The sequence below is a fragment of the Mesorhizobium onobrychidis genome, from assembly GCF_024707545.1.
GTDB classification, from domain to species: domain Bacteria; phylum Pseudomonadota; class Alphaproteobacteria; order Rhizobiales; family Rhizobiaceae; genus Mesorhizobium; species Mesorhizobium onobrychidis.
Genome location: NZ_CP062229.1, coordinates 3,658,463 through 3,882,978 on the forward strand (window position 1 = coordinate 3,658,463; position 224,516 = coordinate 3,882,978).

Annotated in this window: 217 protein-coding genes and 11 pseudogenes (1 of these 228 cut by a window edge); 124 read left to right on the forward strand and 104 right to left on the reverse strand. The window is 61.1% G+C overall.

Annotation, left to right across the window (positions count from 1 at the left end; all coding sequences use genetic code 11):
* Together IHQ72_RS18140 and IHQ72_RS18145 are read right to left on the reverse strand one after the other, a co-directional pair.
* On the reverse strand, positions 1–36 hold the 5' end (the start) of the coding sequence (locus IHQ72_RS18140) for a GcvT family protein (protein ID WP_258123678.1). It extends 2,538 nt beyond the left edge of the window; only the first 36 of its 2,574 coding nucleotides appear in the window; its start codon is at positions 34–36; the stop codon falls past the left edge of the window.
* A gap of 178 nt (positions 37–214) precedes the next feature.
* Positions 215–1,792, reverse strand: coding sequence for a trimethylamine methyltransferase family protein (locus tag IHQ72_RS18145; RefSeq protein WP_258123875.1), 1,578 nt, complete (start codon positions 1,790–1,792; stop codon positions 215–217).
* 227 nt (positions 1,793–2,019) lie between these two features.
* Here IHQ72_RS18145 and IHQ72_RS18150 point away from each other — a divergent pair, with 227 nt between their 5' ends.
* Both IHQ72_RS18150 and IHQ72_RS18155 read left to right on the forward strand, forming a co-directional pair.
* Complete coding sequence (locus IHQ72_RS18150; protein WP_258123679.1) at positions 2,020–3,888, forward strand: phospholipase D-like domain-containing protein; 1,869 nt, start codon at positions 2,020–2,022, stop codon at positions 3,886–3,888.
* A gap of 205 nt (positions 3,889–4,093) precedes the next feature.
* Positions 4,094–5,254, forward strand: a complete 1,161-nt coding sequence (locus tag IHQ72_RS18155; RefSeq protein WP_258116318.1) for an MFS transporter — start codon at positions 4,094–4,096, stop codon at positions 5,252–5,254.
* Here IHQ72_RS18155 and IHQ72_RS18160 read toward each other — a convergent pair.
* Positions 5,251–5,808 carry a hypothetical protein gene (locus tag IHQ72_RS18160; protein ID WP_258116319.1) on the reverse strand — a complete coding sequence of 186 codons (558 nt, stop codon included), beginning with the start codon at positions 5,806–5,808 and terminating at the stop codon, positions 5,251–5,253. The genes IHQ72_RS18155 and IHQ72_RS18160 overlap by 4 nt on opposite strands.
* A gap of 122 nt (positions 5,809–5,930) precedes the next feature.
* Here IHQ72_RS18160 and IHQ72_RS18165 point away from each other — a divergent pair, with 122 nt between their 5' ends.
* The 3 genes from IHQ72_RS18165 to IHQ72_RS18175 all read left to right on the forward strand — a co-directional run bounded on the left by IHQ72_RS18165 (position 5,931) and on the right by IHQ72_RS18175 (position 11,464).
* On the forward strand, positions 5,931–8,000 hold the full coding sequence (locus IHQ72_RS18165) for a prolyl oligopeptidase family serine peptidase (RefSeq protein WP_258116320.1): 2,070 nt from the start codon (positions 5,931–5,933) through the stop codon (positions 7,998–8,000).
* A 222-nt stretch (positions 8,001–8,222) separates the two neighbouring features.
* A complete protein-coding gene (locus tag IHQ72_RS18170; protein WP_258116321.1) occupies positions 8,223–9,602 on the forward strand; it encodes an aspartate aminotransferase family protein in 1,380 nt (459 codons plus the stop codon).
* A 1,298-nt stretch (positions 9,603–10,900) separates the two neighbouring features.
* A complete protein-coding gene (locus IHQ72_RS18175) occupies positions 10,901–11,464 on the forward strand; it encodes an SMP-30/gluconolactonase/LRE family protein (protein WP_258116322.1) in 564 nt (187 codons plus the stop codon).
* A gap of 433 nt (positions 11,465–11,897) precedes the next feature.
* Here IHQ72_RS18175 and mmsB read toward each other — a convergent pair whose 3' ends face one another.
* Both mmsB and IHQ72_RS18185 read right to left on the reverse strand, forming a co-directional pair.
* Positions 11,898–12,782 carry a 3-hydroxyisobutyrate dehydrogenase gene (mmsB, locus tag IHQ72_RS18180; protein WP_258116323.1) on the reverse strand — a complete coding sequence of 295 codons (885 nt, stop codon included), beginning with the start codon at positions 12,780–12,782 and terminating at the stop codon, positions 11,898–11,900.
* 21 nt (positions 12,783–12,803) lie between these two features.
* The gene (locus IHQ72_RS18185) at positions 12,804–13,970 is read right to left on the reverse strand and encodes an isobutyryl-CoA dehydrogenase (protein ID WP_258116324.1); all 1,167 of its coding nucleotides are present in this window, start codon (positions 13,968–13,970) and stop codon (positions 12,804–12,806) included.
* 151 nt (positions 13,971–14,121) lie between these two features.
* Between IHQ72_RS18185 and IHQ72_RS18190 the strand changes: the two genes are divergently transcribed.
* Together IHQ72_RS18190 and IHQ72_RS18195 are read left to right on the forward strand one after the other, a co-directional pair.
* Entirely contained in the window at positions 14,122–14,736 is a 615-nt protein-coding gene (locus IHQ72_RS18190) for a dimethylsulfonioproprionate lyase family protein (RefSeq protein ID WP_258116326.1), read from the forward strand.
* Positions 14,736–16,205 carry a cobyric acid synthase gene (locus tag IHQ72_RS18195; RefSeq protein WP_258116327.1) on the forward strand — a complete coding sequence of 490 codons (1,470 nt, stop codon included), beginning with the start codon at positions 14,736–14,738 and terminating at the stop codon, positions 16,203–16,205. The genes IHQ72_RS18190 and IHQ72_RS18195 overlap by 1 nt, the downstream gene beginning before the upstream one ends.
* Here the strand turns inward: IHQ72_RS18195 and IHQ72_RS18200 are convergent.
* The 4 genes from IHQ72_RS18200 to IHQ72_RS18215 all read right to left on the reverse strand — a co-directional run bounded on the left by IHQ72_RS18200 (position 16,202) and on the right by IHQ72_RS18215 (position 18,680).
* On the reverse strand, positions 16,202–16,624 hold the full coding sequence (locus tag IHQ72_RS18200) for a VOC family protein (RefSeq protein ID WP_258116328.1): 423 nt from the start codon (positions 16,622–16,624) through the stop codon (positions 16,202–16,204). The genes IHQ72_RS18195 and IHQ72_RS18200 overlap by 4 nt on opposite strands.
* Before the next feature lie 115 nt (positions 16,625–16,739).
* Entirely contained in the window at positions 16,740–17,573 is an 834-nt protein-coding gene (locus IHQ72_RS18205) for a helix-turn-helix domain-containing protein (RefSeq protein WP_258116330.1), read from the reverse strand.
* A 99-nt stretch (positions 17,574–17,672) separates the two neighbouring features.
* The gene (locus IHQ72_RS18210) at positions 17,673–17,843 is read right to left on the reverse strand and encodes a hypothetical protein (RefSeq protein ID WP_084646958.1); all 171 of its coding nucleotides are present in this window, start codon (positions 17,841–17,843) and stop codon (positions 17,673–17,675) included.
* A 51-nt stretch (positions 17,844–17,894) separates the two neighbouring features.
* Positions 17,895–18,680, reverse strand: coding sequence for a TSUP family transporter (locus tag IHQ72_RS18215; RefSeq protein ID WP_258116332.1), 786 nt, complete (start codon positions 18,678–18,680; stop codon positions 17,895–17,897).
* Between the two features lie 207 nt (positions 18,681–18,887).
* Here IHQ72_RS18215 and IHQ72_RS18220 point away from each other — a divergent pair, with 207 nt between their 5' ends.
* Positions 18,888–19,319 carry a TerB family tellurite resistance protein gene (locus IHQ72_RS18220; RefSeq protein ID WP_258116333.1) on the forward strand — a complete coding sequence of 144 codons (432 nt, stop codon included), beginning with the start codon at positions 18,888–18,890 and terminating at the stop codon, positions 19,317–19,319.
* Positions 19,320–19,341: 22 nt separating this feature from the next.
* On the opposite strand, the gene IHQ72_RS18225 is transcribed toward IHQ72_RS18220, so the two are convergent.
* The 5 genes from IHQ72_RS18225 to IHQ72_RS18245 form a co-directional block, all read right to left on the reverse strand.
* Positions 19,342–20,985 carry an ABC transporter ATP-binding protein gene (locus IHQ72_RS18225; protein WP_258116334.1) on the reverse strand — a complete coding sequence of 548 codons (1,644 nt, stop codon included), beginning with the start codon at positions 20,983–20,985 and terminating at the stop codon, positions 19,342–19,344.
* Complete coding sequence (locus IHQ72_RS18230; RefSeq protein ID WP_258116335.1) at positions 20,982–21,851, reverse strand: ABC transporter permease; 870 nt, start codon at positions 21,849–21,851, stop codon at positions 20,982–20,984. Before IHQ72_RS18230 ends, IHQ72_RS18225 begins: the two co-directional genes overlap by 4 nt.
* Positions 21,848–22,795 (reverse strand): ABC transporter permease, encoded by a 948-nt coding sequence (locus IHQ72_RS18235; protein ID WP_258116336.1) that lies wholly within the window; start codon positions 22,793–22,795, stop codon positions 21,848–21,850. The genes IHQ72_RS18230 and IHQ72_RS18235 overlap by 4 nt, the downstream gene beginning before the upstream one ends.
* Before the next feature lie 22 nt (positions 22,796–22,817).
* Positions 22,818–24,299, reverse strand: a complete 1,482-nt coding sequence (locus IHQ72_RS18240) for an ABC transporter substrate-binding protein (protein WP_258116337.1) — start codon at positions 24,297–24,299, stop codon at positions 22,818–22,820.
* Positions 24,300–24,428: 129 nt separating this feature from the next.
* Positions 24,429–25,709, reverse strand: coding sequence for an acetylornithine deacetylase/succinyl-diaminopimelate desuccinylase family protein (locus tag IHQ72_RS18245; RefSeq protein WP_258116338.1), 1,281 nt, complete (start codon positions 25,707–25,709; stop codon positions 24,429–24,431).
* A 230-nt stretch (positions 25,710–25,939) separates the two neighbouring features.
* Between IHQ72_RS18245 and IHQ72_RS18250 the strand changes: the two genes are divergently transcribed.
* Entirely contained in the window at positions 25,940–26,368 is a 429-nt protein-coding gene (locus tag IHQ72_RS18250) for a L,D-transpeptidase (protein ID WP_258116339.1), read from the forward strand.
* Here IHQ72_RS18250 and IHQ72_RS18255 read toward each other — a convergent pair.
* Entirely contained in the window at positions 26,365–27,030 is a 666-nt protein-coding gene (locus IHQ72_RS18255) for a hypothetical protein (protein WP_123150508.1), read from the reverse strand. The two genes, IHQ72_RS18250 and IHQ72_RS18255, sit on opposite strands and share 4 nt — an antisense overlap.
* On the reverse strand, positions 27,031–28,434 hold the full coding sequence (locus tag IHQ72_RS18260) for a selenium-binding protein SBP56-related protein (RefSeq protein ID WP_258116342.1): 1,404 nt from the start codon (positions 28,432–28,434) through the stop codon (positions 27,031–27,033).
* 248 nt (positions 28,435–28,682) lie between these two features.
* On the opposite strand from IHQ72_RS18260, the gene IHQ72_RS18265 reads away from it, so the two are divergent.
* From IHQ72_RS18265 to IHQ72_RS18290, 6 genes are all read left to right on the forward strand, one after another.
* Positions 28,683–29,765 carry a substrate-binding domain-containing protein gene (locus tag IHQ72_RS18265; protein WP_258116343.1) on the forward strand — a complete coding sequence of 361 codons (1,083 nt, stop codon included), beginning with the start codon at positions 28,683–28,685 and terminating at the stop codon, positions 29,763–29,765.
* Between the two features lie 83 nt (positions 29,766–29,848).
* Complete coding sequence (locus tag IHQ72_RS18270; protein WP_258116344.1) at positions 29,849–32,104, forward strand: ABC transporter permease; 2,256 nt, start codon at positions 29,849–29,851, stop codon at positions 32,102–32,104.
* Entirely contained in the window at positions 32,097–32,879 is a 783-nt protein-coding gene (locus IHQ72_RS18275; protein WP_258116345.1) for an ATP-binding cassette domain-containing protein, read from the forward strand. Before IHQ72_RS18270 ends, IHQ72_RS18275 begins: the two co-directional genes overlap by 8 nt.
* A gap of 487 nt (positions 32,880–33,366) precedes the next feature.
* Complete coding sequence (locus IHQ72_RS18280; RefSeq protein ID WP_077380171.1) at positions 33,367–33,699, forward strand: YciI family protein; 333 nt, start codon at positions 33,367–33,369, stop codon at positions 33,697–33,699.
* 860 nt (positions 33,700–34,559) lie between these two features.
* Complete coding sequence (locus IHQ72_RS18285) at positions 34,560–35,615, forward strand: HWE histidine kinase domain-containing protein (RefSeq protein ID WP_258116347.1); 1,056 nt, start codon at positions 34,560–34,562, stop codon at positions 35,613–35,615.
* Positions 35,608–35,973 (forward strand): response regulator, encoded by a 366-nt coding sequence (locus tag IHQ72_RS18290; RefSeq protein WP_077380175.1) that lies wholly within the window; start codon positions 35,608–35,610, stop codon positions 35,971–35,973. The genes IHQ72_RS18285 and IHQ72_RS18290 overlap by 8 nt, the downstream gene beginning before the upstream one ends.
* A 170-nt stretch (positions 35,974–36,143) precedes the next feature.
* Here IHQ72_RS18290 and IHQ72_RS18295 read toward each other — a convergent pair whose 3' ends face one another.
* Positions 36,144–37,232, reverse strand: a complete 1,089-nt coding sequence (locus IHQ72_RS18295) for an AI-2E family transporter (protein ID WP_077380177.1) — start codon at positions 37,230–37,232, stop codon at positions 36,144–36,146.
* Between IHQ72_RS18295 and IHQ72_RS18300 the strand changes: the two genes are divergently transcribed.
* Complete coding sequence (locus tag IHQ72_RS18300; RefSeq protein ID WP_123148441.1) at positions 37,231–37,440, forward strand: hypothetical protein; 210 nt, start codon at positions 37,231–37,233, stop codon at positions 37,438–37,440. The two genes, IHQ72_RS18295 and IHQ72_RS18300, sit on opposite strands and share 2 nt — an antisense overlap.
* A 556-nt stretch (positions 37,441–37,996) precedes the next feature.
* Here IHQ72_RS18300 and IHQ72_RS18305 read toward each other — a convergent pair.
* From IHQ72_RS18305 to IHQ72_RS18335, 7 genes are all read right to left on the reverse strand, one after another.
* Positions 37,997–38,812, reverse strand: a complete 816-nt coding sequence (locus IHQ72_RS18305) for a transglutaminase-like domain-containing protein (RefSeq protein ID WP_123148442.1) — start codon at positions 38,810–38,812, stop codon at positions 37,997–37,999.
* 24 nt (positions 38,813–38,836) lie between these two features.
* Positions 38,837–39,112 carry a DUF1488 family protein gene (locus IHQ72_RS18310; RefSeq protein ID WP_258116350.1) on the reverse strand — a complete coding sequence of 92 codons (276 nt, stop codon included), beginning with the start codon at positions 39,110–39,112 and terminating at the stop codon, positions 38,837–38,839.
* Between the two features lie 62 nt (positions 39,113–39,174).
* A complete protein-coding gene (locus IHQ72_RS18315; RefSeq protein WP_258116351.1) occupies positions 39,175–39,438 on the reverse strand; it encodes a hypothetical protein in 264 nt (87 codons plus the stop codon).
* The gene (locus IHQ72_RS18320) at positions 39,435–39,677 is read right to left on the reverse strand and encodes a hypothetical protein (protein WP_077380187.1); all 243 of its coding nucleotides are present in this window, start codon (positions 39,675–39,677) and stop codon (positions 39,435–39,437) included. The genes IHQ72_RS18315 and IHQ72_RS18320 overlap by 4 nt, the downstream gene beginning before the upstream one ends.
* Before the next feature lie 84 nt (positions 39,678–39,761).
* Positions 39,762–40,127 carry a hypothetical protein gene (locus IHQ72_RS18325; RefSeq protein WP_077380189.1) on the reverse strand — a complete coding sequence of 122 codons (366 nt, stop codon included), beginning with the start codon at positions 40,125–40,127 and terminating at the stop codon, positions 39,762–39,764.
* Complete coding sequence (locus tag IHQ72_RS18330; RefSeq protein WP_258116352.1) at positions 40,124–40,387, reverse strand: hypothetical protein; 264 nt, start codon at positions 40,385–40,387, stop codon at positions 40,124–40,126. The genes IHQ72_RS18325 and IHQ72_RS18330 overlap by 4 nt, the downstream gene beginning before the upstream one ends.
* A 311-nt stretch (positions 40,388–40,698) precedes the next feature.
* Positions 40,699–40,914 (reverse strand): hypothetical protein, encoded by a 216-nt coding sequence (locus tag IHQ72_RS18335; protein WP_139044083.1) that lies wholly within the window; start codon positions 40,912–40,914, stop codon positions 40,699–40,701.
* Between the two features lie 168 nt (positions 40,915–41,082).
* Here IHQ72_RS18335 and IHQ72_RS18340 point away from each other — a divergent pair, with 168 nt between their 5' ends.
* The 4 genes and pseudogenes from IHQ72_RS18340 to IHQ72_RS18355 all read left to right on the forward strand — a co-directional run bounded on the left by IHQ72_RS18340 (position 41,083) and on the right by IHQ72_RS18355 (position 44,021).
* The gene (locus IHQ72_RS18340) at positions 41,083–41,754 is read left to right on the forward strand and encodes a DUF1236 domain-containing protein (RefSeq protein WP_258116353.1); all 672 of its coding nucleotides are present in this window, start codon (positions 41,083–41,085) and stop codon (positions 41,752–41,754) included.
* Positions 41,755–42,340: 586 nt separating this feature from the next.
* Positions 42,341–43,427: pseudogene (locus tag IHQ72_RS18345) on the forward strand (sensor histidine kinase).
* A 30-nt stretch (positions 43,428–43,457) separates the two neighbouring features.
* Positions 43,458–43,667 carry a hypothetical protein gene (locus tag IHQ72_RS18350; RefSeq protein ID WP_258116354.1) on the forward strand — a complete coding sequence of 70 codons (210 nt, stop codon included), beginning with the start codon at positions 43,458–43,460 and terminating at the stop codon, positions 43,665–43,667.
* Positions 43,668–43,757: 90 nt separating this feature from the next.
* Complete coding sequence (locus IHQ72_RS18355) at positions 43,758–44,021, forward strand: hypothetical protein (RefSeq protein ID WP_258116355.1); 264 nt, start codon at positions 43,758–43,760, stop codon at positions 44,019–44,021.
* A gap of 783 nt (positions 44,022–44,804) precedes the next feature.
* On the opposite strand, the gene IHQ72_RS18360 is transcribed toward IHQ72_RS18355, so the two are convergent.
* The 5 genes from IHQ72_RS18360 to IHQ72_RS18380 all read right to left on the reverse strand — a co-directional run bounded on the left by IHQ72_RS18360 (position 44,805) and on the right by IHQ72_RS18380 (position 49,760).
* Positions 44,805–45,800 carry a lipid A biosynthesis lauroyl acyltransferase gene (locus tag IHQ72_RS18360; RefSeq protein ID WP_258116356.1) on the reverse strand — a complete coding sequence of 332 codons (996 nt, stop codon included), beginning with the start codon at positions 45,798–45,800 and terminating at the stop codon, positions 44,805–44,807.
* Positions 45,801–45,837: 37 nt separating this feature from the next.
* Positions 45,838–46,866, reverse strand: coding sequence for a zinc-binding dehydrogenase (locus IHQ72_RS18365; protein WP_258116357.1), 1,029 nt, complete (start codon positions 46,864–46,866; stop codon positions 45,838–45,840).
* A 37-nt stretch (positions 46,867–46,903) separates the two neighbouring features.
* Positions 46,904–48,175, reverse strand: a complete 1,272-nt coding sequence (locus IHQ72_RS18370) for a beta-ketoacyl-ACP synthase (protein ID WP_258116358.1) — start codon at positions 48,173–48,175, stop codon at positions 46,904–46,906.
* Between the two features lie 77 nt (positions 48,176–48,252).
* A complete protein-coding gene (locus IHQ72_RS18375; RefSeq protein WP_258116359.1) occupies positions 48,253–49,440 on the reverse strand; it encodes a beta-ketoacyl-ACP synthase in 1,188 nt (395 codons plus the stop codon).
* Between the two features lie 38 nt (positions 49,441–49,478).
* Positions 49,479–49,760 carry an acyl carrier protein gene (locus IHQ72_RS18380; protein WP_258116360.1) on the reverse strand — a complete coding sequence of 94 codons (282 nt, stop codon included), beginning with the start codon at positions 49,758–49,760 and terminating at the stop codon, positions 49,479–49,481.
* Positions 49,761–50,024: 264 nt separating this feature from the next.
* On the opposite strand from IHQ72_RS18380, the gene IHQ72_RS18385 reads away from it, so the two are divergent.
* Positions 50,025–50,231 (forward strand): hypothetical protein, encoded by a 207-nt coding sequence (locus IHQ72_RS18385; RefSeq protein WP_258123876.1) that lies wholly within the window; start codon positions 50,025–50,027, stop codon positions 50,229–50,231.
* Positions 50,228–50,692, forward strand: coding sequence for a hypothetical protein (locus IHQ72_RS18390; RefSeq protein WP_258116361.1), 465 nt, complete (start codon positions 50,228–50,230; stop codon positions 50,690–50,692). Before IHQ72_RS18385 ends, IHQ72_RS18390 begins: the two co-directional genes overlap by 4 nt.
* Before the next feature lie 758 nt (positions 50,693–51,450).
* On the opposite strand, the gene IHQ72_RS18395 is transcribed toward IHQ72_RS18390, so the two are convergent.
* Entirely contained in the window at positions 51,451–51,999 is a 549-nt protein-coding gene (locus tag IHQ72_RS18395; RefSeq protein ID WP_123150751.1) for a histidine phosphatase family protein, read from the reverse strand.
* A 167-nt stretch (positions 52,000–52,166) separates the two neighbouring features.
* Here IHQ72_RS18395 and IHQ72_RS18400 point away from each other — a divergent pair, with 167 nt between their 5' ends.
* The 5 genes and pseudogenes from IHQ72_RS18400 to IHQ72_RS18420 all read left to right on the forward strand — a co-directional run bounded on the left by IHQ72_RS18400 (position 52,167) and on the right by IHQ72_RS18420 (position 57,817).
* Positions 52,167–53,114, forward strand: a complete 948-nt coding sequence (locus IHQ72_RS18400) for an AEC family transporter (RefSeq protein ID WP_258116363.1) — start codon at positions 52,167–52,169, stop codon at positions 53,112–53,114.
* A gap of 326 nt (positions 53,115–53,440) precedes the next feature.
* Entirely contained in the window at positions 53,441–54,898 is a 1,458-nt protein-coding gene (locus IHQ72_RS18405; protein WP_258116365.1) for an NAD-dependent succinate-semialdehyde dehydrogenase, read from the forward strand.
* Between the two features lie 86 nt (positions 54,899–54,984).
* Positions 54,985–56,016, forward strand: a complete 1,032-nt coding sequence (locus IHQ72_RS18410; protein ID WP_258116366.1) for an aldose epimerase family protein — start codon at positions 54,985–54,987, stop codon at positions 56,014–56,016.
* Positions 56,017–56,363: 347 nt separating this feature from the next.
* Positions 56,364–56,863, forward strand: a pseudogene (locus IHQ72_RS18415) (hypothetical protein).
* Between the two features lie 807 nt (positions 56,864–57,670).
* The gene (locus tag IHQ72_RS18420) at positions 57,671–57,817 is read left to right on the forward strand and encodes an ABC transporter (protein ID WP_258116367.1); all 147 of its coding nucleotides are present in this window, start codon (positions 57,671–57,673) and stop codon (positions 57,815–57,817) included.
* Between the two features lie 320 nt (positions 57,818–58,137).
* Here the strand turns inward: IHQ72_RS18420 and IHQ72_RS18425 are convergent.
* Positions 58,138–58,501, reverse strand: a pseudogene (locus IHQ72_RS18425) (IS5/IS1182 family transposase); the annotation flags it as partial.
* A 363-nt stretch (positions 58,502–58,864) separates the two neighbouring features.
* On the opposite strand from IHQ72_RS18425, the gene IHQ72_RS18430 reads away from it, so the two are divergent.
* The 3 genes from IHQ72_RS18430 to IHQ72_RS18440 all read left to right on the forward strand — a co-directional run bounded on the left by IHQ72_RS18430 (position 58,865) and on the right by IHQ72_RS18440 (position 60,711).
* A complete protein-coding gene (locus IHQ72_RS18430; protein ID WP_258116368.1) occupies positions 58,865–59,635 on the forward strand; it encodes a DUF2092 domain-containing protein in 771 nt (256 codons plus the stop codon).
* Complete coding sequence (locus IHQ72_RS18435; RefSeq protein ID WP_258116369.1) at positions 59,632–59,841, forward strand: hypothetical protein; 210 nt, start codon at positions 59,632–59,634, stop codon at positions 59,839–59,841. The genes IHQ72_RS18430 and IHQ72_RS18435 overlap by 4 nt, the downstream gene beginning before the upstream one ends.
* 546 nt (positions 59,842–60,387) lie before the next feature.
* A complete protein-coding gene (locus IHQ72_RS18440; RefSeq protein ID WP_258116370.1) occupies positions 60,388–60,711 on the forward strand; it encodes a hypothetical protein in 324 nt (107 codons plus the stop codon).
* Between the two features lie 589 nt (positions 60,712–61,300).
* Here the strand turns inward: IHQ72_RS18440 and IHQ72_RS18445 are convergent.
* Entirely contained in the window at positions 61,301–61,744 is a 444-nt protein-coding gene (locus IHQ72_RS18445) for a potassium channel family protein (RefSeq protein WP_258116371.1), read from the reverse strand.
* Complete coding sequence (locus tag IHQ72_RS18450; RefSeq protein WP_258116373.1) at positions 61,741–62,841, reverse strand: AI-2E family transporter; 1,101 nt, start codon at positions 62,839–62,841, stop codon at positions 61,741–61,743. The genes IHQ72_RS18445 and IHQ72_RS18450 overlap by 4 nt, the downstream gene beginning before the upstream one ends.
* Positions 62,842–63,140: 299 nt before the next feature.
* Here IHQ72_RS18450 and IHQ72_RS18455 point away from each other — a divergent pair, with 299 nt between their 5' ends.
* The 6 genes and pseudogenes from IHQ72_RS18455 to IHQ72_RS18480 all read left to right on the forward strand — a co-directional run bounded on the left by IHQ72_RS18455 (position 63,141) and on the right by IHQ72_RS18480 (position 68,387).
* Positions 63,141–64,265, forward strand: coding sequence for an HlyD family secretion protein (locus IHQ72_RS18455; protein ID WP_258116374.1), 1,125 nt, complete (start codon positions 63,141–63,143; stop codon positions 64,263–64,265).
* On the forward strand, positions 64,255–65,286 hold the full coding sequence (locus tag IHQ72_RS18460; RefSeq protein ID WP_258116376.1) for a hypothetical protein: 1,032 nt from the start codon (positions 64,255–64,257) through the stop codon (positions 65,284–65,286). Before IHQ72_RS18455 ends, IHQ72_RS18460 begins: the two co-directional genes overlap by 11 nt.
* A 626-nt stretch (positions 65,287–65,912) precedes the next feature.
* A pseudogene (locus IHQ72_RS18465) lies at positions 65,913–66,509 on the forward strand (tyrosine-type recombinase/integrase).
* 375 nt (positions 66,510–66,884) lie between these two features.
* Positions 66,885–67,061, forward strand: a complete 177-nt coding sequence (locus tag IHQ72_RS18470; RefSeq protein WP_502572791.1) for a hypothetical protein — start codon at positions 66,885–66,887, stop codon at positions 67,059–67,061.
* Between the two features lie 11 nt (positions 67,062–67,072).
* Entirely contained in the window at positions 67,073–68,167 is a 1,095-nt protein-coding gene (locus IHQ72_RS18475; RefSeq protein WP_258116378.1) for a chymotrypsin family serine protease, read from the forward strand.
* Complete coding sequence (locus IHQ72_RS18480; RefSeq protein ID WP_128169787.1) at positions 68,151–68,387, forward strand: hypothetical protein; 237 nt, start codon at positions 68,151–68,153, stop codon at positions 68,385–68,387. The genes IHQ72_RS18475 and IHQ72_RS18480 overlap by 17 nt, the downstream gene beginning before the upstream one ends.
* A 348-nt stretch (positions 68,388–68,735) precedes the next feature.
* Here the strand turns inward: IHQ72_RS18480 and IHQ72_RS18485 are convergent, their stop codons facing one another.
* Entirely contained in the window at positions 68,736–68,981 is a 246-nt protein-coding gene (locus IHQ72_RS18485) for a hypothetical protein (protein ID WP_258116380.1), read from the reverse strand.
* 403 nt (positions 68,982–69,384) lie between these two features.
* Between IHQ72_RS18485 and IHQ72_RS18490 the strand changes: the two genes are divergently transcribed.
* A protein-coding gene (locus tag IHQ72_RS18490) for an IS630 family transposase (protein ID WP_143744659.1) occupies positions 69,385–70,331 on the forward strand; the annotation gives its coding sequence in 2 pieces (ribosomal slippage) (positions 69,385–69,723 and positions 69,726–70,331; 945 coding nt in all).
* 82 nt (positions 70,332–70,413) lie between these two features.
* Here IHQ72_RS18490 and IHQ72_RS18495 read toward each other — a convergent pair.
* Both IHQ72_RS18495 and IHQ72_RS18500 read right to left on the reverse strand, forming a co-directional pair.
* Complete coding sequence (locus IHQ72_RS18495; RefSeq protein WP_258116382.1) at positions 70,414–71,556, reverse strand: M14 family metallopeptidase; 1,143 nt, start codon at positions 71,554–71,556, stop codon at positions 70,414–70,416.
* A gap of 35 nt (positions 71,557–71,591) precedes the next feature.
* On the reverse strand, positions 71,592–71,855 hold the full coding sequence (locus IHQ72_RS18500) for a hypothetical protein (RefSeq protein ID WP_128169785.1): 264 nt from the start codon (positions 71,853–71,855) through the stop codon (positions 71,592–71,594).
* Between the two features lie 307 nt (positions 71,856–72,162).
* On the opposite strand from IHQ72_RS18500, the gene IHQ72_RS18505 reads away from it, so the two are divergent.
* Complete coding sequence (locus IHQ72_RS18505) at positions 72,163–72,495, forward strand: hypothetical protein (protein WP_309508583.1); 333 nt, start codon at positions 72,163–72,165, stop codon at positions 72,493–72,495.
* 569 nt (positions 72,496–73,064) lie between these two features.
* On the forward strand, positions 73,065–74,054 hold the full coding sequence (locus tag IHQ72_RS18510) for a methyltransferase (RefSeq protein ID WP_258116383.1): 990 nt from the start codon (positions 73,065–73,067) through the stop codon (positions 74,052–74,054).
* A gap of 431 nt (positions 74,055–74,485) precedes the next feature.
* Here the strand turns inward: IHQ72_RS18510 and IHQ72_RS18515 are convergent, their stop codons facing one another.
* The 3 genes from IHQ72_RS18515 to IHQ72_RS18525 all read right to left on the reverse strand — a co-directional run bounded on the left by IHQ72_RS18515 (position 74,486) and on the right by IHQ72_RS18525 (position 76,143).
* Positions 74,486–75,136, reverse strand: coding sequence for an SDR family oxidoreductase (locus IHQ72_RS18515; RefSeq protein ID WP_258116384.1), 651 nt, complete (start codon positions 75,134–75,136; stop codon positions 74,486–74,488).
* Positions 75,137–75,237: 101 nt separating this feature from the next.
* The gene (locus IHQ72_RS18520) at positions 75,238–75,618 is read right to left on the reverse strand and encodes a nuclear transport factor 2 family protein (protein WP_258116385.1); all 381 of its coding nucleotides are present in this window, start codon (positions 75,616–75,618) and stop codon (positions 75,238–75,240) included.
* 96 nt (positions 75,619–75,714) lie between these two features.
* The gene (locus IHQ72_RS18525) at positions 75,715–76,143 is read right to left on the reverse strand and encodes a VOC family protein (protein ID WP_258116386.1); all 429 of its coding nucleotides are present in this window, start codon (positions 76,141–76,143) and stop codon (positions 75,715–75,717) included.
* Between the two features lie 104 nt (positions 76,144–76,247).
* On the opposite strand from IHQ72_RS18525, the gene IHQ72_RS18530 reads away from it, so the two are divergent.
* Complete coding sequence (locus IHQ72_RS18530; protein ID WP_258116387.1) at positions 76,248–77,123, forward strand: LysR substrate-binding domain-containing protein; 876 nt, start codon at positions 76,248–76,250, stop codon at positions 77,121–77,123.
* A gap of 368 nt (positions 77,124–77,491) precedes the next feature.
* Here the strand turns inward: IHQ72_RS18530 and IHQ72_RS18535 are convergent, their stop codons facing one another.
* From IHQ72_RS18535 to IHQ72_RS18545, 3 genes are read right to left on the reverse strand one after another with little or no spacing between them, the layout of a single operon-like run.
* A complete protein-coding gene (locus IHQ72_RS18535; RefSeq protein WP_123150526.1) occupies positions 77,492–78,538 on the reverse strand; it encodes a glutathione synthetase in 1,047 nt (348 codons plus the stop codon).
* 9 nt (positions 78,539–78,547) lie between these two features.
* Positions 78,548–80,446 carry a flavohemoglobin expression-modulating QEGLA motif protein gene (locus IHQ72_RS18540; protein WP_258116391.1) on the reverse strand — a complete coding sequence of 633 codons (1,899 nt, stop codon included), beginning with the start codon at positions 80,444–80,446 and terminating at the stop codon, positions 78,548–78,550.
* A complete protein-coding gene (locus tag IHQ72_RS18545; RefSeq protein ID WP_258116392.1) occupies positions 80,443–81,288 on the reverse strand; it encodes an N-formylglutamate amidohydrolase in 846 nt (281 codons plus the stop codon). Before IHQ72_RS18545 ends, IHQ72_RS18540 begins: the two co-directional genes overlap by 4 nt.
* A gap of 444 nt (positions 81,289–81,732) precedes the next feature.
* On the opposite strand from IHQ72_RS18545, the gene IHQ72_RS18550 reads away from it, so the two are divergent.
* A complete protein-coding gene (locus IHQ72_RS18550) occupies positions 81,733–82,521 on the forward strand; it encodes a DUF899 domain-containing protein (protein WP_258116394.1) in 789 nt (262 codons plus the stop codon).
* 383 nt (positions 82,522–82,904) lie between these two features.
* On the opposite strand, the gene IHQ72_RS18555 is transcribed toward IHQ72_RS18550, so the two are convergent.
* From IHQ72_RS18555 to IHQ72_RS18570, 4 genes are all read right to left on the reverse strand, one after another.
* The gene (locus tag IHQ72_RS18555) at positions 82,905–83,222 is read right to left on the reverse strand and encodes a transglutaminase-like cysteine peptidase (RefSeq protein WP_258116396.1); all 318 of its coding nucleotides are present in this window, start codon (positions 83,220–83,222) and stop codon (positions 82,905–82,907) included.
* 287 nt (positions 83,223–83,509) lie between these two features.
* Positions 83,510–84,721 carry a ZIP family metal transporter gene (locus tag IHQ72_RS18560; protein WP_258116397.1) on the reverse strand — a complete coding sequence of 404 codons (1,212 nt, stop codon included), beginning with the start codon at positions 84,719–84,721 and terminating at the stop codon, positions 83,510–83,512.
* Complete coding sequence (locus tag IHQ72_RS18565) at positions 84,718–85,845, reverse strand: multicopper oxidase domain-containing protein (RefSeq protein WP_258116398.1); 1,128 nt, start codon at positions 85,843–85,845, stop codon at positions 84,718–84,720. The genes IHQ72_RS18560 and IHQ72_RS18565 overlap by 4 nt, the downstream gene beginning before the upstream one ends.
* A gap of 420 nt (positions 85,846–86,265) precedes the next feature.
* Complete coding sequence (locus IHQ72_RS18570) at positions 86,266–88,287, reverse strand: putative bifunctional diguanylate cyclase/phosphodiesterase (protein WP_374120399.1); 2,022 nt, start codon at positions 88,285–88,287, stop codon at positions 86,266–86,268.
* 287 nt (positions 88,288–88,574) lie between these two features.
* On the opposite strand from IHQ72_RS18570, the gene IHQ72_RS18575 reads away from it, so the two are divergent.
* Positions 88,575–89,609: a class I SAM-dependent methyltransferase gene (locus tag IHQ72_RS18575; RefSeq protein ID WP_258116399.1), complete on the forward strand. Its 1,035-nt coding sequence runs from the start codon at positions 88,575–88,577 to the stop codon at positions 89,607–89,609.
* Between the two features lie 192 nt (positions 89,610–89,801).
* Here the strand turns inward: IHQ72_RS18575 and IHQ72_RS18580 are convergent, their stop codons facing one another.
* Complete coding sequence (locus IHQ72_RS18580) at positions 89,802–90,722, reverse strand: sugar kinase (RefSeq protein ID WP_258116400.1); 921 nt, start codon at positions 90,720–90,722, stop codon at positions 89,802–89,804.
* 209 nt (positions 90,723–90,931) lie between these two features.
* Between IHQ72_RS18580 and IHQ72_RS18585 the strand changes: the two genes are divergently transcribed.
* Both IHQ72_RS18585 and IHQ72_RS18590 read left to right on the forward strand, forming a co-directional pair.
* Positions 90,932–91,381, forward strand: coding sequence for a FixH family protein (locus IHQ72_RS18585; RefSeq protein ID WP_258116401.1), 450 nt, complete (start codon positions 90,932–90,934; stop codon positions 91,379–91,381).
* 7 nt (positions 91,382–91,388) lie between these two features.
* On the forward strand, positions 91,389–92,591 hold the full coding sequence (locus IHQ72_RS18590) for a cytochrome-c peroxidase (RefSeq protein ID WP_258116402.1): 1,203 nt from the start codon (positions 91,389–91,391) through the stop codon (positions 92,589–92,591).
* 88 nt (positions 92,592–92,679) lie between these two features.
* Here the strand turns inward: IHQ72_RS18590 and IHQ72_RS18595 are convergent, their stop codons facing one another.
* Positions 92,680–93,132, reverse strand: a complete 453-nt coding sequence (locus IHQ72_RS18595; RefSeq protein WP_258116403.1) for an Lrp/AsnC family transcriptional regulator — start codon at positions 93,130–93,132, stop codon at positions 92,680–92,682.
* Positions 93,133–93,294: 162 nt separating this feature from the next.
* Between IHQ72_RS18595 and putA the strand changes: the two genes are divergently transcribed.
* Positions 93,295–96,906, forward strand: coding sequence for a bifunctional proline dehydrogenase/L-glutamate gamma-semialdehyde dehydrogenase PutA (gene putA / locus IHQ72_RS18600; RefSeq protein WP_258116404.1), 3,612 nt, complete (start codon positions 93,295–93,297; stop codon positions 96,904–96,906).
* A 355-nt stretch (positions 96,907–97,261) separates the two neighbouring features.
* Here putA and hmuQ read toward each other — a convergent pair whose 3' ends face one another.
* The 6 genes from hmuQ to IHQ72_RS18630 form a co-directional block, all read right to left on the reverse strand.
* On the reverse strand, positions 97,262–97,576 hold the full coding sequence (hmuQ, locus tag IHQ72_RS18605; protein ID WP_258116405.1) for a heme-degrading protein HmuQ: 315 nt from the start codon (positions 97,574–97,576) through the stop codon (positions 97,262–97,264).
* A gap of 68 nt (positions 97,577–97,644) precedes the next feature.
* Positions 97,645–98,604 carry a TonB family protein gene (locus IHQ72_RS18610; protein ID WP_258116406.1) on the reverse strand — a complete coding sequence of 320 codons (960 nt, stop codon included), beginning with the start codon at positions 98,602–98,604 and terminating at the stop codon, positions 97,645–97,647.
* 144 nt (positions 98,605–98,748) lie between these two features.
* A complete protein-coding gene (locus IHQ72_RS18615) occupies positions 98,749–99,192 on the reverse strand; it encodes a hypothetical protein (protein WP_258116407.1) in 444 nt (147 codons plus the stop codon).
* 5 nt (positions 99,193–99,197) lie between these two features.
* Complete coding sequence (locus IHQ72_RS37100) at positions 99,198–99,422, reverse strand: hypothetical protein (protein ID WP_374120255.1); 225 nt, start codon at positions 99,420–99,422, stop codon at positions 99,198–99,200.
* 14 nt (positions 99,423–99,436) lie between these two features.
* Entirely contained in the window at positions 99,437–100,489 is a 1,053-nt protein-coding gene (locus IHQ72_RS18625; protein WP_258116408.1) for a TonB-dependent receptor domain-containing protein, read from the reverse strand.
* Positions 100,490–100,613: 124 nt separating this feature from the next.
* Positions 100,614–101,348 carry a TonB-dependent receptor plug domain-containing protein gene (locus tag IHQ72_RS18630; RefSeq protein ID WP_258116409.1) on the reverse strand — a complete coding sequence of 245 codons (735 nt, stop codon included), beginning with the start codon at positions 101,346–101,348 and terminating at the stop codon, positions 100,614–100,616.
* A 286-nt stretch (positions 101,349–101,634) separates the two neighbouring features.
* On the opposite strand from IHQ72_RS18630, the gene hemP reads away from it, so the two are divergent.
* From hemP to IHQ72_RS18655, 5 genes are all read left to right on the forward strand, one after another.
* Positions 101,635–101,856, forward strand: a complete 222-nt coding sequence (gene hemP, locus IHQ72_RS18635) for a hemin uptake protein HemP (RefSeq protein ID WP_065007795.1) — start codon at positions 101,635–101,637, stop codon at positions 101,854–101,856.
* Between the two features lie 10 nt (positions 101,857–101,866).
* Positions 101,867–102,946 (forward strand): hemin-degrading factor, encoded by a 1,080-nt coding sequence (locus tag IHQ72_RS18640; RefSeq protein WP_258116410.1) that lies wholly within the window; start codon positions 101,867–101,869, stop codon positions 102,944–102,946.
* A gap of 11 nt (positions 102,947–102,957) precedes the next feature.
* A complete protein-coding gene (locus tag IHQ72_RS18645) occupies positions 102,958–103,866 on the forward strand; it encodes a heme/hemin ABC transporter substrate-binding protein (protein WP_258116411.1) in 909 nt (302 codons plus the stop codon).
* Positions 103,867–103,877: 11 nt separating this feature from the next.
* A complete protein-coding gene (locus tag IHQ72_RS18650; RefSeq protein WP_258116412.1) occupies positions 103,878–104,978 on the forward strand; it encodes a FecCD family ABC transporter permease in 1,101 nt (366 codons plus the stop codon).
* Between the two features lie 258 nt (positions 104,979–105,236).
* Complete coding sequence (locus IHQ72_RS18655; protein ID WP_258116413.1) at positions 105,237–106,025, forward strand: heme ABC transporter ATP-binding protein; 789 nt, start codon at positions 105,237–105,239, stop codon at positions 106,023–106,025.
* 281 nt (positions 106,026–106,306) lie between these two features.
* Here the strand turns inward: IHQ72_RS18655 and rirA are convergent, their stop codons facing one another.
* Positions 106,307–106,768, reverse strand: a complete 462-nt coding sequence (gene rirA, locus IHQ72_RS18660) for an iron-responsive transcriptional regulator RirA (RefSeq protein ID WP_258116414.1) — start codon at positions 106,766–106,768, stop codon at positions 106,307–106,309.
* Between the two features lie 198 nt (positions 106,769–106,966).
* Here rirA and IHQ72_RS18665 point away from each other — a divergent pair, with 198 nt between their 5' ends.
* From IHQ72_RS18665 to IHQ72_RS18675, 3 genes are all read left to right on the forward strand, one after another.
* The gene (locus IHQ72_RS18665; RefSeq protein WP_258116415.1) at positions 106,967–108,262 is read left to right on the forward strand and encodes a DUF445 domain-containing protein; all 1,296 of its coding nucleotides are present in this window, start codon (positions 106,967–106,969) and stop codon (positions 108,260–108,262) included.
* 96 nt (positions 108,263–108,358) lie between these two features.
* Entirely contained in the window at positions 108,359–108,787 is a 429-nt protein-coding gene (locus IHQ72_RS18670) for a phasin family protein (protein ID WP_258116416.1), read from the forward strand.
* A 245-nt stretch (positions 108,788–109,032) separates the two neighbouring features.
* The gene (locus tag IHQ72_RS18675) at positions 109,033–109,533 is read left to right on the forward strand and encodes a MaoC family dehydratase (RefSeq protein WP_258116418.1); all 501 of its coding nucleotides are present in this window, start codon (positions 109,033–109,035) and stop codon (positions 109,531–109,533) included.
* A 41-nt stretch (positions 109,534–109,574) separates the two neighbouring features.
* Here the strand turns inward: IHQ72_RS18675 and IHQ72_RS18680 are convergent, their stop codons facing one another.
* Complete coding sequence (locus IHQ72_RS18680) at positions 109,575–110,978, reverse strand: aminotransferase-like domain-containing protein (RefSeq protein WP_258116420.1); 1,404 nt, start codon at positions 110,976–110,978, stop codon at positions 109,575–109,577.
* A 105-nt stretch (positions 110,979–111,083) separates the two neighbouring features.
* Here IHQ72_RS18680 and IHQ72_RS18685 point away from each other — a divergent pair, with 105 nt between their 5' ends.
* Positions 111,084–111,947 (forward strand): DMT family transporter, encoded by an 864-nt coding sequence (locus IHQ72_RS18685; RefSeq protein ID WP_258116421.1) that lies wholly within the window; start codon positions 111,084–111,086, stop codon positions 111,945–111,947.
* A 170-nt stretch (positions 111,948–112,117) separates the two neighbouring features.
* Here IHQ72_RS18685 and IHQ72_RS18690 read toward each other — a convergent pair whose 3' ends face one another.
* The gene (locus tag IHQ72_RS18690) at positions 112,118–113,158 is read right to left on the reverse strand and encodes a zinc-dependent alcohol dehydrogenase family protein (protein WP_258116422.1); all 1,041 of its coding nucleotides are present in this window, start codon (positions 113,156–113,158) and stop codon (positions 112,118–112,120) included.
* Positions 113,159–113,190: 32 nt separating this feature from the next.
* On the reverse strand, positions 113,191–113,841 hold the full coding sequence (maiA, locus tag IHQ72_RS18695) for a maleylacetoacetate isomerase (RefSeq protein WP_258116423.1): 651 nt from the start codon (positions 113,839–113,841) through the stop codon (positions 113,191–113,193).
* A gap of 115 nt (positions 113,842–113,956) precedes the next feature.
* Here maiA and IHQ72_RS18700 point away from each other — a divergent pair, with 115 nt between their 5' ends.
* Positions 113,957–114,640, forward strand: a complete 684-nt coding sequence (locus IHQ72_RS18700; protein WP_029353323.1) for a response regulator — start codon at positions 113,957–113,959, stop codon at positions 114,638–114,640.
* 78 nt (positions 114,641–114,718) lie between these two features.
* On the opposite strand, the gene IHQ72_RS18705 is transcribed toward IHQ72_RS18700, so the two are convergent.
* Both IHQ72_RS18705 and IHQ72_RS18710 read right to left on the reverse strand, forming a co-directional pair.
* Complete coding sequence (locus IHQ72_RS18705) at positions 114,719–116,059, reverse strand: ATP-binding response regulator (RefSeq protein ID WP_258116433.1); 1,341 nt, start codon at positions 116,057–116,059, stop codon at positions 114,719–114,721.
* A gap of 9 nt (positions 116,060–116,068) precedes the next feature.
* Complete coding sequence (locus IHQ72_RS18710) at positions 116,069–117,199, reverse strand: FIST signal transduction protein (RefSeq protein WP_258116434.1); 1,131 nt, start codon at positions 117,197–117,199, stop codon at positions 116,069–116,071.
* 245 nt (positions 117,200–117,444) lie between these two features.
* Here IHQ72_RS18710 and IHQ72_RS18715 point away from each other — a divergent pair.
* The 4 genes and pseudogenes from IHQ72_RS18715 to IHQ72_RS18730 all read left to right on the forward strand — a co-directional run bounded on the left by IHQ72_RS18715 (position 117,445) and on the right by IHQ72_RS18730 (position 122,018).
* Positions 117,445–117,875 (forward strand): annotated as a pseudogene (locus tag IHQ72_RS18715) (DUF6841 family protein).
* 263 nt (positions 117,876–118,138) lie between these two features.
* Entirely contained in the window at positions 118,139–118,642 is a 504-nt protein-coding gene (locus tag IHQ72_RS18720) for a (2Fe-2S)-binding protein (protein WP_258116435.1), read from the forward strand.
* 115 nt (positions 118,643–118,757) lie between these two features.
* Complete coding sequence (locus tag IHQ72_RS18725; protein WP_258116436.1) at positions 118,758–121,106, forward strand: xanthine dehydrogenase family protein molybdopterin-binding subunit; 2,349 nt, start codon at positions 118,758–118,760, stop codon at positions 121,104–121,106.
* Between the two features lie 114 nt (positions 121,107–121,220).
* The gene (locus tag IHQ72_RS18730) at positions 121,221–122,018 is read left to right on the forward strand and encodes an FAD binding domain-containing protein (RefSeq protein WP_258116437.1); all 798 of its coding nucleotides are present in this window, start codon (positions 121,221–121,223) and stop codon (positions 122,016–122,018) included.
* Positions 122,019–122,179: 161 nt separating this feature from the next.
* On the opposite strand, the gene IHQ72_RS18735 is transcribed toward IHQ72_RS18730, so the two are convergent.
* Together IHQ72_RS18735 and IHQ72_RS18740 are read right to left on the reverse strand one after the other, a co-directional pair.
* A complete protein-coding gene (locus IHQ72_RS18735; RefSeq protein WP_258116439.1) occupies positions 122,180–122,677 on the reverse strand; it encodes a GNAT family N-acetyltransferase in 498 nt (165 codons plus the stop codon).
* Between the two features lie 19 nt (positions 122,678–122,696).
* Complete coding sequence (locus IHQ72_RS18740) at positions 122,697–123,503, reverse strand: copper homeostasis protein CutC (RefSeq protein WP_258116440.1); 807 nt, start codon at positions 123,501–123,503, stop codon at positions 122,697–122,699.
* Between the two features lie 205 nt (positions 123,504–123,708).
* Between IHQ72_RS18740 and IHQ72_RS18745 the strand changes: the two genes are divergently transcribed.
* Complete coding sequence (locus tag IHQ72_RS18745) at positions 123,709–124,164, forward strand: carboxymuconolactone decarboxylase family protein (RefSeq protein WP_258116441.1); 456 nt, start codon at positions 123,709–123,711, stop codon at positions 124,162–124,164.
* Positions 124,165–124,218: 54 nt separating this feature from the next.
* Here IHQ72_RS18745 and IHQ72_RS18750 read toward each other — a convergent pair whose 3' ends face one another.
* Positions 124,219–125,127 carry a LysR family transcriptional regulator gene (locus IHQ72_RS18750; RefSeq protein ID WP_258116442.1) on the reverse strand — a complete coding sequence of 303 codons (909 nt, stop codon included), beginning with the start codon at positions 125,125–125,127 and terminating at the stop codon, positions 124,219–124,221.
* Between the two features lie 127 nt (positions 125,128–125,254).
* On the opposite strand from IHQ72_RS18750, the gene IHQ72_RS18755 reads away from it, so the two are divergent.
* The 3 genes from IHQ72_RS18755 (at position 125,255) to IHQ72_RS18765 (ending at position 127,358) form a co-directional block, all read left to right on the forward strand.
* Entirely contained in the window at positions 125,255–125,758 is a 504-nt protein-coding gene (locus IHQ72_RS18755) for a nuclear transport factor 2 family protein (RefSeq protein ID WP_258116443.1), read from the forward strand.
* Positions 125,759–125,820: 62 nt separating this feature from the next.
* Positions 125,821–126,801 (forward strand): alpha/beta hydrolase, encoded by a 981-nt coding sequence (locus IHQ72_RS18760; RefSeq protein WP_258116445.1) that lies wholly within the window; start codon positions 125,821–125,823, stop codon positions 126,799–126,801.
* The gene (locus IHQ72_RS18765; protein WP_258116447.1) at positions 126,798–127,358 is read left to right on the forward strand and encodes a nuclear transport factor 2 family protein; all 561 of its coding nucleotides are present in this window, start codon (positions 126,798–126,800) and stop codon (positions 127,356–127,358) included. The genes IHQ72_RS18760 and IHQ72_RS18765 overlap by 4 nt, the downstream gene beginning before the upstream one ends.
* Positions 127,359–127,389: 31 nt before the next feature.
* Here the strand turns inward: IHQ72_RS18765 and IHQ72_RS18770 are convergent, their stop codons facing one another.
* Together IHQ72_RS18770 and IHQ72_RS18775 are read right to left on the reverse strand one after the other, a co-directional pair.
* Positions 127,390–127,824, reverse strand: coding sequence for a cupin domain-containing protein (locus IHQ72_RS18770; protein ID WP_258123879.1), 435 nt, complete (start codon positions 127,822–127,824; stop codon positions 127,390–127,392).
* A gap of 71 nt (positions 127,825–127,895) precedes the next feature.
* Positions 127,896–128,714: an AraC family transcriptional regulator gene (locus IHQ72_RS18775; RefSeq protein WP_258116448.1), complete on the reverse strand. Its 819-nt coding sequence runs from the start codon at positions 128,712–128,714 to the stop codon at positions 127,896–127,898.
* Positions 128,715–128,818: 104 nt separating this feature from the next.
* Between IHQ72_RS18775 and IHQ72_RS18780 the strand changes: the two genes are divergently transcribed.
* Complete coding sequence (locus IHQ72_RS18780; protein ID WP_258116449.1) at positions 128,819–130,036, forward strand: amidohydrolase; 1,218 nt, start codon at positions 128,819–128,821, stop codon at positions 130,034–130,036.
* A gap of 67 nt (positions 130,037–130,103) precedes the next feature.
* Positions 130,104–130,340 carry a hypothetical protein gene (locus IHQ72_RS18785; protein WP_258116450.1) on the forward strand — a complete coding sequence of 79 codons (237 nt, stop codon included), beginning with the start codon at positions 130,104–130,106 and terminating at the stop codon, positions 130,338–130,340.
* Between the two features lie 250 nt (positions 130,341–130,590).
* Here the strand turns inward: IHQ72_RS18785 and IHQ72_RS18790 are convergent, their stop codons facing one another.
* Positions 130,591–130,890: a DUF1236 domain-containing protein gene (locus IHQ72_RS18790; RefSeq protein ID WP_258116451.1), complete on the reverse strand. Its 300-nt coding sequence runs from the start codon at positions 130,888–130,890 to the stop codon at positions 130,591–130,593.
* A 316-nt stretch (positions 130,891–131,206) separates the two neighbouring features.
* Here IHQ72_RS18790 and IHQ72_RS18795 point away from each other — a divergent pair, with 316 nt between their 5' ends.
* From IHQ72_RS18795 to IHQ72_RS18805, 3 genes are all read left to right on the forward strand, one after another.
* Positions 131,207–131,398 carry a DUF3606 domain-containing protein gene (locus IHQ72_RS18795; protein ID WP_123150566.1) on the forward strand — a complete coding sequence of 64 codons (192 nt, stop codon included), beginning with the start codon at positions 131,207–131,209 and terminating at the stop codon, positions 131,396–131,398.
* Between the two features lie 302 nt (positions 131,399–131,700).
* Positions 131,701–133,104: a sensor histidine kinase gene (locus IHQ72_RS18800; protein ID WP_258123880.1), complete on the forward strand. Its 1,404-nt coding sequence runs from the start codon at positions 131,701–131,703 to the stop codon at positions 133,102–133,104.
* On the forward strand, positions 133,104–133,778 hold the full coding sequence (locus IHQ72_RS18805; protein ID WP_258116454.1) for a LuxR C-terminal-related transcriptional regulator: 675 nt from the start codon (positions 133,104–133,106) through the stop codon (positions 133,776–133,778). Before IHQ72_RS18800 ends, IHQ72_RS18805 begins: the two co-directional genes overlap by 1 nt.
* A 33-nt stretch (positions 133,779–133,811) precedes the next feature.
* Here the strand turns inward: IHQ72_RS18805 and IHQ72_RS18810 are convergent, their stop codons facing one another.
* On the reverse strand, positions 133,812–133,967 hold the full coding sequence (locus IHQ72_RS18810) for a hypothetical protein (protein ID WP_245319513.1): 156 nt from the start codon (positions 133,965–133,967) through the stop codon (positions 133,812–133,814).
* 1,163 nt (positions 133,968–135,130) lie between these two features.
* On the opposite strand from IHQ72_RS18810, the pseudogene IHQ72_RS18815 reads away from it, so the two are divergent.
* Positions 135,131–135,403 (forward strand): annotated as a pseudogene (locus IHQ72_RS18815) (hypothetical protein); the annotation flags it as partial.
* Between the two features lie 61 nt (positions 135,404–135,464).
* On the opposite strand, the gene IHQ72_RS18820 reads toward IHQ72_RS18815, so the two are convergent.
* Genes IHQ72_RS18820 through IHQ72_RS18835 form a run of 4 tightly spaced genes read right to left on the reverse strand, consistent with a single transcriptional unit; the run spans position 135,465 to position 137,752 of the window.
* Positions 135,465–135,638: a hypothetical protein gene (locus IHQ72_RS18820; RefSeq protein ID WP_167366274.1), complete on the reverse strand. Its 174-nt coding sequence runs from the start codon at positions 135,636–135,638 to the stop codon at positions 135,465–135,467.
* Positions 135,639–135,670: 32 nt separating this feature from the next.
* The gene (locus tag IHQ72_RS18825) at positions 135,671–136,798 is read right to left on the reverse strand and encodes a WD40 repeat domain-containing protein (RefSeq protein ID WP_258116457.1); all 1,128 of its coding nucleotides are present in this window, start codon (positions 136,796–136,798) and stop codon (positions 135,671–135,673) included.
* A gap of 15 nt (positions 136,799–136,813) precedes the next feature.
* Positions 136,814–137,098: a hypothetical protein gene (locus IHQ72_RS18830; protein WP_258116458.1), complete on the reverse strand. Its 285-nt coding sequence runs from the start codon at positions 137,096–137,098 to the stop codon at positions 136,814–136,816.
* A gap of 39 nt (positions 137,099–137,137) precedes the next feature.
* Positions 137,138–137,752 (reverse strand): hypothetical protein, encoded by a 615-nt coding sequence (locus tag IHQ72_RS18835; RefSeq protein WP_258116459.1) that lies wholly within the window; start codon positions 137,750–137,752, stop codon positions 137,138–137,140.
* A gap of 422 nt (positions 137,753–138,174) precedes the next feature.
* Between IHQ72_RS18835 and IHQ72_RS18840 the strand changes: the two genes are divergently transcribed.
* The 9 genes from IHQ72_RS18840 to IHQ72_RS18880 all read left to right on the forward strand — a co-directional run bounded on the left by IHQ72_RS18840 (position 138,175) and on the right by IHQ72_RS18880 (position 147,867).
* Entirely contained in the window at positions 138,175–139,848 is a 1,674-nt protein-coding gene (locus IHQ72_RS18840; protein ID WP_374120256.1) for an aromatic/alkene/methane monooxygenase hydroxylase/oxygenase subunit alpha, read from the forward strand.
* A gap of 54 nt (positions 139,849–139,902) precedes the next feature.
* On the forward strand, positions 139,903–140,964 hold the full coding sequence (locus IHQ72_RS18845; RefSeq protein ID WP_258116461.1) for an NADH:ubiquinone reductase (Na(+)-transporting) subunit F: 1,062 nt from the start codon (positions 139,903–139,905) through the stop codon (positions 140,962–140,964).
* A gap of 49 nt (positions 140,965–141,013) precedes the next feature.
* Positions 141,014–142,072 (forward strand): aromatic/alkene monooxygenase hydroxylase subunit beta, encoded by a 1,059-nt coding sequence (locus IHQ72_RS18850; protein ID WP_258116463.1) that lies wholly within the window; start codon positions 141,014–141,016, stop codon positions 142,070–142,072.
* 17 nt (positions 142,073–142,089) lie between these two features.
* Positions 142,090–142,461 (forward strand): MmoB/DmpM family protein, encoded by a 372-nt coding sequence (locus tag IHQ72_RS18855; protein ID WP_236388125.1) that lies wholly within the window; start codon positions 142,090–142,092, stop codon positions 142,459–142,461.
* A gap of 73 nt (positions 142,462–142,534) precedes the next feature.
* Entirely contained in the window at positions 142,535–143,557 is a 1,023-nt protein-coding gene (locus tag IHQ72_RS18860) for an amidohydrolase family protein (RefSeq protein ID WP_258116465.1), read from the forward strand.
* Between the two features lie 5 nt (positions 143,558–143,562).
* Complete coding sequence (locus tag IHQ72_RS18865) at positions 143,563–144,357, forward strand: iron-sulfur cluster assembly protein (protein WP_258116466.1); 795 nt, start codon at positions 143,563–143,565, stop codon at positions 144,355–144,357.
* A gap of 77 nt (positions 144,358–144,434) precedes the next feature.
* Positions 144,435–146,066, forward strand: a complete 1,632-nt coding sequence (locus tag IHQ72_RS18870; RefSeq protein WP_258116467.1) for a molecular chaperone GroEL — start codon at positions 144,435–144,437, stop codon at positions 146,064–146,066.
* A 38-nt stretch (positions 146,067–146,104) separates the two neighbouring features.
* Positions 146,105–147,148, forward strand: a complete 1,044-nt coding sequence (locus IHQ72_RS18875; RefSeq protein WP_258116468.1) for an NAD(P)-dependent alcohol dehydrogenase — start codon at positions 146,105–146,107, stop codon at positions 147,146–147,148.
* Between the two features lie 137 nt (positions 147,149–147,285).
* On the forward strand, positions 147,286–147,867 hold the full coding sequence (locus tag IHQ72_RS18880; protein ID WP_258116469.1) for a DUF1097 domain-containing protein: 582 nt from the start codon (positions 147,286–147,288) through the stop codon (positions 147,865–147,867).
* Positions 147,868–147,959: 92 nt separating this feature from the next.
* Here IHQ72_RS18880 and IHQ72_RS18885 read toward each other — a convergent pair whose 3' ends face one another.
* From IHQ72_RS18885 to IHQ72_RS18895, 3 genes are all read right to left on the reverse strand, one after another.
* Positions 147,960–150,041 (reverse strand): sigma-54-dependent Fis family transcriptional regulator, encoded by a 2,082-nt coding sequence (locus IHQ72_RS18885; protein WP_258116470.1) that lies wholly within the window; start codon positions 150,039–150,041, stop codon positions 147,960–147,962.
* Positions 150,042–150,137: 96 nt separating this feature from the next.
* On the reverse strand, positions 150,138–150,611 hold the full coding sequence (locus tag IHQ72_RS18890) for a hypothetical protein (RefSeq protein WP_258116471.1): 474 nt from the start codon (positions 150,609–150,611) through the stop codon (positions 150,138–150,140).
* 432 nt (positions 150,612–151,043) lie between these two features.
* Positions 151,044–151,274 (reverse strand): hypothetical protein, encoded by a 231-nt coding sequence (locus IHQ72_RS18895; RefSeq protein ID WP_258116472.1) that lies wholly within the window; start codon positions 151,272–151,274, stop codon positions 151,044–151,046.
* A 268-nt stretch (positions 151,275–151,542) separates the two neighbouring features.
* On the opposite strand from IHQ72_RS18895, the gene IHQ72_RS18900 reads away from it, so the two are divergent.
* Both IHQ72_RS18900 and IHQ72_RS18905 read left to right on the forward strand, forming a co-directional pair.
* Positions 151,543–151,848 carry a hypothetical protein gene (locus IHQ72_RS18900; RefSeq protein ID WP_258116474.1) on the forward strand — a complete coding sequence of 102 codons (306 nt, stop codon included), beginning with the start codon at positions 151,543–151,545 and terminating at the stop codon, positions 151,846–151,848.
* A gap of 154 nt (positions 151,849–152,002) precedes the next feature.
* Complete coding sequence (locus tag IHQ72_RS18905) at positions 152,003–152,389, forward strand: KTSC domain-containing protein (RefSeq protein ID WP_258116476.1); 387 nt, start codon at positions 152,003–152,005, stop codon at positions 152,387–152,389.
* A gap of 25 nt (positions 152,390–152,414) precedes the next feature.
* Here IHQ72_RS18905 and IHQ72_RS18910 read toward each other — a convergent pair whose 3' ends face one another.
* A complete protein-coding gene (locus IHQ72_RS18910; RefSeq protein ID WP_258116477.1) occupies positions 152,415–152,756 on the reverse strand; it encodes a low affinity iron permease family protein in 342 nt (113 codons plus the stop codon).
* A 459-nt stretch (positions 152,757–153,215) separates the two neighbouring features.
* Here IHQ72_RS18910 and IHQ72_RS18915 point away from each other — a divergent pair, with 459 nt between their 5' ends.
* On the forward strand, positions 153,216–153,458 hold the full coding sequence (locus tag IHQ72_RS18915; RefSeq protein WP_258116479.1) for a hypothetical protein: 243 nt from the start codon (positions 153,216–153,218) through the stop codon (positions 153,456–153,458).
* 486 nt (positions 153,459–153,944) lie between these two features.
* Entirely contained in the window at positions 153,945–154,136 is a 192-nt protein-coding gene (locus IHQ72_RS18920) for a type IV toxin-antitoxin system AbiEi family antitoxin domain-containing protein (protein ID WP_258116480.1), read from the forward strand.
* A gap of 119 nt (positions 154,137–154,255) precedes the next feature.
* Here the strand turns inward: IHQ72_RS18920 and IHQ72_RS18925 are convergent, their stop codons facing one another.
* A complete protein-coding gene (locus tag IHQ72_RS18925) occupies positions 154,256–155,131 on the reverse strand; it encodes a LysR family transcriptional regulator (RefSeq protein ID WP_258116481.1) in 876 nt (291 codons plus the stop codon).
* Positions 155,132–155,228: 97 nt separating this feature from the next.
* On the opposite strand from IHQ72_RS18925, the gene IHQ72_RS18930 reads away from it, so the two are divergent.
* The 3 genes from IHQ72_RS18930 to IHQ72_RS18940 are packed head-to-tail and all read left to right on the forward strand — an operon-like array spanning position 155,229 to position 158,419.
* The gene (locus tag IHQ72_RS18930) at positions 155,229–156,326 is read left to right on the forward strand and encodes an alkene reductase (protein WP_258116482.1); all 1,098 of its coding nucleotides are present in this window, start codon (positions 155,229–155,231) and stop codon (positions 156,324–156,326) included.
* On the forward strand, positions 156,323–157,291 hold the full coding sequence (locus tag IHQ72_RS18935) for an SDR family oxidoreductase (RefSeq protein WP_258116483.1): 969 nt from the start codon (positions 156,323–156,325) through the stop codon (positions 157,289–157,291). Before IHQ72_RS18930 ends, IHQ72_RS18935 begins: the two co-directional genes overlap by 4 nt.
* 6 nt (positions 157,292–157,297) lie before the next feature.
* Positions 157,298–158,419: an alpha/beta hydrolase fold domain-containing protein gene (locus IHQ72_RS18940; RefSeq protein ID WP_258116484.1), complete on the forward strand. Its 1,122-nt coding sequence runs from the start codon at positions 157,298–157,300 to the stop codon at positions 158,417–158,419.
* A gap of 5 nt (positions 158,420–158,424) precedes the next feature.
* Here the strand turns inward: IHQ72_RS18940 and IHQ72_RS18945 are convergent, their stop codons facing one another.
* Together IHQ72_RS18945 and IHQ72_RS18950 are read right to left on the reverse strand one after the other, a co-directional pair.
* Complete coding sequence (locus IHQ72_RS18945; protein WP_258116485.1) at positions 158,425–158,886, reverse strand: GFA family protein; 462 nt, start codon at positions 158,884–158,886, stop codon at positions 158,425–158,427.
* Positions 158,887–158,927: 41 nt separating this feature from the next.
* Complete coding sequence (locus IHQ72_RS18950) at positions 158,928–160,355, reverse strand: coniferyl aldehyde dehydrogenase (protein ID WP_258116486.1); 1,428 nt, start codon at positions 160,353–160,355, stop codon at positions 158,928–158,930.
* Positions 160,356–160,451: 96 nt separating this feature from the next.
* Here IHQ72_RS18950 and IHQ72_RS18955 point away from each other — a divergent pair, with 96 nt between their 5' ends.
* From IHQ72_RS18955 to IHQ72_RS37105, 7 genes and pseudogenes are all read left to right on the forward strand, one after another.
* Entirely contained in the window at positions 160,452–161,063 is a 612-nt protein-coding gene (locus tag IHQ72_RS18955; protein WP_258116487.1) for a TetR/AcrR family transcriptional regulator, read from the forward strand.
* A gap of 747 nt (positions 161,064–161,810) precedes the next feature.
* Positions 161,811–161,936 (forward strand): type IV toxin-antitoxin system AbiEi family antitoxin domain-containing protein, encoded by a 126-nt coding sequence (locus IHQ72_RS18960; RefSeq protein ID WP_258116488.1) that lies wholly within the window; start codon positions 161,811–161,813, stop codon positions 161,934–161,936.
* 873 nt (positions 161,937–162,809) lie between these two features.
* The gene (locus IHQ72_RS18965; RefSeq protein ID WP_258116489.1) at positions 162,810–163,634 is read left to right on the forward strand and encodes an LssY C-terminal domain-containing protein; all 825 of its coding nucleotides are present in this window, start codon (positions 162,810–162,812) and stop codon (positions 163,632–163,634) included.
* Between the two features lie 108 nt (positions 163,635–163,742).
* Complete coding sequence (locus tag IHQ72_RS18970) at positions 163,743–164,822, forward strand: AI-2E family transporter (RefSeq protein WP_258116490.1); 1,080 nt, start codon at positions 163,743–163,745, stop codon at positions 164,820–164,822.
* Positions 164,823–165,219: 397 nt separating this feature from the next.
* Complete coding sequence (locus IHQ72_RS18975) at positions 165,220–165,471, forward strand: hypothetical protein (protein WP_258123881.1); 252 nt, start codon at positions 165,220–165,222, stop codon at positions 165,469–165,471.
* Positions 165,464–166,465: pseudogene (gene cydB / locus IHQ72_RS18980) on the forward strand (cytochrome d ubiquinol oxidase subunit II). Before IHQ72_RS18975 ends, cydB begins: the two are co-directional and overlap by 8 nt.
* A gap of 240 nt (positions 166,466–166,705) precedes the next feature.
* A complete protein-coding gene (locus IHQ72_RS37105) occupies positions 166,706–167,005 on the forward strand; it encodes a DNA-binding transcriptional response regulator (protein WP_374120257.1) in 300 nt (99 codons plus the stop codon).
* Here the strand turns inward: IHQ72_RS37105 and IHQ72_RS18990 are convergent.
* Positions 166,971–168,956 carry an MASE1 domain-containing protein gene (locus IHQ72_RS18990; RefSeq protein ID WP_258116494.1) on the reverse strand — a complete coding sequence of 662 codons (1,986 nt, stop codon included), beginning with the start codon at positions 168,954–168,956 and terminating at the stop codon, positions 166,971–166,973. The two genes, IHQ72_RS37105 and IHQ72_RS18990, sit on opposite strands and share 35 nt — an antisense overlap.
* A 646-nt stretch (positions 168,957–169,602) precedes the next feature.
* On the opposite strand from IHQ72_RS18990, the gene IHQ72_RS18995 reads away from it, so the two are divergent.
* The 10 genes from IHQ72_RS18995 to IHQ72_RS19040 all read left to right on the forward strand — a co-directional run bounded on the left by IHQ72_RS18995 (position 169,603) and on the right by IHQ72_RS19040 (position 175,446).
* Positions 169,603–170,880, forward strand: a complete 1,278-nt coding sequence (locus IHQ72_RS18995) for a tyrosine-type recombinase/integrase (protein WP_258116496.1) — start codon at positions 169,603–169,605, stop codon at positions 170,878–170,880.
* Entirely contained in the window at positions 170,877–171,650 is a 774-nt protein-coding gene (locus IHQ72_RS19000; RefSeq protein WP_258116498.1) for a hypothetical protein, read from the forward strand. Before IHQ72_RS18995 ends, IHQ72_RS19000 begins: the two co-directional genes overlap by 4 nt.
* 72 nt (positions 171,651–171,722) lie before the next feature.
* Positions 171,723–171,947, forward strand: a complete 225-nt coding sequence (locus tag IHQ72_RS19005; protein WP_258116499.1) for a helix-turn-helix transcriptional regulator — start codon at positions 171,723–171,725, stop codon at positions 171,945–171,947.
* Positions 171,944–172,270 carry a hypothetical protein gene (locus IHQ72_RS19010; RefSeq protein WP_258116500.1) on the forward strand — a complete coding sequence of 109 codons (327 nt, stop codon included), beginning with the start codon at positions 171,944–171,946 and terminating at the stop codon, positions 172,268–172,270. The genes IHQ72_RS19005 and IHQ72_RS19010 overlap by 4 nt, the downstream gene beginning before the upstream one ends.
* On the forward strand, positions 172,267–172,497 hold the full coding sequence (locus IHQ72_RS19015; RefSeq protein WP_258116501.1) for a hypothetical protein: 231 nt from the start codon (positions 172,267–172,269) through the stop codon (positions 172,495–172,497). Before IHQ72_RS19010 ends, IHQ72_RS19015 begins: the two co-directional genes overlap by 4 nt.
* Positions 172,494–172,685 carry a hypothetical protein gene (locus tag IHQ72_RS19020; protein WP_258116502.1) on the forward strand — a complete coding sequence of 64 codons (192 nt, stop codon included), beginning with the start codon at positions 172,494–172,496 and terminating at the stop codon, positions 172,683–172,685. Before IHQ72_RS19015 ends, IHQ72_RS19020 begins: the two co-directional genes overlap by 4 nt.
* On the forward strand, positions 172,682–173,443 hold the full coding sequence (locus IHQ72_RS19025) for a hypothetical protein (RefSeq protein WP_258116503.1): 762 nt from the start codon (positions 172,682–172,684) through the stop codon (positions 173,441–173,443). The genes IHQ72_RS19020 and IHQ72_RS19025 overlap by 4 nt, the downstream gene beginning before the upstream one ends.
* Positions 173,440–174,324 (forward strand): hypothetical protein, encoded by an 885-nt coding sequence (locus IHQ72_RS19030; RefSeq protein WP_258116504.1) that lies wholly within the window; start codon positions 173,440–173,442, stop codon positions 174,322–174,324. Before IHQ72_RS19025 ends, IHQ72_RS19030 begins: the two co-directional genes overlap by 4 nt.
* A 23-nt stretch (positions 174,325–174,347) precedes the next feature.
* Positions 174,348–174,884, forward strand: a complete 537-nt coding sequence (locus tag IHQ72_RS19035) for a hypothetical protein (RefSeq protein WP_258116505.1) — start codon at positions 174,348–174,350, stop codon at positions 174,882–174,884.
* 271 nt (positions 174,885–175,155) lie between these two features.
* Complete coding sequence (locus IHQ72_RS19040; protein ID WP_258116509.1) at positions 175,156–175,446, forward strand: hypothetical protein; 291 nt, start codon at positions 175,156–175,158, stop codon at positions 175,444–175,446.
* 994 nt (positions 175,447–176,440) lie between these two features.
* On the opposite strand, the gene IHQ72_RS19045 is transcribed toward IHQ72_RS19040, so the two are convergent.
* The 4 genes from IHQ72_RS19045 to IHQ72_RS19060 form a co-directional block, all read right to left on the reverse strand.
* Positions 176,441–176,641: a DUF2905 domain-containing protein gene (locus tag IHQ72_RS19045; protein WP_135934865.1), complete on the reverse strand. Its 201-nt coding sequence runs from the start codon at positions 176,639–176,641 to the stop codon at positions 176,441–176,443.
* A gap of 240 nt (positions 176,642–176,881) precedes the next feature.
* Positions 176,882–177,304 (reverse strand): CBS domain-containing protein, encoded by a 423-nt coding sequence (locus IHQ72_RS19050; protein ID WP_258116514.1) that lies wholly within the window; start codon positions 177,302–177,304, stop codon positions 176,882–176,884.
* A 591-nt stretch (positions 177,305–177,895) separates the two neighbouring features.
* Positions 177,896–178,081, reverse strand: coding sequence for a hypothetical protein (locus tag IHQ72_RS19055; protein ID WP_258116515.1), 186 nt, complete (start codon positions 178,079–178,081; stop codon positions 177,896–177,898).
* A gap of 934 nt (positions 178,082–179,015) precedes the next feature.
* Positions 179,016–179,213 (reverse strand): hypothetical protein, encoded by a 198-nt coding sequence (locus tag IHQ72_RS19060; RefSeq protein WP_258116516.1) that lies wholly within the window; start codon positions 179,211–179,213, stop codon positions 179,016–179,018.
* Positions 179,214–179,373: 160 nt separating this feature from the next.
* Here IHQ72_RS19060 and IHQ72_RS19065 point away from each other — a divergent pair.
* Positions 179,374–179,643: pseudogene (locus tag IHQ72_RS19065) on the forward strand (ISL3 family transposase); the annotation flags it as partial.
* Positions 179,644–179,787: 144 nt separating this feature from the next.
* Here the strand turns inward: IHQ72_RS19065 and fcl are convergent.
* The 10 genes from fcl to IHQ72_RS19120 all read right to left on the reverse strand — a co-directional run bounded on the left by fcl (position 179,788) and on the right by IHQ72_RS19120 (position 190,573).
* Positions 179,788–180,756 (reverse strand): GDP-L-fucose synthase, encoded by a 969-nt coding sequence (gene fcl, locus IHQ72_RS19070; protein ID WP_258116517.1) that lies wholly within the window; start codon positions 180,754–180,756, stop codon positions 179,788–179,790.
* Between the two features lie 15 nt (positions 180,757–180,771).
* Positions 180,772–181,842, reverse strand: coding sequence for a GDP-mannose 4,6-dehydratase (gene gmd / locus IHQ72_RS19075; protein WP_258116518.1), 1,071 nt, complete (start codon positions 181,840–181,842; stop codon positions 180,772–180,774).
* Positions 181,843–182,305: 463 nt separating this feature from the next.
* Positions 182,306–182,878, reverse strand: a complete 573-nt coding sequence (locus IHQ72_RS19085; RefSeq protein WP_258116519.1) for an FkbM family methyltransferase — start codon at positions 182,876–182,878, stop codon at positions 182,306–182,308.
* An 806-nt stretch (positions 182,879–183,684) separates the two neighbouring features.
* Positions 183,685–184,473: a phosphatase PAP2 family protein gene (locus IHQ72_RS19090; protein ID WP_258116520.1), complete on the reverse strand. Its 789-nt coding sequence runs from the start codon at positions 184,471–184,473 to the stop codon at positions 183,685–183,687.
* Between the two features lie 41 nt (positions 184,474–184,514).
* Positions 184,515–185,852 carry an NAD(P)H-dependent oxidoreductase gene (locus tag IHQ72_RS19095; RefSeq protein WP_258116521.1) on the reverse strand — a complete coding sequence of 446 codons (1,338 nt, stop codon included), beginning with the start codon at positions 185,850–185,852 and terminating at the stop codon, positions 184,515–184,517.
* Between the two features lie 46 nt (positions 185,853–185,898).
* Complete coding sequence (gene rfbC / locus IHQ72_RS19100; RefSeq protein ID WP_258116522.1) at positions 185,899–186,432, reverse strand: dTDP-4-dehydrorhamnose 3,5-epimerase; 534 nt, start codon at positions 186,430–186,432, stop codon at positions 185,899–185,901.
* Positions 186,433–186,535: 103 nt separating this feature from the next.
* Positions 186,536–187,618 (reverse strand): GHMP family kinase ATP-binding protein, encoded by a 1,083-nt coding sequence (locus tag IHQ72_RS19105; protein WP_258116523.1) that lies wholly within the window; start codon positions 187,616–187,618, stop codon positions 186,536–186,538.
* A gap of 33 nt (positions 187,619–187,651) precedes the next feature.
* Positions 187,652–188,707 carry an NAD-dependent epimerase/dehydratase family protein gene (locus IHQ72_RS19110; protein ID WP_258116524.1) on the reverse strand — a complete coding sequence of 352 codons (1,056 nt, stop codon included), beginning with the start codon at positions 188,705–188,707 and terminating at the stop codon, positions 187,652–187,654.
* The gene (locus IHQ72_RS19115; RefSeq protein WP_258116525.1) at positions 188,700–189,968 is read right to left on the reverse strand and encodes an HAD-IIIA family hydrolase; all 1,269 of its coding nucleotides are present in this window, start codon (positions 189,966–189,968) and stop codon (positions 188,700–188,702) included. The genes IHQ72_RS19110 and IHQ72_RS19115 overlap by 8 nt, the downstream gene beginning before the upstream one ends.
* Positions 189,965–190,573, reverse strand: coding sequence for an SIS domain-containing protein (locus tag IHQ72_RS19120; RefSeq protein WP_165848545.1), 609 nt, complete (start codon positions 190,571–190,573; stop codon positions 189,965–189,967). Before IHQ72_RS19120 ends, IHQ72_RS19115 begins: the two co-directional genes overlap by 4 nt.
* A gap of 188 nt (positions 190,574–190,761) precedes the next feature.
* Here IHQ72_RS19120 and IHQ72_RS19125 point away from each other — a divergent pair.
* The 9 genes and pseudogenes from IHQ72_RS19125 to IHQ72_RS19165 form a co-directional block, all read left to right on the forward strand.
* A pseudogene (locus IHQ72_RS19125) lies at positions 190,762–190,884 on the forward strand (bifunctional Delta(1)-pyrroline-2-carboxylate/Delta(1)-piperideine-2-carboxylate reductase); the annotation flags it as partial.
* Between the two features lie 170 nt (positions 190,885–191,054).
* Entirely contained in the window at positions 191,055–191,861 is an 807-nt protein-coding gene (locus IHQ72_RS19130) for a WecB/TagA/CpsF family glycosyltransferase (protein ID WP_258116526.1), read from the forward strand.
* A gap of 162 nt (positions 191,862–192,023) precedes the next feature.
* Positions 192,024–193,343 (forward strand): oligosaccharide flippase family protein, encoded by a 1,320-nt coding sequence (locus tag IHQ72_RS19135; RefSeq protein ID WP_258116527.1) that lies wholly within the window; start codon positions 192,024–192,026, stop codon positions 193,341–193,343.
* Positions 193,344–193,353: 10 nt separating this feature from the next.
* Entirely contained in the window at positions 193,354–195,078 is a 1,725-nt protein-coding gene (locus tag IHQ72_RS19140; protein WP_258116528.1) for a Wzz/FepE/Etk N-terminal domain-containing protein, read from the forward strand.
* On the forward strand, positions 195,075–196,385 hold the full coding sequence (locus IHQ72_RS19145) for an O-antigen ligase family protein (protein WP_258116529.1): 1,311 nt from the start codon (positions 195,075–195,077) through the stop codon (positions 196,383–196,385). The genes IHQ72_RS19140 and IHQ72_RS19145 overlap by 4 nt, the downstream gene beginning before the upstream one ends.
* A 326-nt stretch (positions 196,386–196,711) precedes the next feature.
* Entirely contained in the window at positions 196,712–197,989 is a 1,278-nt protein-coding gene (locus IHQ72_RS19150) for a polysaccharide biosynthesis/export family protein (protein ID WP_258116530.1), read from the forward strand.
* 22 nt (positions 197,990–198,011) lie between these two features.
* A complete protein-coding gene (locus IHQ72_RS19155) occupies positions 198,012–199,193 on the forward strand; it encodes a glycosyltransferase family 4 protein (RefSeq protein ID WP_258116531.1) in 1,182 nt (393 codons plus the stop codon).
* A 292-nt stretch (positions 199,194–199,485) separates the two neighbouring features.
* Positions 199,486–200,643 carry a glycosyltransferase family 4 protein gene (locus IHQ72_RS19160; RefSeq protein ID WP_258116532.1) on the forward strand — a complete coding sequence of 386 codons (1,158 nt, stop codon included), beginning with the start codon at positions 199,486–199,488 and terminating at the stop codon, positions 200,641–200,643.
* Positions 200,640–201,044, forward strand: a complete 405-nt coding sequence (locus IHQ72_RS19165; protein ID WP_258116533.1) for a recombinase family protein — start codon at positions 200,640–200,642, stop codon at positions 201,042–201,044. The genes IHQ72_RS19160 and IHQ72_RS19165 overlap by 4 nt, the downstream gene beginning before the upstream one ends.
* A gap of 34 nt (positions 201,045–201,078) precedes the next feature.
* On the opposite strand, the gene IHQ72_RS19170 is transcribed toward IHQ72_RS19165, so the two are convergent.
* On the reverse strand, positions 201,079–202,170 hold the full coding sequence (locus tag IHQ72_RS19170; RefSeq protein ID WP_258116534.1) for a hypothetical protein: 1,092 nt from the start codon (positions 202,168–202,170) through the stop codon (positions 201,079–201,081).
* A 342-nt stretch (positions 202,171–202,512) separates the two neighbouring features.
* Here IHQ72_RS19170 and IHQ72_RS19175 point away from each other — a divergent pair, with 342 nt between their 5' ends.
* From IHQ72_RS19175 to IHQ72_RS19200, 6 genes are all read left to right on the forward strand, one after another.
* Positions 202,513–204,171, forward strand: a complete 1,659-nt coding sequence (locus tag IHQ72_RS19175) for a GMC family oxidoreductase (protein ID WP_258116535.1) — start codon at positions 202,513–202,515, stop codon at positions 204,169–204,171.
* 34 nt (positions 204,172–204,205) lie between these two features.
* The gene (locus IHQ72_RS19180) at positions 204,206–205,366 is read left to right on the forward strand and encodes a glycosyltransferase (RefSeq protein ID WP_258116536.1); all 1,161 of its coding nucleotides are present in this window, start codon (positions 204,206–204,208) and stop codon (positions 205,364–205,366) included.
* A 443-nt stretch (positions 205,367–205,809) separates the two neighbouring features.
* Positions 205,810–207,249, forward strand: a complete 1,440-nt coding sequence (locus IHQ72_RS19185) for an undecaprenyl-phosphate glucose phosphotransferase (RefSeq protein WP_258116537.1) — start codon at positions 205,810–205,812, stop codon at positions 207,247–207,249.
* A gap of 438 nt (positions 207,250–207,687) precedes the next feature.
* Entirely contained in the window at positions 207,688–208,860 is a 1,173-nt protein-coding gene (locus IHQ72_RS19190; RefSeq protein ID WP_258116538.1) for a PqqD family peptide modification chaperone, read from the forward strand.
* The gene (locus IHQ72_RS19195) at positions 208,857–209,858 is read left to right on the forward strand and encodes a nucleotidyltransferase family protein (RefSeq protein ID WP_258116539.1); all 1,002 of its coding nucleotides are present in this window, start codon (positions 208,857–208,859) and stop codon (positions 209,856–209,858) included. Before IHQ72_RS19190 ends, IHQ72_RS19195 begins: the two co-directional genes overlap by 4 nt.
* Before the next feature lie 123 nt (positions 209,859–209,981).
* Positions 209,982–210,221 (forward strand): hypothetical protein, encoded by a 240-nt coding sequence (locus IHQ72_RS19200; RefSeq protein ID WP_143747745.1) that lies wholly within the window; start codon positions 209,982–209,984, stop codon positions 210,219–210,221.
* A gap of 213 nt (positions 210,222–210,434) precedes the next feature.
* Here IHQ72_RS19200 and IHQ72_RS19205 read toward each other — a convergent pair whose 3' ends face one another.
* From IHQ72_RS19205 to IHQ72_RS19215, 3 genes are all read right to left on the reverse strand, one after another.
* The gene (locus tag IHQ72_RS19205; RefSeq protein ID WP_374120400.1) at positions 210,435–211,688 is read right to left on the reverse strand and encodes an HlyD family type I secretion periplasmic adaptor subunit; all 1,254 of its coding nucleotides are present in this window, start codon (positions 211,686–211,688) and stop codon (positions 210,435–210,437) included.
* Between the two features lie 268 nt (positions 211,689–211,956).
* Positions 211,957–213,750 (reverse strand): type I secretion system permease/ATPase, encoded by a 1,794-nt coding sequence (locus IHQ72_RS19210; protein WP_258116541.1) that lies wholly within the window; start codon positions 213,748–213,750, stop codon positions 211,957–211,959.
* Positions 213,751–213,967: 217 nt separating this feature from the next.
* Positions 213,968–214,954, reverse strand: a complete 987-nt coding sequence (locus tag IHQ72_RS19215) for a right-handed parallel beta-helix repeat-containing protein (protein WP_258116542.1) — start codon at positions 214,952–214,954, stop codon at positions 213,968–213,970.
* Between IHQ72_RS19215 and IHQ72_RS19220 the strand changes: the two genes are divergently transcribed.
* The 3 genes and pseudogenes from IHQ72_RS19220 to IHQ72_RS19230 form a co-directional block, all read left to right on the forward strand.
* Positions 214,935–215,282, forward strand: coding sequence for a hypothetical protein (locus tag IHQ72_RS19220; RefSeq protein ID WP_258116543.1), 348 nt, complete (start codon positions 214,935–214,937; stop codon positions 215,280–215,282). The genes IHQ72_RS19215 and IHQ72_RS19220 overlap by 20 nt on opposite strands.
* A gap of 278 nt (positions 215,283–215,560) precedes the next feature.
* A pseudogene (locus IHQ72_RS19225) lies at positions 215,561–215,841 on the forward strand (DegT/DnrJ/EryC1/StrS family aminotransferase); the annotation flags it as partial.
* Positions 215,842–215,855: 14 nt separating this feature from the next.
* Positions 215,856–216,245, forward strand: a pseudogene (locus tag IHQ72_RS19230) (transposase); the annotation flags it as partial.
* A gap of 36 nt (positions 216,246–216,281) precedes the next feature.
* Here IHQ72_RS19230 and IHQ72_RS19235 read toward each other — a convergent pair.
* The 3 genes from IHQ72_RS19235 to IHQ72_RS19245 form a co-directional block, all read right to left on the reverse strand.
* A complete protein-coding gene (locus IHQ72_RS19235; RefSeq protein WP_258116545.1) occupies positions 216,282–216,578 on the reverse strand; it encodes an aspartate/glutamate racemase family protein in 297 nt (98 codons plus the stop codon).
* Between the two features lie 208 nt (positions 216,579–216,786).
* Positions 216,787–217,650, reverse strand: coding sequence for a LuxR C-terminal-related transcriptional regulator (locus tag IHQ72_RS19240; RefSeq protein ID WP_258116547.1), 864 nt, complete (start codon positions 217,648–217,650; stop codon positions 216,787–216,789).
* Positions 217,651–218,387: 737 nt separating this feature from the next.
* Complete coding sequence (locus IHQ72_RS19245) at positions 218,388–218,870, reverse strand: Crp/Fnr family transcriptional regulator (protein WP_258116548.1); 483 nt, start codon at positions 218,868–218,870, stop codon at positions 218,388–218,390.
* Positions 218,871–219,010: 140 nt separating this feature from the next.
* On the opposite strand from IHQ72_RS19245, the gene IHQ72_RS19250 reads away from it, so the two are divergent.
* Complete coding sequence (locus IHQ72_RS19250; RefSeq protein WP_258116549.1) at positions 219,011–220,660, forward strand: recombinase family protein; 1,650 nt, start codon at positions 219,011–219,013, stop codon at positions 220,658–220,660.
* A gap of 11 nt (positions 220,661–220,671) precedes the next feature.
* The gene (locus IHQ72_RS19255) at positions 220,672–221,082 is read left to right on the forward strand and encodes a hypothetical protein (RefSeq protein ID WP_258116550.1); all 411 of its coding nucleotides are present in this window, start codon (positions 220,672–220,674) and stop codon (positions 221,080–221,082) included.
* An 85-nt stretch (positions 221,083–221,167) separates the two neighbouring features.
* Here the strand turns inward: IHQ72_RS19255 and IHQ72_RS19260 are convergent, their stop codons facing one another.
* Positions 221,168–221,374 (reverse strand): PAC2 family protein, encoded by a 207-nt coding sequence (locus tag IHQ72_RS19260; protein WP_258116551.1) that lies wholly within the window; start codon positions 221,372–221,374, stop codon positions 221,168–221,170.
* A 241-nt stretch (positions 221,375–221,615) separates the two neighbouring features.
* Here IHQ72_RS19260 and IHQ72_RS19265 point away from each other — a divergent pair, with 241 nt between their 5' ends.
* Entirely contained in the window at positions 221,616–222,455 is an 840-nt protein-coding gene (locus tag IHQ72_RS19265; protein ID WP_441338635.1) for an ATP-dependent DNA ligase, read from the forward strand.
* A 115-nt stretch (positions 222,456–222,570) separates the two neighbouring features.
* On the opposite strand, the gene IHQ72_RS19270 is transcribed toward IHQ72_RS19265, so the two are convergent.
* The 3 genes from IHQ72_RS19270 to IHQ72_RS19280 all read right to left on the reverse strand — a co-directional run bounded on the left by IHQ72_RS19270 (position 222,571) and on the right by IHQ72_RS19280 (position 224,398).
* Positions 222,571–222,792, reverse strand: coding sequence for a DUF5996 family protein (locus tag IHQ72_RS19270; RefSeq protein ID WP_258116552.1), 222 nt, complete (start codon positions 222,790–222,792; stop codon positions 222,571–222,573).
* Positions 222,793–222,830: 38 nt separating this feature from the next.
* Positions 222,831–223,754, reverse strand: coding sequence for a Vgb family protein (locus tag IHQ72_RS19275; RefSeq protein ID WP_258116553.1), 924 nt, complete (start codon positions 223,752–223,754; stop codon positions 222,831–222,833).
* Positions 223,755–224,206: 452 nt separating this feature from the next.
* Positions 224,207–224,398 (reverse strand): hypothetical protein, encoded by a 192-nt coding sequence (locus tag IHQ72_RS19280; protein ID WP_095521775.1) that lies wholly within the window; start codon positions 224,396–224,398, stop codon positions 224,207–224,209.
* Positions 224,399–224,516: the final 118 nt, after the last annotated feature.

The following is a 224,516-nucleotide window of genomic DNA, read 5'->3' on the forward strand; positions in this document are numbered from 1 at the left end:
GCCGCCGATGACAACCGCTTTTGCATGAGATTTCATGAAGATAGTTCCGTTTTTGAAGAGATTGAATCGAGTGAGCGGGGCGTGAACACAAAGTGGAGAAGGGCGCCGGCTGGAATGATCTCACGCCCTCCCTCTACCCTGTCGACCGGGGGAGAGGTGTCGAGCGACGCTCGACGGAGTGGCGGTCGACTGTTCATCAAACCAATACAGATATTCAAAAATCGGTCGGCGCGCCGCCTTCGGACCGGCGTTTGTCGACGAAGGCGTTGAGCTCCTCGCGGATAGCCGGGTCCATATACGGCTCTTCATAGGAGGCCAACCGCTCCTTCCAGACCCGATTGGCCTTTTCGAAAGCCGTCGGCGATCCGGCTTCCGCCCAGGTCTCGAAATTGCGCCAGTCGGAGATGATAGGCGAATAGAAAGCGGTCTTGTAGCGGTCCTGGGTATGCTGGGTGCCGAAGAAATGGCCGCCCGGACCGACGGACTGGATGGCGTCGAAGCCGAGGGCCTCCTCGGAGAGGTCGAGCGGGGTCAGGAACTCGGCCACCATCTGCAGCAGATCGATGTCCAGAATGGTCTTCTCGTAGGAGCAGCGCAGGCCTCCTTCCAGCCAGCCGGCCGCATGCATCATCAGATTGCCGCCGCCCTGGATGGCGCCCCACAGCGAGAACACGCTTTCATAGGCCGCCTGCGCGTCGACCGTGTTGGCGGCGCAGGTGTTGGAGGTGCGGTAGGGGATGTTGTAGCGGCGGGCGAGCTGGCCGCCGACCAATTGCGCCTTCATGTATTCCGGCGTGCCGAAGGCCGGCGCGCCGGACTTCATGTCGACGTTAGAGGTGAAACCGCCATAGCCGACGGGCGCGCCCTTGCGCACCATCTGGGCGAAGGCAATGCCGGACAGCGCTTCGGCATTCTGCTGCACCAGCGCGCCGGCGATGGTCACCGGCGCCATGGCGCCCGACAGGGTGAACGGCGTCACGATGACGACCTGGCCCTTGCTCGACATCTGGATAATACCTTCCATCATCGGCACGTCGAGCTTGAGCGGCGAATTGGTGTTGATGATGGTGAACACCGATGGCTCCTCGAGAAGCTGTTCGTCGCTGATGCCGCGCGCGATCCTGGTGATCTCGATGCCGTCGACATTGCGCTCCTTGCCGAGCGAATAGATGTGGAACACCTTGTCGGTGAGCACGCTCAGATCGCGGATGCATTCGAGGTGCCGGACGGAAGGATGGATGTCGATCGGCTCGACCGGATAACCGCCCGTGCAGTTCAGGATGTTGTGCATTTGCGCGAGCTTGAGGAAGTTGCGGTAGTCCTGCTGGTTGCCCGGCCGGCGGCCGCGATCGATGTCGGAACAATTGGGTGCCGACGCCATCATCGAGATGATCAGATTGTCGCCGCCGAAGCGGACATTGTGCGCTGGATTACGGGCATGGATGGTGAATTCCGACGGGCAGTGCGAAACCAGCTCGAGGATCATGTCGCTGTCGAAGCGCACCCGCTCGCTGCCTTCGCGGACATCCGCGCCATGCGCCTTCATGATGCGCCTTGCCTCGTCGTGCAGCACGTCGACGCCAATTTCCCTGAGAACACGTAGCGAGGCGAGGTGGATCGATTCCAACTCGTCTTCGGAGACAAGCCTGGTCGGCGTCAGCGGGATTTTCAGCTGACGGAAAGGCGGCTGCTCGAACGCCGCCGATCCGCCGGCGCGCTTTCCCGCGCGGCCGCCGCGACGGGCGCGCTCGTTTGCCGATGCCGGTTCGGCGGGATGAAGGGCGGCGGTCATGATAGTCCTCGTACGCTGCGACAGTGCGGCGGCATAATGGACCGCCGGCCGTCCCGCCATTGCGGAGGCGGCGACCACTAGGACGAGGGAAGCGACATGGACGTTCGCCAGCCGGACGCACCAGGGCGAAACCAGGTCTGTGCCCGAACTGTGAAACATGTCACGTTGCGATCACGTCATATTGAGTAAGTACATTGAATAAAACCGCCCTGAGGGAGACTATTTCTGTGTCGGATGTTGTCAGCGTGCGTGCAGCGACCAACAACGAAGTCGCCTTCATTGCCTGGGATATTGACGGAATGATCGACGGCTGTCTCGGCTTCGAAATCGTCCGCATCTATCCCGGCACCGGCGAGGAACGCTGTCTGGCGTCCTGGGTGCCTTTCAAAGGGCAACGGAACAAGGACTGGATTCCGCAGGATACCGGCGTCTGGCCGGTGCAGAAGACATTCTGGCGCGATCTTACGGTGCGGCGGCGCCGCGACAGCCTCGAAATCAGGCCGGATGGCGAAATGGTCGCCTACCGAGTGCGTCCGATCGGCGACATGCGGCCCGGCCTCGATCCGGTGCCGGTGCGCCCCGAGAAAGCCTATACCGGCGCGGCGCGGCCGCTCGGCTATCTCGGACAAGGTGCCGTCAGCCCGACCATCTTTCTGGGATCGATGTTCGGCAAGGCGCGGCTCGCCTTCACCAACGGCGTGCTCTCGACGCAATGGTTGTCGCGCGCCCTGGAAGACGCCGGCATCAAGGTCGGGCAGCGCGATAAGATCAGGGCCGAGCTTCAGCGTCCCGGCAGCAAGATACGCGCCTATCTTCACGGCGAGGTACCGGATCTGCTCACCAGCCTGATGAAACGGGCCAAGGCCGAGGGCGGCACTGTCAGGCTTGCCCTCTATGAACTTGGCGATGACGAGCTGTGCGACGCGATCATCGACGCCAAGGATGTCGTCGACGTCATTCTTTCGAATTCGGGCAGGGATGAACAAACGAAGGCCTGGGACGCGGGCAACGCGCCCTTCAGAAAGCGGCTGCGCGAGGCGGGCGTCGTGCTGACCGACCGTCTGTTCAACAACAACCATATCGGCCATAACAAATTTGCCGTCTACCGCGATGCCCAGGGCAATCCGCAAGCGGTCATGACCGGCAGCACCAACTGGACGTCGACGGGCATTTGCGGACAGTCCAACAACGCCTTTATCCGCGACGACCCTGCCATGGCCGAAGTGTTCGATGCCTATTGGGAGCGGATGAAGGCCGACGTGTTCCCGCCGCCCGCGAGCGAAAGTGCTCCCGGACGTGTGGCGCAGAAGCAAGGCAAGCCGTTTCGCCTGAAGAATCGCACACCGAACCATGTCAATGGGACCACCATCTGGTTCTCGCCAAACGATCCCGACCGCAGCAACAAGGACATCTCGGTGCGGCCTGTCGATCTCGAAGACGTTTTCGCACGGATCAAGGCGGCGAAGGAGGCGGTGCTCTTTCTCGTGTTCAATCCTTCGCGGCTTGGCAACAATTCGGTCATCGATCAGGCGGTCGCGGCGGCGACGGCGAACCCAAAGCTGATCGTGCAAGGCGCAATCAGCGATCACACCGCCATGCCCAACTACGTTGCCCCGACCAGGGACCCAGTCACCCGCAAATCGAACAAGGACGGCAAATCGCCATTTGTCTTTCCGGAGAAGGTCTGGGAGGCGCCGAACGTCTCAATCGTCAGGGCGGCCAACCTCACGGGGGCCTCCGTTGCGCGGGATTTCCAGGCGGAAGTGCTGACCGTCGGCCATGCGATCGTGCACGACAAGATCGTCATCATCGATCCGATGGCCGACAACGCGACTGTTATCGCCGGCAGCCACAACCTTGGCTACAAGGCGTCCTATGAAAACGACGAGAACATGGTGATTGTGGAAGGCGACAAGACGTTTGCTGCGGCCTTTGCGGTGCATATGCTCGACGTGTTCGACCACTACAAGTTCCGCGCCTGGCGCAGAACGATTGGAGAAGGACCGTCGGACAATGACGGGCTCTCCATCGACGACAAGTGGCTGAAGCCTTACGCGGAGGGCAGGAAGGGGGCGATTGCCCGGTATTTTCCGTAGTGGTCTGAATGGCGCCAAACGCGCGGACCGCGCCGCGCCAACCAGGGTCGACGTGCTGCTGGTGGCGTTCGCCTTGTACCGGTCCTTCAAGCGCCGGGGCTCTTGAACACTTCATCCTCTGGCTGGCGCAAGCGGTTCTTGCCGCCGGTGCTTCCCGGCACGCCGCCGAAACGCTAATCGTGCAGGTTCCCTATTGGTGCGGATCATGGACCTGGCGGAAGAGAACAGCGGCGAGACAATGCAGTGGGCGGCGATCACCGGCGTGATCGCCACCGTTTCGGTGTTCGCCATCGCGCAAGGGCTGAGCTATCCGCTGTTGAGCTTCATCCTGCAGCGCCAGGGCGTCTCGCCGGCCATGATCGGCCTCTCGGCGGCAATGACGCCGGTCGGCTTTATCGTCTCGTCGCCGCTGATCCCGGCGCTGGCGCGCCGGTTCGGGGCGGGGCGCACGGCGCTCACCTGCGCAGCTCTTTCCGCGATCATGCTGGCGCTGATCGGCTGGACGCAAAACGTCTATCTGTGGTTTCCTCTGCGCTTCCTGATCGGCGTGGTGACCAATCCACTCTATGTGCTGAGCGAGATCTGGGTGATCGCGTTGGCGCCGCCGTTGCGCCGCGGCCGCGTGATGGGGGTCTATTCCACAGTCATTTCGGCTGGTTTCGCCGCCGGCCCGCTGTGCCTGCTTGCCGTCGGCACCGAAGGCTGGCCGCCGTTTCTCGTCGGCATCGCCGCATTCGTTTTTTGCGGCGCCTGCCTGGCGCTGGTGCTGCGACGGCTTCCAAAGGTCGATGAGGCCGGGCACCGGGTTTCGGTTATGGGGTTCATGCCGATGGCATGGCTGCTATTGTCGGCGGTTGTCGTGGCCGCTGGTTTCGAACAGGCGGTTCTGGCATTGTTTCCGGTCTACGGAACCTATTACAACATCACCGAAGCCCGCATGTCGGCGCTGCTGTCGATGATGATTGCCGGCAACATCGCCATGCAGGTGCCGCTCGGCCTGCTGGCGGAACGGCTGACGGCGCGTCTGGTGCGGTTTATCTGTGTGTCCCTAACGCTGCTCGGATGCGTGCTGTTGCCGGCTCTCATCGAGACGCCGCTGATCTGGCCATGCGTCTTTGTCTGGGGTGCGGTTTCCTACGGTATCTATACGATGTCGATCATCGAGCTCGGCGAGCGGTTCACCGGCTCGGCGCTGGTCGCCGGCAATGCCGCCTTCTCGCTGATGTGGGGAGTCGGCGGCATCGCCGTGCCGCCGCTGGCGGGCGGCGCCATGGATATTCTCGGTGCTGCCGGCCTGCCGATCACGCTTGGCGCCATTTGTCTGGCGCTGGCGGTCACAACCGTATTGCGGGGGCGAGCAGTCTAATACAATTGCGGGGTGCCTTCATTTCCTTGCCATCTGGAAATCGCCCATAAATCACAATTGGCGTGGTATTCAGAGGGATGCATCCCGCGTAGATGGTCTCGAATTTCAACGGCACGATCAAAGTCGGGTATCAATCCAACGCCAGACAGTTCCTTGTTCGCAAACACGTCAGGAAATCCTCCGCAGTTGGTCAAAGCGCTTATGGAGACGTCTTGATCCAACAAGTCGTAGCCCAGGAAGGTAAATCCGTTCCAGTCGAGTGAACGCACGTCAACCGACGGTCTTCGGATCACATTGAGGACATTCAAGTCGCCCGGATCCGCCAACTCCGAAAGGAGGAAGTCCAGGTCCACAAAGAAATCGAGCATGTAGTCCTCGTTCACAATATGAGGCCAGTAGCTGTCCTTCGTTTCTCCCAGTGCGACCGGGCAAAGCACCCCGTCGAGCGTGACGACCTCGGTCAACTGGGTGAGGCCCGACCACTGGATGTACTCCTTCCATCCTGTGCCGTTGACCGGATCAAACTTCTCATTCGCAATGTAGAGACGTTGCATGAAGTTTCCTTGCACCCCACGCATGGTGATTGCGGAGGCCGTTCGTTTTACGTGTTTCAATTGAATCTCGATAGCGCCATGCCGATGTGTGGCACCGAGCTTGACGAATTTTCGGAGACCACATGACCAAACCGAACACAAAGACGCAGCCGAAATCATCGGCCGAAGATCCCTTTCTCTGGCTGGAGGACAGGACAGGCAAGGAAGCGCTCGACTGGGTTCACCGTCAGAACGAGGTTACAACAGGTGAATTGCAGGGCGATCCGTCCTACCAGGCCTACTTCCAAACCGCGCTCGACCTGATGACGGCCGAAGACAACATTGCGGTCGGCTCTGCGCTCAACGGCCACGTCTACAATTTCTGGCAGGACAAGACCAACGTGCTCGGCCTCTGGCGGCGCACGACGGTCGCTTCCTACAAGACCGAGAAGCCGGATTGGGAGACGATCATCGACTTCGACAGTCTTTCGGCCAAAGAGGGCGTGAAATGGGTGTTCAGCGGCGCCAGCCGGCTTTACCCCGATTTCAGCCGCTGCCTGCTCAGCCTGTCGCCGGATGGCGGCGACGCCAGTGAGATGCGCGAATTCGACATCGAAACCAAGTCCTTTGTCGAGGACGGCTTTCGTGCTCCTGCCTCGAAGTCAGGCTTCATCTGGCTGGACAAGGACACGGTCATCGTCTCGGCTGCCTTCGAAGAGGACGAAAAAACCCAGTCCGGTTATCCGCGCGTGGTCAAGCTTTGGCAGCGCGGCACCAGGCTGGAGGATGCGACGCCGATCTTCGAGGCGCAGAAGCAGGATCTCGCCGCCGGCGGTTCCCTCGAGTTCGACGGCGACAAGCGGTATCTGTTCCTGACCCGGACGCTCGACTTCTTTGCCTCGCACAGCTTCCTGCGGCTGCCTTCCGGCGAAAACAGGCGCATCCCGCTGCCGGACGACGTCACCGACACGGCGCTGTTCAGGGATCAGCTCGTCTTCGGGGTGCGCAGCCCGTGGACAGCGCCGGACGGCACGCTGTGCCGACCCGACGGCCTCTATTCGCTGGATTTCGCGCGCTGGATCGAGACCAATGCGCTGGGACCTGTCGAAACCGTGCTCAAGCCGGCGGGTCGTGTTTCGATCGCCGGCATCGCCCGCACGCTAGACCGGTTGTTCATCAACCTGATGGACAATGTGCGCGGCAAGGTCGTCGCCTGCGATCGCAGCGGCAGCGGCTGGTCACTGGAGCCGGTAGCCTTACCTGAAAACGGCAATGTCGGCATCAGCCACGCCGAGCGTTTCGGCTCCAGCGTCTCCTTCTCCTTCACCGACTTCCTGACGCCGAGCTCGATCATCTGGTCGGACGACAATGCTGCGACGCTGGCAACGGTGAAATCGCAGCCGGCGCGCTTCGACGCGTCATCCCTTGTCTCGGAACAGTTCGAGGCGCGCTCGAAAGACGGCACCATGGTCCCTTACTTCGTCGTCAGGCGGCGCGATCAGAACGGGCCGGTGCCGACGCTGCTTTACGGTTATGGCGGCTTCGAAGTGCCGCTGCTGCCAGGCTATGCCGGCGTGCGCGGTCGGCTGTGGCTGGAAAAAGGCAATGCCTATGTGCAGGCCAATATCCGCGGCGGCGGCGAGTTCGGCCCGAACTGGCACCAGGCCGCGCTCAAGGCCAATCGCCAGAATGCCTTCGACGATTTTATAGCGGCCGCGCAAGACCTGGTGAAACGCGGCATCGCCACGCCGGCCACGCTCGGCATCCAGGGCGGCTCGAATGGCGGCCTGCTGACCGGCGTTTCGCTGACCCAGCATCCGGAGCTTTTCGGGGCGGTGATCATCGATGTGCCGCTGCTCGACATGCTGCGCTATACCGAGCTGCCGCCTGGCGCATCCTGGATGGCCGAGTATGGCGATCCAGCGAAGCCTGAAGAGGCCGCGTGGCTTGCCGCTTACTCGCCTTATCAGCATGTCGAGACCGATGCCGCCTATCCGCCGGTGTTGCTGACCACATCGACGGCCGACGACCGCGTCCATCCCGGCCATGCGCGCAAGATGGCCGGGCGGCTGCAGGCTGCCGGCCACACGAAGACGCTATTCTTCGAGGAAACCGAGGGCGGCCATGGCGGGCGCGGTGATCGCCGGCCGCAAGCGGCGCAGGCGGCGATGAAGTATGTCTTCCTGCAACGGGCGCTGAACGGAACGGCTTGAACTGTACGGCTTGAACTGATCGCGTCAGACGGCCTAAGGTGCAGCCCATGGCTCGGATGAGGACATGTTGCGCATTTGGGGTGGCGGTGACGCCGTCGCCGCGCACGCTTCGCGCCGAGCTTTTGCGGCTTTGCGCACGCATCGGCTATTCGCCGCCCGCCTTCCTCTGACGAATCCGCCCCGGCTGCCATTGCCGAATTGGTTCAAGAGGGAAGATCAGACATGACCTATCAGAATTATTCGCTGAAGCAGCTTCAGCAGATCGATGCTGCGCATCACCTTCATCCGTTCACCGACCACAAGGAGATACGCGAGGCCGGTTCGCGCATCATCACCCACGCCAACGGGCCGTTCATCTACGATTCCGAAGGGACGGAAATCCTCGACGGCATGGCCGGGCTGTGGTGCGTCAACATCGGTTACGGCCGCGATGAGCTGGCCGACGCGGCTTACGCCCAGATGAAGGAACTGCCTTACTACAACTCCTTCTTCAAATGCTCGACCCCGACGCCGGTGCTGCTGGCCAAAAAGCTGGCGGAACTGGCGCCGAAGCACGTCAACCAGGTGTTCTTCGGCTCGTCTGGTTCGGAAGCCAATGACACGGCGCTGCGCCTCGTCCGCCACTATTGGGCATTGGAAGGCAAGCCGGAGAAGAACCGCATCATCTCGCGCAGGACGGCCTATCACGGCTCGACCATCGCCGGCGCGTCGCTGGGTGGCATGGAGCCGATGCACAAGCAGCTCAACGGCGCGGTTCCCAACATCGTCCATGTGATGATGCCTTATGCTTATGAGCTGGCTCTGCCAGGCGAAAGCGATCATGATTTCGGCCTGCGCGCGGCCAAGGCCGTCGAGGATGCCATCCTAGACGCCGGCGCCGACAAGGTCGCCGCCTTCATCGGCGAGCCGGTGATGGGTGCAGGCGGCGTGAAAATACCGCCGATGAGCTATTGGCCGGAAGTGCAGCGCATCTGCCGCAAATACGATATCCTCCTGATGCTGGACGAAGTCATCACCGGCTATGGTCGAACGGGCGAGTGGTTCGCGGCTCAGACCTTCGGCATCGAGCCCGATACCATCACAACCGCCAAGGCGCTGACCTCCGGTTATCAGCCGCTGTCGGCGCTGCTGGTCGGTGACCGCATCGCCGCGACGCTGGTCGAGAAGGGCGGCGAGTTCAATCATGGCTATACTTATGCCGGCCACCCCGTGGCCTGCGCCGTGGCGCTGAAGAACCTCGAGATCATCGAGCGGGAGGGTTTGGTCGACCGGGTCAAGAACGACACCGGACCCTATTTCGCCAAGGCGCTGCAGGAGCACATTGGCGGTCACGATCTGGTCGGCGAAGTGCGCTCGATCGGGCTGATGGGGGCAATCGAAATCGTTAGGGACAAGGCGACCAAGGAGCGCTTCCTGCCGGCCGGAAGCGCGGCCGTGCTTGTCCGCGACCACGCAATTGCCCAGGGCATGATGCTGCGCGCCACCGGCGACACGATGATCCTGTCGCCGCCGCTGATCTGGACCAGTGAGACGATCGACATGGCCTGCGAGCGCATCGCCAAGGCGCTTGATCTGGCCCAGGCGGATTTGCGCAAGCTGTAAGATAGAACGATGGCCGGGCGTCCTGCAACCGGACGCCCGGTGTTTGAATACCGCATTCTGCCGAAGATCTCGCCAGGGCGAGGATCGGTCGTGAGCGCGGCAGGTCTCCTACACCTTGGAGGAGCCGCTCACCGGCTGCTAGGAGGCGATCGCTTCGTCCATCGCCGCGATACCTTGTCCGTCCGGACCTGTGTTTACCTGCCCTGGTTGTCGGCCGTTGCGTCGGTGCTGCTACGCTGGGCATTAGCGCCGTCGCTCTGTTGCTCGGCCCACCCACCCGGACCGGTCGGAAAGCTCGGCTCTCCTTCCGCCTCCAGGCTCTCGTGGAACTCAGTGGCAGGTCTTCCTGGGTATTCGCGGCCGCTCGACAGGTGCCCTGGATGAGCGGGATGGAGGCTTTGCGTCATCGTTGCGGGCATGGTCCGGCGGTTCGGCATAGGCTGACGTGGCAAACAGCGATCCGGCGCCGATGAAGAGTGCAGTGCGAGAACATGCTTCATTATGCTGTCCTCCAGTATTTGGATTCAAGATGCAGATAGCGGCCATCCAGGCTGTGTGAAGGGCAGCTTGGAATGAAGTTGATTAAGGGGAGCACCTGCACATCCCCGGCCGTACGGCAATATCGACGATCCGAGCCTCGAGCCGATGATGCCTTCGGCGAACCGCATCGGCCGTCAGCGCAAGGCGACAGGCTGGCGTTTCGATTAGGCGTCGCTTTCGAACACCAGCCTCTCGCGCGCCGCCAGAGTACAGCGTCACGGGATGTGCGGAGTGCTTTTCATCCGCAGTACGGCTCCAAGAACAGTTGACGTTGGAACTGCCATTCATCTGGGGAATTGTAAGGTTGGCGAGGCTAAGCAGAAATTGCTTGGCAAACGAACTTGTCAGAGCAATCGAAGCGTCAACCGTAAGCTTTGCAAGATCGCCTGCGCAATTTGCGGTTGCGTTTTACATAATAGGTCAAAAAAACAACATAGGGAGGCTATCATGATCAGGATTCAGTCAGTTCTATTTTCTATTCTACTACTAGGAGTGGCAGGGTCACCCGCGACAGCGGAGGAGGTCTGGTCGCTTGACGGCTTAAAGGCCCCCGAGAGCGTACTTTTCGACACCAAGCGGAACGTCTTCTACGTTTCCAACATTGTTGGCGAGCCCGCCGGCAAGGATGGGGTCGGATACCTTTCGAAAGTTTCGGCTGACGGAAAGTTGCAGGCAGCCGAATGGGTGACCGGGTTTAATGCGCCCAAGGGATTGGTGATGCAAGGCGATACGCTTTTCGTCACGACATCGATCGGCTTATGGCCGTCAACGTCGAGAGCGGTCAGATCACCGGAACGTGGCCCGCAGAAGGCGCTCAGTTCCTCAATGACCCCGCCGTCGACGAGGCGGGTCGCGTCTTTGCTTCCGACATGCTGGCGAACAGGATTTATGTTCTGGACAATGATGCTCTCACCGTCTGGCTGGAGAGCGAGGATCTCCTGCATCCGAACGGTCTGCGCGTCGAAGATGGTCGCCTCCTCGTCGCCGGCTGGGGTCGCGATATCCAGTCGGATTTTTCGTCCAAGACACCCGGCCATCTGATCGCGATCGACCTGAACACGAAGGCTATCTCTGACATCGGGTCCGGCGAGCCTGTTGGAAATCTAGATGGTCTAGAACCGGACGGAGCAGGAAATTGGCTTGTTACGGATTGGGTCGCAGGGGCGCTCTTTCGCATTCATCCGGATGGAAAAGTCGAGCAGCTGATGGACCTCAATCAAGGCAGCGCCGATCTGGAATTCCTGGAAGAAAAGAAGCTGGCAATCATCCCGATGATGATGGACGGCAAACTGGTCGCAACTCGATTGGGTGGAGCAACTTGAGAAGAGGCTCGCATAGTCCTCTCCCCAATTGGCCGTACAGGGTCATGACTTGCACTATCGAAGGGCCGGATCAGCGGCCCTTTCCACATCTGTGCCAGCTCTTGCGCGGTGCCGTTCCGAAACGCAAAAACCGCGCTCCATCGGGAACGCGGCTTTGCCAGATACGCATGGCGCTTCGCTAACAGAACACTTGCGAAACTTACGGGCTCCGGTACGCGAGACCTGATCCGGAGCGCCGGGCGGATGCGATATGCCGCCTCGCACTCCGTTCTACAGGGACATCGTTACCGGGTGGTTATCGATAGATTAAGCAAATCTAAATTTCCGATGTTTCTCTTTGCCGGGAACGGAAAAGCCCGTCGAGTTCGAGGCTTAAGCGCGTCGCGTCTGAAGGGACGGTCAAGCCCGAGCGCAAGCTTTTGGGCGACATGCATTACGCAAGGGTACCGCGCAGGAAATTTATGATGCCGGAAAAATCGGCAGCGGCATGTCCCTGGGCGTTGAACAACGCATAAAGCTGGGCTGCCTCGGCGCCGAGCGGCGTCACCGCACCGGTGCTTTGCGCGGCTTCCTGCGACAGTTTCAGGTCCTTCAGCATCAGTGCTGCGGCAAATCCCGGCCTGTAGCCATTGTTGGCCGGCGATGTCGGCACCGGACCGGGCACCGGGCAATAGGTGGTCAGCGACCAGCACTGGCCCGACGAGCTCGAGGCGACGTCGAACAGCGCCTGATGCGACAGGCCGAGCTTTTCCGCCAGAACGAAGGCTTCGGCGACGCCGATCATCGAAATGCCGAGGATCATGTTGTTGCAGATCTTTGCCGCCTGTCCGGCGCCGTCATCGCCGCAATGGACGATGCGGCCGGCCATCGGCTTCAGGATGGGTTCGGCCTTGGCGAATGCGTCCTTCGAGCCACCGGCCATGAAGGTCAGTGTGCCGGCTGCGGCGCCGCCGGTGCCGCCGGAAACCGGCGCGTCGATCGACAGCAGCTTATGTTTGGCGGCAATGGCGTGGGCTTTTCGTGCCGATTCGACGTCGATGGTCGAGGAATCGATGAACAGCGCGCCTTTTTTCGCCTTGGGCGCGATGTCTTCGTAGACCGACAGGACGTGCTTGCCTGCCGGCAGCATGGTGATGACCACATCGGCCGCCTTCACCGCAGCAACGGCATTGGCCATGATGACGACGCCATGGTCCCTGGCGATGACGAGGTTCTCCGGCAACAGGTCGAAGCCGTGGACGGCATATCCAGCCTTGACGAGATTGGCGGCCATCGGGTTGCCCATATTGCCGAGGCCGATGAAGGCGATGGTGGTCATCGTTTTCTCCCGGTTTTGCCGTCAGCGGCCGATCAGGGCGCGTGCGATGATGACGCGCATGATCTCGTTGGTGCCTTCGAGAATCTGGTGAACGCGCAAATCGCGGACCAGCTTCTCGATGCCGTAGTCGTGCAAATAGCCGTAGCCGCCATGCAGTTGCAGCGCGTCGTTGGCGACATTGAAGCCGATGTCGGTGACGAAACGCTTGGCCATCGCCGACCATTTCGAGGCATCGGGAGCTTTGCGGTCGAGCTTCGAGGCGGCGGCGTAGAGGAAGATCCGTGCCGCCTGCAGCTCGGTCTCCATGTCGGCGAGCTTGAACTGCAGCGCCTGGAACTGGTTGATCTTGGAGCCGAAAGCCTTACGCTCCGCGGTGTAGGCCAGTGCCTTGTCGAGCGCCGATTGCGCGCCGCCCAGCGAACAGGCGGCGATGTTGAGGCGGCCGCCGTCGAGTCCGGCCATGGCGATGCCGAAGCCGGCGCCTTCGACTGAGAGCAGGTTTTGCGCCGGCACCTTGCAGTCCTCGAAGATGACCTGGCGCGTCGACTGCATGTGCCAGCCCATCTTGTGCTCGTTGGCGCCAAAAGACAGGCCGGGCGCATCCTTCGGCACGACGAAGGTGGAAATGCCCTTCGGCCCGTCGGCGCCGGTGCGCGCCATGACGATATAGAGGTCGCTGTCGCCGGCGCCTGAGATGAACTGCTTGGCGCCATTCAGCACATAATCGCCGCCGCTTTTCACCGCGCGCGTCTTCAGCGCTGCAGCATCCGATCCCGAGCCTGGCTCGGTCAGACAATAGCTGGCCAGCCATTCCATCGAAGTCAGCTTCGGCAGGAAGCGTTGGCGCTGCTCGTCACTGCCGAAGCGGTCGATCATCGACGCCACCATGTTGTGGATCGAGATGAAGGAGGAAAAAGCCGGATCGGCGCGCGAAAGCGCCTCGAAAATCAGCACGGCGTCGAGCCGACCGAGCGCCGAGCCGCCGACATCGTCGCTGATATAGATGCCGCCGAGGCCGAGCGGGCCTGTCTCGCGGATCACGTCTGCCGGAAAATGCTTGTTGCGGTCCCAGTCGAGCGCGTTCGGCGCGACGCGGTCGGCGGCGAAGGCCTCGGCCATCTCCTGGATGGCGCGCTGGTCCTCGTTGAGTTCGAACTGGCTGGTGCCCGCATCGACAGCGGCGTCCATGGCGTGCTCCCTGATGTTGTCGGCCGGCTGGCCTGTCGTTTTTGGCTTTGCGCGCGGTTCAATCTAGACCAATGATGCCGCCGCGCAAGCCGACCGTCTGCATCCAACCATCTGGGAGCGGCCGTGCGCGAATGCGTGTGTGGAGCAAGGCGTGACGACAGATTTCGATGAACTGCTCGAGTGTTTCCATGCCTATCTCGAAAGGTTCGATGATGCGCTGGTGCGCGATGCCGTGGCCCGGATCGGCTGGGCCATGCCGGCGCGTCGGCTCGAGCCGCATCCGCTCGCCTGCCTGCGCCAGCTCGACCGTATCGCCGAGCTCGCTCCGGCAAACGCCAAGCCGCTGGCGCGGCTGCTTGCGGAGCGTCGCGGCGAACTGCGCTGGGGGCAGACCTACAGCGAGGCGGATTTCGGCAAGACTTTCATCGACAATTACGGCTGGCTGGAGGTATTCGGCACGCGCGGCCATTTCGTCAACGACGAGGTCGCGGCCGGTCTGCTGATCCTTGGACCTGATATCGTCTATCCCGACCATCATCATGTCGCCGAGGAGATCTACATTCCGTTGACCGGCGGCACCGAATGGCGCATGGGCGAAGGCGGTTTTCGCACGCGCGAGGCGGGTGAGGTGATCCACCACGCCTCTGATGTCAGCCACGCCATGCGCACCGGCAAGGAGCCGCTGCTGGCGCTCTACATCTGGCGTGGCGGGCCGCTGGCGGCAAAATCCACGATCACCGGAACGACGGTGCAGGGCAAGGACTGATGGCCAAGGCGATCATGCTGCAAGGCACGGGCTCCGATGTCGGCAAAACAGTGCTGGTCGCGGGCCTCTGCCGCGCGGCCAGGAAACGCGGGCTGCAGGTGCGGCCGTTCAAACCGCAGAACATGTCGAACAACGCCGCCGTTGCCGATATTCCGGGCGACAGACTCGGCGGTGAGATCGGCCGCGCCCAATGGCTGCAGGCGATCGCCTGTGGTGTTGCGCCCTCCATCCACATGAACCCGGTGCTGCTCAAGCCGCAGACCGATATCGGTGCGCAGGTAGTGGTGCAGGGCAAGGTGTTTGGGGAGGCGAGGGCACGCGACTACCAGGCGCTGAAGGGCCGGCTGATGGATGCCGTGCTGGACTCCTGGGCAAAGGTCGGCGAGGGCGCCGATCTGGTCATCGTCGAGGGCGCCGGCTCGCCGGCCGAGATCAATCTCAGGAGCCGAGACATTGCCAATATGGGCTTTGCGACGCGCGCCAATGTGCCGGTGATTCTGGTCGGCGACATCGATCGCGGCGGCGTCATCGCCTCGGTCGTCGGCACTCATCTGATCCTGCCGGAAGAGGACCGGCGCATGATCGTCGGCTATCTCATCAACAAGTTCCGCGGCGATGTCTCGCTGTTCGATGACGGCATCAAGGCGATCGAGAGCTTTACCGGCTGGCGCTGTTTTGGCGTCGCGCCGTGGCTGAAGGCGGCGGCGCGGTTGCCATCTGAAGATTCCGTGGTGCTCGAACGCCTGGCGTCCGGCGAGAAACGCGCGCTGAAGGTCGCCGTGCCGATGCTTTCGCGTATCGCCAATTTCGATGATCTCGACCCGCTCAAGGCCGAGCCTCAGGTCGAGGTTGTGTTCGTGCCGCCCGGTCAACACCTCCCCGAAGATGCCGGGCTGGTGATCATTCCCGGCTCGAAGTCGACGATCGGCGATCTCCTAAGATTCCGCGAGAATGGCTGGGACCGCGACCTGCTTGCCCACCGCAAGAGCGGCGGCCACGTCGTCGGCATTTGCGGCGGCTTCCAGATGCTCGGCCGTGTCGTGCGCGATCCCGACGGCATCGAGGGCAGCGTTACCGAGACGGAAGGGCTCGGCCTGCTCGACGTCGAAACGGTGATGGAGCCTGAAAAGACGGTGCGCAATGTCAGCGCGCGCTCGCTGCAGTTCGACCTGCCGCTCGAAGGCTATGAGATCCATCTCGGCCGCACCACCGGTCCGGACACGCTGCGGCCGTCCGCCGTCATCAACGGCGCCGCTGACGGCGCTTTCTCAGTCGACGGCAAGGTATCGGGCACCTATCTACACGGGCTGTTTTCCGCCGACGCTTTTCGGGCGAAATTCCTGGAAAACCTTGGCGTGAAAGGCGGCGGCATCGATTATCGCGCCGAGGTCGAACGGGCGCTGGACGAGGTCGCAGCCGAGCTGGAAACTCATCTCGACTGCGACGCCATCTTTGGCCTGGCGCGTTAGCTGGCGGGTTCGGTGGCCTTGGGCCAATAGGTGCCAAACGACCAGACATTGCCTTCCGGATCGCGGCAGATGAATTCGCGGCTGCCGTAATCGCGGTCCGTCAGTTCTTCCAGTATTTCGGCGCCGGCCTTTTTGGCTCTGGCATAAGCGGCATCGGCATCGTCGACGGCAACATAGATCGATCTGCCGCCACCCGGGCCCGGTGCACCGATCATCTGGCCAAACTTGTCGTCGCGTGCAGTGCCCAGCATGATCATCGAGGAGCCAAAAGTCAGTTCGGCGTGATGGACAATGTCGCCTTCGCCGTAGCGGGCATGAACGGCAAAGCCGAAGGCTTCGCCCAGCCAGTCGATCATCTTGGCTGCATTGCGGTAGCGCAACGTGGGATAGAGCCTGGGCGGTTCGACATTTATTGTCATGGCGATCTCCTTCAATGGATTGTCGATAACCCAGTCTGGGCGAACGCCGTTCGCAGGTCTTGAAGAAATGTTACCACGGGCGCGCGCCATTGGGCGTCGCAAACGGCTTCAGAACCTATGCCCTGGCGGCAAGTGTCGTCGGCGTTTCGCCGGCAAGGTCGCGGAATTCGCGAACAAGATGCGCCTGGTCGGCATAGCCGCAATCGGCGGCGATATCAGCCCAATCGGATTTGTCCTGCCTTGAAAGACCGAGCGCCCGGTTGAAGCGGACGATGCGCGACAGCGTCTTAGGGCCGACGCCGATCGCATTGGAGAATTTTTCTGCGAGATGTTTGCGGCTCCAGCCCAGCCTGTCGGCAAGCGACGACACGCGAACGCGGCCGCCCGAGACGATGATCCGTTCATAGGCCCAGGCGATTTCGGCCTGCGTTTCCCGGGCTTCGGCCAGCCGTGCTGCGACGAATGTCTCGACGATGGCAAAGCATGCGCTCCAGTCACGCGCATTGCCAAGCCTTTCGCGCAGCGCGATGCCTTCAAGTCCGAGCACATCGTCGAGGCCGACCATGCGGTCGGTTAGTTCGCTCATCGCAAGGCCGAAGAACCGGCGGGCGCCGAGCGGCGTGAAATTGACCTGGACGCAGCAGGCGCCACCGAAGGATTCGATCACCACCGGACCGGCATAGAGGCCGGCGGCGAAACTGGCGAAGCGGTCATTGTCGCCCGGCTCCTTGCCCAGCCCGATGGCGAAGGGTTCGCCAAAGCTGATGACCAGCGGCACGGTCAGCGATGCGTATTCGACGTTGCGGAGGCGGCCCGGTGCCGTTTCGCGATAGAAGCATAGATCGGTGACAGAACCGCGGAGCCGAGAGCCGGGCGCACGCCGCACCATCTCGAACCGGTCGAGGCCGGGAATTTCATGACGGCTTCCGTCTTCGCTCTCGGCTGGCATGAGCTTTCCTTCCGCCCAAGGAGTCTAACAGACCAGTCCTCAGAATCAAAAGCGCCCGGCTTGTGGCCGGGCGCTCCAAGTTGCCTGAGGTCTGAATGCTTAAGCGCCGCGAACCAGGCAGCCGCCAGCAAGCACGATATAAGCGATGAGGACGATCCACACCGCGGCCAGGGGAATGAATGCAAGAACGCCGAGAGCGGCGAGCAGGCCGATGAGGGCGATAACAAGGGATATGATAAAAATAAGCTGCGTAGGCGCACTGAGATTCATGTGTGGCTCCTCCGACATGATTCGTACAACCGCATAGTATCAGGCGCCCCGTCACACACCAATCAGCGTGCGCAGCGGGTTCGCTGGATCGGCCAGCAGCTTGATGGCCAGCGCCAGGCAAACGATCACCAGCAGCGGCTTGATCAGTTTTGCGCCATTGCGGATGGCGAGGCTGGCGCCGACACGGGCGCCGAGAAACTGGGCGACACCCATCATCAGGCCGATCTTCCAGTAGACGACCCCGGCAGCAGCGAAGACGATGAAGCCGCCGATGTTGGAGGCGAAGTTGAGCAGCTTGGTGTGCGCCGTCGCCTTGAGCACGCCGTAGCCGGCTAGGGTGACGAAGGCCAGCATGTAGAAGGAACCGGCCCCCGGCCCGAACAGGCCGTCATAGAAGCCGACAATCGGCACCAGGATCAGCCCAAACAGGAACGGCGACAGGCGCTGGGCGCGGTCGACGTCACCCATGTTGGGCTTCAGGGCGAAGTAAAGGGCGATGGCGATCAGCAGGACCGGCAGAAGAGCGCGCAACAGGTCGCCCGGCACGAATGTCGCCAGCAAGGCGCCGAGAGCACTGCCGGCAAGCGCCAACAGGGCCGAAGGCAATTGCCGGCGCAAATCGACATGGCCCTTCGCGGCGTAGTGGATGGTCGCCGAGCCTGAGCCGAACATGCTCTGCAGCTTGTTGGTTCCCAGCGCCTCGACCGGCGAAAAGCCGGCGAGCAGCAGTGCTGGAATGGTGATCAAGCCGCCGCCGCCGGCAATCGAATCGACGAAGCCGGCAGCGAAGGCGGCGGCGCCGAGAATGACGACGGTCTGGGTGAAAAAATCGAACATCGGATGGTTGCGGGAGGGGGTTCCGGCCAGCGGGAAAATATGGCGCGTTCGAACCACAGCCGACCCGTTTGCGCAAGACCGATTCCGCGCTACCTATGCCAAGCGCGCCGCGACGCGCTTGGCTCTTTTGTTTTATGCATGTCGTTATCTCAAAACCGCTGCGCACTTTTGAGCGACATGCATTTGACGAATCGGAAAGGGACGCAGATGGCATTCGCTTTGCTGGACCAGATACGCTCGATCTTCGAAGGCGACCCCGGCGTGCGCAAGGTTGCGGACGATCCTGTGCTGTCGGCGGAACTGCTTATGCTGTTTCGCATGATCCTCGCCGACGGCACGGTCAGCGAGAGTGAAATGGCCGCCTTCAGGCGCATCTGCCGGGAAGCCTTCGGCATTCCGGAAGCCAGCATCGACAGCGTCATCGAATATCTCAACGACTTCGGCTACGAGACCAACAGCTCGCAAGCCATCGCGCAGTTCCGTGACCTCGACGTCGAGCGGCGCAAGCTGCTTGCCCGCCACATGGCTGAGATCGCCAAGGCCGATTCGCAACTTGCCGGGACCGAGATGCAGCTCTTGCGGCGCACGCTCGACTTGCTCGATATCAGCCCAGCCGATGTGGTGAAGACCGAAGAGTAAGCCTTTCTGAACGGTCGGCGGCTCACCCCTGTTCCTGTAACCGCCGAGCAATCGCGCGGTGCAGGTCTGGGGCCGCAGCGACCAGCGCCTTGGCGGCTTCGGACTGCGGATGGTCGAGAACCTCGCTCGTCCTGCCGCGCTCGACGATCCTGCCGTCATACATGACCATCACCTGATCGGTGATGGCGCGAGCGACGGTCAGATCGTGAGTGATGAATAGATAGGCAACGCCGAGCTTCTGGTTGAGCTCGGCGAACAGATCGAGAATCTGGGCACGGATCGAGACGTCGAGCGCCGAGACCGGCTCGTCGGCGACGACCAGTTTGGGGCGGGTGATGATGGCGCGGGCGATCGACAGGCGCTGGCGCTGGCCGCCTGAAAATTCGTGCGGATATTTGTGCATGTCGCGTGGGCTGAGACTGACCTCGTGCAGGGCCATTGCCACCATCTCGCGCCGCTCCGTATCCGTCGGCTTCTTCTCCAGGACATGCAGCGGCTCGGCGACCAGTTTTTCGACTTTCTGGCGCGGGTCGAAAGAGCCGTAAGGGTCCTGGAACACCACCTGCATGTCGCGGCGCGCCGGCTTGAGCTCCGCCTCGCTCTTGCCGGTGATGACCTCGCCGCGAAACCGGATCGTTCCCGATGTCGGCCCGTCCAGCGCCAGGATCATGCGGGCAAGCGTGGACTTACCGCAGCCGGAACGCCCGACCAGCGCCACCGACTGGCCGGGATCAATCGAGAACGAGACATCGTCGACGGCGCGGATCGGAGCCGCCCGCTTCAGCAGCGACGGGCGACGTCCCGGATAGTCCCGCGTCACGCTGTCCACCTGAAGAAGAGGTTTGGCAACCTGGAGCAGGGGGTTGTCTTGGCCGACCTCGTGTGTCCTGGTCCGCGCCGGCACATGCATCGAGGCCTGCGCCAGTTGTCGCGTGTAGGGATGAAGCTGTTCTGACAAGGTGCGCGCCGTGTCGCCGGCCTCCATCACCTCGCCGTGGCGCAGGATGGTGATGCGATCCGCCATCTCGGTCACCACCGCGAGGTCGTGCGAGATCAAGAGCAGGCCCATGCGATTTTCCGCGACCAGATCGCGCAACAGGTCGAGGATCTGCGCCTGCAGCACGACGTCGAGCGCCGTCGTCGGCTCGTCGGCGATCAGCAACTTGGGTTTCAGCGCGCAGGCAATGGCGATGACGACGCGCTGGCGCTGGCCGCCGGAAAGCTCGTGCGGATAGCGCGACATCGGGAATTTGGCTGAGGGCAGGCCGACCCGATCGAGCATCTTTCGCGCGCGGTCCTCGGCGTCGGCGCGGCTTGCCCTGGTGTGCCAGCGGATGCCTTCGGCGACCTGCTCGCCAATGGTCTTGACCGGGTTCAGCGCCGTCATCGGCTCCTGGAACACCATGCCGATGTCGTCGCCGCGGAGCGCGCACATCTGGTCTTCGCTGGCCGCCAGGATGTCGATGCCGTCGAAGACGACGCGCCCGGTGGCGCGCGCCGCCCAGGGCAGAAGCCGCATCACCGTCAGCGCCGTTATCGACTTGCCCGAGCCGGATTCGCCGACCAGCCCCATCACCTCGCCGGGCGCGACGGAGAGCTCGACATCCCTCAGGATCGACGTGTCGCCGCTGCTCAGCGACAATCGCTCGATTTCGAGCAGGCTCATCGCTGTCGCCGCGATTTTGGGTCGAGGATGTCGGCAATCCCGTCGCCGAGCAGGTTCAGGCCAAGCACGGTGACGACGATCGCCATGCCTGGAAAGATCGCCATCCACGGCGCCGCCACCATGCGGGTCTGCGCGTCGAACAGCATCCGGCCCCAGCTCGGCATCGGTGGCTGTGTGCCGAGCCCGACGTAGGAAAGCCCGGCTTCGGCCAGGATGCCGAGCGCGAACTGGATGGTGCCTTGCACCAGGAGCAAGGTGACGATGTTGGGCAGCACATGTTCCAGTGTGATCAGTGTTTTGCCTTTGCCGGCGGCGCGCGCGGCGAGAATGAAGTCGCGCGGCCAGATAGCCAGCGCGCCGGCCCGGGCGACGCGGGCGAAGACCGGAATGTTGAAAATGCCGATGGCGATGATGGCGTTGAGCGCGCCCGGCCCGAAGATGGCGGTGATCATGATCGCCGACAGCAGGGCAGGGAAGGCGAAGACGAGATCGTTCAGCCGCATCACCGCTTCGTCGACGATGCCGCCGCGGGCCGCAGCGAAGGCACCGAGCGGCACGCCGATGCCCATGCCGATGCCGACCGCCACCAGCGCCACGGCGATCGAATTGCGGGCGCCGACCATTATCATCGAAAGAATGTCGCGGCCGAAATGGTCGGTGCCGAACCAGTGCGCCGGCGAGGGTGCTTGGGTCTTGTCGGCGACGATCAGCCTGGTGACGTCAAAAGGCGTCCAGAAGAACGAGACGATGGCGACCGCTGCCACCAGCGCGGTAATGACGAAGCCAGCGAGGAACGAGCGGTTGGTGAAGGCCTTGACGAGGATGTCGGCAAAATTTTCCTCTGGAATGTCGAAGCGCAGCGTCATTGGCGGCTTCTCAGGCGCGGATCGACGACCGCATAGGAGAGATCGACAAGCAGGTTGACCGCGATGACGGCGGCCACCAGCAGCATGACGACGCTTTCGACGACGATCAGGTCGCGCTGGGTGATCGCCTGGAACACCAGCCGGCCAAGGCCGGGCAGGTAAAAGACGTTCTCGATGATGATGGTGCCGGCGAGCAGGAAGGCGAACTGCAGGCCGAGAATGGTGAGCACCGGGATCATGGCGTTGCGCAGCGCGTGCCGCCACAGCACCGCGCGATAAGGCAGGCCCTTGGCGCGGGCGGTGCGGATATAGTCCTCGTTCAGCACTTCGATCAGCGCCGAGCGGGTGACGCGGGCGAGGATCGCCGCTTGCGGCAGAGCGAGCGCGATCGCCGGCAGGACCAGCGATTTCAGCGCCGGCCAGACGCCAGCGCTCCAACCCGGAAAACCGCCGGCCGGCACCAGCCGCAGCCAAACCGCAAACAGGTAGATCAGCATCAGCGCAAACCAGAAGTTCGGCACGGCGACGCCAAGCTGGGCGGCGCCCATCGCAATCGTGTCGCCGGCCCGTCCGTGCCTGCCGGCGGAAAACAGCCCGACCGGAATGGCAATGATGGTGGACAGCGCCAGCGCGATCAGGGCCAGCGGCAGCGAGACGACGGCGCGCTCGCGGACCAGGTCGATGACCGGCACCGAATAGGTGTAGGAGCGGCCGAAATCGAGGCTCAGCAAGCCGCCGGCCCAGTGCAGATAGCGCAGAGCGAGGGGCGCGTTGAGGCCCATCTGGTTGCGCAGCAACTCGACCTGGTCGGCGCTGGCGTTCATGCCCAGCATCAGCCGCGCCGGGTCGCCGGGAATGATCTCCAGCACGGCAAAGACAACCATCGAGGCCAGAACCAGCGTGATGAGCGCGATGGCAAGACGCTTGAGGAGATAGGCGGTCATGGGGGAGGACCGCTGCGCTGCCTCACTCCGTCCACTTCACCTTGGTCAGGTCGTTGGCCTGGATCGGAGCGTTTTCCCAAAAACCCTCGAGCTTGGCGTCCCAGACGCCGGCTTTCGGCAATTCGTAGAGGAAGCCGACCACGGCATCGTCGGCCAGTATCTTCTGCGCCTCGCCAAGCAGCGTCATGCGCTTGGCCTCATCGGAGGTGAGGCTCAGATCGGCGATGATCTTGTCGAAGGTCGGGTTGTCGTAGTTGAAGTAATAATCCTTGCGCGAATAGATATCGATGTCGTTGGGCTCGGTGTGGGAGACGATGGTCAGGTCGTAGTCCTTCTTGGTGAAGACCTGGTCCAGCCACTGCGCCCATTCCACGGGCACGATTTCCAGCTGGATGCCGACATCGCGAAGCTGCGACGCTACGATCTCGCCGCCAAGCCGCGCATAGGGAGGCGGCGGCAGTTTCAGCGTCGCCTTGAAGCCGTTTTCCAGGCCGGCTTCCTTCAAGAGTTCCTTGGCTTTCTCGACATTGTGCGGATAGAGGCCGGTGAGGTCGACATAGGCCTTGTTTGCGGGCGACATGTGCGAGCCGATCGGCACACCCAAACCGGCCGAGGCGCCGTCGATGATCGCCTTGCGGTCGAGCGCAAACGAAATCGCCTGCCTGACCTGCAGCTTGTCGAAAGGCGGCTTCTTGTTGTTGATCGAGAGAATGGTTTCGCCCTCGGTCGCGCCGATCACCACCTTGAAGCGTGGGTCGTCCTTGATCTGGGCGACACTGTCGGGATCGGGGAAGAAGGGAAAGGCCTGGATGTCGCCGGAAAGCAATGCCGGCACAGCGGCAGCGGCATCGGGAACAATGCGGAACTCTGCCTTGTCGAGGGACACCGGGGCGCCCCAGTAAGTGTCGGACTTGATTAGCGTGATCGACGAGCCCTTGGCCCAGTTTTGGAACTTGAACGGGCCGGTGCCGACAGGCTTTTCCTTGTTGGTGTCGGCTGTCTCCGGTGCGACGATGACCGCGTCGCCCCAGCCCATATTGTAGAGGAAGGAACTTTGCGGGTTCTTCAGCGTGATCCTGACCTTCGCCGGATCGACAACCTCGACCGTATCGATGGCGGCGAACAGGCCCTTTTGTGCGTTGACGGAGTTGTCGGCACGGGCGCGGTCGAGCGAGAATTTCACGTCGTCGGCATTGAAGTCGGTGCCGTCATGGAATTTGACGCCGGTATGCAGCTTGAAGGTGTAGACCTTGCCGTCGTCGGAAATGGCCCAGCTTTCGGCGAGATCCGGCAGCACCTCGCCGTTCGGACCGATGCGGGTCAGCCCCTCGAACACATTGGCGTAAAGCACTTCGTCGATCGCCGCTGCAGCACCCGCGGTCGGATCGAGATGCGGAGGTTCGAGCGTAATCCCGATGACCAGATCGGTCCGCGCGGCAAATGCCGATGTTCCGGCAGACAGCACCAGGGCCGCGGCGGTGAGAATGGTTTTCCACAATTTCATCGTGCAACTCCCGATATGCTCAAAAACATGCTCAAAACCCGGTGGATAGAAGCGTGATTTCACCAACGAGTAAATTGCGTTTCGTGTTTTCCGGCAGCGCCGGCAGGAATGCTTTTTCGCCCATCACGACTACCGAGCGCCCGCGCCCCTAAGCAGCACGTTGAGCCCGATCGCCATCACCTTGGCCGATTCGACCATGTCTGATATCCCCACCCATTCGTCGGGCCTGTGGGCGAGGTCGAGAATGCCCGGGCCATAGGCGATGCAATCGTAGATGTGACCGATGCGGGCAATGTGCTTCTGGTCGTAGGTGCCGGGCGAAATCACATAGTCGGGCTCGCGGTCGAATATCTCCATGATGCCTTGCGCCACTGCCTTGACCACCGGCGCATCGCGCTCGGTCATCAGCGGCAGCACCTCCATGAGATCGCGGATCTCGTAGTCGAATTTCTTGCGCTCGCGCTTCAGCCGGTCGAGGATATCGGTCACCTCGCTTTTGACCGTGCCGAGGTCCTCTTCGAGCAGGAAGCGGCGGTCGATGGTCAGCCGGCAGGAATCGGGGACGTTGGGCGAGGGCAGGCCGGGCCGGAAATCCTCGGTCTGGCCGCCGTGGATCGAGTTGATGTTCATGGTCGAGCGCTTGGCCCCGTCGGGCACGACCGGCATGCGCGTGACCTTGCGGTCGAGCGCCGGAAACAGCTCGTCCTCGAAGGCCTTTAGCACGGCACCCATATGGCGCACCGCGTTGTCGCCGAGGAACGGCATCGAGCCATGCGCGATCTCGCCCTTGGTCTCGATCTCCGCCCACCAGACGCCGCGATGGCCAAGGCAGATGCGGTCCTTGTTCAACGGCTCGGGGATGATGACATGGTCGACCTTCGGTTTAGAGAAATAGCCGAGCTCGGCCAGATGGGCGACACCGCCGAAGCCGCCGGACTCCTCGTCGACGGTGCCCGATATTTCGATGGCGCCCGGAAAGTCGGGGAAGACCTCCATGAAGGCCTCGGCGGCGATGATCGAGGAGGCCAAGCCGCCCTTCATGTCGCAGGCGCCGCGGCCATAGACCTTGCCATCCCTGACGATGCCGGCGAAGGGATCGAGGCTCCAGCCGTCGCCGGCTTCGACCACGTCGATATGCGAGTTGAAATGCACGCAGGCGCCGGGCGAGCGGCCATCGAAGCGGGCGACGACATTGACGCGCGGGTAGCGGTCGGTGTCGCCGGGCGTGCCTTCGGCGCGGATGAATTCGACTTCGAAACCGCACTTCTTCAGCCGCGCCCCGACGTATTCGGCGCATGGCCGGTAAGCTTCGCCGGGCGGATTGATGGTCGGGAAGCGGATCAGGTCGGCGGTCAGCGCGACCAGCTCGTCGACCCGATCATCGACCGCTTTCAGCAGGAGTTCGTTCATTCGGCGAATTGAGCAGCCAAGGACCCGCTTTGGCAAGCCTGTTTGCGGGTCGCGCCCTAGTTACGTGGGTACGTGTCGTCACGGCAACCATCGCGGGAAATCGTTCAAATTCGCTGCTTTGGATTGGTGAATTCGTCAGAGGTGTGTGGTTACCTCATTCACTTGCGATTAAAAAGATGAAGAATTGCGTGAAGGCAAGCGGGCAAGGGCAGTCAAAGGGGTTTGATCGCATGAAAAAAACCGTTCTCATAGCAGCGGCACTGGCAACGATGCTGCTCGGTTCTTCGGTCGAGGGCTGGGCAGCCAAGCTGGTTGCAAGGATCGACGTGTCATCGCAGACGATGACTGTAAGATACGGTCAGGCGGTTTACCGATGGCGCGTGTCCACGGCGCGCAAAGGTTACATCACGCCGCGCGGCACCTACCGGCCGCAACGAACGGCACGGATGTGGTATTCGCGCAAATACGACATGTCGCCGATGCCTCATTCGGTATTCTACCGCGGCGGCTACGCCATCCATGGCACCGGCGCGGTAAAATCTCTCGGGCGCCCGGCGTCGCATGGCTGCGTGCGGCTGCACCCGGCCAATGCCGCCGCCTTCTATTCGATGGTGCGGCAAGCCGGCTTCCGCAACACGCGGATCGTCGTGACCAACTAGAGCGCGGAAAACACGCCGATCGCCCCGACCAGAACTAGGCTTAGCGCCCAGATCACATCTAGATCAAACCAGCTTTTCGAAAGAAACCTTAATCCCAGCCACCGATAGACGCCGAAGGCCAAAGCGCCGCCCGCAGTGATCATCGCGCCGGTGTGGACCGCTGCCACGCCGATCGAGAGCGCTGCAGTTCGTGCAATGAGGGCGGTCGCGGCACGGTGCCCAGCATCCGTTTCAACGACGCCGCACAGGCCGAGGTAGATCGGCACCAGCATCAGGCCGGCGCCATGCGCGACGGCGACCAGAAAGGACCAGAGCGCCAGTCGCGACGGCGGCACGCGCGCCAGAAATCTAGGATGCCGCCGGTTGAAGAGCAGCCAGACTCCGAGCGCGACGACAATTAGACCTGCGCCAACGCGGATCTCGGTTTGCCAATCAACCAGCACGGTCATCAGCGCGAAGGGCAAGAGGACCACCGTCATGGCGACAAGATGCCCGAACGCCAGCGCCAGGAGTGCGCCCGGCAGCGCATAGGCTCGCCGTTCCATCAGGGCGGCCGAAACAGCAAGCGGCCAGCCCATACCCGGGTTTACGCCATGGTAAATCCCGCTGGCGACCACAGCAAACCAGAGGCCGGCTGTGGTCGAAAGGAGTTCGGGCGACACCTAGACCGATGGGTAGCAGAAACTGTCGGTAGAGCAGTCGCCGCCTTCAAGTCGGATCTGGTGCGTTCGATAGCCTTTGGGGAACTCGACGAAGAAGTTGGTGTCGAGCGTCAGGCCACCATTGGCGCCAACATCGGCCTTCACCATAGCCCCGCCGCGCTCGCCGGGATAGAACTGATCGTCCCAGGTCGAATAGAGCGAATTGGTCCAATAGACACGCTTGCCGTCGCGGCTAATCTCGACCATCTGTGGCCCATAGCCGAAGACCTTGCCACAGGGGTGCTTGGTCTTCTTGACGATCCCACCCAGTTCGACCTTGCCCGCCAGAACCGGCTTCATCGGGTCGCTGACATCGTATTGATGCATTTCACCCGTACCCCAACAAGCCACGTAGAGATATTTGTCGTCGAGGCTGAGGTCGATGTCGGTGACCAGCGGGGGCACCGCCGAGAAACCCTTCAGAAGATCCGGCAGATCGTCGGCATTGGCCGGTTGAGGCGGGATGATCGCCGTCTTCTTGGCCTGGAACTTGCCATCTGCGTCGCGCCACCAAGTCCAGATCGAGCCTTCGAGATTGGTGGTATCGACCACAACGCCGCAGAAGCCGTATTGCTGGACTGGATCATGCGCCGGGCGAATTTCGAGCGCCATTTGGTGATTGGCGCCCAGATCGATCGTCTGAATGTTCTTACGCGCACGCAGATCCCAGAAATGCATGCGGTGGCCGTACTTGTTGGACAGTAGATCCTCCGGGACGATGCCGTTTTCGAACTGCGGCGGCAGGGCCCATTCGGAACTGACCATGTAGTCGCGCGGCAGGTTCCACCAGAAATCGTAGTGCTTGTCCTGGGCGCCACGATCTATCTCATAGCGGCCAATGACATCGAAGGTCTGGCAATCCATGATGAAAATGCCCGGAGGACCGTCGGTACCGTCCTTGCCGCCGCCGCCCAGGGTCGAGACATAGATGCCCTCGGGTCCGCAGTGGATCGTATGCGGGCGGGAATAGCCCGTCTTGGCAAAGACTTCTGCGGGTTCGATGATCTTGTGAATCTTGGCGGCTGTCGGCCCGCCCTTCACATCAATTATGTAGATGCGCGACGAACGCATGCCCGGAATGATCAGATAACGACGCTCCAAAAAGGCGTGGCCAGTCAGTGGTGATAGCGCCGAAGAACACGCATTCCAGCCGAAGTGATGAAACTCATCGCCCTTGTTTGGCATGATCACAGTGTGGACGATCTTGCCGAAATCCGGCGAATTTGGATCGACATTCACCACAGCCAGGCCGTCGGGTTGCGAGAAGTCCGGGCTAAGCATCAACGTGTAGGCCAGAGTTTCCGGCGGCCCTTCCATAGCCAGCTTCGGTGACGCATAGAATGTGGGGTCTGGTCGCAGATTCATCGCGGTATCCTCCCTACGCGTTTGTGAAACTTTATTTTTGGTGCTCTCTGTGTCGCTCCCTTTTGAAATGCGGCCCAGGTAGGGATCATAATACACCAAGTCTCCTCGTCTGTCTGACACCGCGTCGCTCTAGCACTATTTACGTGGGCAGGCTTTGGGCAGAATATAGGGGGTGGGAGGAAGCATTCGGAATCCTGAATAAATGCGCCCGAACGGCTTCCGACCGTTGGTTGCAAGGGAGGAAAATCATGAAACGTATTTTCTCGCTCGCGGCGTGTGCCGCGGCGTTATCGCTCGGCGTATCGAACGCCTACGCACAATCGGGCGGCGTCGACAAGGCGGTCGGCGGCTACAGCTTCGAAGAAGCCGCAAAGGAGGCCCCCGCTACCAAGGACTTCCATTCGGCCGATGGTCACCTCACTTTCGCTATCGTGACACACACTGCCGGCAATGGGTTCTTCGATCCGGTCTACGTCGGCGCGACCGTCGCCGGCAACCTGATCGGCGCCAAGGTCCTGCTGCTCGGCTCGGAATCGCCGACCGACGACCCTGCCCGCGAGATCGAAATCCTGAACCAGATCGTGCAGGATCCGACGATCGACGGGCTGATCATGACAACGCCCCAGGTCGGCGCCTACAACGACATCGTCAAGGCCGCCGAGGCGAAGGGCATACCGGTCGCTACGACCAATTCCTTTGACGGCACGATCCTCAACCGCAGCGGCATCGGCCACACCGGCCAGGACGCGTCCGCTGCCGCAATCGCCGGCGAGGCGCTCGTCAAGTGCCTCGCGGACAAGGGTATCGAGAAGGGTTCGATCGTCCTGCCGTCGTCGACCGCAATGGGCAACATCGAGGTGAACAATCGCGTCACTTCGGCTTTCAACGCCATCGTCAAGGGCTTGAAGGATGCCGGCAAGCTTGATGCCTTCAAGGTCGACGCGGGTCCGGAGAACACCGGTATAGACACCAATCCGAATGATCCGGTGAACGGCATCGTGACGCTGTTCGAATCGCGCGGCGACGTCGTTGGCGCGTTCGCCGGCAACAACGTGTTCACGCCGGCGCTTGCCAAGGCCGTCGCTCAGACCGGACTGACCGGCAAGATCTGCGCCTACGGTTTCGACCTGGGCCCGGCCCAGCAGGATGCGATGAAGAGCGGCGATCTGACCGGCGCGCTCGGGCAGCAGCCCTTCTTGCAGGGCTTCTGGCCGGTCATGCAACTCTATCTGGAGATCGATCGCGGCATCGCGGCGGCCAACCTCGACACACGCGCCCAACTGGTGACGAAGGAGACCGTCGAGGACGTCGGCAAGCGCTTCGAGAACTGAGTCCACTCGGAACGTCTGAAATCATTGCGGGAGGGCGCAGGCTCTCCCGCAATGCGGCAGCAGGAAATCGACCAGAAGAGACCATGGCGCTTACCGCGACCACATCGCTCGGCCGTGCGCCGTCCCAGATTGTCGGCGGCTGGGAGGTGGGGCTCGTTGCCTTACTTTTGCTGCTCTATCTCGGCGGCGCTCTCGTCAATCCCGCGTTCTTCGGGTCAACAGGAGCGTTTCACTCGCTGCTCCGCGACACCTCGCGGGTTGCCATCATCGCGGTCGGAGTGACCTTCGTCATCGTCAACAAGGACCTCGATCTTTCAGTCGGTTCAACTTACGGCCTAGTCGCCGTCGTCTTTGCCAGGCTGTTCGCGCCGAACTTCCTTGACCTCGGCGTCGTCACGTCGGCGATCCTCTGCCTGCTGCTCGGCACGCTGATCGGGCTGATCAACGGCGTGCTCGTCACCATCCTGAAGGTGCCGGCGTTCATCGCCACGCTGACCGTCCTCTTCATCGGCCGCGGCTTCGTGCTGGCGCTCACTCACGGCCAGGCGATCTACTACCCTGCCAAGGCGACCAGCTATCCGGGTTTTTTTCATCTCGGCGAGACCAACCTCCTCGGCTTCAACAACCAGATCGTGATCTTCCTCGTTGTCGCCGTGATCGGCGCCTATGTGCTTGCCAAGACGCGCTGGGGCTACGAGACCTTCGCCACCGGCGGCAACGAGCAGGCGGCGTCCTATGCCGGCATCCCGACCAACTGGGTGCGCATCCGAGCCTTCCTGATCTCCTCGCTCTGCGCGGCGCTGGCCGGCTTGATGTCAGCTGCCCAGGACAAGGGCGTGACGCCCCTCTACGGCGTCAGCGGTGAGCTGACCGTCATTGCCGCCGTGATCATCGGCGGCGCCTCGATCCTCGGCGGCCGCGGCCGGGTCGCCGGATCCTGCCTTGGCGCCCTGCTGGTGGTGCTGCTCGACAAGGTATTGCGCGAGGGCTGGCCGATCACGCGCATCATCAAGATCGGCGACGAGGAGATCACGGTCAATGCCGTTTTCTCGCTACCGGTCGGCGCGGTGCCTGTGTTCCTCGGGCTGCTGCTCGTCGTCGCGGTGCTCATCGAGCCCTATCTCATCCGCCGCCAGCTGGCAGGGCGCCTCTGGGCCTGGCTCCGCGACCGGCCGCCGCCACCGGCCTACGAGATCGGCGGCATCGCGATCGAGGGGGTGCAGACCAAAGGCGCGATGGCGACCGACATGGCGTTGTCGGCCACCGGGTTCGGCAAGTTCCTCGCCCGGCGCGACGCGCTCGCCATCATCCTGACCGCGCTCCTGTGGCTGACCGGCCTCGCGCTCCGGCCGGACTACTGGTGGAACCTGTCCAACAGCTTCGCGATCTTGCTCAACTACACCGAGCTTGCGCTGATCACCATCGGACTCACCTACGTCATCGCCGCCGGCGATATCGATCTCTCCGTCGGGGCGGTGCTCGCTCTCGCCGGCAGCACAGCCGCCTATTTCCTCAAGGTCCTTGGCGCCGACCCCGTGACCGCCGTGGCGATGGGCCTGCTCGCGGGCATGTGCGCCGGCCTCGTCAACGCGATCGTCACCGTCGGCTTCAAGCTGCCGGCCTTCATCGCCACGCTCGGCATGTTCTACATCGCCCGCGGCCTCGCCGCCTGGTTCGTCGCCGGGCAGCAGCTCACCGGCTGGCCCGAGGGCTACAACCTGCTTGGCCGCAAGGTGAACGACATCCTGCTGCACTACCGCATCTCGCTGCCGGACGGGCTGCTGCGCTCGATCGCCGAGGTGGTGAGCGTCCAGACCATCTGGATGCTGTTGGTCGCCCTCATTGCCGGCGTCGTGCTCGCCTACATGCCGTTCGGGCAGAAGGTCTACGCGACCGGCGGCAACATTCGCGCCGCCGCTTATGCCGGGATCAACACCAACCGGGTGCGGTTCTTCGCGCTCATGCTGGCGGCGCTCTGCGCGACAATGGCCGGGATCATCAACGTCGCCTACTTCCGCAGCTTCAACCCGGTGGCCGGCCAGTTCCGCGAGCTCGACGCCATCGCTTCGGTGATCATCGGCGGCGGTTCGATCTTCGGCGGCTACGGCACGGTGATCGGGGCGCTCGCCGGGGCGGCGGTGATCACCCTGATCCGGGCGCTGCTGCAGCTCAACGTCCAGGGCTTTACCATGCCGCAGCACTGGATCAACGTCTTCATCGGTGGCATCCTGATCGTGGCGGTGCTGATCGACATCTGGGTGCGCCAGGCCAACATCTTCGGCCGCCTGCGCGCGCGCCTCGCGCGGCGCACAAGAACGGCGGAAACCACCCATGCGTGACGCGACCAGGCCTGCACCGATCGTAGAAATGCGGGGCATCGAAAAAGCCTTCGGTGCGGTGCAGGCGCTCCGCAACGTCGACCTCGTGCTCTATCCCGGCGAGATCCTGGGCCTCGTCGGCGACAACTCGGCCGGCAAGTCGACGCTGATGAAGATCCTGACCGGCGCCTACCAGCGCGACGCAGGCGGCGAGATCTTCGTCGCCGGGCAGCCGGTGCACTTCAAGAGCCCGCACGAAAGCCGCGACGCCGGCATCGAGATGATCTACCAGGATTTCGCTCTTTGCGGGAATATGGATGTCGGTCAGAATATCTTTCTTGGCCGTTGGCCGCTCAGGGGCCTTTTCGTCAATCGGCGGAAAATGTACGCGGAAGCCGACAGTGTGCTGAAGCGGCTCAAGGTCGACGTGAACTCCGTCTATCAAAAGGTCGAGAGCCTTTCGGGCGGCCGCCAGCAATCGGTGGCGATTGCCCGCGCTATCTCCTTCCAGCCGCGCGTGGTGATACTCGACGAGCCGACCGCCAATCTCTCGGTGATGGCGACCGAGCGGCTGCTCGAAACCATGCTGGAACTGAAGAAGCAGGGCGTTGCCCAGATCATCATCTCCCACCGCCTCGTTGACATCTTCGCTGTGGGCGACCGCGTGATGGTGCTGAAGCGCGGCGAGAACGTCGGCGATCGCTACATCAAAAACACCGACGAGCATGAGGTCCTGGAGATCATCGTCTCCGGCACGCGAGAGCACGCACTCACGGCCGATGGGGCAAGGTTTTGACCGATCAGGATCGCTTTTCTCCAGGCGTGGCTGTCAACAGCCCTTTCATGAAACTTGCGGCGCCGAAAAGACCGAAACTTGGGTAGTGTGTCAGTTTGAATTTCGGCTGTGGGGTGGGAGATCGCCATTCGGCGGGGATTGGCCGAACGGCTTAGGAGCGCCAGAAGCCGTCATTCCCGTCGCTTCTCAAAAGCGGTCGTTCGCTCTATGGCTTGAGTCGACCCATTGCTGTCATTGGCATCCGGGCGATGATCGGCTCGATTGAGCCCGATGCGGACCTTCCAGGCGGATTGGCACGTCCAAGGCACGGATTTCCGCGCTTTACCTACCCGGCCGCGCCGTCACAAGCGGCAGAGTGGAGAGCCGTTCTTACGGCCTGGTGAAGGCCTGCGAGAGGAACCATCTTGGGTACGCTCCATTTACGACGAGGGTACATGGCTTGCTGGTAAGCTCCGTATGGCGTCAATAGTCTGAAGGGAGCGACCCGGTGCCAAAATTTGTGACGATCGGATATGGAGACCGCGAGGGGTACGACCGCACCCCAGTGGCCGTTCGAGATGCAGCTCACGCACACGACGCGCAGCTGCAGAAAAACGGCGTCTTGATGGGGATCGCGGGCGCCCCCGTGCAAATCCGCAACCCCGACGCTGCTCAAGTTGAAACAGCAAATGGTCCGTTTATGACGTCGTCGTTGCCGGTGGCTGGCTTTGCCATAATCGAAGCCGCCGATTTGGCTGAGGCCATAGATATGGTGTCACGGACTCCCTGCGCAGTTGCACACGGTGTCGTCGAGGTCTGGCCGCTAGAGCAACCGTCGTAGAGGACGCACCGCAACGACAGCAAAGGCTCTAGCCGCCATACCGTCAACGACTGCTTCGTCCACACGCCGGTCCTTCGCAAGGCGTTTTGCGGGCGGCAGTTCCCCACCCTTCGGGTCGTTGGCGAACGCGAACGATCGACACTTTGCAGAATTTTTCAAAGGCCAGCTCTTGGGCAAGTTCTGACCGATAGTGTTGAAAAAATCCTACGCACTCGGCAACAAGCGCCGAGTGCAGAAATACAGTTCTCAGAGCAGACTTCTCGGGAACCACGATTCATTATTTGCAGTTTTGCGGAAAAATATTCTAACATATTAGGTAGAATAGCTTGGTTGCGGCCTTTTTCAACACTATCGACCCGTTCCAGACCTTCGCCGTTGGTACCGAGAAGGGCCCTAATGGGTGTGTAAGCGGACGTAGAACTTCGTCGGCTGCAGCAGCGCTGGCAGCCGTCATTGACCCGCCGGCATCTGAAAATCTCACAACTGACTCGACTGTGGATGTGCATTCGTTCCAATGGAACAAGAAAGCGTGCGGAACGTTGTTTGAGGCTGGAGTGCGATGACCCGGCAACTCACCGTATAGTAAAAAAGAGCGGCGAGATGTCTAAGAGCACTCCCAGGAGACTCACATGGATACCACCACGCTTCTCATTATACTTATCGTCCTTGTCCTGCTAGCCGGCGGCGGCTGGTTCGGCCGCGGTCGCTGGTACTGAGCAACGCCTCAATACCGAGATCATTCGGCTGGATACCCACTCACGGGAAGGCATAGCTTCTTGTCCACTGGCGGAAGAATATTGAGCGGCTTATAAATGTCGCTTACTGGCTGCGGCCTGCCGCCAACCGGACAAAGCTGAGGCATGCCTGAACCAATATTCAAATCCGAAAGCCAAAAAGTCGCCGAAGCTGACGTCGAAAGCTTTCGGCAGGATCTCGGCCCGTTTGTCGTCGCCGCTGAAACGACACGAATGGCGATGGTGTTCACGGACGCGAAGGAACCCGCCAATCCGATAATTTTTGTCAATGACGCTTTTCTCGAGTTAACCGGATACAGCCGGGAAGAGGTGCTCGCCCAGAGCTTCAACTTCCTGATGGCGCGGGGCACTGATTCCGATGCGCTGGCGCGCATCGAAACCGCATTTGCCGGCAATACCACCGGCGGTTCGGAAATCTGCTACCGTCGCAAGGATGGCAGCGAGTTCTGGTCGGCACTCCTCATCAGTCCAGTTCGGGATGAAAGCGGTAACGTCGTGCAGCATTTCGCCTCCTTCGTCGATCTTACCGATCATAAGCAGGAACAAGCCCGGTCCAGGATGCTCATCGACGAGCTGAACCATCGCGTGAAAAACACCCTTGCCACGGTGCAGTCGATCGTCTGGCAGGCGTTGCGAAATACCTCTGATCCGGAAGCAATCAAGGAATCCATTGAGTCCCGCCTCTTCGCCCTCTCCCGCTCGCACGACCTGTTGACCCGCGAGAATTGGGAAGGTGCCGGGCTGCTCGATCTGATCAAGGCAGCCCTGGAGCCGTTCGGGGTTGCAAATGGGCGATCGGAGCACTTTGTCATTACGGGCAGCAATATCCGCGTCTCGCCGAAGGTTGCACTTGCTCTCGGCATCGCCTTCCACGAACTCGCGACCAACGCCGTGAAGTACGGCGCGTTTTCCAACAAGGCCGGGTCGGTCCTGATCTCATGGACGATTGAGCCGTCGCCGGAGGGCAGTCGGCTAATCCTGCGCTGGCAGGAGAAGGACGGCCCGCCTGTGGTGCCACCGTCCCGGAAAGGCTTCGGCTCGCGAGTGATCGAGCGCGGTCTGGCTCATGAACTCGAGGGCGCGGTTGATCTCGACTACCCGGCAGGCGGCGTCGTCTGCACGATCAGCTTTCCTGTCCCGAAAAGTGGTCGTGATGAATAAATTGCTTTCCGGTCGCCGCGTCCTCGTTGTCGAAGATGAAATGCTGGTCCTCATCATGATCGAAGACATGCTGGCCGACCTCGGATGCGAGTCGGTGACAGCAGCCGCGAATGTCAATCAGGCCCTCGCGGCGATTGACAGTCAAATCTTCGATATCGCCATGCTGGATATGAACCTGAATGGCAACAACAGCTATGCGGTGGCCGAAGTGCTCGGCGCCCGTGGCGTGCCGTTCGTCTTTTCCACGGGCTACAGCGGTCACGATGTGAGGGATGGCTACCGCGACCAACCCGTTCTGAAGAAGCCGTTCACGGATAAGGAACTGGTCGAGATACTTACGCGCCTACTTTCTCGCTGATCGAATAGCCCCATCCTCCATTGATCAATATCGACCCAAGGACGCGTGATTGGCCGGACTCAGCCGTCCCCGCCCGCAGGCCATGGCTTGGAGGCGGGCCGCACATAGTTCGACACAGAGCAGTTTCCGATTTTCCACAGGAGCTGGAACTGGGCTCGGACCCATATCACTCAAGCGGCATCCGGCGGCTCCGACTTGGAATGCCTGCGGTCCTTGACCTCGGCCGCGTGCCACTCGAGGAAGAGGCTGTAGCCGACCGCCAGGAGCGTTGGGCCTAGGAACACGCCGATGAAGCCGAAGGCGAGAATGCCGCCGAGGAAACCGAAGAGCCCGAGTACCACGGGCAGGCTGTTGGACTTAGTGAGGAGATAGGGCCTGAGGACATTGTCAATGCTGCTGACGAGGAGCAAGCCCCAAGCCGCGACGAAGATGCCCCACCAAACGGCTCCCTGGGCAAATAGCCACAGCGCCACCGAGCCCCACACAAGCGGGGGACCCGCCGGTACGAACGACAGGACAAATGTAAGGAAGCCGAGCAATAGCGCCTGAGGCACACCGGCGATCCAGAAACCAATGCCGGCCAACAGCGCTTGGACGAGTGCCGTGCCGATCAAGCCGTAAACAACGCCCTGCACGGTCACGCCCACGACCGTGAGCAGGCGCCGAGCGCGGGGCCCGGCGATTCGTTCGGCGCTCCCGCGCACGTACGCTGCCATCTGCCGGCCGTGGCGGTAGAAGAAGTACGCGATGAATACACTTAGACCGAGTTCGAGAAGGCCGACGCCGAGCACAGCCCCGCTGGCGACGGCGATGTCGGTGGCGGGGCCGATCAGCTTCTTGAGCTCAATCATGAAGGCGGGCGCGTTGTGGGCCAACCTTTCCCAATAGGCAGCGAGGCTCTCGCCAACCACCGGGAGCCCTGCAACCCAATGCGGTGGCGCCGGCGGGCCTTGATCGAGGACGCGGGTCGCCGCTGTGATCAGGCTGCTTATACTGTCCGCCAGTGTCGCCACCATGATGGCGAACGGTGCGACCAGAACAAGGGCAACCGACAATGTCATCAGGGCGGCCGCCAGCCCTCTGTGGCCGCCCAGGGTCCGCTCGAACCACGTGTAGATGGGCCATGTGGAGTAGCATATGACCGCCGCCCACAACAGGGCCGACAGGAAGGGCCAGAGCACGATGGCGCAACCAATCGACAACAGCAGGAGGGCTCCGATCCCAAGGATCTGCTCAATTGGCTTGCCGAGGGGTATCATGACCAATCAGCCTCGAGGCGGCCTGGGTCTCTGCCCGCGCATGGTCATGGCGGTTCCAGTTCACTTGGCCCGTGGCTCACAACTAGGCAACAACGAAGCTGCCGACAAGGTGTTCAAGGGTATGCCGCTTCGCACACAGTCGAGGGAAGACCACAGCGTTGCCGAGCGCCATTTCGCCGAGGCGGACCGCATTGTACGCGGCTACTGATCGTCGCGATGACATGGAGCCTGTTATCCGCGAGGAACTTACCGGGCATATAGGCGAGGACCTCGTGACTCGCCATCGACGTCAGTCGCCGGACGAGTTTGTTCTTGGCCTATGTACCCGGCGCGCTCAACGTTTCACTTGGCGACTTCGACATACGCATATCTGAGCTCGACGTGGTCGCACGGCGCTGTCGTGTATTCAGCGCGAGACGACTTGAAGACGGGAGTGCAAGGCAGTCGGACTGGCTGTCGAGATAGCTGCCTAGCGAGGAAGGTCCGCTTCTGTCACGAGGATGCCGGTTAAAATGCGGCGGGATGTAACGTCTGGATATGGCGCGCCTTGCTCGTTCCGAGGGGCGAAATGAACAGCGGCTTCCACCCGACCCAGTCCTTTGACGATCGTGCAGTCATGCCGAGAAGCTGAAGCGGGCGTCGCCTCGATAGCGCCAGTAGCGGTCTGCTTCCTGGCCGACAGCAGTTTGGGTAACGCGTCGTCGGCGAACCACGGAATTCCCACTTGGGGCCCATCCCCAGGCTTTATCCCCGACGCCTTAGGCCTATTGCGGATCGGGAACCACCTCATAGGTCCAAACTCGAAACGCCTTCAGGACATGCGGGCCGAAGGAATTGATGAGCGGTATGTCGGCCGCATCACGGCCGCGGGCGACTACTATCCTGCCGATCCGCGGGGTGTTGTTGCGCGGATCGAACGTGTGCCATGCACCGTCCAGGAAGACCTCGATCCATGCGCTGAAATCCATCGGATCGACGACCGGAACGCCGATGTCGCCGAGATGGCCATTGACGTAGCGTGCGGGAATGTTGAGGCAGCGGCACAAGGTGAGTGCGAGATGCGCGAAGTCGCGACAGACGCCCACCCGCTCGTTGAATGCCTCAAAGGCGGTTCGTGTCGACCGGGCCTGCATGTAGTCGAAGCGGATGTGGCCATGGACGAAGTCGCAGATCGCCTGCGCCCGATCCCAACCGGGTGCGATACCGCCGAATTTATCCCACGCAATCTGGCTGAGCAGGTCGGTTTCGCAATAGCGGCTGCCCATGAGGTAGACGAGGCAATCGTCCGGCAATTCCGGCACCGCGAGTTCCCGCGCGCCAGGAACTGCCCTGTCCGGTTGCCCGTCATCTTCGATCGTGGCATCGCTCCAAATCGTCAGATCGCCCGCCGGCGCGACAAGCCGCCGGCATCGGTTGCCGAAGAGATCCCGATAGGTCGCTATGGGAACATCAGGAGTGGTGAACAGCGTTTCGGGAACGCGAATGTCGGCCGCGCGGTCCTCGTGGACTGACAGCAGACATACCAATGCAGTCGGCTGTTGGCAGGTCAGCGTGATTTCATAACCATGGCGGATCAGCATGGAGGATACTCGCTCCTTATCCGACTACCCGAAATCGGCGGCCGTCAAAGTATAGGATTCGCGACGGCGGTGAGAATAGGCTTTTCGCGCTGCGTCGTAGATCGACGTGCGCATTGAATCGAATGCCGCGAGGCACTTCGCCTCCGACGGCGCTGTCCCGCGCAACTCCGCGCCCGATTTCTCTAGCGCACCGGTCTCTACCAGGAATCGCACTTGGGACATGCCGTCATGGCCGATGAAGCGGACAGCGTTATGCTCATCATCGAAGCTGCGGCTCGGGTTCGGAAAGGACAGTGTCATGATTGGCACGCCACCGTTGCACCCGACGCATCTTGGGCAAGTGCCAGTAGGCTGATGCGCTGTTAACGGCGTTCGGCGGTGCGACGATTGAGAGACATCATGCTACTTGTGGCCTGTGACCTGTTTAGGCCAATCAAGTCATCATTGCCGACACGCGCCGCAACGCCCGTGAAGACATGATAGACCGTCCAGGACCTATCGGCTTCGACGCGGCGACCGTAAAGCTGCTCCGTGAGATCAGGGCCCGGTGCGCCGCCCTCATTTTCCCAGATAGCGATCGCCGCAGTATTCCGTCGCAGCCCGGTTTCGTTGTCTTGACGGTTCATGGTTGTCGCCTTTCTTCATTGGCCGCGTCCGCATCGATGACGCCCGAAAAGAGCGTTGCTCCGTTCGCGTCGGTGATCGTCATGGCGTCCGGTCGCTGCGGCATGTCGAGGGTTTGCGAAAGCTGCCTCGCAACCTCGATCGCGTCACCGGTATTCACCGCTTCCTTTGTTTCGCGGCCGACGATGGCATGAGCGTCGTCCGCGTTCCGGGTGCGGTAGAATTCGATCACGATCTTCATTGCATGAGCGTCCTGCTGTCAGCTCCTGCCCTTGCCGCGTGGGCGTTGGCCTCGGCGAGCTTGATCTGCGCGCCGAATGGGCCTTCAGGTTTTGGCGGTGCTTTCACCTGCTTCGGCTTTCTGATCTCGCGACTGCTGCGTTTCTGTCCGTTGGCCATTGCCGAACGTCCTTTCCATGAGTGTTGTGCCCTCATCAGGCCGCTCCGGGCCTACTGGCTCCAGACAGTCTTGTGTCGTAACCCGCTCATGACGCTCGTCGTCATGGCGAACACGGTATTGAAACAAATTATCCCTCGCAGGCAGCGTGCCGGTAATCCGATAGATCTCCCCAAACTTGGGCGACGTTCCGAACCCGCCCTTCAGCCGGACGGACTGCCCAATAGAAAAAAGATGCTTTGCAGCGTCGTGCGGGGTTGCGCGGCTGCGTTGCCCGCGGGATAGGACGGTCATGACTGTTCAAGGTCCTTTGCGAGGGCGGCCTTGAGGTCCGCTGGGTTGATCGGCACCATCTGTTGCGTCGAAGCCTGGATGGCGATGGCCGGCAGGTGGATGAAAGCGCCGACACGTCGCCAGGCAAGTCGGGAGGTGCCTTCTATGAGTTCCTCGTCGTGGTCGACGCGGTAGTCTCCCGCTGGTTGGGGAGCGTCAAAGCCCGGCAGCCGGAACGCCGATGAAAAGTGGACGACAGTTTGCGTGGTGCGGCTGGCCATGGTGCAGGTCTCCGCAGGAGCCCGCGGAGGCGTCTCCTGCATCATTCCCGTTCGAGCGGACGACCCCCATGCTGCCAGTACATCCGTGGTAAGCGCCAGGTCCAATCCAGATCGAACAAAGCGATATGCGCGCCGGATCGGCGCTAATGCATTCGCTGTCGAGATTCGGGGTGTATGGCGGGTCTGGTCTCTGACACCGCGAAAGCCAATCGGCCAAAATCAACGAGCTTTATATATGCTCCTTGATTGAGCTTCAAACAAGGCACGGGCGCGTATTATTCAAACTGCTAGCTTCGCTGCATCCTCCACGGTTAGGGGGAGGTGATGTCTTCCCACGCGGAGAGGAACGCGACGTATACACATGCATTCCTAAGTTCCGGGTCATTCCGGGTCGCTGCTAGAAATTCCATCCGACGCTCGCGCTCACCTGCATCGGGCATTTCGTTGATAATTCTCATGATTGCTGAACGAACCAGTTGTTCCGCTTCAACACACTCTCGCGGATAGGCTTCTTCGTTGCGAGACATTTTCTCATGCCTCCATTGGGCTGTCCCGGATGATACCGCAAATCCTGCCGCTGGCATATGCGGGTGATGCGTCCATAGCGTCCAGCACCCTTGCTCAATCCGCAATTTCACAAATATAGCATGAAGTTCCATTAAAAAGGCGGTCCGCCAACAACTGCTTTCGGGCATGTGAGAACGAAACTTTTTGTTTCGGCCGCTACCGGCCTCCTGTTCGCACTGTCAGGTGCAGCCTTTGCTCAAACGGCGGTCACCGCAACGACCGACCTTAATGTTCGCGCCGGACCGGGTCCGCAGCATCCGGTCGTTGGCGTAGTCGGCGCTGGCGCGTCCGCCATGCTCAACGGATGCGTTGAGGGCAGTAAATGGTGCGTCGTCTCGCATGGCGGTGGTGAAGGCTGGGTCTATTCCGACTATCTGGTTGGCGATTTCGGCGGACAGCAGGTTGTTCTGACCGAACGTCCGGCCGATTCCGTCAAGGTGATTACTCCGCCATCAGGTGACGGCGGTGCCACGGGTGCGGTTGTCGGGGGCACAACCGGTGCGGTCGCCGGAGCGATTATCGGCGGCCCCATCGGTGCTGCGATTGGCGGCGTTGCCGGGGTAGCCGTCGGCGGAACTGCCGGGGCTGCGGCAGAACCCCCGGCTGAAGTGCGCACCTACGTCACTTCCAACAAGGTCGACCCGATCTATCTCGAAGGTGAAGTCGTGGTCGGTGCTGGACTTCCAGAAACGGTGGAACTTCGCGAGATTCCCGACTACGAATACCGCTATGTCTATGTAAATGGACAGCCGGTTCTGGTTGAGCCGGCTTCCCGCAAGATCGTCTACGTCCTACGCTAAAGACTAAGTTCCAGGCAACAGACCGTTGGGCCACTTGCCCAGCGGTTTTTTTGTTGGAGCCGCCGAAAGGACCTTTCGAGGTGATTTAGCTCAGGGCATCTCGGCGTACGGCACAAGTTGGTGATCGCGGCGTCCACCCGTCGGTCACGAGGGTCAGTCTTCCCACGAAGCAAGGTCGATTTCATCGAGCAGCTTCAAAGTCCGTTTTCGAGTGGAGTGACGGTTCTCGCCGTTGGCCATTTGATGGGTTGAAGAAAGCAGCTCGGCCAGTTGTCGGTGCAAACGCTTTTTCTCCATCGGATCGCGAACGAGAGATGTGGCTCGTAGCGCCAGATGCTGGCCGTCAGCAACATTTGTTGGCGCGCGAACCCGATCATGCGTACCGCCAACTCAACCATGCGTCCTCCCGCGCCCAAATCCCACTGGGGGCATTCCGATTTAGCATACGCGCCAACAGGTCAGGGCGATAGCAATGCCGCACCATGCGGAGCACGATCATGTGGCTTGGTCGGAAGCGATTCCGCTAGGACATCCTCGGCGGCGGCCTATGGTGAATTGCAACGGCTCCAATAGCCCACGATCTCCGATCGGATGTCCTCGCTTCAAATGCTCGACTTTCAAAAAACTTGAACATGCGCAGACGCTTGCGCAAGCGATCGTCAATACGATTCCCGAGCCGTTTGTCGTGCTGGATGACCGCTATCATGTGTTGGCCGCAAGCCGCTCATTCTATTCGACCTTCAACGTCAAGCCCGACGCGCGGTCGTCTGCTTTACTCGCTTGGCGATGGCCAGTGGGACATTCCCGATTTGCGTGTTCTGCTGGAGACGATCATTCCCGAGCAGACCGCAATGGATAACTTCGAAGTCCAGCATGACTTTCCCGATGTCGGGCATCGGACGATGCTGCTGAATGCACGCCAGGTAGTCTACGAGGACAGCTCCACCCGGACGATCCTTCTCGCCTTCACCGATGTTACGGCCCGGCGGGCGATCGAGCGGGAAAAGGAAGAGCTCCTCAGCCAGACCGAGGAGTTGCTGCGCCAGAAGGATATTCTGCTCCAGGAAATGCAGCATCGCGTCGCCAACAGCCTTCAGATCATCGCCAGTATTCTGTTGTTGAAGGCTCGGGCTGTGACTTCCGAAGAAACCCGCCAGCACCTGCGGGATGCGCATCAGCGCGTCATGTCGGTAGCTGAGGTTCAGCGTCATCTCCACGCGCTTGAAGGCATCGACCAGATCGACGTGGCGTCCTATCTGTCCAAGCTTTGCGACAGTCTGATCTCGTCGATGGTTGGCGAAGGCCGGATCGCGATCAAGGTGATGGCGGACGCCGGAACCGTTGGATCTGACAAAGCCGTGAGCTTGGGCCTGATCGTTACCGAACTTGTGATCAATGCGATCAAATATGCGTTTCCTGCTGACCGAAGCGGTGCACTGATCCCCGTCACCTATGAAACGGCTGGCCCGGATTGGAAATTGATCGTTTCAGATAATGGTGTCGGGAAAAGTGCCAGTGACAGCAATGGCAAGAAAGCCGGCCTGGGAACCGCAATCGTACAAGCGCTGGTAAAGCAGATGGACGCCCAGCTCGAAACCACCAGCTCCGCGGTCGGCATGAGTGTGGCGATTACTCAAGCGACGTTCACATCGCATATGCCACTGGCGAGCTGATATGCTGGTTTTAACGGTCAAGGCGACTAAATGAGAAAACAAGTACCCCGTGCCTTTGGCACCAGAGGGACTTCAAATAAACCCGCCAAGGCAGTCGCAGTGGGCCGTTCCGCCCCCTGGAGCGCTCCGATCAAAGAGTATCTGTCGTCGTCGGACCGCACCGCGGTAATTGGCCTGCTGATCAAGGGCGGTGTGGTGTTATGGGTTCTGGCTATTATCCTCGTCGTGTTCTTCGGATGAACTTCCGGCAACCCTGCCCTCTGAAGTTGATTTCGCCCAAACCTCGGCCCCACCCGTTCGAAAGCTAGAGCGACCCACAGGAAACAACTCATGTGGGACGCCATCTTTTCACAACAGAAGATGCCCAAGCTGGTCGTCGTCATGGCGTTCGACTCCGATGACGACGGCGTGCTTCAGGTTGTATTCGGCCCAGCCGAGCAGGAGAGCGAGGAGCGTGCAATCCGGACAGCGAATGCGCTGGCACCCAAGCATGCCGGCGTCATCGCCTGGTCGCGAGAAGCCAATCCGGCGCTCGGAGAGTATGGCGAGCCTTCGACCTTGTTAGTCAGCGGAGATGTGCTTGCCATGGAATGAGCGGGATGCCATCTGGTGGCAGCGCCGTCCCAGGCTGTTTGGGCGATCGGTGCAGAGGTGCGGCGACGCCACCGAGCCTAAGATTTTGCGATGACAATCGGAAACAAACTCGCTGTCATGGGAGGGCACATTCTCGAACAATCAGCGGCCAGGCATTGTGGCTTGATGGATTATGGGGTTAGGCGGGCATGAGACGAACGATATACGCAATCATCTGCGTGGCCTTCATCGCTGCAGGCTCGGCGTCGCTCTTTTCGATGTCTCTCGAACCACCGGATGAACCGTTTGCGTCCCGCAGGACTGGCTAGAATCCCGAGACAAGATAACCGCAGCCGCTCCCCAGCGACCCGCACTAGCCAACGAAACGGACGCGATCATTACACCACAAGGCATGGCGAGTAGTTTTCTCAGGAGAACGGACTCGCCTGCTTCCAACGTCGTAAACTAACAAAGCTGACCTTCGACATGGCGCACAAACGTCTGCTCGGGGTCATGAACGTTGGTGCACCCAACGTCAGCTATCGGGGAAGGAAATCGGCGAATAAAGGTCCGGATCGGGTCAACTTATTCCGTAGCGCGAGCGAATCTGGACGACTGGAACGGGTCGCGAGCCGAAATTCAAACTGAGACACTACCGAAACTTGAGACGAGGCGTCAGGCGGCAATCGAGCGGCCGATGGCCAAACAAAAACCCGCCTCGGCGGGCGGGTCGTTGGCGCAAATCAGCACCATGCCCAAATCAATAGCATAACTGCCGTCACAAAGCAATGTTGCGTCTTCTGCTCAGGCGGCTTCGCCGCGCTGTCTCGCCTGGCGATGCTTTCCGCGCGGGCCGCTGATTTCCCACCTTTTGTGGAACCACATCCACTGGCCGGGGTCCTCGCGCACCCAGCGCTCGACCACGTCGTTGAGCAACTGGGTGGTGCCATGGACATCGACACTGCCGCCGGCGGTGCGCGGCAAGGTCAGTTTGTCCTCGATCTCGAGCCGGAAGCGGTTGCCCGGCAAGCGCACGCAGCGCGCCGGATAGACATCGCAATCATAGTGGCGCGCCAGGGTGCCCAGAACCCGGTTGCTCTCGCATGGGCGGCCGAAGAATGTCGTTTCGAGCCCGCTCGAGAATTTCTGGTCGACGAGCACGCCGATATTGCCGCCTTTCTCCAGAATGGCCGCCAGCGCGAACGAAGCGCCGGTCGAAGAGGGCAGAAGCGAACCCATGGTCGAGCGGCGCGTCGAGAGGATGTAGTCGGCAAGGTAAGGGTTGTTGGGCGGACGAAACAGCGCCGTGATGTTCATGCCGAAAGTGGCTGCCGCCACCGGAAGCAGTTCGAAATTGCCGAGATGCGCGGTGAAGATGATATGCGGCTTCGGTTCCTCGGCGATATGCACGAAGTGCTCGATCCCCTTGACCTCGATGCGGCCCGGTTTCGTCGCGGCGGGATCATAGTCGAACAGGGCGTCGAGAAAGATGTATTCCGCGGCGAGCCGAGCCATGTTGCCCCACATGTCGGACGCGATGGCCTGGATCTCGCGGTCGCTCTTTTCCGGGTAGGCGTTGCGCAGATTGGCGATGGCGACGTTGTGGCGCCCCACCCACGGGCCAATGCGGCGGGCGGCGCGGTCGGCGAAATTGAGCGCGCTGTCGACCGGCAGCAGACGCAGCAGCCAAATGATCGTCATCGCGACGCGCGCAAGCAGCCAGTAGTTGAACTGGCGCAGCCGCCTGCCGTGGCGGAACGCCAAGTCCCGGCGGAGCTTCTTGAAGGCGTTGCCGACCATTCCTAGACCATGATGTTTTTAGACAGCAACATCATGATCAGCCGATGCGCAGGATGATCTTGCCGAACACGTCACGGCCTTCCATGCGCTTCAGCGCGGCGTCGATGCCGTCGAAGCCGACTTCGGTGTCGATGACCGGAGAAACCAGCCCCGCCGCCATTTTCTGCATGGCGTCGGCCATGTTTTGCATGCGGCAGCCGAAGGAGCCGAGCAGCTTCAATTGCTGCTGGAACAATTGCATCAGATTGATCTGTGTCGACACGCCCGAGGTCGAGCCGCAGGTCACCAGGCGGCCGCCGCGTTTCAGGCACAGCATCGAGGCGGCAAAGGTGTCGGCGCCGACATGCTCGAAAACGACATCGACGCCCTTCTTCTTCGTCAGTTTGCGCACGATGCCTTCGAAACGGTCCTCGCGGTAGTTGATGACGTGGTCGGCGCCAAGCGCCTTCGCCTTGTCGATCTTGTCGTTCGAGCCGACCGTGGTGATCACGGTGCAGCCCATTTTCTTCGCCAGCTGGATCGCGGCGGAGCCGATACCCGAGCCGCCGGCATGGATCAGGATGGTTTCGCCGGGCTGCAACCTGGCATTGTCGAACAGCATGTGCTCGACCGTGCCGAAGGTGACGGGCGCGACGGCCGCCCCAATGTCCGTCACGCCGGGCGGGGCAGGGACCAGCAGGCGCGCCGGAAGGTTTATCTTCTCTTGCGCAAAGCCGTCGAGATGGAAGCCGTGGACGCCCGAGACATGCTCGCAGAGGTTGTCGCGGCCTTCCCGGCAGGCGCGGCAAAGCCCGCAGGTGCGCGCGCCGTAGATCGACACAAGCTGCCCGGGCACAAGGCTGGAGACGCCGGGGCCGACCGCCTCGACCTCGCCTGAAGCTTCGGCGCCGACGACCAGCGGCAGCTTGCGCTTGGCGAAGGCCATGCCGCGCCAGCCCCAGACGTCGATATGATTGAGCGCCACGGCCTTGATGCGCAGCGTCACTTCGCCCAGCGCAGGCTGCGGCGGAAGCGGCAGGTCCACCGTTTCAAGGCGGCGGTCCTCGATAAGTTGCAATGCGCGCATGGAGCCTGTCGGTTCTGTTGAGCGGGAAAAGGCTCGCTTAGACTGGTTCCCGCGCCATGACAAGACAGGTGTTCTGGCCGCCGAAGCCGAAGGAGTTCGACAGCACCGTGCCGACCTCGGCGTTGCGCTTCTGGTTCGGCACCACGTCGAGCACGATCGCCGGATCGGGATTGTCGTAATTGATGGTCGGCGGGATGACGCTTTCGCGCATGGTCATCAGCGAAAACGCGGCCTCGACGGCGCCGGCGGCCGACAGGGTGTGGCCGATCATCGACTTGTTCGACGAGATCGGCATCGAGCCGATCCGCTCGCCGAACACGGTCGACAGCGACAGATGCTCCATCTTGTCGTTTTCCGGCGTCGAGGTGCCGTGGGCGTTGACATAATCGATCTCGTCCTCGCGCAAGCCGGCATCGGCGAGCGCGGCGCGAACCGCGGCGATCGCCGGCGAACCGTCCGGCTTCGAGCGGGTGCGGTGGAAATCGTCGGCCTTCTCGCCGCAGCCGCGCAGGATGCCGAGGATGTTTGCACCACGGGCGAGTGCCGCCTCCAGCGATTCCAATACCAGCGCGCCAGAACCCTCAGCGAGGACAAAACCGTCGCGATCCTTGGAGAAGGGTTTTGACGCTTTTTCGGGGATGTCGTTGTGCGTGGAGAGTGCCGAAAGCAGCGAGAAACGGATCAGCGCCTCGGCGGTCGCCGAGCCGTCGGCGCCGATCGACAGCGCCCTATCGCATTCGCCGCGGCGGATCGCCTCGACGCCGAGCTGGATCGAGGTGGCGCCCGAGGCGCAGGCCGTCGACAGCGTGATCGGCAGGCCGCGTGTCCCAAAACGGTCGGCGAGCCGGTCGGCGATCGAACCAAACTGGGTGGTTTCGAAGACATCGAGTTCCTTCAGGCCGCGCGCCACGCGAAGCAGCCGTTCGGCGCCGATGTCGTGCTTGTCGGAGTTGTACAGCGAAAAGCGCTCGCTCCAGTCGAGTTCGACCGGCGGCGAGGCAAGGAAAAGCGGTCCGCCGAATTCGCCCGAATCAAGGCCGGCTTCGGCCACGGCTTCCTGCGCGGCTATCTCGGCGAGGTCGTAGGTCAGAAGGCTGGCGCCCCTGGAGCTCGACGGCAGGAAATCGACCATGCCGGAGATGCGGGTGTTCAGATGATCGACCGGAAAGCGGGTGATCGGATGGATGCCGGACTTGCCCGCGGTGAGCGCTGCCCAATTGTCGGCCTTGCCGACGCCCAACGACGTCACCACGCCGATGCCGGTGACGGCGACGATCGGCCTGCCCATGTGATCGTTCAGATTGGTCATGTTGTTGTCCCGAAACCCTCGACCGTTTCTTTGAGTTGGAGCTTCGGTCTCGTCCGAAACCGCTTCGCCCCGACGTTTTAGGCGGCGTTGACCAACGCCATGCCCTCGAATTGGTGATAGCCGATCGCCGTTGCAAGGACGGTCCTGGGAACGCCGTTGAACGGCTTCTCGGTGGCGGCGTCAAAAGCCGGGTAGGCGGCCTTGCGCTCGACAGCCAGTGCCGCCAGCGCCACGGCGAAGGGAAACTGCGCTTCCTTCATGTGGCCGGTCAGTGTCGAAAAGCCGCGTGCGGCAATCGCTGGATTGGCGTCGAGCGCCGATTTCTCGGCAGCAGTAGCGGTATGGGCACCCGAAGCGCCTGAAATCGTCAGCAACTCGCCGTTCGGCAATGCCGCCTGCCTGAGCAGCGCGGCAATTTCGCCATCGAGCTCGCCCTGCCGGCGTTTTGCGCGTCCGGATATGACCGGGCCGAGTTCGGCATAGATCTTTCGCCCGCGGCTGATCGCATGTTCGCGCTGTTCCAGGACGAGGAACGCGCCGCCGGATCCGGTCACCACGCCGCCGCCGTCCAGGCCCTGTCTTTGCCAGACCGGTCTCCAGGGGCCGCGATGCAGGTAGCCGGCCAATTCATAACCAAGCAGCATGTCGGAATGTTCGGTCTGGAAGGCGCCGCCGACCAGTATATGCGTCGACTGGCCGGAGCGGATGCGCGCGGCGGCCGTCTCGACGGCGGCGACGCCCGCGCCTTCCTCGCCCATGAAGGTGCGCGACGAGCCGGTCACCTTGTGGACGATCGAGATGTTGCCGGCGAGCAGGTTGGAAAGCTGCGCCAGAAACAGCGTCGGCCGCAATTCGGTTGTCAGTTTCTCGTTGAGCAGCACGTCGCGGTCGTTGCGGCTTTCCGAGGCGGCGAGAATGTCGGCGTCGACCGCCTCGTCGCGCTCGCCGCCGCCGGCAGCCACCACCATGTCCATGGTCGTGCAGAGTTCGTCATTGCCCTTGATGCCGGCATCGTCCAGCGCCATGCCGGCGGCGTAGGTGCCGAGCCTTTGCCAGGTTTCCATCTGCCGCTGGTCGCCGCGCTTGGCGATCTGCAGGTTCCAGTCGATCTCCGGCAGCGGGTGGACGGTGTAGGGCGAGAAGCGCGCAGCGTCGAGCACCGGTTCCAGGCCGGGCTGGACGAGTTTGCGCCAATGCGCATCGGGACCTTCTCCCAGCGAAGAGACAAGGCCGATGCCTGATATGACGACGTGGTGGGGGCTCATGGGCGGCTGTTGTGGGTCAGGCTTGAAGACGAACCATTTCAGGCGTTCTTGGCCGCGACCAGAGCGTCGATCTTGGCGCACAGGTTCTTCATGACGAAGTAATCGTCGGTCGAGGCCTTGCCGTCATTGACCTCTTGCGTCCACTTTTCCAGCGGCACCTTGATGCCGAATTCCTTGTCGATGGCAAAGACGATGTCGAGGAAGTCGAGGCTGTCGATGCCGAGATCGTCGATGGTGTGGCTTTCAGGGGCGATCGTGTCGATATCGATCTCACTGGTGTCGGCGATGATCTTGGCGACTTTGGCGAACGTGTTGGACAACGGCTTTTCCTTCGGTTGCGGGCGGAATCTGTCCGCATGTGTTTGCGCGCTGTCTAATCGGTTTTTCCGGGCAGGAAAAGGCCTGAACGCCGGGCGCAGATGGGATACCCACTTCGTAAACGCAAGAAAGAGCCGTTGGCGACCCTCCCGGCGATATGCCGCAACCACCCCATCTCTGGTCATTGCATGTACCAATGTACCATGGTACATAAATCTATGACCATAGAACGTGTGCAGACCGGGGTGCGCCTGGAAAAACGATTGGTGAAGGTGCTCAAGGCCTTGGCCGAGCATCGCGACATGAGCCTGGGTGACCTCATCGAGGGCATCGTGCTGCATGCCTTCGAAGGCCAGACGCCGTTTTCCCCGACGACCCTGGAAACAATCGGCCAATTGAAGCGCATCTACGGGCTGGAGCTCAGTGCGGCAGACAGCCACCGTTTGGCGGAAACGAGCGGGGAGGACGAGTGACGAACCATCTTGAGCGCACTCATAGCATCGTGCTTTCGGGGCCGGTCGACCGCGTCTTTCCGCTGTTCACGCCGACTGGGGAGACCCTGTGGGTGGACGGCTGGGATCCGGAATTTCTGCATCCACACGGGGAGACGCGCCAGGGCATGGTCTTCAGGACCGCTCACGGTGATGAGACCACGCTCTGGGCCTGCACGGACTGGGACCCCGTGGCGCATCGCATCCGCTATGTCCGGGTGACGCCGGATTCGCGTTTCGGATTTGTCGAGGTGGCCTGCCGCCCGACCGCTGACGGAGGCACGGAGGCGTCGATTGCCTACACGTTCACTGCCTTGAGCACGGCAGGAAGATCGTATCTGTCCGAGCTGACGGAGGACGCGTTCGCGCACATGATCGAGGCATGGAAGCTCCGTATCGATGCGTGGCTGCAAGTGCGAAATCTAACGCTAGGTAGCGGGTAGTTAGCCGTCATCCGCATTGGTTGCTGGAACGAGCCAGGTGCGCCAGGACCGGACAATCCGCTATAGAATGCTTTCCCGTGTAGCGAACGCGAACGTCCGTTCAGGGCAGCGGGCGGCGCGACCGAATTTGCCACAGCTGCGCACCTTGCCGATGTCGATCCCGGCAGCGACGCGCAATATTTACCTTAACGTGGGAGAAGTAGAGAGACCGTGGCACGAGGTGCGAAAAAGCAGCGCCAATACAGCTGATTAGTTACGACATAGCTATTCTCGCAGATATGGTATTGGCCGTCTGGGGATTCCTGCACACGGTCCCGTGGGATGTTGAAATTATGCGGCAAGTAAGTGTAACCACCGTCGATCCTGGACCGCACCGAAGACCGAGGTATGGCACGGCAATCAGAACCACCGCAACACCGGAATTTCGTCTGCGGGTCAACCTTGTCTTCGTACCAATCATGGGCGTTAGCGGCTGTTGCGGCGGCGATACACATTGCCGTGAAGATGAATCTTCGCATGGCATTCCTCAAGTTTGGCAGGCCGCCGCCCGTTCGAGCATCCATGTATATTAGCGTTCCATTAAAAATACCATTGGCCTCCGACTGACTAACGCAGCTCCACCAAGCGACGCTCGCACGGAAAGCCGTTCGCGAGTGGTGAAAATCTAGCGCTGGTACCCTAAGCGGAATACCGGGTTCGACCCTTCTCCGCCTTCCTTCGGAGAAAATTGAAGGGGAAGCCGTGACCCAATGCGCAGATTAAAAGGTGACGCGGCCGAGCACGCGCAGGCCGTCGCCTTGCGGCTCGACGATCACGGCTTCGCCTTCGCGCGGCGAGATGCCGGTGAGCGCCATTATGTTTTCCAGATGGGTGACCATGACCACATTGTCGGAGCCGGAATAGGCGCGGATCTCGTTCATGACCGCCTCGAGCTGGGCGGCTTTCTCGCTGGCGTCGGTCTTCAGCAGGTCAAGCGGGGCGAAGGGTTCGGGCTCTTCTCTGAAAGCCGTGCGGGCCGTGTCGAGGCTGCGGCAATAGCGGCTGGACAGCACGCGCTCGACCGGTGCGGCGCGGGCGTCGAAAAGCGCGCCGATCTTGCGCGCCTGCTGCTTGCCGCGCACCGAGAGATTGACCTGGGTGGCGCATTTCTCGATGTCGAAATTCGCCGGATCGGTGGTGCCTGTGACCATGGCATGGCGAAGCAGCACGACATGTCCGCCGTCGCGCAACAGCGCCCAGCCGGCTTCGGTCGCATGGGCCGCGGCGGGAATGACGAGCAGCAATAGAGCCAGCACAGATCGAAGCATCAGGCGTCCTTTTCCGGTCACCGGAGGTGGGTTCCGGTGACCGCATATAGGGACGGCAAAGCCGGCTGAAAAACAAGGCACGACCAATCCCGGCTGTTTGCGAGAACGGACCGCTTCGCAAGGCGGGACGATTGCGCTGCAATCCCGGCTCGCCTATCAGGAGAAAAATGTCTCCACTCATCGAAACCGTCCTTTTTGTCTTCGGCCTTGTCGCGCTCGGCTATCTGGCCGGGCTCACCGGCTATCTGAAGGCCGAGGCGGGCGAGGCCATCGCCGAATTCGCCGTCGGGGTGGCGATGCCACTGCTTCTGTTCCGCACCATGGTCAACGCCGATTTCCATGGCACCGCACCCTGGTTGTTCTGGGGAGCCTATTTCGCGGCTGCCGCAGTGACGTGGGCCGCAGGCCACCTGGTCATCACGCGGGTGTTCGGGCGCGACGCGCGTGCCGGGGTCGTTGGCGGCGTGTCGTCGGCTTTTTCCAACCTCGTCCTGCTCGGCATCCCGTTCGTCCTCGGCACATTCGGGCCAAGTGGATTCGAAGTGCTGTCGCTGCTGATTTCCGTGCATCTTCCGACGATGATCATGGCGTCGATCATCCTGTTTGAAATCTTTGGCCGCGGTGACGAGCATGTGCATCCGCTGCGCATCATCCGGCGCTTCTTTCGAAAGCTGCTCTCCAATCCGCTGATCCTCGGCATCCTGGCTGGATGGGTATGGCGTATCACCGGCCTGCCACTGCCGGCGCTGGCCGTGCGGCTGGTCGACGCGCTGGCCAACATCGCCGGACCGGTCGCGTTGTTTGCCATGGGGCTTGGCCTGTGCCGTTTCGGCATCTCCGGCAATGTGCGTCCGGCGCTGGCGCTGTCGGCGCTGAAGCTGATGCTGATGCCGGCCGTCGCGCTCGGCCTGGTCTGGCTGTTCGGCCTGCCGCCGCTGTCGGCGAAGGTCGCGGTCGTGGCCGCCGCGCTGCCATCCGGGGTCAATTCCTACCTGATTGCGACGCAGTTCAACACCGGCCAGGCACTGGCATCGAACCAGATGACCATCGCCACCGCCTGTGCGGTCGTCACCACGGCTTTTTGGCTGACGGTGGTGGTCCACGTGTTTGGATAGGCATGTCGATATCTAGGTAATGCCGGCGAACGGCCTGGTACTTCCGGCACTCATTTACCCAAACGTTACGCTCCGTTCCGATTCTCGGAACGCACCTTCTCGGCGCGGCCTGACCAGAACCTCAACACACCCTCAAGCAACATAGAAGCGCAAATTGGCCTCGCCTTGCGCTGGCCTAAACCCTATATGCCATCTTGCGATTGATTGCGGGGCTTGCCCTAGGTAAAGAGCAGTGGCTCCAGGCGTGCCGGCATCGATGCCGTTGCGCACGCCCACCAAAGAAATCCAGATAGCGGCCCGTCAGCGCGCCGAACGGAGGCTAGACCATGCTTCAGAAAACCAGCCATTTCATGCGCCAGGCCAATCTCATCAACGGCGAATGGGTGCAGGCCGACAGCGGCCAGACGGTCGACGTCAACAATCCGGCCACCGGCCTCAAGATCGGCACTGTGCCGAAGTCGGGCAAGGTCGAGACGCGCCGCGCCATCGAAGCCGCCGACGCCGCCTTCAAGACATGGCGCAAGACCACCGCGCTCGAGCGTTCGAAGCTGTTGCGCAAGCTGCATGACGCAATGATGGACAATCAGGATGCGCTGGCCGAACTGCTCACCATCGAGCAGGGCAAGTCGCTATTCGAATCAAAGGGCGAGATCGGTTCGGCCGCGTCCTACATCCTGTGGTTCGCCGAAGAAGGCCGCCGCACCTATGGCGATGTCGTGCCGTCGCCCTGGGCGGACCGCCGCATCTTGGTGACCAAGGAGCCGGTCGGCGTCATCGCCGCCATCACGCCGTGGAATTTCCCGTCCTCGATGCTGGCCCGCAAGCTCGGCCCAGCACTTGCCGCCGGCTGCACCGCGGTCGTCAAACCGGCGTCGCAGACGCCTTATTCCGGCCTCGCCTGGGGGGCGCTTGCCGAGGAAGTCGGCTTCCCCAAAGGCGTTATCAACATCCTGACCGGTGCCGCCGGCGAGATCGGCGACGAGATCTGCGCCAACCCGCTGGTCAAGAAGATCACCTTCACCGGCTCGACCGAGGTCGGCAAGATCCTGATCCAGAAGTCGTCCGTCACCGTCAAGAAGGTATCGATGGAACTCGGCGGCAACGCGCCGTTCCTCGTCTTCGACGATGCCGACATCGAGCGTGCCGTCGCCGGCGCAATCACCGCCAAATACCGCAATTCCGGCCAGACCTGCGTCTGCACCAACCGCTTCCTGGTTCAGGCTGGTGTCTACGACAAGTTCGTCGAACAGCTCGCCGCTGCCAGCAACGAGCTGAAGGTCGGTTCCGGCCTCGACGACGGCGTGCAGCAGGGGCCGCTGATCGACGAGAAGGCGGTGGAAAAGGTCGAGGAACTGATCGCCGACGCTACCGCCAAGGGCGGCAAGGTCGTCGCCGGCGGCAAGCGCCATGCACTGGGCGGCTCGTTCTTCCAGCCGACGGTGATCGCCGACGCGACGCCGAAGATGCGCTTCATGAAGGAAGAGATCTTTGGCCCGGTCGCGCCGGTGTTCAAGTTCGAAACCGAAGAGGAAGCCGTGGCACTCGCCAACGACACCGAATTCGGCCTCGCCTGCTATTTCTACACCGGCGATCTCGGTCGCGCCTTCCGGGTCATGGAAGGGCTGAAATACGGCATGGTCGGCGTCAACGAAGGCCTCATCACCACGCCTGAGGCACCGTTCGGCGGCGTCAAGGAATCGGGCCTCGGCAAGGAAGGCGGACATCAGGGCATCGAGGATTATCTCGACACCAAATATGTCTGCATCGGCGGCCTCGGCCTCTGATCGGGGCAGGGTCTGTTGATCGTCAACGGACCCAAACCGGCCCGAGAGGCCAGGCGGGAATCGATCAATCAACTGGCGTTTCGGACATGGCGATGAAGGACGGCGAGGTCTTCGGCACGACGCAAGCGGGCGAGGCTATCCGCCGCTTCAGCATCCGCGGCGGCGGCCTCACCGCCAACATCATCGGGCTGGGCGCCATCATCCAGGATCTGCGCCTGGCCGGCCACGATGCGCCGCTGGTGCTCGGCTATGACCGTTTCGCACCCTATGAGACGGACACGGCCTTCTTCGGCGCCGTCGTCGGACGCTACGCCAACCGCATCCGCGATGGCCGCTTCACCATCGCCGGCCAGCGCTACCAGACCGAGCGCAACTTCCTCGACAAGCACACGCTGCATGGCGGCTCGCAAGGTTTTTCCCGCCGGTCATGGGAGGTTTCGCTGCATGGCAGGGATTTTGTCACGCTGACGCTGCATGATCCCGACGGCACGATGGGCTTTCCCGGCGCGCTCGACGTGACCTGCACCTACAGGTTGAAAATCCCCGGCACGCTCAGCGTCGAGATGACCGCCACCTGCGAGGAGCCGACGCTGTGCAACCTCACCCAGCATTCCTATTTCAACCTGGATGACGGCGGCGCTGGCGACATCCTCGACCACCGGCTGATGCTGAACGCCGGCGCCTATCTTCCAGTCGATGGCGACCTGATCCCGACCGGCGTGGTGAAGCCGGTCGACGGCACGCCGTTCGATTTCCGCCAAGCGCGGCCGCTGCGCATGGAGAGTGAGGGCAGCCAGCTCCCCTACGACCAGAATTTCTGCCTTGCCCCGACGCGCGGGCCGCTCAGGCTGGCGTCGTGGGCGCAGGGTGCGAATTCCGGCGTCGAGATGGAGCTCTGGACCACGGAACCGGGCGTCCAGCTTTATACCGGCCAGTATCTGGCGCCGCCTTCGCCGGGGCTCGAGGGATGTCATTACAAGGCTTTTTCGGGCTTTTGCCTGGAGCCGCAGGTCTGGCCGGACGCGCCGAACCGGCCGTATTTCCCGCAGGCCACGCTATGGCCGGGCCAGATCTACCATCATGTGACGGAATACCGGTTCCGATTGCCTGGCGCCTGACGCCGGAAGCCGGTACCGGTCCTTTGCGCGTCCTTTGAACGCGCGACGCTCTCGGATCGCAACCCAATCACTGTCAGCGATCGAATTCGGACGCTCCTCGGACATTTGAAGCCGATAGTGGTATGCGAGCGTCCGCCAAGTTGTCGGCGAAGCGGCGGGGAACGGGGTACGTCTGACCCGACTTGGACGACCAGTGGACACTGGCTTCGCCGGCTCTAGCTTTCGCACGAAGCGGACTTCGTTTGGAGGAAATCAACCACTCGTCCCGAACCTCCTGCTCGAAGCGATGTCGCGGCGGCCCTCAGCGCGCTTCCCGTCGGTTCAAGGTTGCCAAGGATGATAGACCAGTGACGACGACATTTATCGCAAGACTGTTTCTCGCTGCGGCGGTGCTTTCTCACGGCGCAGTTGCGCATGCTGGAGAAGCCGAATTTCTGGAATCCATGGACGGCAATTGGGGCGGAAGGGGTACGATCAAGGTCCGCGCCAATTCTTCTCCTGCAGATTTATCTCCGACACTACCGCCACTTCGCTTTCACTCGACGGAAGATGTGCTGGTCCGATGGGCCTCTCCCGTGCAATCGGGGCAGTCATAAGAACAAGTGGTGCCACATATAGGGGCTCTTACCGTGGCGCGGGCACGGGCGTCGCCGGCCTGAACGGAAAGCGCTCGGGCAACATGATCAGGCTCGCCATTCGTTGGGCCAAGGAAGTCAATGGCGACCGCAGCGCCAGAATGACGATCGAGAAAATTGGCAGCAACGGCATGCGTCTTACGACGATCGATACTGATCCGAAGACCGGCAAGAGCGTTGTCACCAGCCAGATAACTTTGCGCCGCCTTTAGCGTCGGCCCAAAATCCCGGCCCGAACGTCGAAGTCTTCGCATGACTGGCACACTGCGCCCACGATTCTACGCTACCGGTCACAAAGAAGTCCGGGGCTCGGGCTCACCTCTCGGCAACGCGGCCATCGGAACGGGGATCTAAAGGCATCGCCAACTAGGATACCCGTCTGAACACGCCACTGGGGCGCAACCGCGACCGTCAGCGTGATCGCGGGACGACGGCTTTCAGGAGCGGCAGCGCTGATCTCAACGTCCGAGATTAGGCGAGGCGCAAAGCGGATATCCCTGCTGATATCCAGGGGCTGTCAACGCTGCGTCAACGCAAGCGCCGGCCCCGAAGCCGTCGCCCGACAAGGTTGCGCTCGGCCACCTGATCCAGAATGACCGCTCGACGCCGCTTGCTGGTCGACGGCTATCGGTTCATCCTTGGTGAATACCCTGGCCGTGAGGGATGATTAGCCAGATCGCACCCTCACGGCCCATAGCGAGGTCTTGTTCGATGGACGGTCCGGATCACCGCAAGCGCCGCGGTGGTTGCAACGATTCCGGCTCTCTTTAACGGCCGCGATGCAATGAGGCCCAAAGTCGCTCTTGCTGGTAGTTCTGGACGATTGGTAGAGCCATCTCATCGCCCTACCTTCGGGGAGGCTGTTGCCGGGGCATCATTCTTACGACAGAATGCCTCTCCCGACCATCAACCGACAGTTAAACTGTCTAGGTGTGTCTTTCATGCACTAGCTGCGGTGTAATCCCCCGTTAGGGTTTGCGTGTTATACGTTGAACCGATTCGCCCGAGGGGAATATGTGATGAGCAGAATTCTAATCGCAGTGGTCGCGGCGCTCGCCGTCAGCAGCCTGAGCGGCTGCGCAAATATGGACATCGGCAAAGGGAAGGGGAAGGCTCCGCCGCCTGTCGTCGTCGAAGAGCCGGCACCGGCGCCTGTGTACAAGTAATATCGGCTTCGGCCGGCTTGGGGGAAAGGACCGCTGGCCCTTTCTCCATCCATCAGCAATCCAGATCGGGCGACTCTACGGCTCGGTCGTGAGGTCCGCAGTGGCGGGGCAGGACCCGCTTTTGATCTGCGCTCCTCGGAGTTTGGGAATGACGCTTGTAAGTGGCCGTTCACTGTTTGTGGCCCTGCTCGCGCTCGCGGCGGCGTCATGCCAATCGCAATCGTAGGATAAACCTCAACTGAATTTCACGTCCGATGAACGGACCCTGGCGGCTGCCGGGGCGCCGACGAGCACAGTGAATTCAGCAGAAGGCCGGTACTGAAGCGATCATGGGTGCGCTCGATCATCGTGCGCGCCGCACCGACCTCTGCCTGTCTGATGGCGCGGCTTGCCTCGACATCGACAATGATCGCGTGATCGCGGTCGATCAGATAGTTCGTGGCATAGGCGAAGAAAGCATGGCCCTTGAGCGCTCCCGTCCACTGCGCCGCCGGGTCCGACTTCGATACGAACTTTGGCTTCACCTCGCTGGCCGCGCCCCCAGGCCGCGTCATCAAGCGTGTCTAGGTACTCTCTGACCGAGCGGCGTGTCGCCGCCATCGTTTCCCAGTCGACCTCTTCCGAGCCCTCCGCCGAGCGCTGCTTGTTTGCATGCGCCTTGATCAGGCTCGCGTCGGTCGCGAAGGCGTGCCTGCGCTGCGTCGATCGCGAGGCGCCTGACTACAAGACGTGAAACAAGCGGTGCCGAAGGTCGTCCTTCATCTTGTGGTCGGCAGTGACAAGCCGCGTACAAAGTGCGACGTTGCAAACCTCCGGCATGAGGCACCGACGCGGGGGTTGCCCTTCGGATGATGTCGAGTTTTCATCGGTTCCCTGACGAGAACCGCCTCGACATCAGCGGCTGACCTCCGTTCCTGCCTGTGATATGGTTAGTTACTTTCCCTGCCGAAGGGAAATGCGCCAAACCTCGGTCCCTCGGCAGTGACACGTCCCACTGGACGCCAGGGAGGAGCGCCTGCAATGACAAGCAAGTCACGAAACCTATTAATGCCTTTTCAGGTGTCCGCCGCAGCGCTGGTCCTGGCAACTGGATTGGGAGGGTCCGCCAGAGCCGATGACGCGGAGGCCAGGCACCTGCTCAAGGCGATGTCGGACTACCTCGCAGCGCAGAAGGCTATATCGTTCGGATACGACACCAACCTCGAGGTCGTCACCAAGGATGACCAGAAGCTTCTGCTGGCGAGTTCCGGCGCGGTCGATCTCGCCCGGCCCGACAAGTTCCGCGGCAGCCGCCACGGCGGGTTTGCCAATGTCGAAATGGTCTTTGACGGCAAGACGCTGACGCTGCTGGGCAAGGACGCCAATCTCTACACGCAGGTCGATGTGCCCGGCACGCTCGATCACCTGGTCAACGAATTGCGGGACAAGTACCATCGGCCGGTTCCCGGCGCCGACCTTCTGCTGTCGAACGTCTACGACGAGCTGATGCGCGACGTCACTGATGTCAAGGATCTCGGCAGCGGCGTGATCGGCGGCACGGAATGCGATCATCTGGCGTTTCGAACCAAGGAAGTCGATTGGCAGATCTGGATCGCGCAGGGCGAGCATCCCTATCCCTGCCGCTATGTCATCACGTCCAACGCAGTCGACCAGGGTCCGCAATACAGCATTCAGATCAGCGACTGGAAAACCGGCGCTGATGTTGCCGCGGACGATTTCGCCTTCAAGGCGCCGGACGGTGCCAAGAAGGTCGATCTGAAGGAACTTGTCGACTTCGATGAACTGCCCACACATCTTTCGCCAGGAGCCGCCAAATGACCGTGTCGAGAAAACTGAGAATCGTCGTGCTCGCCGGAGCCGTTGGACTGTTCGGGCTTGAAGCCTCGCAGCAGCTAGCGCTTCCCGGCTTTAGCAGCCTTGTCTCCAGCGCCGAGGCCAGGGTCGGGCGTCCCCTGACGCCGGTCAGTGTCGCCGGGGTGGCGCGGCGGTCGGTGCGGCGTTGCGCGGCCGGAGTGACCTGCTGAAGACCTGAACGAAAAAGTGCGGTCGGCGTCCTGATCGGACTTCGGAGAACGGGTTGCTGTCACGGTCGAAAGCAACCACGATCCTCGCGAAGCCTGGCGCGGCGCGCCATCTCATCCACACTTGCCTCATCCTTCGTTTACGCAATTTCCAGCTTGTAGCCGATGTAGGCCTTGGAAAATTGCCACAAAAGATCCGCTACTAGACTAGCAGAACCACGACGCCGTGCAGGAGGCCCTCCACCAACCGCGACCATGGTTGACTGGACCGCCCGACGAAAACCAGCCAGCCTACGGCCGCCGCTATCACGAGCGCCGGAGCTCCCCGGACGATCAGTACCTTAGAAGCGTGCTGGCGAGCGTGACCGATCCGCATTTGCTGGCGAGAGTTTGCGCTGCGCGACCCTACCCCGGTGACAATTTTCGGTAGCAGGAGGGCGTAGATGCCGATCCACAGCAGGCCCCGCACCTCTCCGACCCAAAGAAGCCAGAGCACGACCAGATAGATAGTCAGCAGCCATGGTCGGACGTCATAGGGCCCCGACCGTCATGTCGGGCTTTCGCCAGACGATTTCGATTGCCATCGCGAGCAGCCCGAGCCCAAGCCGGTATGCTGCCCGCCGCGTGACGTCGGCCGAAAATGCCAGCAATGGCATCAGGCTGACCGTCGCCCAGCCGAAGAGCTTTCAGCCGCCGAACCCAGAAATTCGCATCGTCGTCGCTGAGCCGTATCAAGCCAAGCGTCCGCTCTTCAGTAGGCGGATCCGGATCCGCACCGGCCGCAAGCAGCAATCCGCCGCGTTTCGTCAGGACACGAAACACGATGAGGACCAGAAGGTGGTATGCAAACGATCACGACAGTTATCCATCTGATTTTCTTTTGGTGTTGAACAGCGAACACGGTAGCGGTTCACACATCGCTTGTCGCAGCACCAGTGGGCGGCATTCGAACAAGCGCCTCAGCCAAGCCCGCGTCCGGGCCAATGGCGCGGCTGCGGCTCATACCAAAGCGATGGCCGCGCGCCCGATGGCGTCGTTGCCATCAATCCGCAGCGCGAATAGATAGCGAAGGTAAGAATTTCAACGGCGCCCCCAGCGGGCCGTGGCCCCCTGACAATGAGGGTGTACGATAGTTTCAACGGCGCGTACAGCAGGGAGCTTCTGTCTGTCGCGCTAAAAATCGACTTACATGTCCCACACGGGCGCTCAGGGACAACGCGAGGCCATACCCATGAAGGGCGATTCTCTCTCGCAAGAAGTCCGCGGCCCACGCGTGGACGCTTTGCATGCCAGCGACCTTGTCCAAGCCTGCCAGTCGACCTCTGCGTCCCTCACGCAGTAAGGGATCTTACACCGCGCCAGGAAACGGCCCGATACGGCAGGGGCGGTATGCAGCTAGTAAGATATTACTGTCGAGATCGGTGATCCACCGCTTACCTTTTGTTGACGCCGGACAATTGGCCTACGCGCGGGTTGACTGCGCGGCGATCCATTTGGCGGTGACCTGCTGGACAGCGGAGATGAAGAGGGCCGTGGTGATCCCGAACATCATCAGACCATTGGCAGCCTGAAGCGGCCCAAGCAGCCGCATCCGACCATCTAGCACGATGTCACCATAACCGAGCGAGGTGAAGGTCACGCCCGAAAAATACATCGCCGTTTCAAAGTCCTCAAATGCACCGAGCAGTTTGTAGAGCAAGGCCCAAAACGCAACCTGGACGATGTTGCCGATCATGAGCACCACCATCAGAATCGAGAATTGCAGGAAAATCCCGCGCAACGGCTTTGGGCCGAGCGGTTGCTTCGAGGCCTGGGCGAAGTAACGCGCGGCGAACACCGATGCCAGCACCTGAAGTGCGAGGCATGCCAACATCGCCAGCAGGCCGAGTGTAATAACCGCGATCATGGCGACGGATCGTCAGTCTGCGGCCCGCCCGGGCCATGCCGCAGCCACTCCATGAGCAGGACGTAGCCAACGGCGAGGAGAACAGGGCCTACAAACAGGCCGAGAAGGCCGTCTGCGACCATGCCGCCAATCACACCAATGAGAATGACCGGCATTGGAACTTCAAGTCCGCGTCCGAGCATCAATGGTTTGAGGAGGTTGTCGCTGAGCCCGGCAATGACGGTCCAGATCGAAAAGATGATCGCCGGCGTGGTCGCTTCGGTCGCAAGAACATAGGCTATGACAGGCAGTGTTACCAGCACTGCCGGCACCTGCACGATGGCAAACAATAGCACCACGAGCGTCAAAACACCGGCCGATGAAAGACCTATGGCAAAAAAGCCTGCCCCAATCAGCAGCGACTGGATGACCGCTACGCCCACGACGCCGACCGCCACACCGCGGATCGTAGCGGCGGTCATCTCAACCAGCCGCGGGCCTTGTGCCTTGCTGCCAGTGATACGTTTCAACAGGCGACTGGCGAATTCGGTAGCGCCGTCGCTATAGGCGATGAGCACGGCAGCGACTGCGAACGAAAGTACGAAAGACAATTGACCGGCGGCTAAACCGCCCGCGAACGACGCCAGCCATGCTGCAATCCCGCTTAGCTGCTGGCCGTACTTGGCAAGCGCCGCAGGCATGTTTGTTGCCACGAGTGACCATGTCTCTGTTAGCTTTTGGCCGACCAGTGGCAGGTCTGCGAGCCGCGGAGGCGGTGGCGGCACGGTCAGGCTGCCGTCTTGCAAGCCCGAGACGAACGCAAGAATGGACGATCCAAGCGACGTCACCACCATTACCAACGGCACCAGCATCAGCGCAACGCTGACCAACCCGATCAACATCGCTGACCAGCGATTGCCGACCCGGAGGACCAAGCGTTGGTGCAGCGGATAAAGCATCACCGCGAGGATCACCGACCAGAGCAGGATGCCAGTAAAGGGCAATATGATGCGGCTACAGGCAAAGATCAGTAAGGCCACAAGTGCGATCTGAAGCACCGCGTCGAGCATTCTCAAGAGCGACGGTGGGCGCTCAGGGATTGTCACGTTCGGGTCCATGTAGCTGCCCCCCTTCCCAGCCATCTGGATTTCCCAGGTAGCTCCGTGCTCCGCCTGACTATTTACCTGTTTCGGCCTTCCTGCAAGACAGCCGCAAAAATGCTCGCTGGCGCCTTGGACAGGCCATTGAACCGATGAGCCTCAGCCTGGCGCGGTTATGTGGACGGATTCCTTGAATTAGGCATCGCATCGGTGCCCGTTGCGATGGCGACAGCTGAGGACTAAATTGCCATTCCAACACAGGTGCCGGCGCAAGCAAAGCCGCGGCGCGACGGCCGTGATCTTAGAGGGGAAACGTCATGGCGTCGGATGCAACTGGAGCCTCTCATGATCATTCTCCAAATGCAGTGGGCGCGCCTCTGAAAGAGAGGAACCCGCAGCGCACGGTCGCAATTACCGTATTGCTTGTGGCTTTCCTTTTGTTCGTCGTGACGGTTTTCATGGAGCGGCGCACTCCTTCATCCTCGCAGGCGACCGTCAGTGCATATGTCGTCGGCGTAGCGCCGGAGGTTACCGGGCGGGTCATTGAAGTGGGCGTGACTGACAACAGCGCCGTGACGCCCGGCCAGATGCTGTTTCGCCTGGACCCGGAACAGTACCGGCTTGCCGTTGCGGAGGCGGAAGCACGCCTTGCAGGGGTAGGTCAGTCGATCGGCGCTTCGACTGCGGCCGTCGATGTCGCCCAGGCTCGGGTGGTGGAGGCAAAGGCAGTCCGCGTCAACGTCCAGGATCAAGCCACCCGCGCGATGGAACTTGTCAGGCGCGGTGTCTATGCCCAGGCGAAGTATGATGAGGCCGCGGCCGCGCTGGATCAGGCAGATGCAGGCGTGGATGCAGCCGAAGCCGACCTCGCCCGGGCTCAGGAGGAGCTTGGACCCGCAGGAAAGGACAATCCGCAGTTGAAGGAGGCGCTCGCGGCGCTTGAAAGCGCTCAGCTTGATCTGCTGCGCACGACGGTTTCAGCGCCGGCGGAAGGCGTGGTCACCAATCTTCAGCTTTCCGTCGGAGGCATGGTCAGCGCTGGCGAGAGTGCAATGACCTTCATCGATACCGGCACGATTTGGATCACGGCCGCGTTCAAGGAAAACAGCCTCGAGATGGTTGCCGCAGGCGACCGTGCGGAGGTGTTGTTCGATATCCTCCCCGGTCAGATTTTTGCCGCCACCGTTGAGGGCATCGGGATGGGGGTGGCTCAGGGAAGCGTCGACCCAGCGACGGGCCTGCCGAAGATTTCCACAGACACTGGATGGGTGAGAACACCGCAGAGCTTTCCCATCCGCCTGGTTCTCGACGAAGGGCGGCCCAAGGGCGTGCGGTACGGTTCGCAGGCGAATGTGGTGATCTATACCGGGGACCATCCGGTCACCAATGCGCTCGGCAGCATCTGGATCCGAGTTCTGTCGATCCTTACCTATGTCAGTTGACACGCATCTTTTGCACGAGGCGGACCGCGTTAATGTAAGGCGCAAGGGTCTGCGCATAGCGCTTGCCGTTGCGGTCGGCTTTTCCTGGTTGGTCTATTCGGGGGCTATCATCCCCTTCCTTGGGCCGTTGTTTGCGGCACAGTTTCTAATCTCCAGTTCCCGCCCTATGCCGTTGCAAAAGGCGTTGGCAGTCACGGTGCTCATTCTTGTTGTCGGAGCACTTTTGCAATTCGTAGCGGTGCTGACTGGCGACCGGCCGCCGGTGCTGCTGCTGCTGCTCGGGCTGATTTACTTTGGATGTTTCTACCAGCAGGCGAACGGCAAGGGCGGCCCCACAATCTTTCTTGTCCTGGTCATAGCGGTTATGGTGCCGCTCCTCACAATTCTGAACGAGGATCTCGGCGACACCATTCTTATGATCCTGGTTCAGAGTGTGGTGACCGGAATGCTTTTGATGTGGCTGGGCCATGTACTAATCCCGGACAGAGGTACCCCCGCCCTTAAGGCCGCGACGGCGACGACATATCCGCATGCGGCACGCTACGCTGCCGCCAACACCGCCATACTCCTGATCGCGGTGGTTGCCTGTCTGACACGCGAAGGGCTGGCAACGGCGATTGTCATTCCGATAACAGTCGTGTCACTGCTGTCCCAATTCGACGTCGCAGCCAGCACGCGCGCGGCCTTGGGGATCGTGATAACCAATATTACTGGAGGCTTGGCCGGGTCCGTCGCATTCGGATTGCTTCAGGTATGGCCGTCCCACATTTTCCTCTTTCTATTGGTACTGCTGGCCGGGTTGGTATTTGGCGGTCGTGCTGCCATGCGTGCGCCGGCCGCCAAACTTTACGCTGGCGCCTTGACGATCTTCCTCCTCGTATTCGGAACAGGCGTGTCACCGCTTCCGGGGTCTGCCGCCGAGTCCTTTTCCACCCGGGTCACTTACATACTGGTGGCCATCGCCTATGCGATCTTCATGACAACGTTGCTTTGGCCTAGGCAGGAAGGCAGCCGCGATTGAACGCTTGTCGGCGGCCGACGCGCGCCGATTGATCGGCCTCCCGCGAGCAGCCGCCGTATACGAAACGGCGGGCCTCCTGGAGTTGTCAGTCGAGCGATCGACAATGCGGACAATAACGAAATCGCCCACTCCTGTAGGCGAACGGCCCATGGCCCGAAGTTCGATTTTGCGGGCAAACTCGGTAGAGTCCGCAATTGGCGGATATCGTTGAAAAAGTCGCCAGCTATGCCACCGGCGACGCTCTTCGACGACCGTGGCGGCACTCCGGTGCCGATCCTGATGATGAGCAAGACGCTCTGAGCTAGGGCTCAAAGGGCAATCCGCTCGCTGCTGGTAGTTGCTCTCGTCCAGGTCAGGAGGATGTTGGAGATTCAACCAAGTCATCTCGAACTATAACAGTGCTCCAAAGTTCGCCTGAACTTTCGCTCCCGGTCGAGTCGGACCTTCGTGTCGGTGTTCGCGAGTGTCCGGAGATGGCGCGACCGCGTCCATTGACCAAGCTGCTGCCTGCGTCTGACAATCCTACAACCCCTTCGAGCGAACGTGCGCGAGGCTCTATGTTCGTTCTAGGATTGTCTGCTCGCGTCGAGCGCTGTGGCTGCGGAGGGCGGCATGGGAGAAGAACCATATCTAGCTGGAATAGAGGCCATCTTGTTGGTCAGAAGCCACCCCTCAAGCCGCGCGAAGTCTGGAGCATCCGAACACGACTGCAGGTGTCAGGCGCAGAACGGGATCTGGCACTATTCAATCTCGCCATCGACAGCAAGCTTCGAGGTTGCGACCTGGTCACCGTGACGGTCGGCGATGTCGCGCGCTCCGGTGCTGTCCGCGATCGCGCGGGGATCGTCATTGGAATACGGGGCGCCCGGTGCAGTTCGAGATCACAGAGCAGACCCGCGCCGCCGTCAACGCTTGGATAGCCCGTCGTGGCCTTGGCGAAAGGGACTATCTATTCCCCCAGTCGCGTACGGGCGAAACCACACATGTCGACGAGGCAGTATGGGAGGATTGTCGACAAATGGGTTTCGAGCATAGGGCTCGATCCGAAGCGCTATGGCACTCATTCGATGAGACGCACGAAGGCTGCTCAGATTTACAAGAAGAGCGGCAACATCCGCGCTGTGCAACTGCTGCTTGGGCACACCAAGCTTGAAAGCACCGTCCGCTATCTCGGCATCGAAGTGGACGATGCATTGGCAATTTCCGAACAAGTCGAATTGTAGAGGAATGCAGAGCGCCGTTATCTCGAAGCGGCGCTCCATGACCCATCGGAGACCTTCATTCTGCTCGTTGCGAATGGCAGCAATGCGCCCACTGTCAGCCGTAAAAGATCAGTTTGCGACTTCCTGAAAGCAGACGTTCGGCTGAGGCGGCATGATGTCCGGGTTTGACCCATTCCAGACCTTCCGGTGCATGCACAGCAAAGGGCCTTGCGGCGATACAATGCCTCCGACTTCTGCTATGGTGCATTCCTCGGGCATAGGTGGTCTTAAAGAACGCCGTCGTGGATCGCAAGCTTGCTGCCATTCTTGCTGCCGATGTGGTGGGCTACTCCGCGCTGATGGAGCGTGACGGCCAAGCAGGCGGCCGACGCGCGCATGTGGGCCGGGGTCCATTTTCGCTCCGATGTGGTTGCGGGCCAAAAGATCGGTGAGGGTGTGGCCGAGCAGGTCATAGCGTTCGCGGTTCCACCGCCCCAGCGGTGGGCGACGCTCGCCTTCGATTGCCGCGCCGCCGGCGCGTTGTCAGTTCTAAACAAAGCCGTGCCCGAATAAGGATAGCTTAGATGGACGTACTCGAGGCTAAACAGTCTTTAAGCGCACGTTATCTTCCGCTGGGTTTTCGGAGCAAGGTTGTTGCACGTGTTCAAACGATGAGTGTGGATGAGGCGGTGGCCGGAGCTCGCCTCAATGTCCACGCAGTCGGTATAGGGCACAAGTTTGTGAACGGGCAGGCTACGACAGACGATATGGTTGTGCGTGTTCACGTTGTTCAGAAAATCGCGCCGAGCCTGTTGTCCCCCAGGGATCGGATTCCCGAAACAATTGATGGTATCCCCACCGACATTATTGAATCCGCTCCTGCATTTGCATTAGCGCGCAGACCCAGAACGGCGACGGGGCAGGCTGCTCCAGCGGCGGCGGTTCCGACGTGTTCTGACTCACGGAAAGGGAAACAGAGGCCTCTTGTTGCCGGCATAAGCGTGGCCCACCGTGATATCACTGCAGGGACACTCGGCTACTTTTGTCGCTCGCGTCGACAGGGCGACAATCCACAGCAAGTTCATATTCTTAGCAACAATCACGTCTTAGCCAACGTGAACAAAGGCTATCCGGGCGACGATATATATCAGCCTGGCCCAGCGGATGGGGGCGATAGCCAGGCCTATGTGGCTGACTTAGTGCGGTTTACTCCCATCGACCTGTCGGGCGCGCCGAACAGAGTGGACGGAGCAATCGCAAAGTTTGCGCCCGATATCCAATGGCGGCCCGAGATATGTACAATCGGAAGCATCAAGGGAACAGCGGCTGCAACTGTTGGGATGAGCGTTTGCAAACATGGGCGAACGACGGGCTATACCGAAGGCATCGTGACGGACATCGCCTACGATGCCTTGATCGGGATGAATCACAGTGATGCAAGCATCGTAGGATTGTTCCAGAATCAAATTCGTGTTGAATCCATCTTTGGCGCGCTGGCATTCGGGCTCGGCGGCGACAGCGGCTCATTGGTGGTCGAATTGGGCAAGAAGCGGGGTGTTGGACTGTATTTTGCCGGTCCTCCATCTGGAAATTATGGCGTCGCAAACCAAATAAGTGATGTGCTTTCTGAACTTGAGATAGAGTTGGTCGACGGAGCGGATATTGCCGCAATCACTTGAAGATGCCAAATCAAAGCTGAGTGCCAAGTACCTCGGCAAGTGCGGCGTCCATGGTGTTGGAATAGTGCGCGACCAGCAAGCCGTCCGGTTCGACGTCGATGAGCGGGTGACGGAAGTGGAGCGGGAGTTGCTCGGGAAGCTGCTCGATGAAGCGCGGCAGGAAGCCCACCCTTTCAAGGTGATTGCCAACATCGAACCACGAGCCAACACGTACCAATAGTTTCTTTCGGTGGCATGTCGAATTGGCGTGAGGGCGACCTGAAGGGTAGTCGGCCGAACATTACTATCGATCCGGCACCACTGAGACCCACGGCGGCCGATCAAAACATACGTGGCAATCCCGCGAGATAGATCCCTAGACTAGAACCGTTAGCGCGCCGCCCTTACTCCCAGCCGGCATTGCGACGATCACAGGCCGAGATAGGGTGTTGCTCAATATCACTCCGCTATCTGGGTTCGGGCGGCTGATGCCGAACGTCTGCAACTCGCCCGTTTTCAGTCATTGAGGTTGGCCGAATGGAAAGGTCCGTTACGGCTAGATCCGTTCAACGCATTCCTCTCTGCAATCTTATGCGACCTTCTGCGAACAAACAACGAACAGCGCCATAACGGCTTTGCTCATATCCCGCTCATCCGCCGTCCGCGATAGCCTCGTCGCGACAATCCTAGGCTGAGTGACCGTCCAAGCCGGGGCCGGGCGCTGTTTGATTGCTAGCCGAAAGATTTTCGCGAATTCTTCAAAAAAATCCTCCCTGCGCTTTTTCCAACTCAGCAGAATGCCGGCTTGAGGGGGATCGACACCAGATGCACTCATGCTTCGCCCCGTGCCACTAACCTCGGTAGAGACGGCCGTCCGTACACGCGATTTGCCGACGTCGAAGAGGAAATCGCCAAGGTCCTCCAGTCTGACAGGTCGGGCGCCATGCTGCTTGAGGCGCCCTCGAGATGGAAAACCCAGACGCTCGTCTACTTCGCCGAACAGTGCAAGGGGCGGCAGACGGTCTCTCGCCAGCAACCGAAAATGCGGCCCAGATGGGCTCACCGGCCGAACCCCAAGCATCTTGATCGCGCGCGTTTTACGCGGAACGCGCGTGGCTTCGGAGACCGGCGTTTCTCCTTCGGCTAGAGCGGGATGAATTGAGTCTGAATCGAAAGGGGATTCCCGAAGGCGAGCAAATCTGATTCAACCTGCTGGCTGGGTCAGGAGGCCAGCATGGATGGGCAAGCCTTACTCGATGGATCTTCGCACGCGGGTGGTAGCGTCGGTTGAGCAGGAGGGCCTGTCGCGACGTCAGGCGGCAGAGCGCTACGGGGTTGGAATCAGCACGGTCATCCGATGGGTGCGCCGCTTGCGCGAGACGAACAAGCTGACACCCGGCAAGATGGGTGGGCACAGACCGAAGAAGATTGCCGGAGAGCATCGGGAGTGGCTGCTGCGGCGCTGCCGGGCGGCGGAGTTCACACTGCGCGGTCTTGTGGCCGAGCTTGGCGATCACGGCCTGAAGGTCGATTACCGCTCGGTGTGGGAGTTCGTTCACGCCGAGAAGCTCAGTCACAAAAAAAGACGCTGATCGCCAGTGAGCAGGATCGCCCGGATGTGGCGCGCCGGCGGGCACAGTGGGTAAAGTATCAGGACCGCATCGATCCTTCCCGCCTGGTGTTCATCGACGAGACCTGGACCAAGACCAATATGGCGCCGCTCAGAGGATGGGCGCCGCGCGGCGAGAGGATCAAGGCCAAGGTGCCGCACGGTCATTGGAAGACCATGACCTTCTTGGCGGCACTGCGCCACGACCGTGTCGATGCACCATGGCTGATCGACGGACCGATCAACGGCGAGCGTTTCCAGCTCTATGTCGATGCGGTTCTCGTCCCAACCCTCAAGCCCGGTGACATCGTCATCATGGACAATCTCGGTTCGCACAAGGGCAAGGCCGTGCGCCGTGCCATCCGCTCGGCCGGCGCCAGGCTGTTCTTGCTGCCGAAATACTCCCCCGACCTCAACCCTATTGAGAAATTCTTCGCCAAGCTCAAGCATTGGCTGCGCAAGGCTGCCAAGCGAACGGTCGAGACCGTCTGTGACGCCATCGGCCAAATCCTCGGCACTGTCACTTCAACCGAATGCAGAAATTACTTCATCGAGGCCGGCTATGCGCCAACCTAAATTCATCCCGCTCTAGCTCGATGATCGCAACCGGTTCCTCCGAACTCGTTCCGGAATTCCGGGACCGGTCGTCCTCCGCCTCCTATGCTGCCACAGGCGCCGCCAGGAGCTGTTCGACGAACCGGAATGCAGCCGGACGGTTCTCCTCCCAGGTCGCCAGGATCTGGTCTGGCGGCAGGATGAACCCGCCTTCTTCGAAGGTGCGCGGCCTGAGTTCGACCGTGAACGACGGTATGCCGTAGGTCCCGTAGGTCCAATCCGTTGTATCGCCCGCGGTTGGGTAGAGCTCGGAAGACTGCTGCGGGACATAGATCTTGCCATGCACCCCCTTAATCAGGGTTTGCATCTCCTGGGCCATCCCCACCATCTGCTCCCGATGCTGAACGTCCGGTATGGGCTTCTCCGTGTAGCCCCAGGGGTAGAGTATGAGCTGAGAGTAGCTGTGATAGGTGATCACGCCGGCGAAGCGTTCGCAGCCTATGAGATCGCGGACCGCCTGGGTCTCCGGCTCGGAGAAAGCGCGCGGGCCGACATAGGTCTCGTCGCTCGGCACGTGGCTGGAAGTGGGCACGTCAAGAATGCCCCACATGTAGCCATAGTTGCGGTTCGGGTCCACACCGAACGAGCCGTCGTCGTTCCTGCGGCGGTTCTTGCGCCAAAGCCGCTCTTGTGCCCGGCTGTGTTCATGGCCGTCCGGGTTGACCAGCGGGGCGACCCAGACTTCTCCGCTCGTAAGCCAACCTGCGATCGGCGCCTCGTCAGCCCGCTCGACGAGTTCCTTGGCGAGCAGGAAGGGCACTTCCACGGCGATCCACTCGCGCGCGTGGTGGCAGCCCATGAAGAGAACCTTGGGAACACCGCCGCGACGGTCCCCGATCCGCAAGGCAAGGATGGGCCGGCCCTCGATACTTCGGCCGATCTCGATCAATTGGGCGATGTCCGGCTTCGCTTCCGCAAGCTGCCGCAGCTCCTCCTCCAGGCTGGCTGCCGAATGATACTGCTCCGCCGCCTCGGCGCTGGCGAAGGTGGACAGGTGCCGCGCCACATCCTCGAGTTGCTCGACGAGGTAGCCCATGCTGGACAGGCGGTCCAGCTGAGCCTCGGTTGCACGAAGGATCAGGTGATCCGGCTTGACCTCCCAAACGTCGATGCCCAGCGGCACTCGAAGAACGTCCCCAAGCGGCTTCTGCAGTCCCGAAGACGTGACCTTGGCGATCAGGTTCATGCGACCATCTCCTTCCTTCGATAAAGCGAGCCTGATCAAGGACCCTCGGATTGCCCGTCGAGGTGATCGGAGCTGGGTGCTCCACTTTCCAGGTCGGCGATCGTGCGGAGGCGCTCGACGCCAGCTATTCGTCGGCGCTCGAGCTCGGCAATCGTCTGCTCTGAGGCAACCGCCACGACGGCGTCAGCTTCCCGTTCCCAGACATCAAGGCTCAGTGGAACCTTCAGGAGATCGTCGACTTTGCGACCCGCAACTGGCGTGAGACGAACCAGCCAGCGGACCGTCGCGCCCTCCGCCATATCAGGTGCTCCTCGGCATATTATGCAGCCTGTCTCGACTTTAGCCTCTCCCGAAGTGAGCTGCAACGCCGCCCCCGAAGCCGGTCAGCCCATGCCATGCTGTGCAGACCTCCACACGGAGCCGATCGGGGCGAGGCGGCGCGGGGAAGCTTGCCGATGCCCCACGGCGGGAGGGCACTGGCATGAATGACGGGAAAGACGCTCGAAAGCCGCCGCTCGGTGGACCATGATGAAAGTCCCAAAAGGGGGTCGACTCCTGCCCTTGCCCGCCGTGGCAGACAATGACCGCTACTGTGATGGGTTTCGGATGCCGGCCATCCACGTGTTGGCCTGCGCCGGGGCCGGCGCCCGAAAGCCTCCAGGGAACGAACCCGCCGGATGGAGGCTCGGTTTCCGCCAGACGCTTGCGCTTTCGACGGCCTATCAGGCGGGCGTGGTGGCATGGGTTGCGTTCTGGGCGTTCTATGGCAGGGGCTTCACCGCCGAGAACGCAATGGCCATCACCACCTTTGGCGGCGCCTATATGCTTGTCGTTATCGTCGAGCCTCTGACCGACCTTGCGGTCCTGGCAATCGCCAAGGCACTGCATTCGCTGAAGGGCAGCGGCCTGGTCGAGCGGCGGCTCTACAGCGCGGCTTAATCACCAAGGCAGCAAAAGGGTGGCGGACAGATCCTCATAGGCCCTGCCCGCCGCCTCTCATGTTTGAGAGATTTCAGCCTTTCGTGTCTTTGCAAAATGATCAAGTCCAACCGTGCCGACCAGCTTTGGCAGCTGCCATACAGCTGTGGCAGCGCATTCCGGCTTGATTGGTAGTAATGTCTACTTTTGGCGCAAAGCAGTCCACGCTATGCTGGACGCGAAGGTCGGCTTTTTAGCCCAATCATCCCGAAAGCGGATCTTCCGCTTCCGGCCCAGAACGCGACGTTAGAGTATCTGCTCGGCAATGACGGCTTCTGGCGCACGTGGTCGGTTGGTGCGTTCAGCCTTCAGATTGCCCGATGTGGCTCGGAAAGGTCCCGCCGGGTGGGACGAAGGTCGTCGTCGCCGAAGTTCTGACCAACGACCGGACTGCACTACCTTTCCGGGCCTTCCGTGACAGTGTCTGAGCGAACCGAGGCTCTCGACAGCCACCTCGTGATCCTCCAATTTGGGGAAGCGTTACGCTCGCTCCATTCTGCTAACGTGCGTTGACACTCGAGGAAAAAGCAATGCCCAACCCGTCGCAACAGATCATGAGGCTAGGATTCGGGTTCGCCGTGTCACAGGCGCTGCGCGTCGTGATCGAACTTGGTGTCCCCGATCTCCTGGCCGCCGGCGAGCAGTCGGTGGATGAACTGGCGGTTGCCACTCGGTCAGATGCTGACGCGCTTTATCGTGTCATTCGACTTCTCGCGGCTGAAGGTGTCTTCAGGGAAGTATTGCCCCGGCATTTCGAGTTGACCGAGGTTGGCGCAGTGCTGCGCTCCGATCGGCCGGGTCCCCGTGACTTCGTGCGTATGATCAACAGCGAGGCTTATCTTGCCTTCGAGCAACTCCTGTATTCTGTCCGCACAGGAATGCCAGCTTTCGACAAGGTGTTCGGGAGCCCAAGATTTGACTGGCTGTCGGAACACCCCGAGCAGGCTGCCGTGTTTCAGCGTGCCATGGTCGCCTTGAGCCAAGGCAGCAACGAGGCCGTTGCCGAAGCTTATGACTTCAGGCCGTTCACGCGGATCATCGACGTTGGCGGCGGACATGGTCAGCTTCTCTCGGCGATCCTGGCCCGCAACCCCCATTTGGGCGGCGTGCTTTTCGATCTGCCTTCGGGCGTCGCGGCGGCACATGAGGGTGCCGGAGGCGACCTGCCGCGCACCGAATTTATCGCCGGTGATTTCTTTGAGAGCCTTCCCAGTGGTGACGTCTACGTCATTAAGAAGGTCGTTCACGATTGGGACGATGGGCGTGCTGCGGCGATCCTGCGAAATTGCCGCAAGGCTATGCTGCCGAACGGGAGGGTGCTCGTGGCCGAGACGCTCGTGCCGCCTGGTGACGAACCGGACCTGATTAAAGAAATCGACGTGGTCATGCTCGCCGTCACCGGCGGCCTGGAGAGGACGGAGGCACAGTATGCCAGCCTGTTCGACGCCGCCGGGCTACGGCTTGAACAAGTGATTCAGACCCAAGGTCCCATTTCCATCCTTGAGGCGTCTCCGGCCTAAGACTGAATTGCGGTCGAGCATCCCTTTGGGAAAGGCGAAGTTGAGCCAAAGTCCGGACGTTCCAATTTCCTTTCGAGAAGGACTGTGTTGGGTCGACACCGGTCGGAACGCGAAGGGCGGCTCTGGAGAAGCGCCCGGAAGGTCGGCAATTGGCGCTCGTTGCTCGTTCCAATGATCGAGACGAACGGCAGAAAATCCACACCCTTTGCGGAAGTTCGTTCGACCGCAGTCGAATTCACGCCCGTGACCGTTGACGACCTTCGATCGGGGTAATGCGAGTGGCAGCTGTCGCGGACAAACCGGTCGTCGCTCTATGAGCGCCGACCACCCTTACTCCCCTTGCTCGACCTCCCGCTTTGAGCCTTTCTTCGCCTTGAAGGCAACTCGCTGGCGAGCACCGGCCGAACCCCATGTATCATGATCGCGCGCTTTTACGCGAGACGCGCGATGGCATCGGAGACCGGCATCTCTCCTTCGGTTAGCTCGATGATCGTCCTGGTAACGCCCGGCCGGTCTACGAGCTCGGCCAGAACGGCGGCAACGTCGTCCCGCGGCACCTCGCCGTAGGGAATGGCGAGGTCGGCGCGCACGCGTCCGCGGCCTGTCTCTTCGGTCAGCGTGCCGGGCCGCACTATGACGTAATCGAGGCCGCTGGCGACAAGATAAGCGTCCGCCAACTTCTTGACCTTGATATAGTTCTCGAAGCCCTCTTTGCGCTCTTGGTCGCGCAGTGCGTCGGGGAAAACCGAGACCAGCAGGAATCGCTGGATTCCTGCGACCTTCGCGGCTTCCACCGCCTTTTCGAGCCCGGCCCCGTCGATGGCGTTGGTGACTTCCATCCCCGCGCCGCCGGCTCCGGCGCTGAAGACGGCAGTGCCACAGCCCTTCATCATGTCCGCCAAATCCTCGACGGACAGACTGATGAGATCGCCGTCAATCGGCGTGGCTCCGAGCGCGGTCAGTTCGTCACGCTGTTCAGGTTTGCGGTAAAGGGAGAGCGGCTCGTGACCACGCTCAGAAAGTTGCTGAGCAAGACGACGGCCCACTTTTCCGGCGCCGCCGACGATGAAGATTTTGGACATCGTCATGTTCCTTCTGTAACTACGCGGGAGTCTCGATGATCGAAACAGTGCGGCCGGCGCTGATGAGAACCGAAGCTCTCGTCGCATGCGCCGGCGTTCGATCAGTTGCTATCGTGCGCGTGGTAGATCTTGTTGACCACCGTCCACTGACCGTCGACCTTCACCAGATTGAAAAAATCCGTGAAGCGAAACCCCGAGATATTGTCTGTATCGACGCGGGCGTTCGCTACGGTACCAACGATATCGATGCGCACGATAGCGGCCTTCGCCTCCGGCGATGGCCGGAACGCGGTGTCGATCGTTTTGAAAAGCCCTTCGATTGGCCCCCCTTCCAGTTTGCTGTTCTCGATGCGGAACATAGTCGCATGTTCGCTGAAGGCCGGGCGCATGATCGAGCTGTCCGCTTTTGCTCCACCTTCGTTGTACTTGTTCAGCACTTCGACGATTGCCTCGTATTCCTGAACGTATGTCGGATTGGTCATTCTGTTGTCCTTTCAGTTGATTGAACGTGATATTGGTAAGGCTGGTGCTACACGTGACGAACTTGAATGGATGGCGCAACTCTCGGTCTCGCGGCTTCACTTCGCGAATAGTTGGCCGATATCCTTGAAAGCCTTCATCTCGATGGCGTTGCCAGCCGGATCGTTGAAGAACATCGTTGCCTGCTCGCCGAGCTGGCCTTTGAAGCGGATGTAGGGAGCGATCACGAAGTTCATTCCAGCTTCCGTCAGACGATCAGCGGTCTTCTGCCATTCCTCCATCGAGAGAACGATTCCAAAATGACGGACCGGCACGCCGTGGCCATCGACGGCATTCGTCCGGGCTTTGCCGGTTTCTTCGGGCGCCAGGTGCGCGACGATCTGATGGCCGTGAAAGTCGAAATCGATCCAGTCGGGTGAGCTGCGGCCTTCCCCGCAACCAAGAAGATCTTTGTAGAAGCTGCGCGCGGCTTCGAGGTCGTCGACCGGAAAGGCGAGATGGAAGGGGCGGATGGTCTGGTCGGTCATCGTTGAAACTCCATTCTGAGGATGACCGACAGATAGAGGATTCCGAGTAAAACAAAAAACTGTATATAATTGCCGTCAGCCCAACCAAAAGTTATCAATGCTGCATGATCACTGAACTGAGAACGCTGTCGGCGGTCGCCCGATATGGCACTTTCGCGGCTGCTGGCGCTCGGATTGGTCTGACGCAGGCCGCCGTTAGCGGGCAGATGAAGCGTCTCGAAGAAAAGCTCGGGGTGCGGCTCTTCGACCGGACCGGCCGCTCGGCCACCCTGAACCAGACTGGGCGCACTGTGTTGGCGCGAGCGCAGGAGGTTCTTGCTGGTGTTGAGACGCTGACCAAGCCCTTGGATTGGTCAGCCCGAACCGGGCGCCTCCGGATTGGTGCAATCTCGTCCGTGCAACCGACGATCCTTCGGCGCGCTTTGAAGGCTTTCCATCCCGCGTTCCCCGGTTTTTACATCGAGATCGTGCCGGGAACTTCACTAGAGCTGCTGGATCGCCTGGACGCAGGCGGATTGGACGTTGCCGTCATTATCCGGCCAGGCTTCGGATTGCCGCCGACCGTACGGTGGGAGTCGTTGGTGCAGGAGCGTTTCGTCTTGGTGGCGCCGCCAGGAACTGACGACATGGATTGGAAAGCCGCGATGAAGAGACACGCCTTCCTGAGATACAACCGTCATTCGTTCGGCGGGCGGCTGGTAGAGCGTTTGATCGAACAACAAGGCGTTCTGGTCGACGAATGGGTCGAGATAGACGACATTCCTGCCCTGTTGAGCATGGTTGCCGACGGCATGGGCGTCGCAATCGTGCCGAGAGCGGAAGCCTACGCGGATCATTTCCGGGGCGTGCGCGTCATAGAGCTAGGCGAGGCGGAAACCTTCAGGGAGATCGGTATTTTGACGCCGCCAACGTGTGATGAGCCAGCCGCTCGGTTCATATCCGAGTGCAGGCAGGCGATGTCTGCGGATAAGCACGAGTAGGTGGCGCTCGAGCCTCTGGACTTCGGCAGTGTTGAATCGAAAAGGTCAGCAAAAGGACTCGATCGAGGCTTCCATCTTGCCGGGCACAAATGACCGCAAATGGCGCAAAGCAGTCCACGCTATGCTGGACGCGAAGGTCGGCTTTTTAGCCCAATCATCCCGAAAGCGGATCTTCCGCTTCCGGCCCAACTGCGGTCATTCGAGAACTGGCGGTGGATGACCGCTTTTGGCGCTGGTTGCTCGTTTCCAGTCGGCAATCGAACGGCACGAAATCACCCATTTCCGCTTTTTACAAACAGTACCAAGCGTCAGGATTTCACCACTAGAGCGTCCTTTGGCTGAACGCTCTGTCGCGTTTACTTGACAATTCATAATGCCGCGAGTTCTCGATTGGACATCGAGGCGGGATAAGCGGCTCGTATTGAAAGCTTGTTTTCGAGGGAGATGATCACGCTCTCGGCAAAATTTGTTTGGTACATTTCCGACATGCTCGAAAGCCCGCCAGGAGTGAACACATTGATCTCCAGGAGCTTGTCTCCGACAATATCGAGCCCAACGAGGAACATCCCGTCCTGAACGAGTTTCGGTCGCACCATCTCGGCGACGGAAAGCATGGTGTTCGTTACCTCCACCCTCTCGGCGGTGCCCGCGACGTGGATGTTGGAGCGAACCTCGCCCTTTGCAGGCACGCGGCGAAAGGCGGCATATTTGCCGTCGCGTTCCAGCGCCTTTCCATTCATCACGAAGAGACGGACATCGCCGGCCTTGGCTTCGGGCAGGTAGCCCTGCGCAATCAGATAGCCTTCCCCGCTGACCGCTTCGAAGATCTGGTTGAGGTTGGCGTCCTTTGGCGAGTCGATCTTGAAGACGTTCCTGCCGCCGGATCCCTGCAGTGGCTTGACGATAGCGCCTTTGGGCTGCTGCTTGATGAAGGCGCGGATCTCTTCGATGCTCTTGGAAATCAGCGTGACCGGTCGCACGGCTTTGGGAAAGTCCTGGAAGTAGAGCTTGTTTTGGGCGAGGGCCAGCCCACCCGGATCGTTGACGACGAGCGCGCCGCGCTCGGCCGCAAGGCGCCCGAACATCGCGCCGACATTCACTGCCCACGGGCGATCGGCGGCGTCCAGCGAGGGGTCGTTCCGCAGAAAGATGATGTCGATCTCGCGAACGTCGATCGTCTTGATCTCGGTCCTGTCGCTCTGCAAATCCTTGTACAGCGTCTCCGGCTTCTTGTAAGTCGAGCTCGGCAAAGTGATAGCGCGGACCATGAGGCTGTCGTCGGGACGCAGCACGAAATCGTCGGGCGTCAGATAGGAGATTTCGTGACCGCGGCTGAGCGCCCCCAGTGCGAGCAAGGTGGTTGTATAGTGAGGCGTTTCGCGTTCGATCGAATTGACGAAGAATGCAATGCGCATCAAGAGCCCCTAGGTTGCGATCATTTCGACTGGCGAGAGCCCCGATCGTGCCTTTTCGAGACGCCGCTCTGCCTGCGGATCGAACAAAAAGGCAGGCGTTATCTCTGGCGCCCTGAGCAGGCCGCGCAGGTTCAATTCCTGCATGACACCAAAATGCGACGCCGAAATCTTCCCCATCCAGAACGGATCGAGCGCTCCGCCCTTTCCGAGATGGTCGAGCACCTCGAGGAGGCCGCGCAGGTAGATCGCGTCCTTCGCGAGGCCACCACCACGAAATAGCCTAAGGGTCAGATTGAAAGCGCCAATTTCGGTGAAACCGTAGTCGCGAACCAGAACCAGGAAGGTTTCCTGGAACGATGCACCCTCGAGCATGGCCGCGCAAGCAACCACGCGAGCGGCGATGAGACGCACACGCCCTCTTGTCATGCCGCCTGCCAGATACTCGGCGAAGACCGCGAGCCCTTCCTGCACGCCCTCATATCCGGCAAGGCCCGATCGGAAGAGGCGCAGCCCTTGAGCCGACCCATTGAAGTAGGTCAGCAGATGGACACCGATCTCATGGCTGAGCAGCGCCTCGACCCTGTGGCGCGCCATGTTTGTACTGCGTGAGATTAGAAGGCGGGAACCCGAAACCATCAGGCCAGCCGGCAGATCGTCGCGCAATTCGATCATCGGTTCGAAACCGGAATGCTGCCTGCGATAGATTTCGATCATCGAACGCGCCTGGCGCTCTACGAAAAAGCAATCGGCGCTTTCGCCGTGCTCGCCATCCCCCACCTGGTTGCCTCCTGCATTCGCCGTTTTCGCCAGAATGTCTTTCGCAGCATCAAACAATGCAGGCTCGACACGACCGTAGAGCGCGCGGCCCAACTCGACGAAACGTGTCGTCTCCCGGGCGGACAGCATCGAAAGTTGCAGATCGAGTTCCTGCTGCTTTTCGCGATATAGGTTGAAAAGCACGGGATCCTCAAAGCGATCGAAGTCGATCGAGAAGAGCTTGCTCTTCTCGACATCCACCTGAACGGCCAGCGGCCGATAGAGGAACCTTGGCGCATGCTGGAATCTGCTGGCCTCGAATTCCCGCCACGCCGCGTCGGCGTTGATCGGTGTTACAGCCAGAAGAAAGTCGAAGGTCGCCACGATGTCGTCGATGCTCCGATCGGCGCGGCTGACTGAGTCGACGAAGGCCTGCCTTCCGAGCGCGCGGTGCGTTGGCAGGCTCAGAATGCCGGTGGCTTTGACGAAGGCGGCAATGGCCTGCAGTCCGGCATCGAAGATATTGGCGATCAGCCTTGCCCGCAGATCGGGATAGATCTCGTCGGAGTCGGGCTGTCGATAGATCGGCGCGAAACGCACGGTGAGACAGGGAAGGCCAATGAGACGCGCAGCAAGGCGCGCGTGCGGGTCGTCCGCTGAACGACGTTTATCGAGACGCGGAGAACGGAACTTGACCTCCACGCTCTCGACCGCCGAAGCAAAGCTGTCGAGGGCAGTGCGGATCGCTCGTTGATCGGTGGCGGAAAGCGTGATCTCGAAAGGTGGAAGAAACGGGGCGTCATCACTGAGTAGCCTATCCCGTTCCAACTCGCCGACGTCCAGCAGCACGAAGGCGCCGAAGCGTTTCGCCATGGCGGAGCCTATGGCTTCGATTACCAGAACGGCGGCATCCAGATCGGGAGTGATAAGGTAAGACGCGTTGGACGATGCCACATCCCGCGCCGCATCGTCTTCACGCCCGTCGATCAAATGAACGCAAAGGAAGGGAAGCGCGCGATCGATGTGGAGGCGCCCGCCACCTTCAAGATCTCGCCGAACCGGTTTCCCAGCGTCGATATCGGCGAGAACATCTTCTACAAGCGCCATATCGAGCGCTTTCGCCGGCCTGTCGCTTACTCGCGCTTTGCTCATCTCGTCGCTTGCAGTCTATCCTCCAGGATCGGCAGCGTTGAACGGATCATAGCACGCATCGCGACCAGCGCGGCCTGATCGGGCAATCCGGTCCATTCGTCCATGAAGAATTTTTTTAACTCGACGGCGACAGCACAGCCGGTCTCCGGGAAGGCTTCGTGAATGAACCGCGTTTGCTCGCCCCTGCCTTCAAAAGCGACATTCTCGCGCACGTCCATCCGGCGCCCGCGGAACTCGAACATGCGCAACGCGGCTATGAACTGTTCAACGACATGTGCCCATCGTTCACGGTCCATAGAGAAGGTGCCGATGTTGATATCGGGCGCGGTTTCCGGATCGGATGGCGCCGCGTCTGGCCCGCCACGACGGTGATTGTAGCTGTGAATGTCGAGCACGACGAAACGTCCATGGCGCTCTTCAAGCCCGCGTAAAACCTGTCTTAGCATCGAATAATAGTCGTCGTGCACACGGAGCGAATCCTCGACCGTTTCGGGCGCGGGTTTCTCGCTCCAGATGTCCATGCCCCAGGCCTGTTCGGGCGAGAGGTAGACCGCCGCCTCGCGAGCGCGGTTGAGGTCGACCTCGAAACGCGACCGGTGGAATACGATACGGTTGGGTACATCTCGAATGACGAACTCGGTGAAAGGATCTTCCTCCCGCAACCGGTCGTCGTCGGAGATCGCCAGCAACGCCTCGACGGCACCGCGGACCTCATGACCGTTGTGAATGGCCGTACCCAGGATAGGCGACAAGCCGCGATGAACCGTCCACCAATCGGCTCCCCCGATTTCCAGTTTAAGGGGGTCGTGGCCAGCCAGAATTTTGTCGATCGGCGAAGCCATTTCGGAGCTTCGTGTTCGGCCGGACAATCTGGTGTTCGGGGTGGGACCGAGGACGCTGGCGATCAAACTGCGTTTCCGTCGAGTTGCGAATTGCGTTTGGCAAACGTCCTGAGTTTGCCGGTGGTTCGTTCCTTTAAGTGCTCAGCCGTGTCCGCCGCTGTGGCCAGTGTGTTACTCGTGACGGTATCCCCGACCTCAAGTAACGTCCCGTACCGCTTTCTTGTTCCGATGGAACTATCTGAAATGCCGATGTCTTTTCGTGCGGAGGGTTTCAGATGCCGGCCGGTCAAGACGGCATCGGAATACCGCCACACTTGTTACTCCCACTGTTCGCTTTCCGGTGCCAAACTAGCTCATGCCCAACAACCAGTGGTGAGCAGCGAATGGAACCGCGTGTCAGCCATGAGGCGCGGGAATTCGCCCAGATCAGGAGGTATCAACGCCATGACTTCATCAGCCAAGAGCGGACGGAAAAGCGGACAGACTGCCATGCACACACCACCGGTCGTGTCGCCGCAGGCGTGGGAGGCGGCCCGCGAGCAGCTGCTCGTGAAGGAAAAGGCCCAGACCCGCGCCCGTGACGCGCTGGCCGCCGAGCGCCGGCGGATGCCGTGGATGGCGGTGGAGAAGACCTATGCGTTCGAAGGGCCTCACGGAAAGGCCAGCCTGCTCGACCTGTTCGATGGTCGGCGTCAGCTGATCGTCTACCGCGCCTTCTTCGAGCCGGGAGTGTTCGGCTGGCCCGACCATGCCTGCCGCGGCTGCTCCCTGGTGGCCGACCAGGTCGCCCACGTCGCCCACCTGAACGCCCGTGACACCACTCTCGTCTTCGTCTCGCGTGCGCCGCAGGCTGATATCGCGCGGCTGAAGGCGCGCATGGGCTGGGAGATGCCGTGGTTCACTATCACCGACAGCTTCGACGCCGATTTCGGCGTGGACGAGTGGCACGGCCACAACGTGTTCATCCGCGACGGCGACCGCGTGTTCCGTACCTACTTCATCAACAACCGCGGCGACGAGCAGATGGGAGGCACCTGGAACTACCTCGACATCACCCCGCTGGGCCGGCAGGAGGTCTGGGAGGACTCGCCCGAGGGCTATCCCCAGACCCCGACCTACAAGTGGTGGAACTGGCACGACAGCTACGCCGCGGATCCAGCGGCCGACAAGAAGTGGGCCGAGGTGTCGGACGCCGGAGAGGCGGCGTTCCGGGAGGCGAACACGAAGCAATGAGCCAGACCTGGTCCGGTGGGTCTGACGGGCGGCGACGGTCGGCCTGAGGGCCGGATTGACCGTGGCGCGAAGCGCCGCTGTGAAGAGCGGTCGCGAATGTCCGGAACCGGCGCTCTGTGCTCGCTGATCGGATTCAAACGACAAGGGGCAGCTTACGGTTGGGCTCACATTTGATCGTGTCCAGCCGCTATCTCGCAAATCTCGACGCCCAACTTCGTCTCGCCGGCTTCACGTCGGACCAGTTGCAGAATATCTACTGGCGCAATGCCGTTCGGTATCTAGGCTTGGGTCGCGGAGAAAAGACACGCGGCCGCTTGCAGCGCTATTGCGCCAAACGGCAACTCCCTGACGCGTGGCTGATGGCCTTCGTAGTTTGAGTGGTTCTACGCCTTGATCTCGACCCTTGAACGAGTGTGACAAATACCGCGCGGAGGACACGGCGCTTCTGGAGGACGTAGTCCTCGCAATCCACCCGCCTTCCCGGGGTAGGTCCAGAGTTCCCCCTTGCCGAACAGTTCGACGTCGAGCATCGGCTCGACGGACCGATTCACATCGCGGTTGATCTCGGAGATCCGCTGCCGGAACTCCTCCGACATCTGCACCGGAGACAGGTCGCGAGTGCGTATGGCACATTCCTTAGGATTGGCTTTGCAGAACTCGTAATGCCCGATCGGCTGGGTGGTAGGATCGCCCGTCAGCATTGCTCCCGAATGCGCCTGGCGGGCTGAAAGCCTTGCCCCGTCGCCGCCAATCCGAGCAGAACGGCGGCCAGAATCCGCCCTCGCGCTTCTTCAAATCCCATAAGTCCATGCCCGTGCTTCTTCTCGTTAATTAAGCGTTAAAATGCGATCCGGGCAGGGTGTCAACCGCACGGAAGCGTGAGCATGCCCGCTCACGTCTCCGCTATTTGCCGTAACCGATCTCCGCGCCCGCAGTTCACAGGCGACAATCCGGCAGGAGCGACCGGACAAACTATCGCCGCGGCAGATCAGACTTTGACGAGCATAGCGGTCACATACATGAACGAAACGCCTGCGGCCAATCCCGCCATCGTGGCTGGCGCTGTAAGCGCCGCAGGGCCTCTCCCGTCCGACCTCATCAGGTACGCAGTGACCTCGACGATGACCTGCAGAATGGCTCCCGCTCCGACCGCGAGAGCCAGCGCCGACCACTGCGGCGCATAGGCCAGGCTTCCGATCCAAAGTCCGATGACGGCGGGACCGCCCGCCAGAAGCGCCAAGCCGACGAAGGTCCACAGAGGCGGGCGCTTCTTCAGCATCGGCGCGGAAATGCCGATGCCTTCGGTGATGTTGTGCAGCATGAAGCCCAACACCAGGAAAGTGCCCAATCCGGCCGCGCCTGCCGCGAACGCAGCGCCGATGGCCAGCCCCTCGCCAAGATTGTGCAGGCCGATTCCAAGCGCGATGAAGGTGGCGAGCGCAAGTCCGGTCGGCACTCCGTCCCGGCGGCCGGCCGCCATCAGCAGGAGGAAACTCGCAGCGGCTGCGAGGACGACCATCGCCTGTCCCTGGAATATTGCGGCGGACTCGGCCGCCAGTTCGAAAGCTTCAGCCGTGGCGTCGACTAACAGGAACGCCAGCAGGCCGACAGTCAGGGCGAGCAGGAAATTCATGCCGTTGCGGCCGACCCCGCGCAGCACCGGATAAAACATCATTCCGATGGCGACCGGAACGAGGCCGACTAAGACACCGAGCAGCGCCTGGGAAGCAAGGTTCCCTGCGTCCCGTGTCGGGGTCGACACAGCGACTGCGATCTCGTGTTCGAACGTCGCCCCGGTTTTGGTGACAATGTTTATGGCATGCGCCTCCCCCAGCACCCAGGGGAAGGGCAGGTGGATCCATGCCGTAGCGCCGCGGCCGAGCGGTCCTGCGGGTTCCTGCGTGAACTGCCAGTATGCGTCGTCAACCTGGACCTGGGCGATCGTCATCGGCTCCGAGCCGCCGGCGCGGACGAGGACGCGGATGCCGTCGGACGAAAGGATCGTCCGCTCGAAAGTCAGGTTCTCCACAGGCGGAGCGCCGTTCCCGAAGTTTCTGAGCGGGTCAGAGACCAGCAGCCAGGTGATCGCCAGGCCGAGGGCGACCAGCGGCAGGATCATCCACAGCAAAGCGGCGCGCGATTTTCCGGAGCCGACGGGAGCGGTCGGGTCGGCGGCGGCGATGTGCGAGACCTCGTTCATGCGACCGCCTCCACCACGTCGAACATGCCCGTCCAGCCGAGTTCGGTGAACTCCGACTGATGCGGGTGGAACATGTAGAGACCGGTCTCGTGATCCTTGTAGGTAAACTCGAGGATTCCGCGCTGCGCCTGCACCTGAGTGATCAAGTCGACCGTCCTCAAGGTCGGCGTGAGCGTCGTCCCCTGTTCGAAATAGTCGAAGAAGTTGGCGTGCAAGTGGAACGAGTTGATGGGATCGAACTCGACGACATTGGCCAGATAGATGCGGACTGGGCGGTTGCGGACGATCCTGATCGGCCGCTTCATGTACGCGTGTGCGACGGTATTCACCGCATAGACTTCGTTCCCGTTGTCGAAGTTGGTGTCGAAGCCGTTCATCACCATGGCGAATTCCTGCCATTCGGCGTTCTCGGGCGTGCCGAGCAAGCGGGAACGGGCGACATCGGCAAGCCCCGGATGGCGGGCCGGATCCGGGTCGATCACGAAAAGGCCGTACATGCCCTTGTGGATATGCCGCTTCAGGGGCAGCGCATGACAGTGATAGAGATGGCAGCCGAAGGGCCTGGCATCGAACTCGTAGACGAATTCTTCTCCCGGATCGATCAAGCCTGCACCGGGGACGCCGTCCATCCTTGCGGCATGGATGCCGTGGAAGTGCATGGAGTGGGGATGCGAGCCGGAGTTGCGGAATACCATCCGCAGGTGCTCGCCTTCGGTCGCCCTGAGCGCGGGCCCGGGCACCCGCCCGTTGTAGGTCCAGGCCGGGAACATGATCCCCGGCGCGATTTCGATTTCCTTGTCAACCGCCTCGATCTCGAAAGTCCGAAGGATTCGTCCGTCGGGAAGCTTCGACACCGAGCCCGTTTCCCAGTCCGTCACGATCCGGGAAGGATCGAAACCGTTGCGCTCGTTGTCCACGTCTCCGACGGTGATCATCGATCCGTGGGCGGCCAAATGCGCTGGAGGCGGTGCAGCGTCCGCGGCCGACGCCGCCCCATGGCCGGAATGGACCGATTGGCCAGCCGCCGTTCCCGCTATCGCCGAGCCTCCGGCCGCCGCCAGGCCGCCCCACAGCAGCCCACGCCTGCTGATCTTTTCGCGGAACCAAGCGCTGACTTCGGACACAATCGCCACCACAAATGCAAATGAGAATGATTTGCATTAGCATTAAACGGATTGTTTCGCAATCGACTCGCAACCGCATCTATTCGGGGAGGGGCCGTCGGCAAATTGATGTGGTGCGAATTTGCTCCTTACAGGCAACCAACGGGAACAACCACTTCGCATCGGGACTCACATTCATGCTCTTGTTGGCGAAGTCGACCGCTGGCCACGTTGAGCAAAGCACTAAGACGGACCTGGAACGACGGCTTCCCCACGAACTGCCGACATTGAATGGAAGGGTCAGCAACGACCGCTAATGGCGCCCTGTGCTCGTTCCCGCCGGCCGATTTCAAACGGCAAGGTTCTCGGCCAGCCGCTGGATCATCTGCAGAGGGAGCGCGGGGCGACGGCTTGCAGGAGCGCAGATCGCTCCGCCGCTATTCATGCGGACTTAACGACCGAAAATGGGCGTTTGTAGATGACCGGTCTCGCCCGGAAACTCGCGGCGGGAGCAGGACGGCCGACGTGGAAGCCTTGGATTTTATCTATGTCAAATTCGCGTACAATGGCCATCTGCTCGTCGGTTTCGACCCCTTCGACCAGGATTTTATGGCCGCGATTTCGGACCAAGGCAATAATGTCTTGCAGCATCGCCTTGCCCCTCGGGGTACCGCAGTCATGGAGAAACGAGCGGTCGACCTTCACCGTATCGAAATCGATTAGACGAAGCCATGACAGGCCCGCGAAGCCGGTCCCGAAGTCATCAAGCCATATCCTGATCCCTAGCAGCTTCAGGTCGCTGATGCAGCGGAGAATGCCGGAGTGCATCTCCATCTCCAGCCCTTCGGTGATTTCGAGGGCCAGCCTGCTGCCGGCTACGCCAGTCTCGCTCAAAATGGTCGCAACAGAAGCCGCGAAGCCGGGCGTCTTGAGCTGAATCGGAGAGACGTTGACGCTGACGACACCGACGTGATCGTCCGCCAGAAGCTCAGTGCACACTGTCCTTATTGCCCAGCGCCCGAGCGCCAGGACCGCACCAGTTCGTTCCGCGACGGGAATGAATAGGCTCGGCGGAACCGATGTACCGTCCAGCATTTTGAGGCGCATCAGAGCCTCGACGGCTTCAACTCGGCCCGACGCGACATTCTGGATGGGCTGATAGACGAGTGAAACGAGATCCTGGCCGATCGCGATCTTCAGCAAAGCCGCAATATTCTCGCTCTCGTCGCTGCTCTGGGGATCGTTTGGATCGAACAGCCAGGTACAATTTCGACCGCCTGCTTTTGCCAGATAGAGGGCGCGATCGGCCTCGTGGATGATTTTTTCCAGCTTGGCGCCAATCTGCGGCCTGGTGAATGCAGCGCCAACGCTCACCGTCACAACCGAGATACCGTCTCTGCGCTGCTCGTGGGGAAGCGCGAGGTTCTCCACCGTGCTTCGAATGGCTTCCGCAATATCCACGACCTGTTCTCTTTTTTCCATCCGAGCCAGGACAATGAATTCCTCACCGCCGTAGCGGCCGATTGAGCCATTGTACTGCTTAATCATATCGGCCAGGGCGTTGGCGACAAGAATCAGGCAGCGGTCGCCCTCTTGATGTCCGTAATAGTCATTGAACCTTTTGAAGAAGTCCACGTCGATGAGGATCGCCACAAAGCTGCTGCCAGACCTTTGCCAGTCGCTCCAGTAGTCCCGCAGCTTCTCGTCAATCGCCCGCCGATTCTCCAGACCCGTAAGCGGATCGGTTCTCGACAGATTCAACAGCGCCTGTCCGCGCTCGGTGGCCTCCTTGTGCTGGATTTTAGCTTCCAAGGCGTTCAGGAAGACGTTGTAACGTTCCTCGTTCAACCGCCAGTTTACATACGACGTGAATATGAAACACGAAATGTAAAAAATTCCTAATACTATTTTGTATGTTAGCGTAGAAGGTACGAAATAGTTCACGGTGTATAATACACACAAGATTATAGCAGAAGTTACAATGGATAGATTAAACCTGAATGTGAAGAAAAGATTGGCGCCCATCATGAAGATAGTACCGAAGACCATATAATAAGAGACGCTTTCCTTGTCCGCGCCCATAACCGCCGGGCACAACCAACCAACATAGCCAAAGATGATGGCTGCGGCGCAAGTCACGTCAATCCATTCCGTTCCGACCCCCCGGCGAAGTTGTGCTTCCAGGATCAAGAGTGCAGTCACTCCGACCGCGAAGCGCGTCGTGATCGTATAGATTGCCACATCCGGAATCAGCAGCAGATCCGTTGCCGAAAACAGCAGATAGATGGCGACGGCGATCCAAAGCCCTGGCCTGGCGTCCATCCTTCGCTTCGCTTGGCCTTCCTCCCAGTAGAGGCTGCGGAGCTCGTCGGACCGCGGCTCGTACCGCAGCTCAAGCGGTTCCGCATGGACCATATCGGCCAATGCGGATGACGCGCATTCGTTCGTCACGCTAAACCCCATTTGAACGGGGCTTTGTATTCCGAACTCATTTCTAGCTTCTGCCCCCAACGCCGGCCGACTCCTCGGGCGCGACAGCGATTGCGGCGCCTCGCAAACAATATGCAGTCGCGCAAATAGGTTTTCGTTAACTCGTATCCGGATTCCGCACCGCGAAGCGTCCAAAGACCTAGCATGGTTGGCGGGAAATTAACGACACCGCTAAAATGCCGGAGATGTGGCTTGGCAAAGATAAAATTTTACGCAATATCTAGCTAATATCTAGTTAAGTGTAACTATGGAGTCATGCGGTGGCAACCATCCTCGATGGCAAAAGTCTGATTACTGCCGAGATGATCGCCGCCAGTCTCCCTCGAAAAAAGCTCGAGCCTCATAGCGAAGCGTTCGAAACCGCTCGCGTAGAGCTTGCGCTCATTCTCCACACGACACACCAGCAAATCGAGCAACGAAAGGACCCCGCCGAGATCATTCGTCGTGTGACGTCGTACCTCAGCGCGACGCGTTCCAAGGTTCATCCCGACGTTTGGCAGGCATTGATACCGGTAGTGCAGAACCACCCGGTCCTGGAGTACTTTCTTGAGGATCCGCTCACGCGGTGGTCCCATAACAAGCCCAGAGGTTATTCCGGCGACGCGCAGTTGCTCGACTACATCTATTGCGATCCGCACGTGGCCGAGAGCGTGGCAAACGCCTCGGAGACCGGCAAGGCGCTCTATAGCCATACCAAGGATGTGCCGTCGTCCATCGCGGCACGGGAACGGCGTGATCTTCTGACCCGCTATGTCGATAAGATTGCGACCGAAAATGGCCCGCAAGCCGAGGTCCTGGCGATTGCGGCCGGCCATTTAAGGGAGGCCAATCGCTCGACCGCCTTACAGGAGGGCCGTCTCAAGCGCTGGGTTGCGCTCGATCAGGATCCTCAGAGCGTTGGATTGATCACGCGCGACTTCCAGGGCACCGCGGTAGAGGCCATCGACGGCTCGGTGCGAACCGTGCTCACGCGGGGCCACAAGCTCGGCAAGTTCGACTTCATCTACGCCTCTGGCCTTTACGACTACCTTGCGCACAACGTCGCCGTGAAACTCACGAAAACCTGCCTGCAGATGTTGAAGCCGAACGGGACATTCCTCTTCGCGAACTACGCGGAGGGCAATCCTGACGCCGGGTATTGGGAGACGTTCATGGACTGGGTGTTGCTGCTGCGATCGGAGGCCGATATGTGGAACATCATCAATGCCAGCGTCGACCGCAACACCGTCGAGGCGCAGGTGTTCTTTGGCGAGAACCGCAACGTTCTGTACGGCGTCATCGAAAAGCGCGGATAGTGACCGCCTTTGGCTGCAAGCTTGTCAGCCGTTGGCGGCAGCCAGTCTGATTTCGTTTTGATCCTAAAGCGCGTCGCGTTTGAATGGATTCATGCAACGCGCTTTAAGTTCTTGTTTTTATGCATGTCGTTATCGCAAAACCGCTGCGCACCCTCGGGTCGGGCCCGAGGGCATGCTTTTGGGCGACATGCATTAATCTTCGAACGCCGCCCTTAACGTCTCGAATGGCGCCAGCGCGCCGCGCACCTGGACGACAGCCGCGGCGACGCGATGCGCGCGCAGCACCGCCTCGGTCGGGAGATGGCCGGCAAGCCGGGCGGCGAGATAGGCGCCATTGAAGGAATCGCCGGCGCCGGTCGTGTCGACGGGGGCGGCGACATGCACGGCCGGAACGGGTTGCGGGGTCCGGTTTGCGGCGATCAGCGCCGGCTCCTCGCCGTTCTTGACGACGACTTCGCCGACCAGCTTCCCCAGCCGTTCCGCGGTTGCTTGCGGCGCTGCGTCGCCGAACAGCATCTGCTCGTCGGGAAAGGTCGGCAGCGCGATGTCGGTGGCTGCGAGGGCATCGAGGATCGCGGCCTGCGCTTCCTCGCGCCGGTGCCACAGCCGCGGCCGGTAGTTGGGATCGAAGGCGACAAGCGAACCGGCGGCGCGCGCCTTGGCCACCGCCGCCAGCAGCGTGTTGCGCGCGGCGTAATCCAGAATTGCCAAAGTGATTCCGGAAAAGTAAACAAGCGCCTGATTTTCAAGGCTTTTCGCCAACGCAGCCGCGTCGGAGGCAAGCTGCCTTGCGGCCGCATCGCCGCGCCAGTAGGTGAAGGAGCGTTCGGCGCCGGTCAGTGTGATCGCATAGAGACCGGGCCGTGCGCCTGTTATGATCGGGCTGGCGCCGATACCGATGCCGTTTTGCGCAAAGAAACCGATCTGGTCGCGCGAGAACGGGTCGTCGCCGAAGGCCGACACATAGGTCACGGGCCGGTCGCCGCTCAGCGCATGCAGCGCCCACAGCGTATTGAACGTGTCGCCGGCAAAACCCATGCGCCAGTTCGGCCCCGCCTGGCCTGAAAGTTCGAGCATGCATTCACCGATCGAGGCGACGCCGTTTCCTGTCATGAATCTCTCTCCTGGTGCATGTCGCCCAAAGCTTGCGCAGCGGTTTTGGGATAACGACATGCACAAAACCAAGACCCGGTGCTGTAGCTTTTTGCGAGCGGCAGCGCCATGCTTGGCCATGGCGGATTTTTGCGCCAGCGGCGTTTTCTCACGCGGACGGCGGGACGCAAGCTGCGCAGCGAGACGTTATCTCCGGAAGAGGAAACGGTTTGGCATCGTTATGGCGTTATGTTCTGGCAGGTGTTGGTCTGGCTGCCTTGCTGGCCGGCATTCTCGCCGCCGTCTATCTGACTGCGCCGCACGCGCCTCGGCTTGCCGGCTCCGAAGTCGCCCGCTCGAAGAAGACGACGAACGGGCTGTTTGTGGCCAGTTTCGAGCCGGAGCGGGGTGTCATCAGGCAAGGCGAGCTGCAATCCTGGCTGCTGACCCTGAAGACAGGTGCGGGAACCCCGGTGGAGGGCGCCGCGATCACCATTTCCGGGGGCATGCCGCAGCACAGGCACGGTCTGCCGACCAGCCCGCAGGCGACCGACTATCTGGGCGACGGATGCTATCGCATCGACGGGGTGAAATTCACGATGAGCGGATTGTGGCAATTGCATTTCGCCATTTCCGCGGCGGCCGGATCCGACACGGTCGTCTTCAATGTGCTGCTGTGAGCTGGGGATGAACCGCGTTTCGCGTCTTCTCGCGCTGCTGGTGATGGCCGTGCTTGCCGGCTGCGGCAAGCCAGAGTTTTCCGATGCCGAAAAGAAGACAATCGCCTCGCTGGCGCTGTCGGCGCTGCCGCCGCTGAAAGCCGACACCACAAACCGCTTCGCCGACGTGCCGGCCGCGGCCGCCCTCGGCGCGACGCTGTTTTTCGACGTCGGGATGAGCGGCGAGGGCAAGGTTTCCTGCTCGACCTGTCACAAGATCGACCGGCAGTTCCAGGACGACCTGCCGCAAGCGGTCGGTGTCGGCCGCACCAACCGGCGCACCATGCCGCTGGCCGGCGTCGCGCATGATGCATGGTTGTTCTGGGACGGGCGGCGCGACAGTCTTTGGGCGCAGGCGCTGGCGCCGCTGGAAAATCCGCTGGAGCAGGCCGGCAACCGCGCCGCCTACGCGCACTATATCAAGGCGCGATTCGGCGAGCGCTACGAGCGCATCTTCGGGCCGCTGCCCGACCTTTCGACTGTGCCGGCCAATGCCAGCCCGCTCGGCAGCGATGCCGAGAAGGCTGCCTGGAATGCCATGTCCGATGCACAGGCCCAGGGCGTCAACCGCGTCTTCGCCAATATCGGCAAGGCGATCGCCGCCTTCGAGCGATCGATTGCGCCGCCGCACACGCGCTTCGACCGGTTCGCCGCCGCCTTGGATACCGGTATACAGACTCCGCAAGGCGACGATGCCTTTTCGCCCGAGGAGATCCTCGGGCTAAAACTGTTCATCGGCAAGGCCAATTGCGTGACGTGCCATACCGGGCCGCGTTTCACCGACGGCAGCTTTCACAACACCGGCGTGCCGCCGGTTACAAATCTGCCGCCGGATCGCGGCCGCATGGATGCGGTGGCGCAGGTCGAGGCCGATCCGTTCAACTGCTTCGGCGCCTTTCGCGATGGCGACGCCAGCGCCTGCGGCGAGCTGCGCTTCATGGTCAAGGCCGGACCGGAACTCGTCCGCGCCTACAAGACGCCGTCGCTGCGCGGCGCCGCCACCCGTGCGCCCTACATGCATGCCGGGCAATTTTCTTCGCTCGACGAGGTGGTGGCGCATTATTCGAAAGCGCCGGCCAGTGTCGAGGGTGTATCCGAGGTCCACCCGCTGCAGCTTTCGAACCGCGAGCGCGCGGCGCTGGTGGCGTTTTTGAAGACGCTGGCGGAGTGAGGACTCGGAATAAAGGCCGCTCGGTAGCAATCCTTCGCGCGCCCCGCTGTCCCGCCAGCATCAAAGGTTCGTCACCGCAACAGCGCGCCTACCGATCCTTCACCGTCTCCATCGCCACGAAGGTCGAGGTCTGGGCGACGTGGGGCAGGGCGGAGATGCGCTCGCCGAGCACGCGGCGGTAGGCGGCGATGTCGGTGGTGCGGACTTTCAGGAGATAATCGAAGCTCGACGCCATCATATGGCATTGCTCGATCTCCGGCACCGCCTGCACGGCGCGGTTGAAGGCGTCGAGCGCGGCCGAGCGGGTGTCGGACAATTTCACCTGGACGAAGGCGACATGGCCTTCGCCCATGCGCTCGCGATCGATGATCGCCTGGTAGCCGCGGATGATGCCGTCTTTTTCCAGCCGCTTGACCCGCGCCTGCACCGGCGTCTTCGACAGGCCGACCTTTGCCGCGAGTTCCGACATGGAAAGCCGGCCGTCGCTGCCCAGCGCCGACAGGATGTTCCTGTCGATGCGGTCCAATTGGTCTTCTGTCATCGAATTTTTGGTCAATTTGGAGGAAATCACGCCGAACGATAGATCAATCGACCTGTCCTGTCGATTTCTTTGGACCGATCGAAACCAAGCTTTGTGCTAGCTTGCGCCATTCGGTCCGGTGACCGCCGGACCGCTCCCTGATGCTTGCTCTACAGGACCGTCATGCCAGCGCTCGAAGCCATCCGCCAGCAGATCCGTGCCAATTACTTGCCTGACGAAGACGAGGCCGTGAAGCGGCTGGCCGAGGCGACAGGGCTTTCGACGAAAGAGCGAAAGGCGATCTCGGCCCGCGCCGCCGACCTGGTGCGGGCGGTGCGCGGCTCGTCCGATCCGCGGTTGATGGAGGTCTTCCTGTCCGCCTACGGCCTCTCCACCAAGGAGGGCGTGGCGCTGATGTGTCTGGCCGAAGCGCTGCTTCGGGTGCCCGACACCGAGACGATGGACGACCTCATCGCCGACAAGATCGCGCCGCATGACTGGTCGGCGCATTCGGGCGGCTCGAGCTCGATCTTCGTCAATGCGTCGACCTGGGCGCTGATGCTGACCGGTCGAGTGCTCGACGAAGGCGAGGACGGCATCGAAGGCACGCTGCGCGCCATGGTGCGCCGGCTGGGCGAGCCGGTCATCCGCAGGGCGGTAGCCGCCGCCATGCGCGAAATGGGCGAGCAGTTCGTGCTCGGCCGCACGATTGCCGAGGCCGTCAAGCGCGGCCGGCCGATGACCCAGAAAGGCTATCTCTATTCCTTCGATATGCTGGGCGAAGCGGCTCGCACCGAGGCCGACGCCTTGCGCTATCTCAAGGCCTATGCCGACGCCATCTCGTCGCTCGACGCCGGCGCCAATGGTCCCGACATCCGACAGAACCACGGCATCTCGGTCAAGCTCTCGGCGCTGCACCCGCGCTATGAAGTGACGCAGAAGGAAAAGATGCTGCCTGTGATGGCCGAGCGGCTTTTGTCGCTGGCACTGGCGGCGCGCCATTCGCGCATGGGCCTCAACGTCGACGCCGAGGAAGCCGACCGCCTCGACCTGTCGCTCGAAATCATCGAACGGGTGCTGGCCGAGCCGGAACTCGCCGGCTGGGACGGTTTTGGCGTCGTCGTCCAGGCCTATGGTCCGCGCGCCGCTTTCGTCATCGACTGGCTCTATGCGCTGGCGAAGAAGTACGACCGCACCATCATGGTGCGGCTGGTCAAGGGCGCCTATTGGGATACCGAGATCAAGCGGGCGCAGACGCTCGGGCTCGACGGCTATCCGGTCTTCACCCGCAAGGCCAACACCGACGTGTCCTACCTCGCCTGCGCGAAAAAGCTGCTGTCGATGACCGACCGCATCTATCCGCAATTCGCCACCCACAACGCCCACACCGTCGCCGCCATCCTGTCGATGGCCGGGGATCGTGACTCCTTCGAGTTCCAGCGCCTGCATGGCATGGGCGAGGCGCTGCATGAGACGGTGCGGCGGGCCGAGGGCACGCGCTGCCGCATCTATGCGCCGGTCGGCGCGCATTCCGACCTGCTTGCCTATCTGGTCCGCCGGCTGCTCGAAAACGGCGCCAACTCTTCCTTCGTCCACCAGCTCACCGACGAGGAGGTCGAGCCGGAGGATATTGCGCGCGACCCGCTCGAGACGGTCGAGAAACAGGGTCCGGCCGCCAATCCGGCAATCGCTTGGCCGTCGGCGATCTTCGGCGCCGGCCGCCGCAATTCGAAGGGGTTCGACATCACCGACACCGTCACGCTGACTGCGATCGAGACGGCCAGGGCAGAGTTTGCCGGCCCGGAGCGCTGGCACGCCAAGCCGATCACGCGCGCCGCCGGCTATGGCAAGCAGCGTCCGGTGCTCAATCCGGCAAAACCTGACGAGGTGGTCGGCACGGTCAGTGAGGCCACCGCCAAGCAGGTCGCGACCGCCGTGCGCCTCGCGGTGGAGGCGCAGCCGGTATGGGCGAAGCGTGCCGTTGCCGAGCGCGCCGCCATCCTCAACCGCGCCGCCGATCTCTATGAGGCCAACGCCGTCGAATTCTTTGCGCTCGCTACCCGCGAGGCCGGAAAATCGCTAGCCGACGGTGTTGCCGAAGTGCGCGAGGCCGTCGATTTCCTGCGCTATTACGCAGCCGAAGCTGCCAATGCCGAACCGGGAACCGAGGCGCGCGGCGTGATCGCCTGCATCTCGCCCTGGAATTTTCCGCTCGCCATCTTCACCGGCCAGATTGCGGCCGCGCTGGTCACCGGCAATTCGGTCATCGCCAAGCCGGCCGAGCAGACTCCGCTGATCGCCTTTCGCGCCGTCGAATTGCTGCGCCAGGCCGGCGTGCCGGAAGACGTCATCCAGCTTCTGCCCGGCGACGGTCCCTCGGTCGGTGGCCCGCTGACCGCCGATCCGCGCATCGCCGGCGTCTGCTTCACCGGCTCGACCGAGGTTGCCAAGCTGATCGAGAAGCAGTTGGCCGAGACCGCGGCGCCCGACGCCATGCTGATCGCCGAGACCGGCGGGTTGAACGCCATGATCGTCGATTCTACCGCGCTTCCCGAGCAGGCGGTGCGCGACATCCTGGCGTCGGCCTTCCAGAGCGCCGGCCAGCGCTGCTCGGCGCTGCGCGTGCTCTACGTGCAGAAGGACGTCGAGAAGAAAATGCTGGAGATGCTGAAGGGCGCGATGGAGGCGCTCAGCCTCGGCGACCCTTGGCAGATTTCGACCGATGTCGGCCCGGTAATCGACGACGAGGCACAAAAATCGATCCGCGACTATTGCACTGACATGGGCCTGCAGGGCCGGTTGATCGCCAAGCTCGAAGCACCGAAGAACGGCCGCTTCGTTGCGCCGCACGTCTTTCGGGTCAAAGGCATCGAGGACATGGAGCGCGAGGTGTTCGGGCCGGTGCTGCACGTCGCCAGCTTCGACGCCGACGATATCGACGGGGTCATCGCCGCGATCAACCGCAAGGGTTATGGCCTGACCTTCGGCCTGCACACCCGCATCGAAGGCCGCGCCCAGCATTTCGTCGACGGCATCCATGCCGGCAACATCTATGTCAACCGCAACCAGATCGGCGCCGTCGTCGGCTCGCAGCCGTTCGGCGGCGAAGGGCTTTCCGGCACCGGGCCGAAGGCCGGCGGGCCGCACTATCTCAGGCGGTTCCGCAAGGGGCCGCAGGCGGGCACGCCTATTCTTGACGGCCGCAAGGTGACGGCGACCGAACTCGCCGACAATCTGCCGGACCCGGCGCTCGGCGGCTGGTCGACGCGGTCGGACCGCATTGCGGTGCTGAGGAAACATTTGCGCGGCAAAGGTGCCGCGGCCATCGGCGCCGCCGCGAGCATCGATTTCGGCCAGGTCGATCTGCCCGGACCGACCGGCGAAGCCAACACGCTGTCGCTGTCGCCGCGCGGGCGCGTGCTCTGCCTGGGACCGGACGCCGACACGCTGCTTGCCCAGACCATCCAGGCGCTCGCGGCCGGCAATGCGGTGCTGGCCGTCGCGCCCGGTGCGCCGGCGGCACTGTCGTCACTGACCGGCAAGGGCCTGCCGCTGGCGGCCATCGACGGCCGGCCCGACCCGGTCGAGGCACGCGCGCTGCGTGTCGACGTCGTCGCCTTTTCCGGCACGCCCGAGGCCGCGCGTATCGTGCGCAAGGTGATCGCCGACCGCGCCGGCCCGATCGTGCCGCTGGTCAGCGAAGTGCTCAACCCGGCCGCCTATGCGCATGAGCGCGCCGTCTGCGTCGACACCACGGCTGCGGGCGGCAATGCCAGCCTGCTGGCCGCGGCGTAGGATTCCGCCAGGCTCGCTCATCGCGGGCAGGAGATTTGCGAATGCCGAGGTGACAGCCAATCTCCCCCCTCGTGGGGGAGATGTCCGGCAGGACAGAGGGGGGCGTGAAGGATCGCCGGCTTTGCTTTTTTCAAATTGATCGAGTTGTGCGCGTCAAGTTCTGCGAAAGAGTCATGGTGGGAGCAGGCATGCCTTTGATCAGCAGGCCGGCGGGACAGCGCCCCCCTCTGCCCTGCCGGGCATCTCCCCCACAAGGGGGGAGATTGGCAGCTTCGCCGACGGCGCCTATTTCGTCAGGGCGCTGCGGCGATCGTTCGGCAAAGGCCCAAGGGAACCATGGGTCGCCTGAGACTACTCACGCGCCCTCGACGACCGAAAAGCCTTCGAACTGCGGATGGCCGAGATAGTGCACCTTGGTGGAGCCGGCGTTGCGGTGCGCCGCGCGAAAGTTCTCGGATTTGGTCCAGGCGACGAAATCCTCATGGCTTGCCCACACGGTGTGCGAGGCGAACAGCGTGTAGCCTTCGGCCTCGTTGACCGGACCGCGCAGCAGATGAAACTCCTTGAAACCCTGCATCTCCGAAAGGCTCGAATCGCGGTTTTTCCAGACGTCCTCGAAGGCTTCCTCTGAGCCGTTCTGGACCTTGAAGCGGTTCATCGCGATGTACATTGGCTGTCCTTTCGGGATTGCGGATTATGATGCTTGGTGGATTGCCTGAAACGATGAGGCGCAGGCTGTTAAAATGGACCGATCCGCGCTTTAAACACCCAACTTGACTTGCCAGTTTCGCTTGGAATGGGAGGGAACGGTGCTTGCTTGCGCACCAGTGTTAAAGCGAACTGATCAAGCTCCGCAGAACCTGAGCTTTCGGCAAGCTGTATATCGCTGATGCTGCCGTCGGCCATGACAACGAAAACGACCCTGGCATTGTTGCGGGCGCTCGCTTGTATCGATTTCGAGACACGACGGTTGGCGCGGGCAAGCTTCTTCTGAACTTCACCGCTGTAGCGGGATTCCATCGCATTACCTGCCGCTGCCTGCTTCTTGCCCTTGCTGGACGTCACCGCGTGGCGTTCCTCGCCATCCGCCGCGCCGCGGGCATCGTTCGTTTCGCCGGCTCCGCCAAGACCTGGTGTCGCGCTCGGCCTTGGGGTTGGGATCGGCGGCTGTCCGATATCGGCAGGAGGCGCCTCGGTGCTCTCGGCCGGAGCAGCCGGCTCTGCCGGCGTTTCAATCTTCGGAGCCACGCTCTGCTCGTCGAGGCGCGGGGTGTCGGCCATCAGTATGTCTGGCGCGGCGGTGGGTTGTTTGACAATCTGCGGCAAGGGCGCGGGGGGCTGCTCGGCCATTTCCCCGGTGGGCCGGTCGGCAGGCGGCTCGGGCTTGACCTCAGGCTTGGCCGGCTGCGGGTCGGGCACCAAGGTAACGTTCATCGCGCCCGGGGCCTGACCTTCCAAGTCGCTGCCGACCACGTTGGCGCCGGTTTGATCGGTGCCTTCCATCTGGATTGCATCCTTGGAATCGGACATGCCGCCAGGTGCGATGAGAAAAGCGGCCGCCACCGCGACATGAAACAGGCAGGAGGCGATGATCGCTGCCGTCCATTTGCGGCTCATGGCTGACGGTCGGACCGGCGCAAGCGGTTCGGTCGGCGCAATCGCCAGTTCGCCATTGGCGTCGGGGAGAGGACTGATCATCTGCATGGCTCGCGACGAGACCTGCCGCGACCGGCGCGGACTTGTCAAATCAAGATCGTTGGTGTCTAGCGGCCACAGAGCGGAAGTGGCCAAAGGCCCTGCCACCATGTTCCTTGCGGGTGCGGGCTCAGTCCCACCGTCTTTTCAGACCCCGAAGGCGATGCCGGTCTTGGTCTCGGTCTTCAGTCCACGCATGCAAGCGTCCGGCTGGATGCCGGTGCCGGCGCATTCGGTCGCGCTGTTGATCAGCACGCGGCTGACCTTGGCGCAGTCGGCGCCGGCAAGATCGAAACGCGTCACCTTGGTCTTGCCCGCCGGCAGGTCCTTGAAGTCGAGCACGGTCAGCCGGTCGACGACGCCGGCCTCGTTGAACAGCGCGATCTCGAACGCCGCCTTCGAGAGATCGGCGCCGAGCGTGTTGTTGACCACGAAGGTCAGACGGCAGCCCTTGTCGGAGGGTTGTGCGCCATTGAGTTCAAGCGTGAGAGCAGGGGCCGGGGCAGACTGTTGCGCCCACGCCGGACCTATCGCAAGCGGCATGGCCAGCACCGAGGTCAGCAGGCGAAGCGATACCGTCAAGCTTGTCATTGTCATCAGCCTCCAAATCGCATTGTCGCCGCCAGCTTGAGCGTGACGCCAGGCTCGTAAATTACACTCGTGGCCGGTGCATTCAACGGGTTGGTGTATTTGACGTCGAACAAATTGTCGGCGCGGAAGTCGACCTTGAGATTGTCGGTTGCCTGGTAGCTGGCGAAGGCGTTGACCAGCGTGTAGTCCTTGGCCACTGGGTTGCCCTTCGGCTTGCCATTGTACTGCACCTCGCCGCCGACGGTCAGCTTGTCCTCCAGAAAGCGGAAGCCGAGTTGCCCGGTGACCTGGGAAGAGGGGACGGTAACAAGGTCTGCCCGCTCGCCGTCATAGGAGATGGTGTGGCCATCGATGATCGAGGCCGAAAGCCCGGCGAAACCCAGCCGGCGCCATAGATGCCTTCCATTTCGAAGCCGCGGATCTTGGCTTTTGCAAAATTCTGGTACTGGAAGCAGATCGGGATGCCGGGGCCGAACGGGCAGCCGCTGGTCGGATCGAAGGCCGACAGGGTGACGCCGTCGATGTAGTCTTCGACGTCGTTGTTGAAGTAGGCCGCCTTGAAACGAAACGCGTCGCCGGCTTCGACGATGTCGTCCTGCTTGTAGTTGATACCGAATTCGACGGTCTTGCCGGTTTCAGGCTTCAGATCGGGATTGGGGAGAAACGGAAAGCTGACGCCTGCCGGATGGTTGCCACTGATCAGGGTTTCCGACAGCGACGGGGAGCGATATCCCTCCGCATAGGTGCCGTAGAGTTGCAGTCCCGAAAGGCTGGTGGTTTCGAACGGCGAGACGCCGACGGTGATGCGCGGCGACAGCCGGTCGCCGGAAGTTTCGCCGACATCGCTTTCGAGCTTGTAGCTGTCATAGCGCAGGCCGGCGATAATTTCGAGCCAATCCCAGGTGAGCTTGTCCTGGATGTAGGCGCCGGAAATGTCTCGCTTGCCCGAAGGGGTATAAAAACTGTCGCCGCCTGCGGCGCCACCCGTCTCGACGTCGTCGCCAACCCAGTCGCCACCATAGGTCAGCTCATGCGCAAGGCCGGCGGTCTCGAACCGCGATGTGTTCCAGATGTCGATCCCCGAAGTGCCGACATCGAAAGTCGACATCGAACCCGCCGGCAGGACGATGGGAAGACCGGTGACTGGATCAAACCGGTTTTGCGGAACGAGGCTTGTCATCTCCAGCTTGGTCTTGTTGTAGGAGGCGTTGACGTGGAGATCGAGCCAGCTCTTGTCTTCATCGGTGATGTTGTAGCGCGCCGTGAAGGTATTCGCCTCCAGGTCGACATCATTCACCGGCGTGCCGCCGCTGACCTCGTTCCAGCCGCTCGTGCCATTCCAGCCAGCTTTAGTTCGCTGTTTTCACTAGGGCGTATGGTTGTCTTGAGAAGGCCGCTTAAAACGTCGAAGCTGGTGCCGTTCACCGTATCGCCGCCGCCATCCTTGTAGTCATCATAGTCGCGATAGACGATGTTGCCGAGGACATCCCAGTTCTCGTTGAAACAGTAGGCGCCGGCGGCGCTGGTCGTCCAGCCTTCGCCATGCTCTCGTAGCGCCCGGTCGCGGACGCCGCCCATGTCTCGCCGTCGCGAAGATAGTCTTCCGCGTCCTTGGTCTCGAACAGGACGACGCCGCCGATGGCGCCCGAGCCGTAGGTGTTGGCGACCGGGCCGCGGATGACGTCGACGGATTTGATGAGCTCCGGGTCGATATAGAAGGTGGATTGCGGGCCGTGGTCGGAGCGCTGGAAATTTTGCCGCGCACCGTCGACGATCACTGCGACGCGCCCGAAATCCTGCAAGCCACGGATATTGATGCTGGAGCTGACGCGCCTTGCGTCTGCCTGGACCGCTACACCCGGCACACCCAACAGCATTTCGTTGGGCGTCGTCGCCATACGGCGTTCCAATTGCTCCTGATCGACATGGCTGGCCGAAGCCAGGGAATCGATCGCCGTCTCGCCGGTGCGGCTGATGACCAGGATCTGGTCGAGCAGCGTTGCGCCTGCCGGGGCAACCTCTTCAGGCGTCTGCGCTTGCTCGGTCTGCTGCTGGTCTGTTGCAGGTTGGGCGGCCTGTTGAGCATTGGCCGACTGAGCACTGGCCGACGGGGTGAGCAGCGCGATCGCCGCAGCAACCGCCAGCAGTGCGGCCATGCCCTTTGCCATTGATCGATGCGCCGGACTTGGGCTGCTATTCGCCAGCCCCAGCCGTCCCCAATTCGCCAACCCCATGCCCCAACTCCAAAGTCCAGGTTCGATGCTGGCTGGCTTGGCGCTTGCTGGCATTTTTCGTCGTGTCCGGCGTCTTAAATCTTGACTCACTTACTCCTGTATTGCACTGACTAATAAACATGATATTTCAAGTCAAGAAATGAATCGGCATTTCACGCAAGCGTCGAGCCAGCCGACCAAGCCCGGCCAAGGAAAGGGATCGAACCAGATGAACACGCACAATCCCAGTGACTTTCGCCCCAATGACTTTCGCGATCGCGTCCGCCGTTCCGACGACAATTCGGCTCGTTTCGATCGGGTCCCGTTAACGGTGAGGACCCTGTCCAGCAACACGCTGTTCCAGGGCGAACACGAGATCGGCATCGAGCATCACGGAGCGCTCTACCGGCTGAAGATCACCCGCCAGGGCAAGCTCATCCTCAACAAGTAGGTAGTAAGATATGGACCAGCGCGTAAAGCCCGCGCCGCACGAGATCCGGCGGGCGCGGGCAGACAATCCGAAGACGCGCGAGCGCGATCTCGCCGCCCAGCTCGGCATTTCGGAGGCCGAGCTGGTCGCCGCGCATTGCGGCGACGGCGTCGTCTGCGTCGAACCGCGCGTCAACGATCTTCTGACCGGCCTCGAAGCCGTCGGCGAGGTGATGGCGCTGACGCGCAACGAAAGCGCTGTGCACGAGAAGATCGGCGTCTACGACAAGGTCGTCACCGGCAACCACAATGCCATGGTGCTTGGCGAGAACATCGACCTGCGCATTTTCCCGAAAGTCTGGGCGCACGGCTTTGCCGTCGAAAAGCGTGACGGCGGCGATATCAGGCGCAGCCTGCAGTTCTTCGATGCGGCAGGCGAGGCGGTGCACAAGGTGCATCTGCGGCCGGCGTCGAACCTCTATGCCTATCAGAAGCTGGTCGCCGAGCTCGAATCGCCGAACCAGGAGTCGACTGTTGCGATTTCAGAGGAGGGGGCGATTTCAGAAGGCGGGCCTGAAAACGAGGCCGAGGCTTCCGACGCTCCCGCTGATGTCGACGATCTGCGCGACCGCTGGAGCCGGCTGACCGACGTGCATCAGTTCTTCGGCATGCTGAAGACGCTGAAGCTCGACCGCCGCCAGGCGATGCGCATGGTCGGCCAGGATTACGCCTGGCTGCTCGACAATGATGCGGTCAGCGCCATGTTACATCATGCCGCCGAGGGCGAGATGCCGATCATGTGCTTTGTCGGCAGTCGCGGCTGCATCCAGATCCATTCGGGCCCGATCAAGTCGATCAAGCCGATGGGGCCATGGATCAACGTGCTGGACGAGACTTTCCACCTGCATCTGCGAACCGACCACATCCAAGAGGTCTGGGCCGTGCGCAAACCGACCAAGGACGGCCATGTCACGTCTCTCGAAGCCTATGGCGCCGACGGCAAGATGATCATCCAGTTCTTCGGCAAGCGCCATGAAGGCGAAAGCGAGCGCGAGGACTGGCGGTTTCTGGCAGAGAACCTGCCGCGCATTCCAAGTCCGACCGCAGCGTGAGGACAACGACAATGGCTCCTTTGCTTAAACGGGCGCGTGCTTTCAGAATGGCGCTTGGGGCCGCGATCGGCCTTTCCCTGGCCTTTGCCGCATTGCTGCCGGCCAGCGCCACCGAAGGCACGCAGGTTTTTGCGGACCCGTCGAAGATAGCGGCCATCGGCGGTTCGATCACCGAGATCGTCTTTGCGCTCGGCGAGCAGGATCGGCTGGTCGCTCGCGATTCGACCAGCCGTTATCCCGAGGCGGCGCTCAAGCTGCCTGACGTCGGCTACATGCGCCAGCTGTCGCCGGAAGGCGTCCTGTCGGTCAATCCGTCGGGCATCCTGGCGCTGCACGGCAGCGGGCCGAAGCAAGCCATCGACGTGCTGAAGAAGACGAGCATCCCGTTCATCGAGGTGCCCGAGCGCTACGACCATGAAGGCATTCTCGAAAAGATCCACATCGTCGGCAAGGCGATTGGCGCCGACGCCAAGGCCGATGCGCTGGCAGCCGAGATCGATGCCAAGCTGAAGGCCGCCGAAAAGCAGACCGCTTCGATCAAGGACCGCAAGCGCGTCCTGTTCGTGCTGTCGATACAGGGCGGCAAGATCCTCGCTTCCGGCAGCGAGACTGCCGCCGACGGCATCATCAAGCTTTCGGGCGGTGTCAACGCGGTTGACGGCTTCTCCGGCTACAAGCAATTGTCCGACGAGGCTGTTATCACCGCCAGGCCCGACGTGATCCTGATGATGAACAATGCCGGTCCTGCCGCATCGGATGAGGAACTGTTCGCGAACCCGTCCATATTGTCGACACCGGCGGGTGCGGCGCGCAAGGTGATCCGCATGGATGGCGGCTATCTGCTCGGCTTCGGGCCGCGCACCGCCGACGTCATCCACGACCTTGCCGCCTCGCTTTATGGCGGGCAGGTCGCGGACTGAGCGGCCACCCAATGGTGGATCAATCGATCGCTGGTGCGGGCACTATGGCGACAGCATCCGACGGCGACCGTTCGGGGCGCGCGCGCATCGTCATCCTGCTTTTGTGCCTGGGGCTCGCCGTTGCCGTCCTGTTGTCGCTGACCTCAGGCGCATCCGATGCCTCGGCCGTCAGCGTCGTCGGCGACTGGCTGTTGGGTGCAGCACCCGGCAATGAGGCGCTGAGCGCGCGCGACCGCCTGATCGTCTACGACATCCGCCTGCCGCGCGCCACTCTCGGCGTGCTGATCGGCGCAGCACTTGCCGTCTCCGGCGCGGTCATGCAAGGGCTGTTCCGCAACCCGCTGGCAGATCCCGGTCTCATCGGCGTTTCGGCTGGATCGAGCCTCGGCGCGGTGGCCGTCATCGTGCTTGGCGCCACGGTGCTGGCGCCGGTAACTTCGATGCTGGGCACGCTCGCTCTGCCGTTGGCGGCGTTCTGCGGCGGGCTGGCGACGACGTTGGTGCTGTATCAGGTCGCCACCCGGCACGGCCGAACCTCGGTCGCCACCATGCTGCTTGCCGGCATTGCGCTGGCGGCCCTTGCCATGGCGCTGACCGGCATCCTGATCTTCATGGCCGACGACCGGCAGTTGCGCGACCTGACCTTCTGGCAACTCGGCTCGCTCGCCGGTGCGACCTGGCAAAAGATCGGTTCCGTCGGGCCTGTGATCGTGCTGGCGCTGGCGGCGATGCCGTTCCTGGCGCGCGGCCTCAACGCTCTGGCGCTGGGCGAAGCCACCGCCGGCCATCTCGGCATTCCGGTACAGCGGCTAAAATACACGGCCATTATCGGCGTTTCGGCGGCGGTCGGGGCATCCGTCGCCGTCAGCGGCGGCATCGGCTTTGTCGGCATCGTCGTGCCGCATTTGCTGCGTCTGGCTATCGGCCCGGACAATCGTTATTTGCTGCCGGCCTCGGCCCTGCTCGGCGCTTGCTTGCTGCTGCTGGCCGATGCCGTCGCCCGCACCATCGTGGCGCCGGCCGAGTTGCCGATCGGCATCGTCACCGCGATCGCCGGCGCTCCGTTCTTCCTCTGGATCCTGCTGCGTAAGCGTGGCGTCGTCGACCTGTGAGAGACCATTTGGAAACTCTACTCTGGCGGCCATCTGATGGCGTTTTCTGCGCTTCCGGTGCTCACGGACCAGCGCATGACCCGGAAACCGATTTCGGTTTCCCGGAAAGGATCATGCGCAAATGCAAAGTGTTAGAGCGTCCTTTGCGCGTCCAATTGGACGCGCAGCGCTCTAATGTCCGCTGCGCGCCGGTTCTCGAAACCACCACCATTTGACTCGCCAGAGCGAATTTCGAAACGGTCTGTGAGAGGGGTTTGCATGATCGAAGCGCGGGATGTCTCGGTGGCGATCGGCGGCAAGGGCATCGTCGCCAATGTCGATTTCGACGTCCGGCCCGGCGAAATCGCGGCCATCGTCGGCCCCAATGGTTCGGGCAAGACGACTTTCCTGAGGGCGTTGTCCGGCGATCTTGCCTATTCGGGCGCGGTCACCATCAACGGCCGTGACCTGTCGGTGATGAAACCGGTCGAGGCCGCGACGACGCGCGCCGTGCTGCCGCAGGCGATGACGCTGTCCTTTCCGTTCACGGTGCGCGAGATCGTCAGGCTCGGCCTGCTCGGCGGGCGCTCGGGCGCGCTGCCCGGCGAGGACGAGCGCCTGCCCGAACGGGCGCTGGCGCGGGTCGATCTCGACGGCTTTGCCGGCCGTTTCTACCAGGAGCTTTCGGGCGGCGAGCAGCAGCGCGTGCAGTTGGCCCGTGTGCTCTGCCAGGTCTGGGCGCCGGTCCTCGACGGCAAACCGCGCTATCTCTTCCTCGACGAGCCGGTTTCCAGCCTCGACATCAAGCACCAATTGATCATCATGGACATCGCCCGCGATTTCGCCAGAAGGGGCGGCGGCGTGGTCGCCATCCTGCACGACCTCAATTTGACGGCTATGTATGCCGACCGGATTTTCGTCATGCACCGCGGCAGGCTTGCTGCCACCGGCTCGCCGCAGGACGTGCTGAGCGACGATCTGATCGAAAAAGTGTTCGATTGCCGGCTAAGGGTCGGCGTGCTGCCGGCTGGAGACATGCCGTTCGTCCTGCCGCAGTCAGCGGCTTAGGTCTGTTGATATTCACCCGGCCTGCAAATGACGCCCCTGCGCTTCCGGCATTGACGCGTCAATTGTCGAAGTCGGCGCCGCCCTTTTTCCTTCTCCCCTTGTGGGAGAAGGTGGATTGGCGCGTAGCGCCAAGACGGTTGAGGGGTGCTGGAAGGATCGCTGTTGGTGCCAAGCTGGAACACCCCTCATCCGACCGAGCTTCGCTCGGCCACCTTCTCCCACAAGGGGGAGAAGGGAGAGCTGGCAGCGCAAGCGCGCCGTTCGACTCGGCCCGACCGGAATCAGGCGGCCGGCGCCCTTTGCACCAGCATGTCGATGCCGAGCAGGTGCCGCACGTTCGGGCGCGCCGCCACCATGTCGGCGATCGTATAGCGCTCGAGCACGGCGAAGAACGCATTGAGCGCCTCGCGCAGCGCCGAATTCAGTGCGCAACTGTCGATCAGCGGACATTCGGCGGCGTCGTTCTCGAAGCATTCGGCCATGGCGAAGCTCTCTTCGGTCACGCGCACGACGTCGAACAGTGTGATCGATTCGGCCGGGCGGCCGAGCCTGACACCGCCGTTCCTGCCGCGCACCGTCTCGACCAGACCATGCTCGACCAAAGGCTGCAGGATCTTGAAGAGAAAAAGTTCCGACACCGAGTAGGCGGCCGCGATCTCCGGGATTCGGCTCAGCCGGTCGGTATTAGCGGCGCAATACATCAGGATGCGCATGGCGTAGTTGGTCTGGCGTGTCAGCCGCATTTTGTCCTCACGAGGCAATAGCTTGAGCTCAATATGGCCTATACCTTGGAATAATTCCAGACTGGTAGCGCATAATAGCTGAATATTCTTATCAGGTTTGTGTGGGCGGTCGTGCAAACCATAATCCTAATATGGCGCGCATTCGGGTGGGCGGATTACTAAATTAAGTCCGCGAGACCGACCAGGAGCAGTTCATCCATGTCACAATCAGCACCGACTTTGGCATCCGCCCGGTTCGATGCCGACGCGGACGCCAAGCTTTCGGCGCTTCGGCGCACCAAGTTCGTCGCCACCGCAGCGCTCGCGCTCTGCGTCCTCGTCTTTGCGGTGGCCAAGTCGTTCGAGGGCCACTATGCGTGGCTGGCGTTCGTCGCCGCTTTCGCCGAGGCGGCAACCATCGGTGGGCTGGCCGACTGGTATGCGGTGGTCGCGCTGTTCAGACGGCCGCTCGGCCTGCCGATCCCGCACACCGCCATCATCCCGGAGAACCAGAACCGCATCGCCGACAATCTCGGCCGCTTCATCGAGGTCAATTTCCTGGCGCCCGAGCCGGTGCGCGAAAAGCTTGCCGAGGTCGATTTTTCCGCGCTCGTCGCGGACTGGCTGGCCGACCCCAACCGCGCCGCCGATCTGTCGCATTTCGTCGGCCGGCTGGTGCCGCAGACACTGGCGGCCGTGGAGCAGTCGGGCCTGCGCGGCTTCGTCACCAGCCGCATGCTGGAGCAGATCGAAAAGGTGCCGCTGGCGCCGCTCGCCGCCGAGTTGCTGTCGGCCCTGACCGACGACCGCCGCCACCAAAGACTGTTCGACGAATTCACCAAGGTCGTCGGCCGGTTCCTGAGCGACGAGCAGGCGCTGGCGACGATGCGCGAGAAGATCCGCGAGGAACTGCCGTCGCTGTTCAACCTGTTTCGCGCCGATGCCTATCTGCTGAAGAAGATCGTCGCCTCCGCCGGTTCGCTGCTCGACGAGGTGAGGGCCGATCCCGATCACCCGATGCGCGCCGAATTCGACCGTTTTGTCCTGACCTTCGTCGAGCGGCTGAGGACATCCAAGCAATACGCCAAGCGCGCCGAGAAACTGAAGCGCGATTTCCTCGCCCGGCCGGAGCTGAAGGCGCTGGCCGGCGACATGTGGGAAAGCCTCAGTGTGTTCATCGAGCAGGACGCCAAGGCGCCGAATTCGATGATCCGCGCCCATCTCGCCAACATGTTCGTCGAGGTCGGCCGCCATCTTGCCGGCGACGCGCAGATCAGGGCCGACATGAACCAGGGTTTCGTCGTGGCGCTGTCTTCCTTCGTCGAAAGCCAGAAGAGCGGCGTCTCGAAATTCATCGCCGATCAGGTCAAGCGCTGGGACCTTGCCCAGCTCACCAGGCTGATCGAGATGAACATCGGCAGGGACCTGCAATATATCCGGTTCAACGGCATGGTCATCGGCGGCCTTGCCGGCGTGGTGCTCCATACGGTGGAACGGCTGTTCCTCGTCGGCTGAGGCGCGATGTGTTGCGCGGCCGAATGGACCGTGAGGCTCCAGTGCCCTATTGTTCTCTTCAGGTGCCGCATTCGCAGCAACAGGGGAGACGCCACCATGGCAAAGCGACCGGAATCCGACACCTTCATGGACATGTTCGGCAGGTTCGGCCGCGACCTGAAGCTGCCGAACGTCGATGTCGAGGCGATCCTCAACCATCATCGCAAGAACCTCGAAGCACTGGAAAAGTCGGCCAGGGCAAGTGCTGCCGGAGCGTCGTCGCTGCTCTCCAGACAACGCGAGATGCTGCAGGACACGCTGCACGAGATCGCCGACATGGCGCAGAGCTACAGGGCTCCGGGCGATCCTCGGGAGTTGATGGCCAAGCAAACGGCGTTCGCCAGGAAATCCTTCGAAACCGCATTGAAGAATGCCGGCGAGGTGGCCGAGCTGGCCAGGAAATCCGGCACCGAATCGGTCGAGATCCTGCGCGAGCGCATCAAGGAGGCGATGGCGGAAATCCGCACCGGCTACGATAAGAAGTAAGCTGTTCCCAAGCCAAAGCAGGCGGACTTTTCTCCCGTCTATCCGCCTCCTGAAAGCCGTATTGTTGAACCTTGGCGCTGGCGAGGCGCACAAGTGTCCTCTTGCCCGGATGAACCTGTTTCCGGCGCTGGACACCGGCACCGACGCGATCCGGTCTGGGATGCCGTAGCGGAAGGTGCGGAGCGAATTGACAGAGGCAGCCGGTTCGTGGTCCGGAGGCAGGGCAAGCGATCGGGAAAGCAGGAATGACGCAAACACGGCCGAGGACGCCGCCGACCTACGAGCAGCTCAGGACGATGACAGGGCAGGAGCTTGGCGCGTCGGACTGGACGACGGTCGACCAGAGCCGCATCGACCAGTTCGCCGAATGCACGGGCGACCGCCAATGGATCCATGTCGATCCAGAGCGGGCGAAGCGGCAGAGCCCGTTCCGCGCCACCATCGCGCATGGCTATCTGACGCTGTCGATCATCGGTGCGCTGGCGCTCGACATGGGCATCGTGCCCGAAAACACGCAAGCCGTCTTCAACTACGGCTTCGACAAGGTGCGGTTCCTGGCGCCGGTCAGGGCCGGCGCGCGCATCAGGCTGCGCATCACGCTTTTGTCCATGGAGGACAAAGGCCCCGGCCAGTATCTGATGAAGGCCGCCAATATCGTCGAGATCGAAGGTGAGAAGAAGCCGGCGCTGACCGCCGAAACGCTGGTTATGCTCTATGAGCGGCGCCGCAGGCGGGCAGGGGCGTGACGGGCAAAGCGCCAAGGCCTGCATTTCCGTGACAGCGAAAATCAACGCGACATCGCCTCTTCGAGCGTCCTGAAAATTCTCTCGTCTGCCGACTGCGCGACGTTGAAGCGCAGGAAACGGCTGGCAGTTTGGGACAGGCTGAACGCGTTGCCGGGCGCCAGCACGACATTGGCCGACAAGGCGCGGCGGGCTATTTCAGCTGCATCCACGCCTTCCGGCAGGCTGCACCACAAGAACATGCCGGTCGGCTGGTCGATCCACGGCATGATGCCGATCGCCCTCAGGCGGGTGCTTGTCTCAGCCATGGCGCGTGAAAGCCGCGTGCGCAGCAAATCTACGTGCTTGCGATAGCTGCCGTCCTTCAGCAGCGCCAGCACCAGTTCGGAGGCAAGCCTGCCGCTGCCGAAGGACGTGGCAATCTTGAGGTCGGTCAGTCCTTCCATCCAGTCGCGCGGAGCCGCGATGAAGCCGCAGCGCACCGACGCCGAAAGCGTTTTGGAGAAGCTGCCGATATGGACGACGCGACCAAGACCGTCGAACGCCGCCAGCCTGGGTGCGGGCGCGTGTTCGAAGTCGGCAAAGATATCGTCTTCGATGATCGTCAGATCCGATTGGTCGGCGAGCTTGAGCAATCGATGGGCGACGACCGGCGACAGAATTGCCCCCGTTGGATTGTGAAGTGCGGAATTGGTGATGTAGAGGCGCGGCCGGTGCTCGATCAGCGCCTGCGCAAACAGCTCGATATCCGGTCCCGACGGCGTATAGGGAACGCCGACCACCTTGGCCCGGTGGGCGCGCAACAGGGCATGAAAGTTGAAATAGCAGGGGTCGTCGACCAGCACCGTGTCGCCTGGCTCGAGCAGGAACCGGCAGAGGAGGTCGATGGCCTGGGTGCCCGATTCCGTCAGCATGATCTGGTCGGGAGATGCCTCGATGCCGTGCTCTGCCATGCGCCGTGCGAGCAGATGACGCAGCGGCGGCAGCCCGAGCGGAGTGCCGTAATCCGTCAGCGTGACATCATCGCCGCGTGCCATTGTCCGCAGGGCCCGGCGCAACCCAGCCTCCGGCATCCAGGAGGCAGGCAGCCATCCGCAGCCGGGTTTGAGCACGCCGTCGCCGGCTTCCAGCGATTGGCGCGAAACCCAGAGCGGATCGACAGCTCGATCAAGCCTGGGGCCGATCTCGGCCAGTGACAAGGGAGCCAGCGGTCCGGCGGCATAGAAACCCGAACCTGGACGCGAGCGGATGATGCCTTCTGCGGCAAGACGTTCATAGGCCTCGACCACGGTGGATTTCGAAACCTGCATGGTTTTCGCAAAAGCCCGGATCGAAGGCAGTCGTGTCCCCGGTGTCAGGCTGCGCGCGGCGATCCTGTGCCTGATCGTCGCCATGACGCTTTCGACAAGCGTCCCGTTGCCCTGACTTGCCGTCGCCTGCTCGTCCATCCGTACTGCTCAATCTACCATGACAGTTTTATCGAACTGTACCTCATTGTCTCTGGTGGTGCCATATGTCCGGCCCGATAGAGGGCGAGACATCAGGAGCGTGCGATGGACAAGACGGCGGGTGGCTGGATCAACGGATTCGTAGGCGTGCTGATTTTCAGCGGATCGCTTCCGGCAACGCGCGTCGCGGTCATGGATTTCGATCCGGCGTTCCTAACCGTCGCCCGTGCTGCCACGGCAGGCATTCTCGGCCTCGCGCTCCTGCTCATTTTTCGCCAGAAGCGCCCGGAGCGGCGCGATCTGCTGTCGCTGGCCATCGTGGCGCTCGGCGTCGTGGTCGGCTTTCCGCTGCTGACCGCGCTGGCGCTCAAGCACATCACCTCGGCCCATTCCATCATCTTCGTCGGCCTGTTGCCGCTGGCGACCGCAATCTTCGGCGTCATTCGCGGCGGCGATCGCCCCAAACCGGCTTTCTGGCTGTTTTCATGCCTTGGCAGCGCCCTTGTTGCCGGTTTTGCAGTGACGCAAGGTGTGGCGGCCGCGCCGCTTGGCGACATGCTGATGCTGGCCGCCATTATCCTGTGCGGACTGGGCTATGCGGAAGGCGCCACGCTGTCCCGCAAACTCGGCGGCTGGCAGGTGATCTCATGGGCGCTGGTGTTGTCGCTGCCGGTCATGCTGGCCCTGACGCTCATCACCATGCCACCGTCGCTCGAACCCGTCGGCAAGGCCGCCTGGATCGGCCTGGCCTATGTCTCGCTGTTCAGCATGCTGATCGGTTTTGTGTTCTGGTATCGCGGATTGGCACAAGGCGGCATCGCTGCGGTCGGGCAACTGCAGCTTCTCCAGCCTTTCTTCGGCCTTGGGCTGGCGGCAACGCTGCTGCACGAGCCGGTCAGCCCCGCCATGATCGCCGTCACTGCTGCCGTCGTGCTTTGCGTGGTCGGTGCGAAGCAATATGCGAGATAGGCGCCGGCCCTTCTTCCTTCTCCCCTTGTGGGAGAAGGTGGATTGGCGCGCAGCGCCAAGACGGTTGAGGGGTGCTGTCCGGAACGCCCTCGTGCCAAGCTGGAACACCCCTCATCCGACCGCTTCGCGGCCACCTTCTCCCAACGGGGGAGAAGGGAGAGCCGACTTGGCTAGAACCTGGTCACAACGCCGATGCCGATGCCTTCGAAGCCGCCCATCGCCATCAGCGCGGCCGGCGCCTCTTCGAGGCTGATTTTCTTGCCGACCAGCAGTTCGGGTTTCAGCTTGCCGGTGCGGATCATCTCCATCATCGCCTGATAGCGGTGGGCCTGCATGCCGTGGCTGCCGCGGATTTCGAGCTCGAAGGCGATCACCTTGTCCATCGGGATCTGCGGCCTGGCGTGATCGCCGAGCATCAGCCCGACCTGCACATGGCGGCCGCGCCGGCGCAGGTTCGCGATCGAGTTGAACGAGGTCGTTGAGTGGCCGAGGGCATCCATCGACATATGCGCGCCGCCATTGGTGATCTGCTTGACCGCCTTGACCACATTCGGCGTCTTGGCGGCGTTGATCGTCGCTACCGCGCCGATCTTGCTGGCGAAGTCCAGCTTCTCGTCGGTCAGGTCGATGGCAATCACATTGGCGCCCATGGCGCTGGCGATCATGATCGCCGACAGGCCGACGCCGCCGCAGCCATGCACGGCCACCCATTCGCCGGGCGTCACCCGGCCCTGGTCGACAATGGCGCGGAACGAGGTGACGAAGCGGCAGCCGAGGCTGGCGGCGGTGGCGAATTCCATCTCGTCCGGCAAACGGACCAGATTGGTGTCGGCATGGTCGATGGCGACAAATTCGGCGAACGAGCCCCAGGCGGTGAAGCCGGGCTGGGTCTGGTGTTCGCAGACCTGATGGTTGCCCGAGCTGCATTCGAAGCAACGGCCGCAGCCGACGGCGAATGGCACCGTGACGCGCTCGCCGGTCTTCCATCGGGTCACCTGCCTGCCGGCCGCCACCACGACGCCGGCAAGCTCGTGGCCAGGCACATGCGGCAGGCGGATGCCGTCGTCATGGCCCATCCAGCCATGCCAATCGCTGCGGCAGAGACCGGTCGCCTCGACCTTGATGACAACGCCGCCCAGTGCCGGCTCCGGATCGGGAACGGTCTGGATCGTTGGCGTTTCACCGAACTTTTCGAAGACAACGGCTTTCATCGGCAATTCCTCATGCTTTAATCCAACTCGCTCTATTCGACATCGATCTGGTTCTCGGGTGCGGCCTTTTGGAAGGCCGGCAGCGCCATGCAGGCGGCGTGGATGCGTTTGATCGTCGGGTAAGGCGTCATGTCGACGCCGAAACGGGCATTGCTGGTGACCTGAGCGACCAGGCAGATGTCGGCCAGCCCCGGTGTGTCGCCATGGCAGAATGTCCCGGTTTCGGCCGAGGAAGCCAGAATCTTTTCAAGCGGCTGGAACCCTTCGTTCACCCAGTGCCGGAACCAGTTGGCGACATCCTCGTCGCCGGCGCCGAACAGCGTGCGCAGCGAGGTCAGCACGCGCAGATTGTTCACCGGATGAATGTCGCAGGCGATCATCTGCGCCAGCATCCTGACTCGAGCCCGGCCACGCGCGTCCTGCGGTAAAAGTGGCGGTTCGGGCCTGGTCTCGTCGAGAAATTCGATGATCGCCAGCGATTGGGTCAGTAGCGTGCCGTCGCCCAGGATCAGTGCCGGCACCAGTCCTTGCGGATTGACCGAGAGATAGGCGGGCTCCAGATGCTCGCCGTGGCGCAGATGATGCGGCACGTATTGGTAGGTCATGCCCTTCATCTCCAGCGCGATCCGCACCCGGTGGGAGGTGGAGGAGCGGTAGTAGTTATGAAGGACGAGGTCGCTCATTGCGGCACATTCGGCCGATTTGGACGACCGGGCAAGGCATGGATGTACTATTTGCCAATAATCTGGCCATGGTTGCTGGGCTATTCTATCCTGCCCTGAACTGAAACGAACGCCAATGACCGCAGTCAACGATAGCGCCCGGTTTCTGATCATCGACGATCACCCGCTGTTTCGCGAGGCGCTGCACAGCGCTGTGCAAATGGCCTATCCGGACGTCGATACTGTCGAGGCGCGTTCGATCACCGAGGCGTTTGAGCTTCTGGCAGATGCGAAGCCATTCGATCTCGCGCTGCTCGACCTCAGCATGCCTGATGTGCATGGCTTCGACGGGCTGCTGCAACTTCGGACCCGCTATCCGCGCCTGCCGGTGGTCATCGTTTCGGGGCATGAGGAGCCGAAGATCATTTCTGAGGCGCTGTCCTATGGTGCGGCCGGCTTCATCCCGAAATCGGCGCGCAAGAGCGATCTGGCCGCCGCCATCCGCTCGGTGATGGAAGGTGCGATCTACGTGCCCGAAACCTATGAAGGGCAGCCGCCGGACGCCGACAGCACCGACCGCGCCGAGATGGTGCAGCGCCTTGCCAAACTGACGCCGCAGCAACTACGGGTGCTGCAGATGCTGCGCCAGGGCTTGCTCAACAAGCAGATCGCCTACGAGCTGCAGGTCGGCGAAACCACTGTCAAGGCGCATGTCTCCGAGATCCTGCGCAAGCTCAACGTCTACAGCCGGACGCAAGCCGTCATCGAGGTTTCGAAGCTCGACAGTGCCGAGCTGTTTCGCGGCCAGGCGGGGTTTTAGGCGCGCCGGCTGCGGAATTACGGTGACAGTGCACCATTTTCTTAGCGCTCGCGGTCTTCTGCCCGTGTCCTTGGTGGATCAAGCCAGGAGATGCGCCAGCAGGGCGCGCAGTTGCGCCGGTTTCAGCGGCTTGCGCATCAACTCGATGCCGGCCGCGCGGGCGACTTTGGCAACGGTCTCCGAACCGTCGGCGGTGACGATCAGAGCCGGCACGGCGCGGCTGAGATAATCGCGGACCTCGGCGATCGTCGTGGTGCCGAGGTCGCCGCCGTCGAGATGCTGGTCGGCTATGACGATGTCCGGCACCCAGTCCGTATCGCCAAGCATGTCGAGCGCAGCATCGGTCGAGGTGGCGGGGCGCACCAGGCATTGCCAGCGCTCGAGCAGCGATGTCATCGCCTGCAGCACCTCGACGTCGTTCTCGACCAGCAGCACCTTTGTGCCGAACAGACCGTAGCCGCGCGGCCGCTCCATGTCGGCGGTGCTGGCAATGGCATCGACGCTGGCGCCGATCCCGACCGGAACGTCGATATGGAAAATCGTGCCGTGTCCGACCTTCGACGAGAACGTCACGGGATGGCCGAGCGCGGCGGCGATGCGGCGCACGATGGCCAGGCCCAATCCCAGCCCGCCGCCGGCAAGCCCGGCATCGGTCGGGATCGTGCCGCGGTGGAATTCCTCGAACACCGCCTCGCGCTGGTCGTCGGGGATACCGCAGCCGGTATCGGCGACATCGATACGGATCGTGTCGCCGCGATGCCTCGTGCCGACCAGCACGCCGCCGGAGCGGGTGTAGCGCAGCGCGTTGGAAAGTATGTTTTGCAGGATGCGGCGCAGCAAGGTGCGGTCCGAACGCACGACGGCGTTGACCGGCCGGAATTTTAGCGTCAGGCCCTTCATTTCGGCGACCGGCAGGAAATCCGAGCGCAGCGACGAAAACAGCATCTCCAGGCTGACGTCGCCGATATCGGGCTGCACGACGCCGGCGTCGAGCTTGGAAATGTCGAGCAGGGTGCGGAGCAGATCCTCCATCGTCTCCAGCGACCGTTCGACCTGCCGGACCAGTTTTTTGCCTTCGTCGCTGGTCTGCACTTCGGCCAGCGCCGAGACGGAGAGATGCGCGGCGTTCAGCGGCTGCAGCACGTCGTGGCTGGCGGCGGCCAGGAATCTCGTCTTGGACAGGTTCGCCAGCTCGGCGTTTTCCTTGGCCGCGCTGAGATCGATGTTGGATTGTTCCAATCTACGCAGTGTCGAGTGCAGTTCCTCAGTGCGCGTACGCACTCGATTCTCGAGCGAAATCGCGGTCTGGAACAGCGAGAACGCGTTGGCCTGCTGGTCCATCGAGCGCTCGACGCGGCTGACAAGGGCTGCGTTGATCTTCTTCAGCTTCTCCAGGTCGTTGATGTTCCTGAGCGGCATAACAATCTCCTACTCCGCCGCCTGCCGCTCTCCGAAGGCGATGCCGGTGAACGTCTGGTTCAGATGCATCGACCGGTATTGTTCGCCATAGGTGCCGAAGCCGATGACGTTGTTGACCTTGTAGAGTTCCGAAATCTCCCGAAAGACCTGGCGGTTGAGCGCATCGAGCCTGCGCAGCACGCAGTCGAAAGCGAGGATCATGTCGATGCCGCCAAGCCTTTCCTCGACATCCCTAAAGGCGGCACGCGTCGATTCAACCATGTTCTTGGGTCGGGCGATGGAAAGGACGACGCCATCGTCGATGGCGCAGAAGAACGACAGCGAGCCGTCCGCGTGCATCTTCTGGATCGAGCGGCAGTAAAATTCGCCGCCCACTTTCACCACCACCGGATGCGAAGCGAAACTCAGTGGCGTCAGCATCTGCGGGATGACGCCGACCGAGGCGGCATATTCCTCTGCGGCATTGGTGGCGTTGAATTCGCGCACGGTGCGGTGATCGGGATCGGACGCGGTCACCACCAGCTTCTCGTCGGTGGGGATGAAATTGTCGGTCTTGAACACGTGGAAAGGAATTTCCGTGGTGATCAGCACGATGATGGCACTGTCGGAGGCAACCTTGCCGTTCGAGATCAGCCGCGTCGTCTCGAATTTCAGATCATCGCCGGCCGAACCGCCGATCAAAGGAATGTCGTCGAGCCCCCAATGGATGGCGGAAGTTACCGCCTCTTCGGCATAGGACAGTCCGTCGATGAAGCAAAGCGCGAAGGTGGAGTTGGTCCGTTCGTACCCGACGCGGCCCTGCAGCGAGCGCCGCAGCGCCCCGACTTCACCGGTGATCCTGTCCATGCCCGACGAAGAGAGACTGTCGACCATGGTGCTTGCGACCGAAAACGATGCTGACGGAAGCAGCAAGGCGAGGATCTGGCCTTCCTCCAGACCGCGCGGCGTGATTTCGCCGGCGGTGGAGCAGCCGGCATAGGCAAGTGCCGGCGCGTTGATCTTCAGCGCATCCGACACGGCCGCCGCATCCACGAGGCTCTGGGAGAAAAACAGCAGGGCGAACCCGGCATCGATGGCTGCGGCTTCGGCCGCGACCGCCCGGGTGAACGCATCGGCGTCGGGCTCATCCGTGGTGAGCACCGATAGGCCGCATGCATAACGCGTCCGTGAACTGGCCAGCGGTTTCCTCCTAACCTTCCTCCGACGCTCTTTTTGTGCGCGGCTCTTTTTTTGTGCTCCTGGCGCGCCGGCGTCGAAGTCATTGTTGTCTTCAAGTGCTACTTTGGCAATGAGCCAACATAATGGATTTGAAGTTTCTGCTATTTTGACGGCATCAGCGCTGAGAAACTTCAAATCCAAAACCACACCGGAAGGGAGCGTGATCCATGGAAGCGCAGGTCGGTAAGCTATTCGAAAGGTACGAGCGGCTTTTCCAGAAATCCCTCGCCGGCGATGCCGACATGGACGAAGTCACATCCGTCTATGCCTCCGCCTTCATTGCGGCGTCGCCTGCCGGCGTCATGGTCGGGAGAATGACGATCAGCTCAAGCAGGTTATGGAACAAGGCTATGCTCACTATCGAGCGATCGGCACGAAGGAGATGCGAATACGGGATGTTCGCATTTCGCCGATTGACGAGCATCATTGCGTTGCCCACGTCGCCTGGACGTCGATTTATGCGCGCAAAGGCCAACCGGACGTCACGATCGATTTCGACGTCCACTACCTCGTGCAGAAACTGGGCGGCGAGCCCAAAATATTTGGCTGGGTGTCGGGCGACGAGCAGGAGGTTCTCAGAAAATACGGAATCGGCTGAAATCGGCTTGGCCAGCACCATTGCCGCTCATGGCCGGAAGGCGGCGTCGCACGGCGATCGTGGTTCGCTTCGTTGCGCCGTTTGCCTGTCTTTGCGTGACCGAAAGTACAATAGGCGGTTTCTGGGACGAACTGCATTCTCGCAATCTCGGCATTCCATGGCACTTTTTCCCCGTGCTTTATGCGGTATAAGAATAGCGGACAGATGGAGGGCTCGGGCAGCACCGACGCCAAAACGACCAAGGTAGCACCCAGGGAGGTTTCATGTCGGACATATCGTTGACGGTGAACGGAAAGCGGGTCAGCGGCACTGCCGAAGACCGTACGCTTCTGGTTCATTTCTTGAGGGAGAATCTCGGCCTGACCGGGACGCATGTTGGCTGCGACACCTCGCAATGCGGCGCCTGTGTGATCCATGTCGACGGCAAGGCGGTAAAATCCTGCACGATGCTTGCGGTGCAAGCCTCCGGGTCGAGCGTCGTGACGATCGAAGGGTTGGCGGACGGCCCCGACCTGCATCCGGTGCAGGCGGCGTTCAAGGAGCATCACGGGCTGCAGTGCGGTTTCTGCACGCCGGGCATGATCATGGCGGCAACCGATATGATCGGCCGTCACCCCGAAGGCCTCGACGAGGCCACGGTGCGGGCCGAGCTCGAAGGCAACATCTGCCGCTGCACCGGCTACCACAACATCGTGAAAGCGATCCTCGCCGCATCGAAGACGATGACTAAGGGAGCCGCCAAGGGCAAGGCCAGGCAAGCAGCATAAGGGCAGTAAGGGAGTAGGGCAGTAAGGCAGTAGGGAAAATTGGCTCAAATCCCTACTGCCTTACTCCCCTACTGCCCTACTCACCTACTTCAGCAATTCGGGAGGAATTTCTGCGATGGGCATTGAAGGTGTTGGCGCTCGTGTAGCGCGCAAGGAAGACAAGCGGTTCATTACCGGCGCGGGGCGCTATGTCGACGACATGGTGGTTCCCGGCATGAAGCATGCGGCCTTCGTGCGCAGCCCGCATGCGCATGCTGAGATCAAGAAGATCGATGTCAAAAAAGCCCAGGCCATGCCGGGTGTCATCGGCGTGCTGACCGGCAAGGAGCTCAAGGCCGACGGCATCGGCAATCTCATCTGCGGGTGGATGATCCATTCCAAGGACGGCTCGCCGATGAAGATGGGGGCGTGGTCGCCGCTGGCCTTCGACAGGGTCCGTTATGTCGGCGACGCGGTGGTCGTCGTGGTTGCCGAAACCAAGGGCCAGGCGCGCGACGCGGCCGAAGCGGTCGACATCACTTACAAGGAACTGAAGGCAGTCGTCGATGCTCCGAAGGCGCTCGAAAGGAGTGCGCCCCAAATCCATCCGGAAGCCGATAACAATCTGATTTTCGACTGGGAGCTCGGCGACAGCACGGCGACCAACGCGGCGATCAAGGCCGCTGCCCACGTCACCCGCATGAAGATCGTCAACAACCGGCTGGTGCCGAACGCCATGGAGCCGCGTGCGGCACTAGGCTTTTACGACAAGGCCGAGGACCACTACACGTGCTGGACGACCTCGCAGAACCCGCATCTTGCGCGCCTGGTGATGAGCGCCTTCTACAATGTCGCGCCCGAAAACAAGCTGCGCGTCATCGCGCCGGATGTCGGCGGCGGCTTCGGCTCGAAGATTTACATCTATCCGGAAGAAATCATCTGCCTTTGGGCCTCGAAGAAAACCGGCGTGCCGGTCAAATGGGTCGCTGACCGCACCGAGAGTTTTCTCACCGACGCCCATGGCCGTGACCATGTCTCGACGGTGGAGATGGCCTTCGACAAGGACAACAGGATCACCGGGCTGAAGGTCGACACCATCGCCAATCTCGGCGCCTACATGTCGCTGTTCTCGTCCTGCGTGCCGACCTATCTCTACGCGACGCTGTTGTCGGGCCAGTATGATATTCCGGCGATCCACGCCAATGTGCGCGCCGTCTACACCAACACCGCGCCGGTCGACGCCTATCGCGGGGCAGGGCGGCCGGAAGCCACCTATCTGCTCGAACGCACCATGGAGACCGCCGCACGCGAGTTGGGCGTGTCGCCGGCGGAGCTTCGCCGAAAGAACTTCATCACCTCGTTTCCGCACCAGACGCCGGTCATCATGAACTATGACGCTGGCGATTATGCCGCTTCGCTCGACGCGGCGATGGCGGCTGCCGACTATGCCGGCTTTGCCGAGCGCAAGGCCGCCGCCGCCAAGAAAGGCAAGCTGCGCGGCATCGGCATGAGCAACTATATCGAGGCCTGCGGCCTGGCGCCGTCGGCGGCGGTCGGCAGTCTTGGAGCGGGTGTCGGTCTTTGGGAAAGTGCCGAGGTGCGCGTCAATGCCGCCGGCACCATCGAGGTGCTGACCGGCTCGCACAGTCATGGCCAGGGCCATGAGACGACTTTCGCGCAACTGGTCAATCAGCGCTTCGGCGTACCGATCGACAGCGTCTCGATCGTCCATGGCGATACCGACAAGGTGCAGATGGGCATGGGCACCTATGGTTCGCGCTCGGGCGCCGTCGGCATGTCGGCCGTCGCCAAGGCGCTCGACAAGGTCGAGGCCAAGGCCAAGAAGATCGCCGCACATCTGCTCGAGGCCGACGAGGGCGACATCGTCATCGAAAACGGTGCGTTGAAGGTCACCGGCACCGACAGACAAGTGCCATGGTTCCAGATGGCGCTCGCCGCCTACACCGCCCATAGCCTGCCTGGCGGCATGGAGCCGGGGCTGAAGGAGACCTCATTCTACGACCCGTCGAACTTCACCTTCCCGGCCGGCTGCTATGTCTGCGAGGTCGAGATCGATCCGGAGACCGGCGTGACCGAGATCGTCCAGTTCGTCGCCGCCGATGATTTCGGCAACATCATCAACCCGATGATCGTCGAAGGCCAGGTGCATGGCGGCGTCGCCCAAGGCATTGGCCAGGCCTTGCTGGAGGGCACTCGCTACGACGCCAGCGGGCAGCTTCTGACGGCGAGCTATATGGACTACACCATGCCGCGCGCCGACGACCTGCCGTCGTTCAAGGTCTCGACCTCGAACACGCCGTGCCCGGGCAATCCGCTCGGCATCAAGGGCTGCGGCGAGGCCGGCGCCATCGGCTCACCGCCGGCTGTGATCAACGCCATCACCGATGCCATCGGCATCACCGATATCGCCATGCCGGCATCGCCGTCCACGGTCTGGGCAGCGATCCGGGCGACGAAGCACTGAAAGGAATGAGTAGAAAGTAGTGAATAGTGAATAGAAATGCGCTTCGCCAAGGCGGCACCTGACCATTCACTACTCACTGCTCACTACCGACTATTTATTTCACGGGAGAATCCCATGTACTCAGTCAATTACCACCGCGCCGCCTCCGTCGCCGACGCCGCCAAGCTGCTCAAGAGCGGCGATGCAAAGCTCTTGTCGGGCGGTATGACGCTGATCCCCGCCATGAAGACGCGACTTGCCGCGCCTTCTGACCTGGTCGACCTGTCGCGGATCAAGGAACTGCAAGGCGTCAAGGTGTCGGGCAAGACCGTCACCATCGGCGCCGCCACCACGCATCACGATGTCGCCAGCGACGAGAAGCTGAAGAAGGCCTGTCCGGCGCTCGCCCATATGGCGTCCCGGATCGGCGACCCGGCGGTGCGCTACAAGGGCACGATCGGTGGCTCGATCGCCAACAACGATCCGGCGGCCGACTATCCGGCAGCACTTCTTGCGCTCGATGCCACCATCGTCACCAACAAGCGCGAGATCGCCGCCGGCAAGTTCTTCTCGGGCCTGTTCGAGACGGCGCTGAAAGACGGCGAGATCATCACTGCCGTGACCTTCACCGCGCCGGCTAAGGCGGCCTATGAAAAATTCCGCAATCCGGCATCGCGCTACGCGATCGTCGGGGTGTTCGTGGTCAAGGGCAAGGACGGCGTCAGGGTCGCCGTCACCGGGGCCGGCGATGACGGCGTCTTCCGTTCGAAGGAAATCGAGGCGGCGCTGACCAAGAGTTTCACGGCCGCCGCCCTCGACGGCATGAAGATTTCGGCGAAGAATTTGATGAGCGACATCCACGCCTCGGCCGACTACCGTGCCAATCTGATCGCGGTAATGGCCAAGCGCGCAGTGGCTGCCGCCAACGCCTGAATCTGCCGGTTGCCGATTTGGGATTGCCCGTCTTGGGGAAGGGGGCGTTCGCGGCCCCTTTCTCGTCGCTTTCGGGTCTGACGGCCGGACATGCCAGAGTGTTGCTATCTCGCACTTGCCGGCCCGCGCCTGGCTGAACCGCAACTGGTAGAGTTGTCGCCTCAGCCGGTGATCTGCCTGGTATAGTAGCGCACCGCCTTCTTGCCGCCATGGATCACCGCGTCGCCGACCTCCACAAAGCCGAGCGCAGCGTGAAACGCATCCGAAGCCGGGTTGGGCGGGTCGGCATTCACCTCGCAAGTGACGATGGCCTGGCCGGCACGCAGTGCATGGTCGAACAGGTCCTCATAGAGCCTGCGGGCATGGCCGCGGCCACGCGCTTCTCCCGCGACGACGACGCGGTCGACATAGACGAAGCGCGGGTAGCGCTCGCGAAACCACAGGAAGTTCGGACTGTCGTAGCGGGCGTTCTGGTCGAAGGTCATGATGAAGGCTTCGAGCGCACCGATGCGGCGCGCATAAAACGTCTCGCCGAGCAGGAAGGACAGGCGCTCTGGCTCAAGCCACGACAGTTCGGCCGCGTGCTCGTTGTTGAGGGCGAGGACGGCGGGCTCGTCCTGCGGCGAGACCCGGTCGATCGACAAGCGTGCTTGCGTCACGTGTTTTCTTCCTTCGGGATCATGCTCTCGCCGCCGCAATCGTCGCCGCCACCAGCGCCTCGTCGGTCACGGTGTTGCGGTACTCGCGGTCGAGGTCGGTGCCGCCCATGCCGACATGGGGGTTGCGGTAGCGCATGGCGCTCGGCACGTCCTTGAGTGCTGCGAAGTGCATTTCAGTCAGTCCGGTTTTTTCCAGCACCTCGGCGATGTTCCTGGGGTCGAGCCCGCCGCAGCCGAGAATGATGATGCGCTTCCCCGCCTGCCGGACGAGGTCCGCCAGCAGGGCCATGCCTTCCAAAGCGGTGTCGCGCTGGCCGCTGGTCAGCACGCGGCCGACCTTGCTGCGGATCAGCGCTTCCAGCGCTTCGGCCGGAGCGCGCGTCATGTCGAAGGCACGGTGGCAGGTGACGTTCAAAGGCCCTGCCGCCTGCACCAATTCGCTCATGCGCTTTTCGTCGATGGTACCGTCGGCGTTAAGGCAGCCGACGACGAAACCGGCCACGCCAAGCTCGCGCAGCGCGCGCACATCGGCGAGCATCGAGCTGTATTCGGCGTCGCTGTAGAGAAAATCGCCGCCGCGCGGCCGCACGATGACGTGGAACGGAATCGTCGCCAGTTCGAAGGCTGCGCGCACGGTGCCGAAGCTTGGCGTGATGCCGCCCTCAACGAGGCTGGCGCACAGCTCGACCCGGTCGGCGCCCGCTGCTTGGGCGGCGAGCAGGCCGTCTATGCCTTCGACGCAGATTTCGATCAGCGGCAGGCGAGGGCGTTCGGTGTCGGTCACAGGGCGATCCGTTGCTGATTTCAAGACGTGCAGCCCTAGCATCGGGCTCCTTGCCGCGAAAGCCGGAACTATTGGCTCAACGCGACGGGTCGTTGCCGTTTGCTTGCTGCCGATTCCTCACTTGACACATTCATAACTGGTGAGTTATGCGTCAATTCATAACCGATCAGTTATTGTTTTGCATAGACGGCGCGACATCCGGCTCGGCAGAACGCACCCGCACAAAACACGTCTGAAGGAGACCACCATGCAAGCAAGGCTGAAAAACCCTGTGCTTCTCATTCCCGGCGCCCTGCAGGCGCTGCTCGCGCTGGACAAGTCGACTGAAACGGCTGACCTGCCCTATGTGACGCGTAAGCTCGTCCATTTGCGAGCCAGCCAGATCAACGGATGCAGCGTCTGTATCGACATGCATGCGCGCGAATTGAAGAAGGCCGGCGAAAAGGATGAGCGCGTCTTCACCGTATCCGCCTGGCGGGAGACGCCGTACTTCACCGACGCCGAACGCGCGGCACTTGCGCTTGCCGAGGCAACAACCCGGCTTTGCGACCGGCCGGACGCGGTGCCGGACGCGATCTGGGACGAGGCCGCCCGGCACTATGACGAGAAGGCGCTTGCCGCTCTGGTGGTTCAGATTGCCCTGATCAACGCCTTCAATCGCCTCAACGCCGCCACCAGGCAGATGGTCGGCGCCTGGGGGTGAGCCGGACCGGCTGCCGATATGCCGTGGCACATGTCTCGTTTTCGCGGCGGCGCATCAGATCCGCAAATTGTGCGCGTTCGCGCGCACGAAGTCGATGAAGGCCCGCAGCTTGGGCGGGACGAGTCGGCGGCTGGGATAATAGAGGTGGAGCGGTTCGTAGGTCGGACAGAAAGGCTCCAGCACCTTGACCAGCGCGCCTGAGGCGAGAAGTGGCGCGGCGAGGCCTTCGACGGCGAAGGCCAGGCCAAGCCCTTGCGCGGCGGCTGTGATGCAAAGCGGAAGTGTGTTCACGACCAGGCGTGCGTCCGGCGTGAACTCGACCTGGCGTCCATTGACGAGAAACTCCCACGGCGAGATGGCGCGGGTGCGGGTGAAGGCGAAGGCGATGCAGCGGTGGGCGGCGAGGTCGGCCGGCCGCTTCGGCGTGCCATTGCGCGCCAGATAATCCGGGCTCCCCAACACGACCGTCTGCAGCGGCCCGCCCAGACGCGCGCCGATCATATCTTTCTCGAGAAGCTCGCCGATCCGCAGACCGGCATCGAAGCCCTGAGCAGCGATATCGACGAAATTGTCGTCGAAGATCAGGCTAAGCCGCACGTCCGGGTAAGCGTCCATGAACGGCCCCATCAGCGGCTCGATCAGCAGCGGCGCGGCGATCCACGGCAGGCTCAGGCGCAGCGTGCCGGCGGGGCGATCGCGGGTCTCGCGCAGCGCCGCGCCTGCCGCCCAGATCTCTTCGGCCGCTGGGCGCACGTGGTCGAGATAGTGGGCGCCGGCTTCGGTCAAGCCAACGCTGCGGGTCGTGCGGTTGAGGAGCCGCACCCCCAGACGCTCCTCGAGCCCCTTGACGGCTTCGCTCAACGAGGCCGGGGCGACGCCGAGTTCGGCCGCGGCGCGGGTGAAGCTCTTGGCCTCAGCGACCTTCACGAAGGCGACGATGCCACTGAACTGGTCGAGGCGCATTGTGAGGATATTCCAAATAGCCTTGTCGAACTATACGGGTTTTTCCGGTGAACAAAAAGCCTCATGTTGGGTCCGACGAATGGGCATCGCTGTTGCGACGGCTCGAACAGGCAAGGAGACAGGACTGATGACCAGGCTCGCTTCGCTCGCCGCCGGCGCTCTCCTGGCCGCGTCCGCCGCCCCCGCGAGCGGCGGTCCTCAGGAAGACCGCAACATCCAGCTGATCAAGGACTATTACGCAGCTTACGCGACCGGGAACCCGGAGGCCGTCCGGCCCTTTCTCGCGCCCGACATCGTGTGGCGCATTCCCGGCCATCATCCGCTGGCCGGCGACAAGCGCGGGCCGGAGGAAGTGGTCGCCTTCTTTCGTGGCCTGGCCGACGGCAAATTCAAGGCTGAGCCGATCTTCTTCCAGGCGCAAGGCGATCTCGTCGTCGACATCCATCGCGGCTGGTCGAACGTCGGCTCAGGTCCCGAGATCGACCAGCTCTACGCCCTGATGTTTCGCATCAAGGACGGCAAGATCGCCGAGGCACAGAATTTCTTGACCGACATGTACCAGTCGGACGCCTTCTACTGGACGCACTACCCGCTGAAGCCGCTGCCCGGCCGACTGGCGGACGACCGCTGAGACGGCGGCCTCCCTAAATCCGTCGCGCCGCGTTTCTCGCTCCAAGCCAAAGGAGACTTGCGATGTTGAAAATCCTGACGCTAGCCGCGGCCACCGCCGTCGCGCTCGGCTCCAGCGCCTTCGCCGCACCGCGCGTCGAGCGCGTCACTTTCGCCTCGCACGGTGAGCAGATCGTCGGCGATCTCTATCTGCCCGAGGATATGGACCCGGCGAAAGCTCGGCCCGCGCTGGTCGTGACCGGCGCATGGATGACGGTGAAGGAACAGATGGCCGCCCGCTACGCCCGCGAGATGGCCGACCGCGGATTCGTCGCCTTGACCTTCGACTTCCGCGGCTGGGGCGAAAGCGGCGGCGCACGTCGCCAATACGAGGATCCCGGCACCAAGATCGCCGACATCGAAGCGGCGGTCGCCTATCTCGCGACCCGGCCCGAGGTCAGCAAGGACCGCATCGGCGGGCTCGGCATTTGCGCCAGCTCCGGCTACATGGTCACTGCCGCCGCTAAAGATGCCGCGATCAAGTCGGTCGCCCTCGTTGCGCCCTGGCTGCACGATGCCGAGGTGGTCGAGCAGACCTATGGCGGCAAGGACGGCGTCGCGCAGCTCGAAGCTGTGGGCGATGCAGCCGAGGCTGCGTATCGCAGCACCGGCAAGCAGGTATTCCTGCCCGCCGCGAGCCTGACCGACGATCGCGCGATCATGTTCAAGGTGCCCTATTACACCGAGCCCGGTCGCGGCATGATCCCGGCCTGGCGCAACGAGGCCGATCCGGCCTTCTGGCGCGGCTGGCTGATGTTCGACGCAATCCAGGCTGCTCCGCGCCTGCATCAGCCCTTTCTGATGGTACACAGCGAGGTGGCTGCCATCCCGCAGGGTGCGCACAAATTTTACGCCGGGCTGACCGGGCCGAAGCAGGGGCTGTGGCTCGACAACGTCACCCAGTTCGACTTCTACGACCGGGCCACGCCGGTCAAGGCCGCGAGTGATGCCGCCGCCGCGCACTTCAGCGCCACGCTGGGCAGTGCAGGGGAGGCGGGGCAATGAACCGCGTCACCCGCCGGTATGTCCTTGCCTCGGCAGTCTTCGCCGCGACGCTTGCCGCCACCTCGGCGTTGGCCTTGAGCGCCTCGCTGTCCGCGGCTGCGCTGACGGTCGAAGACAGGAACGCCATCGCCGAGGCAGTGGCGGGGGTCGGCCTCTATGCCGACCTGCGCGAATGGAACCGGGTCAAATCCTGTCTCGCGGCTCGCGTCACGACCGACTATACGAGCCTTTTCGGTGGCGAGGTCGCGACCAGCGACCGCGACGCGTTGATTGCTCGGTGGCAAGGCCTTCTGCCGGGCTTCGACGCCACCCAGCACCTCATCACCAACATCGTTGTCGAAGGCGCGGGCAACGATGCCATCGCGCGCAGCCATGTCCGCGCCACCCACTGGATCGACACCCGGTTCTGGACGGTCGGCGCCAGCTATCTCCACCGGCTGGTGCGGACACCGGAAGGCTGGCGCGTCAGCGCCATCGCCATCCGCCGCCTGTACGAGGAGGGCGACCGCGCCGTGCTGGCCGCCGCAGCGGACCGGGTGAACGCGGCGGCGAATTGAGCAGCCGGCTGGAAGCCACCACTGTTGCCAGCTACTGGCGCAACACCGTGTTCTTAGTGCCTTCTTCGACCTGATCTATGACCAGCAGCTTGACCGGATCGGCGCCGACATTGGTCGCCTGATGCCACTGCCCGATCATTTCGACGATGAAATCGCCTGACTTGTACGTGGTGCTCTTGCCGGTCTCGACATTGGTGACCTGAAGCGTTCCACCCTGGACATACGCATAGCGGGGAAACGGGTGCTTGTGGACCGGTAAGGTCGCGCCCGGCGCAATCTCAAAGGACGAAACCAGGACCTGCACGTTTTTCTGCGGCAGCGTTATCGGCTGGCCGGAGGCGGTTTCCGTGCGTGATGCAAGTGGAGACACGACAACCGGCGTCCCGCTGCTGTCCAGCGCCCGAGCGGCGTCTGCAAATAGCGTGGCCGCAAGCAGCAGTGTCGTCGATACCAGGATTTTTCGCATGATTCCTCCCAAGCCCAGCTTCACCATCGCGCAGCAGATATTCGCGTGCAAGCATCTCCTTTCGGAAGCGCTCAGCCGCCTCTCCTATACATGCCAGGCGTTATGCCGCGCGTAGCCCGGAACGTGCGGGAAAGATGGCTCTGGTCGGCGAAACCTGCCGCTATCGCGGCATCGGCGAGGCCGAGCCCCTGTTCGATCAAGGAGCTGGCGCGACGCAGTCTCCGGTCGCGGATATAGGCCGCGGGCGTCAGGCCAATCGCCCTCTTGAAATCCCGTATGACCTGGAATCGGGTGACGCGCGCGGCGTCGGCAAGCCGCTGCAGGTCGAGTTGCGAGCCAAGTTCGCTTTCGACAAGGTCCTCGTAGAGCGAGAACCTCAGTCGCGATCCCGAGCTTTCGATCTCCTCTACCCGCCCGCCCCAATCGCCATGCCGAACGATGAGATGCCTCAAGGCGACGAGCAGCGACGCCTCGGCTTTCGTTGCGTCCCGGGACGTAGAACCTTCATGCGCCGCCGCCAACGCTGCGGCGAGATCGCTGTCCTCGATGATCGCGTGCGAGAAGACCGGATCGCCATCTCCGCCCAACTCGCGGGCGAGCCCCGCCATCAGCGGCACCGACGGATAAAACGTCCGGTAGGCCCAGCCTCCATCCGCACCTTGTTCCCCGTCATGCCACTCCTCGGGGTTCACAATGGCAATGGTGCCTGCCGGAGCAAGAACGCTGTGGCATCCGATGCGGATGCGTTCGCAGCCAGCTGTAATCAAGGCGATCACATAGTTTGGATGGGTGTGCAACTCGTAGCGGTGCCGCGTGAAGCGCGCCTCGAACAGGCCAAGGTCAGGGAAACAAGGATGGCGCCAGTACTTCCTGGTCTCGGTCGCGTCCACGTCTTTCTCTCTGCTGCGGTCAATCTGGTTCAAGACGCCACTTGTGCGACCTTCTAATCGTGATCCCGGATCAAACCGCCCTTTGCCGGTGGAAGGAGAGCGTCGTGCTGCATAATGACCCCATCGCCGCCTTGACGCCAGAGGTGATAGCCTGGCGCCACCATATCCATTCCAATCCCGAACTCGGATTCAATGAGAACGAAACGGCACGTTTCGTTGCTGAGAAACTGCGCGCCTTCGCCTTCGATGAGGTGCATGAGGGGATCGGCGGCACCGGGGTTGTCGGCGTCCTGCGCAGCGGCACGGGCACGCGCGCCATCGGTCTCCGCGCCGAGCTGGACGCGCTTCCGGTCGTGGAGAGGACCGGCTTGCCCTATGCGTCCAGGAATGAGGGCGTGATGCACGCCTGCGGCCATGACGGCCACACCGCCATGCTGCTCGGCGCCGCCAGACTGCTCAGCCAATACCGCGCCTTCGACGGCATCGTCTACTTCATCTTCCAGCCAGCCGAAGAAAACGAAGGCGGCAGCTTGCGCATGATCGAAGACGGCGTGTTCAGGCGTTTCCCAGTCGAGGCCATGTATGCCGTCCACAACTGGCCGGGCGTCAGACTGGGGACGATCGCGGCTCGCGTTGGAGCGCAGATGGCCGCCGTCGACAATTTCGAGCTGACCTTCGAGGGTCTTGGCGCGCATGCCGCCATGCCGCAGCTCGGCGACGACCCGATCCTGGCCGCGGGCGCCTTTGTCCAGGCCGCCCAGCGCATCGTCAGCCGCTCGGTCGATCCGCAAAGCGCGCTGGTCGTCAGCCTCACCCAGATCCATGGCGGCAATGTCGGCAACATCGTGCCGGGCAAGGTCTGGCTGCAAGGCACCTGCCGCTTTTTCGAGCCCGGTCATTCCGATCATTGCGAGAAGCTGATCGGCGAGATCGCCCGGGGCATTGCCGCAGCCCATTCGCTTAAAGCCACGCTCGACTACAAGAAGGGTTATCCGCCGCTCATCAACACGGCGATTGCCACGGCCCGCGCCGTCGAGGCAGCCGCCGCCGCCGTCGGGAGGGAGAACGTCACGACCGAGTTCAGCCCGAGCCTCGGCTGCGAGGATTTCGCCTTCATGATCCGCGAGGCAGGCGGCTGCTACGCGTGGATCGGCGTCGGCGATGTCGGTCCCGGCGAGGGGCTGCATGGCGATCGCTACGTATTCAATGACGAGATCGTGCCGACCGTGTTGCGCTACTACGTCAATCTGGTCGAGCAGACGCTTCCGCCTCGTGAACCGTCAGAGGGAAAACTGATGGCTCAGCGAGAAGTGCCGATCTGAATGCGTTTCGTGGCCTGCGCGAACCAACCCGACGCACTCACCCGACCGTGGCCACGAGCTGCGTTACGTGAACGGGATTTTCGAGCACTGCCTGCGCGGTATCGGCCTGCTTTTCATCGACATGCGCCATCACCAAAATGACGCCTTGTACAACGTTCGGCTCACCCGGCTTTTTGGCAACATCGGCGAATGCCTGGAGAAGCCCACCAGCAAGGCCGCCGCAGGCTCCACCGACGAGGACCATGCCAGCCACCGCTCCGACAGGATCAATGCCGGTGGCTCCAAAAGCACCCAGGCCGATTAACAGACCAGCTGCCGCGCCAAGCGCGGCACCGCCCGGACCGCTGAGGACAGCGCCGATTTCGTCGTCGTAAGGTCCGATGACGCTGATCTGTTCGCGAGAAACTCCTGCCGCCTGAAGCGCGGCAACGGCACGCGCTGCCTGGTCGTGGGAATCGAAAAGTCTGCTGATTGTTCGCATTTGACACTGCCCATAGCATAGTCGCCCGCCGCTCGTTTCGAAGCGGCGGGCGTCTCCTCCCCAAGTCATTCGGTCAATCGATGATTTTGACGATCCTGCGTGTGCCTGGATCAACAAGAACGGTCCGGTTGTCGACGACAACGTAGCGATACTCGACGTCGGGAACTTCATGAAGCTCGACCGTGTCGGGCAGCGTTGAGCCGATATTGAGCTCCAGCCCAAGGAGGTTCACCGATGCGAGCGGCTGCTTTTTCACATACTCCCTGATGACGGTCTCCTGCTCAGGCGCAATGATCACGTCCTGAGCGGCAGCGGCGCCGATACCCGCCAGTAGCAAAAATCCCGCGGCTGCAGTGAAAAGATGCATTCTCATAAGTGCCTCCTTATGTGATGTGAATGTAACCCCTTTGCGCTGGACGCATCCGCACCTTGCTTACTCAAACCTGAGGCAGCCGCAAACGTTCCTTTGGCTGGGCTTCGGTCCGAACCGGGAGGTCTTTCCGTAGGACCTAAGTCTGACGTGTCGCGCGCAATGGGTCCGGCTATCGAGCCGCCCGGAACCGCGACCGCTCGCACTCGTTCGCCGCAAGTTCAGGAGGAGCTCATGGAGAGGAGTGTCCACCACCCTCATCCAGCCTGTTTCCAACCGACATTCAGACCCCGTGTTACGCTTCGCCAGGAGAAAGGAAATGGCCGACAACAAGTGCAATCGAGACTTCCTCGACCACGACCGCCTGTCGGTCGACGAGTACTACGAGGTGGAACATTTCGCGCGAGAAAATGGCGTTTCGCCCAGCCAGGTCAGTAAGCTGATCAAAAAGAACGGTAACGATCGAATGACCCTTACTCAAGCGGTGAGAGCATTGCGCGACCGGAAGTGAAAGATACGCCGCACCTTCCTCTGCGATGGGCGATCATGCGTTGCACCATCTGTGCCGGGGGGAGATCGAAAGGATCGGAGTTGGCGCGTCATGACTTGCTGCCTCGCTCGACGAGGCCGTGGCGCTTACCCAAAAAAACCGCTGGCTGCGGTTTCCGTCCCGCCTGTAAGCCCTAAGTTCCCTTGGGATTGATCGGTTGCAGATCAAAGATGGCGTCGCTTAGCGTCGTTCGACAACAGATTGGCCGGTTCTCTCGAATCGTGCCGCTGGCGCGACGCGCCGCCGACCGGGCCGTTGGGGATATGGCGCCATACAGAGCGACAAGACTGATCGATCGATGGAATGCACTGTCGCTGGCCACTCAGTTTCTGCTCGCCGGCGGGCTATTCTCGCTGTCGGCGATGATCGTGGTGGGAATTTCCGTGACAAGCCAGATAGAAGCCGCGGTCACCCGGAACTCGGCTTCTGCGACCGCTCTTTACGTCGACAGCGTTATCGCGCCGCTGCTCCCCGACATGCGCAGGAGCGAAGTGCTCGACGAGAGCGTTGCCCACGCGCTGGATGAAACGCTGGGACAAGGCGCACTCGGCACAAGGCTCGAATCCTTCAAGCTCTGGCGCCGCGACGGCACCATCCTCTATTCAACCAATAAAAATTTGGTCGGGAAGCGCTTTCCACTCAGCGACAATCTCCGGGCCGCATTCGCAGGCGACATAGTTGCTGAATTGGACAGGCACTATGATAACCAGGCTGAGAGGGACAGCGGCTTGCATCTTCTTGAAATCTTTAATCCGATGCTTCAGCCGTGGTCGGGCGAAGTCGTGGCTGTTTTGGAATTCGACGAGATCGCCACCGATTTTGAAATGGACCTCCGGCAGGCACTCGTTCGGACCTGGTTCGATGTCGCAGCCGTCACCGCAATTTTTTTCCTCGGGCTCTCGGCGATCGTTTTTCGTGGCAGCCGCACGATTCGTTCCCAGAGCCGCTCATTGAAGCAGCGCATTGCCGAACTTTCCGATCTGGTTGTTCAAAACAGAATGTTAAGACTGCGGGTGCAGCGTGCTTCGCAGCGCGCTACGGCGTTTAACGAACGTCACCTCAGGCGGATCGGCGCGGACCTGCACGACGGGCCGGCGCAACTGGTTGCCCTCGCTGCGCTAGGGATTGACAGCCCCGTGCTAGCCGATCCTGCCACGCCGGCTGCGGCGCGCGCACGGGAATTGCAGGTGGTCAAAGCGAATTTGGACGATGCGATGCGAGAAATCAGGAATGTCAGCAAGGGCCTTATGCTGCCGCATGTCGAGAATGCCGAGTTGACGGAAATCCTCGAGCTTGCCGTGCGAGCGCACGAAGAGCGGACCGGCGTCAGAGTGATGCTGTCCATGACCGGGGGGCACACACCCTTGTCCCCAGCGGCCAAGATCTGCATCTTTCGCTTTATTCAGGAGGCGCTGAACAACGGCTTCCGCCACGCCGGGGGTGCCGGTCAATCGGTCGCGAAACATTTCGACGGGGAGCGCGTTTGTATCGAGGTTTCCGACACCGGCCCAGGTTTCGACCCGAAGATCATCCACCCTGAACGGCTGGGGCTCATCGGGCTGCGTGAGCGGGTAGAAAGCCTCGGCGGCCAATTTGGTGTAACATCTTCACAGAATGGCACGGTGGTGAAAATGGTTCTCAACATAGTCGAAATAGGACAGGCGTGATGGGAGCGGCCATAAAGCTCGCCATTATCGACGACCATCCGCTGTTCAGGGAAGGCGTGGTGCGCACTCTCGAGCAGATCGGCGGGTTCGAGATCGTTGCCCAAGGCAGCAATAGAGATGACGCCTTGCGGATATCGCAAGACCAGCAGCTCGATATTCTCCTAATGGACATCTCGGTGCCTGGAGGGGGCCTCAGCGCGATCGAACCGGCTCTGGAGCGGCACCCGGATCTGAAAATCGTGATGCTGACCGTTTCGGAGGAAAACCAGCACGTCATGACCGCCTTGCAGAGCGGGGCAAGAGGCTATGTCCTGAAGGGTGTCGGGTCGAGAACCCTGGCCGCCATACTGCGCACGGTGGCGATGGGCGAACGGTATGTTTGCCCGCAATTGTCGGCGCGCGTGTTGGTCGACTTGTCTAGCCAATCAACCGCGACCGCGAAACCCGACGTGCTGGCCGAACTCACCAGTCGCGAAAGAGAGATCCTGACGCTCGTTGCCGCGGGATTGAGCAACAAGCGGATCGGTCTTCAGCTGAACCTGCACGAGAAAACCATAAAGCATCACATGACGCGGATTCTCGCCAAGCTCAATGTGAGCAACCGGACCGAAGCCGCGATGACATTGCGCGACGCGACCGAGCATCAGCATCCGCCTGCCCGCCATCCTGCGTGAAGCAAGGTAGCCTTGCGGCCTGTGAACTCGTCATCACTCGATCATGGCGAGCAGTCTTGCCCGATCGGAGTTCGTTGCCTGCCGCCGAATGATGGTACGGCCCATGGCATCCCGCATTTCATAATGGCCACCGTCGATGCGCTCGCTGAGCCCGTTGGAATGCACCACACCCACACTTGGCCCGCGCACTTCGATCCGGTCTCCAGTGGTCGCGTTGACATATACTTTTGGCTTGTTGCCGGGGTTTACCGCGGCAACTGGATTTGCCGGGGGATTGCCTTTCGATGATTTTGATTTGCCCTTGCCCGCGTTGGCATTGGAGTTCGAGCTCCCGGGAGTTCCAGCGTTTCCAGCGTTCCCGGAGTTTCCAGCGTTCCCGGAGTTTCCAGCGTTCCCGGAGTTTCCAGCGTTCCCGGAGTTTCCAGAGTTCCCAGAGTTCCCTTGTGCCTGGGCGGCCTGCGGGCTAAGCGTCAGGGACAGGCCGTCCTGTGCCACACGGTAGGGGCTCACGACGAGAACCAAGGCCGATGCGCTGAGGCAGATGGCGACGCGAAGCCTTCGAAGAGATTTTGGCCTCCGCTGCGATTGAGAGCACGCAGGCCGCGCATTCATCCTGGCGAGAACTCTTGTCTCACGGCGCCTCAGGCGTTGCGGCCGTATCGCGTCTGTGATCAATGAATTTGCCAATAGCACGCTAGAATATCCTCTCACCGTCTTGGTCTGCGTTGCATTTCTACCTGTTTCGAATTCGCCCGAGCCAATCCTCTGTACTCTGCACCACATCACGCTTTCGCCATCATCAGGCGGTGTCAAGACCCACCAGTCTCAGGGGGAGAAACCGGTGGGTCTCGCTAGCGCAGGAAGGGACTCATTACTGCGCAAGTGTGTCGCCTTCATTGATCGGGCCCATCAGCCGATAATAAGCCCGACGGCCGCGACCCCGAACACCAAGCCAAATACCGGAAAAAGCAGCCAACGTGCCTGGTGAATGCTGGGGTCCATTGCAGCCTCCTGTCACGGGTTGGCATCGCAACGACGCCTGCAGGAGCTCGGTTCCTGAAAACTCTCCCATCTCAGGCTTTTGCGATAGCGGTCCCGGACCAAAGCACTGCCTGGGCCAGCCCATGGTCGGCCAGCGGGCAGACTGAAGTCCTATCTCAGGCCTTTTTGAGCATGAAAGGGGCCGTCGAGGGGTAATCCATGTGGGTAACGGCTGGAAGGTTCCTCAACACGCAAAAGACCGTCAGCTTGAACGGCGGGATGTACTGGCGACGTAAATAGCCGTCGCCATCCGACGAAAAGAGACTGGTCTCCAACTTCAATCGATGCATGTTGAAGGGGCCGCCGTGGGGGCAGCGGAAAGCCATAAGTTCAGGGTCTTCACCGCTGGTCAGAAGCGCCGCGTGACACCGGCCATCAAGCGCCAGATGCGGCGACGATTGGCCGTCGAGCCGGTGATCGGCCACATCAAGAACGAACACAGAATGGGCCGCAATTACCTGGCTCACACCCAAGGCGATGCGATCAACGCCATCCTGGCCGCAGCCGGCTATAACTTCTCCCTGCCGATGACGGCTTTCGGCTGCTTCGAAGGCAGGGCACGGCACGATGCCGTGCGGCTGTGAGAGATCAGGGGCATAGCCTTAGTGCGAGAGTTGCCTATTGCGTTCTTGGTTGGTCGTGAGTCTAGTTGGTCTTCAACTGGCCGACGCGGTTTTCGGCGATCCAGCGGGCGGCAAGCACCAATGCGCCCATACTGAAATCCTTGCCGTGCTTGGCCACCATTTCTTCCGACAGTTTGGCGAGCCGTTCGAAGAATTCGTCCTTGCTCTCGTCCTCGGGGGTGGGTTCGGTTTGCATTTTGTGCTCCTTTTGCATGCGGCCTGCCTTTGCTATTTGAACATCTGTGCGGGAAAGGTGACGATCGCGGCGGTGCCGTCGACGGCGCCCACTGCCAGGTGGCGTCCGTCGCCGGACCAGGCAAGCGCGGTTACCGCGCTGCCCAGCGGCCTGACGAGGAGTTCGTCTCGCGCGCCGATCTGGGCGATGGTGATCCGGCCATTGGCATAGCCGGCCGCTATCAGTTTCTGCTCCGGGTGCGCAGCCACTGTTTCGACCGGAACCAGCCCGGCTCGGCCAGTCGCCAGCGCGCCCGAGGTGTCGCCGTCAAGTGGCGGAGCGGTCATCGACCAGCCGGCGATCCGGAAGGCGCCCGACGCAAACAGCGCATTCTCCGGCAGACTCCAGCACACAGTCCGGACCGGCGATGGAAATCCCTCGACAATGTCAGTGCGGCCATCGGCCGCGCTGACCAGGGCAAAGCCTCCGGCTTCGAGCCCACAGGCTAGCCATGTGCCGTCGCCACTCCAGCGGATCGACACCGGGCGCGCCGAAAAAGACACCTCGCGTATCGGGGCAACGTCGCCGTCGACCGCCCAGATCGATAGTCCATTATCCCGGCCGCAGGCTAGGCGCCGCCCGTCTGGCGAAAAGGCAAGCGCATCCGTGGACGGTGTCGGACCGTGTCGCAGTCTCACCGCATCGCCTTGGCCGCGTGACAGGAAGATATCCTGCCCGTTGCTGACGGCTGTCATGGCCGTCCGGGGGCTGTGGTCGATGGCGACGACCGGTCCGTCGATCTTGACCAGTGCCTCCATCACATTGCCGTCCGCGGTCAGATGCACCGCCTCGCCGGGCGCCGTTCCGACAAGGAAGCCGGACTGAAGATAGCTGGCGAGTGGGACGTCGCCCTCTCCCAAAACAGCGGTGGCGATCAGTGGCGCCGGAAATTTTTCTCTTGGGCGGATCGTCGTCTGGCCGAGATCGCCGCTCACCCTAATCCGCGATTCCGGCAGCTCCTGGTCCGCGACCGCGGCAATTGCGACCGTTCCATCCACGCACGTGAAGGCGACGGTCGAGCCATCGGCGCTGAAGCGCAGATCGGCGACCGCCGACGGACGACGCCAGCTTCGCGCCAGCAGGTCGAACAAGGTCAGGTTCTGTATCGCGTGCTGGTTCATGGATATTCCCCTTCGTCAGTTTCCATCCATCGCCGCGAGGCTGCTGTCGACGTCCTTGATGTCGCCTTCCGCGGCGACGATGCGTTCCTCGCACGCCGCACATTCATTCATGATTGCCGCGGCTCTCTCCTCTGCTTCATGCAAATCCTGCACCAGTTGCGCGCTGCCGCCGCTCCTGCCGATTTCGAGTTCCAGGCGCAGCATATCCATCTCGACACCGGCGCGTTTCTGATTGAGCCGTAGGGCCTCGGCAGTCAGCCCGGAGACGTTGGCGACAAGATCGAGCCGGCGGGCGAGCAACATGTCACGCCTGGCAGTTTGCCCCATCGGATCCTCCCATCATTTGTCGGTCCCAGCCATCGGTCCGGGTGGTTTTTCGAAAACCGATAGCAATTTGGGCAATGTGCCGGCCTGCGAATGGAATTGTTTTTCAGCCGTTTCAATGTGGCTCTTGAGCTGATCCCAGATGTCGACGCGGATCATCGATGTTGTATCGCCGGTGAGGCGTTCGATCTCCTCGACGCGGAACTGCCGCGACAGTGAAACGCCGGAAAACACGAAGTCGCGCAACAGGATCGCATGGTTCTCGATGAACAGATGGATCATCGGATGCGTTTCCGTGGTGACGCCGCCGGCGGCAAGCTCGGCCCGGATGAAGTCTTGGAAGTGGCTCTGGAGGCGATGTTGGCTCTCGCCCAGAAAGCGCATGACAAAGACCAGATCGCGGGGCATCAGCCTGACAAGATCGCCGGTGACGCCGTCGGTCTGACTGGACATTGGCTCGGGCGGCCCCCGGCTGTCTTTATCGTTTGGCATGGTCTTCTCCAGCGCGAGGCCCATCCATGGGGGCCTCTCGCCACCAAATAGTAGAGAAAGACGCATAATTGAATAGATGATATTCGTTTTTGCACTTGCTGCGCTTGCTAACAAAATATATTGCAGTTGCGAATACATGTTAAATATTACAGACGTACGTTACACCTGTAAAAGAATGTTACAGTTGACCATCTGCTCCTATGCCGAAAGAGCAGCGATTTTGTTTTGAGCCCTTGCCATGGATGCTAATTTAAAGTTGGCACGGCGCTTGCATTGTGTATTTGCACAAGAAGCCCATCGCGCTTTGACGCGGTGCCAAAAGAACGAAGGAACGGAGGAAGCAGGTCACGTCCGCATCGATACGCCCATCGCATATGCGGTTGGCGCCGCGGTCCCTGTCAGACTCTAACACCTTTGCCGCGATCCACTTGAATGGCCGGACCATGAGTCGCGCCTGAACGCGCAACCCTTTGTCGTGCCGTTCGCATTCTCACTGGCGGCGCTGTGCGCCGCTTCATGCCGGGGTCAAGGGACCTGCGGTTCAAACCTGGTGGAGGCTTATGACCATGACGTCTCTGACGCTCAACAAGATTACTTCGCAACGCGGAATCTCCGTGGGCGAGGCAACCAAGAAGATTGCCGATCTCGGTTGGAATCCTTCCTACGTCCAGGAAGCGATGACGTTTCCAACGGACTACAAGATCAACAAGACACCGCGTGACCCGATGAAACAGGTTCTGCGGTCGTACTTCCCGATGCAGGAAGAGAAGGACAACCGAGTTTACGGCGCGCTGGACGCGGCGCTGCGCGGCGACATGTTCCGCAATGTGGAACCGCGCTGGGTCGAGTGGATGAAACTCTTCCTGGCGATCATTCCCTTCCCGGAAATCTCCGCCGCCCGCTCGATGGCGATGGTCGCCCGCATCGCACCCGGCGAGGAACTTCGAACCGGCTTCACCATGCAGATGATCGACGAGTTCCGCCATTCGACGATCCAGATGAATTTGAAGAAATGGTACATGGAGAACTACATCGATCCGGCCGGCTTCGACATCACCGAGGAAGCCTTCGGAAAATGCTACGCCACCACCATCGGCCGGCAGTTCGCGGAAGGCTTCATCACCGGCGACACCATGACCGCCGCTTGCATGTACCTGACTGTGGTCGCCGAGACCGCTTTCACCAACACGCTGTTTGTCGCCATGCCTTCGGAAGCCGCCCGCAACGGCGACTATGCGCTGCCGACCGTCTTCCTGTCGGTGCAGTCCGATGAGAGCCGGCATATCGGTAATGGCCACTCGCTGCTGATGGCGGCGCTCAAGGAGCCGGAAAACCACCTGCTGCTCGAGCGCGACCTGCGCTACGCCTTCTGGCAGAACCACGCGATCGTCGATGCTGCCATCGGCACCTTCATCGAATACGGCACCACCAACCGCGACAAGAACAAGGAGTCCTACGCGGAAATGTGGCACCGCTGGATCTATGAAGACTACTACCGCACCTACATGCTGCCGCTCGAGAAATACGGCATCAAGGTCCATCACGACGACGTACAGGCGGCGTGGGAGCGCATCACCAAGAAGAACTATGTCCACAAGGTCGGACAGTTCTTCGCGGTCGGCTGGCCGGTCAACTTCTGGCGCATCGAAGCCCAGACCGACAAGGACTTCGAGTGGTTCGAGCACAAGTATCCAGGCTGGTACGGCGAGTTCGGCGAGTTCTGGAAATGGTACGCCAAGCTTAGCCACAAGGGCGAGAAGGTGCTGCTGTTTAACAGCGACGTCGGCTACGTCTATCCGCATCGCTGCTGGTCGTGCCTCGTTCCCTGCCTGATCCGCGAGGACATGGTTGTCGGCGAGATCGACGGCCAGTTGCACACCTTCGCCCACGAACTCGACAAGTGGACTGCCACCGTGGCTTTCGCCGACGAGTATCAGGGCCGTCCGACACCCGCGATGGGCCGCTTCAGCGGCAAGCGCGAGTGGGAGACGCTCTATGACGGCTGGGATCTGGCCGATGCCATCAAGGACCTGAACTTCGTCCGCTCCGATGGCAAGACACTCGTCCCGCAGCCGCATATGCGCTTCGACGACAAGGAGATGTGGACGCTGGACGACGTGCGCGGCAACACACTGGGATCGCCGTTGAACGCGCTCCGCGGCATGACGCCGGAAGCACGCACGCAGCACCTGGCTGAGTACGCCAAGGGCTTCACCATCAATCCCTGCAACTGATCAGGCCAAAGGGGGGCGGGTTCGTCCCGCCCCTTCCTTTCACTGGAGGTCCGTATGTCGGAAACCCACACGGTCAGGCTCAGCCCGGTCGGCGTCGAATTTGACGTCGAGCATGGCGAAACGGTGCTCAACGCCGCTTTCCGCCAAGGCATCGCCCTGCCGCACGGCTGCAAGGAAGGGCAATGCTCGGCCTGCAAAAGCGTGTTGCTCGAAGGCGAAGTCGACATGCTGAAATACTCGACCTTCGCGCTGAACGACATGGAGAAGGAGAGCGGTCACGTCCTGTTGTGCCGCTGCATCGCCTACTCCGATCTGGAAGTCGAGCTTCTCAACTACGACGAGGAGATTTTGGCGAAAGCGATCGCCGTGAAGACGTTCATGGGCCGGATTGCTCGGATCGAGCATCTGACTCACGACATTCGCGGCATCGAGATCGAACTCGGCTCGCCGATAAAGTTCTGGGCGGGGCAATATGTTGACATCACGGTTACCACGGAAAAAGGGGAGACGATTACGCGCTCGTTCTCCATGGCAAATACGCCGGACCAAACCCAAAAACTCTCCTTCATCATCAAAAAATACCCTGAAGGAAAGTTCTCCGGAGAACTCGATTCCGGAGGCATCAAGGCCGGAGCCGAAGTCACCGTCGTCGGACCCTACGGAACCTGTTTCCGACGCGACGAACGGCAAGGACCTCTGATCCTGGTCGGCGCCGGATCGGGCATGTCACCGATCTGGTCGATCCTTAACGACCACCTGAAGAGCGGTGAGAAACGTCCGGTCTATTTCTTCTACGGTGCCAGGACCCGCAACGACCTGTTCTATCTCGACAGGATCGCCGAGCTGATCGGCCAGCATTCGGATGTCACTTTCATTCCCGTGCTGTCGCACGCGACTGATGACGCCGAATGGGACGGCGAACGCGGTTTCGTGCACCAGAGTGTCGACGCCAAGCTCAAGCAACTTGCGGTCGACGGGCAGGGCGATGTCCATGCCTGTGGCCCGCCACCGATGATCGATGCGCTTCAGCCGGTTCTATTCATGAACGGGTTCGAGACGGAGCGGATCTTCTTCGACAAGTTCACCACATCGACAGGTGCTACGCCGACCCACTGAGGGGCGGCGACGCTACTACAAGCACAACTGCAGCAAGGGAGTGAAGACTATGCCAGCTATCTCGAGTTCAGTCGGATCCGGAGCCGCCGGCGCGGCGATCTTTGCCGACTCCGACAGCCGGAAGTACCGGTATTTCGACCCGAAGGGCCAGCGCGCCACGCACTACGAAGACATGACGGTCGACGTACAGCCTGACCCGGAGCGTTACCTGATCCAGGACTGGATCATCTCCTTTGCCGACGGCAAGGGCGCCTATGTCAAGCAGAACACCGCCGCGCAGAGCTCGAACTGGCATGCCTTCCGCGCCCCCGATCAGGAGTGGGAACGCACGCACTATCAGCGCCAGTCGAAGATCGAGACGATGGTGCAGAGCGTCATCAACAATGCTCGCAAGTCGGGGGCGCCGAAGACCTTCGACAAGGCCTGGGTCAAGATCCTGCAGACGCAGCTCGGCGCCTGGAAACATGCCGAATTCGGGCTCGGCACCTCGCTAATGCAGGCGCAGCGTTACGGCTACACCCAGATGATCAACAATGCGACGCTGACCAACTCGTCTTACAAGCTGCGGCTTGCGCAGGACATCACGCTCTACCTTGCCGAGATCGGCATGGACCTTCCCGGCTGGGACGACGAACTCGGCAAGAAGGCCTGGCTCGAGGACAACAACTGGCAAGGCACCCGCGAAGCGGTCGAGACCATCATGGGCGCGGCCGACTATCTCGAACAGTATTTCGCCATCAACATCGTCTTCGAACCGCTGGTCGGGGAAGCATTCCGCTCAGGCTTCCTGATGCAGATCGCCGCCGCCAACCATGACTTCATCACGCCTGCGGTGATCTCGGCAGCCGAGGCCGACTACGAGCGCAATCTCGCCAACACGATCGACCTCATGCACATGCTCGCCAATGACGAGAAGCACGGCGCGGCGAACAGGAAGCTCTTCCAGGGCTGGGTCAAGAAGCACGGCGCGCTCGCCGACAAGGCAGCCACCGGCCTGCAGCCGATCTGGTCGATGCCGCATTCAAAGCCGGTCGCTTTCGCCGATGTCCGTGCCAAGTCCGAGGAACGGATTGGTCAGATACTCGACGAACTTGGCCTCAATCGCTGACACAGGGAGAAACCGTCATGTCAACTGCAGCACGCGACGCATCGCAATCCAACATCTTCAGGTCGATGAAGGACATCACCTTCGAACAGACGATTTCGCACCAGTGCGGCGTCACCATGAACGACTCGGTGGAAGCCAGGGCCATCGCTGAATTCATGGGCCTGAAGCCGAACGTGATCGTAACCTACCAGCCGGCGATGATCCGGATCGATGGTACCGGCAAGCTGATCTTCAAGATGGATGAAATCAGCGAATATCTCGGCCGCGAGATGACGGCGGAAACCTTCGAGGTCAACAGCTCCACCCACTACGGGAGGATGGTGCGCATCGACGACAACACCGTGATCCTGTTCGGCAACATGGACGAGATGTTCGAATACATCGAATAGCCGAAAAAATATCAGGCGTGCCGCCTGATTGCGGCACGCCGAACCGATCAACACGCATCTTGCGGAGGAAAGAATGTTTAGGACACCGGAAGGCAAGGACATTTTCGTGGTCGACGGCCACACCCATTTCTGGGACGGCAGCCCGGAGAACCAGAAGAATGTCCACGGCAAGCAGTTCATCGATTGCTTCTACGCCTATCACACGGGGCTTAGCCCCAAGGACCAGTTGTGGGAGAAGAGCAAGTTCGAAAAGTACAGCGCCGACGATCTCTATCGCGATCTGTTCATCGATGGTCCCGACGATGTGGCGATCGTCCAGTCGACCTATCTCAAGGACTTCTACAAGAACGGCTTCAACACGATCGAGCGCAACGCCGAGGTGGCCAAGCTCTATCCCGAGCGTTTCATCGTCAATGGGGCCTTCGATCCGCGCGATGGTGAAAAGGCGCTTGAGTACATCCACTTCCTCAAGGAGACATACGACGTCAAGGGCGTGAAGATGTACACGGCCGAATGGAACGGCGCCTCCAAGGGCTGGAAGCTCACCGACCCCGATGCCTACAAATGCTTCGAACTCTGCGACAAGCTCGGCATCAGGAACATCCACGTCCACAAGGGCCCGACGATCCTGCCGCTCAGCAAGGATGCCTTCGACGTGCATGACGTCGATCACGCGGCGACGGATTTCCAGGGCCTCAACTGGATCATCGAGCATTGCGGCCTGCCGCGCCTCGACGATTTCTGCTGGATCGCGACGCAGGAAACCAACGTCTACGGTGGACTTGCGGTAGCGCTGCCCTTCATCCATTCCCGCCCGCGCTATTTCGGCGAAGTCATCGCCGAACTGCTCTTCTGGCTCGGGCCGGAGAAGATCCTGTTCGGTTCCGACTACGCGATCTGGACGCCGCGCTGGCTGGTGGAGAAATTCTGGGCCTATCAGATCCCCGACGACATCGCTGCCGAACGCGGAGTGCAACTCACCGACGAGATCAAGGAGAAGATCCTCGGCCTCAACGCCGCGCGTCTTTACGACATCGATATCGATGCCAAGAAGAAGGCACTCGCGGGCTCCCCCTTCAGCATCGCAGCGGAGTAGTCACGATGGGCGCTGCCAGAATACCAAGCCGCCAGGCAGAAGTCTGGCGGCGGCTAACCGAGGTCAATGACCCGGAACTCGACGAACCGGTGACCGAGATGGGCTTTGTCGAGCGGGCCGAGGTTACGAGCGATGGCAGCGTGGAGATAGATTTCCGCCTGCCGACCTACTGGTGCTCGCCCAACTTCGCGTTCCTAATGCTGGACGGCGTCCGCAAGGCGCTCGACCAGCTCTCCTGGGCGCCGGCCTATCGCGTCAAGCTGCACGACCACATGTTCGCGGAAGAGGTCAATCGCGGCATGGAAGCCGGCAAGACATTCGCCGATATTTTCGTCGAACTTGCCGAGGATCAGGATCTGGGCGCTTTGCGCGAAACCTTCAGGATAAAGGCATTCAAGCGGCGCCAGGAGGCGGTCTTGCGCGGCCTCCGGCAGCATGGTCTGACAGATCGGGAAATCCTCGATATGGACCTGCCGGCATACGACGTCGCCCGGTTCGAACCGGGCGAGGCGGCCAACCAGAAACCGAGGTACAGGGCGGCTTTGCTCGAACGCTACCCCGACCGCCGGATGGATGATCCTGTCTTCGTGACCTGGGAAGGACAACGCATACCGCCCGCCGCGCTCGGTGCCCATCTCGCCGAACTGCGCGGTGTGCGCGTCAACATGGAGTTCAACGGCGCGCTGTGCCGTGGGCTCAAGCAGACCAGATACAAGGAACTGGATGTGGTCGAGGGCGAACCGACGCTGGTCGATTTCATCATGGATCGCGTGCCGGGACGAGCCGCGCCGACCGCCTGAAGCAGAGCTGAAAACAACGGCCTCCCCCGCACGAGGCCCCTAACCAACAACCCGCCCGTAAGGCGGAAGGAGGAATCATGCCCAAGATAATGCTTCACAATTCCGACGCCCGCCGCGCTCTCGCCCGTGGCGTCTTTCGGCTGGCCGCTGCCGTCGAGCCGACGCTCGGCCCCAAGGGCATGAACGCCATGATCGACCGGCCGATCGGCACGCCGATGGTGACCCGCGACGGCGTCAGCATCGCCTCCGAGATCGAGCTGCACGACCGTTTCGAAAACATGGGCGCGCAAGTGGTCCGCGAGGTCTCAATGCAGACCAACGAGGTCGCTGGCGACGGTACCACGACTGCCATCGTGCTCGCCAACGCTCTCATCCAGGGCGGTGTGGAGGCGAATGAACGCGGCGTGAAATCCGTCGATCTGTGCAAGGGCATAGACCTTGCCGTGGCAGCGGTGGTGGCGGCGCTCAAGGCTTCGGCCAAGCCGGCAAAGGGCAACGGCATCCTGGCGTCCGTCGCCAACATCGCCGCGACCGATGCCAAACTTGGCGCTCTGGTGGCGGAAGCCCATCATCGGGTAGGGGCCGAAGGCGTCATCACCACCGACTTCAGCGTGACCACCGAGACCACGCTCGATGTGGTCGAGGGCATGTCCTTCGAACGCGGCTATCTTTCGCACCACATGGTGACCGATCAGGAGAAGATGGAGGCGGTTCTCGAACGGCCCTACATCCTGATGACCGACCTCAAGATCAAGGAGCCTGAGGCGCTGGATGCGGCTCGCCGCATTGCCGACGAGGCGGGTCGGCCGCTGCTGATCGTGTCCGAGGAAATGTCGCCGGAAGTGGTGGTGACGCTGCTCGGCAAGCAGGGACCGGGAAAATACCTCGTCGTCCACCCGCCGGAATATGGCCATTGGCGCAAGGCCATGATGGAGGATCTGGCCATCATCACCGGCGGCAAGGTGATCGCGCGCGACCTCGGCGGCCGGCTGGAGGACATCACCGCCGACGATCTCGGAACGGCTGACCGGGTGAAGACCAGTTCGTCCTACACCTCGATCATCCGCGGCGGCGGCGACCATGCGGCAATCGCATCGCGCCGCGCTCAGGTACAGCGGCAGTATGAAGCCTCGCCGCCGAACATCGATCAGGACAAGCTGCGCGAACGCCTGGCCAAGCTTTCTGGCGGCACCGCGATCCTTTATGCCGGCGGTGTCACGCCGGTCGAGCAGAAGCGAACCATTCAGCTCATCGAGGATTCGCTAAATGCGGTGCGCGCCGCATCCGAAGAGGGCGTGGTCGCCGGCGGTGGCTCGGCGCTTGCCCAGATCGCGCCGCTGCTCGACAATGTGGCGGCCGGCGTCGACGGGGATGTCGCCGAAGGCGTGCGCCTGGTGCGGTCGGTGCTCTCGCGGCCGCTTTGGCGCATCGCCGCCAATGCCGGCGCCGATCCCGAAGCAGTCGTGGCGGAAGTCACGCGCATCAACGGCGGCTACGGCTATAACGCGTCTGCCGCCAGCTACCAGAACATGTTCGAGGCAGGGATCATCGATCCAGTCCGCGTCACCTACACAGCACTGGCCAATGCAGCTTCGGTGGCGACGCTGATCCTGACCACCGAAACGCTGATCGGCCATCTGGCCGAGGACGAGGACCCGACGGCCGGACCGGCTCGCGGTGGCGGCTCCGAAAAGCTCGGCCGCGCCTGAAGCAATCCGAACGATCTCGACATTGAAAGGATACGACGATGAAAGCTGCCAGACTGTACGAATACGATCCGCTCATGAACGTCCAGCTCAGGATCGAGGAGGTCAAGGCGCCGACGATCACTGCCCCCGACGAGGTGATCGTGCGGGTCGGCGCCGCCGGCCTGTGCCGTACCGACCTCCACATCATCGAAGGTGTGTGGAAGCCGACCATGGACCCCGAAGGCACGCTTTTGCCCTACATCATGGGCCACGAGAATGCCGGCTGGGTCGAGGAGGTCGGCAGCGGCGTCAAGTCGGTCAAGCGCGGTGACGCCGTGATCTGCCATCCTTTCCGCTCGTGCGGCATCTGCCTCAACTGCCGGCACGGCGAGGACATGTACTGCGATAACGGCCAATTCCCCGGTCTTGGCATGAACGGTGGCTTCGCCGAATATTTCATAACCAGCGAGCGTTCGCTGATCAAGCTGAACGCCAACGTCACGCCGATTGAGGTGGCGCCGCTGGCCGACGCCGGCATCACTGCCTACCGCGCCGCCAAGCGGGCGGCCAAGCTGCTAAGGCCAGGGAGTTACTGTGTGCTGCTGGGTATAGGCGGGCTCGGCCATATCGCGCTGCAATCGCTGCACGCGATCTCTGGCTGCCGCATCATCGCCGTTGATCGCGAGCCGGCAGCACAGGTGCTGGCAAAGGATCTGGGCGCCGACTTCGTCCTCGATGGCGGGCCCGATGTGGTGGAGGAGGTCAGCCAGATCACTGGCGGTGGCGCCCATGTGGTCATCGATTTCGTCGGCGAACTCGGCGTCGAGAACATCTGCTGGAAGATGGTGCGCAAAGGCGGCCAGTTGTTTGTCGTCGGCTATGGCGGCACCGTCAACGTGCCGACCGCGCATCTCGTCATCGAGGAGATCAACATCGGCGGCAGCCTGGTCGGCAATTTCACCGAGCTTGTCGAACTGATGGAGCTCAACGCCGACGGCAAGGTGAAGATGCATTACACCGAATACAACCTCGCCAGCATCAACACCGCCCTCGACGATTTCAAGAACCGTCGGTTCACCGGCCGCGGCGTCATCGTTCCCTGAAGCATCTAGGTCGGGCCTGCACGGAGCGGGCCCGGCGTTTTGGTCCGCGTGCCGGGATCGCCGTTTCCGGGTCGATGTGGCGAAGCTGCTTGCCGGCCCCGGCAAGCCTTTCTTCCTTGAGCGCCGCGGCTGATGCCATGGCTTTCCGTATCGGGACGTCAGCGAAGCGTGGTCCTGAAACGAGTTCTTTGCTTCGCGGTTTGGAAAAATGGGAGGACAATATGGATCTTATTACAGGATTGGCCGTCGTCATCGGCATTATGGGCGGCATTGCAACGTGGGCAGCGATCACGATCGGCAACCCCTATGTGCTGATCTGGGCGGTATTTGTGGGCTGGGGGAGTTTCTATCACTGTGGCGGCAAGGAAGCCGGGTTCAAGAATTCGGCGCTTGCAAACCTTTGGGGAGCGATCTGCGCCGCCGGCGCATTGATAGCACTGACGTCTATTGGTGTTACGGCTCTCACGGCCGGCATTTGCGTCGGCGTTTCGATCGTAGTCCTGATTCTCGCTGCCAAGCTGCCATTGCTGAGTGCCATTCCATCAGCGGTCTATGGCTACGCAACGACCGCTGCACTTTTTCTACTCGGCGCTGCCGCCTATGGCGAGGGTCCAAGCGGCATCACCAAGGTCGCGGCAGCTGTGGTGATTTCGCTGATCATTGGCAACAGTCTGGGCTACGTTTCCGAGAAAGTGACAGCTGCTGTCGTGAAGAGCTGATCTAACCCCGCGGCCGCCTCAATTGATTGACTTTCCCCAACCCCGTGGCGCGAATGCCGCGGGGTTCTTCGTGCCGGTGACAGGTTCTGATCCTAGATGAAACCGCGCCGGATGCCGTATTGGTCGAGCTTGCGGTAGAGCGTTGGCCGGGAGATACCGAGCCGTCGCGCGACCTGGCTGAGGTTGCCGCCTTCCGCAGCCAATGCGTTCTTCATGGCCTGGCGTTCGGCCTCGACGAGCGTGCCTGCTGATTCCAGCGGGGATGCACTGCTGTCCGACCCGGCTTTCGATCCAGAGCCGGACGCGGTGATCTCCTCGGAAAGGTTGTGAAGCCCGACGTCGCGGCCGCGCGTCAGGACATGCAGCCGCCCGATGAGATTCTTCAGTTCGCGTACATTGCCCGGCCAACGAAAGGCAAGCAGGGCATCGAGTGCTTCGCGCGAGAATTCCAGCGGGTCCTCGCCTGCTGTGGTGGCGATCTGTCGGTTGAAATGTTCGATCAGCAGCAGCACATCTTCACCGCGCTCGCGCAGCGGGGGTACAGTGATCGAGACCGCGCCAATTCGATAGTAGAGATCGCGGCGGAAGCGGCCTGCAGCAATTTCCTGCTTGAGATCGCGATTGGTTGAGGCGACCAGGCGTACATCCACCGGGCGACCCCGGCTGTCGCCAATGCGGTGGACCACGCGCTCTTCCAGGACACGCAGAAGAAACGGCTGGATCTCGAGTGGCAATTCGCCGATCTCGTCGAGACTGAGGACGCCGCCATTGGCGAGCTCGAAAACGCCCGGTTTGCCTTCGCGCGAGGCGCCGGTAAAGGCGCCGGCGACATGGCCGAACAATTCGCTGCCGAACAGGTCCCTGGTGATCGCTCCGCAATTCATCGCAATGAACGGATCGTTCGCCGTGCGCCGGCTGCCGGCATGGACAAGCCGCGCAAACAGCTCTTTCCCGACGCCTGTTTCGCCTTCGATCAACAGCGATGTCAGGCTGCCTGAGCGGGCGACGCGGCAGGCGACGTCGACGGCGGCCTGCAGCGCGTCACTTTCGCCGACGATCATGGCGACAGCATCCTGAAGATGCTTGTTCACTTCCCGGTGGACCACCGCCGCGCCGGAGACTGCCGGTACCGAGGGGAACACAAGCGCCGCGCCGCGGAGGTCACCGTCGAGCTTGAGCGGCGTGATGTGGCAGGATCGCAGATGGGCCGGCAGCGCCCTGGCAAGGTCGGCCTCGGAGCCGGAGGACGGAAGGTTCATCAGCCAGCGGCCACGGCCTGGCTCCATCGGGCCATCCATCATCTCGGTGGTCTCGCCGTCAGGCACATTGTTGCAGAAGATTGCGCGGCCGCGATGGTCGACGATTACCAGTCCGTCTTTTCGGCGGTAGCTGGGAGCCGACGAAATGAAAGCTTCGAGAAGGCGTGTGCGCTGTTCCTGCTGCTGTTCGGCCAATGCCTTTTCGATCTGCCGGGCTGTTGCGGCGACGAGCGCTGTGTTGTGCGGCCGGAAGATCGGCGAATAGCCTGACAAGTCGACGACACCGATGATCTTGCCGTCGAGCGGATCGCGGATCGGCGCGCCGGCGCAAGTCCAGGATTTGATGCCGGCGCAGAAATGCTCCGCCGCATGGACGAAAGTTGGCTCGCCGGTCCACAGCGCCGTCCCGATGCCGTTGGTACCGACAGCATCCTCGTTCCATTTGCCGCCGATGGCGAGGTGGATGTCCATGCCGTCATGCAGCGTCCTCTTGTCGCCGATGGCGTCGATCAGCACGCCGTCGCTGTCGGCCAGAACCAGCATCGCGCCGGTCCCGTCCAGCAACTGGCCAAGGGAGGCGAACGACCGCCGCGCTGCCGAAAGCAGTTCTGCATTGGCCCGGGTCAGATATTCGATTTCGTCGCGATCACTGCTCAGCGGCGCTTCAATGCCTTGAGCGTTGATACCGCCGGTGGCACTGCGATACCAGGAATCATGGATGAGTGAGCGGACGTGGCTTGGGTGGACAGGATCGCGGGCGCATTTGGGCTCGTCCGCCAGAAAATTTTCCCAGGCGCGCATGGTGGCACGCTCGTCATAGTCGATGTTGCCCAGAACCATTTTGCCGGTGGCCAGCGACGCACGCGCCGGAAGGGCATCGATCTTCATATGATTGGGGTCTATCGCGCGTTTCATTCAGTCATCACAGAACCTTTGAGGCATGCCATTGCTGTATGCTGTCATGTTCGAATGCTATCGCGGATTGGAAGCGCACGTCCCAACGTCTGCCTGTCAGTTGATGCCGAGTTTCTCGCCGATGTCGGCGGCGAACTGCTCTTCGGTGTAGGTTGCGGCGAGGCGGGACCCGTCCAGGTCCGCAAGCGCCTCGGCGACAGTTTCGTCAACCGGCGAGAAGAAGCCATTCTGCTTCGTCGCCAGCACGAAGATCTGTTCCTCACCCCTATTGCGGATATCACCGATGTGATGAAGCTGGCGGCCGGTGTTCTGATCTTTCGAGATCACGCGGCCGTTCATGGTAACCTGGATGGTCGGCTTGGCGTCGGCCACAGTCGCAGCACTGCTGCCAACGTGGATGATCAAACCTTTCGCCTTCGGTTGCTGGCGTGGCTTCCTCGAAGCCGAATAGCCGCCGCCGCTTATCTGGTCGGCAAGGCGAACGATTGTCGAGCGATTCTGCTCGATCAGTCTTTTGACCTGCATGTCCTCGCGCCGCGGGCCATCCCGCTTGGAGATGATTTCGACCATGAATCCTCCCAGATTCGCTCAGCGTTGCCGTTGATACGGCTCATTCTTTCAAGCGAACTCTATACCGCCTCGGTGAAGTTCGCCATCTATATCAGATAGCGCCAAAGTTTGGGTCGATGGTAGCAGCCGGCTGCTACGCGGGACTTCCGGTATTCGGACCTCTTGAGCAATGCTCGCGTGTCAGGGCCGTCGAGCGTGAGGCCAGCAAGGCTGGCCTGGTCGACCAGGTGATAGATCGCCTTGGCGTCGGGAGCGGCTTTGGAAGCGCGTCCAGGAACATGCCGGCCCACCGCCCAAGGACATGCCAAAGCGGCCGGCGACGCAGTGGGTCAAACCAGGAATCAAAGCCCGTGGGAGTTATCTCAGGGGCGAGGACGATCTTCGGCACGCTTCGCTGCAGGATTTCTGGGACGAGGGCTAAAGCGGGACATCTCAGATCCCATACCTCATGGCAATGAAGACCACCGGTGCAAGGATCAGGAAGATCGCCATTACTATAATAACGGCAAGGGCCAGGTTCTCTGTTCGCCTGACAATGGCAGCGACCTCATCGTCGCTCGACGAAATGAGATCAAGCACCGAGAAATCTGTTGGGGTTTGATTGTCATTTGCGGGTCGGCTTGCGGCCTCATCGACATTCTGTCTGCTCTGGATAAGGGTCACAGTTCTTTCCGCTGTTAGGGATCTCATATCGGGTGCCCGCCGAGGGGGGGACAAACAGCGGCCACCCGGTGAGCCACCGATGAAGGGACTTTGCTCGGCGGCCCAATACCAATGCATTGGCAAGGTCTTGGTTGCCGGCCCTCAGCCCTCTGTCTTTGACGCAAAGACTTCGGTCTTACCGCATGTGGGACCATAGCCCTGCGGCGGAACTAAGTACCGCCGGTCCCATTTGCCGACCAGTGATAATTCAGAGGTAGGAGAGGTAGCCATGGCTGACGGTCCAACGGTTGTTAACTCAGGCGGAAATGGCGGCGGCACTGCTGTCGCCGTCGTTCTCGCAATTATCGCAATCGTGATCCTGCTGTTGTTCACCGGCGTTATCAACATCCAAGGCGGGGGCGACGGAAAGGACCTCGATGTAAAGGTTGAAGCGCCCAAGGTTGAAGCACCCACGGTCGAAGCGCCCAAGGTCGAAGCGCCAGCCGCGCCCGCTCCGGCAGAGCCGGCCGCACCTGCCCCAGCCGCGCCTGCCCCAGCCGCGCCCGCTCCGGCAGCACCTGCTAACGGCGGCTGAAGGACGCCTTCAGGGGAAAGGTCCGCAACCTACAGCCCCGCTTTGATTTGGTGGGCGATTGTCAGTCGCTTGCGGGGGTGGCCGGCGCCACTTGGGGGGCGTCGGGGTAGATTGCCTGTAGGGCGCCGGCCGGCGGCGTTGGGGTCCGCCGCCGTTGGATACTGCCGAACCTGGCGATTCAAGTAATTCGGTGATCGCGGAAATTCCTGTGCACTGCCGTCGGTCTCGCTTTCCTCATTGGTCGCCGGACCGGCAGATAGGCATTGGTGTCCAGCCACTTGCGCAGCACGATCTGAATGAGGTCCGATCGGCCGATTTTATTTCACCAGCAATGGAGTTGAGTGCGCCCTCGGTTGCCGCCTCCAGCTATCGAGATCTCGGTATGGTTCGTCGCCAGCAACAATCGGTACGAGTTGAGGATGTGCCGGCGGAGACCTTCGCCGAGTTCAAAGCCGCGTTTGCCAAGGGCCAATATTTCAACGAGCACAGCCGCAATCACTTGAGGTATCATTTGGTTGCGACCGATAACGATGCTGCGTAACCTGCCGATCGGTATTCATCGTGTCTCAACGCCTTGGTGAATCGCCTTGCTGTTTCCGCTCGCGTTGGACCTCGATTTCCTCTGGTTCTTTATTGTCGATAGTCGCGGTCTCGCTGTCGGCCTCACTGGCCGCGCGAAGCAGTTCGTCCAGTTTGGCGTGCAGCGCCTGCGTATCGCGATGCTCGGCGCGCTGGATGAACAGCGTCATCGCCCACGTCGCCAGTATCACAATGGCGTGCCAATCGAGGCTATCCCGATCGAAAATTAGCCAGAGGCCGGCATAGGCAAAAAAGATCACAAATGCCTGCGGGCGCGACGTCAGCGTGCCAATGTGTGTGATAGTGCTTCGGACTTGGTGGTTTGCCATGTGCAAGGCCTCCTATGTATCTCCATAGGATAGCGGCTGGTGGTCCGGGGAGTAGTGATACCTGGCCAAGATCGCGCATGTCGAAGTCTTGGCCGCATATGGGGCACTCTAAAAAGTGCTCTGCATCGGGCTTGATCGGCCGATCGTGACCTCTGCCCGGGCATCCAGTGGCTTCGCCCGGAATGGCGACGCTGACGCGATCCTCGGTGACCCGCCTTCGCGCCGTGGCCGTTATCACCACCTCGTCACCAATGCCAATTCCCCGCGCCATGCAGAAGATTTTGGAGCGGCAAGCGGCACGTCAAGCGTTGGCTAATATAGATGAGCCCGCTTCATCCAATCGATGGATGAAGCCCATATGGGCCGATGCTACTTTGATGCATGGCGCGACCATGGCAAGGCCAGGGGCGGCAACCCGGATTTGCTGCCCAAGAAGCCCGCTGGCTCTAGGGGCTAAATATGAGCAAGACGACTCTCATTGCTATCGCTATCCTTGCGATCAGCGTCGGCTACGCCGAAGCCGCGGACCGTAAGGTCGAAACCGCGCCCCTCGGGACGTACGCCAATTCGAAGAACCTGCCGGTTTGCACCGCGTCAAGCTCACTCTTCGAAGTCCTCGGTGACAAGTGTTTTCTCGTCAAAGGTTCGATGATCTATGGCGACATCGCCGAGCTTTCCCAGATAATCACTTTGGGCTGGTAGCCCGAGCAACAACGGCGCTAGACGCCAATCTTCCGCAGCCTTACGCCGACACCACTGCTATCGGCCGTGCCGTTGATCGAACTGCTGGAGACCGACAGCGGCACGATTGAGCCGGCCATGAATAGGATCGTCGCCCGCCAGCGAATTCCCCCTCATGAAAAAGTCTGATCGCGAGATTGATTTGGTTTAAAGCCGCTTCCTTGCGCGTGAATCGCAAGAGTTTTTCCAGGGGCGGTGGGGGACGCGGCGATCTTGTCGTCGACATCTGCGACTTCCCCTGACTCAGCATCTGTAGCCCGGTATGTAGCCCAGCAGTGAGCATACGCCGATTGGCGTACCCTGCATCGATACCTAAGTGTTTGAAAATATTGGCTCCCCGAGCTGAATGGAACTGCGAACTTTGAGTCGCCGATCGCTCTCAAACCTACGCCAGGGCCAACCAAGCGGATTCGCAAGCGCGATCGCGATCGCGCGAAGAGGATTAGATTGGCGGGCGGGCCTAGGCCAACGCTGAGGGAACGCGCGGTGGCGCTCGCCCTGGAGAAGGGCGAGGTTCGGGCGAAGGAACTGACCGACATCGGCGTTCCTCGCTGCTACCTAGCCCGCATGTGCGACGAGGGCTTGCTCATCAAAGTCGCCTATGGGCGCTATCGAGCGGCCCTTCCTAAGGCAGCTTGATTCCGGTCTTTCGGAATGAATGACGTAGCAAGGGGAGCGGGCGCGCAGTGGGTCCTGTGACCGACGCTCTAGATCAGCTCGCACGCCCCATGCCGAAGAGGTGAGAGCCGCCCGCATTTTCAAGCTTCCATCAGCGTGGAGGACAGGAATTCGATGAACCGCTGGGTCTTGGCTGGAATAAGGCGAGTTTCGGTGACGGCGTAAATGCTGACCGTCGACCCCTGCCATTCGGGCAGGATGCGTCGGAGCCGGCCAGTGGCCAAGTCTTCGGCGACGATCTTCTCGGGAAGCAGGGCGATGCCCTGGTGGTTGACCGCCAGGGCGCGGATCATCCCGACGCTGTTGAGCGTGAAGCGACCGCGAACGGCGACATCGACCTTGTTCATCTCCTGGTGCAAAGTCCAGGTCGGGCTCCGCAGCATGCCGATGCATTCATGCTTCGCCAGTTCCGCAGGTGTGGCGGGCTCGCCTGACGCTTCGATATAGCCAGGAGACGCGTAGAGGTGGCGCGAATGCCGCCCGATCAGGCGAGTGATCAGACTGGAATCTTCCAGCTTGCCTATGCGGATCGCCACATCGAACGGCTCGGCGACCAGATCGACACGGCGTGGGGTCAGGTCGAATTCAAACGTGATGCCGGGATAATGCCGCGCGAAATCGCCGATGATCGGCGTGAGGTAAAAAGTAGCGAGGTCGACCGGGAGCGAAACCCGCAGGACGCCGCTGGGCTGCTCAAGCATCGCGCCGAGCTGTTCGTGCGCGAGCCGTGCCTCGTCGACGATTCGCTTGCTCCGTTCAAAATAAAGCTGACCGGCCTCGGTGAGCTCGATCTTGCGCGTTGTGCGATGAAGGAGCCTCAAGCCGATCGCCTTCTCCAGCTCGCTGATACGCCGCGACAGAGTGGAGTTTGGCATGCCGAGAGCCTCCGCAGCCTTCCGAAAGCTCCTGGCTCTGGCCACCTCCACGAACAGCGCCATGTCGTTCAAATGGCTCACCGGATTGATCCATAGATGGAATACTGATTTCAATCCTACGGGATTTATCCCGTGAGTGGAATAGCGGACAAGGACTCCAGCAAAATGGAGGTCCCCAATGAGTGCGCTGTTCACCCCTGTCCGCGTCGGCCGCTACACGCTGCCGAACCGCCTCGTCATGGCCCCGATGACCCGCAGCCGCGCCGGCTTCGACGGTACGCCTGGCGCGCTGGCCGCCGAATATTATGCCCAGCGCGCCGGCGTCGGCTTGATCGTCACCGAAGGCACCCAGCCCTCGGATGACGGCCAGGGCTATCTCACCACCCCCGGCATCTACACGCCCGCACACATCGCCGGCTGGCGGAAGATCACCTCCGCCGTGCACGACAAAGGCGGCCACATCTTCATCCAGCTCATGCACGCCGGACGCATGTCGCATTCCGACAACACGCCGCATCACCGCCAGGGTGTCGCGCCGTCCGCGATCGCGCCGGGGACCGGCATGTTCACGGCGACCGGGATGCAGGACATTCCCACGCCGCGCGCGCTGACGACCGAAGAGGTGCGCCAGACCGTCGCCGACTTCCGCCATGCGGCGCGTTCGGCGATCGAGGCCGGTGCCGACGGCGTCGAGATTCACGGCGCGAACGCCTACCTCGTCCAGCAGTTCTTCGCGCTGAGCGCCAACACGCGCACGGACGAATATGGCGGCTCCATCGAGAACCGCGCCCGCTTCGCGATCGAGGTCGCCACGGCGATCGCCGAGGAGATCGGCGCGGACCGCACCGCGATCCGCCTGTCCCCCGGCACGATCATGTGGGGGATCGACGAAGGCGCCGAGGGGCCGGATCTCTACCGGCACCTCGTGGCCGAACTTGATAAGCTCGGGCTCGCCTATCTGCACGTCATGCACCAGGGCGACGAGCCGTTGCTGACCGATATTCGCAAGCTCTGGCACCAATCGCTGATCCTCAACCGGCCGGGGCGTCCGCGCGACCAGATCGGCGCCGACGTGGCTTCGGGACTGGCCGATCTGGAAGCCTATGGCCAGATGGTTCTGGCCAATCCGGACTTCATCGTGCGGCTGAAGGGCAATGCAGCGATGAACGAGGCAGACCACGACACCTTCTTCGGCGGCACTGCACAGGGCTACATCGATTACCCCGTCCTGAGCGCTCGAGCCGATACCAGTTCACGACCGGAGATTTTAAATTGACCCAATCACCGCATGCCTCGACTGCCTCGGATAAGAAGGCACTTGCCGAGACCAGAAGCTCAAGCGCGACGGCGAAAAAGAAGGTCCTGGTCGTCGGCGCCACAGGGTTCCTCGGAGCCAAGATTCTCCGCAACCTGGCGCATGCTGCGAATGCGACCGTCGTTGCGATGTCGCGTAAAGGCGCGCCCTCAAATGAGAGCGCCGATGTCGAATGGGTGCGCGGCGACCTGATGGATCCAGCTTCATTGGATCGTGCTTTGCAGGGCGTGGACGTCGTCGTCAGCTCGGCCAACAGTTACATGAAGGGAAGCCTCGACACGGATTTCCAGGGCAACAAGAATCTTATAGAGGCGGCAGCGAGAGCCAATGTCAGCCGATTTGTCTTTCTTAGCATCGTCAGCTGCGAGGCTGTGTCAGCAGTGCCGCATTTCCACGCCAAGAAAGTGGCCGAGGATCTGATCAAGGCCTCCGGTGTGCCATATGTATTTGTCCGCGCGCCCACATTTCTCGATCAAAGCTCAGACATCATTGCGAAGGGTGTGAAAGCTGGCCGGTTCCTGACGTTGGGCGATAAGACCACGAGATGGTCCTATGTGCTGACAGATGATCTGGCCTCATATCTAGCCAAAGCCGCGACGTTTCCTGGTAGTGAGATCAACAACCAAACGATCGATGTCGGCTGGCGCGATGGCCCCAAGAGCCAGCAAGAGATCGCCGATCTCGTCTCCGAGGTTGTCAAGAAAAGTCTCAAGGTGCGGGTTGTGCCGTGGCTGGTTTTCCGCGTGCTCGCACGCCCGGTAAAGCTGTTTTCCGAGCTTGGGTATGATCTGATCCAGATGTTCCTGTTCTTCAAGAAGGGCGTCTATGTTTCGAACATTTCGAAGCAAGAGCACTTCTTTGGACCCGCGCCTTCACCCCGAGATGCGATCACGCGATGGACGAAAAGTCAGCATCTAATTTCGTGATGCATAATGGGCCGGCATTTCAAGAGTATCGAGATGGGGGCAGCTGTCTTTCAGCCAAATCAGAGAACGATGGGTGAAGGGCACATGGTGAGTGATCCGACAGCGCTTAAAACGCCAGAGCAGGTGATCCCCGTGCCGACGACTTTAAGTCCGCAGGCCCAAACCTATTTGACGCAGAGAACCGCTCAGCTGGCCGCCTCCGGTCAGACGCACGTAGAGCCGCAAGAGCTCTCGGAACTTGTAGATCCCATGGTTAACATGATGCGGCCGCTCGCAGCCGGGTTCCAGGGATCGGCGACGGTGATTGCGTTGCCGAGCGGCGCAGAACTCCACCGAGCCAAACCGGAGGGAACCAGGGGACGCCGCGCGGAAGTAGCTTACTTCGACATCCATGGCGGCGGCTTCGTCGTCGGCGGTGGCGAGATGTGCGCTCTGACCGCGAAGCTGGAGGCCGCCGATTACGGTGCGGAAGTATTCTCGGTCGACTACAGGATGCTCCCTGATCATCCTTATCCGGCTGCCCTGGACGATTGCCTTGAGGCATATACCGAGATCCTGAAGAGTTATCCGCCATCGGCATTGGTTGTAGCGGGCACCTCAGCTGGAGGAAATCTCGCTGCGGCCCTGTCGCTCCGCGCCCGCGACGAGGGCTTGCCGCTTCCCACGGGCCTGTTCCTGTTCACCCCCGCGCTCGATCTCACGCTCGCAGGCGACAGCCACCAGACGAACCGCTTCCTCGACGTGAACCTCTACGGCGGCGTGGACTACATTCGCAGCTACGCCGGCGCGGAGGTTCTCGAACATCCCCATGTCTCTCCCCTGTTCGGAAACGTCGAGTTGGGCTGGCCCCAGACGCTTCTGGCGACGGAACACGCGACCTGCTTCTGTCCGATACGGTGCGCATGCACCGAGCCCTTCGGAATGCAGGCGCGACGGCCGAACTCCACGTTATCGAAGCTGGTCCTCACGGCGGATTCCTGGGAGCTTCCCCAGAAGACGCCGAGATCATGGCGGAGGCTCGTCGGTTCACCTATTTGGCCTGGGGCGTTCCGACCTGATGTAGGGGCATCGTTAGATAGCCGAGATCGTTCCAACTCGGGTCGCATGCTTGCCAAATGGATCGACTAGCCATTTCACAGGCCACTCATGATCAGTTTCCCGACCGCCAGCTCGCTCGGCAAATAGCCGCTGTATTTGGGCACGCTATCGGGCATGTCCAGCACACGACGGTGATAGAATATGTCGATCCGAACCGGCGGCAGCCGGGCCTCGGGCTCGAAGTTGGCCGCCGGAATGAACATCACCTTGAACGGCCCGACGCCCGCAACCTCCACAACCGGCTTGCCGCAGGTCCTGCAGACCCCGCGATTGAAGTTCGGCGGCGGGCGGTATTTCCTGAATGAGATATTGCCGGCGTTTTTCAGCACGACATCCTTGGCGCGAACGGCGACCACATCCGCAAACGGTTTGCCGTTGAACGCCTGGCAGATCAGGCAGTGGCACCGGAACCTGGCTTTCGGCGAGGTCTGTACCTCGAACGAGCAGGCGCCGCATTCGCATGAGCCGGGTAGCGGCAACGACGTGTCGGTGGTCATGTGCTGATGCTCCCCAGCTTGATTTGATGTCGGCATGCTGGTCACCGGAGCATCATGTCGAGGATGGTATCGATCGGCGGTCTGAAGGGCGCGCGCAGAAGGTTGGAGAGGTTCCACCGGCCCTGCTCATAGATTCCCTTGGCATGGCTGAGCGTACGGAAGCCTTCGATGCCATGGTACGCCCCCATGCCGCTGGGACCGACACCGCCGAAAGGCAAGTCATCCTGGGCGATGTGCATGATTGTGCCGTTGATGGTGACGTTGCCGGAGGTCGTTCGGCTCAGCACCTCGCGCCGGTTTTCGTCATCGGCGCCGAAATAGTAGAGCGCGAGCGGCCGGGGCCGGGCGTTCACATAGGCAATCGCTTCTTCGATGTCGCGGTAGGGAAAAACCGGCAGCACCGGGCCGAAGATTTCCTCATGAGCGATGCGCATGTCGTCTGTGACGCCGAGCACGACGGTTGGCGCCAGCGTGTTGGGGCGACGGGACGCCTCGCTGGACCGGTTGCCGACCTCGATGATCTGCGCTCCTTTGGAGCGGGCATCGTCGATAAGGCTCTGGAGCCGGGCATAGTGCCGCTCGTTGATGATCGAGGTGTAATGCTCGCTCGTCGGGCCGTCGGCATAGAAGGACGCCACCTTCCGATCATATGCCTTGACGAATGCGTCAACCTCGCTTTCGTGAACGAGTGCGTAGTCCGGGGCGATGCAGGTTTGTCCGGCGCTGAGCAGCTTTCCATAGACGATTGACGCCGCCGCCTGGTCGAGGGTGTGGCCCTTGGCAACGATGCTGGGCGACTTGCCCCCGAGCTCGAGGGTAACCGGAACGAGGTTGTCGCTTGCGGCCTTCATCACCGATCGTCCTACGGCAGTGCTCCCGGTGAAAACCAGGTGGTCGAACGGGAAGGCTGAGAAAGCCGTCCCCACCGCCGCATCGCCAGTGACCATCGCGAACTGATCTTCGGAAAAGATCTCGCCGAGCATCTTTGCGAGCAGCGCATTGGTGGCGGGCGTGAACTGCGAGGGTTTCAGCATCACCCGGTTTCCGGCGGCGATGGCCGTTACGGCCGGCAACAGCGCGAGGTTCACCGGATAGTTCCACGGCGACATCACGCCGACGACACCAAGCGGCTGGTATTCGATGCGGGCGCTGCCCATTCGCATATGCAGGGCGACGTGGCGGCGGGTCGGCACCATGAATTTGCGAAGGTTGCGGATCAGATACTTTGTGCCCTCGGCGCCCCCTCCGACCTCCATAATCGCCGTCTCGTACCTCGAGCGATGCCCGAAATCGGTATTGATGGCGTCCTCGATCGCTTTGCGGTGCCCGACGATCGCGGCCCTGAACCTGGTCAGATCAGCGCGTCGCTGCGCCAGCGAAGGCGCTCCGTCACGCAGGAAGGCAGCACGCTGGCTGGCGAGGAGACTGCCCAGCCGATCAGCGTCGGTGATGTTTGCCGTGGCGCTCATGGTCCACTCCGATGTAGACGGAAGAAACTTAAGCCTTGACTTAGGCGCCTAAGTAGTCACTGTCAACAATGTAATCACAAGAAACTTTGAGGTACCATGCAGGACGCACCCAATCGCCCCTATCACCACGGCGATCTCCGTCGCGCGGTTATCGAGACGGCGTTGGATATGCTTCGGGAGGAGAAGGGCTGGCAGTTCACGCTGCGGGAAGTCGCTCGCCGGGCTGGCGTAAGCCACGCGGCACCCTACAAGCACTTTCCCGACAAAGCCGCGCTGCTTGCGGAGCTCGCCATGATCGGCTTCGACCGGCTGCGGGAGTCCCTATCGGCCGCCAAGCCCAAGGCGGCCAAAACTCTGCGCGACGAAATCACTCCGGTAGCTCATGCCTTCGTCGCGTTCGGAACGGACAACCCGGCTCTCTACCGCCTGATGTTCAGCGCAGGGGAGGAGAAAGCCGCAGGAATGCATCTCAATGAGCGGGCGCTCGCGGTCTTCGATGTGGCGCTCGAAATCCTGCGGCGCGGCCAGGCCGCGGGGAGCATTCGCAAGCGGCCGATAGAAGGTCAGGCGGCAGCCTGGTGGGGGCTCATCCACGGTATGACCATGCTTGCGATCGATGGGCTCTTGGTGCCCGAGAAAGTCGGATCAGCCCCCTTGGATGCGGCCTTGAGCACGCTGGTGGAAGGGCTGGGGAACCCAGCAACATGACGTTCCGGATGCTGTTCAGTCGACCTGTTCAATCTGCGGGCCTGGTTCGACCGGCGCAGCCGGCGTGCAATCCTGCCCCTTGCATTCCTCGACAGGGTTATCGGCTGGTGGAAGGCAGTTTTGGCCTTCGCAATGAACTGCCGGCTCCGGCGCTTCTACATGGTTAGGCGGAACGAGCTGATCCTCAGCGCGAACGGCCGGCATTGCTACGCTGATCATGCCCGTGCACAAGAGCGCAATCCCAAGCAATTTCATTTTCGCCTCCCTGTCTGGCAGCGAGCTGTACCCTACACTTTCAAGCTGCGGCCGAATCCTCTAAGCCGCGAACGACGTTAACACCGGGTTTCAGTGCTGGCCGGAAGGGAGCGGGCCGAATGATCAGCCTGTCGCATGTCGGACGCAGGCCGGATAGGCGGCTGCGGTCGATGCGGTGGGTCGGGCGGATCAGCGGCACATCGGCGAGGGACGCTTGGATTGGCCGGATCGGCCTACAGACTTTCGCCACGTACGAAAGCGGCTCTGGAGTGGAACCGCGTGTAAGCGGCGTTCGCAATTTTGATCTGAAGTGGCTCCCCGGGCTGAACGAAACTGCGAACTACGAACTGCCGATCCCCCTCGAAACTACGCCACAGCCCACTATCAAGATTCGGAAGCGCGACCGCGAGCGCGCTGAGCGCACCCGATTGGCCGGCGGGCCGAAGCCATCCCTCAGAGCGCGCTGTCGCACTCGTACGCGAAAAGGGTGAAGTGCGAACGTGCGATCTAACCGACATTGGAATTCCCCGCTGTTATCTGGCCCGCATGTGCGATGAGGGTCTGCTCGTCAAGGTCGGCTACGGCATTTATCGCGCCGCCGATCAGGAGGCGGCATGATCCGATCTTGGCCAATTCCCGGAGAATGGCAATGTCTGCAGCGGTTCGATCGCGCGAATAGAGGTTATGGCGGGGAATCGGCGACACGGCGCTGAAAATCCATGTCGAATAAAATGATGCGGCGGGTTCTGGGCATCCGTTTCATCCAGCACCGGAGTGTTATTTCACGACCCACACACCCAACAGGGTGCAGCGTATGTGTCGAGAGGCCTCGCCGAGTTCATTTACGCGGGTTGCCATCGCCCCCAACAGGCGACTGGTGCCTTCGTGGCGCAGATCGTGGAAATACAAATCATCGATATTCATTCCCGGAAGGCGCGTCGGAATGCGGTTCCAGATGATTTGCCATTATAGGGAAGGATGGACCTTCGTCCGCAGTGGCCAAACGCTGTTCTTCGATTATGTTCCTGCCAAACTTGATGACTTGCTCGCGATTGAGGTCGGCCAGGCAGGTTCTCGCCTACAACATGAAGCGGATGATCAACATCTTCGGCGTCAAACGACTCATGCAGACCATTGCCGCCTAATCAGAACCAGCCACCGGCCCGCATCCAAAACCTGCCTGCGAACCCGTCGTCCCGAACGATGTGCGCGCAGCCGCGTTTTCACACGGTCTCGGTCAAAGCGGTCATTCGCCAACGTCTGTTTCGCGCCCAAAAAATGCCTTCCACCGACGTTTGCATACGAATGGACCGGCCGCGCGGTTCGGGACCAACAAGACCTTTGCCGATAGCACTTCCCCAAAGAGCAATATCGTGACGACGAAACGTGAGGTAGAAATGGCCTGACGGCGGCTATGCTCAATCGGCAGAATCCGGGCACGAACCGCGAAGTCGACGCCGAGGTCGTTGGCGCCATACGGGACAATGAATTTTGAGGACACTTACGCGGTTATTCCAGAGATTTCTCATCGTCTGTCTGGGAGTAGTCAGCGTTTGGCTCATAGTCTTTATCGTTTTCGATACTGCGGACCACAGACTTCCATGGGTCCTAGCCGTAGGTCTTACCTACGGGCTTGCTGCCTATGTCATTTTGCCAAACGTAGTCCGAATGGGCCTTAAGGTTCTGCACCGGAGACTCATTCCTAGATACTCAATCACCGGAGACGGCTTGCCCGGCGATCCAGTAAATCTAGTCCTGATCGGGACCCGTCAACAACTCTGCGATGCATTTGCAGCAGCGGGCTGGTCAACGGCTGATCGTTTGGGGGTTGCAAGCTCGTGGTGGATGGTACGAGCGTTCCTGCTCAACTCTTCGTATCCCACTGCCCCATTCAGCACGCTCTATCTCTTTGGACGAAGGCAGGACATAGGTTTTCAACAGCCCATCAACGACAGTCCGCGCAAGCGCCATCATATCCGCTTCTGGGCGCTGAGCCTCTCCCACTCGAGCGACGATATCACGGCAGCAAGCTTCTGGCTGAATACGGATAGACCGCCGACCGATCAGCGTGTCCTGTGGGTCGGGGCGGGCACCAGAGATACCGGATTATCGCTAACCAGGCTGACGCTCCAAGTGACACACGCTACCGATTCAGACACGAATGCTGAACGAGACTACATAGTCACCCAGCTGAAGACGAAGCGGGTGATCGGGGATGTCGTATTGCACCAGTCCGGTTCACGTCTGCAGACCGGAAAGGTCAACCATTACATTACCGATGGTGAGATCGCCTTCGCCAGCTTGATAGAGAATTGACAAAGGAAGATCTATACCGTCGCCCCTCCATTGGATCCGAGGACACGTGCGCCGAGATCAACAAGTGGCCGACAGTTGAGCTCGAAACGGGATGTGGGGAGAAGGTCGATGAGAATTGCGCAACCAGCTACGTTCTGGATTGGGGTTTCCGCAGTCGCCTTGGTTGCGCTGGTGCTGTTGCGCGAAATCCTGCTGCCATTTGTCATAGGCACATTGCTCGCCTATCTCCTCGTTCCGGCGGTCGACAGGTTGGAGCGGTTCGGGATCAATCGAACCCTTGCAGCACTAGCCGTCTTCTTGCCGCTGATCGTGGGTATTATCGGGGTAATGTTGGTCATGCTCCCGGTAATTATTGGCGAACTCAGATTTTTTGTTGAGGAGTTTCCCCGCTACATCACGCGTCTGCAGTCCCTTGCGACCGATGCAAGTGGCCCCTGGATGCGTAGTGTCATGGGTGAGAATCTTCACATCGAGCAATCGTCTGTCGATGTCGTGAGGACGGTGGGCAGCAAATGGCTCGACGGCGTCGTTACCTCGCTATGGTCGAGCGGAAGAGCCTTGATTTCCCTTCTTTCCCTGCTCGTTGTCACGCCAATCATCGCCATCTATCTCGCGATCGACTGGCATCGAATGATTGCAACGGTCGATGGCTGGTTTGCTCCGGAGTACCGCGACGATATTCGGGCGCTGGGGCGCGAAATGCACGATACTGTTGCCGGCTTCGTGCGCGGTCAGGTCGTCATCTGCCTCGTTCTTGCCGTCATTTATGCCGCTGCTTTGAAGCTGACCGGACTCAACCATGCCATTTTGATCGGCATCACTGCAGGCCTCATCAGTTTCGTTCCCTATCTCGGGGCAGCCACCGGTATCTTGGTGTCCGTATGCGTTGCGGTGGACCAGTTCTGGCCCGATTGGGCACCTGTCGCTGTTGTGGGGGGCATCTTCATCGTTGGTGAAATGCTTGCCGACTATGTGCTGTCGCCGCGCCTCATCGGTCGTCGCGTCAACCTCAATCCAGTCTGGATGATGTTTGCGCTGTTCGCCTTTGGGTGGCTGTTTGGCTTCATCGGTGTCTTGCTAGCGATACCAATCGCGGCTTCGCTAGGTGTTATCCTGCGCTTCGCGAGGCGGAAATCTCTAGCAAGCGCGGGTCACGACGTTTCAGCCGGTTCTAGCACGGAACAGTGACAAGACCGAAACTGGTGCCAGCTGTGTGGGTGCAGATTATGCACCGAACTCTGCAGGCGCGTTTGGCCTTCGAGAAATCAACCTACGGCCTTGCTACCAGTGCGCCGCCAGTAGCGAAGGTGAACGCGCCACACAGAAATCTCGCCGACTCCCCAAAGAACAATATCGCCATCCGAAAACGCTCCATAAGCTCCCGTTGCGTCAACTGACTATGTAACCGAAGACTTTCCGCAGCTTAAGGAGCACTGGACTTGCCAGCGAGCGGCGATCGGCGCTGGAAACGACCCGCTGGTTCCTGTGGGCCACGTTCTTGTCATTCCCGACCGGATTCATCGCGGTTCTGAGTGGCTGATATACCGCCGAGGTCGGCCAGCAGCCTTGGGTTGTTTACGGCCTCCTGAGGACTAGCGACGCAGTAACGCCATCGCTGACAACCCGTGACGTGGTCATTTCACTCACGGTCTATGCGGTAGTCTACGCGCTCTTCGCAGGTTTCGGCATCTTCTACATTTACAAGCTTCTCCGCGAAGGCCCGACCCTCGCTGCAGAGGCGATTCCGAATGCGACCGCGAGCCGACCGTTGGCGTTCGCCGACATAGCGGTCAGTGCGACCGGCGCCCAGACTGGACACGGAGACGGTCATGGTTGAGCCGAGTACGCTTGCCCTGTTTTGGGCCGGGGTTATCGCTGCTGCGATCCTGATTTATGTGATCCTCGACGGCTTCGACATTGGCGTTGGTATTCTATTTGGCACCACGCGGGATGAGACGAAACGCAGGCAGATGATGTCCAGCCTTGCACCATTCTGGGATGGCAACGAGACCTGGCTGGTGGTGATCGGTGCAAGTCTCTTCGCCGCCTTTCCTGCCGCATATGCCGTGTTTTTGGGGGCCTTCTACCTGCCAGTATTGCTGATGCTCGTCGGGCTGATCTTTCGCGGCATCGCGTTCGAGTTCCGCTATCGGAGTCAAAGGATGCGACGCTTCTGGGACGCCGGATTTACCTTCGGTTCTATACTGGTTGCATTTGTCCAGGGAGCGGCTGTTGGCGCAATGATGCGCGGAGTTTCGGTCGAGGGCATGCAATACGCAGGCGACGCGTTTGCCTGGCTCCATCCTTTCTCAGTTTTGACCGGGATCGGGTTGATGCTTGGTTACGCGTTGCTTGGCGCTTGCTGGATCGTCATGAAGACCGAGGGTCATCTGCAGGACTGGGCCTATTCGCGTATCCCATGGCTGGTCGCAGGGGTGTTCGCGGCACTTGCTGTGGCCTTCATAACATCGCTGACGTTCGATGCCGGGGCTATTGCATAGAGCAATCTGCAACGCCGCCACTGGGGGCTTATATTTCCGCTGCTAAGCGTTGCCGCCCTGCTGGGCGTACTCGTCAGCGGGCGGGCGCGGCACAACACTGTTCCCTTTGCGATGACGGCGGCGTTTTTTTGTACAGCATTTCTGACACTTGGCGTGATGTTCTGGCCTTACCTCATCCCCTACGCCGTCACCGTAGCCGAAGCTGCCGCCCCGGAAAATTCGCTGCTGTTTTTCTTCTACGGTGGAATTGTCGTCCTGCCTGTCATCGTCGCCTATACGATCGGCGTCTACGTGGTATTCCGCGGCAAGATTGGGCGTGTCGATACGTGAGCGCGGTTCTCGCAAAGCTGAAGTCAAGCCGGTCGAGCCGACGTATTCCTTGAAAGCCGAAACTCCAGTTTGGAGGAAATTACCTGTGGCAGGTCAGTAACGTTCAGGATAGAGGTAGGCCCAATGTAATGTGTTGAGGAGCCGGTGACTTCACCCAGCCACCGCGACCCGCCCACAGCCGGGTCGTTGACGGGCGTGCGTATCCTCTTGGTTGAGGATTCCTGGCACCTCGCAAGAGCTATGACGAGGCTGCTTAACGCGTTGGGAGCTGACCTAGCCGGGCCCGTTGCAACCGCAGCCGACGCCGAGCGCCTGATCTCCGAACGCCGCCCTGATGTAGCGCTCGTCGACTTTAGCCTCCGAGACGGCGAGCCCGCTCATGACCTGATCGACCGTCTGCAAGATCAAGGGATCAGTGTTATCGTCATTACCGGCTACGAGGTCGTTCCGCTAGCACCGGGCAAGGTTGAAGCTATCTTGCAAAAACCCGTCAGCGCGGCACATCTTATTGCAACGGTGCGTCAAGTGACGTCGCGCTAGCTGCTGGATGGCCGGAAGTGTCTCCCTTTATGTCTGTCACGGTCACGGCCTTGACAGGAAACTCAATTCTGCAGCAAACGCCGTCGGATGCAAATACGAGGTCGACCGAACCGCCGAGCTCGTGAGGGATAAGATCACGAATGAGGCTGACGCCGTATCCGCATTGCGGCGAAGCCGCAATTGCGGGGCCGCCAATCTCACGCCATACGATCGACAGGTTTGTCGCATTCTCGCTAGGCCCGCGGTTACAGACCACCTCCACCCGCCCATTTCTGGTCGACAGTGCGCCGTACTTCGCAGCGTTCGTTACCAGCTCGTGGAGCACCATCGCCAACCCCTGGGTCTCCGCGACCGTGAGTGTGAAGTTGGAGCCACGGATCGTTGTGTTTGCGTCCGTCGCGTAGGGCGCAAGCTGATGGCGGACAAGGTCCATGAGGTCAACGCCGTGCCAACGATTCTGGCTGAGTAGCGAGTGGGCGGCGGCCATGGATTGAATGCGCCTATCGAGTGCTTGAATGTATTCGTCCAGCGAACCACTGCCCGGGCGCGTATCCGTGATGACGACGGAAACGCGTGCCAGCAAGTTCTTGACGCGATGATCCAGTTCGGCGACCAACAGGCCTTGGTGCTCCTCAGACCGCTTGCGCTCGGTGACGTCAACAGTGAGGCCCTTGAGGCGTACAAGGCGCCCCATTGCGTCGAACTCGGCCTTGGCCACTTCCTCTAGCCAGACTTCCCAACCGTCGCGGCGCTTGAAGCGGAATGTGACGGTATACCTGGGGCTCTCGGGGCGGACGCCGTGGACGAGCGCTTTGAAGCGCCCGCGGTCGTCCGGATGGACTCTCGAGAGAAAGTTACTGGCGGTCAGCGTTTGCCGCGGCTCATAATCCAGGATCTGCGCAGCGTTTGCGCTGCGCTGCGACGAGCCCGTCCGGACATCCCAAACGAACGCCGTGACCGCCCCTGCCGTCAGCGCCTCTTGCAAGCGGGCACCGCTCTCCATGAGCGCGGCCTCGTGCTGACGCAGTTCGGCGAACAGCGCAGCAAGGACGTATGCGCAGAGCGCAACCACCAGGATGCCGGCTTGAGCGGCAAGGATGCGGTCCGCAATCGGGAGATCCGGGTCGCCGAAATGGCCAATTCCAAACGTCGTCGTCCACACTATCGCAACGGCGACAATGAACGCCGCTGCCGAAGCGAAGATCGGCCGGCAGCGGGCCGCTATCCACAAGATTAATGGGAATAGCAGCGCGATCGGCACTACTGTTTTCCAAGGCTCCGGTGGTAGGGAAATGACGACGAGGCTCATCGCGGCTACCGCCGCTAGAGCCAAAAGACCTTCGATTGCCTCGCTTTGCGGCGGCGGCTCACGTGTTGCTGAGGCGAGGCCGATCACCAGCGGCGCAGTCGTGACGATGCCAAGCGCGTCGGATAAGAACCAGTTTTGCCAAATGGCAAAAATCGACGTCGTCGCACCATAGAACAAAGTGAACCCCAAGCTCCCGCCGATCCCAGAGGCAGCGGCACCGACGATCGCCGCCCCTAACAGTCCCAGCACGTTGCGCAGGCGGTTGAGACTCACTCCGGAACCGAAGTAGCGCTCGATCAGACTAGCTGTAAGCAGGGCTTCCACCCCATTGCATACGGCGAAGACGGTGGCGCTCCCGAGGTTTCGGTCACCCAAGAGATTGGCCACGATGGTGGCGATCATCGTCCCAACCACAACCCCCAATCGCGCACCTGGCCCAAGGGCGATCAACGCGCCCGCGGCAATACCAGCGGCTGGCCAGAACACGGCCACGCCATCAGGAGTGAGTAGGGAAAGGCTTAACTGTGCCGCCGCGAAATAGGCGATACCGACGACAACAGCGAGCCAAATTGAGCTCATCCACTGCCGGCTCTGGTCGGCGGCATCGGAACCTTGAGCTTGGACTCGTAGATGCTGCAGCATGTCACCGCCTCAGTCACATTGTCATAAATAGCACAGGATGTGTGATGCGAGTCGATCTCCAGTCTCATGGTCATGGTGCAGCTGGAGGTGGGCTTGATCGCTGCTGTGTAGTTTTGGGATCGGAATGTCCGGATCGGCCAAATCTTCCGGTTCTCGTGTTGGAAGGTTTCGCCGGCCGAATCCCTGGGACGGCTCGTTTCGGCGCAATCGCGCCGGGAGCATGTCTTTTCACGATGTCGCCGCCGAACTTACGATGAGGGCTTTGCAGACCTAGGCGAAGGCAAGGCGCCACGCTAACTTACCCTGACTTCGATAGGCATCTCTGCTGTTTGCAACCATTTTAGCAGAAGCGAACCAAATTGAAGCGTAAGGAAACATCGCACACTGCGCGCAGGATCGCGCCGTATCGTAGAAAAGGCGGTGGCTCCCCGGGCCGGATTCGAACCAGCGACCAACCGGTTAACAGAGGGTTGCCTTAGCATCTCTCTGCAATGCCGTGCGACAGGCTGAAACGGCAGCAACCCTTATCCCATATGGGCTGTAGCATTGCACAGCGTTGCAGCTTGTCGCAATGTGTATCGACAAAGCGCATGGTTTTGTGTAGATCAGCCTGTAGATCACGCGAACCGGTTTCTCGGGGGACGCCATGCCGACCGTCGAACTCACCGACAAGTTCTGCCAATCAGCGCGGGCCGTTTCCGGCCGAAAGACCGACTATTTCGATACCGTTGTTAAGGGCCTCGCCCTCCGCGTCTCCACCGGTGGCGCCAAGTCGTGGTATGCGGTTTACGGGCCGCCGGCAAAGCGCCAATGGCTGAAGCTCGGCACCTATCCGGAAACACCTCTAGGCAGCGAAAAGGGTGCCCGCCAGAAGGCAAGGGACACCCGCGCGAAGGTCGGCGAGGGCGGCGACCCTGCGGCCGACAGGAAGGCGCAGGCGGCCTCGCAAACCGCAGCCGATCTGGTCGATAACTACATCGCCCGCCATGCTTCTACCAAGCGCAGCGGCGACGAGATCGCCCGCCGGCTTCGCAAGAACGTCAAGGATGTAATCGGTGACGTAAAATTGTCCGTCCTGCACCGGCGCGATATCACGAAGTGCATCGACGCCGTGAAGGACCGCGGCGCCCATGTCGAGGCAAACCGCTTGTTCGAAGACGTCCGCGCGATGGTGCGATGGGCGAGGGGACGCGGCGACCTCGATACCAATCTTGTCGAGGGAATGCGCAAGCCGACTGAGACGACAGAGCGTGACCGCGTTCTGTCCGCCGACGAGATCAAGACAATGTGGAAGGCGCTACCAGACGCCGACATGCGGGAATCAACCCGGCGCATTCTTCGCCTTTGCCTCGTCACCGGGCAGCGCGTCGGCGAAGTCGCCGGCATGTCCCGTGACGAGTTCGACCTGACGCGCGGGATCTGGATCATTCCGGCTGCCAGAGCAAAGAACAAGCGTGAGCACATGGTGCCGCTTTCCGACATGGCAATTGAGATCATCGCAGCGCAACTGGCTGATGCGACTGCACTGGCCGAACGGAAGGACAGGCAACTGCCGCAATTCGTCTTTCCCGCTCCAGGCGGGCGCGTCGCCGTGTCGGGCGCTTCTGTTCCAAAAGCCGTCAAGCGCGAGGAGATCACCAAGCGAGGCGTTCCGACCATTATGGGCGTTGAACCTTGGACGCCTCACGACCTCCGACGCACCGCTGCCACGCACATGGAGGAGATCGGCATTTCGCCTTTCGTCATCGGCCACGTGCTCAACCATGTGTCGGCGACGAAGGCCTCAATCACCAGCCGCGTTTATGCTCGATATGACTATGGGCGCGAGAAGCGGGAGGCACTGGATCTTTGGGCCGATCGGCTCGCCGCCATTGTCGAGAGTAGGGGCCATATCGTGCCTCTGCGAAAGGCGGTGGCGCAATGAACACTCGTCGTGCCTTCGATAGAGCGGAATTGCTCTCCCACGCGACATTTGTTCGGACACTCGATCAGCGCGCGCAGGATACCTTGGTCGACCTGATCACATTGGCCATCAATCGATTCCTTGAAGGCTGGGAGGAATTCTACAGCGCCGAGAATGCGAGGCTATTCCGCATTCAAGAGCATGTGGATCAGGCCCTTGCAGCGTTGATCGTCAAAGCATGGCGGTTCCACGATGACGATGACTATCGTCCTTTCACAGACGAAGCCGGCGCCTATGCCTGGCTACAGGGCGAAGGCGAGAACCCCGACGCTGGAGATCCTGGCGAATATTTCGCGAGGTCAAACAACTGGAAAATGAGAAGCCTTTGGGATGTTCGGCAGGAGATAGAGGCCGAGATATTGGACCTCAGTTCGTGGGACGAAGCCCGTCACGATGCCCACTGGACGAGAGCGCCGGAAACGTCGTCGCGGCTACCCACAAAGCTGCAGGAGATGACCCACGATTTCTGCCAGGCTTGGCACGACATCGTCGACGAAAAGCTGGGCCTTCCTCGCCGCGATCCGAACCCGACCAACCCACTGCTCCGATTCATCGACTACTGCCTGTCGATCCCCTTAGGCGATCAACGGCCGGCTCCGAAGACGATCCTTCAACTGGTGCATGATCACATTCGACCCGCCATTCATGCTGAGGACGAGGAAGATCGCATGCGGGCTGAAAAGCAGCAGACGTCCGACCGGGTGGACTTTGACCCCTTCGGACCCGACTGAAAAAGTCCACGGTGACGGCTCACTGCAACTTAACGATGTTCCTTGCGTCAACTAGAAACGCGAGGAACAGAGATGCAGCAATCTGCACTTTCCGATCTCGTCGACGAGCCCTCCGCCTGCAAGGTGCTCGGAGGCGAAAATAGTCCGATCCACCGCTCGACGCTCTGGCGAGGCGTCAACGCCGGCCGCTATCCAAAACCGATCAAGGTCGGCCCCGGCACGAACCGCTGGCGCCTGAGCGAATTGACCGCAGCCGTCGATCGCCTTGCCGCCGCGCGCGACGGGCTGGCCGCATGAGCGCCAACGACAACAAAGGCGTTCGCCCGGCCTATATCCTCGGAACAGACCCTGAAGGCGATCTTTGCAGTCACAGGCGCACAGCTAACGCCGCCACGTATATCCACGCTGGGCTGAGAGAGGTGCTGAATCCTGGCAGCGACTTCCTCGTCGGCAATCTGCGCAAGAGCACCGCCTATCATAATGGGCTGACCAACATCGAGACCCAGATCGCCATCATTCGCGCTTTAGCATTGATGCAGATCGAGATGACTCGCCGGATATCCGACATGAACGTCGGGTCGGACGATGAGGACGACGACGACTGCGGAGGCGCAGCATGACCATCAGCACCTCATTCAAACGGTTCTGGCCGGCCGACCGCCTTCAGCGATTAAAGACGCTCCAGGCCGCGGCAAGGAAGGCAGGGCTTCGACTCGTGGCTCGAAACGGCGGCGACCGTCGAATCTTCCTGCCATATATCGCCTTTTGGAAAGACGGCGATCGCGAGGTCATTTCGTTCTGGAACATCGGCGAGGCTGAACGGTGGCTACAGGAGGGCGGCAAATGATCGACCTCACCGCGCCCGAGCATGAGACGAGCGCTATCGTCGACGAGGCCGCCGCCTGGTATTTCGAGAACTTCCGCACAGTCGAGCGGCCGATCGTGCCGTCGCTCCGTGGCCGTTTCGGCCTGAGCAATCATCAAGCGATTGTCGTCATTCGCCAAGTCACGCTGATGCGGGCTCGTGCAGCATGACTGACGAGGCGCCGTCACCGGTCGAGCGGGCATCCAAGGCGTCGTTCAAACTCGACATGATCGAGACCGTGAACGCGGATCCTCAGATGCAGCCAAGCGACCTAGCCGTCGTTGCGGCTCACCTCTGTGTGATGTCTTGGCCGGAACGCCGAGCCTGGCTTTCAACAAGCAAGGCGAGAGCAATGACGGGGCTGTCGGAACGGCAAATCGTGAACAGCAGGGCGCGGATCGCTAAGCGCGGCTACCTCGTCCAGGACGGCCTTTACGGCACCACGAAGATATTCCGGCTCGAGAATGATCGGCTGGAGGACATGCGCCAGCACGTCGTGATCACCACCGAATATCTGAAGGAAATCCAGAAGGATCGACAGACGGAAAGACGTCGCCTTGCCCGCGTTGTACATGCAAATTCTGCAGAGACAGAAAACGCTTGTCACGCCGCCCAGGGTGACTGTGACGTCCCTGCAAATTCTGCAGGCAATATCCCCTCACTTCCCCCTCAGGATATAGCTCTGAAGGAAGAAGAACCTTTCAGGGAAGGTGCTGTTCCTTCCAATGGATATGCAGCGGCAAAAGACGATCACCTGCACATACCGTTCCCGGCGCCCACGAGCGAAGAGGAATTGGCCGAGACATTCTCGAAACTGTTCGCTGACTACGAACTGGGGCCGCACGCGATGGCACGGATGTGCACGCTTCTCGCCACCGGGAGGCTGACGCCCGCGATAGTGCAAGGCCAGCGGAGCGATGCAGCATGAAAAAGCGCAAGCCAGATCCGGCGCAACTTGACCTGTTCGCATGGGCAGCAGCTCGGCCGACCGCGAAGGTGATCAGCGCCCATACCAGGCATCGCGAAGCGCATGTGGCGCGAGCGCCATATGCAGCAGCCGAACAATCCGCCGCACATTTTGCCGATGTTGCGAAGGCGCGCATGAGCGCGGCCCTACTGATGCCGCGCGAGCCGGTCCGTGAGCGCGTTGGCTTCAGCCAACATGGCCAGATATTGCTCGACTTTCTGCGCCGAGGCGTCCGTGCGCTTGATGTGCCGCATCATTTGCTGCCTCAGCAGCGCGAGCCTTGCGGCGCGATAAACGTCCCCGTATCTCGCAGTTTCAAGGTGGAGGGTCGCGAGCCTCATGGCGACGATTCCGATTATCTAGCAGTAGAATTCGCGGAGCCGCCTTTCGTTCCGGTGTCCGACTTGACGCTGTCGCAAAGGGCTGGCCAGAGGGCCGCTACGAATGACAGCCACCTGCATCGACTGCGGGACCAACACCACGCCGTGCACCGGCCGGCGCGGCTGCCGTCATGCGGGCCGATGGCAGTGGTACATGATCAGGGCAGAGGTTTGGCGAGCCGCCGGCATGCCCAGGATCGACTGCTCGGGTTCAATGAGACCGACGGCAACTTCCTTTGCATCCCCTGCCTCGAGGCGCGGCTCGGTCGAAAGCTGATGCCAGCCGATTTCGCTGACGTTCCGGTCAACAAGCCCAGCCGTTCAGACACTCCGCTGCTCGCCGCGCGGAAGTTGGCCGATGACCAGGGGGGGGCGTCGGTGTTTGAAGAAACGAAATTGGGCCAGAACCGCTTCGGGATCATTCACGTATTTTCCGATTCTTCAGGGGAAAATTTCCAGTGACCTTGCCGCAACCGCCGAATGACTTGAACCGCGCCGAGCGCAGAGCCTACCGAACCCTGGCGCAACGCCTTGTGGATCGCGGCATTGACCCGATTGCACGAGCGACATTGATTGCCGAGGCAGTGAGGCTCGAGGCGCGACTACTCGGGCTCAGAGAGGCAGAAAAGCATGTTGAAAACACCGCGAAAATACCCGCTGCACGCGCTGTGAACACGGCCACCACCGAACTGCGCCGGATCACCGTCGAGCTTTTCCGTGGTGCCGCCCGGGTCGACGCCGTCGTGCCGATCGAGGTAGCGGCAGCCTTGAGCACGAACGACGTGGATGAGGCCTGGCGCCGGCACATTCACTGGGGCGACAAGACTTTCACGCCCGAGGAACTAGAGGCCAGACACGGCCGGCCGTCTTGGTCGGCAATGCTCTACCGGACTGAGGCCGAGGCGATCGGCATCAACAGATTGCTCGACAAATACCGGCCGCGCTGCATTCCTGGCACTGACCTCGACAACTTGTACCGTGAGATCGGCCTCCCACATCCCGGCCCGCGGCCAACGCCGTAAAGCACAGTGGATCTCCGTAATTTGCGCGATGCCGAGCTAACCCAGCGCCCTGGTCGCGGCTGGACACGCTGGGCCGAAGGTGTCGGCGAGTACGATATCGAGAAGGTCTGGTGGCAGGCCAAGATCCTGCACTTCCCGAAACTAAACGTCTCATGGCCGCCAGGAAGCGCTGGCTTTGATCGCTAGGCATAGTGGGGATAGGGACGAAATCACTGCCGAGCTGTTTTCGCAGAGAGGTCGATCACAATAGCTTTCACAATAGGTTGGACCCATGACCCACCGGGCGTTCGCCGAGAGACTCGAGGATGCTGCCGCGCATATTTCGGAGGTCTCGCGCGCGGACCTGCAAGTCATGTTGATGAACGCAGCCCTGCGGCTGAGGAACACCTCGGGCCTTGCCTTGGAAGCCGAGGTTGACGAGGCGATCGACTTGTTGGCAGCGCAGTTGAAGCTGTCGCGGCCTGAAGTGTTGCAAACGATCGTGCGAGATTGGTTGGTCATTGCCGGCCGGCTGGGTGCCGATACCTTTGATGAGGAGAGCGAGACTGAGGGAATGGCCTAGGCTCGGAACGCGCGACGCTCGCTGACTCTATCGCCACTCTTCGAGCCCCGGCAACTTCGCGCGCTTCGATCAGCCGGCGGGACCGGCAAACGCGCCTCGGTCACAGGCGGGCGCCACGACGGGCAAGACGCTTCGCTGGTGTAGGGAGAAATCTGCCAGCCGAAACACACGCTCAGCGCGCGCTCACGCGCCGCGCGGCGGAGGCCGGCCCCGGGCCGCGCATATAGTAGAGCTCTGGCCGGTAACGCGGTGCAACGAATTCGCGAAAGGCTGATGCCAACCGCGTGATCAAAGCCCAATGTTCCATGACCCAATCTTTCCCTTTCAGGAATGCTATGCGCGACCACATCCAGAGTCTCGCGTCCATCGAGGCGCTCCCTATGACCCTGTGACGGCCGGACATGATGGCAAAGTCCGCGACGCCGACGCCGACGCCGATACGGTCTCGGGTGATGGACCGCTTGAACAAAAGACCGAGTCGGATTGGGTCGCAGTCAGAAATCCCCATGAGGTCTCGGACGACAAGAGGGCCAGCCCTAGGGCCGCGGCCAAGAACACTGCGGGAAGGCCGAACAGAAGCTTGCGCGACATCATTGTCCCAACCTCACACGCCGGTGTTGATATGGAACAGGTCTTTGCGCCCGGCATGCCTGAAGCTATGGGAGCAAGAACTGTGCCACGCTTGCCCCGATTTCCCGCCGGACTAATCTTAGCCGATGCCGCCTAAGCCGGCGCACGTAGGCGTCCTGTAATGGGTCAATACGCCTTGGCACCGCGATTGCATGGTCAGCTACGCCGGGTGTTGGGACCGGCATTGGGGCGATGGGGGCCTCGCCGCTTCGCGAATGGAGCGGCGAGGTTTTTCATTCAGCCATCAGCCTCTAAGGCGGCTCGACAGCCGATCCGGAGTGACGAGAGGCCGCCAAGATAATCCTGCACATCGATCCTGAGAAAGACCCCGAGCGGGGGCGGCTGTCTTCCCCGAGTTCTCCCGCTACCGGTTGACCAGCCACAGAATAATCGAGAGCACGATGCTGATCAGGATCCCGGTGGCGATCGGAACATAGAACGTGAAGTTCTCACGCTCGATCACGATGTCACCAGGCAGTCGGCCAAGGCCGATCCGTGACAACCACGGCCACAATAGGCCCACTGCAACTATGATGAGACCAACGACAATCAGGGTTCGCGACATGGGGATGCCAGAAACAATTAGCGCGGGGACAGAGCACTAGCAGAATCCCGTTATGTTCACTGAAACAAAAGCCGGATCGGGGCCGTTTGCAATCTGCCAGACGTCCCACACTCTGGCGACTCCAGTAGACCCTCCCGCTGGCTTCGGCCGGCGGGCTTTTGTTCCGCCTCGCTCCTCGATGAGGGACATTTCTGCCGGCGCGCTGTGGCCAGCGCGGCGGCAGCACAGGCGAGCCGCCCTTCAGTGGTGATGGGCGGAAACCTTCTTGACGTATTCGGACACCAGTTCCGTCGGTGCCGACTGACTGACGTCGCCGACGCTAAGGATGCCGACCATCCGCATATTCTTGTTGATCACCGGCAACCTACGGATTTTCAGTTCTTCCATGTGCCGTACGGCCTTGGCCAGATCGTCGTCTTCGCGGCAGCAGTGAATGCCGGCCGTCATGACATCGCGCGCCGTTGCGGTGCGGCTGTCGAAACCATCCTCCGCCAGTCCTTTGCAGACAATATCGCGGTCGGTCACCATTCCGATCAGTCGGTCGTTCTCTCCGATGGGAATCGACCCGATATCCTGGGCTCGCATCATTTTCGCCAGTTCGGTTACAGCGGTTTCGGGGCTGACCCAGTCGACACCCTTATGCATTGCGTCTTTGACTTTCATGGCGGACCTCCCTTGCTGGGGTTGGAGAATGTCCCCTCTGTCCCATGTTACCGCGGACGGGGCTTGGCTGCCAGAGTTCGTTCCTCCTGCCGACAGAACAGCGAGTACGAACGAATGTTCCGCTTGGCATTTCAGTAACAGCTAACGGAACGGAAACAGCTCTGCGATATTGATTCAAATTCGAGTTGCGGGGAGTTCCGATGCGTAAGCGAAGGCGAGCTGCAGGTCACTGCCGGGGACATGGAATTCACGGCCAAGGAAGGCGACGTGTGGAGCTGCGGCAAGGGTAGCACGAAGGAGGCTGCTACAAACAACGGAACGGTCGTCGCAGTGATGCGGGTGATTAACCTGAAGGCTGCATAAAGCCAGGCACCCCCAACGGCCGAGGCGCTTGCCCAGTTAGGACATCGGCCGCCGGATATATCTTTCAGCCGACGGAACGTTAGTGCCCGCCGGGTGTTATCACCATGATCCCCGCATAGGGATCATAAAGGGCCTTGTCCCCTCTTGGCCCCAGTTTGAGTCCGCTGTCTCCCCGACAGCGGACCCGACGCATTCAGTGGCATCCTCTAAACGCAAATGCCCAATGACTTAGCTGCCTCCTGCTTGACTGAATACAACCGTGCCGTCGTCTTTGCGTACTTCCACTGCTACGATACCGTGATCCTGCTTTCCAGGGAATGTCGCCAGCGCGTGATCTCTTGCGCCCTTCTCGGCATCGAAGGGCGTCTTTTCAACGATGCCCTGTTTCCCGTACCAAATCACCGTGAAGCCCACCGCTGCGACGCTCCCTTTAAAGGCGGCTTCATTTGCGCCCCGGCTTGGGGCGGGCCTACCTAGCCGCCACTTTCTATTCCGCCGGCAGCTCTTTTGAGCCTCGACCCAAGCCCGGCCGCGGCTCTCAAGCGCATCATCCGGGCCGCTTTCGCTCATACTCGGCGTCACCTGCATCGCGAGCCTCTTTTATTCCTCGGAACCGATCGCGAAGCTCAGCGCCCAGCACATGAACCGAATAGATGCCTGAATTGGTGTAGGTGTGGTTCTTGTGCTTAACAATGACCGCAACCTGTTCGCCGCCGACAAGTCCGTGCGAAATGCGGGCATGCCCATGCGGCTCCCATTGAATCGACAATTGCGCTTCCCGACCCATGTTCCTCATATCGACAGGATGCGCGCCGATACGAGTACGCGCAAGCGTTGCTCTCACAGCGGTGCTTGACGATTTCAACGGAGGAAAATAGCTGGCGCCGCCCGCTGGAGGTTGCCTGAAAGGCGCCGGCCAGGCGGAGTTGGTCGGAGTTTGAAAATCCTTGTGATCTAAAAATGTGCGCGTTGCACAACTTGCAACTTCGGGCCAAAGTGTAGGCGCCCCGAACGGGAGATAGGGTACAGCCTACCTCCCGCCCGCGGGCGTAGCGCCAACTGGTACTCGGGATCTGTAGCCTCATCACTTGTCAGGCGACAGCTGCAGATCCCACCCAGCGCTTTTCAATGTACTGATTGCGGAAGACTCGCGCCTGCTGTGGCTGCCTTTTCCCACAAGCATTTTGTTCCCTTTTCGTTTCTCTTGTGGATAACGCCCCCGAATTGTGGATAAGGCTCGGCTCGTGAGACTATAGGGCGCTGAACCTGCTCAACAGAAAGCAGGCAGATCATGAACCGCCGCACGCGGCGCCTATGTCGGGCGGGTAGTTACGCCCGTGGAGCCTTCCTAGGCGCTGTCGCTGGCTAGCGCCTTCTTCATATCTTCCAAGGTCGTCACGCCCTGACCGAATAGCGCCTGGACGCGGCTTGCTAGGTTCTCGCGCTCCACACTGTCGGGCGGGATGCCTATGGTCTGGCAGTGCTCGTCAAGCGCTCTGGTGATGATAGATAGCTGGTCTGGGTCGACTGTACCAAGGAACGGCATTTGACACCTCACAAAGGCGAAAGCGCTGTCCTCTTTCAATCATCCGTATGCCTCTCAGAGAGCGGATGACCATTTCAAAATAAATCGCTCCAAAAACTTCGCAACAAAAATTATGTGACGAGGGAGTGTGTATGAATCCGTACCGATCTGTCAGAAGCGCGGCGCCGATGTCGAGACGGTAGTGGTCGCAAGACGCTTCGTCTGTAGTGCACCGCTCTGTCGACGACGGATATTTGCCGAACGGTTTGATGACGGGGTTGTCGCGGAGAGATCCCGCCGGACCTCGTGTCTGGAATGTGTCGTTCACCATTTGGGGCTGGCGCTCGGCGGCAGGCCGGCCGCGAGCATTGCCAAGCGGCTGATGGCGCCGGTCAGCAATGATACTCTGTTGCGACCTGGATCGCGTGCGGCAACGCCTTCGCCGCCGCTTCGCCATAACCGCCGCCGCGGTCACGTGCGATTGTTCCGATCTCCTGATGATCGGTGAGCCATGCATGATTCCGGTGATCGGCGGCTTCACTACGTCTTGTGCGGTAGACCGGCGTCGCGCCACACCGGCACACTGGCCTGGCGCCTATACGGCCTTCAGCCGCAGATCGCCAATTTCGGTGTGCGACTTGAACCAGGCATATGTCAGCTCCAGGCCTGCACGAAGCGTATACTTTGGTCGCCATCCGGTTGCGAACAGCTTGCTGACGTCCATCAGCTTGCAAGGTGTCCCGTCTGGCTTTGCCGAGTCCGTCTGGATCTCACCCGTGAAGCCAATGACGTCGGCGATAAGCATTGCGAGGTCCAGGATGGAGATATCCTGGCCCGAACCGACATTGAGGTGGCCGTCGGCAGAGTAAGTCTTGAGCATGTGGACAATGGCGTCGGCGGCATCGTCCACGTGGAGGAATTCGCGTCTCGGTCTGCCGGACCCCCAGATCGTCAGGCTCGGTTCTCTCCCGATCTTCGCGTCGTGGGTCCTGCGCATGAGTGCGGGGACAACGTGGCTATTCTCCGGGTCGAAGTTGTCGCCTGGACCGTATAGGTTACAGGGCATTGCCGAAACATAATCGGCACCGTACTGGCGGCGGTAGGCCTGACACAGCTTGAGACCGGCGATCTTGGCGATAGCGTACCACTCGTTGGTGGGTTCCAAGGGGCCTGTGAGAAGCGCGTCTTCCCGGATCGGCTGTGGCGCCAGCTTCGGGTAGATGCAGGATGAGCCCAAGAACAACAGTCTGTCGACGTCACACCGGAACGCGGCGTGGATGACATTCGTTTCGATCAGCAAGTTGTCGAGCAGGAAATCGGCCGGATAGCGATCGTTGGCGAGAATCCCGCCGACCTTTGCGGCTGCAAGGACCACGGCGTCGGGCCTGGTTTCTGTCATCCAGCGATGCACGGCGTCCTGATTTCGAAGGTCGAGAACGTCGCGCGGAGCCATTAGGACCTCGCAGTTTTCCTCCTCCAATCGCCGCGCCACAGCCGAGCCGACCATGCCGCGGTGGCCAGCCACGAATATCCGTTTTGCGTCGAGCCGATAAGTGTAGTCCATGACCGGTGGCCCTCTCTAGACGCTACTGTCCATGTGCCAGCTCTCTCGCTCCAGACGTTTCAGATCGGCGGCCACCATTTCCGCCACGAGGTCGCTGAACGTCGTCTTAGGCGACCAGCCGAGCTTTGAGCGGGCTTTCGCCGGATTTCCCATCAGGAGATCGACGTCCGTCGGACGGAAATGGCGTGGGTCGACTCGGACGAGGATCTCTCCTGTCTTGCCATCCCGGCCGATCTCGTCCACCCCCTTACCTTGCCAGACGATGACGCGGCCGACTGCCCGAAAGGCACGTTCCACGAACTCGCGCACCGAATGGGTTTCGCCCGTGGCGAGGACGAAGTCGTCAGGCTCGGCGTGCAGAAGAATCCGCCACATGCCCTCCACATAGTCGCGAGCATGCCCCCAGTCGCGTTTCGCGTCCAGATTTCCAAGATAGAGGGTGGACTGAAAGCCTCGCTCGATACCTGCAACCGCACGTGTGATCTTGCGGGTCACAAACGTCTCGCCGCGCGTGGGGCCTTCATGATTAAACAGTATGCCATTGGAAGCGAACATTCCGTACGCTTCACGGTAATTGATCGTGATCCAATAGGCATAGAGTTTGGCCGCCGCATAGGGAGAGCGCGGGTAGAACGGCGTCTTCTCCGTCTGAGGCACCTCCTGGACTTTGCCGAACAGCTCGGAGGTTGACGCTTGATAGAAGCGCACCCGCTCTTCCATCTTCAGGATGCGTATGGCTTCAAGCAGCCTGAGTGTGCCAAGGGCATCGGCGTTGCCGGTATATTCCGGCGTCTCGAAGCTTACCTGGACATGGCTTTGGGCCGCAAGATTGTAGATTTCGGTAGGGCGCGTCTCCTGAATGATGCGAATGAGATTGGTCGCATCGGTCAGGTCGGCGTAGTGGAGAAAGAAGCGTGCGTCCGGTTCGTGCGGATCGACGTAGATGTCGTCGATGCGTTCGGTATTGAAGGAGGAGGATCTGCGTTTCAGTCCGTGGACAGTATAGCCTTTCTCCAGCAGCAGTCTGGCAAGGTAGGCACCGTCCTGACCGGTCACACCAGTTATGAGCGCAATGCGATCTGTCATCGTGCCCCATCCAATCGTTGAGGGCTGTGGTGGCGCCGTCGACCGACGGTCCGCCCCCGCACTCCTCAAATGAAAGGCGAAAGCGCTTTGTTCGACCAGAGTGTCATTGTGGGAGGCACGCCAGCAAAGGAGGTAATCCCCACCGCTCAATGCCCGTCACAGCTACTTCCCGTGCGTCCCCTTTCTGCTTGGCTAGCCTCGTCGGACGTAGCCGCCCTGCCGCGAGCCGTCAGTTCACAAGCGCTTGCGCCACCGCTTCTCCGCGAGCTGCTTGCCGCCCATGCTGCCGTCGGCAATGCCGAACATGTGGGTCGTCTGACCAGTGCGGCGCGGGCCATGCCGGCTGAGAAACGTTCGCGTCCAGCCTGCATCTCGGGTCACCTGGCAAGCGTGGCGTCGGGGCGCTTGTTGCCGACGATCCCCGCCACCGACGGCGGCTTGTCGAAAGTTCTCGTAAGGCTTGTTATCGCGTCAGCAAAAATGACAATTCGTGGCCCGCAGGAGAAACATGGAACAGGGTGTACCCCTGGCCCTTTATCGCTTCCACTGTTCGGTAGGTTTGTTCCACCGGAGTGCGGTGCCACCAGTGGTGAAACTCGACGAGAATCTGTCTCGGTAAGACATCAGATCCAAGCACCTCTGGAAGGACGTCGTGCTCTGCCCCCTCAACGTCGAGTTTCAGGACATCGATAGTTGCCAGTCCGAGCATATCCAGGATAGTAGAGTAACGCCTCACGTTGCAGACAATGCTCTTGCCTGTAACCATCTTCGTGGAAAAATTGCTGCGTGTATCACCTTCGGACACAGCAAACGTCTGCTCCCCGTCGAAATTAGATATTCCCAGGGGGTAGATCCGCACAGTGGGGGGTAATTCCTGAGCGGCAATCCAGTCAAGACTGGCCGGAGTCGGATCAAACCCAAAGACCTTTGCGCCGAATACTTTGCTGATTTCCTGATCAAATGAAATGTCGTCCCCTAAGCCAAAGGAAAGAACAATAGGGGAGGGAGTACCTAGAAGAGGCTCGACCGCAACCACCCAACCTCCATATACGGAGCCGAGTTTTTGTGTAGGAACAGAGCATTCGGGCCGGAGAAGATGATCGAAGCCTAAGGCCGCTCTTACAACGCGCTTACAATACCGGAGCCAATCTGGATTGTGCATCAATAGTGCCTTTGGCTTATTTGTAGTAGCTGTTCCGCTTGACTGCGCCGTCCTCACCATGTCCAAAATGGACAAGAGCGCCAGATGGGTTCAGTCTGGCCTAACGCGGAGGGGCTATCGCCCTGTGAATTTTACATCAATTCCCTCCCGCGATCAGAGTGTCATTGTGGCAGGCACTCCAGCAAAAGGAGGTAATCCGCATCGCTCGGCGTTCGTAACAGATGCTGCGGGAGCGTCGCCTTGGACTCGGCCAACGTCTTCGCCCCGCTGCATAGGAAGTAGCCGCCCCGCTGCGATCGCCGGCTCACGAGTCCCTACGCCGATGCCCCTGTCCGAGGGCTGCGTGCCGGCTACTTGCGGAGCCGAAGAAGTGGTGATCCTGTTCGTTGCGGAGCTGAACGCAGGGGAGGGCGGGCCTTCGCGGTTCGAACGAAATTGACCCTGGGCTTCGCCGAGCGGAGCGATCGGGCTTTTTGAACAGCGGCCGCGCGACGTAGTGGGTACTCGAAATGGCAGAGGTAATAGGGCCAGTGGAAGCCGTATGGGGAGCCTTATCCAGCTGCCGGATGCATATTTTTTGATCCGTTGCATTGTGGTAATTCGCCGCTGTTGCGAACCCTTCAGCATGATTGTTGTTGCTTGGCCAAGATGACGTTTCCTGGCCGGCTTCACACCAGTTCCTACTGGAGAAGCCCTTTGGCAAGTTCGCGCAAGTCCTGAAACGCAATAACAAGGTATGAGACCAGAAAGCTGCACAGATAGAAGCTTGGTGCGGCGCCGCGCTCCCACCGGAGAAACAAGGCGCCGAGTTCAAGGCTCGGGCGCGTTTGTGCTAGCCATGCCAGGGTCGCGGCCAAGGCGAGGCTACCCAGAGCATTGGTCGGGTAATGCAGCCCCAAGTAGACTCGCGCAAGCTCTATCACCAAGGTGCAGGCCAGGGCGAGGAGTCCGAGTTCGAAGCGAACGAGAAGAATGGCGATCGCTAAACCCGCGAACAGAACCGCTCGCTCACTGGGGAACCCGGGGCTGCCGGCGAACGGCGCTGAGCGCAGAACGGCAGCGTCGCCCAGAACCTCCGGGATATGAAGCCCAAGTGCGGCGTCAAAAATCGGCTTTGGCGTCGTCGGCAGAGTGCCCTGCAGGAAATGCGCGACGAGCGCCGCGAGGACAGCTGCGCAGACGCCGCTCACCAGCCTTGCCCTCGATTCCGGCCTGTCATGGGCGAACCAGCAATACCAAAGCAAGGACACAACTATAGCGCCCTCGGTTGTTGGGTAGACGGCACCGAAAGCGAGCCGGCTGGCGAAGGGCTGATTGCTCGCTACGGTGTTAATGGCCTTTACGAGGGGCCTGTCGATCCAATTCGGGTTAAGGGCCAGGAAAGTCGTACCCACAAAGAGGAGGCAAAGCGCGGCGGCATGCTTCAGGTAATGGAAGTCGGATAGCGTTCGCGCCATCGGTTCGGCCATCTCGAACCTCCTCGGGCTCGGTCTGCGGAACATCCCGCTAACTAAGCGGTTGTAAGAACCTCGCGCTGCGGTGACGCGGCAGAGCTGCCGAAGAAGACAAGATCCTGCGCCCGGCGCAGCCCGTCGCACAGCCGCCCTATCGGAAGCTCGATGTCGTCATAGCCGAGCACCTCGTCGCGCTTGACGTCGCGCAGCAGTCGGCAGCCCTCGGCGAGCCCGATCGGCACAAGCCGCTCGGCGTGCACCGTCGGCGCGTTCTCGCAGAGGCCATAGGTCATGTAATGTCCGAGGCCATCGAGGATCTCTCCGGCACTAAGGTCCCGCTTGGCGGCGGCCACCACGTCAACGGTCGGCGCGCCCAGGGGCGCAATCGCAGCATCGCGGAAGATCGCGGCCCTCGCCACCGTGAAGGGCACCTCGAAATGACACAGATGATAAGGCCAATAGAAACAGTAGAGCGGCCCGGGGCCCATCTTGTAGAGTGACAGATAGTGTTTCTCGACGGCATTCTCTGTGGTGCCAAGAACGAAGACGCCAGGGTTGGGCATGGCGCCGACACAATAATCAACTATCCCCGGCCCCTCGAGGAGCTGATTGAGCGGATACCAGCCGACCGCCTCCTGGATCGGGGTCCCGGGCTCGACCACAGGCCCGTACATGCCGCGCTTGGCCACCAGCATGCCTGTGGCGTTGGCGACGATGGCGTTCTCGAATGAGATCTTCGTGCCGTCCGCGAAGGAGGTCACCATCGGGGCCTTCATCCCCCACTTCTTGGCAAATCCCTCCTGGGTCGTCGGATTTCGGTAGGGATCGTGCAGGCCCTTGATGTTCCCGCAAAGCACGGGACGTATGCCCAGGCCCCTGACCCAACGGTAGAGGTTCATGATGACGCCCGGCTGATCCCCCTCCACATTGGTGAGGACCACGCCTGCCTGGTCGGCATACACTTTCAGGATTGGGCCGATCGTGCCGTCGAGTTCGGCATTCATCAGGGCGACATGCTTGCCGTGCCGGATCGCGCGCATTGTGACGTGGGCAGCGAACTCGATCGCGCCTGTCGCCTCGACGACGATGTCGATGCCTTCGGCCTCGCAAATGTGCATCGGGTCCGCCGTGATCGCGCGGCGGCCGCGGGCCACGAGATCCTCAAGCGCTTTGGTGCTGGTCGCCTCCGTCACATCGTCCGCGCCTGCAGCGGCATAGGCCTCTCGCGCCTTTTCCACGTGTCTGTTGGAAATGGCTACGAGTTCCATGCCCGGAACATATCGCAGCATCTGCATCGCGATGCCTCGGGCCATGAAACCGGCCCCCACCATACCCACGCGAATTGGACGCCCCTCAGCCTGGAGCAACTCCAACTCCCTGTCGACGATGAACATTTGCGTCTCCTCTGTGGCGCTCCCGCAAGTTCGTCGCCGAGAAAGGTCATTCGGCGTAGTCCGGCCAAGTTCGGTCCTTATCTGAGATCACCGCCGGCTCATCCACTGGCCACTTCACGGCGAAAGCAGAATCGTTCCAACGAACACCGCGTTCGGCTGCCGGTGCATAGAATTCGGAGACGAGATACGTGGCCTCGGTGTGGTCCTCAATGGTGAGAAAGGCGTTCGCGCAGCCCTTCGGTATCACCAGCATCCGTTGGTTCGCCGCGGAAAGTTCCACAGTGAGGTGCTGCTTATAGGTGGGCGACTCGGGCCGCAGGTCGATCAGCACGTCGTACAGGCTGCCCCGGATGCAGCGAAGCATCTTGTCCTCGCCATGGGGAGCCAGCTGGTAGTGGAAGCCGCGCAGTGTATGCTTGTGCCTGTTGTATGAAATATTCACCTGCACGACATGATCCGGAAGCCCCTGCTCGGCAAATTCCCGCGAACACCAGCCGCGTGCGAAAAAGCCCCGCTCGTCTTCGAATTTCTGCAGTTCCACCAGGGTGGCGCCGGGAATATCGGTCTTTGTGAAAAGCATCGTAGATCCATTGATCAAATGAGTGTCACGTCGGGTCGCATCTCCGACGCTCTCCTGAGGGTTGCTCGCGCCGGCGGTCCGCTTGTGCGATCGCGGGACGGCATCAGACTTGCGCCGGATGCAAGAGGCGCGAGCCGTGGACTTCATAGCCGATAGGCACATAGGCTAGGTGTGAGAGTGCGCGTCTTACGCTTTCCCGGCGTTCCGGCTTGACCGCGAACATAAGGAATCCGCCGCCGCCGGCGCCGCACAGCTTGCCGCCTTCCGCACCTGCGTCCCTGGCGAGGTCGTAGTGGCCATTGATCGCCGCGTTACTCACGCGGGACGCCAAACTCCGCTTCATCTCCCACCCCGCGTGAAGGACGGCACCGAAGCGTTCTATGTCGATGACGGGCTCCGAAAAGATCTCCTGAAGCATGAAGGCATCGTCCCGCATCCGCCTGAGCGTATCGAGATTGCTTGACGTGTTCGCCTTCTGCTCTGTCAGCACGGAACTGGCCGGTCGCTGATGCGATGTCCAGAACATCATCAGGTTGCTGAAGAGATGTTCGACGGCGCCATTGCGCACCCGCTGCGGCTCGACCGTTACCGCGCCGCCAGGCTGGAAGCGGAACAGGTTCATGCCCCCGAACGCGGAGGCATACTGGTCCTGCTTGCCAATCGGCTCCTTGAGGATGTCCATCTCGATGTGACATGCCTCTTCGGCGAGTTGGCCAGGGGTGACACGTTCTCCCCGGAATGCATGCAGGGCGTTGAGCAGTCCCACCGTGAACGAGCTCGACCCCCCCATGCCCGTCGAGGCCGGCATGTCTCCGACCGTCGAGATGTAAATCGGCGGTTCGATCTCCAGGAAACGCAGGCATTCGCGAGCGATGTTGTTCTTGATCTCCCCTATGGTGTTTACCTGCTCTGTCTGTGAATAGTTCAAGCGGATGGGTTCATTAAAGATCTCGCTGTGACGTTTGACGGTGACATAGATGTACTTGTCCACTGCCGCGCTGAAGACCGCGCCGCAATCGAGATTGTAGAAATCGGGCAGGTCGGTACCGCCGCCAGCAAAACTGACGCGCAAAGGAGTGCGCGTCAGGACGAGAGACGGTAGACGCTGTGCAGCGCGATCGATGATGGTCGGAAGGTCCAGTCCTGAGCGGCGCCCCACGGCTTTGGTATCGTCTAGCTGTTCCATATTTTGCCCTCTCGAAAATCAACGGAATGAAAATTAGGCAACACGCGGCTGTGCGGTTCGCCAGCGCAGCTGATCATCGAGCATCCCCGCCTTGAGCAAATGATCGAGCCAGCGCAGCCGCGTGAAGCGCTTGTCGGTAAAGTCTTCAAATCTAAGTGCGATCGAGCGGAACGCCTCGTAAAGCTCCTGCGCTCCCTTTCGCGCCGTCCACTGAAACTCGAAATCCGGGAAAGTCCGTGAGAACTTGCTGAAGTCCGCCTTGTAGGTCCGCTGGTCCGCGCCCGGCTTCGGTGTCATTGTGAGCTGCGCGCCGGGGACGGCCTCAACGGCGATCTCCGCTATCTCGCGCACCTGAAGATTGAGGCTTTCAACACCCATGTTGAACGCCTCATTGTGGATGTCCTGTAGCGGCGCCTCCAGCATCAATTTGAAATAGCGCGCGACATCCTGGACATGAACCACGGGCCGCCATGGCGTGCCATCGCTATGGACTTCGACACGTCCAGTTGTGAAGGCGCTGCCGATGAAATTGTTCAGCACGGTGTCGAAGCGCATTCGCGGCGAGAGACCATAGACGGTGCCGTTGCGGCAATAGACGGGCGAGAACCGGTCGTCCGCCAGCGCGCGCAGCGCTTCTTCGGCAACAGCCTTCGATCTTGCGTACTCTGTTTGCGGCACCAGCGGGGCGGTTTCGTCGACGACGGCGGCTTTCGACATGCCATACATGATGCAGGAGGAGGAAAATAGGAACCGCCGGATGCCGGCCGCCTTGGCCATCGTGGCCAGACGAACTGTCCCTTCCGCATTGATCTGCCTCGTCCAATCCGCGTTGAGATTTCCGATCGGGTCGTTCGAGAGTGCCGCCAGATGGATCACCGCGTCAAAGCCTTGGAGATCCGGGGGTTCGATGGCGCGCAGATCCTTTGTGATCTCGGGCACACTGGTATTGTCGGCTCCCAGGGTGCACGCACGAAAATATCCCATGTCCAGCCCGACCACCTCATAGCCCGCCGCCTGCAACACGGGCACCATGACAGAACCGAGATATCCATTGTGTCCGGTGACGAGAACGCGTGTTGGTTCATTCATGTCTGCCCTGCTCCGCTTTCGAAAGGAGTTGACGGGTGAGGTCCAGAAGCGAGCATTGCTCGCTTACTTGCGCATATAGGCAGTCCGCGGCTTCGGCCGCTTGACGGTCACGATCGTCATCGCCGACAAAGAGTGTGCGTGTGAGGTCGAGATCAAAGTCGCGCTGTGCCTGATACAGCATGCCGGGTTTGGGCTTGCGGCAGTCGCAGCCGTCGTCCCAGCCGTGTGGGCAGTGGTAGATCTCCGCGATCTTGCCGCCGACGGCTTCGGACTCGGCGCACATGCGCTGGTGAAGCGCCTCGAGATCAGCGGCGGTCATCGCTCCGCGCGCTATCCCTGCCTGGTTCGAGATGATGACTATGCGGTAGCCGGCCTCGTTCAGAAGGGCCAACGCCTGCTTTGCACCCGGAACCCACTCCCACTGGTCCCATGAACACACATATTGAGCCCGTGGCGGTCTGCAGTTGAGTACGCCGTCCCTATCTACGAGCATGGTTTTTTCGCGCCTCATAAAGCGCTCCGTCGCGGGTAGACGCTCGATCGAGCCCACGCTGTAATAGCGGTGCTCGCTCACGAAGCCGGCGAGGCGATGCTGCGTCGCGAGCGGCGTGTAGATGGCCTCCTCGAAGAGGGTGTCCTCGTCGGACAGGAGTTCGAGGGCGAGATCGGTCAGTATGGCATAGCTGATCTCGACTCCCTGCAGCCCGGGCGTGGTGCGGAGCCGGTCGAAGACGGTCACATTGTCGTCCGCATCAAGGATCACGCTGCCGCGTGAATAGCCGTCCTTGTTGCTGTAGACCGTGATCATTCCAGGCTTGCCGGCCGCACAGAAGCGTTGCCACAGCCGCTCCATGCGCATCGGCCAGTAATTGTCACAATACAGCAGCAGGAAGCACGGATCTATGAGGTGACGGGCATTGGATACCCGGCTGCTGGTGAGGTCGTCGGGACGGGTGACGGCATATTCGATACTGAGGCCGAACCTGCTGCCGTCGCCGAAGTGGTCCATCACCACATGGGGCAAATACCCGAGTAGAAGAAGAACCCTTTCGAACCCCTCCTGCCGCAGCTGTTCGATCTGGTATTCCAAAAAAGGGCGGCCGAGCACCGGCACCATTGGTTTCGGTCGGTCGAGTGTGATCGGCCGCATGCGCGTGCCACGCCCGCCGGCCAGGATGACCGCCTGGCGCGGCCGGCTGTAGGTGCGGCCCTCGACATCTGCCTTTTGCAGGCAGGGAGAGCTCGGCAGGACAATATTCATTGACCGCGCTCCGGTCGGTCGGCGACGAGGTATCGCGTGATGGCATGACAGATCGCGGCGTGGGCGTCCTCGACGAGTTCGTAGGTGCCTTTTTCAGACCGCACCCATACTGGCTGATCGACGAGCTCTTTAAGCGTGCCGCCGTCAAAACCGACAATGCCGATGGTGGCTACCTTCCTCTCGCGAGCGAGTTCGACTGCCCGCACGAGATTAAGCGAGTTCCCGCTGGCTGAAATCACTATGAGCACGTCACCCGGCTTGGCGAAGTTCTCCATCTGGCCGGCAAAGATACGCTCGTAGCCTTCGTCATTGCCGAGCGCCGTCATCCAGGAGACGTTGTCTGTCAGGCCCATGACCCGGATTGGCTGCCTTCCCGAGCGCTTCGTGGCCTTACCGAGGTCATTGACCCAGTGGGAGGCGGTCGCTGCGCTGCCGCCGTTGCCGGCGACGAAGACTGTGCCGCCCGCATCGCGTACGGCGCGCAGCATCTGTATCGCCTCCTGCACGGCATCCGTATCGATCTGCGCCAATGCGATGCACAGCGATGCCAGATAATCCTGCGTGAATTCTTTAGGCTGCAACCAGAGGGCATCATCCGCGAACATTTGCGACATCCCACCACTCCCTGATCGATCGCGAGCCCTGTCATGCCACCGTCGATGGCTGCAATAGGTGAGCCATCATCACAGCGTGCGAGCACTTCGAGTTCAATTGCTATTCCGAATGCTATTCCGAACGGGAAGCTGGCGGGCGGCGCTCATCGGAGGTACCTAAATCCCTTGTTCTCTCCGTTGCGGCCGGCACGTCGGCAGGCGGCCATATCGGCGTCAAGATCGTCACGGTGTCGCCCGACAACAATGCCGTAGGCAAACCCGCGGTGATGGGGCTTTACCTCCTGCTCGACGGCGCGACGGGCTGCGCATTTCATGCGCTCTTTCGGCACCACGGAGAGAACAAGGGATATTCCTTTTAGCTACCTCCGGTGAGCGCGCCGCCCGCCAGCTTCCCGTTCGGAATAGCAATTGAACTCGAAGTGCTCGCACGCTGTGATGATGGCTCACCTATTGCAGCAATCGAGGGTGTGGCATGACAGAGCTCGCGATCGATCAGGGACACGCGATCGATCAGGGACAGTTGCGCGAGCAAGTGCTTGGGGTACCCGTGCACGCCCTGGGCTTGGCGCAGGCAGTCAACTGCGTCTTCGACTGGGCCCTACGGCGGGAGAGCCGAACGGTTTTCCTGTGCAATGTCCACAGTGTCGTGACCGCCCGCCGCAATCGCGCCCATGCCGAAGCGATGGATAGCGCCGACCTTGTCGCGCCGGATGGAGCGCCGGTGGCCTGGATGCTGAGGCGGCAGGGACACGCGGATCAGCCGCGCATCAGCGGACCGGACCTGATGTGGATTTGTTGCCGGAGGGCATCGGAACTCGGCACGGCAATGTTCCTGTACGGCGGCAGCCCGGGCACCCTCCAGCGTCTCGGAGGGTGCATTCGAACCGAGTTTGCCGGCATAAACATCGTGGGCTCTTACTCACCTCCGCGCCGCCCTCTGTCGGCCGAGGAAGATGAGGCAGTGGTCAGAATGATCAATCAGTCCGGTGCGAGGATCGTGTGGGTGGGGCTCGGATGTCCCAAGCAGGAAAGCTGGATGCAGGCGCATCGCGGCCGGATCAATGCGGTCATGTTGGGGGTAGGAGCAGCTTTCGATTTCCACGCCGGAGACGTCAAGCGGGCGCCGCAATGGATGCAGAAGAGCGGGCTGGAATGGCTGCACCGGCTCTTCCAGGATCCCCGCCGCCTGGCGAGCAGGTATCTCGTGACGAACAGCCTGTTCATCCTGGCTTTGCTGCAGGCGTTGCTGCTTCCCAGGCGCAGACTTCGTGACGGTTAGAGGAGGCGGAACCAGTGAACACGCTCGGACCGCCGTATTGCTGATCTGCGCCAACTCCTTCACGGGCGGCTGTTCTTCGGCGCTGCTGCTGGGAGGCGGCGCTGCCCATATCTGGACGGTGTGGTTTGCATTGCCTCGACAGGCACCTGACTGGAGGCTACCATGACTCTGAGCAAACAGGCCGCCAGTCTGGCTGTCCTGCATGTCACCGACGTCCTGCAGCCGCTGATCATCTTGCCCTATGCCGGGCGTGTCCTCGGACCCATGAGTTTCGGGCAGTACGCGTATGCGCTCGCCATCGGACAACTCGCTGCCTCCGTCGTGGCCTATGGATTTCATTGGACCGCGCAGCGCAGGGTTGCTTCCCTTCGATACGAGCCGGCGGCGATCGCGTCACTCGTTGCTGAGGTCATGGCCACCAAGGCAGTGCTGTTCGTTGCCGTATGCCTGGTTGGCCTTGTGCTGGCCGGCGACGTCCTGGCGCTCAGTAGGCCGACATTCCTGTGCGCGATGCTCTCGGCCGCCGGCGGCATTATTTTTCCGGCCTGGCTCTTCGTCGGCCTGGAACGCGCCTGGCAGGCGGCCGTCGCGGTGGTTGTTGCTCGCGTTCTGGCGCTCGTCTGTTTCGTCGCCATGGTCGCATCACCTGACCAGGTCGCGCTCGCCGTTGCCATCCAGAGCGCAGTTCCCGTCGTCAGTGGCGTCATCTGCTTACCTTTCATCCTTCCGATTGGGTTCGGCGGCTTCAGGTCCGTGACGCTTTCGACGATTGGAATGCAGCTGCGCAATGGCTGGAGGGGATGCCTCTTCTTAGCCGTGGAGACTGCCCTCTTCACCCTCCCTGTCGCCCTTGTCGGGCATTTCGAAGGTTATGTCGCAGCCGGACAATATTCTGTCGCCGAAAAATTCCTATTAGCCGCGCGGGTATTTTTCAAGTTGCTTATGGATACCTTCATACCGAGGGTTTCATACTACGCTCATGTCGACCCGGCTGCCGGGATACGACTGATAAGGATATCACTATTCACCGTAGCAGGCGGAACGGCGATGAGTATTGGAATGTTCTTTGTTGCCCCATATATAATATTGATCCTCTTCGGAGATGAATTTTCAGGGGCGATACCTATCGTGCGCGCAATGGCCATTATACCATTGCTGATGAACATAAATACATTCACAGCAAATATATTCATGTTTAGTTACGGCTATGAAAATGAATGGGCCGTCCTTAACGTATCCGGTCTGCTAGTATTCCTGGTGGCCACATATTTTTTGTCTTTCGTCATGGCGGAGCAAGCCATTGTTTATGCGCTGGTGGCGAAGGAAGTCGTCGTGCTGGTGGTTTCAGCCGGCTTCTTCCTCATTGGCGGAGCGGCCGTCCTTCGCACGGCGGCGGCTTGCGACGCAGGCCGGGTGCGAGGATATCCGCCGGCGTCCCAATCCGCGCCGTTGGAGCACGAGGCCGATCGTTTCCGGTCGTAGGGGAGTCTGTATGTTCGCCACTGATCACTTTGTCGTTCAGCCGTCCAGGTCGCCTCACCAGCCGATCCCCCCCAAGGATCGCGACGAGCTGACCGCGAAAGACATCTTGAGATTTGTTCGAAGCAGTTGGCGCCTTTGCCTACTCTGGATGGTTGTGAGCCTTGGTGTCGGCGGCGCATATGCGGTCCTTTCGCCTGGATATTACACCGCCTATGCGACGATCCTCCTTTCATCTCCGCCCGCTTCGCAACCGGGCGAAGCTGAGGCAGATGAGCGGGTCTATGTAGAGAGCCAGATACAGGTCATTCAGTCGGACGAGGTCGTCGGACGCGTTGTTGACCACACTGGCTTAGCGGAAGACGAAGAGTTTGTGATGGATGACAGCTTGCGCGCGCGGATCTCCAGCTATGTGCGGAGCCAATTGGCGTCTCTCTTCGGCACCGAGCTGCCGACGGCGGAGCCAAATATTCGGCATGAGGCGATGGTCCTTGTGAGGCGCGCGTTTTCCGTTCATCAGCTGGGTTCCTCCCGCGCCGTCGAGATCGGGGTCACCTCTTCCGATCCTCAGTTCTCGGCCATGCTCGCGAACGCGATCGCCGGCGGTTACATCGGAAGTCAGCGCGAACGCCGGCAGGCGGCTCGCGCGGAAGAAACATCTGATCTGCACAAGCGGCTGGCGGAACTTCGGGAAAAGGCTTTTGTGACCGAACCACTGAAGAAACCCCCATCAGACCCTGAATCTGCGGAGAGGGCAAGAGTCCTTTTCCGCGAGCAGCAGAGCGCGGCCGAGGTTTATCGCTCGCTTTACAATGCCCTTCTGCAGCGGGCCCACTCCGATTTTAGCGCCTCGTCGCTGATCCCGAGCGCAAGGGTTATCACGGCGGCCGAATCACCTCGCCAACGCAGTTGGCCGCCAACGGTCCTGATGGTAGCGCTCTCCGTTATGGCCGGTGGGGTTGCCGGCGTTGGTCATGCATTGATCAGGCAAGCAATGAACCACCGCCTTATAACGGTCGAGGATGTGCACAGGTCGACCGGCCTTGATCGGATTGTAGGGATCCCCAGAATTCCCCGCCGCAGGTGGAATGTTGTGGGGCCATGCGAGCAGTCTTTGCAGCCCGTCTACTCAAAGAACGCTCCCGAGCTTCACAGCTCGCTGAGCAAGATTGCCACCCGGATGCGCGGAGTTCAGGGCCGCCAAAGCGGATTTGTAATCGGCGTTGCTTCACCCCTCGGCAAGTCCGGAAGCTCCACGGTGGCGGTTCATCTCGCAAGGATCATTGCGGCGACCGGGCAAAAGACACTGCTCGTTGACGCCAATTGGCAAAAGCCATCAATGGACCAGCCAATGCTGAACGCGGAGCCAGGTCGCAAGCTCGCCAGGGCGTTTGCCACCATTCCCGCGGATCAGGAAGGGCTGGAAGTTCTGGTTCTCAGGCCCACGGGGTCAATCTCCGACTTGAATGCCTCGCTCTCCATCTCCGCTGCACTCCAGCATCTGCTGCAAGAATACAGTTGTATAGTGGTTGATTTTCACAGCACCGACCGCACCGCTGATCTGGAAGCGGCCATGGGCGTCATCAGCGAGGTCCTCCTGGTGCTGAAGGCACGCCGCACTTTCGCGGACCACCTCGAGGGAATCCTGCGCATCATCCCTGCAGAGAAACTCTCGGCAGTAATTTTGACCAGGATCAACCGTGCGGCTTTCAGTCCTAACCGGGAATACAGGCCATGACCTCGCCAGCGACATTGTCACGCAGGAAGGGTTCAGAGCCGGTCGACCTCGTTTGCAGCCATTCCCCTGACGTGCTCGACTACACCCTCTTTCTCTCCGGCATTTGGCTGGCCTGCGCCCTCGCAATATCCCTGCGCCTGCTTGGCCCTTTCTTCATAGTGATCCCGGTCGGTGTCTGTCTGGCCTATGCCGTGCTGCGGCAGACGGTGCCGCCTCGTCTGCTGGCGGTCTACACCGCCTTCTGCCTCTTCATTGCCCTGCTGTCCAGATACGGGCTGATGCCGGATTCCTGGCAGGTTCACTTCCTTCAAGAAGCAGTCATAAGGCAAATCGTCCCGATTGTAGGATTCTTCGCCGTCGCATGGGCATCCAAGGCTTATTTCCGCCGCAGGCTGATGAATGGCAATGCCTTTTTTGGTGCACCCGTTTTCCTGTTCCTGTCTCTCGTTGTCGCTCCGGCGGTGATGTTTCAGCAGGACGTGCAATATCAGGGCGCATCTCCGCAAGCCACGATACCGATTCTTTATGGTTCGCTGATCAATAACATGGTCATTGCCGCGTTTTTCATTGCAGGCGGTATTTTTCTGACGAACGACTGGCGCCGATACGGCGGCATTTTGCTCTTATTGGGAATAGCCCTCGCCAGCCCCTTGGCTCAGTTCAAGGTGCTCGCGGTCACGATGATCGTCATTCTAATTGGCGTGCCCGGCCGGTTGATGGCCGCAGCTCTGGCGACCGCACTGACTTCGGCCTATGCCGTCGGGCTGAACTTCATACCTCAAACCTTTGCTCTGGACCCGAACGCCGGGATCCGACTCGCGTTCATTTCGGACGCACTCGCATCCCTTGCGGATACGTACGGATTTGGAATCGGATTTGGGAAGGAATCGGTCCGATGGCGATATGAGTTTCCCGGGTTCGAGGATATTACCTTTCTTCCTGACACCAGGAATATTACGCATGCCAAAATGCTTGAGATACTCTCGACAGGAATTCACAATTCGTTCTTTCAAGCCATATTGCGGACGGGGGTCATTGGTTTCATTTTGATCGTGTCTGCCATTTTGGTGGCCTTCCCGCCAAATCGACTGCCACGCGGTGTTAGCAATCATGCGTCCACAGTCTTCATCACGATTTTCCTCGCCATGTTCGTCAATCCAGTCCTGGAGAGCCCTGTCCAGATTGTGGGAATTGCTTTCTCATACGGCTATTTGATTGCACTTCGCGCCAGCGTTCCGGCCTTGGCTGTGGAACCCCCTCCATTTGAAGCTGGTCGAACGCAGCATTGCGCTTGTTCATATATCTGACCGAACATGGATGCGGCCCACCCGACATCGGCGGGCTATCGGTCTCGGTAGAAGGGGATCGCGTAGTACCGATTTTGGCGCGGCAGGAGCAGGAGAGCTGTCCGCTGATGTGCCCGCTCATGCGGCGGCGCCGTGCCGCTTCCATGAGGAGTGCCTCGAAAGAGCCAGCGAGCCAGCCATTTTGCTTCGGCCTCGGCTATGCCTCCTCTGGTAGCATAGGGCCATCCACTGCGCAGGTTCGCCCGCGCCGGAGAAACCCGTGCTAAGTCGCACGTAGAGATACGGGGGCAACCGTTGGGGGACCCATGAAGCTGTTGAGATCCTTGTTGTCGGCGCTGTCGATGACCATGGCTTCGACCCGCCTCGCTTCGTTGGCTGGCGCCATCGCTCTGATTCCGACAGCGGCACTTGCCGACTACACGCTACAGCCCGGAGATACGCTGGAAGTATCGGTCCCTGGTATTCCGGATTTCAGGCAGCGATTGCTGATCGGAGTGGACGGCGAGGTGAATTTGGCGCTGGTTGGAGCGGTTCAAGTCAGCGGCCTTTCCATTCAACAAGCGCAGGAAATAATCGCTGGCAGTCTCGCCAGCAAGCAGTATCGGCAGGGGACCGCGGACGGCCGTGAAATAACGCACCTGATCGAGACCGACCAGGTCTTCGTTTCGCTTGCCGAATACCGGCCCATCTATGTTTATGGTGATGTGGCCAGGCCGGGAGAGTACATCTTCCGGCCGGGTATGACCGTCCGACAGGCTGTGGCGGTTGCGGGTGGCTACAGCGCTGCCCAGGTTCGCATCGCCAATCCGCTCATGGAAGCGGCCGATTTCCGTTCCGAGTACAAAGCCCTATGGGCGCAATTCGCAACGGAACAGGCTCGCATTTGGCGTCTTCGCACCGAACTCGGCGAAGAAGTCGAACATGTCAAGAACGTGCCGGTGCCTGAGGCGCTCGCCGAACGATTGAAGCAAACGGCAACAGCGCATATCGAAGCTCGTCTGTCAGACAGTGAAAAGGACAAGGAGCTTCTGCGACGTGCTGTCGAGGAGACTAACCTGCAACTGGGGCTCCTGTCTGAAAAGAAGAAGAAGGACGAAGAGGGAAGCCAGGCCGACGCCGACGATTACGAGAGCGTCAGGACGCTGTTTCAGAAGGGCCTGGCGCCGACCACGCGCCTATCTGAAGCCCGTCGAGCGGTGCTTATGTCATCAACCCAACTGCTCGATACGATCGTCCAGGCATCGAACATCGAGCGCCAGCGCGGCGAATATGTCAGACAGATGAACAAGATCGACAGTGAACGACAAATCGCGGCATTGGGAGAGCTACAGGAGGCCTATATGAATCTGGCCCAGATCTCGGCGCGTCTTGAGGGTACCGCGCAGAAGCTGGCGCTTACAGGTCAAGCGCAATCCACCTTGCTGATAGCCGCGGGTCGGCCCGAGATAACAGTCCATAGAAAGCGAGAGCAGGGCGCCGAGACGCTCCCCGGCAGCGAAGATCTCGGGCTTGCGCCCGGCGACGTTGTGGAGGTCGTTCTGCCAAAGGTCGACTTTTCCGGAGCCGTCGCGTCGTCGCCACGGGCGTCCGGGATGCCGAATTGACATTCGGACGGGGCGGACTGCGATGCGCGTCTTAATGGTTCATAATTTCTACCAGATAAGGGCCGGAGAGGACAGCGTGGTTCGGGAGGAGCTCGCGTGCCTCAAGCAGAATGGGGTCGACGTCGAGCTGTTTTCCGCCACGAATGACGATATCGTGCGGGTCGCGCGGAAGATTTCTACCGCCCTGGGGGTTGTCTACAACTCTCATTCACGGCGGGCACTGTCCCGAAAATTGGCGGAATTTTCACCGGATGTCGTCCATATCCACAATTTCTTTCCTCTCCTGAGCCCCTCCATCCTGGATGCGTGCCGCGAGGCCGGCGTGCCATCAGTAATGACCTTGCACAATTTCAGGATCCTCTGTCCCAGCGCCTTGCTTTATCCCGATGAGAGGCTTCGGGAGCGAAGTCTCCGCCACGCCTGCTGGTGGACTGTTCCGAAGAAGGTCTACAGGAATTCCCTGGCGGGCACGCTCGCCCTTGCCGCAATGGTCGAGTTTCACAAGAGAGCCGGCACCTGGTCCCGCAAGGTCGACCGCTTCATTGCCCTTACCGACTGGGCCAGGCGCAAGCTTGTGGAAGGCGGCCTGCCGGCCGAACGCATTGTCGTCAAGCCGAACGCAGTTGCCAGGCCGCCGATCTTCGGTGACCTTCGTCGCAATGGAGGGCTGTTCGTCGGACGACTGGATGAGCACCACAAGGGAGTGGCCACGCTGCTCGAGGCGTGGAAGGAGATCGACTATCCGCTGCGGATCATCGGCGACGGGCCGTTGGCTCCGCTTGTCGAGCAATCTGCGTGCGAGCGCGTGGAATATCTCGGGCGTCAGTCGCGCGAGACGGTGCTGAAGGAGATGCAGGCTGCAGCATTCCTGCTCTTTCCGTCGAAAGGGTATGAATTGTTTCCCATGACAGTCATCGAGGCCTTCGCAAGCCGGCTGCCGGTCATCTGCTCGGATCTGCCGTGGATCAAAGGGGTCGTGGAGCCAGACGTCACCGGCCTTGTCGTTCCTGTCGGCAATGCCGGCGCGTTGGCCGATCAGGTGCGCTGGGCGCTTTCAAACCGATCTGCCTTGGAGGAAGTGGCAGGCCGGGCCTATGCCGCCTATCAGGAGCAGTACACGCCCGAAGCAAACTTCAATCGGCTAATGGCCATCTATGAACCCCTGGTCAGGCGCCCGATCCGGGCCTTCGCGGCGGTGTCGTGAGGTGGGCCGGAACATGCGCCGGCAGGAACCGACCAGGGCTGCCCATAGGGCAGACCAAGCTTCACGCGTCAACGAGCGCAGTGCGGGCCGGGGTACTCCCCATTTTTCGTTTATCGATTGCCCCGAGGATCGATCCTGCCGCCTCGCATACTTCGGAGAGGTCCTCTTTTGCTTCCATTGCTGAAACACGGTGCCACGGGAGGCTGCGGCCGCCCGCAGGCACCTATTGTGACGGTTTGATCGAATGCGCATTGTCTTGACCCGGCGCGAACCTTTGGATTCACCTGATGGTGTGAGCATCTTCATTGTGGCACTTGCCCAGGCGTTGCTCGAACTGGGGCACCAGGTGCAGATCGTGGTCGGCACCTTCGAAAGCCCCGCAAAATTTCAGCGACTTCTTTCGCCTCGCCTCGAGTTGCCGATAATCGGATTGAGCCGCACGCCTTTGACCGGACCAGCCTCAGTCGCGGCATGGCTGCGGGCGATCGGTATCATCAATCGGTTCCGGCCGGACCTTGTCATCCACAGCGAGACGGTGCCGCTACCGCTGCGTGGCACGATCGTCCAGATCGTTCACGATCTCGAGAGGCGGAAAGGGGCGCTTGCGGCAGCATGGCGAGCAATTCGACGCGCGAGCATGCGGCGCTGCCACTACGTCGTCGCCTCCACGACCGAGCTTCAGGAGGAACTGGTGCGAGATCTTGGGCTGCCAAGGGACCAAATCCTGAAAATTCCCAAATGCATCGATCGCCAGTCATATGCGTGCCGTGGGCTGGCAGAGCGCGAGCGGGCAATCCTCCATGCCGGCACCTCGCCCTACAAGGTGCCGGAGGCGACGATCCGGGCATTCGGCGCCCTCAACGACCCTTCCGTACGGCTCTACGTGACGGGTAACATCACAAGACCGGTGCGGGAGGCGGTCGATGCTCTTCCTGAACCGATAAGGCGGCACGTAGTCCTTCTCGGCATGGCAGAGGGAGCACGCGTTCGCGAGCTACACAGCCGCGTTCGCGTCGCCGCTTTCCCCACGCGCTATACGGTTCCTGTCGCCTCAGCAACGGTGATGGAGGCGATCGCCAGCGGCACACCCATCGTCGGGACTTCAAGGCTCAGCCGGGATCTCCTCGCGGATGGCGTGAATGGGGCAGTGGTCGAACCACAGCCCGAGGCGATGGCCGCAACGCTAAAGGCGGTGCTGGACGATGATGACCTTTGGTCGCGTTTGTCGGCGGGTGCCCGCGAGAGGGTTAGACAGTTCGATGCTCACATTGTTGCAAAGCAATATCTGGAGCTCGCGAACCCCTCCGGATTGCGGTCCAACATCGGAATCTCGGTGAAGGGGGAGGAAGACAAAGGGACTGACGAACCGCGGCTCGCAGATCGTCAGCGGCTTGTCGGGCCCCTTGCATCCCATTCCCTGAAGGCTTCTTACGGTTGGGCAAGGCGATGATCATCGGCTACTGTCGTATCAACACCTTCGAACCCGCTGCCAGGCTGGAGGCGCAAAAGCTTTATCTTGCCCGCTTAGGAGCCGAGAACTTCTTCTGCGAGAAGACTAGCATATTCGGTTCGACGCCGGAGCTGGAGAGGGCGATCGCATGTGCCAGGAAAGGAGACGTGATTTCGGTCACGAAGCCGTACCGTGTTGCGCGCACAACCCGCGAAGTGCTGGCGCTCATCGAAAGGCTTGGCACCAAGGATGTCGGTCTTCGCATCGTCGACACACCTATCGATACGAGCACGACGACGGGGCGCATGATTCTTGCATCAGCGCCTCTCTGGACGCTTGGGATGTCCCCGTCGCGGTCAATGCTGTCAGACCTGCTTCTCTTTTGGCGTCGTCGTCGGTAGGGCCTCGTCGGATTCGACGCACCAGCGCACTCTCTCACTGCCAGTTGAAGGCAAGCCGCAATGGCGGTCTGGGATCAAATGCCTTGCGCTCGATGGACCAACCGGCATGCACGGCCGCCCTTTGCCAGATGATGTTGCGGGGATTGGCGAGCGCGTAGACGCAGCAGTCCCTAATACTGTGCTTTTCAGCGCCTTCTGATATCCGGGTATGGAACGACAGGCCGTTGGATGTCGGGGCGTCCCTGCCGTCCCGTGGCTCATTGTAGGTGTCCCGGCTCCGGCAGCGGTTGAACGAGCAACCGCCACTGCCGACCTTACCCTGCGGAACGGCCGAGAAGGCGCCGTTGCCCTGTTTAACGGCATCGACGTCATCGACCCGGCAATTGAAGCTTCCCTCCAGCATGACGCCAACGCCCGTGGGGCTGTTGTTGTAGAAGACGAGTCCACGTCGAATTGTACAGCGATCCGAGTGAAAGGCGGAAATATTGTCCTCGGTGAAGGAGGTGGGACCGTTCTCGGCCGAGAATTCTTCCAGGCTCGTATCCGGAGAGCGGTTGAACTGCACATTCTGTCCACGGGGGAACGGCCCGCGCGCGTCGTGGAGTTCGAGGAAGCTCATCTGGGTGCCTGGACAGTCGACAACATAGATATTGGAGGAGCCGCGGGACGCCTTGACACGGATGATGATCGCATCGAGGCAGCTTTCCAGCTCTATGTTGTTGCGGTTCTGGCTTGGTCCGGTCCCCGAGGGGGGAACGCCGACATGATCGATCTCGAGATCCTGCAAGCGTATTCCGGCGGCTCCCCGGGCGTATATCCCGCTGCCCATGGCATGACGAATGCGGCAGCTGCGGACGATGACGCCCTGATGGAGTGCCGTGATCCCGTTGTCATGGGGGGCATAAATGTCAAGATTTTCAATGATCTGCCCATCCGCGCGCGTGAGTACGGGTCCACTTGGACGCAGAAAGGAGACGGCACCCCCGAACCATTTACCGCCCGATCCCCCCTGGGCCGGATGCACCGCTGCACCGACGACACCCGAGGCAGGCAGCGCCAGCAGCCCGGCAAGGAGACGGCGCCGATTAAGGCGCGGGGGTTCAAGAGACTGCCGGCCGCCCGACATGGAATCTATCAGCCCACCCAGTTCGGGTGCTAAACGTCGACTCGGCTTGTGCGGAGACGTCGAGGTGGCCAACGAGATGCAGATAAACCCAACCTCTCGGCACGGCGGCTTCTTCGGCTAGGTTGTCGTCAGGCATCCCCATTTCCCCCTGTGCGCCAGCGGCGCAGGTTCCCGAAGAATGCACTTCGGCGGCAGGCTTATGCCCGCACAGCACTCCGCACACCATCTCTCCATTCCGCCCGCCGCAAAAGCCCTTCATAAGGCTTAATTCCGATGGGCAAAGTGCCATCTGCCGGATTCCCTGCCATTCTCCGAAGCTGGTAATAAGCGGAGCGCGAGGCGATGTCGGTTGAAGCGGACGTCTTTGACTATGTGATCGTCGGAGCCGGGGCGGGAGGCTGCGTTTCGGCCAATCGTCTGGCGGCTGACGGGACCAATACGGTCTGCCTGCTCGAGGCGGGGCCGGCCGACAGCAGCATCCTTCTGCACATTCCGGCGGGACTCTACAAGACATCCTCGAATCCGAAATATGCCTGGCAGTTCGAAACGGAGCCTAGTCCGGGGACGGCCAACCGTTCTATTCCGATGTCGCAGGGCAAGACACTAGGCGGTTCGACCGCAATTAACGGCATGAACTACAACCGCGGCGCGGCTGCGGACTTCGACGAGTGGGCCCTCCAAGGCAATCGAGGCTGGGGCTACGCCGACGTGCTGCCCTATTTCAAGAGAACCGAGCGGAGGCTTGGGGCATGCGATCCCTTCTACCGCGGGAAGGACGGACTGCTTCCGGTTACAGACTGCGATTGGCGACATCCACTATGTGATGCATTCATCGAGGCCGCGCTCAATGCCGGTATCCCGCGTAATCCCGACTACAATGCAGCAAGCCAGGCCGGCGTGGGCTACTATCAGCGCTATATCGACAACGGATGGCGCGTGAGCGCAGCGCGGGCTTTCCTACGGCCGATCGCCAGAAAGAAGAACTTGGACATCCGCACGAACGCGCAGGCCACTGCCGTCCTGTTCGAGGGAAAGCGTGCCATCGGCGTTCGATATGCACGAGGAGGGCCGGGTCATCCCACGAGCTGTGTGAAGGCCCGTCGGGAGGTAATCCTCTCCGCTGGCGCGGCGAACTCACCAAAGCTGCTGCAGCTGTCAGGCGTCGGTGCTGCGAGTATGCTCTCCGGCCTTGGAATTCCGGTCGTGCACGAATTGCCCGGTGTCGGTGCAAATGTTCAGGACCATTACATCGTCCACCTGATCGCCCGGGTGGAGGGCATCGAAACGGTCAGCGGACACGGCGTCGCCCTCCTGCGCGAGGCAGCGAAATGGATGCTGGGCCGCCCGAACTTTCTCGCCGTCAGCCCGTCGCTCGTCTACGGGTTCGCCAACTCGCGGGATCTTCACTCCACCCCGGATATCCAGCTTGACCTTGCCCTGGGCAATTATACCGATCACGGCGCGCGGCGGTTTCCGGTCATCAAGCTTGGCTACTATCAGTTGCGGCCGAAGAGCATCGGACATGTTCGGGCGGTCTCGGCAGATCCGTTTCAAGCTCCGCTCATCCAGCCCAACTATCTCGCCGATGATCAGGACCGACAGGTCGTCGTCGACGGCATGAAGACTGTGCAGCAGCTGTTTCGGGCCCCCGAGCTCAGGCGCTACAACTGCACGGAAGAGCTTCCCGGCCCGAAAATAACGGACGACGCCGACCGGCTGCAGTTTGCCCGCGAAATCGGGCTGACCGCCTATCATTTGTGCGGATCGTGCCGGATGGGCCCATCCGACAGTGTTGAATCTGTCGTGGACCACCAGTTGCGGGTCCACGGCCTCAAGGGCCTGCGGGTCGTTGATGCTTCCATCATGCCCTCCGTTCCCTCCGCCAACACTTCGGCCGCTGTCTTTATGATCGCGGAAAAGGCAGCAGACATGATCCTGGGTCGGCAACCCCTCCCGACACTGGAGCACCATGCGCCGGGCCAACCTGCGGCGGCCGAATAGTTGAAAGTCGAACGACAACTGCCGGGAGAATTCCTTGAAGAGACGTACACTGGTTGCCTCTGAATTCAATGCGAAGGACCGGGCTCACTTTGCGTTGGCGTATGAGTTTTGCCGCATCGTTGCCGAATGCGAGGATGCCGATCTGATCGCCCCCGGCATCGACAACTACCTGACGAGACACTTTCACGCCATCTTGCCAAAGCACGACTCTCACAACGTCCAGCGTGACTTCAACAGACTGACGAGCGCGATTCGCAAAGGGCTAGGCTTGAGGAACGCACCAACCATGGAGCATGTTCGGCTCACCCAAGACTATGACCTTTTCTTCTTCGTCGCTTGGAGTCCGCAAAGTCTTGTCGAATTGTCTCGGATCCACGACTGGCGCGGCCGCTGCAAGGTTGCTGTCGCGTATCTGTTCGAACTCTGGTCGAGCACGCTCGAAGAGGACCGCCAATATCTGAAGCTCCTGGACCAGTTCGACCACGTGTTCCTGTTGCACAGCGCGTGCATACCGCGCCTGCCTCAATACACCCGCACGCCCTGTTCCTTTCTTGCCACGGCGGTCGACGGCCTCATTGCAACGCCGTATCTGTCGCCGGTCAAACGCGTGATCGACGTATACTCGATCGGCAACCGAGCCGCGAAGGTACACGGACAGCTTCTGAAGCTGGCCGAAGAGCGGGACTTCTTCTATCTCTACGACACGCTCGCAAGCACGGATTCCCGGGTCAGGGACTGGCATGAGCATCGGTTGCTGCTCGCCAATATTATCAGGCGCACGCGCTATTTCATGGCTTTCAGTCCAGCGGCACTTGCAAACTCCAAGTCCGTCACGGTTGCCGGCGAGCAGGTGCTGCCTGCCCGTCTCTTCGAAGGGGCCGCGGGCGGCGCCGTCATGCTTGGGACCGCGCCGCAATGCGCCGAATTCGGCGAGCACTTTGACTGGCAAGACGCGGTGATCGAGGTATCACCAGGCTCGAGCAGTGTCGCAGACGTAATTGGCGAACTCGACGCAAACCCCCGCCGCACAGAATTGTTGCGCAGAACAAACGCGGTCCGTTGCCTAGAGATGCACGATTGGGTTTACCGTTGGGAGCACATCCTTGTCACGATCGGAATGGAGCCGTTCCCGCGACTCCATATTCGCAAGTCCCTGCTGCGACAGATCGCCGCCGATGCGATGGCGCTCGCCTAGACGATCAGGCCCGAAAGTGGAACCGCTTTCGGGTTCGGTGCTCAAACGGTGCTCAAACAATGAGAAAGAGCGGCAGTTCCGAACCGGTTGCTTCCGTCGGAGCGTCCGCCGCTCCAGTGCTGCGCGCGAGCGCATTTCATTTCCAGGTACTCCGAAGGGCTAACAGGCGCCGGAAGTGGGCAAGGAGAAGGTCGTGTGTCCACCGGCTCTGCCCTTTGGGGTTAGAGCTTATGCTGAATTGGATTCGCACAGTGTCGCTGCCATTCTCTCAACTCCAAGAACCGAGTGCTACCGCAGCCACGGCAATCGAACTTCGCGTGAAGGGGCAATGACCGCAGGCGGCGGATGCAGTCACGCTGGGCATTTCGGCGGTTTTCAGCCGAGGAGGGGGCGGTCGTCACGACATTGGTGGATGGATGCGGCTTTGAACGCAGGTGAACGTCATGGCACTTCTTCATGAAGACCCCCGTGCGGGCGCCACGTCAAACGCGCCGCGGTGGAACCTCAAGGGCAATGTTCTTCTGCAGTCGTTTCCGCTTCTCGAGGCAATGTCCGTCGTGCTGCTCAGCATCGTCTCGGGAATGGTATATGATCTTGTGAGTTTCGGACATTTCGGCGAGTACGGCCGGAACTTCGGGCTCGGTGTTGTTGTAGCCGCCCTTTTTTCGACTTCCGCATATGCGCGCGGGCTATATCTGAGTTCCGAGCCGCGGTCGCTGGCCTCTCAGATCAAGGAGGTCGTGCTGATCTGGACGGGGGTCTTTCTTTGCCTGTCGGTTGTGGCGCTTGCACTCAAGGTGGGAGACATGTTTTCGCGCCAAGCCGTCATGCTGTTCTTCGTGACGGGAGTTGGCGGCATCATCTTCGTGCGCTTGGGCGCCGGACGACTGTTTGCCTCCTTGACCAGGTCGGACATGCTTGCCAAACCGCAAGTAGTGATCGTAACGCAATCGGACGTGCGCGTGCCAAGTGGCGTAGTCCAGGCAATCGAGGCTTCCGGATGCGACGTCTGCCAAACGATTACATTGCCGGCGGCATCCAGCGAGGGCTCGCTCCTTGAGTGTATGGATAAGCTCATTGAACATGTGCGTCGGCGTTCTGTCGACGAGATAGTCCTTGCTGTCAGTTGGGCTGACATATCCCTGATTGAGAAAATCACGGCTCACCTTTGCGTGGTTCCGGTACCCGTAAGGCTCCTTCCGGACCACGTCGTTAGCGCGCTCTTGAAGCGACCTGTCGTCAACCTGGGGGGGACGAGGGCGATAGAACTGCAACGCGCGCCCCTAACGGCGCCTCAGCTGCTCACGAAGCGGCTCTTCGACCTTGTGCTAACCACTGCCGCCCTTCCATTTCTTCTGCCCCCTCTGGCCGTTGTAGCGGGGCTGATTGCGCTCGAATCCAGGGGGCCGGTGCTCTTCTGTCAGCGTCGGGCCGGGTTCAATGGCCGCACGTTCAAGATCTATAAGTTCCGAACGATGACGATCCTGGAGGACGGGCCTGTTGTCCCTCAAGCCTGCAGGGGCGATCCCCGCGTCACCCGCGTTGGGCGCATATTGAGAAGGTTCAGTATCGACGAGATTCCGCAGCTGTGGAACGTGCTGAAGGGCGACATGTCGTTGATAGGCCCACGGCCGCACGCGCTGGCGCATGACAGCGAATACAGCCAGATCATCTCTCTCTATCCGGCTCGGCACAAGGTGAAGCCGGGGATCACCGGCTGGGCACAAATAAATGGCTGCCGCGGCGCGACGCCGCATGTCTACATGATGATCAAGCGTGTCGAACACGATATGTGGTACGTCAACAACTGGTCGGTCTGGCTTGACGTAACGATCCTGCTTCTGACCATCCCCCGCATCTGGACGGGGCGAAACGCCTTCTAGCCCAACTTTGCCGATTCGAGGCCGCTGGAGGCGATTTTGTGTGGCAAGTGATTGATTTGCAAGGAGTGGCGGCTGGCAGACGACCCCATCAATTAACTGCCAAGCGACACCTCACTCGGAAAGAGCGAACCTCTTCTTCGACCCTATCAGTTGAATACGACTTTGGGTGAGGCTCGACACCATGAGATGTGCGGCTCTACTACCAAAGGCGCTGTTATAGAACATCTGAATGCAAGCGATGATCAGTGCGAAACACAGCGACCGCTCAATGCATAACCTGCGACTTCAAGCAAAAGTGCCCGCACGGCAACGGCGTTGGCAAGGTACCGCTATGGGAGCGGAGAGGAATGCTATGACTCGAGCGATTGACGAAGATCGTGTCTCTCTGGTCGTGAGTTCCACTCGAATCGAACGATCTCCACGCCCAGACAAACGAGGATGACGGCTTCTGTGAGTCCGCAACAAACCCGAACCACTGACCGGACTGCGGGGCCTCCCCTTGTCGAGTATGCTACGGCGAGGTTAGTTCCCCAAGGGCGGCTTGCATGCATCAAAGGGCAAAATATCCTGCTCAGTTCAACGCAGGGGGTAGTTTTTGCGCTCAATGACACTGCGGCTGATATCTGGCGCTCGCTTGAAGAAGGCGTGCCGGTCGAGGCTATCTTGGGCGAGATGGCAGCCCGTGGCGTTGATAGGCAAGAGGCCGATGGCTATGTCGAGGCTGCCCTTCAAGACTGGGAACGGCTCGGCCTAATCCAGCCTGCTCCACCGCCGTGCCCAACCGCAGCTCATCAATATATCTGCCAGGTCGTTGCTGTTCCAGGCGTGTGTGTGCGCATACTGTATCCGGCGGCCGTCGCCTTTCCGGCCGCGACCGTATTTCAGCATCTCGAAGTCCGAAACAGGGCCGTCGACGTTCTATTCCATCTGGTTGAGCGTAGGGAGCGGATCCACCTGTTCCGGGATGGCCACTGGACTGATTCCTGTGGTCGAGACGAGATGCCCATTATGGTCAAAGGGCAACTGCTGGCCGAAGTGCTTGGGCACAGTGAATATGAACTCGCCCTCCATGCGGCGGCGCTTTTCAAGAACGGCCGCACGCTCCTCCTTTGTGGTAACCCTGGCTCGGGCAAGACGACGCTGACCTTGGCGCTGGTCCACGCGGGGTTTGGCTTCGCGGCAGACGATGTGACACTTCTCGACTCGGCCGGACAGGGTATCGGCCTTGCTTTTGCGCCTGCAGTCAAATCGGGATCATGGTCCATTCTCGGACAGTATTTCCCCGAACTCGGCAGGTCTCCGGTTTACCGGCGCCCCGATCGCAGGCGCGTGCGCTTTCTTGTGCCTAAGGATCATGTCCCTCCCGTTCCCCGGCCCGTGGGCTGGGTGGTCTTGCTCTGTCGGACGCAGGATGCCAAACCTTCCCTGCGGGTGATTGACCCGACCGACATCCTGGGTGGCTTGCTGAACGGTGCCTTTGCGCGGAATAAAGAGCTAAGCAGCACCGCGTTCGACGTTCTTTGCCAAGTCATCCGATCGGCACAGGGCTTTTGCCTGACCTATGCCAAATTGGATGACGCGTTGGAACTGCTGAAGGCGGCGTGCCGATGAAGCCCACCAGGGATGCGCTCGAGGCCCTGATCGCGGGACTTAGCGGCCGCCTGGTGGTAACGGCCGACTGGCAGGCGGTAATTGCACTCGCCAACCACACTCTGCTTACGCCCGTCTTGTTCGCCACTCTTGCGCACACGGGCCAGCTTGACCGGCTCCCCGAAGACGTGGGCCAGTATCTTCAGTTCATTTACCGCTGCAACCGGGAACGCAATTTGCGCTTGCGCAGGCAGCTGAATGAAGCCGTTGCTGCCCTCAATCAGGGGGGCGTCGTTCCGGTCCTGCTCAAAGGGGCCGTTCCCTTGTTCCTTTCGTCGACCGGCAGGGTTCCCGACAGGATCATGAGCGATCTCGACTTGGCTGTGGAAACGGCCAAAGAAGGGGCTGCCCGGGCTTGCCTTGCCAAGCTTGGCTATGCCGAAGTGACGGTCGCAGGTGGCATGGCGCGCCCGCAAGACGTCGGTCTCCTGGAACTCCGGCCGTACCGGGAGATTGACCGCGAGTCCCCGAGGCTTGCCCGCCGTCACGGCCTTAGGGCGAAAATCCCCGCCCCACAGTCGCGGGCCCTCCACTGGATCATGCATGATCTCATCAAGGAGGCGGACTACTGGCGCGGAAGGACCGACTTTCGCCACCTTTATGATCTGGCACGGCTGGCGGAACAGCATAAGCTGGATTGGGCGGTGCTCCGAACATCCTTGCCCGACCAGAGCGCGCGGAACGCGTTCGATACTCAACTCCTGGCATTGAGTCACTTCTTTGGCGTCAGAGCACCTGCGCAATATGTGCGGCGCCCATTGGTTCGCTTTCAACACTGGCGGCGTGTCTTCCCCTTGTACCATCCCGTCCTCGGCGTTCCATTGCGCCTGGTCGGCAATTCGCTGTGGGGTATGTGGCGACTCCTACATGGCGATGGCTTGGGCCGACGGAGTCCGCTCGACTTTGGACGCCGCGCCACTAGCATCCTCCTTGACGGCGATCTCGGGTCAAAAGTGTAGTAATACTTAATTTCCTGAATTGTATCTTGATGGCGCGTTGTCTTCACGAGTCGCATATGATAGATTATGTGGTTAGAGTTGTTATGCTTAGCCTGTTGTTATGCTCATCCGGGAGTACGTTTGATGAAGAGCGGGAAATATTCCAAAGGAAAGACAGATAAACTTGTCCCGGAAGAACAGGCACGTCGTGAATTTCTAAAGAATGCCGGGCGTTTTGCTGTTGTAACACCTCCATCCATTGCTCTGTTGCTTGGCACGAGCTTGAACTCGCAAGCTATTGCCGCATCGCATGGCGCACGTCCCGGACATGGATGGGGCAGCAAGAAACGCTTCCACTCTGGTCCTCCTGGCCGCAAGCCTTAGAATGGTTTCTTTGGTCGTTCTGGCCGATCATAGATGACGCGTAGTCCGGAACGCCTAAGTCGGTTGGAGGCGGCCGTGGAAACGGAAGCGCGCTTCGCCCGACCTTTGCCCCAGCGGTCATCGATCCTGCCATATTGCCGCGTCTCTGCGGTCTACCCTGATCCCGTCTAAGGAAGGGGTCGACCGCAGGGATGCCAGCAGCCCGGCAAAGGCTCAGTTTTCGCGCATGCCGAGACGGAACGCGTCCGTCAGAGGTTGCGTCAAGTAGGACAGCACGGTCCGCTCGCCGGTAGCAACGATCACCTCCGCCGGCATGCCGGGCCTAAGTTTCTCGCGGACCTGTTCGGGGAACTGAGAGACCTGCACGGAAACTTTCAACTCGTAGTAGGGCTCACGCGTCACTTCGTCATGGAGCGCGTCCGCGGCAACGGTCTGCACCTCGCCGATCGCGACCGGCGTCGAGCGAGCCTTGAACGAAGGCAGTCGGATCTCGGCAGGAAGGCCCTCGGCAACATTGTTGATGTCGACCGGCGACATCTTCGCCGAGACGATCAGAGTGTCGTCATCAGGGACGATCTCCATCAAGGTTTCGCCGGGGCGAACCACGGCTCCTATCGTGTGTACCTTAAAGCCGACAACGCGCCCGGACCGCGGTGCGCGTATTTCGGTGCGGTTGAGCACGTCATCTGCAACGTGCAGCTTTTCGCCGGCGTCGGCGAGCTTGGCACTGGTCTCGGCAAACTGTGCCGAGACCTCTTCGATGGCCTCGCGCCCGACTTGCTCGATCTGGAGTCGCGCCTCGCCGATAGTGTGGCGCTCGCCCGCTATTCCGGCAAGGAAGGCACCAAGCTGACCTTGGAGATCGGCCTGCTGCCGTTTGAGCGCGGTCAGGCGCGTGCCCAGAATGATGCCTTTATGGGCTAAGGGCGCCAGCATGTCGTGCTCTTCTGTGATACTCTCGATCTGCAAACGGACAGCCTCGCTTTGGGATTGCACGGCCTCGATCTTCCGTTCGGACTGGGCGATGCGCTCCTGCAAAATGGGAACTTCGTTCGTACGGGCCAAGCGGCGCTTGTTGAACAGTCGCAACTGGTCTTCCATCGCGCGCTGGGCCAGGGGGGCGCTCCCTAGCGTGAGTTCGCGCGGGAAAGTGACCATTTCGGCTCCGTCCAGTTCCGCCTGCAGCCGTGCCTGCTCGGCAAGCAGCGAGAAGACGGCGGACCTCGCGATTTCGCCCTGCGCCTGCGCCTCGGTGAGATCAAGGCGCACGAGCACCTGACCCTCGGTCACATGTGCGTTGGGCGAGACGAGAATGTCACGCACGATACCGCCCGCAAGGTGCTGAACCGCCTTGCGGTCGGTTTCGACCACAACTGTACCCGAAGCGACCACCGCGCTGTCGAGGCTGGCCAGAGAGGCCCACCCGCCGAGGATGCCGAAGGTCAGCACGACGATGCCAAAGCCCATCCGCGCGGGCTTGCGCCAGTCGCCGGAGAGGTTTGCGTGCGCCGGCTTGTGGTCTGGGCCGGCAAAATCTAACGGCGCGAAAATCTGCGGGAAGCTAGCTCGAGTCACCCGTCCTGCACGCAAGAGCGCGGAAAGTGTCGGCCCCACCGCGCTTGTACAAGCGGAGGCAGGGGTCGAGCGGGCCGTCCGCGTCGGGAGCCCGCGAACGCGTGCTATGACTGCAGTCCTTTTCGAGGTGTCAGGCATCATCATTATAGGTCTCGACTCGTTATGCATCGACGCGTGTCCGGCGGAGGAGAGAGTGCGCTGGATCTGACGCCGGCGGTCCGGCGCGCCCTCCATCCCAGACGGGCCGCCGCGGTGCCGGCGCTACGTTCGGGCCGACGAGCGACGGCAGCAACTGGTCACGACTGCCCATCTGCGCTATTCGTCCTTCCTGCATGATGATCATTCGATCCACCGCCGACAGGAGGTTCGGCCTGTGGGTCACGATCACAACGGTCTTTCCGTCTCTCCGCAACCCCTCGATGGCCCGGATCAGTGCGCGATTGCCATCGCTGTCCAAATTGGCATCAGGCTCATCGAGCACGACGAAGCTCGGCTTGCCAAACAGGGCGCGCGCGAGGCCGACCCGCTGCCGCTGCCCACCCGACAGTCCGACTCCATCCTCCCCGATGTCGGTCATATACCCGTTGGGGAGGCGCTGGATCATCTCGTGCGCAGAGGCGTGTGTTGCCGCCTCGGTCACCTGCGCATCGGCCGCGTCCGCTCGGAAGCGCGCAATGTTGTCGCGCACGCAACCGGAGAACAGCTCGATATCCTGGGGCAGGTAGCCGAGCGCGGTGCCGAGTTGGTCCGGATCGTAATGGCGCAAATCGTTGCCATCGAGTCGCACGCATCCTTGCGCCGGCGGCCACGCACCCACAAGCGCACGCGCGAGCGAGGATTTGCCCGAGCCCGATGACCCGACGAGGGCGACGACCTCTCCCGCCTTCAGCGTGAACGTCGCGCCCATGACGACCGGCGTGTTTGTACCGGGGGCGAGGACGAAAAGGTTCTCGACGGAAACCGTACCCCTGACGTCAGGCAGACGCACGCGTCCGGCAATGGGCGGGTTCTCCTCGAATATGCGTTCCAGGCGCGCATGGGCGCCGCGCGCGGACACGATACTTTTCCATTGCGCCACCATGATCTCAATCGGGGCAAGCGCCCGACCCATGATAAGCGACGCCGCAAACAGGACGCCCCCGGAGATTTCCTGGTTAATAGCCAGGTACGCACCGACGCCCATCATGGCCGTTTGAATGGCCATGCGCAGAAACTTGGACAACGCAAGAAGGGTGCCGCCGCGCTCGCCCGCGCTGACGGAGTAACCTAGCGCTTCCTCGCGGATTCCGGTGCACCATGACCGGATAGCAGGCCCCATCCCGAGCCCCCGAATTGCCTCTGCATTGCGCAGCGAGGAGCCCAGCCTGTCGATCGCGCGAGTGTTCGTGAGCGAGGCTCGCAAGAGCAAGCCCTTCGTCGCTCGCTCATTTACGAGTGCGATCGTCACTATCGCCACCGCGCCGACGAGGGCCACAAGGCCGATCAACGGGTGAAGTAGGAAGCAGATCACGATGTAGATCGGAGCCCAGGGCGCGTCCATCAGCGCCATGATGACGCCGCCCGAAAGAATGTCGCGCATGAGGTCGAGATCGCGCAGGGTCTGTGCATGATTCGATCCGCGGACACGCAGCGCCGAGGAAAGCGCCGCCTCGAAGGCGGGACCGGACAAGAGCCGGTCGAACCGCACGCCAGCCTGCTGGAGGATACGAGCCCGATAATGTTCGAGGGCCATATAGGTCATCAGCAACACGCCCACGATCACCGAAATAATGACGAGCGTGACGGCATTACGGCTCGTTAGGACGCGATCATAAATTTGCATCGTGTAGAGCGGAGACACGAACATGAGAAGATTGATGAAGAGCGAGAGCCCGCCGGCCGCGCAGAGGCCCGGACGGATCTCGCGCAAGGCCACCGCCAGCGGCGAGGGCACGTGCAAGGAGAAATTTGTCATCTATTATCCGAATCCAGTGAAGCGGTCGCAGGGCGCTCTAACCTGGCCATCTTCAGGCCTCTGTTCACGAGAGAGGAAGGCGGCAGGGCAGGCGAGGTCTCATGCAAAAATCCCCCGACGGAACCACCCGCCGAGTTGGTCCGAGCGCGAGCCCTGCCCCATCTCACCGTGCTGAAGTGGGGCGCAACCGGCTGCAGCAGCCGGTTGCGCCGCCCGTTCAGACTGCGTAGTCCCAGGCGAACTGGTTATCGACGTGTGCCATTGGGGTGGCGGCGGCATCCTCGTGCACGTCGGCTACGACCGCCTTTGACTTGTCCCAAATGATGTTGTTGGGATTGCCAGGGTTGGTGTAGCTCGAGTTCAGGACGCTGACCCCGCCGGAGCTGACATTCCAGATCAGTCCATTCGACGAGGACAGCCCGCGGCCCTGGTCCTCGTTGATACCGTCGAACGACCTCGTGTCATCGAAGGTGACATCGCTCGCGTAGGACGAGAACGCGCCATTGCCCTGATGGATGGCGTCAACGTTCTGCACCCTGCCGCCGGTTGATGCGTTCTCGAACATGACGCCGACGCCGGTCACGGAGTTGTTACCGTCGATCACCCCGTTAGAGATCGTCGTATTCGGGCTGCCATAGACCGAGACGATGTCCTCAGGATGCGAACTGCCGGCTTCGTTGACGGCATAGAAGTCGGTCAGCGAACTATTGCCCGAGTTGTTGAACTGGACGAACTGACCGCGCGGCATGGGCCCATGGAAGTTGTAGCCATCGACGTTCGAAAGATCCGCGCCGGGCGAGTTCAGGAGATAGATGCCGGTCGAGCCTTCCCGCACCGTGGTGTTTTGAACGGTCAGGTTCGCGGCGTTTTCTGCATTGATGTTGTTGATGTTCGGGCTCGTCTCGGGGTCGATTCCCGCCGGCGGGTCGGCGTTGATGACCTCGGTGTTCTCGATCGTGACGCCGTTTGCGCCCGATACCATCACCCCGTCGCCTTCGACGTGATGAATACGACAATTGCGCAGGATGACATTGTCGTGCGTAATCGTGACCGCGTCCCCGTTGGTGACGTAGATGTCAAGATTTTCAATCACCTGGCCATCGTACTCCGATTGGATCGGTGTGGTGGTGTGGGTAAGACCCTGCGCCGGCTGCGTGGATGCCGTCGACGCGGAAGCGGTGGAAGTGGGAGCCTCGGTCGTCACGGTCGAGGTCGGGCTCGACGCGGCTGTCTCCGTCGACGTGGAATCCGTGGATGCCGTCGACGCGGAAGCGGTGGGAGTGGGAGCCTCGGTCGTCACGGTCGAGGTCGGGCTCGACGCGGCTGTCTCCGTCGACGTGGAAGCCGTGGATGCCGTCGACGCGGAAGCGGTGGAAGTGGGAGCCTCGGGCGTCACGGTCGAGGTCGGGCTCGACGCGGCTGTCTCCGTCGTCGCGCGTGAGTTGTTCAACCCTTCCGAGTGTTTACCTTCCGAGTGTTTCCACAGTATTCCCTTGTCGGAATTCATCGACTTCATGTGTTTCTCCAGTTAAAATATTAATCATTATAAGTATCTCGAAGGACACCCATCGACAATAAACGATAATTTATCGTCTTAACGAAACTCCGCTTATACAACCAGAAATTTCGTCTGGGGGTATAATGCTAACCTTCATGACCAGAATGCGGCGTGGATAGGGCTATACTGAGACTCTCCCGGGCGATCGGCGCTGCGTTCAAGCCTGCGCCTACGTCGGATTGCAAACGTCGCCTAGTACTCGGATCACGCGTGACCCTACCCCCCGAGCAGCAGGAGACAAGGTCATGCATGCTAGTCGGCCAACACAGCATGAGCGTTACCAACACAGTCCGGCACGGCTCGAAACAGGTGATCTACGAGAGCTATCCTGAACTCGGCTACAATTACCGCCTGACTGACCTGCAGGCTGCCATCGGCGTGAGCAACTGCAACGGCTTCTCGCACTCTTCACGCGGCGGAGGCAGCTTGCGGCGCAATATGGTGAGCGCCTTCGCGACATCGCCGAACTGGAAACGCCTGCCGAGCCTTGCTGGACTCGCAGCAACTGGCAAAGCTATTGTAGAAATTCCCCACTGGTTCGACCAGCGGGGCCATCTGCCCCCGGAAGGGAAAGGGCGCGGGCCTTGTCCTGCCCTATTGCGATACCGAGGCGATGCGGGAGCACCTCGCCGAGATCAGCCGGAGCGTCGACGACCGCGCGTATGCGGTGCTCATCCTCGATCAGGCCGGATGGCATGTGACTCCGAAACCGAAGGTGCCGGACAACATCACCCTGATGTTCCTGCCGCCGCGCTCACCGGAACTGAACCCAGTCGAAAACGTCTGGCAGTTCATGCGCGACAACTGGCTCTCCAACCGTATCTTCAAGGACTACGACGACAGCGTCACCCATTGCTGCGCCGCAAGGAACAAGCTCGTCGACCAGCCGTGGAAGATCATGTCCATCGGACTCCGCGAATGGGCGCATCGGTCATGATCACCGCTCGTTGGTATTATTAGCAGCCGTTTGGCGTCAATCTTTGCCATTGGAGTTTTGGCAAAGGCACGACTTTAGGCGCAACTGGTCCATTCCAGGATCCCGAATGCGGAGACGATGATCCCGGAATACTTTGCCAGATATCTCTGCGAGTTCAATGACCGCCTTGGCACCAATCGCCAATTTGTCATCGTCATAAATCAGAGGTGCGCCGCGTTGCGCCGTTGCACCTTCGACCGTCACGCCACTGGGAGCGGCGTTCCGCGCGATGCGAACCATCTCAGCAGTTGTTGCCTTATTTGTATTCGGATTAATGAGAAGTAGAGGTCTCATTTCGTCTCCTTTGCCCGGGCAAAGATGAGCAGCCCGCCGCACTTCAACGGACGTGATCATCTTCGCCGATGTGGTTTGACCCTTCCCTCGGGGATAGGCGACCGCGATCGCGCTATTCGAGAGCGAGCAACCGTTCCGGGTTGGTCTCGATCATCAACACTGGCGGGGTCCACCTCATGCGCCCCTGCGATGCCGTCTCCACCGCTCGCTACCATCGCCGGGTGATGATTTGAGCGTATGGTTCTTGATAGCGAAGGCTCATATCAGGGCGAAGCTTTGGCAAAAGCGAATGCACCAGCCCGAATGATGATATATTGTGAGACGGCTGAGTTGCCGTCTTTTCGCTCCCCGACGGGGCATTGCCAGATGCGGGAGTAAGCATGCCATGGTTCATCGCCCAAACTGCAGCCTGTGTACGGTTGCGGACCCGGATCTTTCGGAGGATGGCCTTGACGTGTACCTTCACCGTAGCTTCGGCAATGTTGATCTCGCGCGCGATGGCTTTGTTAGACTCCCCTTCGATTAAGCGGCGTAGAATACAGTTTTCCCGATTTGACAAAATTGATAGTTCTTCATCCTCATGCTCCACGTTAACAACCACCTTTGTTAACTCATCAGCTACCGCGTCAGGTTTCAGATCATACCTTATTTCTTGAATAGCCGTTGAAGTTTCGGCAGGTAACACCGTCTGCCCTAGCATAACCAATTCGAGAGCTTTGATGAAGGTGTCGTAAGCAGCGACTTTTGTCAAATACCCGTCTGCCCCCGCACGAAAAGCTGAAACTATATCGGTCGATCGACAGTGATCGGCTAGCGCGACGACATGGCTGGTCGGATAAATCGCTTTGAATTCTGCAATTTGTGCGAATTCAGCATCCGCATCAGTACCGCCGACATCTATGATGAGCAAGATGGACCGGTGCTGGGCTAGCGGCTTCTGCAGAAGATCGTGCACACAAGCCGCAGAGAAAAGGACACGAAACTTTGCCGCATCCAGGATTCGACTAAGGCCTTCTCGGAGTAACTCGCTCGGCCCGACAAGTACTGTTACAAAAGATTGTCTTGTCATCATTGCCTCTCGCTCCGGCACGATTGAGGTACACGCGTCGGGTAGAGCACTCCACGCGCCAACCGCACTCGATGCCCTCGGTTTGAGTCTCTTGCAGTTCCTCACTCCCTCCTTGGCGAGAACAGGTTGGGCAGTGTAAGGTCTATTTATAAGCAATCTCTAACATAGGTTGCTTTTTCGGTAAATTTTCGCCGCAAACCGACGTCAAGCTAGAACCCCAGGGCGCGGCAATCTGCCTGAAGACGCAGGGATGCGACGGCTTAGCCATCTCAAGCCGCTGTCAGTCGAACGACGATCGGGATCGTGCCTGCGGCGATTGCAGCGATAGGCGAGGATTCCTGAAGGTGGTGGTTGGCATGGCCAGGTCGCAGCGCTTGATATCGTTGCCCAACGCTTTAGGTGCAAGAACACCCGGTGGATCTGCCGCAGTGTGTGAGGCACTTGCACTTATTCGGCGGCACGCTTTCGCCGCGCGATAGGCCGTGTCGCCGTCGGTCATGATGATCGGGCCTTTTTGCATATTGCTCAACACGAACGAGGTTGAGTTCCGCTCGGCCCGTCCTTCACCGCACGCCGGATGCGGATACCGTGTGGTCGAGATATATCACGGCCCCGCCAGGCCGCGCACGACCAGTCGTCCGGAAACATTTGGCTGGAACTGTTCCAGCGACGGCCGAGGGTCGTCTTCCAGCGAAAAAATTTGCTAATGGCCCACGCGTTGCCGCTCTAGGAGATAGCCGTTACCTGAGATACTCGTTGTCGAATCCGGCTACTTCGACCAGCTTCTTGCGGTTGATCACCTGTACATGGCCCGCCTTGAAAGAGACGAGATCGGCCTTGCGGAGTTCCCCCAACGTTCGGTTGACGTGAACGGTGGTCATTCCGAGGATGTCGGCCAAGTCATATTGCGTAAGGGGACACTCATGTCTTCCATGGGCCGACAAGCCAACCATGGAGAGCCTCTCCTCCAACTCAAGCAGGAAATGGGCGGTGCGGCTCATCGCGGTCCGCCGCCCGGTATTCATGAGATGTTCGGCAAGGATGGCGTTCAGGCGGGCCAGGGAGCAGACGATCTTCTTCCCGAGACGGCCTTCCGACAAGATGGCCTCGAGAAGTTCCTTACTGGAAATTTCATAAACATCTTCATGACTATGCCCGCACGCCGGGGGCCGTTCGCCCTGCGCCGTCGCGGTCCCGCGCGCGCAGCGCGATCGGGCACACATGGGATCTCAATATTTCTGACGACTGGCCGGATCGCATTCCCGTCTCTGACGCCGAACTCGATGTGTTCGAGACTCATTTCGGGGCGCTTCTGGACGAACTGTTCCGCTCAGACACCTGATTCTACAAAAGGAGGTTTCGCATGAACGCCAAAGGAACACCCGCCTTGGCGTCGCCTGGGCGTGCAGCTTTATATTTGAGAGTTTCGACGGGGCGACAGGCCGAGCACGATCTTTCGATCCCCGATCAACGCCGCCAGCTTCAGGCCTATTGCCAGGCAAAGGGGATCGCGGTCGTCGGGGAGTTCGTCGAGTCTGGAGCGTCGGCGACAGATGACCGCCGACCTGAGTTTCAGCGGATGATGGACGATGCGACTCAAAAGCCTGCGCCGTTCGAGTTCATTGTCGTGCATTCATTCTCGCGCTTCTTCCGCGACCAGCTCCAGCTTGAGTTCTACGTCCGCCGACTGGCGAAGAACGGGATTCGGCTGACGTCCATCACGCAGGACCTGGGCGACGATCCAATGAGCGTGATGATGCGTCAGATCATGGCGCTCTTCGACGAGTACCAATCGAAGGAGAACGCCAAGCACACACTCCGCGCAATGCGCGAGAATGCCCGGCAGGGCTATTGGAACGGGTCTCGACCGCCCTTTGGCTACAGGATCGTCGCCGCCGAGCAGCGCGGCGCGCGGACGAAGAAGAAGATCGAGCCCGATCCCGCGCAGGTCGAGATTGTCCACCTGATGTTCCGTCTCGCGCGGGTCGGAGCGGACAATGACCCGATAGGGGCCAGACAGATCGCTGACTATTTGAACCTCAGGGGTATTCGGACCCAGACCGGCGGACGTTGGGGTGTCGGCGCGGTCCACCAGGTTCTCACGCGGGAGACGTATATTGGGCGCCATCGCTTTAACGTCTCTAGTTGGCGCAAGAAGGAGCGGAAACCCGACGACGAAGTGGTGGAAGTGGCCGTGGAGCCGATCATCGACCCGACGGAGTTCGCCGATGTCCAGCAGATGATGCGGTCCCGAAGCCCCCAGTTGAAAGCCCCCCGATTCGTGAGCGCTGGGACGCTGCTGGGCGGCGTCTGCTTCTGCGCCGACTGCGGCGGGGCAATGACCCTCCGCACGTCGGGCAAGGGAGACCAGTATCGCTACTACACCTGCTGCAACGCTGCGCGTCAGGGCAAGACTGCTTGCCGGGGTAGGACGATCCCGATGGAGGAGCTCGACACAGTAGTCGTGTCCTACATGGAGAACCGACTATTGGAGCCGCGCCGGCTCGAGGAGTTGCTATCCGGTCTCCTGAAGCGGCGCGATGAGCATGCCGAGCGTCAGAAGGGCCGAATTGTTGAGTTAAAGAAGCAGGCGGCCGACGCCGAGGCCAAGCTCACGCGCTTATATGAGGCGATCGAGAACGGTCTAGCCGAGCTTCACGATTCTAATCTCAAGGGACGCATTACTGAGCTGAAGCGAATCCGAGACGCTGCCCGCCTGGACGCTGAGCGTGCTGAAGGGCGCAAGGATGCTCGGGAGACCAAGGTTACGCCGGAGGTGCTTCGCCGCTTTGGCATCGAGGCGCGCAAGAAGATTAGGACGCCCGAGGGTAGCTTCAGACGGCACCATCTGCAGACGCTGGTGCAGCGGATTGAGGTTGGATCCAACGAAATCCGGATAACGGGCTCAAAACTGCGGCTGTCCACGGCGCTAGCCAATGCCCCTCCGGTCAGGCTCGGGCCGCACCGTGGCAGCGAACGATATCGAAGACTTGAGTACGCAACACGCTTTTAAGGACCACTGAATTGGCAATTTTCAAACAAAACGCGAAGGCTGCGCCGCTTCGCTTCGACCTGCGACAAGCCGAACCGGCATACGCCGCACTGGCAGAAAAATGCGCAAATCTTCGCGCATCGATTAGCAGGCTGGATGCTGAAGAGTCGGACCTACTAGGAAAACTGACTAGTCGGACCCCTAAGCCCTCTGACGGCATGAATAGTCGTGTTGCCGAGATGCTTGGCGAGACCGTTAACGAAACGGACCCTCTTGTAGACGGAATTCAGGCGCGCCTGCGAGAGGTTAACGCGCTTCGGCACGACACTCGTGCGGCCTTGGCAATCGTCGGCAGCATCAAGGGCGGTAGTGATTTTGCACAAGGACACATTGGCCTGGTGGGCAGCAATGAGTGCGTCAGCCAGGGTGCGGACGCGTGCTAGGTATTCGTCCCTTACGCGTCGTCTGGACAGGTCTGCTGCCGCCCGCACCAGCCACCCGGATGCTGGGCGCCGCGTCGGCAACTGGTCAACGCGGTGGGCACCGGGTCAGCTTTTCGACCGTCTCAATGATGGCTTTGGCCAGCGCTTCGCCTTCATGGACAGGCTCGGGACCGAATAGCAACAAAACTGCTTCCTCGCTCGGCAGCACGCCGGCGGGGCAGGTCTGTTCGATCGCCATGCGAACCAGTTTGAGGGCGGCCCAGGCGTTGCGGATGTTCTCTTGGCCGTCCATGCTTTCTCGCTGGGATGGGGCGGCCCAGCAGGAGTTTGGGGTAGTGGCCGCTGGGCCTAACCGGCGGGGGCTTGGGCGTGTCCGCCGGCTGGGACGAATAATAAGCCGTTTCATGCAGAATTGCTAATTTAGTAAATGATCATGATCCGTTCCCCTAGCCACCAGATGGGACGGGCCTAGACTCGATTCCGTGCGTAAACCAGTGCGTGCCGGACCCGGCCGGCTCGAGTTCATTCCGCCAATGATGCCTACCTTGATCGCCAAGCCGCCCCAAGGCGATGACTGGATGCATGAAGCCAAATTCGACGGCTACCGCTCCCAGATCATCATTGACGCCGGCGGCGCTCGGATTTTCACCCGCCGCGGACTCGACTGGACCTCCAAATACCGCGACCTAGCTGCGGCGGCGCGAACGCTGGACGCCGAGAACGCCATCATCGACGGCGAAGTCGTCGTCTTGAATGAGGCTGGCCTTTCTGATTTTGCCGCGCTGCGCAAGGCAATCACCAGGCGCCAGCACGACCTCTATTTCGTCGCGTTCGATCTGCTGCATCTCAATGGCCACGACTTGCGCGACATGGCGCTTGAGGATCGGCGGGAAATCCTGGCCGGCCTTATTGGGTCTGACGGCCGCATCCAGTTCAGCGAGACAATGCCAGGCGAGGCTAATGCGATCTATCATCTGATCGACGCGGCCGGCCTGGAGGGGATGGTATCGAAGCGTCGAGACAGCAAATACCGCAGCGGCCCGACTACCAATTGGCTGAAGACAAAATCCTTCACCGAAAGCGAGTTTGAACTTCTCGGCGTCGAACGCGAGAGGGGCAAGCCCGCGTTTGCTCTCATGGCTGACCCAGGCACCCGGAAATACGTCGGCAGTGCGTTCGTGAGCGTCAACCGCGAGATGCGGGAACGACTTTGGAAAAGGGTCCAGGAACATGCCGGGCCACCGCCCAAGGACATGAAGAAGCGGCCGGCAACTCAGTGGGTCAAGCCGGGAATCAAAGCCCGCGTGAAGCACCTGCGCGGCGAGGATGACCTTCGGCACGCCTCGCTGCAGGATTTTTGGGATGAGAGGTAGTAGCATCGCGCGGCCGAGAAAACTGTAGACTTCGATGCCTATGCGTTGCGCGAACATGAGATTCACGCCAATGTTAGCGTGGCTAAAACCGAAACGGGAGGTGGCTGTAACCCACCTAATGCCGCTCAAGCGTTTGCCGATCCCACTTCCCGAGATTGGCGGCCGCTTCATAGGTTTCCTGAAGAAAACCCAGGAGGAACTCGTCCGGGTTGGGCGACCGACGAACCGCGTCGCAAGGCAGGATGAACTGCCCAAGGCCCTTGTCGTAGAGGGCCTCAGGCGTGCGCAACGGCGTGTCGCCAAAGCCCGCCGGCTCGCCTGGTTCCGATTCCTGCAAACGACTCTAGGACGGCCGATCTTTTGACACTGGAATCCTCAAAGGAAAAAGTCCGATTCAAGGGGTCCGAAGGTGATGAATGTCGGCTCCGAAAGGTGGCCGCTGCCCGCAACGACGAACTCGCCGACGAATGCGCCGGTGGTGCCGTCATACTCCAGCACCGAGTGGCCCAGCTCGCTTGCGACCAAGAGGTTGCCGTTCGAGTTGAACGCCATGCCCTCGGCCTCATTGAGGCCGCCGCTGCCGGCGGTGATGAAGACACCTTCGAAGTCGCCGGTCGTGCCGTCGTAGCGCATGACCTCGCTCGTCGCGGCGCTGCTGAGAAACAAGTCGCCGTCGGGGCCGAAGACCATGCCGGTCGGATCCAAGATGTTGCTCTCCGAACTGGGGACGAACTTGTCGACGAACGAGTTCGTCGCCGGGTCGTAGCGAAGGACCTCGCCGGGTCCTGATTCCGGAGCGCTGGCAACATAGAGCAGGCCATCCGGTCCGAAGACCAGCGCTTCCGGGTCGTCGAGCCCGGCCGCGTTGGCAGGATCGACGACGGCCTCGAAGACGCCGGTGTCGCCGTCGAAGCGGAGGATCTGGTTGCCGAGGCCGTCGTCGGTGAGGCCCGCGGCGATGAAAAGGTCGTTGTCTGGTCCGCCAAATGCGATGCCGGCCGGGTCGACGAGGCCGTGGCCGCTGGCGAAGACATCAAGGAAGTTGCCTTTCTCCCCGTCGTAACGAAGCACTTCATCGCTGCGGCTGGCGACGTACAGGTTGCCGTCGGGACCGAAGGCGATGCCTTCGGGTTCGATGAGGCCGCCACCGTTGGCGAACTTTTTCAGAAAGGCGCCGGTCTCGCCGTCGTATGCCATGACGCTCTTCGTGTTGGTGCTGCTAACGAACAGAAAGGTATCGTTGTCGAACAGAAAGGTATCGTTGTCCGTGTCCGCAGCGAGTTGCTTCTTCTTGGGCATAGTGGACCTCCGTTCACAATGGACTGTAACGGCCGCCTATCTGGTCCTGACAGTCGCCACTGGAAAGCGGTACAGCCAAAAGCGCGGTCTTACGTCCCGTTTACCCCCTTCGTGTCTCATAGAAGGATGGCTTTAAACGCCGTCCGCAATCGTCAGGGTACAGTTGGAGCGAGATGAGAGCAACAAGCAAGTGCACGCGGATCTTGCTGGGTGCGCTCTCCGCATCGTGGCATTCTGTAGGGGCTGAAAGTGGCCGGCGCCGTTTGGGCGGGAGCGTTGGGGATTTAGGCGCCGGCCAGGCGGAAAAGGTCCGCCGCAAGGACAAGCTAATTTATGGGGGCTGCTGCCGCCTATGGTGTGATCGCGGAAGGCCTACGCGATGCCGTCCGTCTCGCTTTCCTCGTCGATCGTTCGGACCGGCAGGTAGCCCTTGGCCTCCAGGTCATCCACGATCACGGCTTCGCCTTCAGTCGAACGCCTGGGCTTCCATGATTCAGAAACTCGATGCCCTCGGCCTCCAGCACGGTCATCACGGCGCGCACCTTATCAAGGCCACTCGTGAGCCCTTCGGCGCCTTTCTTCTCCATGGCGCTTACCGTGTTGATGTTGATTCCGGCACGCTTCGCAAGCGTCCCTTGGTCCATGTCAGCCAAGGCGCGAGCTGCGCGAAGCTGGTTTCCGGTTGTGAGCATTCTATGTCCTCTGTGTGGCTAACTAGGAATATTTCATAGTTTGATGTTGACGGCAACATAATTCGGGTTC

Bases quoted from the DNA above. Each gene is read 5' to 3' on its own strand.
- IHQ72_RS19120 (WP_165848545.1), bottom strand. From the start codon at position 190,573: ATGTTCGCGGATGATGCCCTCTGGTTGCAGCCTAAAGAATTCACGCAG.
- IHQ72_RS18850 (WP_258116463.1), top strand. From the start codon at position 141,014: ATGCCAGCTATCTCGAGTTCAGTCGGATCCGGAGCCGCCGGCGCGGCG.
- IHQ72_RS18860 (WP_258116465.1), top strand. From the start codon at position 142,535: ATGTTTAGGACACCGGAAGGCAAGGACATTTTCGTGGTCGACGGCCAC.
- IHQ72_RS18865 (WP_258116466.1), top strand. From the start codon at position 143,563: ATGGGCGCTGCCAGAATACCAAGCCGCCAGGCAGAAGTCTGGCGGCGG.
- IHQ72_RS19200 (WP_143747745.1), top strand. From the start codon at position 209,982: ATGAAGAGCGGGAAATATTCCAAAGGAAAGACAGATAAACTTGTCCCG.
- IHQ72_RS18455 (WP_258116374.1), top strand. From the start codon at position 63,141: ATGGCGTCGGATGCAACTGGAGCCTCTCATGATCATTCTCCAAATGCA.
- IHQ72_RS18940 (WP_258116484.1), top strand. From the start codon at position 157,298: ATGGGCCGGCATTTCAAGAGTATCGAGATGGGGGCAGCTGTCTTTCAG.
- IHQ72_RS18295 (WP_077380177.1), bottom strand. From the start codon at position 37,232: ATGATACCCCTCGGCAAGCCAATTGAGCAGATCCTTGGGATCGGAGCC.
- IHQ72_RS18505 (WP_309508583.1), top strand. From the start codon at position 72,163: ATGCCGGCCATCCACGTGTTGGCCTGCGCCGGGGCCGGCGCCCGAAAG.
- IHQ72_RS18845 (WP_258116461.1), top strand. From the start codon at position 139,903: ATGTCGGAAACCCACACGGTCAGGCTCAGCCCGGTCGGCGTCGAATTT.
- IHQ72_RS18835 (WP_258116459.1), bottom strand. From the start codon at position 137,752: ATGTATTCGCAACTGCAATATATTTTGTTAGCAAGCGCAGCAAGTGCA.
- IHQ72_RS19130 (WP_258116526.1), top strand. From the start codon at position 191,055: ATGACAGAGCTCGCGATCGATCAGGGACACGCGATCGATCAGGGACAG.
- IHQ72_RS18315 (WP_258116351.1), bottom strand. From the start codon at position 39,438: ATGAACCGTCAAGACAACGAAACCGGGCTGCGACGGAATACTGCGGCG.
- IHQ72_RS18215 (WP_258116332.1), bottom strand. From the start codon at position 18,680: ATGTTCGATTTTTTCACCCAGACCGTCGTCATTCTCGGCGCCGCCGCC.
- IHQ72_RS18435 (WP_258116369.1), top strand. From the start codon at position 59,632: ATGACCGTGTCGAGAAAACTGAGAATCGTCGTGCTCGCCGGAGCCGTT.
- IHQ72_RS18765 (WP_258116447.1), top strand. From the start codon at position 126,798: ATGAACCGCGTCACCCGCCGGTATGTCCTTGCCTCGGCAGTCTTCGCC.
- IHQ72_RS18500 (WP_128169785.1), bottom strand. From the start codon at position 71,855: ATGGCGGAGGGCGCGACGGTCCGCTGGCTGGTTCGTCTCACGCCAGTT.
- IHQ72_RS18165 (WP_258116320.1), top strand. From the start codon at position 5,931: ATGACCAAACCGAACACAAAGACGCAGCCGAAATCATCGGCCGAAGAT.
- IHQ72_RS18245 (WP_258116338.1), bottom strand. From the start codon at position 25,709: ATGAACGAACTCCTGCTGAAAGCGGTCGATGATCGGGTCGACGAGCTG.
- IHQ72_RS18655 (WP_258116413.1), top strand. From the start codon at position 105,237: ATGATCGAAGCGCGGGATGTCTCGGTGGCGATCGGCGGCAAGGGCATC.
- IHQ72_RS19235 (WP_258116545.1), bottom strand. From the start codon at position 216,578: ATGAGACCTCTACTTCTCATTAATCCGAATACAAATAAGGCAACAACT.
- IHQ72_RS18675 (WP_258116418.1), top strand. From the start codon at position 109,033: ATGACGCAAACACGGCCGAGGACGCCGCCGACCTACGAGCAGCTCAGG.
- IHQ72_RS18615 (WP_258116407.1), bottom strand. From the start codon at position 99,192: ATGACAAGCTTGACGGTATCGCTTCGCCTGCTGACCTCGGTGCTGGCC.
- IHQ72_RS19115 (WP_258116525.1), bottom strand. From the start codon at position 189,968: ATGAATATTGTCCTGCCGAGCTCTCCCTGCCTGCAAAAGGCAGATGTC.
- IHQ72_RS18740 (WP_258116440.1), bottom strand. From the start codon at position 123,503: ATGCTAGGGCTGCACGTCTTGAAATCAGCAACGGATCGCCCTGTGACC.
- IHQ72_RS18580 (WP_258116400.1), bottom strand. From the start codon at position 90,722: ATGACAGGAAACGGCGTCGCCTCGATCGGTGAATGCATGCTCGAACTT.
- IHQ72_RS18685 (WP_258116421.1), top strand. From the start codon at position 111,084: ATGGACAAGACGGCGGGTGGCTGGATCAACGGATTCGTAGGCGTGCTG.
- IHQ72_RS18665 (WP_258116415.1), top strand. From the start codon at position 106,967: ATGTCACAATCAGCACCGACTTTGGCATCCGCCCGGTTCGATGCCGAC.
- IHQ72_RS18650 (WP_258116412.1), top strand. From the start codon at position 103,878: ATGGTGGATCAATCGATCGCTGGTGCGGGCACTATGGCGACAGCATCC.
- IHQ72_RS19240 (WP_258116547.1), bottom strand. From the start codon at position 217,650: ATGATGACAAGACAATCTTTTGTAACAGTACTTGTCGGGCCGAGCGAG.
- IHQ72_RS18210 (WP_084646958.1), bottom strand. From the start codon at position 17,843: ATGAATCTCAGTGCGCCTACGCAGCTTATTTTTATCATATCCCTTGTT.
- IHQ72_RS18755 (WP_258116443.1), top strand. From the start codon at position 125,255: ATGACCAGGCTCGCTTCGCTCGCCGCCGGCGCTCTCCTGGCCGCGTCC.
- IHQ72_RS19205 (WP_374120400.1), bottom strand. From the start codon at position 211,688: ATGGGCTTTGGCATCGTCGTGCTGACCTTCGGCATCCTCGGCGGGTGG.
- IHQ72_RS18950 (WP_258116486.1), bottom strand. From the start codon at position 160,355: ATGAGCGCCACGGCAAACATCACCGACGCTGATCGGCTGGGCAGTCTC.
- IHQ72_RS18970 (WP_258116490.1), top strand. From the start codon at position 163,743: ATGAGAATTGCGCAACCAGCTACGTTCTGGATTGGGGTTTCCGCAGTC.
- IHQ72_RS19190 (WP_258116538.1), top strand. From the start codon at position 207,688: ATGACGGCTTCTGTGAGTCCGCAACAAACCCGAACCACTGACCGGACT.
- IHQ72_RS18945 (WP_258116485.1), bottom strand. From the start codon at position 158,886: ATGACCACCGACACGTCGTTGCCGCTACCCGGCTCATGCGAATGCGGC.
- IHQ72_RS18795 (WP_123150566.1), top strand. From the start codon at position 131,207: ATGGCCGACAACAAGTGCAATCGAGACTTCCTCGACCACGACCGCCTG.
- IHQ72_RS19170 (WP_258116534.1), bottom strand. From the start codon at position 202,170: ATGTCGGGCGGCCGGCAGTCTCTTGAACCCCCGCGCCTTAATCGGCGC.
- IHQ72_RS18670 (WP_258116416.1), top strand. From the start codon at position 108,359: ATGGCAAAGCGACCGGAATCCGACACCTTCATGGACATGTTCGGCAGG.
- IHQ72_RS18475 (WP_258116378.1), top strand. From the start codon at position 67,073: ATGGACGTACTCGAGGCTAAACAGTCTTTAAGCGCACGTTATCTTCCG.
- IHQ72_RS19050 (WP_258116514.1), bottom strand. From the start codon at position 177,304: ATGAAAGTCAAAGACGCAATGCATAAGGGTGTCGACTGGGTCAGCCCC.
- IHQ72_RS18550 (WP_258116394.1), top strand. From the start codon at position 81,733: ATGACTTCATCAGCCAAGAGCGGACGGAAAAGCGGACAGACTGCCATG.
- IHQ72_RS18290 (WP_077380175.1), top strand. From the start codon at position 35,608: ATGAATAAATTGCTTTCCGGTCGCCGCGTCCTCGTTGTCGAAGATGAA.
- IHQ72_RS18420 (WP_258116367.1), top strand. From the start codon at position 57,671: ATGAGCAGAATTCTAATCGCAGTGGTCGCGGCGCTCGCCGTCAGCAGC.
- IHQ72_RS18445 (WP_258116371.1), bottom strand. From the start codon at position 61,744: ATGATCGCGGTTATTACACTCGGCCTGCTGGCGATGTTGGCATGCCTC.
- IHQ72_RS18805 (WP_258116454.1), top strand. From the start codon at position 133,104: ATGGGAGCGGCCATAAAGCTCGCCATTATCGACGACCATCCGCTGTTC.
- rirA (WP_258116414.1), bottom strand. From the start codon at position 106,768: ATGCGGCTGACACGCCAGACCAACTACGCCATGCGCATCCTGATGTAT.
- IHQ72_RS19250 (WP_258116549.1), top strand. From the start codon at position 219,011: ATGAACGCCAAAGGAACACCCGCCTTGGCGTCGCCTGGGCGTGCAGCT.
- hmuQ (WP_258116405.1), bottom strand. From the start codon at position 97,576: ATGTACATCGCGATGAACCGCTTCAAGGTCCAGAACGGCTCAGAGGAA.
- IHQ72_RS19060 (WP_258116516.1), bottom strand. From the start codon at position 179,213: ATGCCGTTCCTTGGTACAGTCGACCCAGACCAGCTATCTATCATCACC.
- IHQ72_RS19030 (WP_258116504.1), top strand. From the start codon at position 173,440: ATGAAAAAGCGCAAGCCAGATCCGGCGCAACTTGACCTGTTCGCATGG.
- IHQ72_RS18430 (WP_258116368.1), top strand. From the start codon at position 58,865: ATGCCTTTTCAGGTGTCCGCCGCAGCGCTGGTCCTGGCAACTGGATTG.
- IHQ72_RS18510 (WP_258116383.1), top strand. From the start codon at position 73,065: ATGCCCAACCCGTCGCAACAGATCATGAGGCTAGGATTCGGGTTCGCC.
- IHQ72_RS18910 (WP_258116477.1), bottom strand. From the start codon at position 152,756: ATGGCAAACCACCAAGTCCGAAGCACTATCACACACATTGGCACGCTG.
- IHQ72_RS18855 (WP_236388125.1), top strand. From the start codon at position 142,090: ATGTCAACTGCAGCACGCGACGCATCGCAATCCAACATCTTCAGGTCG.
- IHQ72_RS19045 (WP_135934865.1), bottom strand. From the start codon at position 176,641: ATGTCGCGAACCCTGATTGTCGTTGGTCTCATCATAGTTGCAGTGGGC.
- IHQ72_RS19210 (WP_258116541.1), bottom strand. From the start codon at position 213,750: ATGACAAATTTCTCCTTGCACGTGCCCTCGCCGCTGGCGGTGGCCTTG.
- IHQ72_RS18990 (WP_258116494.1), bottom strand. From the start codon at position 168,956: ATGCTGCAGCATCTACGAGTCCAAGCTCAAGGTTCCGATGCCGCCGAC.
- IHQ72_RS18160 (WP_258116319.1), bottom strand. From the start codon at position 5,808: ATGCAACGTCTCTACATTGCGAATGAGAAGTTTGATCCGGTCAACGGC.
- mmsB (WP_258116323.1), bottom strand. From the start codon at position 12,782: ATGACCACCATCGCCTTCATCGGCCTCGGCAATATGGGCAACCCGATG.
- IHQ72_RS18930 (WP_258116482.1), top strand. From the start codon at position 155,229: ATGAGTGCGCTGTTCACCCCTGTCCGCGTCGGCCGCTACACGCTGCCG.
- IHQ72_RS18645 (WP_258116411.1), top strand. From the start codon at position 102,958: ATGGCTCCTTTGCTTAAACGGGCGCGTGCTTTCAGAATGGCGCTTGGG.
- IHQ72_RS18915 (WP_258116479.1), top strand. From the start codon at position 153,216: ATGAGCAAGACGACTCTCATTGCTATCGCTATCCTTGCGATCAGCGTC.
- IHQ72_RS18555 (WP_258116396.1), bottom strand. From the start codon at position 83,222: ATGCTGACGGGCGATCCTACCACCCAGCCGATCGGGCATTACGAGTTC.
- IHQ72_RS19025 (WP_258116503.1), top strand. From the start codon at position 172,682: ATGACTGACGAGGCGCCGTCACCGGTCGAGCGGGCATCCAAGGCGTCG.
- IHQ72_RS19110 (WP_258116524.1), bottom strand. From the start codon at position 188,707: ATGAATGAACCAACACGCGTTCTCGTCACCGGACACAATGGATATCTC.
- IHQ72_RS18690 (WP_258116422.1), bottom strand. From the start codon at position 113,158: ATGAAAGCCGTTGTCTTCGAAAAGTTCGGTGAAACGCCAACGATCCAG.
- IHQ72_RS18800 (WP_258123880.1), top strand. From the start codon at position 131,701: ATGGCGCCATACAGAGCGACAAGACTGATCGATCGATGGAATGCACTG.
- gmd (WP_258116518.1), bottom strand. From the start codon at position 181,842: ATGACAGATCGCATTGCGCTCATAACTGGTGTGACCGGTCAGGACGGT.
- IHQ72_RS18305 (WP_123148442.1), bottom strand. From the start codon at position 38,812: ATGCTGATCCGCCATGGTTATGAAATCACGCTGACCTGCCAACAGCCG.
- IHQ72_RS19005 (WP_258116499.1), top strand. From the start codon at position 171,723: ATGCAGCAATCTGCACTTTCCGATCTCGTCGACGAGCCCTCCGCCTGC.
- IHQ72_RS18535 (WP_123150526.1), bottom strand. From the start codon at position 78,538: ATGCGCATTGCATTCTTCGTCAATTCGATCGAACGCGAAACGCCTCAC.
- IHQ72_RS18195 (WP_258116327.1), top strand. From the start codon at position 14,736: ATGGCCAAGGCGATCATGCTGCAAGGCACGGGCTCCGATGTCGGCAAA.
- IHQ72_RS19010 (WP_258116500.1), top strand. From the start codon at position 171,944: ATGAGCGCCAACGACAACAAAGGCGTTCGCCCGGCCTATATCCTCGGA.
- IHQ72_RS19140 (WP_258116528.1), top strand. From the start codon at position 193,354: ATGTTCGCCACTGATCACTTTGTCGTTCAGCCGTCCAGGTCGCCTCAC.
- IHQ72_RS18725 (WP_258116436.1), top strand. From the start codon at position 118,758: ATGGGCATTGAAGGTGTTGGCGCTCGTGTAGCGCGCAAGGAAGACAAG.
- fcl (WP_258116517.1), bottom strand. From the start codon at position 180,756: ATGGACTACACTTATCGGCTCGACGCAAAACGGATATTCGTGGCTGGC.
- IHQ72_RS18485 (WP_258116380.1), bottom strand. From the start codon at position 68,981: ATGAGTGCATCTGGTGTCGATCCCCCTCAAGCCGGCATTCTGCTGAGT.
- IHQ72_RS18790 (WP_258116451.1), bottom strand. From the start codon at position 130,890: ATGAGAATGCATCTTTTCACTGCAGCCGCGGGATTTTTGCTACTGGCG.
- IHQ72_RS18520 (WP_258116385.1), bottom strand. From the start codon at position 75,618: ATGACCAATCCGACATACGTTCAGGAATACGAGGCAATCGTCGAAGTG.
- IHQ72_RS18595 (WP_258116403.1), bottom strand. From the start codon at position 93,132: ATGACAGAAGACCAATTGGACCGCATCGACAGGAACATCCTGTCGGCG.
- IHQ72_RS18820 (WP_167366274.1), bottom strand. From the start codon at position 135,638: ATGCAAACCGAACCCACCCCCGAGGACGAGAGCAAGGACGAATTCTTC.
- IHQ72_RS18525 (WP_258116386.1), bottom strand. From the start codon at position 76,143: ATGACCGACCAGACCATCCGCCCCTTCCATCTCGCCTTTCCGGTCGAC.
- IHQ72_RS18285 (WP_258116347.1), top strand. From the start codon at position 34,560: ATGCCTGAACCAATATTCAAATCCGAAAGCCAAAAAGTCGCCGAAGCT.
- IHQ72_RS19195 (WP_258116539.1), top strand. From the start codon at position 208,857: ATGAAGCCCACCAGGGATGCGCTCGAGGCCCTGATCGCGGGACTTAGC.
- IHQ72_RS18560 (WP_258116397.1), bottom strand. From the start codon at position 84,721: ATGAACGAGGTCTCGCACATCGCCGCCGCCGACCCGACCGCTCCCGTC.
- IHQ72_RS18890 (WP_258116471.1), bottom strand. From the start codon at position 150,611: ATGGTCGAAATCATCTCCAAGCGGGATGGCCCGCGGCGCGAGGACATG.
- IHQ72_RS18760 (WP_258116445.1), top strand. From the start codon at position 125,821: ATGTTGAAAATCCTGACGCTAGCCGCGGCCACCGCCGTCGCGCTCGGC.
- IHQ72_RS19095 (WP_258116521.1), bottom strand. From the start codon at position 185,852: ATGTTCATCGTCGACAGGGAGTTGGAGTTGCTCCAGGCTGAGGGGCGT.
- IHQ72_RS19135 (WP_258116527.1), top strand. From the start codon at position 192,024: ATGACTCTGAGCAAACAGGCCGCCAGTCTGGCTGTCCTGCATGTCACC.
- IHQ72_RS18640 (WP_258116410.1), top strand. From the start codon at position 101,867: ATGGACCAGCGCGTAAAGCCCGCGCCGCACGAGATCCGGCGGGCGCGG.
- IHQ72_RS18405 (WP_258116365.1), top strand. From the start codon at position 53,441: ATGCTTCAGAAAACCAGCCATTTCATGCGCCAGGCCAATCTCATCAAC.
- IHQ72_RS18440 (WP_258116370.1), top strand. From the start codon at position 60,388: ATGTCGGGCTTTCGCCAGACGATTTCGATTGCCATCGCGAGCAGCCCG.
- IHQ72_RS18375 (WP_258116359.1), bottom strand. From the start codon at position 49,440: ATGAGCCCCCACCACGTCGTCATATCAGGCATCGGCCTTGTCTCTTCG.
- IHQ72_RS18750 (WP_258116442.1), bottom strand. From the start codon at position 125,127: ATGCGCCTCGACCAGTTCAGTGGCATCGTCGCCTTCGTGAAGGTCGCT.
- IHQ72_RS18145 (WP_258123875.1), bottom strand. From the start codon at position 1,792: ATGACCGCCGCCCTTCATCCCGCCGAACCGGCATCGGCAAACGAGCGC.
- IHQ72_RS19000 (WP_258116498.1), top strand. From the start codon at position 170,877: ATGAACACTCGTCGTGCCTTCGATAGAGCGGAATTGCTCTCCCACGCG.
- IHQ72_RS18590 (WP_258116402.1), top strand. From the start codon at position 91,389: ATGAACCGCGTTTCGCGTCTTCTCGCGCTGCTGGTGATGGCCGTGCTT.
- IHQ72_RS37105 (WP_374120257.1), top strand. From the start codon at position 166,706: ATGACGAGGCTGCTTAACGCGTTGGGAGCTGACCTAGCCGGGCCCGTT.
- IHQ72_RS18880 (WP_258116469.1), top strand. From the start codon at position 147,286: ATGGCTTTCCGTATCGGGACGTCAGCGAAGCGTGGTCCTGAAACGAGT.
- IHQ72_RS18720 (WP_258116435.1), top strand. From the start codon at position 118,139: ATGTCGGACATATCGTTGACGGTGAACGGAAAGCGGGTCAGCGGCACT.
- IHQ72_RS18540 (WP_258116391.1), bottom strand. From the start codon at position 80,446: ATGAGCAAAGCGCGAGTAAGCGACAGGCCGGCGAAAGCGCTCGATATG.
- IHQ72_RS18185 (WP_258116324.1), bottom strand. From the start codon at position 13,970: ATGGACGCCGCTGTCGATGCGGGCACCAGCCAGTTCGAACTCAACGAG.
- IHQ72_RS18240 (WP_258116337.1), bottom strand. From the start codon at position 24,299: ATGAAATTGTGGAAAACCATTCTCACCGCCGCGGCCCTGGTGCTGTCT.
- IHQ72_RS18450 (WP_258116373.1), bottom strand. From the start codon at position 62,841: ATGGACCCGAACGTGACAATCCCTGAGCGCCCACCGTCGCTCTTGAGA.
- IHQ72_RS18330 (WP_258116352.1), bottom strand. From the start codon at position 40,387: ATGGCCAGCCGCACCACGCAAACTGTCGTCCACTTTTCATCGGCGTTC.
- IHQ72_RS18175 (WP_258116322.1), top strand. From the start codon at position 10,901: ATGGCCGTCAACGTCGAGAGCGGTCAGATCACCGGAACGTGGCCCGCA.
- IHQ72_RS18530 (WP_258116387.1), top strand. From the start codon at position 76,248: ATGATCACTGAACTGAGAACGCTGTCGGCGGTCGCCCGATATGGCACT.
- IHQ72_RS18235 (WP_258116336.1), bottom strand. From the start codon at position 22,795: ATGACCGCCTATCTCCTCAAGCGTCTTGCCATCGCGCTCATCACGCTG.
- IHQ72_RS18360 (WP_258116356.1), bottom strand. From the start codon at position 45,800: ATGGTCGGCAACGCCTTCAAGAAGCTCCGCCGGGACTTGGCGTTCCGC.
- IHQ72_RS19165 (WP_258116533.1), top strand. From the start codon at position 200,640: ATGATCATCGGCTACTGTCGTATCAACACCTTCGAACCCGCTGCCAGG.
- IHQ72_RS18225 (WP_258116334.1), bottom strand. From the start codon at position 20,985: ATGAGCCTGCTCGAAATCGAGCGATTGTCGCTGAGCAGCGGCGACACG.
- IHQ72_RS18705 (WP_258116433.1), bottom strand. From the start codon at position 116,059: ATGCCGCTCAGGAACATCAACGACCTGGAGAAGCTGAAGAAGATCAAC.
- IHQ72_RS18270 (WP_258116344.1), top strand. From the start codon at position 29,849: ATGGCGCTTACCGCGACCACATCGCTCGGCCGTGCGCCGTCCCAGATT.
- IHQ72_RS18370 (WP_258116358.1), bottom strand. From the start codon at position 48,175: ATGACCAATCTGAACGATCACATGGGCAGGCCGATCGTCGCCGTCACC.
- IHQ72_RS18470 (WP_502572791.1), top strand. From the start codon at position 66,885: ATGTGGGCCGGGGTCCATTTTCGCTCCGATGTGGTTGCGGGCCAAAAG.
- IHQ72_RS18335 (WP_139044083.1), bottom strand. From the start codon at position 40,914: ATGTCTCGCAACGAAGAAGCCTATCCGCGAGAGTGTGTTGAAGCGGAA.
- IHQ72_RS19245 (WP_258116548.1), bottom strand. From the start codon at position 218,870: ATGTGTGCCCGATCGCGCTGCGCGCGCGGGACCGCGACGGCGCAGGGC.
- IHQ72_RS18700 (WP_029353323.1), top strand. From the start codon at position 113,957: ATGACCGCAGTCAACGATAGCGCCCGGTTTCTGATCATCGACGATCAC.
- IHQ72_RS18955 (WP_258116487.1), top strand. From the start codon at position 160,452: ATGCAGGACGCACCCAATCGCCCCTATCACCACGGCGATCTCCGTCGC.
- IHQ72_RS18220 (WP_258116333.1), top strand. From the start codon at position 18,888: ATGGCATTCGCTTTGCTGGACCAGATACGCTCGATCTTCGAAGGCGAC.
- IHQ72_RS18350 (WP_258116354.1), top strand. From the start codon at position 43,458: ATGAGAAAACAAGTACCCCGTGCCTTTGGCACCAGAGGGACTTCAAAT.
- IHQ72_RS18495 (WP_258116382.1), bottom strand. From the start codon at position 71,556: ATGAACCTGATCGCCAAGGTCACGTCTTCGGGACTGCAGAAGCCGCTT.
- IHQ72_RS18745 (WP_258116441.1), top strand. From the start codon at position 123,709: ATGCAAGCAAGGCTGAAAAACCCTGTGCTTCTCATTCCCGGCGCCCTG.
- IHQ72_RS18250 (WP_258116339.1), top strand. From the start codon at position 25,940: ATGAAAAAAACCGTTCTCATAGCAGCGGCACTGGCAACGATGCTGCTC.
- IHQ72_RS19275 (WP_258116553.1), bottom strand. From the start codon at position 223,754: ATGCCCAAGAAGAAGCAACTCGCTGCGGACACGGACAACGATACCTTT.
- IHQ72_RS18200 (WP_258116328.1), bottom strand. From the start codon at position 16,624: ATGACAATAAATGTCGAACCGCCCAGGCTCTATCCCACGTTGCGCTAC.
- IHQ72_RS18885 (WP_258116470.1), bottom strand. From the start codon at position 150,041: ATGAAACGCGCGATAGACCCCAATCATATGAAGATCGATGCCCTTCCG.
- IHQ72_RS19155 (WP_258116531.1), top strand. From the start codon at position 198,012: ATGCGCGTCTTAATGGTTCATAATTTCTACCAGATAAGGGCCGGAGAG.
- IHQ72_RS19265 (WP_441338635.1), top strand. From the start codon at position 221,616: ATGATGCCTACCTTGATCGCCAAGCCGCCCCAAGGCGATGACTGGATG.
- IHQ72_RS18630 (WP_258116409.1), bottom strand. From the start codon at position 101,348: ATGGCCGCACTGCTGGCGGTTGCTGCGGCGATCGCGCTGCTCACCCCG.
- IHQ72_RS19145 (WP_258116529.1), top strand. From the start codon at position 195,075: ATGACCTCGCCAGCGACATTGTCACGCAGGAAGGGTTCAGAGCCGGTC.
- IHQ72_RS18155 (WP_258116318.1), top strand. From the start codon at position 4,094: ATGGACCTGGCGGAAGAGAACAGCGGCGAGACAATGCAGTGGGCGGCG.
- IHQ72_RS18515 (WP_258116384.1), bottom strand. From the start codon at position 75,136: ATGTCCAAAATCTTCATCGTCGGCGGCGCCGGAAAAGTGGGCCGTCGT.
- IHQ72_RS18355 (WP_258116355.1), top strand. From the start codon at position 43,758: ATGTGGGACGCCATCTTTTCACAACAGAAGATGCCCAAGCTGGTCGTC.
- IHQ72_RS19040 (WP_258116509.1), top strand. From the start codon at position 175,156: ATGACCCACCGGGCGTTCGCCGAGAGACTCGAGGATGCTGCCGCGCAT.
- IHQ72_RS18610 (WP_258116406.1), bottom strand. From the start codon at position 98,604: ATGATCAGTCCTCTCCCCGACGCCAATGGCGAACTGGCGATTGCGCCG.
- IHQ72_RS18300 (WP_123148441.1), top strand. From the start codon at position 37,231: ATGACCAATCAGCCTCGAGGCGGCCTGGGTCTCTGCCCGCGCATGGTC.
- IHQ72_RS18265 (WP_258116343.1), top strand. From the start codon at position 28,683: ATGAAACGTATTTTCTCGCTCGCGGCGTGTGCCGCGGCGTTATCGCTC.
- maiA (WP_258116423.1), bottom strand. From the start codon at position 113,841: ATGAGCGACCTCGTCCTTCATAACTACTACCGCTCCTCCACCTCCCAC.
- IHQ72_RS18325 (WP_077380189.1), bottom strand. From the start codon at position 40,127: ATGACCGTCCTATCCCGCGGGCAACGCAGCCGCGCAACCCCGCACGAC.
- IHQ72_RS19090 (WP_258116520.1), bottom strand. From the start codon at position 184,473: ATGGCCGAACCGATGGCGCGAACGCTATCCGACTTCCATTACCTGAAG.
- IHQ72_RS19015 (WP_258116501.1), top strand. From the start codon at position 172,267: ATGACCATCAGCACCTCATTCAAACGGTTCTGGCCGGCCGACCGCCTT.
- IHQ72_RS18900 (WP_258116474.1), top strand. From the start codon at position 151,543: ATGGCTGACGGTCCAACGGTTGTTAACTCAGGCGGAAATGGCGGCGGC.
- IHQ72_RS19105 (WP_258116523.1), bottom strand. From the start codon at position 187,618: ATGGAACAGCTAGACGATACCAAAGCCGTGGGGCGCCGCTCAGGACTG.
- putA (WP_258116404.1), top strand. From the start codon at position 93,295: ATGCCAGCGCTCGAAGCCATCCGCCAGCAGATCCGTGCCAATTACTTG.
- IHQ72_RS18460 (WP_258116376.1), top strand. From the start codon at position 64,255: ATGTCAGTTGACACGCATCTTTTGCACGAGGCGGACCGCGTTAATGTA.
- IHQ72_RS19175 (WP_258116535.1), top strand. From the start codon at position 202,513: ATGTCGGTTGAAGCGGACGTCTTTGACTATGTGATCGTCGGAGCCGGG.
- IHQ72_RS18570 (WP_374120399.1), bottom strand. From the start codon at position 88,287: ATGGGGTTTAGCGTGACGAACGAATGCGCGTCATCCGCATTGGCCGAT.
- IHQ72_RS18680 (WP_258116420.1), bottom strand. From the start codon at position 110,978: ATGGACGAGCAGGCGACGGCAAGTCAGGGCAACGGGACGCTTGTCGAA.
- IHQ72_RS18170 (WP_258116321.1), top strand. From the start codon at position 8,223: ATGACCTATCAGAATTATTCGCTGAAGCAGCTTCAGCAGATCGATGCT.
- IHQ72_RS18205 (WP_258116330.1), bottom strand. From the start codon at position 17,573: ATGCCAGCCGAGAGCGAAGACGGAAGCCGTCATGAAATTCCCGGCCTC.
- IHQ72_RS18770 (WP_258123879.1), bottom strand. From the start codon at position 127,824: ATGCGAAAAATCCTGGTATCGACGACACTGCTGCTTGCGGCCACGCTA.
- IHQ72_RS19260 (WP_258116551.1), bottom strand. From the start codon at position 221,374: ATGGACGGCCAAGAGAACATCCGCAACGCCTGGGCCGCCCTCAAACTG.
- IHQ72_RS18400 (WP_258116363.1), top strand. From the start codon at position 52,167: ATGTCTCCACTCATCGAAACCGTCCTTTTTGTCTTCGGCCTTGTCGCG.
- IHQ72_RS18395 (WP_123150751.1), bottom strand. From the start codon at position 51,999: ATGCTTCGATCTGTGCTGGCTCTATTGCTGCTCGTCATTCCCGCCGCG.
- IHQ72_RS18730 (WP_258116437.1), top strand. From the start codon at position 121,221: ATGTACTCAGTCAATTACCACCGCGCCGCCTCCGTCGCCGACGCCGCC.
- IHQ72_RS18310 (WP_258116350.1), bottom strand. From the start codon at position 39,112: ATGACACTGTCCTTTCCGAACCCGAGCCGCAGCTTCGATGATGAGCAT.
- IHQ72_RS18840 (WP_374120256.1), top strand. From the start codon at position 138,175: ATGACCATGACGTCTCTGACGCTCAACAAGATTACTTCGCAACGCGGA.
- IHQ72_RS18230 (WP_258116335.1), bottom strand. From the start codon at position 21,851: ATGACGCTGCGCTTCGACATTCCAGAGGAAAATTTTGCCGACATCCTC.
- IHQ72_RS18410 (WP_258116366.1), top strand. From the start codon at position 54,985: ATGGCGATGAAGGACGGCGAGGTCTTCGGCACGACGCAAGCGGGCGAG.
- IHQ72_RS18320 (WP_077380187.1), bottom strand. From the start codon at position 39,677: ATGAAGATCGTGATCGAATTCTACCGCACCCGGAACGCGGACGACGCT.
- IHQ72_RS18875 (WP_258116468.1), top strand. From the start codon at position 146,105: ATGAAAGCTGCCAGACTGTACGAATACGATCCGCTCATGAACGTCCAG.
- IHQ72_RS18260 (WP_258116342.1), bottom strand. From the start codon at position 28,434: ATGAATCTGCGACCAGACCCCACATTCTATGCGTCACCGAAGCTGGCT.
- IHQ72_RS18870 (WP_258116467.1), top strand. From the start codon at position 144,435: ATGCCCAAGATAATGCTTCACAATTCCGACGCCCGCCGCGCTCTCGCC.
- rfbC (WP_258116522.1), bottom strand. From the start codon at position 186,432: ATGCTTTTCACAAAGACCGATATTCCCGGCGCCACCCTGGTGGAACTG.
- IHQ72_RS18365 (WP_258116357.1), bottom strand. From the start codon at position 46,866: ATGCGCGCATTGCAACTTATCGAGGACCGCCGCCTTGAAACGGTGGAC.
- IHQ72_RS19020 (WP_258116502.1), top strand. From the start codon at position 172,494: ATGATCGACCTCACCGCGCCCGAGCATGAGACGAGCGCTATCGTCGAC.
- IHQ72_RS18545 (WP_258116392.1), bottom strand. From the start codon at position 81,288: ATGGCTTCGCCGATCGACAAAATTCTGGCTGGCCACGACCCCCTTAAA.
- IHQ72_RS18995 (WP_258116496.1), top strand. From the start codon at position 169,603: ATGCCGACCGTCGAACTCACCGACAAGTTCTGCCAATCAGCGCGGGCC.
- IHQ72_RS18275 (WP_258116345.1), top strand. From the start codon at position 32,097: ATGCGTGACGCGACCAGGCCTGCACCGATCGTAGAAATGCGGGGCATC.
- IHQ72_RS19185 (WP_258116537.1), top strand. From the start codon at position 205,810: ATGGCACTTCTTCATGAAGACCCCCGTGCGGGCGCCACGTCAAACGCG.
- IHQ72_RS18825 (WP_258116457.1), bottom strand. From the start codon at position 136,798: ATGAACCAGCACGCGATACAGAACCTGACCTTGTTCGACCTGCTGGCG.
- IHQ72_RS19280 (WP_095521775.1), bottom strand. From the start codon at position 224,398: ATGGACCAAGGGACGCTTGCGAAGCGTGCCGGAATCAACATCAACACG.
- hemP (WP_065007795.1), top strand. From the start codon at position 101,635: ATGAACACGCACAATCCCAGTGACTTTCGCCCCAATGACTTTCGCGAT.